Annotated in this window: 182 protein-coding genes and 1 tRNA gene (1 of these 183 running past the window's edge); 123 read left to right on the forward strand and 60 right to left on the reverse strand. The window is 51.4% G+C overall.

The window, feature by feature from the left end; translation table 11 throughout:
• The 6 genes from MKY86_RS05125 to MKY86_RS05150 all read left to right on the forward strand — a co-directional run.
• A protein-coding gene (locus MKY86_RS05125; protein WP_076081860.1) for an ATP-binding protein crosses the window boundary here: on the forward strand, positions 1-51 show its final stretch. 1236 nt of this gene lie to the left of the window's left edge; the window shows 51 of its 1287 coding nt (coding positions 1237-1287); its start codon lies beyond the left edge, outside the window; its stop codon occupies positions 49-51.
• Positions 52-612: 561 nt separating this feature from the next.
• The gene (locus tag MKY86_RS05130; protein ID WP_076081859.1) at positions 613-1116 is read left to right on the forward strand and encodes a sigma-70 family RNA polymerase sigma factor; all 504 of its coding nucleotides are present in this window, start codon (positions 613-615) and stop codon (positions 1114-1116) included.
• Positions 1109-2320 carry an anti-sigma factor gene (locus MKY86_RS05135; RefSeq protein ID WP_076081858.1) on the forward strand — a complete coding sequence of 404 codons (1212 nt, stop codon included), beginning with the start codon at positions 1109-1111 and terminating at the stop codon, positions 2318-2320. The genes MKY86_RS05130 and MKY86_RS05135 overlap by 8 nt, the downstream gene beginning before the upstream one ends.
• Positions 2321-2501: 181 nt before the next feature.
• Positions 2502-3008, forward strand: a complete 507-nt coding sequence (locus MKY86_RS05140; RefSeq protein ID WP_076081857.1) for a metallophosphoesterase family protein — start codon at positions 2502-2504, stop codon at positions 3006-3008.
• A gap of 12 nt (positions 3009-3020) precedes the next feature.
• A complete protein-coding gene (locus MKY86_RS05145) occupies positions 3021-3482 on the forward strand; it encodes a GNAT family N-acetyltransferase (RefSeq protein ID WP_076081856.1) in 462 nt (153 codons plus the stop codon).
• A gap of 25 nt (positions 3483-3507) precedes the next feature.
• On the forward strand, positions 3508-4218 hold the full coding sequence (locus MKY86_RS05150; RefSeq protein WP_340826474.1) for an HAD family hydrolase: 711 nt from the start codon (positions 3508-3510) through the stop codon (positions 4216-4218).
• 93 nt (positions 4219-4311) lie between these two features.
• Here MKY86_RS05150 and MKY86_RS05155 read toward each other — a convergent pair whose 3' ends face one another.
• Positions 4312-5445, reverse strand: a complete 1134-nt coding sequence (locus tag MKY86_RS05155; RefSeq protein ID WP_076081855.1) for an FAD:protein FMN transferase — start codon at positions 5443-5445, stop codon at positions 4312-4314.
• A 240-nt stretch (positions 5446-5685) separates the two neighbouring features.
• Between MKY86_RS05155 and MKY86_RS05160 the strand changes: the two genes are divergently transcribed.
• Both MKY86_RS05160 and MKY86_RS05165 read left to right on the forward strand, forming a co-directional pair.
• Positions 5686-6258, forward strand: coding sequence for a TetR/AcrR family transcriptional regulator (locus tag MKY86_RS05160; RefSeq protein ID WP_076081854.1), 573 nt, complete (start codon positions 5686-5688; stop codon positions 6256-6258).
• 202 nt (positions 6259-6460) lie between these two features.
• Positions 6461-8215: an SGNH/GDSL hydrolase family protein gene (locus tag MKY86_RS05165; protein ID WP_076081853.1), complete on the forward strand. Its 1755-nt coding sequence runs from the start codon at positions 6461-6463 to the stop codon at positions 8213-8215.
• Positions 8216-8391: 176 nt separating this feature from the next.
• On the opposite strand, the gene MKY86_RS05170 is transcribed toward MKY86_RS05165, so the two are convergent.
• The gene (locus tag MKY86_RS05170; protein WP_076081852.1) at positions 8392-9324 is read right to left on the reverse strand and encodes a glycosyltransferase family 2 protein; all 933 of its coding nucleotides are present in this window, start codon (positions 9322-9324) and stop codon (positions 8392-8394) included.
• Between the two features lie 256 nt (positions 9325-9580).
• Here MKY86_RS05170 and MKY86_RS05175 point away from each other — a divergent pair, with 256 nt between their 5' ends.
• A complete protein-coding gene (locus MKY86_RS05175; RefSeq protein ID WP_076081851.1) occupies positions 9581-10306 on the forward strand; it encodes a DsbA family oxidoreductase in 726 nt (241 codons plus the stop codon).
• A 470-nt stretch (positions 10307-10776) separates the two neighbouring features.
• On the opposite strand, the gene MKY86_RS05180 is transcribed toward MKY86_RS05175, so the two are convergent.
• The 9 genes from MKY86_RS05180 to MKY86_RS05220 all read right to left on the reverse strand — a co-directional run bounded on the left by MKY86_RS05180 (position 10777) and on the right by MKY86_RS05220 (position 19319).
• Positions 10777-12486: an oleate hydratase gene (locus tag MKY86_RS05180; protein WP_340826482.1), complete on the reverse strand. Its 1710-nt coding sequence runs from the start codon at positions 12484-12486 to the stop codon at positions 10777-10779.
• A 33-nt stretch (positions 12487-12519) separates the two neighbouring features.
• On the reverse strand, positions 12520-13089 hold the full coding sequence (locus MKY86_RS05185) for a TetR/AcrR family transcriptional regulator (protein WP_076081850.1): 570 nt from the start codon (positions 13087-13089) through the stop codon (positions 12520-12522).
• Positions 13090-13114: 25 nt separating this feature from the next.
• A complete protein-coding gene (locus tag MKY86_RS05190) occupies positions 13115-13510 on the reverse strand; it encodes a hypothetical protein (protein ID WP_076081849.1) in 396 nt (131 codons plus the stop codon).
• 24 nt (positions 13511-13534) lie between these two features.
• The gene (locus MKY86_RS05195) at positions 13535-14050 is read right to left on the reverse strand and encodes a hypothetical protein (RefSeq protein WP_076081848.1); all 516 of its coding nucleotides are present in this window, start codon (positions 14048-14050) and stop codon (positions 13535-13537) included.
• Positions 14051-14117: 67 nt separating this feature from the next.
• Positions 14118-15089: an RluA family pseudouridine synthase gene (locus MKY86_RS05200; protein WP_076081847.1), complete on the reverse strand. Its 972-nt coding sequence runs from the start codon at positions 15087-15089 to the stop codon at positions 14118-14120.
• Positions 15090-15170: 81 nt separating this feature from the next.
• Positions 15171-15356 (reverse strand): CLC_0170 family protein, encoded by a 186-nt coding sequence (locus MKY86_RS05205; protein WP_036727634.1) that lies wholly within the window; start codon positions 15354-15356, stop codon positions 15171-15173.
• 42 nt (positions 15357-15398) lie between these two features.
• Positions 15399-16622 carry a Ger(x)C family spore germination protein gene (locus tag MKY86_RS05210; RefSeq protein WP_076081846.1) on the reverse strand — a complete coding sequence of 408 codons (1224 nt, stop codon included), beginning with the start codon at positions 16620-16622 and terminating at the stop codon, positions 15399-15401.
• Positions 16619-17716: a GerAB/ArcD/ProY family transporter gene (locus MKY86_RS05215; protein ID WP_076081845.1), complete on the reverse strand. Its 1098-nt coding sequence runs from the start codon at positions 17714-17716 to the stop codon at positions 16619-16621. Before MKY86_RS05215 ends, MKY86_RS05210 begins: the two co-directional genes overlap by 4 nt.
• On the reverse strand, positions 17709-19319 hold the full coding sequence (locus MKY86_RS05220; protein ID WP_340826493.1) for a spore germination protein: 1611 nt from the start codon (positions 19317-19319) through the stop codon (positions 17709-17711). The genes MKY86_RS05215 and MKY86_RS05220 overlap by 8 nt, the downstream gene beginning before the upstream one ends.
• Before the next feature lie 187 nt (positions 19320-19506).
• Between MKY86_RS05220 and recQ the strand changes: the two genes are divergently transcribed.
• The 6 genes from recQ (at position 19507) to MKY86_RS05250 (ending at position 26557) form a co-directional block, all read left to right on the forward strand.
• Positions 19507-21333, forward strand: a complete 1827-nt coding sequence (gene recQ, locus MKY86_RS05225) for a DNA helicase RecQ (protein ID WP_076081844.1) — start codon at positions 19507-19509, stop codon at positions 21331-21333.
• A 15-nt stretch (positions 21334-21348) separates the two neighbouring features.
• Positions 21349-23331 (forward strand): B12-binding domain-containing radical SAM protein, encoded by a 1983-nt coding sequence (locus MKY86_RS05230; protein WP_076081843.1) that lies wholly within the window; start codon positions 21349-21351, stop codon positions 23329-23331.
• 355 nt (positions 23332-23686) lie between these two features.
• Positions 23687-24196 (forward strand): GNAT family N-acetyltransferase, encoded by a 510-nt coding sequence (locus tag MKY86_RS05235; RefSeq protein WP_340826495.1) that lies wholly within the window; start codon positions 23687-23689, stop codon positions 24194-24196.
• A complete protein-coding gene (locus MKY86_RS05240) occupies positions 24189-24776 on the forward strand; it encodes a nucleotidyltransferase family protein (RefSeq protein WP_076081841.1) in 588 nt (195 codons plus the stop codon). Before MKY86_RS05235 ends, MKY86_RS05240 begins: the two co-directional genes overlap by 8 nt.
• A 60-nt stretch (positions 24777-24836) precedes the next feature.
• Positions 24837-25385 carry a histidine phosphatase family protein gene (locus tag MKY86_RS05245; protein ID WP_076081840.1) on the forward strand — a complete coding sequence of 183 codons (549 nt, stop codon included), beginning with the start codon at positions 24837-24839 and terminating at the stop codon, positions 25383-25385.
• A 320-nt stretch (positions 25386-25705) separates the two neighbouring features.
• Complete coding sequence (locus MKY86_RS05250; protein ID WP_076081839.1) at positions 25706-26557, forward strand: hypothetical protein; 852 nt, start codon at positions 25706-25708, stop codon at positions 26555-26557.
• Between the two features lie 555 nt (positions 26558-27112).
• Here the strand turns inward: MKY86_RS05250 and MKY86_RS05255 are convergent.
• The 4 genes from MKY86_RS05255 to MKY86_RS05270 form a co-directional block, all read right to left on the reverse strand.
• Positions 27113-28075 carry an alpha/beta fold hydrolase gene (locus tag MKY86_RS05255; RefSeq protein WP_076081838.1) on the reverse strand — a complete coding sequence of 321 codons (963 nt, stop codon included), beginning with the start codon at positions 28073-28075 and terminating at the stop codon, positions 27113-27115.
• An 85-nt stretch (positions 28076-28160) separates the two neighbouring features.
• Complete coding sequence (locus MKY86_RS05260) at positions 28161-29129, reverse strand: type I phosphomannose isomerase catalytic subunit (protein ID WP_076081837.1); 969 nt, start codon at positions 29127-29129, stop codon at positions 28161-28163.
• 120 nt (positions 29130-29249) lie between these two features.
• Positions 29250-29846, reverse strand: a complete 597-nt coding sequence (locus MKY86_RS05265) for a tRNA (mnm(5)s(2)U34)-methyltransferase (protein ID WP_076081836.1) — start codon at positions 29844-29846, stop codon at positions 29250-29252.
• Positions 29846-30802, reverse strand: a complete 957-nt coding sequence (locus tag MKY86_RS05270; protein WP_036696094.1) for a TIGR01212 family radical SAM protein — start codon at positions 30800-30802, stop codon at positions 29846-29848. Before MKY86_RS05270 ends, MKY86_RS05265 begins: the two co-directional genes overlap by 1 nt.
• A 245-nt stretch (positions 30803-31047) precedes the next feature.
• On the opposite strand from MKY86_RS05270, the gene MKY86_RS05275 reads away from it, so the two are divergent.
• Both MKY86_RS05275 and trmB read left to right on the forward strand, forming a co-directional pair.
• Positions 31048-31221 (forward strand): hypothetical protein, encoded by a 174-nt coding sequence (locus MKY86_RS05275; RefSeq protein ID WP_179090500.1) that lies wholly within the window; start codon positions 31048-31050, stop codon positions 31219-31221.
• Between the two features lie 201 nt (positions 31222-31422).
• On the forward strand, positions 31423-32139 hold the full coding sequence (trmB, locus tag MKY86_RS05280) for a tRNA (guanosine(46)-N7)-methyltransferase TrmB (RefSeq protein WP_036727654.1): 717 nt from the start codon (positions 31423-31425) through the stop codon (positions 32137-32139).
• 79 nt (positions 32140-32218) lie between these two features.
• On the opposite strand, the gene MKY86_RS05285 is transcribed toward trmB, so the two are convergent.
• Together MKY86_RS05285 and MKY86_RS05290 are read right to left on the reverse strand one after the other, a co-directional pair.
• Complete coding sequence (locus tag MKY86_RS05285; protein WP_076081881.1) at positions 32219-33358, reverse strand: MGDG synthase family glycosyltransferase; 1140 nt, start codon at positions 33356-33358, stop codon at positions 32219-32221.
• Positions 33359-33411: 53 nt separating this feature from the next.
• Positions 33412-33939 carry a phosphatase PAP2 family protein gene (locus MKY86_RS05290; protein ID WP_076081835.1) on the reverse strand — a complete coding sequence of 176 codons (528 nt, stop codon included), beginning with the start codon at positions 33937-33939 and terminating at the stop codon, positions 33412-33414.
• 415 nt (positions 33940-34354) lie between these two features.
• Between MKY86_RS05290 and MKY86_RS05295 the strand changes: the two genes are divergently transcribed.
• The 4 genes from MKY86_RS05295 to rplT all read left to right on the forward strand — a co-directional run bounded on the left by MKY86_RS05295 (position 34355) and on the right by rplT (position 37027).
• Complete coding sequence (locus tag MKY86_RS05295) at positions 34355-35596, forward strand: glycosyltransferase family 2 protein (RefSeq protein ID WP_036727659.1); 1242 nt, start codon at positions 34355-34357, stop codon at positions 35594-35596.
• Between the two features lie 284 nt (positions 35597-35880).
• Entirely contained in the window at positions 35881-36378 is a 498-nt protein-coding gene (infC, locus tag MKY86_RS05300) for a translation initiation factor IF-3 (RefSeq protein ID WP_036696103.1), read from the forward strand.
• Between the two features lie 57 nt (positions 36379-36435).
• Complete coding sequence (rpmI, locus tag MKY86_RS05305; protein ID WP_036696104.1) at positions 36436-36636, forward strand: 50S ribosomal protein L35; 201 nt, start codon at positions 36436-36438, stop codon at positions 36634-36636.
• 31 nt (positions 36637-36667) lie between these two features.
• Positions 36668-37027 (forward strand): 50S ribosomal protein L20, encoded by a 360-nt coding sequence (gene rplT, locus MKY86_RS05310; RefSeq protein ID WP_036649386.1) that lies wholly within the window; start codon positions 36668-36670, stop codon positions 37025-37027.
• Positions 37028-37112: 85 nt separating this feature from the next.
• On the opposite strand, the gene MKY86_RS05315 is transcribed toward rplT, so the two are convergent.
• Positions 37113-37655, reverse strand: coding sequence for an acyl-CoA thioesterase (locus tag MKY86_RS05315; RefSeq protein ID WP_036696107.1), 543 nt, complete (start codon positions 37653-37655; stop codon positions 37113-37115).
• A gap of 308 nt (positions 37656-37963) precedes the next feature.
• Here MKY86_RS05315 and MKY86_RS05320 point away from each other — a divergent pair, with 308 nt between their 5' ends.
• The 5 genes from MKY86_RS05320 (at position 37964) to MKY86_RS05340 (ending at position 43420) form a co-directional block, all read left to right on the forward strand.
• The gene (locus MKY86_RS05320; protein ID WP_076081834.1) at positions 37964-39046 is read left to right on the forward strand and encodes a BMP family lipoprotein; all 1083 of its coding nucleotides are present in this window, start codon (positions 37964-37966) and stop codon (positions 39044-39046) included.
• Between the two features lie 178 nt (positions 39047-39224).
• Positions 39225-40763 (forward strand): ABC transporter ATP-binding protein, encoded by a 1539-nt coding sequence (locus MKY86_RS05325; RefSeq protein WP_076081833.1) that lies wholly within the window; start codon positions 39225-39227, stop codon positions 40761-40763.
• Positions 40756-41832: an ABC transporter permease gene (locus tag MKY86_RS05330; protein WP_036727664.1), complete on the forward strand. Its 1077-nt coding sequence runs from the start codon at positions 40756-40758 to the stop codon at positions 41830-41832. Before MKY86_RS05325 ends, MKY86_RS05330 begins: the two co-directional genes overlap by 8 nt.
• Complete coding sequence (locus MKY86_RS05335) at positions 41833-42789, forward strand: ABC transporter permease (RefSeq protein WP_036727665.1); 957 nt, start codon at positions 41833-41835, stop codon at positions 42787-42789.
• A gap of 280 nt (positions 42790-43069) precedes the next feature.
• Positions 43070-43420: a hypothetical protein gene (locus MKY86_RS05340; protein ID WP_036727667.1), complete on the forward strand. Its 351-nt coding sequence runs from the start codon at positions 43070-43072 to the stop codon at positions 43418-43420.
• A 21-nt stretch (positions 43421-43441) separates the two neighbouring features.
• Here the strand turns inward: MKY86_RS05340 and MKY86_RS05345 are convergent, their stop codons facing one another.
• The gene (locus MKY86_RS05345) at positions 43442-43888 is read right to left on the reverse strand and encodes a GNAT family N-acetyltransferase (protein WP_036727669.1); all 447 of its coding nucleotides are present in this window, start codon (positions 43886-43888) and stop codon (positions 43442-43444) included.
• Positions 43889-44509: 621 nt separating this feature from the next.
• Here MKY86_RS05345 and ilvB point away from each other — a divergent pair.
• The 5 genes from ilvB to MKY86_RS05370 all read left to right on the forward strand — a co-directional run bounded on the left by ilvB (position 44510) and on the right by MKY86_RS05370 (position 54917).
• A complete protein-coding gene (gene ilvB, locus MKY86_RS05350) occupies positions 44510-46261 on the forward strand; it encodes a biosynthetic-type acetolactate synthase large subunit (RefSeq protein ID WP_036727670.1) in 1752 nt (583 codons plus the stop codon).
• Positions 46262-46266: 5 nt separating this feature from the next.
• A complete protein-coding gene (ilvN, locus tag MKY86_RS05355) occupies positions 46267-46746 on the forward strand; it encodes an acetolactate synthase small subunit (RefSeq protein WP_036727931.1) in 480 nt (159 codons plus the stop codon).
• 205 nt (positions 46747-46951) lie between these two features.
• The gene (ilvC, locus tag MKY86_RS05360; protein WP_036727672.1) at positions 46952-47944 is read left to right on the forward strand and encodes a ketol-acid reductoisomerase; all 993 of its coding nucleotides are present in this window, start codon (positions 46952-46954) and stop codon (positions 47942-47944) included.
• 108 nt (positions 47945-48052) lie between these two features.
• Entirely contained in the window at positions 48053-49594 is a 1542-nt protein-coding gene (locus tag MKY86_RS05365; RefSeq protein WP_036727673.1) for a 2-isopropylmalate synthase, read from the forward strand.
• Between the two features lie 472 nt (positions 49595-50066).
• Entirely contained in the window at positions 50067-54917 is a 4851-nt protein-coding gene (locus tag MKY86_RS05370) for a SpaA isopeptide-forming pilin-related protein (protein WP_340826518.1), read from the forward strand.
• A 156-nt stretch (positions 54918-55073) separates the two neighbouring features.
• Here MKY86_RS05370 and MKY86_RS05375 read toward each other — a convergent pair whose 3' ends face one another.
• Positions 55074-56222 (reverse strand): response regulator, encoded by a 1149-nt coding sequence (locus MKY86_RS05375; protein ID WP_083684673.1) that lies wholly within the window; start codon positions 56220-56222, stop codon positions 55074-55076.
• Between the two features lie 211 nt (positions 56223-56433).
• Here MKY86_RS05375 and MKY86_RS05380 point away from each other — a divergent pair, with 211 nt between their 5' ends.
• The 4 genes from MKY86_RS05380 (at position 56434) to MKY86_RS05395 (ending at position 59113) form a co-directional block, all read left to right on the forward strand.
• The gene (locus MKY86_RS05380; RefSeq protein WP_036727677.1) at positions 56434-56976 is read left to right on the forward strand and encodes an RNA polymerase sigma factor; all 543 of its coding nucleotides are present in this window, start codon (positions 56434-56436) and stop codon (positions 56974-56976) included.
• On the forward strand, positions 56973-57443 hold the full coding sequence (locus MKY86_RS05385) for a zf-HC2 domain-containing protein (protein ID WP_076076918.1): 471 nt from the start codon (positions 56973-56975) through the stop codon (positions 57441-57443). The genes MKY86_RS05380 and MKY86_RS05385 overlap by 4 nt, the downstream gene beginning before the upstream one ends.
• 61 nt (positions 57444-57504) lie before the next feature.
• Positions 57505-58002: a hypothetical protein gene (locus MKY86_RS05390; protein WP_076076916.1), complete on the forward strand. Its 498-nt coding sequence runs from the start codon at positions 57505-57507 to the stop codon at positions 58000-58002.
• Between the two features lie 19 nt (positions 58003-58021).
• A complete protein-coding gene (locus MKY86_RS05395; RefSeq protein ID WP_083684667.1) occupies positions 58022-59113 on the forward strand; it encodes a LiaF transmembrane domain-containing protein in 1092 nt (363 codons plus the stop codon).
• 117 nt (positions 59114-59230) lie between these two features.
• On the opposite strand, the gene MKY86_RS05400 is transcribed toward MKY86_RS05395, so the two are convergent.
• The gene (locus tag MKY86_RS05400) at positions 59231-60211 is read right to left on the reverse strand and encodes an aldo/keto reductase (protein ID WP_036696143.1); all 981 of its coding nucleotides are present in this window, start codon (positions 60209-60211) and stop codon (positions 59231-59233) included.
• 227 nt (positions 60212-60438) lie between these two features.
• Here MKY86_RS05400 and leuB point away from each other — a divergent pair, with 227 nt between their 5' ends.
• The 5 genes from leuB (at position 60439) to MKY86_RS05425 (ending at position 66157) form a co-directional block, all read left to right on the forward strand.
• On the forward strand, positions 60439-61521 hold the full coding sequence (gene leuB / locus MKY86_RS05405) for a 3-isopropylmalate dehydrogenase (protein WP_036727684.1): 1083 nt from the start codon (positions 60439-60441) through the stop codon (positions 61519-61521).
• 335 nt (positions 61522-61856) lie between these two features.
• Complete coding sequence (locus MKY86_RS05410) at positions 61857-62396, forward strand: peroxiredoxin (RefSeq protein ID WP_036727686.1); 540 nt, start codon at positions 61857-61859, stop codon at positions 62394-62396.
• 218 nt (positions 62397-62614) lie between these two features.
• Positions 62615-63022 (forward strand): hypothetical protein, encoded by a 408-nt coding sequence (locus tag MKY86_RS05415; protein WP_036727687.1) that lies wholly within the window; start codon positions 62615-62617, stop codon positions 63020-63022.
• Between the two features lie 334 nt (positions 63023-63356).
• The gene (locus MKY86_RS05420; RefSeq protein WP_036727689.1) at positions 63357-64460 is read left to right on the forward strand and encodes an ATP-binding protein; all 1104 of its coding nucleotides are present in this window, start codon (positions 63357-63359) and stop codon (positions 64458-64460) included.
• Positions 64461-64624: 164 nt separating this feature from the next.
• Positions 64625-66157: a leucyl aminopeptidase gene (locus MKY86_RS05425; RefSeq protein WP_076076910.1), complete on the forward strand. Its 1533-nt coding sequence runs from the start codon at positions 64625-64627 to the stop codon at positions 66155-66157.
• Positions 66158-66265: 108 nt separating this feature from the next.
• On the opposite strand, the gene MKY86_RS05430 is transcribed toward MKY86_RS05425, so the two are convergent.
• The 4 genes from MKY86_RS05430 to MKY86_RS05445 form a co-directional block, all read right to left on the reverse strand.
• Complete coding sequence (locus tag MKY86_RS05430) at positions 66266-66397, reverse strand: hypothetical protein (RefSeq protein ID WP_256707444.1); 132 nt, start codon at positions 66395-66397, stop codon at positions 66266-66268.
• Between the two features lie 112 nt (positions 66398-66509).
• Positions 66510-66701 carry a FeoB-associated Cys-rich membrane protein gene (locus tag MKY86_RS05435; RefSeq protein ID WP_339254387.1) on the reverse strand — a complete coding sequence of 64 codons (192 nt, stop codon included), beginning with the start codon at positions 66699-66701 and terminating at the stop codon, positions 66510-66512.
• 36 nt (positions 66702-66737) lie between these two features.
• The gene (feoB, locus tag MKY86_RS05440) at positions 66738-68750 is read right to left on the reverse strand and encodes a ferrous iron transport protein B (protein WP_076076908.1); all 2013 of its coding nucleotides are present in this window, start codon (positions 68748-68750) and stop codon (positions 66738-66740) included.
• Complete coding sequence (locus MKY86_RS05445) at positions 68747-68989, reverse strand: FeoA family protein (RefSeq protein ID WP_036696155.1); 243 nt, start codon at positions 68987-68989, stop codon at positions 68747-68749. Before MKY86_RS05445 ends, feoB begins: the two co-directional genes overlap by 4 nt.
• Positions 68990-69207: 218 nt before the next feature.
• Between MKY86_RS05445 and MKY86_RS05450 the strand changes: the two genes are divergently transcribed.
• From MKY86_RS05450 to MKY86_RS05460, 3 genes are all read left to right on the forward strand, one after another.
• Positions 69208-70167: an aldolase catalytic domain-containing protein gene (locus tag MKY86_RS05450; protein ID WP_200869575.1), complete on the forward strand. Its 960-nt coding sequence runs from the start codon at positions 69208-69210 to the stop codon at positions 70165-70167.
• A gap of 188 nt (positions 70168-70355) precedes the next feature.
• Entirely contained in the window at positions 70356-72479 is a 2124-nt protein-coding gene (locus tag MKY86_RS05455; RefSeq protein ID WP_076076905.1) for a putative bifunctional diguanylate cyclase/phosphodiesterase, read from the forward strand.
• An 85-nt stretch (positions 72480-72564) separates the two neighbouring features.
• A tRNA-Gly gene (locus MKY86_RS05460) sits at positions 72565-72638 on the forward strand.
• Between the two features lie 750 nt (positions 72639-73388).
• On the opposite strand, the gene MKY86_RS05465 is transcribed toward MKY86_RS05460, so the two are convergent.
• The gene (locus MKY86_RS05465; RefSeq protein WP_076076903.1) at positions 73389-74744 is read right to left on the reverse strand and encodes a dipeptidase; all 1356 of its coding nucleotides are present in this window, start codon (positions 74742-74744) and stop codon (positions 73389-73391) included.
• Positions 74745-75061: 317 nt separating this feature from the next.
• Here MKY86_RS05465 and MKY86_RS05470 point away from each other — a divergent pair, with 317 nt between their 5' ends.
• From MKY86_RS05470 to MKY86_RS05480, 3 genes are all read left to right on the forward strand, one after another.
• Complete coding sequence (locus MKY86_RS05470; protein ID WP_076076993.1) at positions 75062-76012, forward strand: TRM11 family SAM-dependent methyltransferase; 951 nt, start codon at positions 75062-75064, stop codon at positions 76010-76012.
• Positions 76013-76062: 50 nt separating this feature from the next.
• Positions 76063-76680 (forward strand): NUDIX hydrolase, encoded by a 618-nt coding sequence (locus MKY86_RS05475; RefSeq protein WP_076076900.1) that lies wholly within the window; start codon positions 76063-76065, stop codon positions 76678-76680.
• A gap of 202 nt (positions 76681-76882) precedes the next feature.
• Positions 76883-77038: a hypothetical protein gene (locus MKY86_RS05480; RefSeq protein WP_156949647.1), complete on the forward strand. Its 156-nt coding sequence runs from the start codon at positions 76883-76885 to the stop codon at positions 77036-77038.
• Positions 77039-77133: 95 nt separating this feature from the next.
• Here the strand turns inward: MKY86_RS05480 and MKY86_RS05485 are convergent, their stop codons facing one another.
• Positions 77134-77607, reverse strand: a complete 474-nt coding sequence (locus MKY86_RS05485) for an ASCH domain-containing protein (RefSeq protein WP_076076898.1) — start codon at positions 77605-77607, stop codon at positions 77134-77136.
• A gap of 94 nt (positions 77608-77701) precedes the next feature.
• Positions 77702-79717 (reverse strand): ribosomal protection-like ABC-F family protein, encoded by a 2016-nt coding sequence (gene abc-f / locus MKY86_RS05490; protein ID WP_076076895.1) that lies wholly within the window; start codon positions 79715-79717, stop codon positions 77702-77704.
• A gap of 456 nt (positions 79718-80173) precedes the next feature.
• On the opposite strand from abc-f, the gene MKY86_RS05495 reads away from it, so the two are divergent.
• The 16 genes from MKY86_RS05495 (at position 80174) to MKY86_RS05570 (ending at position 100983) form a co-directional block, all read left to right on the forward strand.
• Complete coding sequence (locus MKY86_RS05495; RefSeq protein ID WP_036696174.1) at positions 80174-80551, forward strand: PH domain-containing protein; 378 nt, start codon at positions 80174-80176, stop codon at positions 80549-80551.
• Positions 80552-80778: 227 nt separating this feature from the next.
• Positions 80779-82356: a gamma-glutamyltransferase gene (gene ggt, locus MKY86_RS05500; RefSeq protein ID WP_076076893.1), complete on the forward strand. Its 1578-nt coding sequence runs from the start codon at positions 80779-80781 to the stop codon at positions 82354-82356.
• A gap of 499 nt (positions 82357-82855) precedes the next feature.
• On the forward strand, positions 82856-84235 hold the full coding sequence (locus MKY86_RS05505; RefSeq protein ID WP_340826547.1) for an amidase family protein: 1380 nt from the start codon (positions 82856-82858) through the stop codon (positions 84233-84235).
• A gap of 857 nt (positions 84236-85092) precedes the next feature.
• The gene (locus tag MKY86_RS05510) at positions 85093-86667 is read left to right on the forward strand and encodes a PucR family transcriptional regulator (protein WP_076076890.1); all 1575 of its coding nucleotides are present in this window, start codon (positions 85093-85095) and stop codon (positions 86665-86667) included.
• 44 nt (positions 86668-86711) lie between these two features.
• On the forward strand, positions 86712-87341 hold the full coding sequence (locus MKY86_RS05515) for an NTP transferase domain-containing protein (protein WP_076076887.1): 630 nt from the start codon (positions 86712-86714) through the stop codon (positions 87339-87341).
• A gap of 213 nt (positions 87342-87554) precedes the next feature.
• Positions 87555-88730 carry a BMP family ABC transporter substrate-binding protein gene (locus MKY86_RS05520; protein ID WP_076076885.1) on the forward strand — a complete coding sequence of 392 codons (1176 nt, stop codon included), beginning with the start codon at positions 87555-87557 and terminating at the stop codon, positions 88728-88730.
• A gap of 107 nt (positions 88731-88837) precedes the next feature.
• Positions 88838-90370, forward strand: coding sequence for an ABC transporter ATP-binding protein (locus tag MKY86_RS05525; protein WP_076076882.1), 1533 nt, complete (start codon positions 88838-88840; stop codon positions 90368-90370).
• A complete protein-coding gene (locus MKY86_RS05530) occupies positions 90367-91482 on the forward strand; it encodes an ABC transporter permease subunit (protein WP_143803610.1) in 1116 nt (371 codons plus the stop codon). Before MKY86_RS05525 ends, MKY86_RS05530 begins: the two co-directional genes overlap by 4 nt.
• Positions 91483-91512: 30 nt before the next feature.
• Positions 91513-92442, forward strand: coding sequence for an ABC transporter permease (locus MKY86_RS05535; protein WP_076076879.1), 930 nt, complete (start codon positions 91513-91515; stop codon positions 92440-92442).
• Positions 92443-92494: 52 nt separating this feature from the next.
• Complete coding sequence (gene uraD / locus MKY86_RS05540; RefSeq protein WP_076076877.1) at positions 92495-93013, forward strand: 2-oxo-4-hydroxy-4-carboxy-5-ureidoimidazoline decarboxylase; 519 nt, start codon at positions 92495-92497, stop codon at positions 93011-93013.
• Positions 93014-93051: 38 nt separating this feature from the next.
• The gene (gene uraH / locus MKY86_RS05545; RefSeq protein ID WP_340826551.1) at positions 93052-93450 is read left to right on the forward strand and encodes a hydroxyisourate hydrolase; all 399 of its coding nucleotides are present in this window, start codon (positions 93052-93054) and stop codon (positions 93448-93450) included.
• 61 nt (positions 93451-93511) lie between these two features.
• A complete protein-coding gene (gene allB / locus MKY86_RS05550; RefSeq protein ID WP_076076872.1) occupies positions 93512-94909 on the forward strand; it encodes an allantoinase AllB in 1398 nt (465 codons plus the stop codon).
• A complete protein-coding gene (locus MKY86_RS05555; protein ID WP_340826554.1) occupies positions 94873-96267 on the forward strand; it encodes a Zn-dependent hydrolase in 1395 nt (464 codons plus the stop codon). The genes allB and MKY86_RS05555 overlap by 37 nt, the downstream gene beginning before the upstream one ends.
• 103 nt (positions 96268-96370) lie before the next feature.
• Positions 96371-97603, forward strand: a complete 1233-nt coding sequence (locus tag MKY86_RS05560; RefSeq protein ID WP_076076869.1) for a pyridoxal-phosphate-dependent aminotransferase family protein — start codon at positions 96371-96373, stop codon at positions 97601-97603.
• 95 nt (positions 97604-97698) lie between these two features.
• Entirely contained in the window at positions 97699-99507 is a 1809-nt protein-coding gene (locus tag MKY86_RS05565) for an adenine deaminase (RefSeq protein WP_076076866.1), read from the forward strand.
• 1020 nt (positions 99508-100527) lie between these two features.
• On the forward strand, positions 100528-100983 hold the full coding sequence (locus MKY86_RS05570) for an IDEAL domain-containing protein (protein ID WP_076076971.1): 456 nt from the start codon (positions 100528-100530) through the stop codon (positions 100981-100983).
• A 72-nt stretch (positions 100984-101055) separates the two neighbouring features.
• Here MKY86_RS05570 and hemH read toward each other — a convergent pair whose 3' ends face one another.
• Complete coding sequence (gene hemH, locus MKY86_RS05575) at positions 101056-102081, reverse strand: ferrochelatase (protein ID WP_076076864.1); 1026 nt, start codon at positions 102079-102081, stop codon at positions 101056-101058.
• 485 nt (positions 102082-102566) lie between these two features.
• Here hemH and MKY86_RS05580 point away from each other — a divergent pair, with 485 nt between their 5' ends.
• Both MKY86_RS05580 and MKY86_RS05585 read left to right on the forward strand, forming a co-directional pair.
• Complete coding sequence (locus MKY86_RS05580; protein ID WP_340826557.1) at positions 102567-104858, forward strand: FMN-binding protein; 2292 nt, start codon at positions 102567-102569, stop codon at positions 104856-104858.
• Between the two features lie 192 nt (positions 104859-105050).
• Positions 105051-106007 (forward strand): 3'-5' exoribonuclease YhaM family protein, encoded by a 957-nt coding sequence (locus MKY86_RS05585; protein ID WP_076076858.1) that lies wholly within the window; start codon positions 105051-105053, stop codon positions 106005-106007.
• A gap of 72 nt (positions 106008-106079) precedes the next feature.
• Here MKY86_RS05585 and MKY86_RS05590 read toward each other — a convergent pair whose 3' ends face one another.
• On the reverse strand, positions 106080-107447 hold the full coding sequence (locus tag MKY86_RS05590; RefSeq protein WP_340826558.1) for a TerD family protein: 1368 nt from the start codon (positions 107445-107447) through the stop codon (positions 106080-106082).
• Between the two features lie 153 nt (positions 107448-107600).
• Between MKY86_RS05590 and MKY86_RS05595 the strand changes: the two genes are divergently transcribed.
• On the forward strand, positions 107601-108965 hold the full coding sequence (locus MKY86_RS05595) for a VWA domain-containing protein (protein WP_076076855.1): 1365 nt from the start codon (positions 107601-107603) through the stop codon (positions 108963-108965).
• A gap of 573 nt (positions 108966-109538) precedes the next feature.
• Here MKY86_RS05595 and MKY86_RS05600 read toward each other — a convergent pair.
• A complete protein-coding gene (locus MKY86_RS05600; RefSeq protein WP_076076853.1) occupies positions 109539-110093 on the reverse strand; it encodes a GNAT family N-acetyltransferase in 555 nt (184 codons plus the stop codon).
• A gap of 275 nt (positions 110094-110368) precedes the next feature.
• Between MKY86_RS05600 and MKY86_RS05605 the strand changes: the two genes are divergently transcribed.
• The 11 genes from MKY86_RS05605 (at position 110369) to MKY86_RS05655 (ending at position 121266) form a co-directional block, all read left to right on the forward strand.
• The gene (locus tag MKY86_RS05605) at positions 110369-111256 is read left to right on the forward strand and encodes a LysR family transcriptional regulator (RefSeq protein WP_076076850.1); all 888 of its coding nucleotides are present in this window, start codon (positions 110369-110371) and stop codon (positions 111254-111256) included.
• Positions 111257-111378: 122 nt separating this feature from the next.
• The gene (locus MKY86_RS05610) at positions 111379-112251 is read left to right on the forward strand and encodes a transporter substrate-binding domain-containing protein (RefSeq protein WP_076076848.1); all 873 of its coding nucleotides are present in this window, start codon (positions 111379-111381) and stop codon (positions 112249-112251) included.
• A 34-nt stretch (positions 112252-112285) separates the two neighbouring features.
• The gene (locus tag MKY86_RS05615) at positions 112286-113071 is read left to right on the forward strand and encodes an amino acid ABC transporter permease (protein WP_076076846.1); all 786 of its coding nucleotides are present in this window, start codon (positions 112286-112288) and stop codon (positions 113069-113071) included.
• On the forward strand, positions 113068-113778 hold the full coding sequence (locus MKY86_RS05620) for an amino acid ABC transporter permease (RefSeq protein WP_076076843.1): 711 nt from the start codon (positions 113068-113070) through the stop codon (positions 113776-113778). The genes MKY86_RS05615 and MKY86_RS05620 overlap by 4 nt, the downstream gene beginning before the upstream one ends.
• Positions 113775-114527, forward strand: a complete 753-nt coding sequence (locus MKY86_RS05625; RefSeq protein ID WP_076076826.1) for an amino acid ABC transporter ATP-binding protein — start codon at positions 113775-113777, stop codon at positions 114525-114527. Before MKY86_RS05620 ends, MKY86_RS05625 begins: the two co-directional genes overlap by 4 nt.
• Before the next feature lie 11 nt (positions 114528-114538).
• A complete protein-coding gene (locus MKY86_RS05630; RefSeq protein WP_076076823.1) occupies positions 114539-115561 on the forward strand; it encodes an LLM class flavin-dependent oxidoreductase in 1023 nt (340 codons plus the stop codon).
• The gene (locus tag MKY86_RS05635) at positions 115561-116769 is read left to right on the forward strand and encodes an amidohydrolase (RefSeq protein WP_076076820.1); all 1209 of its coding nucleotides are present in this window, start codon (positions 115561-115563) and stop codon (positions 116767-116769) included. Before MKY86_RS05630 ends, MKY86_RS05635 begins: the two co-directional genes overlap by 1 nt.
• The gene (solA, locus tag MKY86_RS05640) at positions 116726-117910 is read left to right on the forward strand and encodes an N-methyl-L-tryptophan oxidase (protein ID WP_445669929.1); all 1185 of its coding nucleotides are present in this window, start codon (positions 116726-116728) and stop codon (positions 117908-117910) included. Before MKY86_RS05635 ends, solA begins: the two co-directional genes overlap by 44 nt.
• 378 nt (positions 117911-118288) lie before the next feature.
• On the forward strand, positions 118289-118795 hold the full coding sequence (locus tag MKY86_RS05645; protein ID WP_076076815.1) for a DinB family protein: 507 nt from the start codon (positions 118289-118291) through the stop codon (positions 118793-118795).
• A 54-nt stretch (positions 118796-118849) separates the two neighbouring features.
• Entirely contained in the window at positions 118850-120190 is a 1341-nt protein-coding gene (locus MKY86_RS05650; protein ID WP_076076812.1) for an LLM class flavin-dependent oxidoreductase, read from the forward strand.
• Between the two features lie 83 nt (positions 120191-120273).
• On the forward strand, positions 120274-121266 hold the full coding sequence (locus tag MKY86_RS05655; RefSeq protein WP_083684688.1) for a patatin-like phospholipase family protein: 993 nt from the start codon (positions 120274-120276) through the stop codon (positions 121264-121266).
• Positions 121267-121330: 64 nt separating this feature from the next.
• Here the strand turns inward: MKY86_RS05655 and MKY86_RS05660 are convergent, their stop codons facing one another.
• Both MKY86_RS05660 and MKY86_RS05665 read right to left on the reverse strand, forming a co-directional pair.
• Positions 121331-121873 (reverse strand): hypothetical protein, encoded by a 543-nt coding sequence (locus tag MKY86_RS05660; RefSeq protein ID WP_143803608.1) that lies wholly within the window; start codon positions 121871-121873, stop codon positions 121331-121333.
• A 231-nt stretch (positions 121874-122104) separates the two neighbouring features.
• Positions 122105-123109 (reverse strand): LacI family DNA-binding transcriptional regulator, encoded by a 1005-nt coding sequence (locus MKY86_RS05665; RefSeq protein ID WP_076076807.1) that lies wholly within the window; start codon positions 123107-123109, stop codon positions 122105-122107.
• A 409-nt stretch (positions 123110-123518) separates the two neighbouring features.
• Between MKY86_RS05665 and MKY86_RS05670 the strand changes: the two genes are divergently transcribed.
• The 8 genes from MKY86_RS05670 (at position 123519) to MKY86_RS05705 (ending at position 139072) form a co-directional block, all read left to right on the forward strand.
• Positions 123519-128627: a glycoside hydrolase family 66 protein gene (locus tag MKY86_RS05670; protein WP_076076805.1), complete on the forward strand. Its 5109-nt coding sequence runs from the start codon at positions 123519-123521 to the stop codon at positions 128625-128627.
• A gap of 74 nt (positions 128628-128701) precedes the next feature.
• The gene (locus MKY86_RS05675; RefSeq protein WP_076076802.1) at positions 128702-130453 is read left to right on the forward strand and encodes a sensor histidine kinase; all 1752 of its coding nucleotides are present in this window, start codon (positions 128702-128704) and stop codon (positions 130451-130453) included.
• 3 nt (positions 130454-130456) lie between these two features.
• Positions 130457-132082 carry a helix-turn-helix domain-containing protein gene (locus MKY86_RS05680; RefSeq protein WP_076076799.1) on the forward strand — a complete coding sequence of 542 codons (1626 nt, stop codon included), beginning with the start codon at positions 130457-130459 and terminating at the stop codon, positions 132080-132082.
• Positions 132083-132157: 75 nt separating this feature from the next.
• Positions 132158-133120 (forward strand): ABC transporter permease subunit, encoded by a 963-nt coding sequence (locus MKY86_RS05685; protein WP_083684663.1) that lies wholly within the window; start codon positions 132158-132160, stop codon positions 133118-133120.
• A gap of 12 nt (positions 133121-133132) precedes the next feature.
• Positions 133133-134011, forward strand: coding sequence for a carbohydrate ABC transporter permease (locus MKY86_RS05690; protein WP_036727749.1), 879 nt, complete (start codon positions 133133-133135; stop codon positions 134009-134011).
• Between the two features lie 87 nt (positions 134012-134098).
• The gene (locus MKY86_RS05695) at positions 134099-135673 is read left to right on the forward strand and encodes an ABC transporter substrate-binding protein (RefSeq protein WP_076076797.1); all 1575 of its coding nucleotides are present in this window, start codon (positions 134099-134101) and stop codon (positions 135671-135673) included.
• Positions 135674-135716: 43 nt separating this feature from the next.
• Positions 135717-137438: a glycoside hydrolase family 66 protein gene (locus MKY86_RS05700; protein ID WP_083684661.1), complete on the forward strand. Its 1722-nt coding sequence runs from the start codon at positions 135717-135719 to the stop codon at positions 137436-137438.
• Between the two features lie 5 nt (positions 137439-137443).
• Entirely contained in the window at positions 137444-139072 is a 1629-nt protein-coding gene (locus tag MKY86_RS05705; protein ID WP_076076794.1) for a glycoside hydrolase family 13 protein, read from the forward strand.
• Positions 139073-139180: 108 nt separating this feature from the next.
• Here MKY86_RS05705 and MKY86_RS05710 read toward each other — a convergent pair whose 3' ends face one another.
• Complete coding sequence (locus tag MKY86_RS05710) at positions 139181-139852, reverse strand: PspA/IM30 family protein (RefSeq protein ID WP_083684658.1); 672 nt, start codon at positions 139850-139852, stop codon at positions 139181-139183.
• A 62-nt stretch (positions 139853-139914) separates the two neighbouring features.
• Positions 139915-140133: a PspC domain-containing protein gene (locus MKY86_RS05715; RefSeq protein WP_076076791.1), complete on the reverse strand. Its 219-nt coding sequence runs from the start codon at positions 140131-140133 to the stop codon at positions 139915-139917.
• Positions 140134-140431: 298 nt separating this feature from the next.
• Between MKY86_RS05715 and MKY86_RS05720 the strand changes: the two genes are divergently transcribed.
• Positions 140432-141061 (forward strand): YfbR-like 5'-deoxynucleotidase, encoded by a 630-nt coding sequence (locus tag MKY86_RS05720; RefSeq protein WP_036691104.1) that lies wholly within the window; start codon positions 140432-140434, stop codon positions 141059-141061.
• A 42-nt stretch (positions 141062-141103) separates the two neighbouring features.
• On the opposite strand, the gene MKY86_RS05725 is transcribed toward MKY86_RS05720, so the two are convergent.
• Positions 141104-141736, reverse strand: a complete 633-nt coding sequence (locus tag MKY86_RS05725) for a CPBP family intramembrane glutamic endopeptidase (protein ID WP_076076788.1) — start codon at positions 141734-141736, stop codon at positions 141104-141106.
• Between the two features lie 197 nt (positions 141737-141933).
• Between MKY86_RS05725 and MKY86_RS05730 the strand changes: the two genes are divergently transcribed.
• Positions 141934-142671 (forward strand): hypothetical protein, encoded by a 738-nt coding sequence (locus tag MKY86_RS05730; protein ID WP_076076786.1) that lies wholly within the window; start codon positions 141934-141936, stop codon positions 142669-142671.
• Positions 142672-142795: 124 nt separating this feature from the next.
• Here MKY86_RS05730 and MKY86_RS05735 read toward each other — a convergent pair whose 3' ends face one another.
• From MKY86_RS05735 to MKY86_RS05760, 6 genes are all read right to left on the reverse strand, one after another.
• Positions 142796-143491, reverse strand: a complete 696-nt coding sequence (locus MKY86_RS05735) for a response regulator transcription factor (RefSeq protein WP_076076783.1) — start codon at positions 143489-143491, stop codon at positions 142796-142798.
• On the reverse strand, positions 143488-144930 hold the full coding sequence (locus MKY86_RS05740; protein ID WP_076076781.1) for a sensor histidine kinase: 1443 nt from the start codon (positions 144928-144930) through the stop codon (positions 143488-143490). The genes MKY86_RS05735 and MKY86_RS05740 overlap by 4 nt, the downstream gene beginning before the upstream one ends.
• A gap of 69 nt (positions 144931-144999) precedes the next feature.
• Complete coding sequence (locus tag MKY86_RS05745; RefSeq protein WP_076076778.1) at positions 145000-146172, reverse strand: ABC transporter permease; 1173 nt, start codon at positions 146170-146172, stop codon at positions 145000-145002.
• The gene (locus MKY86_RS05750; protein ID WP_076076776.1) at positions 146169-146864 is read right to left on the reverse strand and encodes an ABC transporter ATP-binding protein; all 696 of its coding nucleotides are present in this window, start codon (positions 146862-146864) and stop codon (positions 146169-146171) included. The genes MKY86_RS05745 and MKY86_RS05750 overlap by 4 nt, the downstream gene beginning before the upstream one ends.
• Positions 146861-148060 carry an efflux RND transporter periplasmic adaptor subunit gene (locus tag MKY86_RS05755; protein WP_076076773.1) on the reverse strand — a complete coding sequence of 400 codons (1200 nt, stop codon included), beginning with the start codon at positions 148058-148060 and terminating at the stop codon, positions 146861-146863. The genes MKY86_RS05750 and MKY86_RS05755 overlap by 4 nt, the downstream gene beginning before the upstream one ends.
• Positions 148057-150627, reverse strand: coding sequence for a hypothetical protein (locus MKY86_RS05760; protein ID WP_076076755.1), 2571 nt, complete (start codon positions 150625-150627; stop codon positions 148057-148059). The genes MKY86_RS05755 and MKY86_RS05760 overlap by 4 nt, the downstream gene beginning before the upstream one ends.
• Positions 150628-150876: 249 nt before the next feature.
• On the opposite strand from MKY86_RS05760, the gene MKY86_RS05765 reads away from it, so the two are divergent.
• The 4 genes from MKY86_RS05765 (at position 150877) to sigK (ending at position 158139) form a co-directional block, all read left to right on the forward strand.
• Positions 150877-151686 carry a protein phosphatase 2C domain-containing protein gene (locus MKY86_RS05765; RefSeq protein ID WP_143803606.1) on the forward strand — a complete coding sequence of 270 codons (810 nt, stop codon included), beginning with the start codon at positions 150877-150879 and terminating at the stop codon, positions 151684-151686.
• Positions 151687-151817: 131 nt separating this feature from the next.
• Positions 151818-155144, forward strand: a complete 3327-nt coding sequence (locus MKY86_RS05770) for a DEAD/DEAH box helicase (RefSeq protein ID WP_340826572.1) — start codon at positions 151818-151820, stop codon at positions 155142-155144.
• Between the two features lie 213 nt (positions 155145-155357).
• Positions 155358-157313: a stalk domain-containing protein gene (locus MKY86_RS05775; protein ID WP_083684655.1), complete on the forward strand. Its 1956-nt coding sequence runs from the start codon at positions 155358-155360 to the stop codon at positions 157311-157313.
• Positions 157314-157437: 124 nt separating this feature from the next.
• Positions 157438-158139 (forward strand): RNA polymerase sporulation sigma factor SigK, encoded by a 702-nt coding sequence (gene sigK, locus MKY86_RS05780; protein WP_036691086.1) that lies wholly within the window; start codon positions 157438-157440, stop codon positions 158137-158139.
• 60 nt (positions 158140-158199) lie between these two features.
• Here sigK and MKY86_RS05785 read toward each other — a convergent pair whose 3' ends face one another.
• Positions 158200-159048 carry a helix-turn-helix domain-containing protein gene (locus tag MKY86_RS05785; RefSeq protein WP_076076744.1) on the reverse strand — a complete coding sequence of 283 codons (849 nt, stop codon included), beginning with the start codon at positions 159046-159048 and terminating at the stop codon, positions 158200-158202.
• A gap of 139 nt (positions 159049-159187) precedes the next feature.
• Between MKY86_RS05785 and MKY86_RS05790 the strand changes: the two genes are divergently transcribed.
• The gene (locus MKY86_RS05790) at positions 159188-162271 is read left to right on the forward strand and encodes a glycoside hydrolase family 2 (protein ID WP_076076742.1); all 3084 of its coding nucleotides are present in this window, start codon (positions 159188-159190) and stop codon (positions 162269-162271) included.
• 242 nt (positions 162272-162513) lie between these two features.
• Here the strand turns inward: MKY86_RS05790 and MKY86_RS05795 are convergent, their stop codons facing one another.
• Positions 162514-163341, reverse strand: a complete 828-nt coding sequence (locus MKY86_RS05795; protein ID WP_076076739.1) for a helix-turn-helix domain-containing protein — start codon at positions 163339-163341, stop codon at positions 162514-162516.
• Between the two features lie 336 nt (positions 163342-163677).
• Between MKY86_RS05795 and MKY86_RS05800 the strand changes: the two genes are divergently transcribed.
• The 4 genes from MKY86_RS05800 to MKY86_RS05815 all read left to right on the forward strand — a co-directional run bounded on the left by MKY86_RS05800 (position 163678) and on the right by MKY86_RS05815 (position 168843).
• Entirely contained in the window at positions 163678-165375 is a 1698-nt protein-coding gene (locus tag MKY86_RS05800) for an extracellular solute-binding protein (RefSeq protein ID WP_076076737.1), read from the forward strand.
• Between the two features lie 75 nt (positions 165376-165450).
• Entirely contained in the window at positions 165451-166368 is a 918-nt protein-coding gene (locus MKY86_RS05805; RefSeq protein WP_076076734.1) for an ABC transporter permease, read from the forward strand.
• A gap of 16 nt (positions 166369-166384) precedes the next feature.
• On the forward strand, positions 166385-167293 hold the full coding sequence (locus MKY86_RS05810; RefSeq protein WP_076076731.1) for a carbohydrate ABC transporter permease: 909 nt from the start codon (positions 166385-166387) through the stop codon (positions 167291-167293).
• A gap of 53 nt (positions 167294-167346) precedes the next feature.
• A complete protein-coding gene (locus MKY86_RS05815; RefSeq protein WP_076076715.1) occupies positions 167347-168843 on the forward strand; it encodes an alpha-L-fucosidase in 1497 nt (498 codons plus the stop codon).
• A gap of 191 nt (positions 168844-169034) precedes the next feature.
• Here the strand turns inward: MKY86_RS05815 and MKY86_RS05820 are convergent, their stop codons facing one another.
• Positions 169035-170690 carry a sensor histidine kinase gene (locus tag MKY86_RS05820; RefSeq protein ID WP_076076712.1) on the reverse strand — a complete coding sequence of 552 codons (1656 nt, stop codon included), beginning with the start codon at positions 170688-170690 and terminating at the stop codon, positions 169035-169037.
• Positions 170691-170788: 98 nt separating this feature from the next.
• On the opposite strand from MKY86_RS05820, the gene MKY86_RS05825 reads away from it, so the two are divergent.
• The 14 genes from MKY86_RS05825 to MKY86_RS05890 all read left to right on the forward strand — a co-directional run bounded on the left by MKY86_RS05825 (position 170789) and on the right by MKY86_RS05890 (position 195928).
• A complete protein-coding gene (locus MKY86_RS05825; protein ID WP_076076709.1) occupies positions 170789-172381 on the forward strand; it encodes a response regulator transcription factor in 1593 nt (530 codons plus the stop codon).
• Between the two features lie 129 nt (positions 172382-172510).
• The gene (locus MKY86_RS05830) at positions 172511-174046 is read left to right on the forward strand and encodes an ABC transporter substrate-binding protein (protein WP_076076706.1); all 1536 of its coding nucleotides are present in this window, start codon (positions 172511-172513) and stop codon (positions 174044-174046) included.
• 206 nt (positions 174047-174252) lie between these two features.
• Entirely contained in the window at positions 174253-175203 is a 951-nt protein-coding gene (locus MKY86_RS05835; RefSeq protein ID WP_340826585.1) for an ABC transporter permease, read from the forward strand.
• Positions 175204-175220: 17 nt separating this feature from the next.
• On the forward strand, positions 175221-176108 hold the full coding sequence (locus tag MKY86_RS05840; RefSeq protein WP_076076704.1) for a carbohydrate ABC transporter permease: 888 nt from the start codon (positions 175221-175223) through the stop codon (positions 176106-176108).
• Complete coding sequence (locus MKY86_RS05845) at positions 176089-177912, forward strand: family 43 glycosylhydrolase (protein WP_340826587.1); 1824 nt, start codon at positions 176089-176091, stop codon at positions 177910-177912. Before MKY86_RS05840 ends, MKY86_RS05845 begins: the two co-directional genes overlap by 20 nt.
• Positions 177913-177941: 29 nt before the next feature.
• On the forward strand, positions 177942-180197 hold the full coding sequence (locus MKY86_RS05850) for a glycoside hydrolase family 3 C-terminal domain-containing protein (RefSeq protein ID WP_076076701.1): 2256 nt from the start codon (positions 177942-177944) through the stop codon (positions 180195-180197).
• Between the two features lie 38 nt (positions 180198-180235).
• Complete coding sequence (gene bglX / locus MKY86_RS05855; protein ID WP_083684643.1) at positions 180236-182746, forward strand: beta-glucosidase BglX; 2511 nt, start codon at positions 180236-180238, stop codon at positions 182744-182746.
• Between the two features lie 63 nt (positions 182747-182809).
• On the forward strand, positions 182810-185098 hold the full coding sequence (locus tag MKY86_RS05860; protein ID WP_076076699.1) for a glycoside hydrolase family 3 C-terminal domain-containing protein: 2289 nt from the start codon (positions 182810-182812) through the stop codon (positions 185096-185098).
• A 165-nt stretch (positions 185099-185263) separates the two neighbouring features.
• The gene (locus tag MKY86_RS05865; RefSeq protein ID WP_076076696.1) at positions 185264-187681 is read left to right on the forward strand and encodes a glycoside hydrolase family 2; all 2418 of its coding nucleotides are present in this window, start codon (positions 185264-185266) and stop codon (positions 187679-187681) included.
• Between the two features lie 107 nt (positions 187682-187788).
• The gene (locus MKY86_RS05870; RefSeq protein WP_340826592.1) at positions 187789-189093 is read left to right on the forward strand and encodes a glycoside hydrolase family 1 protein; all 1305 of its coding nucleotides are present in this window, start codon (positions 187789-187791) and stop codon (positions 189091-189093) included.
• 218 nt (positions 189094-189311) lie between these two features.
• On the forward strand, positions 189312-190619 hold the full coding sequence (locus MKY86_RS05875) for a DUF2399 domain-containing protein (protein WP_083684640.1): 1308 nt from the start codon (positions 189312-189314) through the stop codon (positions 190617-190619).
• Complete coding sequence (locus MKY86_RS05880) at positions 190595-192049, forward strand: hypothetical protein (protein ID WP_076076693.1); 1455 nt, start codon at positions 190595-190597, stop codon at positions 192047-192049. The genes MKY86_RS05875 and MKY86_RS05880 overlap by 25 nt, the downstream gene beginning before the upstream one ends.
• Entirely contained in the window at positions 192033-192707 is a 675-nt protein-coding gene (locus tag MKY86_RS05885) for a hypothetical protein (RefSeq protein ID WP_076076691.1), read from the forward strand. Before MKY86_RS05880 ends, MKY86_RS05885 begins: the two co-directional genes overlap by 17 nt.
• A 503-nt stretch (positions 192708-193210) precedes the next feature.
• Positions 193211-195928 (forward strand): chromosome segregation protein SMC, encoded by a 2718-nt coding sequence (locus tag MKY86_RS05890; RefSeq protein WP_340826595.1) that lies wholly within the window; start codon positions 193211-193213, stop codon positions 195926-195928.
• A gap of 604 nt (positions 195929-196532) precedes the next feature.
• Here the strand turns inward: MKY86_RS05890 and MKY86_RS05895 are convergent.
• Positions 196533-199646: an amidase family protein gene (locus MKY86_RS05895; protein WP_083684637.1), complete on the reverse strand. Its 3114-nt coding sequence runs from the start codon at positions 199644-199646 to the stop codon at positions 196533-196535.
• Positions 199647-199964: 318 nt separating this feature from the next.
• On the opposite strand from MKY86_RS05895, the gene MKY86_RS05900 reads away from it, so the two are divergent.
• Positions 199965-200609, forward strand: a complete 645-nt coding sequence (locus MKY86_RS05900) for a hypothetical protein (RefSeq protein WP_076076681.1) — start codon at positions 199965-199967, stop codon at positions 200607-200609.
• Between the two features lie 66 nt (positions 200610-200675).
• On the opposite strand, the gene MKY86_RS05905 is transcribed toward MKY86_RS05900, so the two are convergent.
• The 5 genes from MKY86_RS05905 to MKY86_RS05925 all read right to left on the reverse strand — a co-directional run bounded on the left by MKY86_RS05905 (position 200676) and on the right by MKY86_RS05925 (position 206186).
• Positions 200676-201686: a glycoside hydrolase family 130 protein gene (locus tag MKY86_RS05905; RefSeq protein WP_083684634.1), complete on the reverse strand. Its 1011-nt coding sequence runs from the start codon at positions 201684-201686 to the stop codon at positions 200676-200678.
• 65 nt (positions 201687-201751) lie between these two features.
• Positions 201752-202702 carry an MTP-1 family protein gene (locus MKY86_RS05910; RefSeq protein WP_076076676.1) on the reverse strand — a complete coding sequence of 317 codons (951 nt, stop codon included), beginning with the start codon at positions 202700-202702 and terminating at the stop codon, positions 201752-201754.
• 33 nt (positions 202703-202735) lie between these two features.
• On the reverse strand, positions 202736-204298 hold the full coding sequence (locus MKY86_RS05915) for an extracellular solute-binding protein (RefSeq protein WP_083684631.1): 1563 nt from the start codon (positions 204296-204298) through the stop codon (positions 202736-202738).
• 58 nt (positions 204299-204356) lie between these two features.
• Positions 204357-205229, reverse strand: coding sequence for a carbohydrate ABC transporter permease (locus MKY86_RS05920; RefSeq protein WP_076076673.1), 873 nt, complete (start codon positions 205227-205229; stop codon positions 204357-204359).
• Positions 205230-205250: 21 nt separating this feature from the next.
• Positions 205251-206186, reverse strand: a complete 936-nt coding sequence (locus MKY86_RS05925) for an ABC transporter permease (protein ID WP_076076671.1) — start codon at positions 206184-206186, stop codon at positions 205251-205253.
• 227 nt (positions 206187-206413) lie between these two features.
• Here MKY86_RS05925 and MKY86_RS05930 point away from each other — a divergent pair, with 227 nt between their 5' ends.
• Positions 206414-208738: a helix-turn-helix domain-containing protein gene (locus tag MKY86_RS05930; protein WP_076076668.1), complete on the forward strand. Its 2325-nt coding sequence runs from the start codon at positions 206414-206416 to the stop codon at positions 208736-208738.
• 261 nt (positions 208739-208999) lie between these two features.
• Here MKY86_RS05930 and MKY86_RS05935 read toward each other — a convergent pair whose 3' ends face one another.
• The 5 genes from MKY86_RS05935 to MKY86_RS05955 all read right to left on the reverse strand — a co-directional run bounded on the left by MKY86_RS05935 (position 209000) and on the right by MKY86_RS05955 (position 215575).
• Entirely contained in the window at positions 209000-209716 is a 717-nt protein-coding gene (locus MKY86_RS05935; RefSeq protein ID WP_076076651.1) for an ABC transporter permease, read from the reverse strand.
• Positions 209716-210666, reverse strand: coding sequence for an ABC transporter ATP-binding protein (locus MKY86_RS05940; protein WP_076076648.1), 951 nt, complete (start codon positions 210664-210666; stop codon positions 209716-209718). The genes MKY86_RS05935 and MKY86_RS05940 overlap by 1 nt, the downstream gene beginning before the upstream one ends.
• A 121-nt stretch (positions 210667-210787) precedes the next feature.
• A complete protein-coding gene (locus MKY86_RS05945) occupies positions 210788-211831 on the reverse strand; it encodes a HAMP domain-containing sensor histidine kinase (RefSeq protein ID WP_076076645.1) in 1044 nt (347 codons plus the stop codon).
• Position 211832: 1 nt separating this feature from the next.
• A complete protein-coding gene (locus tag MKY86_RS05950) occupies positions 211833-212528 on the reverse strand; it encodes a response regulator transcription factor (protein WP_076076644.1) in 696 nt (231 codons plus the stop codon).
• 308 nt (positions 212529-212836) lie between these two features.
• Positions 212837-215575, reverse strand: coding sequence for a cation-transporting P-type ATPase (locus MKY86_RS05955; protein ID WP_445669893.1), 2739 nt, complete (start codon positions 215573-215575; stop codon positions 212837-212839).
• 257 nt (positions 215576-215832) lie between these two features.
• Between MKY86_RS05955 and sbnA the strand changes: the two genes are divergently transcribed.
• Genes sbnA through MKY86_RS06010 form a run of 11 tightly spaced genes read left to right on the forward strand, consistent with a single transcriptional unit; the run spans position 215833 to position 226250 of the window.
• On the forward strand, positions 215833-216804 hold the full coding sequence (gene sbnA / locus MKY86_RS05960; RefSeq protein ID WP_076076638.1) for a 2,3-diaminopropionate biosynthesis protein SbnA: 972 nt from the start codon (positions 215833-215835) through the stop codon (positions 216802-216804).
• A 6-nt stretch (positions 216805-216810) separates the two neighbouring features.
• A complete protein-coding gene (locus MKY86_RS05965) occupies positions 216811-217935 on the forward strand; it encodes a glycoside hydrolase family 88 protein (protein WP_076076636.1) in 1125 nt (374 codons plus the stop codon).
• Positions 217935-218207 carry a hypothetical protein gene (locus MKY86_RS05970; RefSeq protein ID WP_076076633.1) on the forward strand — a complete coding sequence of 91 codons (273 nt, stop codon included), beginning with the start codon at positions 217935-217937 and terminating at the stop codon, positions 218205-218207. Before MKY86_RS05965 ends, MKY86_RS05970 begins: the two co-directional genes overlap by 1 nt.
• Positions 218204-218932, forward strand: a complete 729-nt coding sequence (locus MKY86_RS05975; RefSeq protein ID WP_076076631.1) for an HpcH/HpaI aldolase/citrate lyase family protein — start codon at positions 218204-218206, stop codon at positions 218930-218932. The genes MKY86_RS05970 and MKY86_RS05975 overlap by 4 nt, the downstream gene beginning before the upstream one ends.
• A 9-nt stretch (positions 218933-218941) precedes the next feature.
• Complete coding sequence (locus MKY86_RS05980) at positions 218942-220183, forward strand: hypothetical protein (protein ID WP_076076628.1); 1242 nt, start codon at positions 218942-218944, stop codon at positions 220181-220183.
• Positions 220180-221136 (forward strand): triphosphoribosyl-dephospho-CoA synthase, encoded by a 957-nt coding sequence (locus tag MKY86_RS05985; protein ID WP_076076625.1) that lies wholly within the window; start codon positions 220180-220182, stop codon positions 221134-221136. Before MKY86_RS05980 ends, MKY86_RS05985 begins: the two co-directional genes overlap by 4 nt.
• Positions 221076-221594 carry a citrate lyase holo-[acyl-carrier protein] synthase gene (citX, locus tag MKY86_RS05990; protein ID WP_076076623.1) on the forward strand — a complete coding sequence of 173 codons (519 nt, stop codon included), beginning with the start codon at positions 221076-221078 and terminating at the stop codon, positions 221592-221594. Before MKY86_RS05985 ends, citX begins: the two co-directional genes overlap by 61 nt.
• Positions 221591-222829 carry an MFS transporter gene (locus MKY86_RS05995; RefSeq protein WP_076076620.1) on the forward strand — a complete coding sequence of 413 codons (1239 nt, stop codon included), beginning with the start codon at positions 221591-221593 and terminating at the stop codon, positions 222827-222829. Before citX ends, MKY86_RS05995 begins: the two co-directional genes overlap by 4 nt.
• Positions 222817-224043, forward strand: a complete 1227-nt coding sequence (locus MKY86_RS06000) for an ATP-grasp domain-containing protein (RefSeq protein ID WP_076076617.1) — start codon at positions 222817-222819, stop codon at positions 224041-224043. The genes MKY86_RS05995 and MKY86_RS06000 overlap by 13 nt, the downstream gene beginning before the upstream one ends.
• On the forward strand, positions 224021-225262 hold the full coding sequence (locus MKY86_RS06005) for an ATP-grasp domain-containing protein (protein ID WP_076076614.1): 1242 nt from the start codon (positions 224021-224023) through the stop codon (positions 225260-225262). The genes MKY86_RS06000 and MKY86_RS06005 overlap by 23 nt, the downstream gene beginning before the upstream one ends.
• Before the next feature lie 13 nt (positions 225263-225275).
• Complete coding sequence (locus MKY86_RS06010) at positions 225276-226250, forward strand: 2,3-diaminopropionate biosynthesis protein SbnB (RefSeq protein ID WP_076076612.1); 975 nt, start codon at positions 225276-225278, stop codon at positions 226248-226250.
• Positions 226251-226333: 83 nt separating this feature from the next.
• On the opposite strand, the gene MKY86_RS06015 is transcribed toward MKY86_RS06010, so the two are convergent.
• Positions 226334-226540, reverse strand: a complete 207-nt coding sequence (locus tag MKY86_RS06015; protein ID WP_076076609.1) for a hypothetical protein — start codon at positions 226538-226540, stop codon at positions 226334-226336.
• Between the two features lie 104 nt (positions 226541-226644).
• Complete coding sequence (locus MKY86_RS06020) at positions 226645-227034, reverse strand: MerR family transcriptional regulator (protein WP_076076591.1); 390 nt, start codon at positions 227032-227034, stop codon at positions 226645-226647.
• Positions 227035-227152: 118 nt separating this feature from the next.
• On the opposite strand from MKY86_RS06020, the gene MKY86_RS06025 reads away from it, so the two are divergent.
• Positions 227153-228202: an NAD(P)-dependent alcohol dehydrogenase gene (locus MKY86_RS06025; RefSeq protein WP_076076589.1), complete on the forward strand. Its 1050-nt coding sequence runs from the start codon at positions 227153-227155 to the stop codon at positions 228200-228202.
• Positions 228203-228308: 106 nt separating this feature from the next.
• Here the strand turns inward: MKY86_RS06025 and MKY86_RS06030 are convergent, their stop codons facing one another.
• Together MKY86_RS06030 and MKY86_RS06035 are read right to left on the reverse strand one after the other, a co-directional pair.
• Positions 228309-229589, reverse strand: a complete 1281-nt coding sequence (locus MKY86_RS06030) for a glycoside hydrolase family 27 protein (RefSeq protein WP_076076571.1) — start codon at positions 229587-229589, stop codon at positions 228309-228311.
• Between the two features lie 109 nt (positions 229590-229698).
• The gene (locus tag MKY86_RS06035; protein WP_076076568.1) at positions 229699-230580 is read right to left on the reverse strand and encodes a helix-turn-helix domain-containing protein; all 882 of its coding nucleotides are present in this window, start codon (positions 230578-230580) and stop codon (positions 229699-229701) included.
• Positions 230581-230686: the final 106 nt, after the last annotated feature.

The following is a 230686-nucleotide window of genomic DNA, read 5'->3' on the forward strand; positions in this document are numbered from 1 at the left end:
CGCAAACGGGAATGGATGAAGGATGCTTCGGCCAGCATCGGCTTTTATTGAATAAAATACGTGGAGAGCAGGCTGCCAGCGCGAATGAGGCTGGGGAATGAATCGCCAGAGTTAGCATACAGGGGGCCGGGAGGCTCCCTTTGTGCTGAATTTGAGCTCCTCTGCCGTTGCTGGCTGCTAGCCTTCGGTGTTTACAAATTAGAGGTTTCGGGGTCATCTAGGGAGTTATGCGGACACAGAGGACGTTATTTGGCGAAAAAGACGCCTTTTCTGCTCGTATCGGACTCAGGAGCCCCTATATTGTATTGTGGAGCGTAAACGGAGGCCGGAGAGGGGGCTTAACGGCATCTGAGTCCGCCAGGCATGCGAAATGCTGTGTTCCGGCCCAATAAGGGATCTCCAGTCCGCAACGGGAGTGGCGGGGTTCGCTCCCCTGCACATCGCACCCCGCACCATCGCATCTCGGCCCATTGCACCCTAGCGGATCCCGCACCACCGCCCCTCCGGGGATGAAGGACTTTGCTTGCGAACAAAATGGATGATTTCAGGAAATTTCGTACAGAGGTGTAACTTTTCGCATTCTCATACGTGGATGGAGTAAGGGGGGAGGAGATGGAGCCAAATTCGCTGGATGAACTATATGAACATTATGTTGACGACATCTACCGCTATCTGCGCTCCCTCTGCCAGGACCATCATGCGGCTGAAGATTTAATGCAGGATACCTTTTACCGGGCGTATCTGTATCTGGAGGATTGCCGGGAGGAACGGGTTAAGCCGTGGCTGTTCCGGGTGGCGTATAATGCATTCGTGGATTATACGCGCAAAGAGAAGCGGAGCGTGGCGAAGGAAGGTGCTTATTTCAGCAGCCTGCCCCACCCGGAGACAACGGAAGGCACACTGTTGAAGCAGGAACGGTGGGAGGAAGCGGCGCGGGCGCTTAGCCTGTTGCCGGAGGGGCAGCGCCATGCCCTGCTGCTGCACGATGTGCACGGGCTGAGCTATAAGGAAGCTGCTGGCATTATGGAGGTGGGCTTGTCCCAATACAAGATACTCATATTCCGCGCCAGGCAGAAGCTGCGTGAGGCGGATCGGAGGAGGAATGAGCATGAGTGAGGAATTCAAAGAGAAGCTGCGCCAATATAGCGAGGGCACCCTCCCGGAGGAAGAGCGTGAGGAGCTGGAGAGTGAGCTGGCGAAGCTTGAAGCGTATCAGCAGTATCTGGAGGAGCAGATGGAGCGGGAGGAGCAGGACGGGCAGGTTACCGGGAGTTGGACCAAGACGGATGCGCAAGGAAGCGCAGCTCCAGGGTTCAAAAAGGCGAAGAAGAAGCGAAGAGAGAAGTCCGTTATTCGCCGGGGTAAATGGAAGGCGCGGATTAACAATACACTTACTGTATTTTCGGCGTTCCTGATCTTTACGGTCATTAGCAGCATTATCACAATAGTCTTCTACAACACCGGAGACCGCGGCGACACTTACCGTGATGTGGTAGAATCAGCGATTGCCGTTACCCGCCCTAACACCACGGTGCGCCTTTCATCGGATGCGCATTATTTTTTCCGGTTGGAGTTATCCGGGAATCTGCTGAAGCAGGTGGGCAGCGAGAGCATTCAGGTGGGCAGCTATACCCAGGATCTCCATCTGGGCCTGGCCAATATTGGTGAGTTTAATTGGACGGATGAGCAGAACGGGGCTGGAAAAGTGTTCTACTATCCGTCTGCGGAGGGCAATGCCGGGGGAGGAGATGACAACAGTCAATGGAAGAGGCTGGCGAAGCTTCCTGAAGGTACGGTTGCTGAGGCGTTTCTGTCACTCGGCCATTTATATACCACAGATGAACTCCTGAAGCAGTTGGAGCCGCTGAACCTTCAGCCTGTCTGGTTCGGTGCCGATACCGGACCTTCAACGAGGAATGACGATGTGGTTGTATATCCGCTTGGCTTCCCCTATCAGCCCATGTGGCACAAGGACGATATGAAGACAACTCAAGTCACCAAGGAAAAAACAGGCTGGTTCAGCTCGGTCTCCTCCTACACCAGCGTAGCTCCTTCCGTTGAAGCGTACGGGAGCGGCGCGCTGCGGGATGCCAATTTCATCAAGACCCTTAAGCTGCTGCAGGAGCATCAGACACTCGCTGCCAGAGCGGTGTATATCGATCGGTTAGACACCTCCGTGGCCTATCTGGAGCAGAACGGGGTGAAGCTCTACGGAGCCGTTGTCACCGGACCGGTCAAGGAGTTGCTGAAGCTGCGCGAAGCTTCGTGGGTAAGCCACCTCCAGGTAGGGGAAGTACGGCTGTGGAACTGGACGGAGTGAGGATCGCTATATATGAAAATGGCTAAAGGATCAGATCGCGGTGCCCTGAAGCTTCAATTTGCATTCCCTCTTCAGGGCATCGTACAATGATAGAACGTAAACTTGGATTTGAACATAAAAATGGCTGGGAATCGCAGTTAACCGCGCTTCTTAGCCATTTTGAATAAGGAGGAGAATGCAGATGAAGATTGGAGTGGTCTCGGATACACATCTCTCAAGCCGGGCCAAAGGGCTGCCGTCCGTGCTTATAGAAGAATTCCGTCAGGTGGATATCATTCTGCATTTGGGTGACTGGGTGTCGCCGGAGATTTACGATATGCTCGCCGAGCTTGCTCCGGTAGAGGGGATTGCCGGGAACAACGATGGCTATGAGATTATTGAGCGTTTCGGCGAGAGCAAGATCCTTACGCTTGAAGGCTTGCGCATCGGAATGATTCATGGACACGCTCCGTATTCCCGCAAGGGTACGGACGGTAATGCGCTGCTCGCTTTTGAAGGCCAGGACGTAGATTGCATCCTCTTCGGGCATTCCCATCAGCCGCTTATGCGCCGGGAGAACGGGATTCTGCTGTTCAACCCCGGATCGCCCACGGACAAACGCCGGGAGAAGCAGTATTCGTTCGGTCTGATGGATATTGAGGATGGGAAGATTACGGCCCGTCATGTCTTTTACGATTCCAGGGAATAAGGGGGCATAACTTTGCTGAATTTTGGCTTTGAACGGGCGGGTCTTGAGGATGTGGAGGAGCTTGCTCCGGTATTTGATGAATACCGCAGCTTTTACGGCCAAGCCGCCGACCTGGAAGCTGCCCGGGAGTTCCTGATGGCAAGACTGCAGCATGAGGAATCGGTTGTCTTCATGGCGGTCGCCGGTGAGGGTGAAGACAGGCGGGTGTATGGTCTGGCGCAGCTGTATCCCTCGTTCTCTTCCATTACGGTTCAGCCCGTATGGATTCTGAACGATCTGTTTGTGACGCAGGAGCAGCGCGGGCAAGGACTGGGTTCGCTACTGCTTGAAGGCGTGAAGGGCTTCGCGCAGGGGACAGGTGCCAAGGGTTTGACGCTGTCTACCATGATCACCAATACAGGTGCACAGCGACTATACGAAGCCCAAGGTTATGAGCGGGACGAGAGCTTTTATACTTATCATTTATATTTCTGAAGATATAGTTAGGAGAGTTATAGTGGTGGAGACAAGCAGTAAGCTGGCTGTATTTTTTGATCTGGATGATACGCTGTATGACCATCTGGTCCCGTTCCGGGATGCGGTGCGGGAGGTGCTGGCTCCTGAGGAGGACAAGCTGGATTACGCGGAGCTGTTCTACACGGTAAGGCATCACAGCGACTTGCTGTGGCCGAAGTATCTGCGCGGGGAGATGGAGCTGGAGGAGACGCGGGTGCTGCGGCTGGAGCTGGCTTTTGCCGAATATGGGTTGCCGCTCAACCGGGAGCAGGCGGTGCAGATACAGGCCTCCTATATTGCCCGCCAGTACACGATTGAGATGATTGACGGCGTAGCAGAGCAGCTTCAGCGGTTCATTAGCCTGGGTCATCCGGTAGGCATTATCACCAACGGCCCGCAGGAGCACCAGATGGGCAAGCTGCGCGGGCTGGGCATCGACCGGATCATTCCCCCGGAGATGATCTTCATCTCGGATGCTGTCGGTCTGGCGAAGCCGGACCCGGCCATCTTCGCTCATGTCAACAGGGTGACGGGAACTACACCAGAAAACAGTCTTTATGTGGGCGATACCTGGGCCAACGATGTAGTAGGCGCGCTGGCGGCAGGCTGGAAGGTATGCTGGTACAATCCGCGCGGGCGGCAGCCGGGCACGGACCATACGCCGAGCTATATTTTCACGAATTATAAGGAGTTCAGCGAGCTGCCGCTGGTATGATATTCATACAGAAAAGGTGCCCTCCGTGAGTGGAAGGCACCTTTTTGTGTATTTTACCCAGAAGCTACTTCACCACATCAGCACCAAGCTCCGTTAATTAGCGAAGCTATAAGTCGAATCGGTCAGATTCAGCCGTTTCTTCAGCTCAGAGGTGGCATAGATCTTGTTGTCGTCTGTAATGAAGAAGGCCTCCACCTTCTCCGGCAGCGCTTCGAGATATTTCAAGCCTTCTTCCAGGCCCATGAGGAACACACCGGTGGAAAGAGCGTCCGCGTCTGTCGCGTTGGGGCTCATGATGGTGATACTCTTCAGCCCGTTCTGGGAAGGAAAGCCTGTACGCGGATCGAGGATATGGTGGTAACGCACTCCGTCCTGCATGAAGAAGCGCTCATATACCCCCGACGCGTCAACCACCTCATCGGCAACCTTAATGGTTCCGAGCTGGCTTCCGCGGCTCTGATCGGGGTCCTGCAGGCCGATATTCCATGGAGAACCATTTGGCTTGTTGCCAAGGGCGATAATGCTGCTGCCGCCGAGATTGATCATCGCGCTGTTCAGGCCCTGAGCCTTAAGATAGTCGGCGATCCGGTCAGCCGCATAGCCTTTGCCGATTCCGCCCATGTCCAGCACCATGCCTTCTTTGGCCAGCTTGACCGTCTTCGCAGCCTCATCAACAATCACATCCTTGTAATTGACCAGACTCCGGGCCTTGTCGATCGCCGCCTGGTCAGGCACATGCTCCCCGCCTTCGCCGATCGCCCATAGATCCACAAGCGGGCCAACCGTCGGATCATACAGCCCGTCCATTTCCTCAGCATATTTGAGGGAGAGCTTCACGATATCCAGCGTTTCATCAGACACAGCAACGGCTTCTTTGCCGGCGGCTTGATTCACCGCGTACAATTCCCCGTTCGTCTTGGTGCGGCTGAACTCGATATCCATCCGTTCCAGCATAGCCTGAATGTCGTCCATATTCTTCTGTTCCACCGTATCGCCGAACACCTTGATATTCACAACCGTATCATAAATATAAAACGTCTGCTCCAGGGACTTCGTATCGCCGTCTTTGGAGGCAGTAGCGCCAGGGGTTCCGGTAGCAGCAGGGCTGTCTTCACTCTTGTTACCCATTGTAAGCCAGATTACCACAGCCGCAGCGATAACAACGACTAGAGCGGCCAGAATGACAACGGTTTTTTTGTTCTTAGATGTTTTTTTGATTTCAGACATATTCCACCATCCATACAATTAGTTTCGTGGTTGCATCTTTACTATCATACCCCAGAAAGAACGGCAATGGATACTCATTTGGTGACATTTTGTGCAGAAGAGCGGCTTGCGGAGTGCCGAATCCGGTGATATTTTGATGAAAATATTGTCTTCTTCCCGGTGGCGTGGTAAATTGGGTGGTAATTAATGACCGGAAATAAATTCTAGTCAATTTGTATTCTAGAGAATGGAGTGTTACCCATGTCCATTGACCGTAAAGCATTAATCCTGCAGGCAGCAACCCTGTCCTTTGTTCAATTTGGTTATAAAGCTACGACTATGGATCAGGTATCCAGAATTGCCAATGTGGGCAAAGGCACGATCTATACCTTTTTCAAAACCAAGGAAGAACTGTTCGAGGAAATTCTGGACAAGGCCACCTCTGAATTAACATCGGTGATGAGCCGTGTGGCTGCGCAGCAAACTTCCTTCGTACATAAGCTGCTTAATCTGCTGGATTCCATTCTGGAATTCCGCCTGGATCATGAGCTGTTCGTGAAGCTGGCCCAGGAGGTCCGGGACATCGGTACGGCCCAGGCGCTCGAAGGCGTGAAGCGGATGGAGGGCTATGCGCTGGACTTCCTGCAGCAGCAGATTGAGGAGGCCATCGGGAGCGGAGAAGTGAAGCCTTGCGATGCCAGTGTGGCGGCGTTTATGATTTTGCGGATGTATCTGGCTCTAACCACGGAATGGAACAAATCCCATGAGCCGCTGGATCAGGACAAGATCAAAGAGCATATGATTCTGTTTATCTCCACCGGAATACTGCAATAGAGGCAAACTAGCTAATTGTTGTAATAACTAAACAGAGCTTCAGATTGTACGTTGAGCTGTTCCGGCACCCCGGGCTATAATGAAAGCGTTAATGAAGACGATTATGGCGCAGCTGAAGTCTAGAGCTGGCATGGCGGCGGGGTACTGCTGTCCTGTTCAAAGATGGATGAGAGCGCCTTCAGACAAAGTGAGGCTGATGGTTATGGAAGAGTATAACAGCGGTATCGGGCTTGGCGGGCAGGAGGGTCCGGCGGCACCCCAAGATCCAGTGGAGCGCCGTAACGGCTTCTTCGTCATGTTCGAGACGGCGATTGAGGCAACCGCCCGGGCGGAGGGCAAGCCCTCACAGGAGGTCTATCTGGAAGGCAATTATCTGATCGATAAGGCCAAATACATAGGCGGGGTTACGGATGAGCAGATGCTGGCGATGCTTAGAGACTGGACTGGCTTCCGCAAGCTGGTGCACAGCATTGGAGTGTCCGTGAAGACGGCGGAAGAAGGGGGAGCAGTCACTTTTCTTATGCAGAATTGGGGCAGAACCAGCAAGTATGAGACCGGCACGCAGCTGCGGGTCCCCTGCCCGGGCGATGGAACGGAAATCCTAGTGAAGCTGGAAGAGCACGAGTGGTCTGAGGAGGATGTGGCTCCTGGCAAATACGCCTTTGAATTCAGTAAGGAGGGGGAACTGGCGACAGCGAGCATCGTTCTCTACCTGAATGACGGGTACACGGCGCCTGAGCTGACAGCGGAACCTTCCGTAGACTTCGAGTCGTCTGCTTACCGCGCGATGATTGCCAAGTCTCTGCTATATGCGGGCAATAACCGGCGGCTGAAGCGGGCTATGGACAAGGCTGCAAGCGGAGAGGATGTGACGATTGCTTATATTGGCGGGTCCATCACACAGGGGGCCGGAGCTAAGCCCATTCATACGGAATGCTATGCCTATCAGTCGTACTTGAGCTTTAAGGAGCTATTCGGCAAGGAGGGTGGAGAGAATATTCATTTCATCAAGGCCGGGGTTGGCGGGACGCCCTCTGAGCTTGGGATGATCCGCTATGAGCGGGATGTGCTGAGGAATGGTGCAGCCGCTCCCGACATCGTAGTGGTGGAATTTGCCGTGAATGATGAAGGGGACGAGACGAAGGGCAACTGCTTCGAGAGTCTTTGTCTCAAAATCCTGTCTGCGCCGAACCAGCCTGCCGTTATTCTGCTGTTCAGTGTCTTCGTGAATGACTGGAACCTGCAGGACCGCCTCTCCCCGGTAGGCAGACGCTATAATCTCCCGATGGTCAGTGTCAAAGATGCAGTAACAGAGCAGTTCCGGCTGAGCAAGGCCGAAGGAAATATCATCTCCAAACGGCAATTCTTCTACGATATCTATCACCCCACGAATGACGGGCACCGCGTAATGGCGGACTCCCTGGGCTACCTTTTCGCCGAGACCGCCCGGATGGGATTGGATGAAAAGGAGCAGGATATGCTGGCGGGACCGCCTGAGCTCGGCAATGATTTTGCCCATGTCCGGCTGCTGGACCGTATAAGTGATCTGGGCAGCGCAGGTACTGCGATTGCTATTGAAGCAGGCGGCTTCCACGGTACGGATGAGGAGCTGCAGCAGGTGGAGCTGGATGCCAATCCGTTCGGCACTCCGCAATTCCCGCATAACTGGATGCACACGGCTGCGTCCGGTGAGGATCGCTTCAGGCTGACAATCACCAGTAAGAATCTTATCCTGGTCTTCAAGGATTCGGGCAGCCCGGATGTAGGCAAGGCGGAGGTCTATGTGGACGGCAAGCTGGTTCTGACGGCAGATCCGCATGTGAATAGCTGGACGCACTGCAACGCTGTGATTCTATACAACAATGAGCAGAGCGAGGAGCATGTGGTGGAGATCCGGATGGCACCGGAGGATCAGGACAAGAGCTTCACCATCCTGGGCTTTGGCTATACGGCTTAAGAATCGAGCGGGTAGAAAAGGGTGTCACCGTGGCAGCACGAAGCTGCTTCCGGTGACACCTTTTTTAATGTACTGACCAGAAGGTGTATGAACCGGATGTATGGGGCACAGGGCCCCCAGCATCCTTAAACTGCTTGGTTCTGTGCGCACTAGCAGTTCTTCGCGGAATGCCGTACCTAATCCAGCATGAATTCCCTGTATTTATTCTTGCGGGGATTAAGCACGAACAGAATGCCACTGGCGTAGCCGGAGACGGCATTGAAGTTCCGCTTGAGCGTAGACTTGACGGCGAGGTAAGACAAGGTCCAGAGCAGAGCTACATAATTTTTCACGGGTGCTTTGCGCAGATTCAGCAGATAATAATGGTTGACTGCGGTCGCCCGGGCTACCCGGCCTGCCTTGTCACGAGAGCTGGGCGATTCATGATGCATGATTTTCAGCTCCGGGTTAATCACCAGCTTGCCGTATCTGCTCGCCAGATGGCACATATAGATATCGTCCGCTACCGCGTAGCTAGTCATCCAGGGGTACGGCTTCATGTCCTGCAGCGCCGAGCTGCGGAAGGACATGTTGCAGCCATGGAAGAAATCCGTCTCAAAAATATTCTCCGTCTCCCCCCACAAAAGAAGAGACCCAGCCAGTGTGCTTGCCGACAGTCTGCCTGGCGAAGCCGACATTTGGCAGGTCAGCCGGCCAAGCAGCTTGCCTGATTTACTGCTGGAGAGACCCTTGGCGATTCCGCCGACTCCGACAATGGACGGATCTGAGGCGTAGGTGTCGAGCAACCGGCGGATATAGAGCGGATCGTCCAGCTCCGCATCGTCATCGAAGCTGAGCAGAATCTCACCGTCGATGAGCCCGAGGGCCTCATAGCGGGAGAGCCAGACGCCGGGCTTGGTTTTGCGGTAATAACGCAGGCTGGCATCCGGAAGACGCCCGAGCACCTCACGGAAATAATCCAGCACCCGTTCTTCGATCTCACCGTCGTCCACGATCAGCAGTTCGATGGAGACATTCTCCAGCCCGGTCTGGGCACCGATGGATTCAATGCAGAGGGTCAGATCGCTGATCCGGTTACGCGTGGGAATGACTATAGACAGGTCATGCATGCCGCTGACTCCTTTCGGGACGCCATAGACCGTCCGCTTTGAATTAGAGATGTTGCTCTAATTTTACCTGCCCGGCCGGGCGTACGTATATACCTCTTTCGTTTACTTTTCTCAAGGAAGCCAGCAGGGAAGAGAGTGTACGGGACATTCAATGGGAGAGGCCGTTCAGAAAGTTTGTTTGTAATTTTCGGTTTTTAACTATATAATAGTAAGTAAATTGCAATACCAATAACATTACCATTCAGGAGGAATTCCCATGAGAATAGATATATGGTCTGATTATGCCTGCCCGTTCTGTTATATCGGCAAAAGACGGCTGGAGCACGCGCTGAGCCAATTCCCCGGCCGTGACCAAGTGGAGGTCGTGTTCCGCAGCTTCCAGCTGGATCCGAATGCACGCACCGATGAGACGAGAGATATCCATGAGCTGCTGGCCGGCAAATACGGCATGACCCGTGACAAGGCCAAGGAGATGAACGCACAGCTGGCCGAGCAGGCGCAGGGTGTAGGTCTGGAGTTCAATTTCGATACGATTCAGTCCACGAATACCTTTGACGCTCACCGCTTGAGCCACTATGCCGCTACTCAGGGCAAGGCTCCGCAGATGACCGAACGGCTGCTGCGTGCTTATTTCACCGATTCACTGAATGTGGGTGACCATAAAGTGCTGGCTGAGCTGGCTGCGGAGGCCGGACTGGATCAGGCTGAAGTGGCTGCAGTGCTCGACAGTGAGGCTTACGGCGATCGGGTCCAGGCTGACATTGAAGCTGCCCGGCAGCTGAACATCACCGGCGTTCCGTTCTTCGTCTTCAATAATAAGTACGCCGTATCCGGTGCGCAGCCGGGTCCGGTCTTTACTGAAGTGCTGGACACGGTATGGGCGGAGGAACAGAAGGGTCCAGAGCTTCAGGTGGTCGGCCAGCCGAAGTCCGGGGCTGCACCGTCTGCTGACGGCTGCGATGACGGTTCTTGCAGCATCTGATTACGATCAGTGGCAGGTTTGAGATAAGCGTTGCAGCAAGCTGTGCCTGGACGGGACGTACGATTCATTCTGGTTACGGACTATAGTTCCGCTATTTGCGCCAAAAGGCCATTTGGAGCGGCGTGCCGGACTCAGAAGACGCTATGCAGAGGTTTTTGAAGCGAAATTGCAGGATATTCGGCACTTAAGCGCACTGGAGTCCGTAACGCTGCCGTAAAAGATGATTTGGAACAAATAAGCGCACTGGAGTCCGCCGCTAGAGTCTGTGTAGCGTGATTCATCCAGTCATTCAGGAAGCCACGCCCTGATCGAAGCAGGCTAAAAGTACGGCATTCCTGCCGCCACTGGCCCTTCCTGGTAAGTCTGCAACAAATGGACGCACCAAACCCCCGCCGCATGAAATTCATGCAGCGGGGGTTTTTGTTCCTTACAAAGACCACTGGCCTGGAGCGGGAAACCGAATCATTCCGTTACCGGAACGAGGTCACCAGACTGGAGAACAGTGTGCGGACATCGTTCTGGTACGCATTGATCGGCTCTACCGGACGGTTCAGGCCGAACAGGGTGTAGACGGCGATGCGGGCGGCACGGACTGAATACTCTTCTGTGAAAACGATATCGTCTGGGATCTCGCAGTATTGGCCGATAAAGGCCAGGTTGGTTGAGCCTTCGGGCACCACCTGCGGCCGGTCGCTGTTCAGGCGCGGCATGAACTGGGAGGTGATGTACGGCATCATGCAAGGAATACAGTTGGCGGTAGCCATGATCTCTTCCTTATGCGCCTCGAAGTGCAGATGTCCGATCAGCTCCTCCATAATCTCCTCGCCGGTACAGTCGCACATTTTTTTGTGTACATAATCGCCGACCTTGTCCGGGTACAGGCCATATCCCCAGAAGACCCTGACATGCTCCGGCTGGTTGCGGAAATGCGGCTGGAAGGCCAGCACGACAGACATCAGCCAGCTGGAATCCTTGAAGGTGACCAGTGCGCCGGTTCCGGCCCGGTTGCGGGTGAACTTCTCCATAAGGTCGAAGAACTTCGAGTCCTGGAAGGTCACCGTGAAGGATTCCCATTTGGATTCGTCCACATGATCATCGAAGGAGGAGGGATTGCCGAGACCCGGCTTCTTCGCGGCGATCGTCTCCCACAGCTTCCATGAGCTGCCCTTACCGTTCAGCCCGGGAGCGGAGGTCATTGATCCAAGGCTTGCGCCTTCGGTCATCGAGCCGTTCGTCACAATGACGCGGTCGCCTTCATTGACAGTAATGACTTCCTCCATGCCATCGCGGACGACCTTCATCGCTGTCACAGTAATGCCGTCGCCTTCTTTGAATTCCAGATCAGTTACCGTACATTTCAAGTTGAAATCTACGCCCAGCGGCTCCAAATATTGATGCAGCGGCAGAATAATGGAATCATATTGGTTGTATGGAGTGCGGGTTACGCCTTCAAGCGTTTGAATTCTAGGGAACTCGTGCATGAAGCGGAGCATATAACGCTTGAACTCAACCGCACTATGCCAAGGCTGGAAGGCGAAGGTGGTTGCCCACATGTACCAGAAGTTCGTCGTGAAGAAATGCGGTCCGAACCAGTCGTTAATCCGCAAGGTTCCCATGGCCGGCTCTGGCGTAATGATCAGCTTGCCCAGGGCCAGACGGTCTGCCATATCGAAGCCCATTGAGGTGACATCCTGAACTTCACCCTTGCTGTTGATCAGCCGGGCCTGGCCGCGGGTCGGATTGGATTCGTCGAATTGAATGATTTCTTCCCGCAGCGTCAACCCCGGCTGGTCAATGGACGGAATGGTATTTAATAGCTCCCACAGGTTCTCATAGGTCTCATCGTTCAGCATCCGGCCGCCGCGAATGACATACCCATGCTCTGCATCGCCGGCTCCGTCATTGCTGCCGCCAAGGATCTTCATTTCTTCAATAATGTGAATGTTCTGTCCGGGAAAACCGCAGTCTCTGACAAGATAGGCCGCACCCGCAAGGGATGCAATGCCACCGCCTACGAAATATACCTGTTCGTTACCGTACTCTTTTTTCACTGAATACCGCCTCCATAGGTTTGCTTGATTACTGGACCTGAACCGAGTGTAATCCAGTCCTGCCCTGGAGGGTATCATCAAAGCGCTTGATCTGTATAAAATTTGGACATATGGAACAAAGTGTAACATTTTTGAGCGAAAAAAAAGCCGCAGCCTCTAAGGTTACGACACAATGTTCTCATATTTATGCAGCGCCTTCAGAAAGTTCCCTTCAATCAGGACGCTCAGCTTCCCGATCATCGGCCCCGGTTGCTCCTTCATCCCGTCCTGCATCCACTGAATGACCAGTCCGGTGAAGGCTAGGGTGTAAAAGTTGGCAATGAACTGCTTATCCGGCGTCCCGACATCCAGCCCGGCGGCCAGCTCGTTGATGACGCCCATGACAAGATCATTCGTCACCTCATACAGATACGCGTCCAGATGCCTCCGTCCGAGGGAGTCCAAGGTATTGCAGCAGAACGCCTTATTGTTCTCGATATAGCAGAATATCCGGTAGAATCCGTCTGTCCACGTGCTGTAGCTGCGGTACTCAGCAATGCTCTCGACAGCCTCAGTCTTGTAGATCCAGCCCAACAAATCATAGATATCCTGAAAATGATAATAAAAGGTCTGCCGGTTCACGCCGCAATCCTCGACCAGATGCCGGACGGAGATTTTGTTCAGCGGAAGCTCCTCCATCAGGTCTTTGAGCGAGCGGGCGAGCGCATTTTTGGTCAGCATGGAATTGGACATAAGGGTCATCAGCTCCTAACAGGAATCAGCGTGTGCGCCAATAGTGTATCAGCAGCCGGCCGCCCTCGGCGATCAGACCCAGAGCGAAGCCGCCTGCTGTAAACAGGCCGAAGGAAAGAAAGCCCGCAAGATCCTCGAAGCCCGACATCTCACGGTAAGTGTACAGGTACATCAGGAAGAGCCCCGCCACAGTTCCAGCGGTTGAGAAGATCCACACAAGCTGCGCACCCAACCAGCCGAACCCGTTGACTATACCGGAGATGACAAGGGCAAGGATGGCCCAGCGTAGGGCAAGAATAAAGTTGAAAGGCTCACCTAACCACAGATACCGGTGCAGAATCAGCGATAGCCACAGCAGCAGCGCGTAACCGGCAGACCATGCCAGCCAGCGGCCCGTCCGGGCAGGAGGCAGGAAATTCATTATCAGCTCACCCCATGTATAGCGTTATACCTCTTCCAGTTCCTCTGCGCTCTGCAGCATGAACTTCAGGAGGTTCGGAAGGTCTTCCATTTGCTCCTCGGTAATTTGCCGTTTGAATTGCAGTTCAACACAGTTATTGTACGTATCGTCCGTCTGTCCATAGCGGAAGCTGAGCGATTGCACAGGCTGGAATTCGGGTCCCCAGATTCGGGTCAGAATCTCTTCAATGGCCGGGCACTGCACATTCACATCTTCTATCTCCATATAAAAGCGTAAGAAAAGACTGCACCCCGGATCGCTGCCCGGTGTCTCCAGAATCTCATCGCTGAGGTCCTTCACTGTGGATTGCAGCAGAATCTCGGACGTTACATTCAGGCCTCCGGTCAGCTTGAACGCGAGGCTGAATTCACGCGACATCAGCGCGAGATTGAGCAAATCGGACCGGTCAGTTACAACTAGAACCCCATCCAGATTATCGTAGTCGTAGATCTGGTTCTCCAGGGCGATTTTGATATTGTCAAAAACAGTAGGGTGGAACAAGAGCGGCACCTTCTATCGTTTCTCTATAATATATTATGATCTGCTGTTGGCACTCACAGCTTAGGAATTAGTTCGTAGGTGCCGGTGCCGTGTATTTCAGAAAACTCTTCGGAATCGCGCTCTCAAACGTTAGAATTTCGCCTGTGGTCGGATGGACGAACGAGAGCACGCGGGCATGCAGGCCGAGGCGGCCGACCGCCTTGGTCTCAGCGCCGTACTTCTTGTCCCCGGCAATCGGATGTCCGATGTCGGACATGTGGACACGGATCTGATTCTTCCGTCCGGTCTCTAAGTGCACCTCCAGCAGGGAGAAGTGGCGGTTCGCCTGGATCAGCTTATAGCGGGTTACGGCGTGCAGCCCGTCTCCCTCATGCGGACTGGAGTACATCTTCAGTGTGGAGGTCTCCTTCAGCCAGGAGCTGATCGTGCCTTCGGATCTCTTAACGGCGCCTTCCACCAGAGCCACGTAGGAGCGTTCCTTGACGGTCTCCTTCCAGCTGTTCTGGAGCTGCTGCTGAATCGCCTCGCTGCGGGCAAACATCATGACACCCGAGGTATCACGGTCCAGCCGGTGCACCACATAGACGCGGTTCTTCGGGTTGCTCAGGCGGACATGCTCCATCAGCTGGCGGTAAGCCGTCAATTCATTATCTTCACCGGTAGCGATGGACAGGAGCCCCGCATCCTTCTGGATCACGATAATATCGTCATCCTCATGGACAATGGTCAGTCCGAGCATCTCCTTGGTTTCGGCAGGCTTCTCATGGTCAATCGTCACGGTCTGGCCGGGATGGAGCGGATGGTTATGCTTCGTCACCGGCTTGCCGTTCACCGCAACCTGTCCGCGGGAGAGCATGGATTTGATCGAGTTGCGCCCCTTGTTCGTAATCGTCTTCAGCAGCCAAGGAAGCAGCTCCGCAGGCTCGGCTACCGTATAGGATTTGGGTGCAGCTGCCGGCTTGGCCGGGGCTCCGGATCTTGCTCCCTGTTTATGGTTAGAGGTTCTGTTCCCCTGATTTCTGGTTCTTCTTGTATTCATGACCGCATTCTCCGTCCTTTAATAGGTTACTCCTCAATATACCATGGGCCGTGAAGAAATACTACGAAGGGACGTGGGGCACTAGATATAGAGGAGCAGGCCGATACAGATTATCAGGGAGAGCAGGATATAGCTCCAGGCTATGATCTTTGCGTACTTTTTCTCCCGGAGCCAGCCCCGGTTACTGTAAATTCGGATATCTACAACCAGCAGGAGCATGGCCGAGAACAACAGCATCCCGGCAAGGCTTCCCAGCAATCGGATCATACGCTTCCTCCTCCATAGGCGGTTACCTGCACGGGCTGGCGCTTAATCATGCTTGAGGCCCACTCTGCGGATATGCAGGGTCAGTCTGATATCTACACCAACACTGCTGTACAGGCTCTCCCAGTCGTTTTTGCCGTGGATATGCTTCCTCCAGTAGGCGGGATGATGGCTTCGGATCTGTTCGCCCATGCCAAAAATATCGGAGTGGTCCTGCTGGGTCTGCTTCACCAGTCCGGTCAGCACCGTCTGGATCTGCTGCTCGAAATCCCGCTCGATCTCATGCAGCTTCTGCGGGGAATTGACAGGAATGTCACTGCTGTAATGCTCGTCCAAATCCCCCTCCAGGAAGATCTCATAGGACAAATAGGGCTTGCCGTCCTTGATATAGCTCCGGGTGCGGGTGAAGCGTTCATTGATCTTGGTCATGACAATCCCTAGCTCCTGCGTACGGAGCAGAGTGGAATAGCCGCCGGGGTCCATCCCCTGCATCGCCATGAACCCGCCGATCTCTATAGGGGCAGTCTTGCTGACCATCCGGCCGCCGCTGAAATAAGCCAGCCCTTTGATCAGAATATTATCCTTGTTGCGAAGTGCCACATAAGGCAGATAAGCGCTTTGTCCCCACCTGGAGTCGGCTGACCAGAAGGTGCCGATATAATCCCGGGGGAATTTGCCGGAGGAGACGGACTTCTCCATCATGGACAAAATATAAAGAGTAGGCACACGCTGCAGCGGCGGGTTCACATCCATGAAGGCGGAAGCACGGCCCTCGGAGACGAGCAGCCAGGTTCTGCGCCGGATTTCCGGGTTGCGCCGCAGATAATCATTCAGCTCGGCGAGACTGCCCCGGGCAATCTCCTCGCTGATGATGATGATCCGCAGGTGAACCAGATAACGCGGGTCGGCTATCTGCTGCTGCAGATTATTCATGGCATCGTCGAGCGAGATGCCGCGCACGCTGACTACCCAGACGGGACTAGTCTTGCCTTCCCCTGCGTTGCCGCCGGTGCCGGGGCCCAGCGGGACTCTGCCCGGGACGGCAATCTGAGCGGTGACACTGATCATCTCCGTAGGCAGAGAGTTATCATGGATGTGAGTGACCCGGTCTTCTTTTTGCGTATCGTCTGCAGGGATCTTGTCAATGGATAGGCCGAGAACCAGAGCGCGGTCCTCAATCTCCACCTGATCCCAGCATCCGCTGAGCAGCGGGGCGGCTATAGTGAGCAGCAGGAGCAGCGCGAGCGTGCGCGGAAGCTGTATTTTCATGAGGTCACCTTTTCCTTGTGGCGTCTGAGCAGATAGACTGTCCATAACAGCAGCGGATAGCCGAACATCAGCATCATGCCGGCATTGCCCAGGTGAAGGGCCCATCGGTAAGATTCGAACACATTGGAGGGCAGCATGGCCAGGATGAACATCACCGGCAGCAGGACCGTGGAGGCCATCCGCTGGTCGCGGAATCGCAGCAGCTTGTGCAGCAGATAGGCAGAGATGTAATAAGTAGTGTAGATCGTCGTGTAGACAGAGATGACCCAGATAATAATGAAGATAGCATCCAGCCGCTCCAGGAATCCCTCGCCAAAAGCCGCCGAACGGGCCATCTCCAGGGTAGGGTAAATCAACAGCTTGGTCTCCTCGGCACCGAATATCCCTACAGAGGCAATGACGATCAGCACGTAGATTGCACCCGACAGGAAGATGGCCCAAGCCCCCGCACGGACGGCATGCCCAGGCTTCTCCATGAATGGAATCAGCAGCACGATGACGAAGGAGCTTTGGAACAGATAGGTGGCCTCCTGCGCTCCTTTCCAGAACTGGAGGCCGGGAGCCATCAGGACAGGCTGCAGATTGAGCATATCCACATTTTTGAGCGAGAGCAGAATGGTGACCAGAATAGAGCCGACAATCAGCGGCAGATAGAAGAAGTGGATATAGGAGAACTTCACAACGTTGCGCCTGGAGGACAGGAGACTGATGAGCAGCATCAGGAAGATGGTTGCTTCGATCGGTGTTTTTTTGTACAGCACGGTTGTGGCGACATCCCCGAACTGGCGTACAGTGAGGCCGGTGAGTACAATGAACAGCAGCATAATCACCAGAGTGAAAATAGCAGCAAGCGGGCGTCCGATCAGGCGGCGGCTGAACACAAACAGGGTCTCCTGCGGAAACCGCTGGCAGAGGGAGGCCAGCAGCCAGTAGCTGATGAAGGAGAAAAGTACGCCGCAGAATGCAACAAGGGGAGCGCTGCTGTTGCCTGCTTCGGTCATATAGCGCGGGAAGCTGAGGATGCCCACTCCGATAATGGTGCTGCTGATCACGGCTGCTGCGCGCAGACTCGTAATCTGGCGCGGATTATTCATCGGTCTCATCTCCCTGCCTGAGAATCTGATCAATCTCTGCGGCTGGCACGCTGCGGGGCAGTCTGTCCGTATCCCGGACATGCAGGAAGCTGGGGCGGCGGCGCATCCACCAGAGCGGCACCCGCACCAGCGTATCCTTCAGATCACGCCACTTACCGGGAATGTAAGGGGACATATAGGGAACTCCGAAGGACTCCAGGTAGAGCAGATGGTTCAGAATCAGAATCGTTCCTGTCATCACGCCGTAGAGGCCGAACATGCCCGCCAGAAGGATCAGCGGAAACCGCAGCATCCGCAGGGCGATTGCCGCATTATAGGCCGGGGTGGCGAACGAGCCGATGGTCGTCAGAGCCACAATAACCACAGTGATCGGGCTGGCAAGTCCCGCGCCCACTGCAGCCTGTCCGATGACGAGGACGCCTACAATAGATAATGCCCCGCCAATCATCTGCGGCAGCCGGATCGTCGCTTCCCGCAGCACCTCCATAGATACCTCCATGATCAGCACCTCCAGGACAGCCGGGAACGGCACACCCGCCCGGCCGCCCGAGATTGCCACAGCGAAATCTGTAGGCAGCAGCTCGGGGTTGTACGAGATGACAGACACATATAACGCCGGGAAAAACAGCGAGCAGGCCAAAGCAATCAGCCGGATGATCCGGATCAGGCTGCCCATAATGAAGCGTTCCGTATAGTCATCCACCGTCTGGAAGAACTGGTTGAAGAGGGCGGGAACAATCAGGGCAAACGGTGATCCATCAACGAGAATGGCGACCCGGCCCTCCAGCAGGGCGGCCACAGTCTTGTCGGGCCGCTCGGTGCTCTGAACCTGGGGGAAGGGGGAGAGCGGCTGGTCTTCGATGAACTGCTCGATGTATCCGGCATCGAGGATGCCGTCCGTATGAATCAGCGAGATTCGGCGCATGACTTCAGCGACCAGACTGCTGTCAGTGACACTGTCAATGTAACATAGAGCCACCCTTGACTGGGTACGCTCTCCGAGCGGGCTGATCTCAATGCGGAAGTCCGTGCTCTGCAGCCGGTAACGCAGCAGGGAGAGGTTGTTCTCTAGCTTCTCCACATAGCCTTCACGCGGCCCGCGGATGACCTGCTCCGTCTGCGGCTGCTCGACCCCGCGCATCTCAATCTGCCGCATCTCCATGCGGAGCGCCTCGGGAATCCCGTCGATCAGCAGAATCAGTTCACCCTTCACGGCCGCTTGAGGGAGAGTGGATAGATCGGCAGTTGTGGTGCCTTGAGTGACCTGGACGGCTGTACTCCAGATGTAATGAATCATTCCGCCCTTATCCTCCGGCACCACAGGCTGCCCCGGCGGCGGGGCCATTAGCGGCTTTAGCACATGCTCGCGCACCTGCTCCATATTCACGAGTGAGGAGAAGAAGAGCATTGCGGCAGGATAAGCCCCGAAGAGCAGGAAGTCGCGTACGACCAGGTCGCCGTTCTCCCCGAGCCTGGCCTGAAGCTCCGGCAGATCGGTCTTCAGCTCTCCTGTCAGCCTGCTGCCGCTGGCCGGCTTCGGCTCTGGAGGAGAAGACTGTTGCTTATCTATGTAGGAGGCATATTTATCTTTCCAATCTTGCAAACGGGCGGCCTCCTTCATGGGGCAGATGGATGAATCTATCTAAAGTGTTGCTTGATCGTAAGGTTTTTATGTAATTTCTATGTGTAAGGCCAGGAAGAAGTGCCAGGATATCTGCTTCAGGCGGTTGCTTGGCAGCCGGTTGCCCGGTAAACTAAAAGGTAGAAAGCCTTAAGGAGTTTGAAGAGATATGGAGATGCAAGGATCATTAATGGAGCAGGCCCAGGCCGAGCTGCAAAAATATTACGGTTATCCCGATTTCCGGGACGGCCAGAAAAAAATTGTGAACAATCTGCTGGAAGGCCGCGATACGCTGGGCATTCTGCCTACCGGAGGCGGTAAGTCCATCTGCTATCAGGTTCCGGCGCTGCTGCAGCCGGGGCTTACCCTGGTCGTCTCACCGCTGATCTCCCTGATGAAGGATCAGGTGGATGCTCTGACGACCGCAGGAATTCCCGCTGCTTATATCAACAGCACCCTGAGCGGCAAGGAAGTGAATGAGCGCATCCGCGCGGCCCGCCGCGGCGACTTGAAGCTGCTCTATGTAGCTCCCGAGCGTCTGGAGCTGGACTGGTTCCGCCTGGAGATGGCCGGACTGAACATCTCCTGCGTAGCAGTGGATGAGGCGCACTGCGTCTCGCAGTGGGGCCATGACTTCCGCACCAGTTATCTGGCGGTCTCCCCGTTCGTGGAGCAGCTGCCGCAGCGTCCGATTCTGGCGGCCTTCACCGCTACGGCTACCCCAGAGGTCATGGAGGATATGGTCCGGCTGCTGCGCCTGCGCGAGCCGGGCGTCTTCATGACCGGACTTGGCCGCGACAACCTGGCGATGTCCGTGCTGCGCGGAGAGAACAAGCGCGAGTTCGTGCTGGATTACGCGGCTCAGCATGCCCATCAGCCGGGCATCGTGTATGCCGCCACCCGCAAGGAGGTGGATGATCTCTATCAGCGCCTCCAGGCCGCAGGAATCACCGCCGGGCGCTATCATGCCGGAATGAACGACCAGGAGCGGGCGGACAGCCAGGAAGGCTTCCTCTATGACGATATCCGCGTCATGGTCGCCACGAATGCCTTCGGTATGGGGATCGACAAGTCTAACGTGCGTTATGTCATCCATTACAATATGCCGAAGAACATGGAAGCTTATGTTCAAGAGGCGGGACGTGCCGGGCGTGACGGGGAGCCGAGCGATTGTATCCTGCTGTTCAGTGCGCAGGATATCATGACCCAGAAATTCCTGATTGAGCAGAACCCGCAGGACCCGGAACGTAAAGCCAACGAATACCGCAAGCTCCAGCAGATGATTGAATACTGCTACACCACCCGCTGCCTGCGCAGTGCGCAGCTCGACTATTTCGGCGAGAGTCATGACGATGATCACTGCGGGATTTGCAGCTCCTGTACCGACGAGCGTGAGCTGGTCGATATCACCGTTGAAGCGCAGAAAATCTTCTCCTGCATCCACCGGATGCGGGAGCGTTACGGCGTGGCGCTGGTCTCATCCGTGCTGAAGGGCTCACGTAACCAGAAGGTGCTGCAATACGGCTTCGAGAAGCTGCCGACTCACGGCGCTATGTCCAGCCGCAGCGAGAAGGAGATTACCGAGATCATCAATATGTTGATCTCGGAAGGATATCTGGCCTTGTCTGAAGGCCAGTATCCGGTGGTCCGGCTGCAGCCGCTGGCAGCCGAGGTGCTGCGCGGCCAGCGCCAGGTGCATCAGCGCGTGGCCCGCACGCTGGTCACCTCCGGCACGCGGGACCGCAGCCGCTCGCGCGATACTTCACCGTCTGCGGTCAACGAGACGGTGTTCGAGCAGCTGCGTCTGATCCGCCGCGAGCTGGCGGGGCGCGAGCATGTGCCGTCGTACATCATTTTCAATGATGCGACGCTGCGCGAGATGAGCGTGGTCTGTCCGCAGACGGAATCGGAGATGCTGAGGGTGAAGGGTGTCGGGGAAGTGAAGTACCGGAAGTACGGCAAGGCCTTCCTGGAGTTTTTTCAAAATGACATGTAAAGAAGGTTATAAGGCATGAGAATCATCCTGGCCACATTAAATGCCAAATATATTCACACGTCGCTTGCGATCCGGCTGCTGAAGGCGTATAGCGAGCATGAGTTCAAGGATATCCTTTTGGCGGAATATACCATCAAAGATCCCGCGATGAACATCGTGTCTGACCTTTTTCAAAAGCAGCCGGATGTGATTGGCTTCTCCTGTTACATCTGGAACATCGAGGAGACCATCAAGCTGGTCGGCATTCTCAAGCAGGTCATGCCGGAGGTCAAGATTGTGCTGGGCGGGCCGGAGGTATCCTATGAGCCGCTCTACTGGATGAAGCGGGAGGCCGGAGTGGACTTTGTCGTGAACGGTGACGGGGAAGAGACCTTCCACCATCTGCTGCAGGAGATCCGGGATGAACATAAGTACCATTTCGTATACGGTGCGGCTTACCGCAAGGGCGAAGAGCTGATCGTTAACCCTCCCCGTCCCAAAAGCGATCTTAACACCCTGCCGACCCCGCACCGCTTCGCGGAGGATCTGCCGGAGCTGAGCAAGCGGATTGTGTATTTTGAGACGAGCCGGGGCTGTCCCTTCAACTGCCAATTCTGCCTGTCCAGCATTGAGGTGGGCGTGCGTTATTATGATATCGAACGGGTGAAGTCCGATCTGCTCTATCTGATTGAGGGCGGAGCCAAGGTGATCAAGTTCCTGGACCGCACGTTCAATATCAACCGCAATTATGCGATGGAGATGTTCCAGTTCCTGATCGATAATCATCAGGGCTGCGTGTTCCAGTTCGAGATTACCGCTGATATTATGCGTCCCGAGGTGCTGGATTTCCTGGCGCAGAACGCCCCTCCGGGCGTTTTCCGTTTCGAGATCGGCGTCCAGTCGACGAATGACGAGACCAATGAGCTGGTCAAGCGCCGCCAGAACTTCACCAAGCTGTCGCGCACTGTGATGAAGATCAAGGCCAGCGGCAACATCGACCAGCATCTCGATCTGATCGCCGGATTGCCAATGGAGGATTACGACACCTTCCGCAAGACCTTCAATGACGTCTTTGCCATGGAGCCGGAGGAGCTGCAATTAGGGTTTCTCAAAATGCTGCGCGGCACCGGGCTGCGCGCCCAGGCCGCAAAATATGACTATACGTATATGGAGCATGCGCCATACGAAATTCTCAGCAGCCATGTCATGCCGTTCGCCGATATTATCCGGCTCAAGCGGCTGGAGGATGTGCTGGAGAAGTACTGGAACAGCCAGCGGCTGGCTCATTCGGTAAAGTACCTGATCCGCCATGTCTTCCCGTCCCCGTTCGACTTCTTCCAGGAGTTCGGGGACTACTGGGAAGAGCGGGGCTGGCAGAAGATCGGGCATCAGCTGGAGGATCTGTTCACCCGGCTGCATGACTTCCTGACGGACCGGGGCACGGCCTCCATGGATATTGTCACCGGCCTGATGAAGCTGGACTACTTCCTCGCCCACAAGTATAAGCCCCGCAAGATCTGGTGGGAGGATGTGCTTGATAAAGCGGAGTGGGCGAAGCACCTGAAGCAGATCGCCAGTCAGCCGGAGCTGATCTCGGCCAAGCTGGCGGAGGCCGGGCTTAGCGAGCGGGAGCTCCAGAAGTTCATCGTGCTCGACGAGCTGCCATTCCGGCTCGATCCGGTGCTGGAATCGATCAGCGGGCTGCGCTATGACGGGGAGCTTGGCGCTGAGGCGGGTGCCCAAGCTGAAGCCGGTGCTGATGCCGGGAACGGGGACGGCCGGGAACTACACGCGGCGGTTACAGCAGCGGCTCCGGCAGAACGCGGGGGAGCTGGAGCGGGCGGCGTGGCCGCTGCTGAGGCAGATCTGCTGCGTTCTGTGGCAGCAGTGGCCGGTGGTGTGCCAGCGGTGGCCCTTAACGATCCGCACCCTGGTGCAGGCGACGGCCGCACGCTGCTGGTCGTCCTGTATCAGCAGGACGAGAGCCAGCGGGCGCAGTATTATTCGCTGCCTTTGTAGGGGAATGCCCCTGACTACACTGGACACCTGCCTGCCGATGTGGACGTATGAGAAAAACCGAACACATCCGGCGTTGTGTGCCCACGTGAGCCAAATGTAATCGAAAAAGCGACCACATTCGTCGCCGCGTGGGCACGTAGGCCAAATGTAATCGAAAAACCGACCACGTTCGATGCTGCGTGGGCGTGTGGGCTAAATGTAATCGAAAAATCGACCAGATTCGTCGCCGCGTGGGCACGTAGGCCAAATGTAATCGAAAAACCGACCACATTCGGCGAAGCGGCCTCAATGGAGCATGAGCGGGAGTCGGTTACCTATGGGGGGCATACAGTTGAGTCAGGAGCAGCACATATCATTGTTTAGGTACGGTGACGAGCATGGGGAGCAATTCAGGGACCAGTTACTTGGCTTTCTGCTTCCGGCGGAGCAGTTGCAGTTCACCGGAATGCCGGAGGAGACGCTTCAGGATATCAAGGAGGATGCCGGTAAGGAGGGAGTGGTTATTGCTCATGGAGAAAGGGCGGTGGGCTTCTTCATCCTCCATACCGGTGAAGGCATATCCGATTTCTTTCCAGACTATGGCGATGCAGTTCTGCTGCGCGCTTTCCTGATGGACTACGCCAGCCAGGGCCGTGGGTTCGCTATAGCAGCGATGTTGCAGCTGCCGGATTTTGTCCGCCGCCACTACCCTGAAGCCCGGCAGATTGTGCTTGCTGTGAATGAACGCAATACCGCCGCCAGTCAGCTATATCTCCGCACCGGATTTCAGGATCACGGCCTGCGGCGGAGCGGAAGCAAGGGGACACAACTTATTTTGCAATATGCGCTGCCTTCCGGGAGTGTTGGGGGTTTGATCGATGGATAGTAGCAATGAAATGCATAACCGTCTTACAGAGCTATTCACCCGCGATACTCTGCTAATGGATATTTTCAAACGTGCCCAAGGATTGGCCCCATTCCCTTATTACATTGGCGCAGGCTGCCTGGTGCAAACGGTATGGAACGAGCTTACCGGGCGGACGCCGGGTTATGGGATCAGTGATATCGATATTATTTACTACGACGGGGAAGATTTGAGCTATGCTGCTGAGAATGAAGTGGTTGCGAAGGGGGATGAGCTTTTTGACAGTATAGCGTTTCCGGTCGATCTCAAGAATCAGGCCAGAGTTCATCTGTGGTACGGGCAAAAGTTTGGTGTGGAGATCAAGCCGTACCTGTCGCTTGAAGCGGCAATTGACAGCTGGCCGACTACAGTGACATCGCTGGGGGCCAGGCTTGCCCTGAATGGAGAATGGCAGCTGTACGCTCCATTTGGTCTGGAGGATTTGTTTCAACTGGTTCTGCGGCCCAACAAAGCGCTGATCACTGAAGAGGTATACCGTACCAAAACGCAGAAATGGAAGAGTAAATGGCCGGAGCTTAAGGTGGTCCCTTGGGGGCAGTGAGGCTCTGGCCGTTTTTGGGCGAATAGAGAAATGCTCATTACGAGGTCTGGAGGATTCTAAATGACTCAATTTTATCTCATCCGTCATGGTGAACCCGATTGGGAGATTAATGAATTGTACCAATTGAAGGGGCATGGCCGGGACCTGGTCCCTCTTACGGATACAGGGGCTCGCCAGGTATACGAGGCCGCGAAGGATGAACGTTTACAAGCAGCAGAGATTATAGTTTCTTCTCCATATACAAGAGCACTTCAAACGGCAGCTATTTTATCCAAGGAACTGGGATTGGACATAAGAATTGAATTCGATCTAAGGGAATGGCAGCCGGACTTAACCTTTCAATACGATTCATTGAAGCGGCTAACTGAGCTGGGGAATGATTATGATGCTAACGGCGGAGTTTACCCTCCCGGAGAGACCAGACCTTGGGAATCCAAGGAAATGCTGAAAAACCGCGTGGAGAAGGTGATTGACCAATATCTCGGGTTTCAAAAGGTGATCATTACCGGACACGGCATGGCTTTTCGTACCTTGATAGGGGAGGCTCCAGAAACACCGCATGCTTCAATTAGCGAGTATACCAAAACTGGGGAGTCCTCTGAAATCTAAGCTGTTTTCAAAAACACATCATTGTATTTACCTCCTTCAAATGTTAAGTTAAGTCATGAGATGCAAATAAAGGAGCTTATGCCTTATCATGTGGATTACTCTGTAAGGATTAATTAACCGGAAGAATGCCAGCAATAGTGCAGAACACTATGCTATTCGGCATGTCTTTCTTTAATCTTACAGGGTATGCAGGGGTAAGCTTGGTTCATAGACCGGCTTCTGCGGATACCTTAGGGTATCCTTTTTTGTTGCCGGGACACCGCATCTCTATGGCTCCTTGCCTGCTTATCCTCCTAAATCATGAATGGGGGAACTACTATATGTATCCAAAACTGATTTTAATCGAGGGCTTACCCGGCTTCGGAAAATCCACTACGGCACAGCTGGTTTATGACATTCTTACGGAGACGGGCATTAGAGCTCAGCTATTCCTGGAGGGGAATCTGGATCATCCGGCGGATTATGACGGCGTCGCTTGTCTTGCGGAAGCAGAGTACGATGAGCTGCTGGGGATGTGGGCCGATTCAAGGCATATATTAAGTCCGCGGACTACTGTTCATGACAGCCATTACCTGGTGGAATACCTCAAAATCATAGATGAACACGGGCCCCTTATTCCAAAGGAAGCGCTGGATTTGCTTACCCGGAACGATGTGTATGAATTGCCGCTCGCGCAGAACAGGGAGCTGATTACAGCAAGATGGAGACAGTTCGCGGAGAAGGCCTTGCAGGGGGCGGACACGTATGTGTTTGATTGCTGCTTTATCCAGAACCCCGTAACTATGGGGATGATCAAGCATGGCGCAGCTGTGGAAGACATTATAAGCTACACGTTAGAGCTGGAAGCCATTACTGCCGGATTGAATCCGCTGCTGATGTATATTGATCAGGACGATCTGGAGCATTCTTTCCGCAAAGCTGTCCGCGACAGGCCCCTGGAGTGGTCAGAGGGGTTCATTGAATATTACACCAAACAGGGCTATGGCTTTAAACACGGGCACCAGGGCTTAGACGGAACTCTGAGGGTGCTTGAGGCCAGACTGAAATTGGAGAAAATCATATATAACCGCATAAACATGCACAAGATCAAAGTCAATAATTCTTCGTATGATCTTCCGGCGTATAAGCAAGATTTAGCGGGGAGACTGGCAGGATATTTAGAGCTTGAATAACGCGTCTTTGTAGAGTTACTGTTAATACCTGAGATGATCATTAGAGTGTTGGCGCGGAAAGTGGGGCCTAAGAAGAAGCCTGGAAATCCTGCATAAATTACAACATTCGCTGCTTCTGGAGCGTCAATATGCCGAAATCCTGTACAAAGTGCAACAACTGGTGCTCCAAAGAGTGTTAATTTGTTAAAAATAATGCCTAAAGTGCAACAATTGCTACTGAGACGGTGCCGATAGAGTGGAGATCCTGCAAAAATTACAACAATTGCAGCAATCGTGACAATTGCTACTGCCGGATCAGCGGCATACCTTATGTTGCAGCTAAGAGGAGAATTTTAACTTACTGTTATGGCAAAATAATCGAAAGAGAGGCACTCCGCTACCCAGCGGAGTGCCTCTCTTTTTGTAACGTACCTGCGGATCACAGCGCAGTGGCGACATAGGTCTGCACTGTGGACATAGGTCTGCACTGTGGACATAGGTCTGCACTGTGCTACACCACCGTAAGCATCAGACCAACGTCAGCACCAGTCCAGTACGTGCGTTTGCATCAATAGGTTAATCCGCCGTAGGCTGAAGCCGCATGGACCCGGCAGGCAGGTGGCGGGCGAGCCAGTCCAGCACATCGGCCGTGACCTCGTCCCGGTTGACCTCATTCAGCATCTCATGCCTTCCTCCCGGATACAGCTTGCATTCTACATCCTGAAGCCCCTGCTTCCGGTATAACTCAGCCAGACGCATCACCCCTTGACCGTTCAACCCCACAGGGTCCTTCTCGCCCGCAAACAGGTAGACCGGCTTGTCGCTGCATAGGTGCTGAAGAGTGGACCTGGTATGAAGCTCACGCAGCAAATGGAAGAAGTCCCGGAAGAAGCGGGTGGTGCAGATCGCCCCGCAGTACGGGTCTGCAATGAACTTATCTACCTCCTCCGGGTCACTGCTGAGCCAGTCAAAAGCTGTGCGGACCGGAGAGAAGGACCGGTTATAAGCGCCGAAAACAATGCCATTCAGCAGTACACTGCGGTGATGGTCGCCCTGCAGCCTTAACTGCATAGCCGACAAGGATTCTGCCAGCCGCAGCATGCTCCGGGGACCATTGGTGCCGCTGAGGATGAAGCCGCTGTAAATCTCATGCCCCTCTTCGCACATGAGCTTCTGAGCCAGAAACGAACCCATGCTGTGCGCGAACAGGTAGATCGGGGCATGTTCATGCCGGGAGCAGGCAACTCCCGCAAGCTGCAACAGATTGCGCCGCATCCAGTAGAAGCCGTTCTCCCCGCTGTCACCAAGCAGGTTGACTCTGCCGGCGGTAAGCCCATGCCCCCGGTGGTCATTGGCATACACGGCATAACCGGCTGCGGTGAGCGCCGAGGCGAACCGGGCATACCGCGCAGCCGTCTCACACATCCCGTGTGCTATCTGCACAATCCCCCGGATCTCCGTTCCCTCGTCCGGCAGCCATTCATAGACATGGATTTTGACATCTAAGGGATCAGTCATGGTAAAAGTGTTCTCAGTCATCGCCTGTCCTCCTGAAAGTGAAATTCAGCATTCCTAGCGTAAAGAGTACCTGTTGCTTCTGATCCAAGTGACGCAGTCCGGCTGCTTAAGGCAGATAAGAGCGCAGCACTGTAGATTGTCCTTCAATACTGTAAGCGCCCAGGCTGGAAGGAAGCAGATAGCATTCGCCCGCTGCGTATGGCTGGGAGCCGCCGTCCCAGATCAGGTGGCCGCTGCCTTCGCAGACCACCAGAATGGTGAAGCTGTCATCGGTGGTGGCGAGCTGCCATTCGCCGGACACCAGACCTTTTTCTACGATAAAATAAGGAGAGGAGGCGATTCTAAGCCATTCTCCGGCCACAGCACCATCGGTCTTCATCGAAGTCGCGCCTGCGCCTTCATAGGCAGTAACATTCAGGGAATCCTCGATATGCAGCTCGCGCGGCTTCCCGTCCAGACCCGGACGGTCGTAATCGTAAATCCGGTATGTAGTGTCAGAGTTCTGCTGGATCTCCGCTACAACGACACCTGCACACAAGGCGTGTACAGTCCCGGCAGGAATATAGAAGGAGTCACCGGCAGCTACAGTCACTTCCTGCAGGCTGTCCATCACCGTTCCGTTCTCCAGAGCGTCCTTCAGCATCTCGCGGGTGACGCCTTCCTTCAGGCCGTAGATGATTTTGGCGCCTGGCTTGGCGTCCAGCACGTACCACATTTCGGTTTTGCCCAGCTCTCCCTTGGGAAGTCCGGCATAATCATCCGTAGGGTGCACCTGTACAGAGAGGTTATCGTTGCAATCCAGCAGCTTGATCAGCAGCGGGAATCTTCCGCCTTCCTCCGTGATGCCCTTGCTGCCGAACCACTCGTGCCCGAACTGCTCACGGATGGCATCCAGGCCTTGTCCGGCCAGCTCGCCGTTGACTACAGAGGAGGTGCCGTTCGGATGATCGGCAATCATCCAGCCTTCGCCGATATGGCCTTCGGGCAGATCCAGGCCGAATTTCTCCAGCGCCCGGCCTCCCCAGACACGTTCTTTGAATTCCGGCTGAAATTTCAGAGGATATGGTTTCGTCATTACAACATCTTCCTTCCTGATAATAGAATTGGTGATTTGTCTTGTCCCGGGCTGTCAACCCGATGATGGTGTCCCGGGAAAATACAATCGCTGCGAAAACTGGGCGATTGCAATCTCTGATCAGCTTCTTTTCTTCTCTACAGCTACTACATACGGTGCAGACTCGCGCTGAAGCTGGCGGTACACGATGGTCTGCGCGTCCTGCTGGGCCAGTCCGGCGGCCCAGGCTTCGACAGCGGCGGCTTCGCGGCCGCCGCCTTCGTGGCCGGGATACAGCACGGCCGTGATGATCCCGCCCGGGCGCAGCAGCAGCAGCGCCGCCTCCAGCGCGGCCAGCGTGCTTCCCGGCTCGGTGATGATGGTCTTGTCGGCATCGCCTGCGGGCAGATAGCCGAGGTTGAACATCACCGCCGAGACCGTTCCGCGCCAAGCGGGCGGAACGGCTTCAGCCATGGCTGCATGGCTCTGCAGCAGCAGCGTCACGGGAGCCAGCGCCGCAGGTGCTTCCTCCCGGGCCAGCCGCAGGCGCTCGCCGGCAAGAGCCAGCGCCTGCGGCTGGATGTCGAACCCGTACACCCCGCCGCGCGGCCCGGCCGCCTTGGCGAGGAACAGAGTGTCGGCGCCGGTCCCCACGGTGGCGTCGATAGCCAGTCCGCCGGGCGAGAGCCGCTCAGCGGTCAGCTTATGGGCGAAGCTAAGGACAGACAGGAAGCCCATCAGCCCTTCCTCCAGTACTTACCCTGCCAGGTGTCCCTGGCGACCAGCTCCTGGTCAATGGCATTCAGCACTTCCCACTTCTTGAGGCTCCACATCGGGCCGATCAGAGCATCGCGCGGGGCATCGCCGGTCAAGCGGTGGACGATCATGTCCGGCGGCAGAATTTCCAGCGAGTCGGCAATGAGCTTCACATATTCATCCTGCTCCAGGAACCGCAGCAGCCCGGCTTCATACTGCTTCACCATCGGCGTTTTGCGCATGAGATGAAGCAGGTGGATTTTGATCCCCTGAACTCCCATATTCGCTACAGCAGCTACAGTCTCCAGCATCATCTCATGCGTTTCCTGCGGAAGACCGTGAATGATATGGGTACACACCCGGATGCCGTGACGGCGGAGCTTCGCAACAGCTTCAGTATAGCAGGCGGTATCATGCGCGCGGTTAATCAGATCCGAAGTGGACTGATGAATGGTCTGAAGCCCCATTTCCACCCATAGATAGGTGCGCTGGTTCAACTCCGCGAGATACTCCACTACATCATCCGGTAGGCAGTCGGGGCGGGTGGCAATGGCGAGGCCGACAACCCCGGGCTGCTGCAAAATGACTTCATAATATTCCCTTAGCTCCTCGACAGGAGCATACGTATTGGTATAGGCCTGGAAATAGCCGATATATTTGGCATTCGGCCATTTCTGATGCTGGCGGTCGCGGATATGGTTGAACTGGGTGACCAGATCATCCCGGCGGCTTCCGGCGAAATCGCCTGACCCTCTGGCACTGCAGAATGTACAGCCTCCTTTGGCGATGGAACCGTCACGGTTCGGACAGGTGAAGCCCGCATCGAGCATGACCTTGAACACCTTGGTATCCATCTGCCCGCGCATTTCGTAGTTCCAGGTATGGAACCGTTTATCCCCCCACAGAAGCGGAGAGGAGGCTTGTTGAAGATTAGACATGTGCAGCTCCTTTCATTAACCTTCCCATTGTATCAAAAATCCGTGATGAACGTAACAATCCCTCCCGGAAATCCGCCGAAAAAAAACTAAAAATAGGCTGTGAATTACTGCCATTCGGCTTGAAAATGCTTACACATTATGTTATATTTAAAGTGTTAAAAAAGCCGCTGCAGCAACCACAATCTTATGCTTGAATTCATAATTTCGTGTCGTCCGGTCCATACTAAACCTTAGAGGTGATAACGATGAATTCTCCAACGGTATTTGCTGATAACAAAGGTTCGATTGATGTGCAGCTGACTCCCGATGAAGCTCTCGCCCTGACAGGCGTAGAATTCAACGGCAACCACAAGATCAAGACAGAAGCGCAGCGGAAGATCCGCAATGCGTTCGAGAAGACCTTCGAGTTCGATAAATAAATGGCAGTCCGCTGAAAAGCGGGCCGGTATTACAGATACAACACGCACGGAACTTTCGACCAGTCCAACAGGGGCAGGATGGAGGTTCCTTTTCTTTTGCTGAAATCCCTTTACTTTTGCCGGTAAGTTCGGCACAATATTGCAAGTGGCATTTATCCTATTCACAGATAAGGCAATAAAGAGATAAGCGGAGGAGTACCTATGCGTTTACGCGGAAGAAAAGGAATACGTGAAAGTCTTGAGGAGCAGACCGATCTGGTCATCCTGGAACCACGCAGCCTGAAGGGGCGCTGGTCCGAATTGTTCGGCAATGATCATCCGATTCATGTGGAGTTCGGAATGGGCAAGGGACAGTTTATCAGTCAAATGAGCTTCAAATACCCGGAGATTAATTTCATCGGCGTGGATATGTATGACGAGCTGGTGCGGCGCGCAGCCGAGAAGGCCCGGAATGTATGGGAGCCGGCAGGAGAAGAGACACCGCCCAACGTGAGAGTGGCCCTGGCCAATATCGATTACGCGGAGGAAGTGTTCGCTCCAGGGGAACTGGAACGGATCTTTCTCAACTTCAGTGATCCCTGGCCGAAAAGCAAGCATGCCCGCCGCCGTCTGACGCATCCGCGTTTTCTGGATAAATACCGCGGACTGCTCAGTCCGCTCGGCGAGATCCATTTGAAGACGGATTCCCGCAGCCTGTTTGAATTCTCGCTTAATGCCTTTGCGGACTATGGCCTGCAGATGAAGAATATTTCGCTTGACCTACATGAGGGCGGCGTGATCAACGAAGAGCATGTAATGACCGAATACGAGACCAAGTTCTATGGACGGGGCGTGAACATTCACCGCTGCGAGGCAATTGTCGGAGATGAGGCGCTGAAGCAATATCAGGCCACCCGTCTGGACAAGTACCGCCTCTAGGCTGCATTACCGGCAATTACAGCAAAAGGCAGTCCGGTTCATTCATACCGGACTGCCTTTTGCGTTCTAACCTGGTTCTCTACTGTCCATGTTCTGCGCGCGGTTTATCCAGCATATCAATAATGCTTTGGGCGCTTTGCAGCGGGTTGTACCTGGAGATGGCCTCCAGATGGGCCTTGCGCGCCGCACGGACATTTCCGTAATCATTCAGCAGCCGCTCCATCCACCGGTCAACTACATCGAGGGAGCTTATCGGCTCTCCCAGTCCGGCGGCAGTGAAGTACCGGCAGTTCTCTTCTTCCTGGCCCGGCAGCGGAGAGTGGAAGAGCATCGGAATGCCCTTGGCCAAGCCTTCGCTGCAGGTCATGCCGCCCGGCTTGGTGACCAGCAGGTCGGACACCTCCATCAGCTTGTCAATCTCCCGGGTGAAGCCCAGCAGCCGGATGTTGGGATGCCTGAACCGCGGGTCTTGCATCATCTCCTGCAGCAGCTTGTCATTCTGGCCGAGGCAGAACACAATCTGCACCTTGTCCCGCCATCCGGCCAGAGCCGCATTCACTACTTCGTCATTCATCATGCCCCATCCACCGCCCATGACCATGACCGTCGGAACACCAAGCAGCTTGAACTGCTCTTGAATGTCTTCCCGGCCGTGCTGCTCCCAGAAGCTCGGGTGGACAGGAATGCCGGTTACCCGGATCTTGAAGGCGGCAACGCCCCGGCGGCGCAGCTTCGCCTTGACCTCAGGGGTGGATACCAGATAGCGGTCCACCTGCGGGCTGATCCAGCTGGCATGGGCGTCATAATCTGTAATGACCGTAATCAGCGGAGCCTTCAGCGACGGGTGAAGCCGCTTCAGGCGTGAGATAACAGCACCGGGAATGAAGTGGGTACAGACGATAATGTCCGGCTTCAGCTGCTTCACAATATTTTGGGCATGCGTATAAAACAAGCGGTGCAGGGCAAGTGTGGTAAGACGATTGAATGATTTCTGGTGACGGTACACATAGCCCATCAGCCGGGGCTGGGAGGTAACCGTCTTGCGGTATGCCGAGACAATGAGCGGGGCCACCTTGGGATTCAGGAAGCTCCCCAGCTCCAGCACCTTGGTCTGCACCTCCGGAGACAGCTTCCGCAGGCTGCTCGACAGCGCATATGCAGCCTGGGTATGCCCGGCACCGAAGCCCTCTGACAGCAATAATATTCTTTTTTTGCGCAATGTATAGTTCACCTGTTCCCTAGAGGTATTGACCGGCCGGCGCCCCTCAGGCATCATATCCAGAGGGCAAGCGTACCGGCTGCGACTCCTGACCCAATGACCGCTCCTGCGAGGACATCAGATGGATAATGCAGCCCGAGGTAGATCCGGGAGAAGCCGACTGTGCAGGCCAGAGGAAGCAGGACCGCAGTCAGCACTGGAAAGGCTATCATATAAGGAACCGTTGAGGCGAAGATAGCGGTCGTATGGCCTGAAGGAAAAGAATGATCCTTAAGCGGATTGCGGAACGTATTGGTGTCCGGCAGGGCCAGATAGGGCCGCAGGCGCGGGTAGAGCTTTTTGGCGATAGCGACGGGCACATGGCTTATCGCCAGCGCGACCAGTGCCTGAAGTCCTGTAGTTCTCCATGGCTGCGGGCACACTGCCCAGACCAGGAGATTGATGCCGATCGCGCTTGTTGCACCTCCGAGATGAGTGAGGTAGAAGAGCCAGAAGTTCAGAAACGGATTGTGCATCCGTCCGTTAATCCATTGAAACACCCGCTGCTCCAGGAGATGCAGTTTCTTGAATAAAGGTCTCATATCATGTCCCTCCGATAGTCCGGCTAAAAGAGTTCTGGCGCAGCTTAAGCAGCAGATTTCACGGCCTGAAGCTGTCTTTATCATACTTTTTTAAGGTAGCCCGTTCAAGAAAAAGCTCGGGTCCGCTCGAAAAATGTCTCTTTTGACTTGTGAGCCCCAAAGCGACTACAATGATTCAAGCAGGAAGATCGCGTTTATAAGGTAACAGAGAAATAAGGAGCCAGCCAGTACACTGGAATCCATATTCATATCTTGTGAAACGGGACATAACACAATTCGGAATCCTGCCCGGAACTAAGGGGAAATTCTTGTCTACAGTAAGGGATGCAACAAAAGGGTCAGATAGAACGTTAGCAAGTTAGAGAGAGAAAGAGAAAAAACATCAAGATTTGGAAAAAGGGGGCATCTAAAGATCATGACAGACGCATTGTTTGTTACGCTCCAAGTGATCTTGGCGGCAATCGCAGTTTATCAGTTTGCATTTTCGCTGTTTGGACTGCGCAAGAAGAAGAACAAGGTTAGGCATGCGCCGCAAAAGTCATTTGCCGTACTGGTCGCCGCACACAACGAGGAAGAAGTGGTTGGCGCTCTGATGGAGAACCTGAAGCAGCTTAATTATCCCCAGGAACTGTACGATGTATTTGTTATCTGTGACAACTGTACGGATAATACCGCTGCGATCGTGCGGGAGCACGGCATGAATGCCTGTGTACGTACCAACAGCAACCTGCGCGGTAAAGGCTATGCCATCGAGTGGATGCTGAAGGAGCTGTGGGCGCTGCCCCGCCAGTACGACGCTGTAGTCATGTTCGATGCCGACAACCTCGCACATACAGAGTTCCTGACAGAGATGAACAACGATCTGTGTTCAGGCGGACGGGTCATTCAAGGCTACATTGATACGAAGAATCCGGAGGATTCCTGGATCACGGCTGCTTACGGCGTATCCTACTGGTACATCAACCGGCTGTGGCAGCTGTCGCGCCATAATCTGAAGATGGCTAACTTCCTCGGCGGAACAGGCATGTGCTTCGAGACGAACCTGCTGAAGGAAATGGGCTGGGGCGCAACCAGTCTGGTTGAGGATTTGGAATTCACCATGCGCAGCGCCTCCAAGGGCGTATATCCAAGATTTAATTATGATGCCAAAGTATTCGATGAGAAGCCGCTTACCTTCAAGGCTTCCTCCAGACAGCGTCTGCGCTGGATGCAGGGTCATTTCACCGTAGCCCGCCGCTACTTCTTCCCGCTGCTGTGGCAGGGGATCAAGGAACGCAGCCTGACGAAGTTCGACCTGGCACTGTACGGAGCGAACGTATACATTGTGTTGCTTACGTTCCTGATGACTGCCGTAATGTTTGTGGATAATGCTGTGTTTGGCGGTCCGCATATTGCGAATATTTACGGACATCTGCCGCTGTGGCTCGGGTACTTTGCCGTAGGGGCGAACATTCTGACCTTCCTGCTGGCTATGGCGCTGGAGCGGGTGAAGTTCAAGAAGGTCTATCTGTACCTGCTGGTGTTCCCGGTCTATCTGCTCTCGTGGTATCCCATCACGTTCTATGCGTTCTTCACGCAGAACAACAAGCAGTGGAGTCATACCAAGCATACGCGCGTAGTCCGTCTGGAGGAAGTGCAGAGCAAGCAGGTTTCATAATCCGCACTGTAAATTAATAATTTCAGAGGATGTTGACATCTTCAGTCTGATGATGTATAGTATTCAAGTGTGCAAAACATAGGGATTGCAAGCAGAAGCACCGGCTTCTCACCTGACAGGCTAACAGCCTGCTGGTTTTGATCTCAATGCTTTATGAATGGTTACAATTCATGAACGTTGATCAAACGGGGTGTCGGGGAATTACCGGCATCCCTTTTTTATGGAGAACCGTAATATATTATCTGAAAATTATTCGGAGGTGGAGGATTATCAGTAAGGAACATATGATCAATGATGAAATTCGTGCCAAAGAGGTTCGGCTGGTCGGAGCAGAGGGTGAACAAATCGGGATCAAGCCGATCCGCGAGGCGTTACAAATGGCGATCGATCTTAATCTGGATTTAGTCAACGTAGCACCGCAGGCGAAGCCGCCGGTATGCCGCATCATGGATTACGGCAAGTTCCGTTATGAAACGCAGAAGAAAGAGAAGGAAGCCCGCAAGAACCAGAAGATCGTGGATCTCAAGGAAGTCTGGTTCCGTGCAAACATTGAGGAACATGATTATCAGACCAAGTTCCGCAATGTAATCAAGTTCCTGGGCGAAGGCGATAAAGTGAAGTGCTCTGTCCGTTTCCGCGGCCGTGAGATTACCCACGCTAGTATCGGCCAGAAGATCCTGGAGCGCGTGAAGAGCGAAGTAGAAGAAATTGCTGTTGTAGAGCGCCAGCCTAAGCTGGAAGGCCGCAGCATGATTATGATTCTGGCTCCGAAGCCCCAATAATCCTGGAGTCACTTGCATAGCAATTTGGCGCCGCATAATATTCAAGGAGGAAACACCATGCCTAAAATGAAAACACATAGCAGCCTGAAAGGCCGCTTCAAGATCACTGGAACTGGTAAAGTATTGCGTTACAAAGCTCACAAGAACCACTTGCTGTCCCACAAATCGAAACGTGCAAAACGCGTATTGAACGGCAATCCGGTAATGGCCCCTGGGGATGTAAGACGTTTGAAACAAGGACTCGCTAACTTGAAATAGTTAATCACACATTTTTGGGAGGTTTATTAATATGGCAAGAGTTAAAGGCGGATTTGTAGTTCGTCGTAGACATAAAAAAGTATTGAAGCTGGCAAAGGGTTACTTCGGTTCCAAGCACCGCATTTTCAAAACAGCTAAAGAGCAAGTAATGAAATCGATGGTTTACGCATACCGTGACCGTCGTCAGACGAAACGTAACTTCCGCAGACTGTGGATCGTTCGTATCAATGCTGCAGCCCGTTTGAACGGTCTGTCTTACAGCAAGCTTGTATACGGCCTGAAATTGGCTGGTGTAGAAGTGAACCGTAAGATGCTGGCTGATCTGGCAGTGAATGATCTGAACGCCTTCAACTCCCTGGCTGTTGTTGCCAAAGAGAAGATCAACGCGTAAGACGCTATAAACCGAAAAGCACCGCCTGCGGGTTCTCCCGTGTGACGGTGCTTTTTTTGCGCGGTGGGAACCGCCGAATGGACAGCTATTCCCAGTATTTCGTTGTGCTAAGCAGCGAAGCGAGTTTCTTGCTGCTGGAGCGTCTCAGCTTGCGTAGCGCAGACCGCTCGTCAGCAGACTGGCAGATCAGCTTCTCTTCGTCGGTCTGGGCCACGATGGCCGGAACAGGGGCTGTAGTGCCGTCTTCATTCATAGCTACGAAGGTCAGGAAGGAAGTTGCGGCAACGGCGCGTTCGCCTGTGTAGAGATTCTCGGAGATAATCTTGACGAATACCTCAATGCTGGTGCGGCCCGTCCAGGAGACAAAGGATTCGAAGCAGACGGAATCCGTCGGCCGGATCGGCAGGAGGAAGTCGACAGAGTCAGCGGATGCCGTTACTACGTTGACCCGGCAGTGGCGCATGGCCGAGATGGAGGCCACTTCATCGATGGTGCTCATGAGCTTGCCGCCGAACAGTGTCTTGTGATTGTTCACATCATTCGGGAAGACGCGGCCGGTTTTGAATACGCGGGATTCATGACAGTATTTGAAGTCGGGTGCAGCTTGTGGTGTGTGTTCTTGTTCCATTTTCAGTAACTCCCTTTGCGTACAAGATGTAATCATACATGATAATAGAAAAGCCTTCCCTGTGCAATAATAATGTTAATGCACTTGGAGCCAGAAGCTACATTTTGAGGTTTTCTAACATATAACGGACACAGAAATAACAGCCTGTGTCAAGGTAAGCGATTTCTTGTTGAAAAATGCAAATTATTATTGACCTGAGGTCATTAATAGACTGGATTTTAGCTTTTTTTGCAGGTATAATTTGTACTAATGGTATGTCCAAAGCAGAACACAGAAGACATCCAATTTACTAAGGGGGATCACTTTCGATGAAGAAGTTTTACCAACTATCTTTGGTTATGGTTATGGCCTTCACTGTCATTCTGGCAGGTTGCGGTAACAATAACAGCGCTAATTCCGGCTCCAATGCTGGAACAGCAACTACTGCACCAACAGACGCAGCTGCCACAGAAGCACCAGCAGCAACTGACGCTCCTAAGGCTGTCAAACTGGGTCTAGTAACTGACGTAGGCGGAGTAAACGATAAGTCCTTTAACCAGTCTTCCTGGGAAGCACTGGAGGCTATGGAGAAGGAATTCGGCGCTGAGATCAAATACCTGCAGAGTAAATCCAATGCAGACTATGAGCCTAACCTTAACCAGTTCGTTAAAGGCGGTTATGACCTCACTTGGGGAATCGGCTTCGACCTTGGCGATGCCGTACTGAAGGTTGCCAAAGAGAACCCGAATGCTAACCTGGCGATCATCGACAGTGTAGTGGACGCTCCTAACGTTGAATCTGTAACCTTTGCCGAGAATGAAGGCTCCTTCCTGGTGGGTGTTGTTGCTGGTATGACAACCAAAACCAACAAAGTAGGTTTCATCGGCGGTATGGAAAGCCCGGTTATCAAACGTTTCGAAGTGGGCTTCAAAGCCGGCGTAGAAGCGGTTAACCCTAATGCTACAGTAAAGATCACTTATGCAGGTGCTTATGATAAGCCGGATACCGGTAAATCTTTGGCGGCAACATTGTATAATGATGGCAATGACATCATCTTCCCTGCTGCAGGTGCAACAGGCAACGGTGTATTCAATGAAGCCAAATCCCGCAACAAAGCCGGCGGCAGCAAAGTATGGGTTATTGGCGTTGACAAAGACCAGTCTCTGGAATTTGGTGATGATGTAACGCTGACTTCCATGATCAAACGTGTTGACGAAGCGGTTAAGAAGGTTTCCCAGCAGGTTGTTGACGGAACATTCAAAGGCGGCACTACAACCGTTCTTAGTCTGAAAGACAACGGCGTAGGCCTTCCTGAAACATCCAAAGCCAATGTTACCGCTGATATTCTGGCTAAGGTTGACGAATACAGCAAAAAAATCATTGATGGAACAATTGTTGTTCCTTCCGAGTAATTCATTGCATCAGCTTTAACCGATTTAACATAACGACAAAGCAGGGCCGGTTCAAGTACTGGCCTTGTTCTCTGTCGGCATCTGTTATAGACAATCACAACTGTACCGTCCTTGTGTGGGGCGGTACAGCCGTGTCTAAAAGGCAATATTATATATATTCTGTGATGAGGGTGATTCCATGAGTGCTGCGGCTCCTGTCGTAGAGTTGAAGCAAATCACAAAACGCTTTCCCGGTATCGTTGCGAACGACTCTATTAGTCTGACGCTGGAAAAAGGGGAGATTCATGCGTTGCTTGGTGAGAACGGGGCAGGCAAATCAACCTTGATGAATATCGTATTCGGACTGTACCAGCCCGATGAAGGCAGCATCGAAATCGACGGGAAACCGGTTATTATTGATAACCCCAATAAAGCTATTGAGCTTGGCATTGGGATGGTTCACCAGCATTTCAAGCTTGTTGATCCTTTTACGGTCACCGAGAATATTGTTCTGGGCATGGAACCGAAGAAAGGTCTTAAAATTGACTATAAATCCGCTGCGGAGCAGGTTCGTAAGCTATCTGAGCAGTACGGGCTACAAGTCAATCCAAATGCCAAAATTCATGACATTTCGGTAGGCATGCAGCAACGGGTAGAAATTATGAAAACCCTGTACCGCGGAGCGGATATACTTATATTCGACGAGCCTACCGCTGTACTTACGCCGCAGGAGATTACGGAACTGATGGCGATTATGAAGCGGCTCGTTGCAGAAGGTAAATCCATTATTCTGATCACACATAAGCTGAAAGAAATCATGCAGATTTCCGACCGTGTCACCATTATCCGGCGCGGTAAGGTGATTGATACGGTGAAGACCACCGAGACCAATCCTAACGAGCTGGCTGAGAAGATGGTCGGACGCGGAGTAACCTTCAAAGTGGACAAGCAGCCGCCGCATATTGGCGAGAGCATCCTGAAGCTGTCTAATGTCAGCAGCAAGAGCAAGGATGGCGTGCCTGTGCTGAACGGCCTGAGCTTCGAGGTTAAGGCGGGGGAGATTCTCGGAATCGCCGGAGTGGACGGTAACGGCCAGAGTGAGCTGATTCAGGCCATTACCGGGCTGCGCAAGATTGACTCAGGTTCGATCCAGGTCTCCGGTAAGGAGATTGCCAATCTGTCACCGCGCAAGGTATCTGAAATGAATGTCTCCCATATTCCGGAGGACCGTCACAAGCATGGTCTGGTGCTGGACTTCACCGTGAGCGAGAACATGGTTCTGGAGACGTATTATAAGAGTCCATATAACCAGAACGGGTTCTTGAACACAGATGTGATTAACAAGCATGCCGAAGATCTGGTCAGACAATTCGATGTGCGCACACCTTCCATAGAGAACAAAGCCCGCTCCTTATCCGGCGGTAATCAACAAAAAGCGATTATTGCGCGGGAAATAGACAAGAATCCGACTCTTCTGATTGCCGCTCAGCCAACGCGCGGTTTGGATGTCGGAGCCATTGAATTTGTGCAGAAGCAGCTGATTGCGCAGCGTGACCAAGGCAAGGCTGTACTGCTGATTTCATTTGAGCTGGATGAAATTATGAATGTGTCCGACCGGATTGCCGTTATTTATGAAGGGCAGATTGTCGGAGAGGTATTCCCGCAGGATACGAATGACCAGGAGCTGGGTCTGATGATGGCGGGCAGTTTGAAGCGGGGAGGTCATGCGGATGTCTAGACTCCGGAAAATATTCGCAACAGACAGCTACATAATTCCTCTTGTAGCAATTCTGATGGGTTTCCTTGTAGGTGCTATCGTCATGCTGATTGGCGGTTATGATCCTATTGCGGCTTATTCTGCGCTGTTCAAGCGCGTGTTCGGCAGTCCGTATGATTTCGGTGAGGCGATCCGCGAGATGACTCCGCTTATGCTGACGGGTCTGGCTGTAGCCTTTGCCTTCCGCTCAGGGATGTTCAACATTGGTGCGGACGGGCAGGTAATGATCGGAATGACGGCTGCGTCTGTTGTTGGCATTAAGCTCGGAGGGGTATTGCCGGCTTTCCTGTTAGTTCCGCTTGCGGTCATTGCAGCTGCTGTATGCGGCGGACTTTGGGCTGGTATTGCCGGATATCTGAAGGCCAAGCGCGGAATTAATGAAGTTATCACAACGATCATGTTGAACTGGATTGCGCTCTTCCTGTCGAATTATATTGTCCGGACGTTCCTGCTTCTGCAAGGGCAGAACCGGTCGGAGGATAATCCGGCTTCTCTATCCATGACCTTCCTCTTCTCCACCTTTGATAATGCCCGCTTGCACTGGGGAACCGTGATTGCCCTGGCGGCAGCAACTTTCTTCTATGTCTATCTCTGGAAGACCAAGCAGGGCTACGAAATGCGTGCAGTAGGCTTGAACCCGCATGCTGCGGAATATGCAGGAATGAATGTCGGACGCAATGTGGTGAAGGCAATGTTCATCAGCGGCGTGTTCGCAGGTCTCGCAGGCGCTGGTGAAGTACTGGGTGTATTCCATTATCAATCCGTATTTGCAGCTTCACCTGGTTATGGATTTGACGGTATCGCTGTTGCCCTGCTTGGACTGACCCATCCGCTGGGTGTCATTCTCGCTGCTATTCTGTACGGCACGCTGACGTACGGTTCGGCAGGCATGAGCTTCGGTGCGGATGTGCCTCCGGAGCTGATCCGTATTGTAATCGGTTCGATCATATTCTTCATTGCTGCGCAAGGCATTGTACGCTGGGTGCTCAAACCGTTTTACTTCAAGCGCAAGAAAGAGAAGGTGTTATAGATGGACTTCGTAGTCTTAGGCCAACTGCTCAATACGACGCTTGTTTTTTCCACAGCGCTAATATTTGCCTCCCTCGGCGGCATCTTCTCTGAACGATCCGGTGTCGTGAACATCGGACTTGAAGGCTTAATGATGTTTGGCGCCTTTGCAGCTGCAGTAGGTGGCTACTATGCTCAAGATGCAGGCATGGGCGAATGGGCCCCTTGGGTCGGGGTGCTTTGTGCCATGGCTGTCGGAGTAATCGGTTCACTGATCCATGCAGTGGCTGCGATTACCTTCAAGGCTGACCAGACGATAAGCGGTACGGTTATTAACTTCCTGGCCGCAGGCAGCACATTGTACATGGTTAAGCTGTTCTTCGAAGGATCAGGCGAAACTCCGCTGATCGACGGATTCAGCAAAGTGGCGATTCCCGGGCTCTCCAAGATTCCGGTTATCGGCGAGGGGATATTTAACTCCTATCCAACCACTTATCTGGCGATTATCTTAGTCATTGTCATTTATTTCATCCTGTTCAAAACTCCGTTTGGACTCCGTCTGCGCGCAGTCGGTGAACATCCGAGTGCGGCTGATACCCTGGGTGTCAATGTCAACAAGATGAGATATATCGGCGTCATGCTGAGCGGACTGCTGGCGGGTATCGGCGGAGCCACCATTACCTTGACTACTACAGGTACGTTTGCGCACAATACGATCTCGGGACAAGGCTTCATTGCCATTGCTGCGATGATCTTCGGGAAGTGGAATCCGCTTGGTGCCTTCGGTGCTGCGGTATTCTTCGGCTTCTCCCAGGCGATCCGCAACTATGTCCAACTGTTTGAATGGTCCAAGAGCATTCCGCAGGAATTCATCTTCATGATTCCTTATGTGTTAACCATTATCGTTCTGGTGAGTGCTGTGGGCCGTTCCTCGGCACCTAAGGCGCTTGGTGAACCTTACGATCCGAGCAAACGCTAAGGCTATCGGTATACCAATTCCAGAGCTTAACAGAACAGAACAGAGCGCATTTCCGGATTTCCGGGAATGCGCTTTTTTTGATAGATAAGAATTCATATGTTTTGGGGTCCCCGCAAAGTACCTGAGTCATCATCGAAGCTAAAGCCCCACTTTGTGGGGGGATTTTGTAATCATTGCAGGCAGCAGCTTCGGATATTTTCAGCCCGGAGGCGGGCAGATGTACAGGCAAATACCGGGTGAGGCGAATAGAGTGTTAAGAAACAACTACAGGAGGGATATTATGGCACACCCGGTTACGAAGCAACAAGTGATCAAGCTGATAGGCAAACATATCGTGGCGGTAAAAAAAGACGGGTCCAAAGTGACGGGCAAACTGATCCGCATCTCAGGCAACCGATTGATTCTGCAGCGTATCAGTGGTAAAAAAGTACAAACCAAGGCACTGATTCCGCTCGTATTGTTTGATTTGCTGGCCATTGGTACGGCTCCTTACGGTTATGGCGGAGGCTACGGGTATGGCGGTGCTCCTTACGGGGGCGGTTATGGTTATGGCCATGGTCCTGTTCCCGGCCCTTATGGCGGCTACGGCCCAGGTCCTGGTTATGGAATTCCGCCGATCGGATTCTTTTAAGCCATATAACTTGCTGCTTTATCAGCGGAACTGTTTCTCAAGCTCATAGCAGTAGTTTTGCGGTTGATAACGGGCTACGCTGTAGCCCAGTTTTTCATAAAAGTTCAGACCGGCGGTATTTCCGGTATCTACAGAGACCTTTGCTCTGTGGCATGCACGGGATAGTGCAAACCGCTCCGCCCTGTCCATAAGCATATTTCCGTATCGCTTACGCCTTGCATCCGGGGCAATGGCGAGCATATCAATGTATAATAAATCGCCATGCAGCAGAAAATGTACGAACCCCAGCGGATCACTGTCGTAGTCGGGACAAGCAACAAGTGTGACTCCCTGTCCCAGGCGGCGGGGCAGATCCTTCCTGACCTGATTAATGATTGTCTGCGGAAGATGGGATAACGGGACAAGCTGCTTTTCAATTAAGTCATAAATAATCGTGTCATCCTGCCTGGGTCTGCGGTAACGAATCATAAATATTGCCCCCTTTCCACGCATTGTCGTACATCATATGCCCCGGGCGGTGTGGGCGTTCCGGCAAGAATAGAACAAGATTTTATGAACAATTTAATGTATAACCCGCAGATGGGTATTGACTAACCGTGTGAGGAATCATATAATGTGTCTAAACATTTAACGAGCATACATGTATCGGCAATGATGAGGACGAAGTTTTAAGGGCTCTTTTGTTCAGAGAGTGAGAGGAATTGCTGCAACCTCCACCAGAATCCCTTATATACGAGCTCACCTCGGAGCTGTTTCCCTGAAAGGTCCACCAGCAGGAGCGGTGGAATTATTAGGGGGAATCGTTTGGTCCGCGTTAGGGACTTCAGGTTACGAAGATTTGGGCCCTGCCTACATCGATGGATTTTTGTATACCTGATAAGGCATATCATCGTGAGATGTTATGCAAACATGGGTGGTACCACGGAAGCTAAACCTTTCGTCCCTCACGCGCTTCTTCTGCGCGTGGGAGGCGAAAGGTTTTTTTGTTGAAACAGGAAAGATTTAAGCCTGTTCGCTAATATTAAAGGTTGGATACTGACGTCCTGTCATTTGAATAATGCATGTGAACGATCGAAGGGAGGAATACTGATGAGCGCGCAATTACCGGAAGAAGTGCGGTCGATAGAGCAGTTACGTGAGAAATGGAAAAATCCAGAGGTGGTTTCGGGTTCCGAAGTCCTCCTGCGCAGTCTTGTACTGGAAGGTGTAGATACTGTATTTGGATATCCCGGCGGGGCTGTACTCTATATCTATGATGCTCTTTATGGATTCGACGATTTCAATCATATTCTGACACGCCATGAGCAGGGAGCGATCCATGCGGCTGACGGGTACGCAAGAGCGAGCGGTAAAGTGGGCGTATGTATTGCCACTTCAGGCCCCGGGGCAACCAATCTGGTAACCGGAATCGCTACAGCTTTTATGGATTCGGTTCCGCTGGTGGTCATTACCGGTAACGTATTCTCCAGCCTGATTGGCACAGATGCTTTTCAGGAAGCGGATATTACCGGGATAACGATGCCGATTACGAAGCACAGCTATCTGGTGCGGGATGTTGAGGATCTGCCGCGCATTATTCATGAAGCCTTCCATATTGCGAATACGGGACGTAAAGGTCCGGTACTGATCGATATTCCGAAGGATGTATCGGCGGCGATGACATTGTTCACTCCGGCAGAACACCAGGGAGTTAACCTTCGCGGCTACAATCCGCGCACGGTTCCCAATAAGCTGCAGCTCGATAAGCTGGTGAAGGCTATTGAGGCGGCGGAGCGTCCGATTATTATTGCAGGCGGCGGAGTCATCTACTCTGGAGCGCATGAGTCCATGTATGAATTCGTGAAGCGCACGGAGATTCCAATTACTACTACATTGCTGGGACTGGGGTGTTACCCGAGCGGCGAAGAGTTGTGGATGGGAATGCCGGGAATGCACGGCACATACACAGCCAATAATGCCATTCAGCAATGCGATCTGCTGATTAACATCGGTGCCCGGTTCGATGACCGCGTAACCGGCAAGCTGGACGGCTTCGCTCCCAAAGCGAAGATCGTGCATATCGATATTGATCCGGCCGAGATCGGCAAGAATGTAGCAACTGATATTCCTATTGTGGGCGATGTTAAGACGGTTCTGGAAATGCTGATCCCGGATGTGAAGCGTGCCTCGAAGGCCGATGCCTGGAGAACACAGATTGCACAGTGGAAGCTGGACCAGCCGTACCGGTACAAGGATTCGGAGACGGAGCTGAAGCCGCAGTGGGTCATCCAGATGATCAATGACACCACCAAGGGTGAAGCTATTGTGACGACTGACGTAGGCCAGCATCAGATGTGGGCTGCTCAATATTACAAGTTCAACCATCCGCGTTCATGGATTACTTCGGGGGGCCTTGGAACAATGGGCTTCGGATTCCCGTCAGCGATCGGGGCGCAAATGGCCCATCCGCAGCGGCTCGTAGTCTCCATTAATGGTGATGGCGGCATGCAGATGTGTTCCCAGGAGCTTGCGATCTGTGCGATCAATAAGATTCCGGTCAAGATCGTTGTGATTAACAATCAGGTACTCGGAATGGTCCGTCAGTGGCAGAACCTGATCTATGAGAAGCGTTACAGCTATACCGATCTGGCCGGCAGCCCGGACTTTGTGAAGCTGGCTGAGGCTTACGGTGTGAAGGGCCTGCGGGCAACGAACAAGGAAGAAGCCAGCGCCGCCTGGAAAGAAGCCATGGAAACACCTGGACCTGTCCTGGTAGAATTCGTTGTCCCCAAAGACGAGAATGTCTACCCGATGGTAACCCAAGGGTCTACCATTGATCAAATGCTGATGGGGGATGAATAACAGTGATGAGACATACGATTGCTGTGCTTGTGAATGACCAGCCTGGCGTGCTGCAGCGGGTATCCGGATTATTCGGCCGCCGGGGGTTCAATATTGAGAGTATTACTGTTGGGCAATCCGAAGAGGTCGGATTGTCCCGGATGGTTATTGTAACGTTAGGTGATCAGCATACTCTGGAGCAGATTGAGAAGCAGCTCTACAAGCTGATTGATGTAATTAAGGTAGTTGATCTGGGTTCAAAGCCTATGGTTGCCCGTGAGCTGGCGCTCATTAAGGTCAAGGCTGAGCCCTCTGAGCGGCCTGAGATTATGGGCGTAGTCGAGACCTTCCGTGCCTCGGTAGTAGATATCGGTACGGCAAGCCTGCTGGTGCAGGTAGTCGGAGAAACCACCAAAATTGATGCAATGATTGAGCTGCTGAAGCCTTATGGCATTAAGGAGCTGTCCCGGACAGGAGTAACGGCAATGATCCGCGGGAATGCCTAATCGTCACATTTTACAGCTTTAACGAATTGCTGCTTGCGTGCATTAATTTAATTAAGACATTCATTTAATTAAGATTAGGACAGACTTTGCCCGCTAAAGAGCGGGGGCTTGAGGAGCACGCTATAATAGAGTAAGCCTAACAGGAGTGTGCTCTTGAAGCACCCGCTCTTTACGATGGGTCCCAAATTAAAGGAGGATTTTGACAATGGCAGTTACAACGTACTATGAACAGGATGCAGAGCTTAGCGTATTGAAGGGAAAGACAATTGCAGTAATCGGGTACGGTAGCCAAGGACATGCCCAGGCACAGAACCTGCGTGACAGTGGTCTTCAGGTGGTTATCGGTCTGCGTGAAGGTAAATCTTTTGAAACTGCCAAGAATGACGGCTTTGAAGTATTGTCTGTAGCAGAAGCAGTATCCCGTGCAGATGTGGTGCAAATCCTCATGCCGGACGAAACTCAGGCATCTGTATATAAGAATGATATCGAACCGAACCTCAAGAATGGCGCGGCTCTGATGTTCTCCCACGGTTTCAACGTGCATTTTGGACAAATCGTAGCTCCTAAGGATGCGGATGTGCTGTTGGTAGCTCCTAAATCTCCTGGACACATGGTTCGCCGCACTTATGTTGAAGGCTTCGGCGTTCCCGGCCTGATCGCTATTGAACAGGATGCAACAGGCAATGCCAAGGCTATTGGTCTGGCGTATGCCAAAGGCATCGGCTGTACCCGTGCCGGAGTCATCGAAACCTCCTTCCGTGAAGAGACAGAAACGGATCTGTTCGGTGAACAGGCTGTTCTCTGCGGCGGTGTGTCCGAACTGATCAAGGCTGGTTTCGAGACATTGACTGAAGCCGGATATGCGCCTGAGATGGCTTACTTCGAGTGCTTGCATGAGCTGAAGCTGATTGTTGACATGGTATATGAAGGCGGATTGTCCAGCATGCGCGATTCCATCAGTAACACAGCGGAATACGGTGACTATGTAACTGGACCACGCATCATCACTGCTGAGACTAAGAAAGCTATGAAAGAAGTACTGTCTGATATTCAACAGGGTAAATTCGCCCGCGACTTTATCCTTGAGAACCAATCCGGCCGTGCCTTCCTGACCGCTACCCGCCGCAATGAAGCCGCTCATCCGGTAGAAGTGGTTGGCAGCCAGCTGCGTGAAATGATGCACTGGATTAAGAAATAAAATCATATACTTCAGAATACAAGTAACCATAGTGTGATTCTCAGATGCGGCCGTAATTTTGCGGGCCGCATTTGAGGGTTTATGGACAATCTTCAGGAGGTGCTCAGCATGCGGAAAATTCATGTGTTCGACACGACGCTGCGTGACGGGGAGCAGTCGCCGGGTGTGAACCTCAATACACGTGAGAAGGTAGAAATCGCTTACCAGCTGGAGAAGCTGGGGATTGACCGGATGGAGGCAGGCTTTCCAGCCGCTTCGCCAGGAGATCTGGCTGCGGTGAACGCAGTGGCCAGAGCGGTCAAGAACGTCACCGTAATCGGTCTGTCCCGTTCCAGAGAGAGCGATATTGATGCGGTCAAGGAAGCGCTGCAGGGGGCACAGGACCCATGCATTCATATTTTCCTGGCTACATCGCCGATACACCGGCAGCATAAGCTGCGCATGGAGAAGTCACAAGTGCTGGAAACGGCACAATCGGCGATCCGCTATGCCAAGAAGTATTTTCCCAAGCTGGAATTCTCCCTGGAGGACGCCGGCCGTACCGAGCGTGATTTCATGGCTGAAATGGTATCCATGGCGATCCGCGAGGGTGCGAATGTGGTGAATATTCCGGATACGGTCGGTTACCTGAATCCGGCGGAATACGGTGCCATCTTCAAATTCCTGAAGGATACGGTGCCGGATATCGAGCGGGTACAGCTTAGCGCCCATTGTCATAATGATCTGGGGATGGCTACTGCCAATACGCTGGCTGCCATTCAGAATGGCGCAGACCAGATTGAGGGTACGATCAACGGGATCGGGGAACGTGCCGGCAATACAGCGATTGAAGAGGTGGCTCTGGCGCTTGAGACCCGCAGTGAGTATTTCGGCGCCAAGACCTCTCTGGTCCTATCCGAAATCTCCCGTACCAGCCGTCTCGTCAGTAAGCTGACAGGGATGGTTGTGCCGGGGAACAAGGCGATTGTCGGCGCGAATGCCTTCGCCCATGAATCCGGGATTCATCAGGATGGCATGCTGAAGGAGAAGACGACCTACGAGATTATGACACCGGAAACCATCGGCCTCAAAGAAAGCAAGCTGGTGCTCGGCAAGCATTCGGGCCGTCACGCTTTCCGCGATAAGCTGAGTGATCTGGGCTATGACATCTCTGAGGAAGAGGTCAATGCCGCTTTTGCCAAGTTCAAGGATCTCGCAGATAAGAAAAAAGAAGTCTCAGACGAGGATATCCTTGCGCTTCTGGAAGAGAAGCTGATCGATACGCCGGAGACCTTCAGCCTGCAGACGATCTATGTTACGTATGGCAATGAGGCTACTCCAACCGCCAAGGTGATTATTCATGGCCAGGACCCGCAGCCGATTGTGGCGGTTGCCGAAGGCAATGGATCGGTAGATGCGATCTACAATGCCATTGACCAGGCTACAGGGGAAGAAGTCACACTTGGTGATTATTCGATCAAAGCCGTCAGCCGAGGGAAGGATGCTCAGGGTGAGGTGCATGTCGTGCTCTCGCAGGGCGAGGTGGCTGCACAGGGCCGCGGACTTAGCACCGATATTCTGGAAGCGAGTGCCAGAGCCTACCTGGATGCATTGAACAAGCTGATTGAGAAGCGCAAGACCTACACCAAGCGGGAGCATGCCAATCTATAATTCAACTATTTAAAAGGTTTAAAAGAAGCTTCACCGGACCAGTTCATTCTGTCCGGGGAGGCTTCTTTTTTTTGTTCAATAATCTGCTGAAATTTTTTTGACGCTGAGCATTCCGGGGTAGAATCCAGTTGAAGGGGATTTGAAACAAGTTTTAATTGAAAAGAATGAACAAGATGAGTCGGAAAAATGAAAAATAGTTCATAATCCAGGGTGGATTCCACATTATCAGCGTTTGAAACCACTTTTTTGTCGATAAAAATATTTTATTTTTAAGTTATCTATGATTTATCTCATAATCTGTTCAGAAATTGTTCAGAGGCGGCAAGTAAAGTTACGAAAGTACAGTAAAAGCGAAATCGAAGGCCCACATACATACTAGTGACAGGGGGACGATCGGGAAGAAGCAGGCAGGAACGGTAATTGTGACGCTGGAACAATCATTTTGCAGAAAGAGAGAGAGGTTATAGTGATTATGAAGAAAAAGACGATAGGCGCCTGGTTGGTTGTTGTAATGCTGATTACACAGTTTGCCAACGGTTTCGGGTTCATGACGAAGGTTAAGGCGGATGGGACGGATAATATCATCACCAGTGTTACGATGGCCGTGTATGAGAATGGCACACAGGTCACGGATAACGTGTACAAGCTGGATTCTGAGGTTAAAGTAGGGTTGACCTTCAAGCTTCCTGTGACGGACCCTGAGACGGGGACACATGGCTTTAAGGGCGGGGATACGTTCGTATACCAGTTGCCTTACCAGCTGGCCATTGATAAAAGTTACCCAGGAAAATTGTACTATGATGGGGTAGACTCTGGCAGTATCGGGGACTTCGTAGTAGGTACAGACAACAAAGTAGTGCTTACGTTCAATAGTGAAATCGAAGGCTTATTTGATGTCGGCGGTACTTTTAATGTGACGTCCAAACTTAGCTCCACCAAAGTCACTGGCACCACGACACAGGAGCTGTTATTCCCGATCGCCGGGAACCTGAATAATACGATTGTTATTAAAGTCCACCCTAAGGGCGGCACCAGCATTACCAAGGACGGAATTCCGCAGCCGCAAAAATACAACCCGTCCAGCATCCTCTGGACCGTTGATGTGAACACTGTGCAGGATGAAGTGTACAAAGCGGTTGTTACGGACTCCATTTTGGCAGGCCTGGAGCTTGACCTAAGTACGATCAAGGTCTATAAGCTTGCAGTGGATGTTCAAGGGAATACAACGCCGGGAGTGGAGATCGGTTCGGATCAATATAATGCTTCAAGCAGCACGGCAAGTAGCTTGAACGTGAAGTTTAATAATACGATTAAAGATGCGTACCGGGTGACATTCTCGACCAAGATTACAAATACATCGGCTAAAAATTTCACCAATACAGCTACACTTACGGGTGAAGGAATCAATGAGAATTCTTCTAAGACGGTTGATATCGTGCGTGGAGCACCGTTGAAGAAAATTGCAACAGGAAACTTCGATCCCGTGACCGAAACAATTCCTTGGGAAATTCAATTCAACTATAATGAACAGTCTATTGCAGCCGCCAATGCTGTGTTGCTCGATTATTTTAACAATTCTCAGGTACTGGTTGAAGATTCAGTAGTGGTCTACAAGATCAAACTAGATCAGAATGGCAATGCTAGCGAAGATGGCACCCTAATTAAGGGAACGGAATATACAATTACTACTGTGCCTTCGCCCCCAACAGGCAAGACCGGGTTTGAACTGAAATTTAATAATGACATCAATTCAGCTTACAAAATTGTCTATAAAACAAAGGTCAAAGACCGTGTATACGGTAATACAGAAACGATCCGTAATGATGTTACTTACAATGGTGAGACTAAAGGAGATCAACGGGATATTTTCCAGCAAATAGTTAAGAAAAATTTTGCCGATGTTGACTATTTGAATAAAACTGTAAAGTGGACCATTGAGGTAAACAAAGATGGTAGAGTGATGAACGATCTGGTGCTGAAGGATACCTTTGATAATGGCGGGTTACAATTAATTGGTCTGCCAACCATTAGTCCTATACCAGGCATAAACAGCTCAGATTATACGATTACACCTAACGGAACAGATTATGCCAAGGGCGACGGATTCACCATCACATTCTCGAAGACTATTGATAAGCCGTTTACAGTTACGTATACAACTAATTTTGACTATTATAAATTGCAGAGTGGTGCAACCAACTTCAAAAACACCGCACAGCTCAATTGGAAGGATGCTAAAGGTGACCCTCAAACCATTAAGGGTGATGCAACCTTTGATCCGCGGTCTGAAGTTAAGAACAACGGTAGGAAGACAGGTTCATACGATGTAAAGACCAAACAGCTTACCTGGGTGGTTGGAGCCAACTATAATAAACGCGAACTGGCAGCAGGGGCCACACTGGTGGATACAATTCCCGCAGGCCAGAAAGCAACTAATGTAACTGCAGTTGTATATAAATTTGATTATGCTGCGAATGGAAATCCAGTTAGAGGTGCTGTGATAGACGCATCGAAATACGAACTGGACGTCACAGACGAACAACTTACAGTGAAATTTAAAGAGCAGGTTGATTATGCTTTCCAGCTGGTCTTCAGTACGGAGTTCAAAGACGGGGATGTTAATCAAGGCACAGTTAAGAATACAGCCACCTTATACGATAAGGACAACAAACCGGTTTCTAAGCCTCTGGAAGCAACCGTAACGATTCCTAAGGGCGGAGAATATGTCGCCAAAGGGTTTACCCAAGATAACAATGATCAGACTCTTCTAAACTGGAAAGTGGTCATCAATGCCAACCAGTCCGTTGTCAAAAACGTAAAACTGGTAGATTATCCCAGCACAAATCAGGTACTGCTGCCGGGCAGCTTCCATCTCTTTGAGACTACTGTTGATAGTGGTGGGAATGCAGGAAACCCAGGTAATGAATTGAAGAAGGATATTGATTACACCCTTACCTTCAAAACAAGCACAGATGGGAAAGAAAGCTTTGAGCTTGTCTTCCTGAACCCGAACCCGATCAGCAAGCCATACATTCTGACTTATCAAACTGTTGTGACTGAAACGGGAAATAATGTTCAATTGAAAAACGCTATTTCGTTTAGCGGTGATGGTGTAGATCAGATTACAAAACCTGTTACATCTGAGAAGACTATTAACATTGTAGACACATCCGGTACAGGTAGTGGTGTAAAAGGCACGCTGACCGTAACCAAGACCAATCAGACCGGCGATGAAAAACTTGTAGGTGCCGAGTTCGCACTTTCACGGGTGGTTGGAACCGAACTGAAGGAGACTCAAAAACAGACTTCTGCAGAAGACGGAACCCTGACTTTTACAAATCTTAAGGCTGGTAAATATGTACTGAAGGAAACTAAAGCTCCGGCAGGGTACTCACTGGACAGCTCAGAGATTAAGGTGACAATCAATTCGTCCACAGCTGTGAAGCTGACCGTCAAGAATGATTTCTTCGGTTCACTCAAGCTGACCAAGTTGGATGTGAATGATTCCTCCAAGAAGCTGGAAGGCGCAGTATTCGAACTGTTCGACTCCAAGAACGCACTGGTGGGAACGAAAACAACCGATGCCAATGGTGAGCTGAAATTCACTAAGCTTAAGGGCGGGGAGTATACCCTGAAGGAGAAAACCGCTCCTGCCGGTTATATCCTGGATACCAAAGTCATTAATGTTACCATTGATCCATCACAAGAGAAAACTGTTACAGTAACTAACGCACTGATTCCTGCCGAAGTCTTCGGCTCGCTCAAGGTGACTAAGGTTGCTGAGCAGGATGCCAGCAAGAAGCTTAAAGACGCAGAGTTCGGATTGTATGATTCCACTAAGAAGCTAGTAGCAAGTGGCAAAACAGACGCTAACGGTGTATTGGAATTTAAATCGCTGAAGCTGGGAACATACACCCTGAAGGAGCTTGCTGCTCCGGCTGGTTATGTGCTGGATGCAACAGAGCACAGCGTAACCATTGATTCAGACGTACAAAAAGTACTTTCACCAATCACGAATAAACTAATTCCAGTCGAAGTCCTCGGTTCGCTCAAAGTGACGAAGGTTGCTGGTGAGGATACGAACAAGAAGCTGGAAGGTGCAGAGTTCGGACTGTATGATTCCGCTAAGAAATTAGTGGCAAGTGGTAAAACAGACGCTAACGGCGTATTGGAATTTAAATCGCTGAAGCTGGGAACATACACCCTGAAGGAGCTTGCTGCTCCGGCTGGTTATGTGCTGGATGCAACAGAGTATACCGTAACCATTGATTCAGGTTTACAGAAGGTATTGGCCCCAATCACGAACAAACTGATTCCTGTTGAAATCCTCGGCTCGCTCAAAGTAACGAAGGTTGCTGGGGAGGATACGAACAAGAAACTTGCAGGAGCAGAGTTCGGACTGTATGACTCCGCCAAGAAATTGGTGGTAAGCGGAAAAACAGATGCAAATGGTGAACTGGTATTCACATCTTTGAAGCTGGGGAATTATATTCTGAAGGAAATTACAGCTCCGGAAGGTTATGTTCTGAGCACAACAGAGCATTCTGTAACGATTGATTCCGGCGTGCAAAAGGTGCTGTTACCAATTACTAACCAAAAAATAACGACACCGCCGACAGAACAACCAGCGACACCAACACCAACGCCGGTGACACCAACAGCAACAGCAACACCGACACCAGTTACAGTACCAACATCAACACCAGCACCAACATCACCGCCGGTGTACTATACACCGACACCTGAACCATCAAGCATTCCTGGAGTTATCGGTACACCAACACCGACACCATCGGTAACGCCAGCGCCAACGGGGACTCCGGCTGCTTCCAGTACGCCAGGAGTAACGGCAACACCACAGGTGACGCCAGCAGCAACACCGGCCCAGCCTGGAACGGTTAGCACTCCAACGCCGCAAGCCACACAGGTCACTACGATTGAGGAAGTGCCTATCGACGGCGAGATCCCGCTGGGAGGTATTCCTAGCATCGGCGAAGAGCCGGCGCATGGTACGGTAACTATTACACCGGATGGCAAATGGACGTATACTCCTGATCCAGGCTACACCGGCAAGGATAAATTCACGATTGTCGTAACAGATGAAGACGGCAATGAGGAAGAGATTACAATTGAAGTTGGAGTCGATGAAGTGCCTAAGGGCACGGTTACAGAACCAACTGACAAAGGCAACAACAGCGGACTTCCCGGCAAGCTTCCGCAGACCGGAGAAGAAAGTCCTCTCCCGCTGTATCTGACTGGCGGCGGATTGATTATTCTGGGAGCTGTACTGGCCAGAAGATTTAATGCCCGCAAGAAAATGTAGGAGAATGCACCTTAGCAGGTATTAACCAGCTAATATGGCAGCATACACAAAGACACCCGCAGCCTGCTGCGGGTGTCTTTGCTCTTATAAATATAAAGTCGCTGAAATCATACCGTCCCCTGAAAGGTCAGCATTGCCGTTTCTATTTACGGAGAATCACATGCTTCTGAGGTTAAGATGCTTCCATTCCTCATACCAGCGCTTAATACTCGCGGGCGGCTTCACGCCGAGCTCCCGCTTCAGTAAATCCGTCAGAATATGATATTGTTCCTCTACCGCTGAACGCTCTCCAATACTGTCGTAGACCTTCATCAGCCCGAGATGCCCCTGTTCAAAATAAGGCTGGAGCTGCACCACTCTCTGGTACACGGTCACTGCTTCCGGTATCCGGCCGCTGCTGACATAGAATTCTGCGATATTCATTGCGTGATGCAGCCAGATGGTCCGCAGACGCTGCCGTTCCCCTTCCGCCCAGAGGTAATCGTAATCGTTCAGATAATCGCCGGAATAGAAATCGAACAACCGCTGATGTTCCTCATAGTTATCTTTATTGATGGCATCCAGGGTAAGAATGCCCTTCTCCCATTCGTAGCTGTCTATCAGCAGGCTGCCGGTCTCCAGGGTGTAGCCTTCTCCTCCGCTGGCATTGCTGATCTGCAGATCGATCTCCGCCTGCTTCAGGCATTGCCGAACCTGATAAATCGTTGTATAAAGATGAGTGGAGGCCTTCTTGAGATTGAAATCAGGCCACAGCAGATCGGTTAGGGTATCTTTGCTTACGAACCGGTTGCGGTTATGAAATAAATAAGCGAATAATTCCTGTGCCTTGGAGGTGCGCCAGCGGATATTGGGCAGCGGCTGGCCGCCCCGTTCGAATCTTAAGGACTGGAAGCTGCGGATCATTACCGTCTGTACAGGCTTGCGCGAATCCTCCTGTGCCTGGCTGAGACGCTCCTCCAGCCGCTCGATGGTCTTCAGCAGACGGCCCCGCTGTACAGGCTTAAGAACATAATCAAGCGCATAAAGCTCGAACGCCTCGATGGCGTAGCTGTTATGTGCAGTTACAAATACGATGCTTGCCTGCGGGCACAGCCTTTGCATGGCCTCCGCAGCCTGAACGCCATTCATCTCAGGCATATCAATGTCGAGGAAAATCACATCAGGGCGTAGCAGCGGCACTGCTTTGACCGCCTCGGAAGGATCAGTATAAGCAGCGATTATATTTATAGTTGTCAGTTCCTCCAGCATCATTTTCAGCTTCATAAGAGCAAGCCGTTCATCATCTACCAGCAAGGCCTGAATCATGTCTATCCCACCACTTCATTAAGGAATGTTGTCTTGTCATAGGCTGTTTAAGGATAATTCGACAAGGATGCGGGTTATCCTCCCTCTGAGCTTGCACTTGAGGCTGATTTTGAATAGAAATGCTGCTATTCTAAAATAATTTAAAAAACTATGCAGGGGAACCTTAAAGCCAGACGTCTAACGTTATGTAGCTGAAGGAGGGAAGAAAGACTTGGAAGAGACGGAGTGGATCAGTGCTGTGCTAAGCGGGGAGCATCAGGCCTTCGGGAATCTGGTGACCCGTTATCAAGGCATGGTATATAGCGTATGCATCAAAATTACAGGAGAAGCCGAGTCTGCCAAGGATATGGCTCAGGAAGTCTTCATCAAAGCCTATAAAGCCCTTCCCACCTTCAGAGGACAATCTTCCTTCTCCACCTGGCTGTACCGGATTGCTTACCGCACCTGTCTGGACTGGAAACGGGCCAATGACCGGGAATGGCGGCACCGGAGTGCAGCAGATTACACTGAGAATGACTGGGTGACTTCACAGACACCTGAACAGGCAGTGCTTCGCAAGGAGGCTTCCCGGGAGCTGGGTGAGAACCTGAATAGTCTGGCGGAACCGTACCGGTCGGTTGTGCAGCTGTACTATTTTCAGCGCCACTCCTATCAGGAGATCGCGGAGCAAAAAGGAATTTCGGTTAAAACGGTTGAATCGCAGCTCTATCGGGCCAGACAGATGATGCGCAAAAGCGGGGAGGAATGGCGATGAATTGTTCAACAGTAAAAGAGTGGATGCCGCATTATATAGATGGACAGTTGTCACCTGAGGCCCAGCAGGCGATCTATCTGCATATCCAGACCTGTCCCGGCTGCGCGGAATGGCTGGAGGAGGCGCGGGAGCTTGCGGCGATGTGGAGCGAGATGGAAGCCGGGCTGGATCTTAACGGGCAGGAGCCCGTTTTGCCGCATGACTTCCCTGATTTGACCGGGGATGTTATGGCAAGGATCGGCCAGCTGGAGAACGGACGCAGAGAACGGATCGTGAAATCAACCATGTCCAGACGGCGTACGACCCGGGGAACCTCCTGGATGCATTACGGCGTGGCGGTCGGTCTGACGTTTCTCCTGCTGCAGCTTGGCGTATTTGAGAATTTGGCCTATGGCATCACTGAAATCAACGGGCATATGTCCACATCGGTCAGCTCCTGGTTCGGCCCGCAAGGTAACCATAAATAAATCCATAGCGGCTTCGCCGGTTATCTAATTTATTTCAACAAAACTTTTGGGAGGGTAACATATGATTAAGAAAAGACGCTGGCTCACGTTTCTCCTGGCTATGGTTCCGGGACTGGGCCACATGTATCTGGGCTTTAAAAAAATGGGTCTGGAGTATATGATTGGAGCATCGCTCTGTATTATATTCATTCCGTCCATGCCAGCAGTGTTTCCGTTCGCACTTGCTGCGCTCTGGTTCTATCAATTATTCGATGCGCTGCAAAAGGCGGCTTGGATGAAGGTATCGGCTGCCGAGCATGAGCGGATGATGTTCCATCCGGATAGCTTTGGAGCACCCTGGTCAATGGGAATGTCTGCGCCCCCGATGTACCCGCATGATGACGTGAATCCAGTGTGGGTCGGTATAGGGTGTGTTATCGCGGGCATCCTGCTGCTGCTCATCACTGCATTTCCCGCTCTGTGGGAAATACTGAGCGATATGAATATCGGAGCGATTCTGTTGTCGCTTGCCTTGATCGGGTATGGATTCAGAATGCTGAAGAATAATTCAAAAGTATAGTGAAATGGGGAATTGAACGATGGGGAGATGGAAAATCGGCAGCTTTACCGCCGCAATAGGGTGCATAATAGTAGGCGTTATTGTAGTCATGGCTCAATATGGTGTAATCACGTACGATGTGCTGGGTTATATCTGGCCGGCCCTGCTTATCCTGTTCGGCCTGGAGATGCTGCTTAGGCTCTTCATTAAATCAGATGTCAAAAGCCGCGTAAGCGGCTGGGCCATTCTGCTGATCATTGTGCTTATCGCGGCAAGCGGGGCACAGACGGTGCTGGCCGGAGGCTCGCTGAGCAGTATCTTCGGCAATACCAAGCTGGTGCCGGTGAACGGGAAGGTAGAAGTGCAACAGGATATTAAGAATGTGCGGATTGATCTGCCCCAAGGCAAGGTTAAGCTCCAGGGTGTGGATGGGAACACGCTGACGTATGAAGGAAAGCTGGAGCTGCCGGGCAATACAGACAATGAAGCGGCAAGTGCCCTGGAGCGTAAATGGAAAGTGACGACCGAGGGCGACACGCTTGTGATGGAGCTGGAAGGAGATTCAGGCTGGCTCTCCAATATCCAGATCGGCTTTAATAACAATGCCCCATATCTGAATGTCGGCATTCCGCAGAATCTGGCCGCTCAGGTAGAGACCAGTGACGGTTCCATCGAAGCCGGGGGGCTGGCCGCAGGCATTAATGTGGATACGAGCAACGGAACGATGGATATCCATGATGTCTCCGGAGGGGTGAAGGCTCATAGCAGCAACGGCACGCTGACGGTAAAGAATGTACAGGGCGGAGCAGACCTGGTTAGCTCGAACGGTGCGATTACGCTGGGGAATATTGACGGCGCTGTGTCGGCCAGAAGCAGCAACGGCAAGATTACAGTCAATTCGGCAATCACAGGTGCATGGGAACTGAAATCCAGCAACGGCAAGATTGTCTTGGGTCTTCCGGCGGTAACGGATGCCAAGATTACGGCAGATACCAGTAACGGATCACTTAAAGGCAACGTGGACTGGGGCGGCGACGATGAGGACCATGGAACGGCTGTACTTGGAAAAGGCACCCATGAGGTCACCTTGTCCACCAGCAATGGTTCTATAACAGTGGATACGGCGCAATAAAAGACATAGAAGTATAAAGAGCTGTTCACCGGATACGTTATGCCGGTGAACAGCTCTTTATTGTAAGAGAAGAAATGATATCGGGAGGTTATGCAGGCTGCAGCCAGTTAGTTCTGATTACCATGCATAAGCCTTCGGAGCCGCACCGCCGGGTCCGGGGAAAATCTCGTCCAGACGCTTCAGCACGGACTCGTCCAGAACGACCTCCAGGCTGCGCAGCGCGCTCTCGAACTGCTCCAGCGTACGCGGTCCGATGATTGGCGCTGTTACGGCAGGGTTGGCCAGCAGCCAGGCCAGAGCGATATTATCCTGCGGCTCGCCCAGCTCCAGACTCAGCTCCGCAAAGGCCTCAAGCTGCTTCTTGTGCTGCTCCACACGCTCCGCGTTGCCGCCGCTGCGGCTGCCCTCGATCTTCTTCAGCGCATTGCGTCCCAGCAGCCCTCCGTCAAGCGGACTCCACGGAATAATGCCGAGGCCCAGATGCTGCGCCGCAGGCAGAACCTCAAGCTCCGGCAGACGGCAGGTCAGGCTGTATTTATGCTGCTCGGATACCAGTCCAAGGAACCCGCGGGCCTTCGCTTCCTGCTGGGCAACGGCAATATCCCAGCCAGCGAAGTTGCTGGAGCCGGTGTAGCCGATCTTGCCTTGGCTGACTGCAAGCTCAAAGGCGCCCCACAGCTCGTCCCAGGACACGTTACGGTCGATATGGTGCATCTGGTAGAGTTCGATGTGATCGGTCTGCAGACGCTGCAGGGAGCCCTCCAGATGGCGGCGGATAATGTAGGAGGAGAGGCCGCCTTCATCATTGGGTCCATCCAGCTTGTCACTCATCGCCCCGTAGACCTTGGTCGCCAGGACAACCTTCTCACGGCGTCCGCCGCCCTGCTTGAACCAGCGGCCGATAATAGTCTCAGTCAGACCCGAGTTTTCACCCCATCCATACACATTGGCGGTATCAAAAAACTGGACTCCCGCGTCCAGCGCCGCATCCATAATCCGGAAGGCTTCCTTCTCGTCGGTGATGGGACCGAAGTTCATCGTTCCCAGACAGAGGCGGCTTACCTTCATACCAGACTTGCCAAGCTTCGCGTATTGCATCTTAAGATCACTCCTCTTCCATAGGATTAGAGATCCGATAATTTCACCTGCCCATTAATTGTAATCAATTGGCGGGACAAGGGCAAATTAGGGATTTGTCTCACTTATAGGCTATATCTATGAACGTGATAGAATCTATATCTTTGTCCTTTGTCCTTCGTTATGATACAACAATATACAGAAGAACTATGTCTGCGACCAGCAGGACTACCTAAGGAGTGACAGGAATGAGCGAGGTCAAAAAAATCGCCGTAATTGCCGGGGACGGTATCGGACCTGAAGTTGTGGCGGAAGCGGAAAAGGTATTGAAAAGAACGGAAGAGCTGTTCGGGTATACATTTGAAACAGAGCACGCCCTGTTCGGCGGAATCGCCATTGATGAACGCGGAACTCCGCTGCCTGAGGATACGCTTGCGATCTGCCGCAGCGCCGATGCTGTATTGCTTGGAGCCGTAGGCGGACCGAAATGGGATAACAATCCGAAGGAGCTGCGTCCGGAGACCGGACTGCTCGGTATCCGCAAGGCGCTTGGCCTATTCTCCAATCTGCGTCCGGCGGTGGTCTTCGATTGTCTGAAGGATGCTTCGACGCTGAAGCCGGAGGTCCTGGAAGGCACAGACCTGATGGTCGTGCGTGAATTGACAGGCGGGATCTACTTCGGGGACAAGCTGCGCCGTCAAGGTGAGCATGGGGAAGAAGCGGTAGATACTTGTGTCTACAACGTCACTGAAGTGGAGCGGATCGTACGCCAGGCGTTCGAGATTGCCGGAAAGCGCCGGGGCAAGCTGGCGAGTGTCGACAAAGCCAACGTTCTGGAGACCTCCCGTCTGTGGCGTGAAGTGGTGAACAGACTGGCGCCGGAATATCCGCAGGTTGAAGTTGAGCATGTGCTGGTGGATAACTGTGCGATGCAGCTGCTGCGCCGTCCTTCGAGCTTCGATGTCATCGTGACCGAGAATATGTTCGGTGATATCCTGAGCGATGAAGCAGCGATGCTGACAGGCTCCATTGGTATGCTGGCCTCCGCTTCACTGGGAGAAGGCAGCTACGGACTCTATGAGCCGGTTCACGGCTCCGCGCCTGACATTGCCGGACAGGGGCTGGCGAACCCGATCGCTACGATCCTGTCGCTTGCACTGATGTTCCGTATGACCTTCGGCTACGAGAATGCAGCCGCTGCCATTGAAGCCGCAGTTGCGGAGGTACTGGATGCCGGTCACCGGACGAGCGATATCGCAGTTGATAAGAGCAAGGCGATCAGCACCACAGAGATGGGCGACCTGATTGTAGCCGCTATCCGCAAAGCCTAGTTCTACCACATGTATCCCTTTTGACGCAGAACAAGTGGAAACGGCTTTGCCGTCCTTTTAAGGACGGTACCGTTTCAGCGAGAAATAGAAGGAGAACGTATAGCGTGAAACCTATACGTTCTTCTATTTTGGAGAAAAACTTCACAAAATGTTGCTTATTTATAATTATTATAAAAAAGTAATCAATGTAATATTGACTTTGATTTTGTACGATGATAACATTTGGTCTGTACCCGTAAGAATGTAACCATCCAATAAAATCAAGAAAAGCATATTGCATCCGGCAACGGTCCGGTAGCTGTTTTTCTTACATAATCAAAAGGAGGATTTAAGCAATGGCAGAACGTTTGGTAGGTAAACCCGCTCCTGACTTCTTCATGGAGACAGTAACAGGCGACGGTAAGGATTTCGGTAAGGTAAGCTTGTCCGACTATCGCGGCAAATGGCTTGTATTCTTCTTCTATCCGCTTGATTTCACCTTCGTATGTCCAACTGAAATCACAGCCCTGAGTGATGCTGCTGCTGATTTCGCAGAGCTTGATACAGAAATTCTAGGTGTGAGCATCGACTCCATCCATAGCCACAAGGCTTGGTTGTCTACACCTAAGGATATGAACGGTCTTGGCCAGATCAACTTCCCGCTGGCTTCTGATATCACGAAGAAGGTTGCCAGCGATTATGGCGTCCTGATTGAAGAAGAAGGCATTGCGCTGCGCGGACTGTTCATCATCGATCCTGAAGGTGAACTGAAGTATCAGGTTGTTAACCATAATGATGTGGGCCGCAGCGTTGAAGAGACATTGCGTGTGCTGCAGGCTCTCCAATCCGGCGGGCTGTGCGCTATGAACTGGAAGCCAGGCGACAAGAACCTGTAAGCTTCCGGGCCTCATGAACTGCGATCTTTGATATACTAAGAGGACCTCCTTGCGGGAAGCATTATTCCCTTCAAGGAGGTTTTTTGCAAAGATATGGACAGACGTTTGAAAATGGGCATAAAGGTTAATATATAGCTTGTAAGGAGAGGAATCTCTCCCGCTGTTTTGTAATATACTAATAGGAAATCAACGACAACACTCAAGGAGGGTGAACAAAAATGAGCTTTTGCTGTGGAGCGAGTATGGTTGGAACGAAGGGGACCCTAAAGCATTATCGCACGCAAGTCCATAATGTTCCCCTGCTTTTTTGTCCGGTATGCCACCGGGTAGAGGTACATTACAAAGTCGAGAATGAATATGAAATTCTGGCGGAATATGCCCATGGCGACGGCGTCACGGATGTGGATTTCCAGGATTATGTGATGGAGGAAGAGGAAGCGATCTTCGAGAACGTCATCAATATGGAGAGCGAGGACCCGCTCGCGATCATACGCAGCCAGATCGATATGTCGCTGGACCTGCTGGCAGTTGCCAAACAGATCGGTGACTCCAAATGGGAACGTGAGCTGAAGAAGCGTCTGGCTGTCATGAGCCAGCGGCGTCACCGGCTCCAGCAGAAGGCTTGAATATCTGTCTTGATCCTGCCACCATCATGTTATAAATCAGTGAGCTCCCGCCGCCTGGCGGGGGCTCTTTTCAATGTATTTGCAGGAAATAAATCATTCCCCTCCCACTTAAATGTGTCTTAAGAATCATTTTAGGAATATTTTTGCCATTCGACAGATTCTCTGATTGCGTTGTCTTCTTCTCTTGGATATGATTGGAATATAGTTGAAACGGTTGGATAATACAATACGATTTTCGAATGTTCTGGCGGCTTCGTCATATACTCAGATACATAGTAATTTGATGTCGCTTAAGCGTCTTCGTCAATTGCAGTAAAAGGGGGAACTTCGTATCGTGATAAGCCAATATCAGGAAAGCTTGCTATTATCGGCAAGAACGTTTCAATCTGGTCCGATGGATACCACATTTGAGGATGTGCTGGAGCACATCGACAGCGGGATTCTGCTTTTTGATGATGAGGGTGTGCTGACTTTCGTCAACAAGCAGATGTACGGCATTCTGGAGCTTAACCGTCACTCTCTTCTGGGCTGCACCTTGCATCATCTGTTATCCCATATTCAGCTCAGCCGCTTCAAGAAGAAACAGGTGCTGAGGAGTTATCGTGAAATGGTGCTCAAAGGTAAGCCAAGCTATGAATTTGTGGATGAATATGGACGGTACTGGCGCGCAACCCTGTCCAGCGGAGAGGAAATGAAGGGCAGCTACCTGTTCACATTCAAAGAGATCTCCGACTACAAGCTGATTGAACAGACGGCCTACCAGAACGACAGCCTGGCCATGCTGGGCCGGTTATCGGCCTCCATCGCCCACGAGATCCGCAATCCTCTGACGGCTATCCGGGGGTTCATCCAATTGCTTCATCCCCATCTGCATCTGCTCGGCAAAGAAGAATATGCGAAGATTATATTAGCGGAGATTGACCGTGCCAATGACATTATTCATGAATTTCTGACTTCCTCCAAGCCTTCTGTGCCGCAGATCAGCATGATTCCTGTCTCTGCCTTGCTGAAGGAAGTGGTCCTGCTGACAGAGAGCGAGGCGCTGATGAAGGGCTGCCAGATCAACTTGCAGGTGCTCCAGGAGGACCTGGTCATCTCAGGGGATATTAAGCAAATGAAGCAGGTTGTGCTGAATATGATCAGAAATGCGATGGAAGCGATCTCGGAGCGGGTGGATGATTCTGTAGGCCGGATTGAGGTAGGCGCACGTAAAGAAGGAACAGAGGTGCGCATCTTCATCTCTGACAACGGCAAGGGAATGGATATCTGCACACTTGACAGACTATTCAATCCGTTCTTCACTACGAAGGAGAATGGGACGGGACTCGGGCTCTCCGTCAGTGACCGGATCATCAAGAATCATGGCGGCTGCATCTCGGTCAGCAGCCGGCTGAATGAAGGAACCCGGTTCGTCATTTCGCTTCCGCTTACTCACTAATGCTATCTTAAGCCCTTTGTTCTCGGTGGAGTGCATACGGGTTATAATTAATATGTAAGGGCTGATTCCTGCGATGCACGAACAAGTGCGGGAGATCAGCCTTATCTGCGTTAGTAGTGTATTTGTTAGTAGTGTTGGGCAACCAGGATGCGGAGGGATGGAGCTTGATCTTTGAATGGAGCAGTGATGCCGGTAAAGCTTCGCCGCAAGGAGATGCTGTATGTCTAATCATCTCAGAGGCACAGGCACAGGGAGAAGGACTTCCGGCAGATTGGGCCGCGAGAGTCCGCCTATTGTCCGCTGCGGGCCTGTTCAACGGCAAACAAGGGCAAGTGTATATACTGCCCGTAATGGAGCAGCCTGAGCAGCCTGTGGTCATTCTGGCCGGAAGCGGAAAGGGCCAGATGGGTATGCACGATCTGCGGCAGCTGATGGCGCAGACCGCCAGGGCAGCTTACAGGCTGAAGGCCGTTGCGCTGGTTGTGCAGATATTGGCGGTACCAGGCGGGCTGACTGGGGCGCTGAAGGCGGAGCAGGCCGGCCAGGCCATCGCGGAAGGGCTGGTCCTGGGGTCGTACCGCAGAAGACAATATAAGCTGGACCAGGCAGCCTATACGGGTATAGATACGGTACATCTTCGTACGGAAGGCAAGAGCGAGGCAGCAGAAGAGGAAGCCTGGAGACAAGGCATCAAGCGGGGGAAGGCTTTCGGGGAGGCTGCCAACCTTGCCCGTGATCTGACCAACCGTCCGGGGAACCTGCTGACTCCTTCGGGTCTTGCAGTGGCTGCCATCGAAATTGCACAGCGGCACGGGCTTCCGGCTGAAGTACTGGATGAACGGGAGCTTGCGCTTAAGGGAATGGGCGGCTTGCTTGCGGTCGGCAGCGGCAGTGTGAATCCTCCCCGCATGATTGTTATCCGCTATCAGGGGACGAATCAATGGGAGAACGCAGTGGGCTTGGTCGGCAAAGGAATCACTTTCGATACCGGGGGCATCTCCCTGAAACGGGCACCGGGCATGGAGAGCATGTTCAGTGACATGGCCGGGGCCGCAGCGGTTCTGGCGGTAATGGATGCGCTGGGGCATTTGCGTCCCAAGGTCAATGTGGTCATGCTGATTCCGGCGGCAGAGAATATGCCGGCAGCGAATGCTTATAAACCGGGCGATATCATTACTACCCTCAGTGGAAGAACGGTCGAAATCATCAATACTGATGCGGAGGGACGGATCATTCTGGGAGATGCGCTTACCTATGCCCGGGAATGGGGCGCACAGCGGATCATTGACGTAGCCACGCTGACAGGAGCTGTGGTGTCGATTCTGGGAGATGTGGCTACAGGGGCAGTAACAAATGATCAAGCATTCCTGGAAGAGCTTCTGGCAGCCTCAAGGCTGTCAGGGGAGCACATCTGGCCGTTGCCTGTCTATCCTGAATTCCGTGAGATGCTGACAAGCGAGGTTGCGGATCTCCGCAATGCTGCCGGACGATATGGGGCTGCCAGCACGGCGGGGCTGTTCATCGGAGAATTCGCCGAGGGATTGCCGTGGGTGCATCTCGATATTGCAGGGACTGCCTTTCTGTCTGCGGAACGGGGTGTGAATCCTAAGGGTGCCACAGGCATCATGGTCCGCACCTTGCTGGAATATCTGCTGAGCGCTGCGGCTGAACCAGATCATCGCCCCTCTGAAGCCTAGACCGAATTGTCCAAACAGACACAAAGAGCCGCAGATTCTCAGTTTCCTGAGACCTGCGGCTCTTTGTTCATTTGGAATCCTGCTTCTCATAACTGCGGGAATAGCAGCCTATTTACGGGCCTTCATCTGGGCCGTCAGGGATTGGACGCCATTCATAATCTTATCCCGTGTATTCTTATTCTTCAGCAAGTAGGCGGCTCCCAAGGCTACCGTTGTAAACAAAGTCTTCTTGGTGTTCATGGTTATTCCTCCTTGGCAATAGTCTGGTTGTTAAAAGCTTATAACTAACATACCCGCATGCCAAGGTTTCTAAACGAAAGAATACTAAGTCTGTATCCGCTAGAACTGCATCCTAGCGCTTGCTGCCCAGTGAAGCACTGCCGCAGGACAGAGGTGAATCCATCGCTGCTGCGGGACAGGTCTTGCCCTTGTCACAGCCCGCACAGGCCCCCTGCTTGCCTTTCTGCACATGGCGGTAGATTATCCAGCCGGAATACCCGAATATTAGCGCCACAATCACAATATTAACGATCATTGCCGTCATCACTTCCTCTCCTAATAACTTGGACTTGCTGCGGGGCTACGACCATCCGAGCAAACGTCCTCCTTGATAGATCACCAGTGACACCGCATAGGCCAATACCAGAGAGTAACCCATGGAGAAGAATGTCCATTTCCAGGACGCAGTCTCTTTCTTGATAACGCCGACAGTGGCCAGGCAAGGAATGTAGAGCAGGATAAAGGCCATGAAGCTGATCGAGCTAAGCGGTGTAAAGACTGAAGCAATCTGGCCTTCCAGTCCCGCTGTATCCGGGGCATGGTAGATGATGTTCATGGTAGAGACCACAACCTCTTTCGCGAGGAAGCCGGGCACCAGAGTAGATCCCGCCTGCCATGTTCCGAAGCCGAGCGGCTGCAGCAGCGGGGCAATGAAGCCGCCGAATTTGGCCAGGAAGGAGTGATCCATGTCCACATTGAGACCGCCAGGACCAGCGTAGGACATCAGCCAGATCAGGACCGAGCCGGCCAGGATAATGGTCCCTGCTTTGCGCAGGAAGCCCTTGCCCTTCTCCCAGGTGCTGCGGCTCAGTGTCTTGAGCTGCGGCATCCGGTAAGGAGGCAGCTCGATAATGAAGATAGACGCCTCATTCTTGAACAGGTACTTGGAGAAGAACTTACACAGAACCAGGGCAAATACAACGCCCATGACATACATAGAGAGTACAGCTGCAGCTTGCTGGGCAGGGAAGAAGACCGCTGCGAACAGCAGATAGACTGGAAGCCGGGCAGAACAGGACATCAGCGGCATAAGCAGTGTCGTCAGCATCCGGTCCTTGGGCTGTTCAATACTTCGGGCCGCCATAATCGCCGGTACGTTGCAGCCGAAGCCGATAATGAACGGAATGAAGGCCTTGCCGTTCAGTCCCATCCGTTCCATCGTGCTGTCCATCAGCAGGCAGACACGGGCCATATACCCGGAATCCTCCAGGAAGGAGATCATCAGGAACAGGATGAATATCTGTGGAACAAATACGAGCACGCCGCCCACACCGCCGATGAGACCATCAACGATCAGTGCGTGCGTGAATTCTGAAGCTCCGATGGCCCCCAGCAGCGAATTCGTCCAATCGCTGAGCTGACCGCCGATGAAGCCATCCAAGAGATCTGACAACGGCCCGCCAATCCAGTCAAAGGTAGTTTTGAACATGGCATACATAAACAGGATGAACAGGGGCAGTCCGAGAAAACGGTGGGTAAGGATGGAATCCAGACGTTCGGTCAAATTATGCGGTTTTTGCAGGGTGGAGTCTATCGCTTCAGCGCACACCTTGCGGATGTAGTCCATGCGGACCGAGCGAATCCACTGGGGAAGAGTGAGTGCAAGCTTATCCCGCTGCAGCCGGGTCTGAGCGGTATCTGCAATCAGCAGCAAGCCGGAAATATCCGTCCGCTTCTTAAGCAGCTCCAGGATTACCGGGTTCTGCTCCAGCAGCTGGAGAGCAACCCAGCGGAGATTAGGCAGACCAGAGATCTTTTGCAAATGTGTAACAATGGAGGCTATGGCTTCTTCAGCGAGTTCGCCATAATTCAACCGGAAGGTAACAGGCGGGATATGGGAAGGCTGCTCCAGCACGCTAAGCACCTGACTGGTTCCTTTGCCTGTCCGGGCAACCAGCGGCAGCACGGGAATACCGAGCTGTTCCGAAAGAATGTCGGGGTTCACCTGAATGCCGCGCGCCTTGGCGACATCGGTCATATTCAGTCCGAGGATCGTCGGCTTGCCATACTCCAGCAGCTGCAGGGTAAGCAGCAGGTTCCGTTCCAACTGCGAGGCATCGACAATATTGATAAGTGCTTCAGGGGTTTCTTCGATTAGATATTGTGCGGCTACGCCCTCATCACGGGAGAGGGGGTGAAGGGAGTAGATTCCAGGCAGATCGATGAGCTTCCCGGCTCCGTTCTTCAGGCTGCCGATTTTTTTCTCAACCGTAACGCCTGCCCAGTTCCCTACATATTCGTAGGAGGAAGTCAGGGTATTGAACAGCGAGGTTTTCCCGGTGTTGGGGTTCCCCACAAGTGCAATGGAGCTCATGATACTTTCACCTCTATCATAGATGCTTCCTTCCGCCGGATAGCAAATAGCTGACCGTTACATTCAAGCGTAATCGGACCCATGAACGGCCCTTTGCCCTTGAGACGGATCATTACACCCTCAGATACTCCCAGATCGGCCAGACGGCGGCGCAAAATTGGATTCATGCCTTCAATTCTTTGAATGGAGCCGGTAGTGCCTGGTTGCAAACGCAGCAAGGAGCAGGATGTTAGAGCCATTGTTATCCCTCCGAAAGAGACTGATAATCAATCTCAATGATTTCTTGTAATGTAGCATTTTACTGCCATTTATTCTGTGATTAATGTCATTGTTTCTGTTAGCGAAAATCGATATGAAGATTACTGAAATTTTCTTTACAATATCTTCTTCGTTAAAGTATGATTGAACGATAATATAAGCATAGTACTAAAGAGATACCCCGAAGGGAGAACAGATTGTGAAGACGAATCATAGTAAAATTGTCGATTGTACCATCCGTGATGGGGGATTGGTAAATAACTGGGATTTCAGTATTGAATTTGTTCAGAAATTATATGCCGGACTGAATGAAGCCGGTGTTGATTATATGGAGATCGGATATAAAAACTCGCCGAAGCTGCTCAAAGGGGCAGAGGGTGCAGGCCCTTGGCGCTTTTTGAATGATGACTTCCTGCGCAAGGTCATTCCGCAAAAGGGGCATACGAAGCTGTCGGCTCTGGTCGATATCGGCCGGGTGGACGAGAATGATATTCTGCCACGCAGCGAGAGCATGCTCGATCTGATCCGTGTGGCTTGTTACAGCAAGGATGTGGACAAGGCCCTTCAGCTGGTGCAGACCTTCCATGACCTGGGCTATGAGACGACCATTAATATTATGGCCCTGTCCAATGTGATGGAGAATGAGCTGCTGGAAGCCTTCGAGCAGATCCGTGAGAGCGTAGTTGATGTAGTCTATATCGTGGATTCTTACGGCAGCCTGGATCATAATGACTTTCATTACCTGGTAGAGAAGTTCAAGACACATCTTCCGGAGAAGCGGCTCGGTGTGCATACCCACAACAATCTTCAGCTGGCCTTCTCCAATACGCTGATTGCAGCCGAGAAGGGGGTAGAGCTGCTGGATGCTTCCTGTTATGGAATGGGCCGTGCCGCAGGCAACTGTCCTACAGAGCTGCTGGTTACCCATCTGAAGAATACGAATTATACGCTCCGGCCTGTTCTGGATATCATTGAGAACCTGATGATCCCTCTGCGGGAGAAGGAAGAGTGGGGCTATATCATTCCGTATATGATTACAGGAACGCTGGACGAGCATCCCCGCTCGGCAATGGCGCTGCGATCTTCGGCCGATAAAGATAAGGCGGTTGACTTCTATGACACACTGACAACACCCGAGGTCAATTTCGGGGACAAATAACCGTCTGGAAGGAGAAAGCACTGGCCTCTGTTTGTAGGCAGGTGCTTTTTTTCTGCCGAATCTGCTTCCTTACAATATTAGTAGGTGATCAATGTAACTTTACAGAGCTATCTAGCCGATATTTATACATAGGACATCATACACATCCATCTGACTTTATAGATATTATTTTTAGACGCGAGGGACTTATGAGACAAGAAGAGAGAAAGACGATTCATGCGGCTATTCTGGGGGCTGTGCTATTCCTTCTGATCCAGATTTTTCGTACACCGCTGGGCCGAATCGAGGACAAGGATTTACTGATAGCCTTTTACCTTATTTTGGGCTGCTGTACTGTCGCGTTCGGTTTTGCGATTTTTGCCCAGGGCTGGCTGCTGTTCGCCAATAGTTTATCTAAGGCTAGGCTGTACACCTCTGCATTGTTCCTGGGGGTGAGCATTTTTGATTTCCTGCATGTACTCGGGTTTGTAGGTATTCCTGGAATCACCTCGTATATCAGCCCGGAGCAGTCCTTATGGCTCCTGACGTTCTCACGGCTGGCCAGTGCACTGGGGATTATGCTTATTTTCAGCAGAGAAGACCAGCTTGTAGGAAACGGTGTCAAGGGGAAGGTGTTTCGGAATGCTTTTGTGGTGATTCTGCTGGCTTTGGCTGTGTTTGGTCTCGGCAACCTGATTGTCTCCGGGCTGGCGGACGAACCATGGGCAGAAACGGCAAGAGACCTGATGAATATGGCGATACTGTTCGTCTATTTACTTGGTGCTGCGATTATTATCTATCCTGGCAAAAGCGAAAAGTCAGCCTCTCTGCTGATTATTATCCGTTCCCTTGTGTTCTTCTCACTGGCTCAGGTCTTCTTCATGAATCTGTTCAGTGTCGGAGAATTGGATTATCTCTTCGGGATGCTCAGCAGCGCAGCGGCCTATTATCTTCTGCTGACCGGGGTCTACAGATTGACGATTGAGGAGCCATTTCAGGAGAATCAGCAGGCGGAAGCGCGGATTAATTATCTGGCGTATCACGATGAGCTGACAGGTCTTCCGAACAGACGCCGCCTGATGCAGCGCATGGAAGAGGTGGTGCTCCTCAGTGAGCAGGACAAAAGCCGCGGCTTCGCCGGGCTGGTCATTATGAACATCAACCATTTCAAGAATATCAATGACTCTCTTGGCCATTATGCAGGAGATCTGCTGCTGCAGCTGGTCGCCCGGCGGATCGGGGATGAGGTTAGAGTCAATGAAGAGCTCTTTAGTATGGGAGCGGACGAGTTTGCTTTTCTGATGACGGAGCGGACGGGTCTGGAGAATTGTCTGGTTCGGGCGGGTGAGCTGCTGCGCCTGTTCGAGACACCGGTAGGCCTGGAGTCGGGCGAATACCATATCTCACTGAGTCTGGGGGTAAGCATCTACCCCGGGGATGGAGATACGGCAGAGCAGTTGATACAGAATGCAGACACAGCGGTGCACAATGCCAAGGATCAAGGGGTGGAGATCCGCCGCTATATTCCGGCTATGCAGATGAAGGCGAAGGAACGGCTCAAGCTGGAGAACGATCTGCGCCGGGCGCTGGAACGGGGGGAGTTCTATCTGGTCTATCAGCCCCAGGTACTACTTGAGACAGAAGAGATTGTCGGCATGGAGGCGCTGTTGCGCTGGAACCATCCCAAACGCGGCTTGGTCTCTCCGGTGGATTTCATTCCTATCGCTGAAGAGAGCGGGCTAATTGTCCCCATTGGGGAATGGGTGCTTAAGACGGCCTGTATGCAGAATAAAATGTGGCAGGATGCCGGCTATCATCCGATTTGCGTGTCCATTAACCTCTCGATGCGCCAGTTTCTGCAGCCCAATCTGGCCGGCAAAATTGATGCCATCCTGAAGGATATCGGTCTAGATCCCTGCTACGTGGATTTGGAGATTACCGAGAGTATGACCCTCGACAAGGAGACCGCCTTCGACCAGCTGAACCGCCTCAAAAGACTTGGCGTATGCATCAGCATCGATGATTTCGGCACAGGCTACAGCTCGCTGCATTATCTGAAAAATATGCCGATTGACCGCTTGAAGATCGACCGTTCCTTCGTATCCGATGTCATGGAGGACAGCAACAATGCCGCGATTGTCTCTACGATTACCTCGATGGCCCACCATTTGAAGCTCAAGGTCACCGCCGAAGGTGTGGAGAACAAGGAGCAGCTGCACTTTCTGCGCCAGCAGCATTGCCATGAGGCCCAGGGGTATCTGTTCAGTAAGCCGGTGAAGGCAGCTGAATTCGAACAGTCCTTCCTCAGGCCTTTGCTGGAAATGCCGTCGTAACCTCCAGACCTCCGGTATCTGAATTTAATAGGGTTGCAATTTATTCGTAGTGGTGCTACAATGTTTCTTGTACTCAATTCGAGTTGCGGGTGTAGTTCAATGGTAGAACTTCAGCCTTCCAAGCTGATAGCGTGGGTTCGATTCCCATCACCCGCTCCATATTTAACTTCCGAAATCCTTGTCCGCAAGGGTTTTTTTGTTGTTTCGGAGTTGTTGCAGGGAACTAGAATGTGTGGATAATGCTGATCAGGGAGGATAGGGTACAGGGAAGAAGACGTAGTGGCAGGACGTGAGGGAGTACCTAGTGATAGAAGATACGTGAGTACATAGGGACAGAACAGAACTTAGGGTCAGAACATAAGGGATAGTACATACTGGCAGAACAATTACTAAATCTGCTGAAAGTAGGGTGCGGCTTCATTCAAAGGTAAAAGTCCCTCTAATTCGGCCTGAATTGAGCGATAGGTGAAAATGAGAGGGATAAATCCCTCTGATACGGCTGAAAGTTGGCTAAACGGGAAAATGAGAGGGATAAATCCCACTGATGCATCTGAAAGTCAGTTATACGTGAAAATCAAGGGGATAAATCCCACTGATTCCGCCATCTGTGGCCATACGAGAAATTAGATGGCTGGATTGCAAAGGTGAGTAGTAGCACAAAGACTGCATACGCTCCAGCATATAAAACTTAGCCGAAAGTTGACGGTAAGCAGAAATGAGGAGCATTAGTGCACCTGAACTCGCTGAAAGTTGACGGTAAGAGAGAATGAGCACAGGTGTCACAAGTCACACCGGCTACACCAGCCACAACTAATTCATCTGTTGAAAAAGGCAGGCCCCTGATCCTTCGGGGGCCTGCCTTTGCTGATAAATGTGTCCCGATGACAGGTAAGCCGTCTGCCTTGGACGTTAGACAGTCTTCAGGAACTCGACAAGGGTCAGCAGGCCTTTGTCGAAGTTCTCCAGGTTGAAATGCTCGTCCGGCGCATGCAGATTCTCGTCATCGAGTCCGAAGCCCATCAGGACGACTGGCGCCTTCAGGATGCGGGCGAAGCTCTCCATGATTGGGATGGATCCGCCGTCTTTGGTGAAGAGGGCACGTGTGCCGTAGACCTTGCCATAAGCATCGGCAGCGGTCTGGAGGATCGGGTGCGACGGATCGATGTTGAAGGCGCGTGCCTTCTCCATCTGCTTCACCTGAACCTTGGCGCCATTCTGGATATTAGCCTTCAGATGGGCTTCAACGGCATCCAGGATATGCTGCGGGTCCTGGTCGCCGACCAGGCGGCAGGTAATCTTGGCATGGGCTTCCTTCGGGATTACGGTCTTGCTGCCTTCGCCTTGGAAGCCTCCGTATACGCCGTTCAGCTCCAGCGTTGGACGCGCGCCGACCCGTTCCACGAAGGTGTAGCCTTCTTCGCCGTACAATTGCTCCAGGCCGAGGGCGGTCCGGATTTTGTCTTCATCCACACCTTGCTTGGCGAATTCTTCGCGCAGCAGCGGGGACAGGGCAGGCACACCTTCGTAGAAGCCTTCTACAGATACGCGGCCCTTGTCATCGTGAAGGGTGCTGAGCAGCGAGACGAGCGCATGCAGCGCATTGGGAACGCCGCCGCCGTAGGAGCCGGAGTGCAGGTCAGTCAAGGCGGTGTTCACTGTGACCTCCATCGAGCAGAGACCACGGAGCCCGGTGCAGATGGCCGGGCGTCCGCGTTCCAGCAGAGAGGTATCCGAGACGAGAACGGCATCTGCCGCAAGCTTGTCCTGATTCGTTTCCAGGAATGGCGGCAGGTTGACACTGCCAATCTCTTCTTCCCCTTCGATGCAGAGCTTGATGTTGACCGGCAGAGTGCCCTCTTGCTTCAGGATCGCCTCGATGGCTTTGATATGCATGAATACCTGGCCCTTGTCGTCTGTAGCGCCTCGCGCATACAGCTTGCCGTCACGGATCTCCGGTTCAAACGGAGGCGTAGTCCACAGGTTCAGCGGATCCACCGGCTGTACATCATAATGGCCGTAGACCAGAATGGTCGGCTTGCCGGGAGCGTGAAGGTAGTCTGCATAGATCACCGGATGACCGGCTGTAGGGTGCAGCTCGATGTTCTCAAGACCCGCACGCTTCAGGGTCTCTACCAGCCAGCCGGCAGCGGTATTAATATCTTCCTTGTGGCTGGACAGGGCTGAAATGCTGGGGATCGCCAGCCATTGCTTGAGTTCGCTGAGCTGGGCTTCGCGCTCAGTCTGAAAGTAAGTTTCATATGACATTGTGGGTATGTACCTCCTTGGAATTCGCTGCTTAATACCACAGCTACCCGTATTATGCGGCAATATGCATAACGGAGGGTCTCTGCGGCTCAGGTTCGGCAGTGTAATGCATTCATTATACTGGAGATATCCCGATGGATCAAAAAAGGATTGTCCCATCCCTTCAACTGAGGGTGACTGGAGCTGCGTAGCTTAGGTAACACTTCCTTGCAGGCTGTTGATTACTGGCAGTAACCGTGATAGACTTACTTAGTTTAAGCAAAGGAACCGCCGAGCGCGGCGGAAGCGACAGGAGCGAAATTGAAGTGTCAGCGAATATGCCTGCAAGTGTTGAACCGTTATATATATATACTTATGCCCATTCACCGGATGAGACCTCTTTATGCGGGATGGAGCTGCGCTGCCTATTCGGCAGGGAGATCCCTCCGGCTATATTTGCAAGCGGGGTAGAGGTGGATGTCAGCCGCAGTCCTTTTATCAAAGAGCGGATTGATGTGATGTACGAAGGGGACACGCTCCCGGAGATCTACAAGCAGACGGAGCAGGTAGATGTGGAGGGGCAGAGCTTCAAGGTTATTTTTGTGAAGACTAATGATCTGGCTCCTGAGCACAAAATCGAATACGGTGAGCGCAGAGTGATTGAGCGGGAAATCGGCCTGCGGATTGAGGGAGAGGCGGATGTGAACCATCCGGAGCTGGTGTACGGGATTGTAACGCTCGGTGGACGCTGGTACTTCGGCCCTTATCATAAGAACAATGCAACCTGGTTCCGGCAGATGCACAAGCCCCGCAGTTACTCCATAGCGCTCAGCACACGGGTAGCCCGGGCGGCGGTCAATATGGCGGTTCCGCGCATACCCGGTGTGAAGCTGATCGACCCCTGCTGCGGAATTGGCACGGTAATGGTGGAAGCACTGTCGATGGGAATCGATGTCGTCGGCCGTGATATTAACCCGCTCATTGCAGCCGGTGCGCGGACGAACATCGCTCATTTCGGCTTCGAGAGCATCGTGACGCTCGGTGATATTGCAGACATCCAGGAGCATTATGATGCGGCCATTGTGGATATGCCTTATAACTTGTATTCACGGATTACCCCCGAAGAGCAGTTTGCAATTCTGAGCCATACGCGGCGGATTGCGGACAGAGTGGTCATTGTGGCGATTGAGGCTGTGGATGAGATGATTGCTGCGGCCGGTTTTACGATTGTAGACCGTTGTGTGGCGCGAAAAGGTGCGTTCTCCCGTCATCTGATGCTGTGCGAGTAGTGCACCTTGAAGGAAAGGCGTAACTAAATCCGAGTGAAGGCGGTGTGCTTATGGAACCGAAATGGTTAACCTGGGCCAAAGAAATTCAAGGGATTGCCCAGACAGGGCTGACGTATGCCAAGGATGTATATGATATTGAGCGTTATCAGGCGCTGCGGGAGCTGAGCGTGGATATCCTGGCGAACTATACGTATGAGAGCAAGGAGCGTATCCGGCTCTCTTTCGCGGGCGAAGGCGGGTACAGCACACCTAAGGTGGATATTCGGGGAGTGATTTTTCAGGATGATAAAATTCTGCTCGTACACGAGAAGCTCGACGGAAAATGGGCACTGCCCGGAGGGTGGGCGGATATCGGCCTGTCACCAAGCGAGGTAGCGGTGAAGGAGATTGCCGAGGAATCCGGCTATCAGGCGGAAGCGGTCCGTCTGCTTGCCGTACTGGATAAGAAGTTCCATCATCATCCGCCGGAGCCGTACCATACCTATAAAATGTTCATCCTCTGCAGAATTACCGGCGGGGAGGCGGCGGGTGGTGTGGAGACGAGCGGTGCGGGTTTTTTTGCCGAGGATGCATTGCCCGAATTGTCTGAAGAGCGCAATACGGCGGAGCAGCTGCACACCCTATTCCAATATTTACATCATCCCGAAAAAGAAGTAATATTGGACTAAAGCACTGCATATAATAGATAACCAAGAGTGTATATAAGTTTTATGAATACATTTTTTGGTTAATATTATTTATGTAAGCCTTTACAGTGATAGTCCGCTGAGCCTTTATATCTAAAAAATTTATCGAAAACATCTCTTTTTGGGCCTGGCGGTCTACATTTTTTCCTCTGCTTTGACGATAAGAATTTTAGGAGGGGATCGCATGGAACAAGAAGAGCTAAGACTTCCGCTTGCGCAGGAGGGGATGACCCGGCCTACAGAGGGCAATATTGCCACGGGCCTGGTATGGGGTGTCCTGATCAGTATTCCCTTATGGATCTCGTTGATCGGCTGGATGATGGGCATCTGGAAATTCTAAGACCCGTCCGCAGAAGCTATATTCCACTACTAACTTACACATATACAATGAAGGCTGCCTCTTCGAAGTGAAGAAGCAGCCTTTTTATGCTGAAATTACAAGTCGTTGTTGATATGCACCAGCTGGAAGGTCTCGCAGACCACCCGCATATCCGGGTCGAATGGCTTGCCCTCACGCCCCAGCTCCCTGGTGAAGAACACCTCATGCTCGTAGCGCCAGGATTCAAGGCTGCGGTCATCCTCCCCTTCGGAGTAGGCGAATTCAGCGGTTACCTCAGCGAATGGAACGACCTCCACCTTCGTTGTTTCGATGATCGCACGCGGCTGCCCCTGACTGTCCAGCAGGATGGACAACCCGCCTGCAAAAGGCATGGCCAGCCCCTGGGCTTCAATCAGCTCAGCATTCTGCGCGGTTCCTGTCTTGATTCCGCTCAGAACCAGATCCAGCAGCTCATCCGCCAGCCGGGGATTGTCGCCGAACGCCCAGGCGCTGTCGAATTTGTCTGCCGCCTCCGGATGCTTCACCAGATAACTCTCCCAATATTTCGCAATTTCCGGGGTTAATGTCATTACGGTCACCTCTACCTTAGATTTGTAAGTCTATATTCATTTATCGTGAAGCCAAGCCGATTCCAGTTGGGCGAGGACGGGAGAGCAGTGCAGATCAATCCGCTTCGCTTAACCAGCCGCTATACAGGTCATCGAGCTTCTGCTGCGCAGCATCTCTCATTCCTTGCAGCTCGGCCAGCTTCTCTGCATTGCTCGACAGCTGCGGGTCCAGCATCTCGGCATCGATAAGAGCAAGCTGCGCTTCCGCTGCGGCAATATCCTGCTCCCACGAAGCTGCCGGACGCGGCTTGCGGTTCGGACTGGCAGGACTGGAGGGTGATCCCCCTGTATTCTTGCGGCGGGAGGAAGCGGATTCCGTACCCGAACCTGCTGAAGCAGGGGCAGAAGGGGAGCGGTCTACCTGCCCGCTTAAGGAGCGGGGCTTGCCGGTGCCGTCCCCGGAAGATTCCGGCTGCGTGGCCTCTTTCCGCTGGGCGGCTTCGGCCTGCTTTTCCTTATAGTATTCATAGTTGCCCGGGAAGGAGGAGAAGTGTCCGCCGTCAATATGCCAGAGCTTGCCGAAGCAGCGGTTGATGAAATAACGGTCATGGGATACCGCCAGCACGGTGCCGGGGAATTCCTCCAACGCTTCTTCCAGCGCCTCGCGTGAATCGATATCCAGATGGTTGGTCGGCTCATCCAGAATCAGCAGGTTCGGCCTCTTGTGCATCAGGATCGCGAAGCGCAGCCGGGTCCATTCTCCTCCTGACAGGTTGGTGATGCTCTTGAAGACATCGCTGCCGTAGAAGAGGAAGCGGGCCAGCTGGCCGCGGGCTTCGCCTTCTTCAAGGCCGGCCTCCTCGCGGAAATACCGCAGCACGGAGTGGCCGCCCTCCTCCGGCACAGCTTCCTGGGCCAGATAACCAACGACAGCTCTGGAAGCGAGCGTACAGCTCCCGCTGTCCGGTGACTCCTGGCCAAGGATGATCTTCAGCAGGGTACTTTTGCCTGCTCCGTTGCCGCCGATCAGTGCGGTGGTCTCGCCGTATCTCAGAATATCGCTGGCGGCCGAGAAAAGCCTGCGCTCCCCGTAAGACTTGCTGATCCGGTCCAGGATGACGACCTGGTTGCCGGTCCGCTCCTCCTGCTGGAGCTGCAGATCCATGGACTTGCGCTCCAGGATCGGGCGTTTGACCTTGACCATCCGGTCCAGCGCCTTCTGCATGGACGCCGCACGGCGGTGGAAGGAAGGGTTCGGCGGATTGGAGCGGTTGCCCCATTCAATCAGCCTTTTGATACTCTCTTGCATCTGCTTGATCTTCTTCTGCTGCTCCTGGTAGTCAGCGAATTGCTGAAGGAGCCGGGCTTCCTTCTCCACCTGATAACCGCTGTAGTTCGTATGGAAGGTGAAAGCCTCCCCGTCTTCAATCTCGATGACCTTCTTCACCACGGCATCCAGGAAGTAACGGTCATGGGAGATCGCCAGCACCGTGCCGTCATAGCTCTGGAGGAACTGCTCCAGCCACTCGATAGCCTCCATGTCCAGATGGTTGGTCGGCTCATCGAGCAGCAGGATGTCGGGACGGCGCAGCAGCAGCTCGGCCAGCCCTACCTTGGTCTTCTCTCCGCCGGAGAGGGAGGAGAAGCGGCGGTCGTACTGCTCCGTTCCAATCCCCAGCCCTGAGGCTACACGCTGGATCGAGGCTTCCAGCTCATAGCCGCCTGCGGCCTCGAACTTCTCCTGCAGGGTGCCGTATTCCTTAAGCAGCTGGTTCCAGGCCTGCCCGTCTTCGCCCGCGCCGGAGGAAGACATCTCCTGCTCCAGCTCCCGCAGGCGGCGCTGCCAGCCGAGCTGCTCGGCGAAGCTGCGCTGGAGGACGGCATAGACCGTATCGCTCTCGTTCACCTCCTGAATCTGGGCAAGCAGGCCGATGACGCTGCCCCGGCGGATGGAGAGCTGCCCTTGATCCGGGCGTTCTTCCCCGCTCAGCAGGTGGAAGAGGGTGGTTTTTCCGCAGCCGTTGCGGCCGATCAGGCCGATTTTTTCGCCTTGGCGGATATCGAAGGTGACATCGCTCAGGACGAGCTGGGCACCGTGGTATTTTTGGATATTTTGGCATGAGATAATCATCGTTAGGCTCCTTTTATTAGAATGCCCTCTGCTCGCCGCTTCTGGTTATCCGAATCCTCCGGTCAAAAGCACATAAAAAGGCCGCAGGGAAATTTCCCTGCGGCCTGAGAATTCTTCGGGTTAAGACATCCGTTGAAGTGTAGGCGAGAAAGGCATTTCACAATGTTGTAGTGTTATTAAGTTCGTGTAAATGGACAGACTTCTCCCGTTGTCGGATTTTACATGAACGATGCCAGACATGATATTAATCAGCCGGCTGCTAACACTGTTGGTCACATTGCGATCCATTCTCCTACACCTCCTTTGTGATAAATGTAAAGCTAGTGTAACCAAAAATCCCGGAATAAGCAAGGGAGAATTGTTCCCGCAGAGACATAAATGCATGGTTCTGCAAGTAGTATGGAGTGTGGCAAAGGGGCGTTGCCCTTATAACGGCTGCGGGAAAAGAGGAGAGCTATGGCGATTTTTAACGGATTGCTGGGCAATGCGACCCAGGTCGAGCTGGGAGAGGTGCAGCGGGAATACGGACGGATTCTGGCTCCGAATGAAAAGATTGAGCGCGCTTATAAGCTGGTCCGGGACATGTTTATTTTTACAGACAAGCGGCTGATTCTTGTAGACAAGCAGGGGATGACCGGCAAGAAAACCGAATACCATTCTGTTCCTTACAAAAGCATCACCCATTACTCCGTGGAGACGGCGGGGCATTTCGACCTGGATGCGGAGCTGTGCCTGTATATCTCGGGCGCGGGGCTACCGCTGAAGAAAACCTTCAACAAGTCGGTCGATATCTATGAAGTGCAGGCTGTGCTGTCGCAATATATCCTGAAGTGAGGGGGATGCACAGAGGGCGTACTAAGGCTGTAGCCTGCTGCGCTCCATATAACAGACGGATAGAAGGGATGACGGGCCTGGGCCTGCTTCCATCCTGAAATTTGTGCATGGCTCACAAAATAAGCGGCAGCAAATGTACGGTCCTGCGGAAGCCGTTGACAGGGGTTCAGGTCCTGCTGTTAAATGACACTAACTTAAGCGGCAGGGAAGGGAGGCGGGGGTGACATATGAGCAGAGGACCTGTAATCGGAACGAAAACGATGGTGGTCAGCCCGCACTATCTGGCCTCGGCGGCGGGCGCGCAAGTTCTGGCCAAAGGCGGCAACGCCTATGATGCGGCCGTTGCAGTCAGCGCGGCGCTGGCTGTGGTCTATCCGCATATGACCGGGCTCGGCGGCGACGCCTTCTGGCTGGGGTACAGCGCGAGCGAAGGGCGCGTGCGGGCCTACAACGGCAGCGGACGCTCGGGCTACGCCGTCCGCCGGGACTGCTATGCCGGGGAAGAGGCCATTCCCCGGCGGGGTGTGCGCAGCGCCATTACGGTGCCCGGAATGGCGGATAGCTGGTCAGCCGTCCAGCGGGAGTATGGACGGCTGACCCTGGCCGAGGTGCTGGAGCCGGCTATCGGCTACAGCGCCGGGGGCTTTCCGCTGTCGCCGGACCAGCATGGCGGCAGTGTTCTGGCCGGAGCCGCGCTGTCGCCTGAAGCGGCGGCGGTGTATCTTCCCGGCGGCCGGATACCGGCGGCGGGAGAACGGTTTGTGCAGCGGCAGCTGGCCGGGACGCTGCGGCAGCTTGCGGCGGGAGGCCGGGATGCTTTTTATAAAGGGAGCATTGCGGAAGAGATCAGTGATTACATGCAGGCTTCGGGCGGTTACCTGACCCGCGATGATTTCGCGGACCACCAGGGAAGCTGGGAAGAACCGCTCCAGACGGAGTACCATGGGCATACCGTCTATCAGGTTCCGCCGAACTCGCAGGGCTTCACGGCGCTCATGGCGCTTAATATCCTGGAGCATTCTAACTTCGCGGAGATAAGGCATGGTTCCTATGAATATTATCATCTGCTGGTGGAGGCGCTGAAGCTGAGCTTCCGTGACCGCGACCAGGTGCTCACTGACCCGTCCTTCAGCAGCATTCCGCTGGACCGTCTGCTGAGTAAGCCCTATGCTGCTCAACTCGCGGCGGCAATTTCTCCCCGTAAGGCGCTTGCTCTCAGCAGCGAACCGGTTGGAAGGGATACGGCTTACGCAGCGGTGGTGGATGAAGAGGGCAACGCGGTGTCGTTCATCCAGAGTCTGTATTTCGAATTCGGGTCGGGGGTTGTGGCCGGGAATACGGGAATTCTGCTCCAGAACCGCGGGTCCTTCTTCTCGCTTGATCCCGCCCATGTGAATACGCTGGAGCCGCACAAGCACACCTTCCACACGCTGATGCCGGCGATGGCCTGCCGGGACGGGAAGCCGGCTTATCTCTATGGCACACAGGGCGGTGAAGGACAGCCGCAGACGCAGACCCTGCTGCTCACGCGCATGCTTCACTACGGGATGGACCCGCAGACTGCGGTGAGTGAACCCCGCTTCGTCTGGGGCAGAACCTGGGGAGAGCCGACTCAGGAGCTGCGGATCGAGAACCGGGTGGCGGAAGCCGTGCGGGCGGAGCTGGCGGAGGCGGGGCATCTGGTCCGTGAGGCACAGAGCTATGACGGGGTGATGGGGCACGCCCATGCGATCTCGATTGACGGTAACGGCTACCGCAGCGGGGGAACGGACCCACGCTCTGATGGGGCGGCTATCGGGTGGTAGGGGATCGAATGGGTGACGGGAGCAAGGAAATAAGGGGAACTGGAAGAAAGGAAGACAGTAAGACTAATAGAGCATCAGATTTCAGCTTGTGAAAATTACTTTAACTATTCGCTTTAACTAATCGCTTGCTAACTAAACATTTGCTGAATTTTTGCCGCGCCCCGATCAGGGTGCAAAGGGGAGGCTTAATTGCAATCTGTACAACTAATTCCTCGAATGTGCCGCCGAATCTCCGTTTAGCTGTATTTCGTACAAATAAAATGCTGCTGTACTTGGATTTTCGCCCATTAGGGCGGATTTAGTTGCACAGAGTACATTTAGAAGAGGGAAACCTTTCATTTCACTGTATTTAGATGTACAGAATACAACTATCGCCGAATGCTCGGCTTGAACGAAGCTTCATCCCTTACCTGCTCTGCTAGAAGAGAAGAAGGCAGAGTGATTAGGGAGGCAGGGTGTGATTAACCGGGGTTGTCCGGGAGGGAAAGGGTGGAACAGCATGGTTCTTGATAATCGGCACGGTGCATTCCGGGTCCCGGAGCTGGAGATTCCCGGCAGCGGGCACGGGGCGTTGCATGGCCTGGCCTTCACGGTAAAAGATGTCTTCGCAGTGGCCGGGCACCGCTCTGCCGCCGGTAACCCGGACTGGCTGCGTAGCCACGAACCTGCGGCTGTTCATGCAGATGCTGTGCGCAGGCTGCTGGAAGCCGGAGCTGCGCTGCGGGGGGCTGCCCATACGGATGAGCTGATGTACAGCCTGGGCGGAGAGAACTATCATTACGGTACGCCGGTGAATCCGCACGGGGAGAACCGGATTCCCGGCGGCTCGTCCAGCGGGTCAGCGGTGGCTGTGGCCTCGGGGAGTGTGGATTTTGCCCTCGGGACGGATACAGGCGGCTCTGTCCGGGTTCCATCGGCTTATTGCGGTGTATTCGGTTATCGTCCGACTCACGGGGCGGTATCCCTGGAGGGGGTTATTCCGCTGGCCCCGGCTTTTGACACGGTGGGCTGGATCGCTGGAAGCACGGAGCTGATGCTGAAAACAGGGCGCGTTCTGCTTGGGTTTGCGGACAGCGGTGGTGATGCTCAGGGCAGAGTGAGTGGGAAGAAAGTGAGCGTTCTGCTCGAAAATGCGGACAGTGGCGGAGCTGCCTGTAGCGGGGAGGATAGGAAGAAGGCGGGCGATCAGTTCGGGCCTGTGGACAGCGGCGTAGATGCCCAGAGCATGGAGAATAGTATGGAGCAGAGCGGCGGTGAGGCGGTTGACAAGTCAGCCGGTGACCTTCAAATATCCCGGATGTTCTTTCCCCCGGAAGGCTGGGCGCTTGTGGAGCAGGACTGTGCAGACTACCTGAGGCGGGGGCTGGACAAGCTTCAGGCAGGCGCTTCGCTACAGGCTGCTGAAGCCGTGGTTGCCCCTGAAGGCTTGAAGACCTGGATGGACGCCTTCCGCGAGCTGCAGGGTGCCGAGATCTGGGCAACCCATGGGGAGTGGATCGGGCGGGAGCAGCCGGTCTTCGGGCCGGACATTGCCGCCCGGTTCGCTTGGGCGGCGGGGCTGGCCGGGGCGGATCACAGCCCGGCCGCTATGCTGCGCAGCCGGATCACTCAGCGGCTGCGGGCGCTGGTCGGGAAGGACGGCTGTCTCGTCCTTCCGACCGTGCCGGGTCCGGCCCCGCTGCGCGGCGCCGGACCCGGGCAGCTGGAGCGGAGCCGCAGCAGCGCCATGATGCTCAGCTGCCTGGCCGGACTGGCCGGGCTGCCGCAGGTTACGCTGCCGGTGCCCGGACCCGGCGGACTGCCGCTGGGGCTGTCCGTCATCGGCGGACACGGACAAGATCTGAGGCTCCTGTCATGGATACAGGAGGTATGGAAGTAGGAAGTCACAGCCCTGGTTCTCTGAACGAAGAGAACCAGGGCTTTTTGCTGATTGCTCAATGTATGCGGAAAACAGCATACATTGAGCCGGTATGGGGGTGAGTGGTCCAGATGTATGCGAAAAACAGCATACATTGGGCCGGTATGGGGGTGAGTGGTCCAGATGTATGCGGAAAACAGCAGACATTGAGCCTGTGCGGGGGGATCGGTCCAGATGTATGCGAAAAACAGTATACAATGTGCAGGTTAGGGTGTGCGCGGCCCGAATGTATGCGAAAAACAGCAGACATTGAGCCTGTGCGGGGGGATCGGTCCAGATGTATGCGAAAAACAGCATGCAATGTGCAGGTTAGGGTGTGCGCGGCCCGAATGTATGCGGAAAACAGCAGACATTGAGCCTGTGCGGGGGGATCGGTCCGGATGTATGCGAAAAACAGCATACATTGGGCCGGTATGGGGGTGAGTGGTCCAGATGTATGCGGAAAACAGCATACATTGGGCCGGTGCAGGGGGATCGGTCCGGATGTATGTGAAAAACAGCATACATCCGGCCGGTGCGGGGGACAGTGGTCCGGATGTATGCGGAAAACAGCATACAATTTGGCCGGTGCCGGGTGAACGGTCCCAATGTATGCGAAAAACAGCATACATCCGGCAACTGCGAAGATACGTGGGCCATATGCAGCTTCATGGGACCAATCCAGAGTCGCCGCCGCCCAAAATGTTATGTTACCTAACGCAAGGAAGCCTAATTCTAACTTTTCTCTTTCCAACAGCGGTCATTTTATCTATAATGTTACATAAAGTAACATATGACTCGAATAAACCTATTATGAAGGTACAGAAGGAGGGGTGGCTATGCATCTTACGGTGGAAGAAGCGTTGTCCATTTATCCTTTATCCGAAGCGAAGCTGATTGCCGGGTCCAAGGGGAAGCACAGGATTGTGAAATCGATCAATGTCATGGATGCTCCCGATATCTCGGACTGGATCAAGGAAGGGGAAATGCTGCTGACCACAGCCTATCTGATCAAGGACAGCCCGGAGGATGCCTCGGCACTGCTGCAGATGCTGAACCGGCGCGGGTCAGCGGGGCTGGGCATCAAGCTGGGCCGGTTCTGGGAGGCTGTGCCGCCGCCCTTGATTGCGGAAGCGGAGCAGCTGAATTTTCCGCTGATTGAGCTGCCGTTGCAGTTCACCTTCTCCGACCAGATGAACGGCTTGTTCCGCGCGGAGCTGTCGCGCAGCGTGGGCACCCTGCAGAGCATGATGGAGAAGCAGCGGCTGCTGATGCGTCTTGCCTTGCGTTCCGGGCGCAGCCGTCCGCTGCTGGACACCGTCTCCGAGATCATCGGTTATCCGCTGGCTGTAATCAGTAGCCGCGGAACGGTAGTATTCAACAACTCGGGGTACACCGAAAGTGAGCTGCTGGAAGGGTGGCCCTGGCAGCCCTGCAATCAGCGCTTCCGGCTCAGCACGGGCACAGGCTACCGGCTTCCGCTGCTACAGGCCGGGAAATGCCTGGGTTACCTACATTATTGCGATATTGATCCTTTGCTGCTGCCCGTGGAGGAAAGTCTGTTCGTCCAGGGGGCAGAGCTGATTTCTTATCATATGCATACCGGACTGGAGGATTATTTCGAGCAGGCCGGACACCGGGAATTCAGCGGGCTGCTGCGGCGGTTCCTGAAGGACGGGCTGAAATACGCTGAGCTGGAGCAGGCAGCGCTCCGGCTGGAGATTACGCTGCTCCAGTCTCCGTATCAACTGCTGCTTACCGATGTGGCTGCTGCGGGAGAAGCCCGGCAGGCAGAGCTGCTGCGGCTGAAGGAGGAGTATTCGGAGCATCCGGTGCTGCATGGCCTGCAGGCGGTCCACTTCCTGGTGGAGGAGGGACTGGTGTCGCTGTACCCTGCCGGGCCGCATCAGCCGGAGGAGTTCCGGGCAATGATTCAGGAATGCTTCGACAGCCTGAAGTTCGATAAAGGGTATTATCCGCAGGCGGCTGTCAGCAGCGTGAAGCTGAAGCCGGAGGGGCTGAAGGAAGCTTTTGCCGAGATTAAGGAATGTATGGGCATGGCCCGGCAATGGGGCGCACAGGGAAATGTGGTGCATTACCGCCAGCTGGAGCTTGATCTTCTGCTGAGCAAGATTCCGGCGGAGACCATGGAGCGTTACTATAACGGCAGCCTGCGGGGGCTGCTTAGCCGGGAACCGGAATATGTTAAGGAGATGCTCCACACGCTGGAGGTCTACCTGGAGAATGACGGCCATGTGAACGAGACGGCCAAGAAGCTGTTCATTCACCGCAATACGGCCACTTACCGGATTGAGAAGCTCAGTGAGCTGCTGGATGTCGATTTCAAAAAAATCAATGATCTCATGAAGCTGAAGCTGGTATTCCTGTTCCGCAGAATGCTGGAGCGCGAATAACAGCCGTCCATCAGCAGATTGTCCAAAAAAAGGAGTGGAGAACAATGAAGGTGGCCGGAATCTTTTTGGCGGCAGGCCGCAGTAATGGAGCAGGGGCCTCTGAAGGTTCTCTGAACAGGGCGGGTGCGGGTTCAGCCGCTGCGGTGATGCTCAGCGAGCTGGAGACCTGCGGGCTTGTGCCGCTGGTTGTGGTGGTTCGCGCGGATGATCCTTTGGGCTGGCTGCCGCCGGCCGGGATGGCGGAGAATATGCGGCGGATTGAGACTTGCCTGACGGCTCATTTGGGCCTGTCTTTCTCACTGCGCTGCGGCTTGAATGCTGTAGCTTCGCTTCAGCCGGATGCGGTGGTCATTGCGGCGGCAGATCAGCCGTTTGTGGCAGCGGCTCAGATCCGCCGGTTCATCCAAGCGTATGAGCAGCACCCGGAGCTTGATTATGTCACCAGTGCGCAAGAAGGATTGCTGATGCCGCCTACTCTGTTCTCAAGCACGCTGTTCGGCGGACTTCAAGAGCTGGACGATGAAGAGGGCGTAGCTGCCATTATGCGGACCAAGGAGTATAAGGGGCTCATCCTGCCGCAAGAGTCTGTTCAGGCCTTCGCAGAGACCGGGCTGCCGGAGAGCTTCGGAGAGTACAGCAGAGAATGGAGCGTGCGGAGCGGGAATAGACAGTGAATTCGCTATTTTTTAAAGATATGTAAGGTAATATCACAGTATTTAAGTTTAATTTGAGATGACTTCGTGCATGAAGCACAAAATCGGCCCCCTCTTCTTATCCAACCACACAAAGCTATGTTATATAAATTTACGTAAGTGCTGCGCCTCAGTATAGTAGAGATACATTAATGGCTGTAGCCATTAGAAGAGATATCCTGGAGGAGGAGAATTATGAAACAAAGGGGTCAGGCATTCAAATTCAGCATCATCACGATGTTCCTGCTGGCGGTGGTTCTGACGGGGTGCGCAAAGGATAATACGGCGTCTAATACGGGTGCGGCAGCAACGACAGAGCCTTCGGCGGCAAGCACACCGGCAGGGAGCGAGGCCGCGGCAACCACAGAGCCGGCAGCGAAAAAGCCGACGGTTGCTTTTGTCTATATCGGGCCTCCGGGTGACGGCGGGTATACGTATCAGCATGATCAGGGCCGCCTGTATATGGAGAAGGAGCTTGGGATCAAGGCGGATTTCGTTGAGAATGTACCGGAAAGCGCCGATGCCGAGCGGATCATCACAGAGCTTGCACAGAACCATGACATCGTGTTCACCACGAGCTTCGGCTATATGGATTTCACTTTGAATGTGGCTGGCAAATTCCCTAACGTGAAGTTCCTGCACGCCTCCGGCTACAAGACCGCCGAAAACATGGGGACTTACTTCGGCAAAAACTATCAGGCCAGCTATCTGTCAGGGATCGCAGCAGGCAAAATGACGAAGAAAAACCATCTCGGCTATGTGGGAGCCTTCCCGATCAGCGAGGTGATCTATAATCTGAACGCCTTCACGCTGGGTGCGCAGAGCGTCAACCCGGGGGTTAAGGTGGATGTGGTCTGGACGAATACCTGGTATGACCCTGCTACGGAACGTCAGGCGGCAATCAGCCTGCTCGACAAAGGAGCGGATGTCCTGCTGGCGTATCAGGATTCACCGGCTACCCTTCAGGCTGCGGCGGAACGGGGAGCTTTTGCCGGGGGAAATGACTCGGATATGAGCAAGTATGCACCGGACAACTACTTAACCAACCCTGTATGGAACTGGGGTCCTTATTATGTAAAAGCTGTACAGTCTGTGATGGACGGAACCTGGAAAAGTGAGCAGTATTCTGGCGATATGGCGGACGGCATGGTGGAGCTGGCGCCATTCGGCAACAAGGTTCCCGAGGATGTGAAGAAGCTGGTGGAGGACGCCAAGGCCAAAATCATCAGCGGCGGGCTGGAGGTCTTCACCGGACCGATCTCGGACAACAAGGGCAATGTAACTGTTAAGGACGGTCAGAAGCTGACCCTTGAAGAGGTGCTTGGCATGAACTGGCTGGTCAAGGGTGTCGAGGGCACGATTCCGCAATAACAGCTGCTACACATCTTCATACAGCACAGCCTTACGGGTGGGGCGGGTTCCGGATACCGGAGCCTTCCCCACCTGTACTATAACTACCCGGAAAGGAGCGTAGTATTATGCAGGACCCTTCGGTTGAAATGCGCGGGATAGTGAAGACATTCGGTGCTGTAACGGCCAGCGATCAAGTTGATTTTTCGGCAAATGCGGGGGAGATTCACGCGCTGCTCGGGGAGAACGGGGCAGGGAAAAGCACAGTCATGAGCATGCTGTCAGGAGTGTACCGGGCGGACGCAGGAGAGATTCTCATTCATGGCAAACCGGCCAGAATCCGTTCCCCGAAGGATGCGGCACTGCTCGGTGTAGGCATGGTCTTTCAGAACTTCAGACTGGTGCAGAGCCTTACAGCGGCGGAGAATATCGTGCTTGGCGAAAAGTCGTCTTTCTGGCGCGGCAGCAGATGGATGAAGCGTAAGCATGAAGAGATAGAGGCGCTTGGAGAACGGTTTGGCTTGAAATTTCCCGTCGACCGGCCGATCTGGCAGCTGTCTGTCGGCGAGCAGCAGCGCGTTGAGATTGTCAAAACGCTATACCGCGGGGCAGACATCATCATTCTGGATGAGCCGACTTCGGTGCTGACGCCGGGGGAGGCGGAGCAACTGTTCGAGACCCTTCAGGTGATGAAGCAGGCGGGCAAGACAGTGATCATGACTACGCATAAAATGAAGGAGGTCATGGCCTCCTCGGACCGCATCTCCGTGATGCGCAAGGGGAAAATGATTGCTTCGCTGATGACGGGCGAGACGGATGAGCTGGAGCTGGCCCGGCTGATGGTGGGCCGGGAGGTTACGATCAGCCGTCAGGAGCGCGCGGCGACGGCCGGAGAGCCGCTGCTGATCGTCCGCGATCTGGAGGTGGCTGCGGATCATGGCCGCAAGGCGCTGGATGCCCTGTCGCTTACGGTTCATGAAGGCGAAATTGTGGGCGTGGCCGGTGTCGCGGGCAACGGGCAGAAGGAGCTGGCGGAGGTATTGACAGGGCTAAGAGCATGGAGGACGGGCGAGATCCGGTTTGACGGCAGTCCTGTAAAAACAGCTTCGGTAAGAGGAGCGATCGATTCGGGCATCTCGCATGTGCCGGAGAACCGGATGAAGAGCGGTCTTGCCGGACGGCTGGGGTCCGTTGACAACCTGCTGTTCAAGTCTTACCGCAGCGGGGAGCATTCCCGGTTCGGCTTCCTGAAGGCTGCGAGGAACCGCTCCTGGTCGCAGGAGCTGGTCCGCCGCTTCAATGTGAAGACGCCGGAGCTGGATACTCCCGTGCAGCAATTGTCCGGCGGGAACCAGCAGAAGCTGCTGTTCGCCCGTGAGGTCAGCCACCGTCCAAAGCTGATGGTGGCCGTGCATCCGACGCAAGGGCTGGATGTCGGTGCAGCGGCAGGGGTGCATGAGCTGCTGATGGAGCTGCGCAGCTCCGGTAGCGGAGTGCTATTGATCTCCGAGGATCTGGATGAGCTGCTGCAGTTATCCGACCGTATTCTGGTGATCTATGGCGGGTCAATTATAGGCGAGAGCGATCATGAGCAGGCGGACCGGGAACAAATCGGCCTGATGATGGCCGGTATCCGGAGCAGGGAGGGAAGTGCCGTATGAGTCCGAAGCCTGGAAATGAATCTGCAACGCTTACACGAGTGGCGGGGCGTAGCGGGAGGTGGTACTCCCTCAGGCTGGAATATGATTCAAGCCGTACCCGTTCACCGTGGTGGACGCCCATCCTGTCCGTTGTTCTGGCACTCTTGCTCTGTGCGGTGTTCATCGCCGCTAATGGAATGAGCCCGCTGGTCGTCTATGAGAAAATGTTCCGGGGAGCCTTCGGCACCTCCTACGGCTTCACTGAAACCATGGTCAAGGCTATTCCGCTGCTGCTCTGCGGGCTAGGTATTGCTGTAGCTTACCGGATCTCTGTGTGGAATATCGGGGCAGAGGGTCAGTTGACAGTAGGCGCTATGGCGGCTACTGCGGTAACGATCTATTTCCCGGACCTGTCTTCCTTCTGGTCCATCACGCTGATGCTGGTTTTCGGTACAGCGGCCGGAGCTTTGTGGGGTCTGATGACGGCAGTGCCGCGAACCCATTTCGGTGTAAATGAGCTGATTACCTCGCTGATGCTGAACTATGTGGCCCTGCTGGCTCTGGATTATGTAGTGTTCGGCCCCTGGAAGGACCCGAAGGGCTTCAACTTCCCGGGTTCGCCGATGTTCACCGCTGCACAGTCCCTGCCGGTGCTTGGCAGCACCCGGCTGCACATCGGGCTGGTCTTCGGCCTTGTGGCTGTGCTGATCTATTATCTGATGATCCGGTTCACCCGCTGGGGCTATGAGCTGCGTCTGATCGGCGCCAATCCCACAGCGGCCCGTTATGCAGGCATCCATATCAAGAAGCATATTATCATCGTCATGCTGATCAGCGGCGGTCTTGCCGGGATTGCCGGCATGGCCGAGGTGTCCGGGGTTACGCATAAGCTGATGCAGGGAATCTCACCGGGCTATGGCTATACGGCGATCATCGTAGCCTGGCTTGCCAAGCTGAACCCGCTGGGCCTGATTGTGACTTCGATTCTGTTCGGCGGCCTGATTGTAGGCGGCTATAGTGTTCAGACCATCGGACTGCCTTCGTCCATATCGGAAATGCTACAGGGCGCGATCCTGTTCTTCCTGATTGCCGGCGACATGGTTCACCGGTTCCGCATCCGCCGGAGCGCATAACAGCATTCTCGTACAGGAGGGAGTTCACTCATGGATTTCACTACACAGTTATTAATCGCCGCCATCTCCGCCGGAACACCGCTGCTGCTGGCTACGCTGGGAGGCATTCTGACCGAACGGGCCGGCATTATCCAGCTCGGTGCGGAGGGGCTGATGCTGATGGGGGCAGTGACGACTTGCATCGTCTACATCCGCAGCGGGAATCTGATCCTTGCGCTGCTCTCGGCGGTAGCCATTACCGCTCTTCTGGGTATGGTTCATTCCTTCTTATGTGTCACGCTGAGGGCGAATCAGACGATGTCGGGTCTGGCTATGACGCTGTTCGGCAGCGGCTTAAGCGCTTATGTGGGCAAGTCGATCAGCGGCATTCCGCTTCCCGGCAGTCTGCCCAAGCTGGATCTGGAGATACTGAAGCCGGTGCCGGTGCTCGGGGAGCTTTTTGGAAGGCTGGATATGCTGACCTGGTTCAGTCTTCTGCTCGTCCTTGTGCTGCATCTGCTGATTCACCATACCTCGTGGGGGCTGCATCTGCGGGCAGTCGGCGACAATCCGGCTACTGCGGACGTCATGGGGATTCGTGTGCAGCTGATCCGTTACTGTTATGTTACTGCCGGGGCGGCGCTGATTGGGCTGGCCGGTGCGGATATGGTGCTGGCATATGCGCCGACCTGGAATGAAGGGCTGACCGCCGGACGGGGCTGGATCGCGGTGGGTCTGGTGATTTTCGCCAGATGGAATCCGCTGCGCGCTCTCTTCTGCGCCTACTTCTTCGGAGCACTCGACTCGCTGGGCTTCCGTATTCAGCTGTTGGGGAGTGCGGTGCCGTCTTATTTTCTGAAAATGATTCCTTACGTCGTAACCATTCTCGTATTGATGTATCTGGGATACCGCAACCGCAACAAGCCCTCCGGTACGCCGGAATCACTGGGAACACCTTATATCCGCGAACAGCGGTTCTAGGCCGGAAGGGCGCAGGCGGAAATATACAAATTAGAGGGATGGGGGCTGGCCTATGACTATACCGGCGGACCGGTTGACTCTGGAGCAGATGAACTCGATGGTAAAAAAAGACTTCGTGGAGCAGCTCGGCGGCATCTTCGAGCACTCCCCTTGGGTAGCAGAGGGGGTGTACAGCAGGCGTCCGTTCGATTCGGTGCAGGAGCTGCATGCTGCCATGATGGAGATAGCACGGCAGGCGGAGCCGGACCAGGTGCTGGCGTTGCTTAGAGCTCACCCGGATCTGGCGACAAGGCTTGCGGTCAGTCCGCTGTCGGCGGCTGAGCAGCAGGGGGCCGGACTGGACCGGCTGACACCGGAGGAATTCGCGGAGCTCACCGGGCTGAACGCCGCCTATACAGCGAAATTCCGCTTTCCGTTCATCTTCGCCGTACGGGGCAAAACTAAAGAAGAGATCCTTAGCGCCATCGGTGAGCGTGTGGATCGTTCGCTTGAGGAGGAGCAGGAACAGGCGCTGCTGGAGATTGGTGCGATTACTCGTTTTCGGCTGGAGGATCTGCTGGGGGCGGAATAGAGCAGGGCACTGCATATTATAGGAGGAGGGTGACGCAATTGTCTGAAAGGAACGGACGGCTGACAACTCATGTGCTGGATCTGTCACAGGGCAAGCCTGCTGCGGGCCTGTCGCTTCAGCTCTGGCGGCTGAGTACCGGAGGGCCTGTGCTGCTTCGTGAGGCGGTGACGAATGAGGATGGCAGGCTGGACGCTCCGCTGCTGGCGGGAGAAGAAATGCAGGCCGGAAGCTATGAACTGCTGTTCATGGCAGGGGATTATTTCCGGGGCGCTCAGGCTGGTGCCGGAGAACCGGAGGCTGAGGAGGAGGGAGCAGGCGCTGTAGTCTCGTTCCTGGACCAGATTCCGATCCGCTTCAATATGCCGGACCCCTCCGCCCATTACCATGTACCGCTGCTGGTTGCACCTGGAGGATACAGCACTTATCGCGGGAGTTAACACGGCAATTCAGTGTACCGCTGCATCTAATCTTAAGCCAATAGACCGGAGGTGGGCTGTCATGAAGGAAGAAGGTTATGAGCTTATCATCAGGAACGGACAGGTGGTCCTGCCCGGAGAAGTCCGCAGGCTTGAGATCGGGGTGAAGGATGGCAAAATCGCTGCACTGGGCGAAGCCTTACAGGCATCGTCCGGGACCAGAATTCTGGATGCGGAAGGACAATATGTGCTGCCCGGCATAATCGACATGCATGTTCACTTCAATGAGCCTGCGTTCGGTCACTGGGAGGGCTTCCGGAGCGGGTCAGCTGCTCTAGCGGCTGGCGGCTGCACCTGTTATGCGGATATGCCGCTGAACGGGAATCCGCCGACGGTTAATCTGGAGGCGCTCCGGCTGAAGGCGGAGGCCGCAGCCGGGAACTCGGCGGTGGATTATGTGTTGTGGGGCGGACTGGTGCCCGGGAATCTGGAGGAGCTGGAGGGACTGGCGGCAGCGGGCGTTACCGGGTTCAAGGCGTTCATCTCGAATCCCGGCGGTGAAGGCGAGGGCCGGTTCCGTGAGGTGGACGATGATACCCTGTATCAAGGGATGCTTCGGATCGCCGCAACCGGCGGGATTCTCGCCCTGCATGCGGAGAGCGAAGCGATAACCTCGGTGCTGGGGGCGGCGGCACTCCGTGCCGGGCGCAGCAGCGCGAGGGATTTTGCGGCTTCACGCCCTCCACAAGCGGAGCTGGAGGCTGTAGCCAGGGCGCTGCTGTACAGTGAGCGGACCGGCTGTAAGCTGCATTTCGTCCATATCAGCACAGCTGCAGCCCTGGAGCTGATTCATGAGGCCAAGCTGCGCGGTCTGGATGTTACCGCAGAGACCTGTCCTCATTATCTCATCCTGGATGAAGACAGCATGGAGACTCTCGGGGCGCTGGCGAAATGCGCTCCGCCCCTGCGCAGCAGCAGTGAACGGGAACGGCTGTGGGCGGCGCTGGCTGCGGGCCGGGTGGATCTGGTCGCCTCCGATCACTCCCCCTGTCCGCCTGAATTGAAGCTGGCGCCCGGGCTGTCGTTCATGGAAGCCTGGGGCGGGATATCGGGAGCACAGAGCAGTCTGGAATTGATGTTCCATGAAGGCGTTCATGTGCGCGGCCTGCTGGTTACGCAGATCTCGGCGCTGCTCTCCGGGCTTCCTGCCCGGCGGTTCGGGCTGGAGGGGCGCAAGGGCTCCATTACGCCGGGGCTGGATGCCGATCTGGTGCTGCTTGATCCAGATGCGGCCTATACCCTGCGTGCAGAGGATCTGCTGTACCGCCACCGGCATAGCCCTTATGTCGGAATGACCTTATCCTGCAAGGTAACGGCAACGATCTGCCGGGGCAATATGGTCTATACTGCCGCGGAAGGCGTTATTGCTGGCGGCGGAGGAGAATGGCTGCGTATCCGGCACAGCCAGCCGGGGATATGAAGCCGCCGGTCCCGCATGTCCCCGCCGGGGAGATGCTGAAGCTGCTGGATGAACTCGCAGCCTACAGCGCTCCGGGTCCTGGAGTTACCCGGCTGCTGTATACGCCGGAGTGGCAAGGGGTTCAGCATTTTTTGCAGGAGAGAATGGCCGGACTCGGGCTTGAGGTCAGGATGGATCAGGTAGGGAATGTCTATGGCACACTGGCCGGTTCTCAGGTAAGCGACAAGGTTATCCTGACCGGATCGCATATTGACACGGTGGTGAACGGCGGGCGGTATGACGGTGCTTATGGTGTAGCGGCAGCTGTAACTGCGCTGCACTATCTTCTGGAGACCTTCGGTCCGCCGCTGCGGACGCTTGCGGTGGTATCCTTCTGCGAGGAAGAGGGCAGCCGCTTTCCGCTGACGTTCTGGGGCTCGGGGAATGTGACCGGGCTGTATAGCGGGAAGGAATGTATAGACTGCACAGATGCGGATGGGATCACGCTGGGGGCAGCGATGGCGGCCTGCGGCCTGGCAGGGGATGAAGGGTTGGCTGCTGAAGCTGCGGCGGGTCTGGAGCAGAGTGGCGGATATGGGCGTGACGAATATGGGAGTGAGCGGCCAGAAGCTGGAGCTACTGCGGGTCTGGAGAGAAGCTTCTGGCGCAATAATAGTCCTGTGCGCAGTGATATTGCCGCATATGTCGAGCTGCATATTGAACAGGGGATTATTCTGGAACGGATGTCCCGTAGAATCGGGGTCGTGCAGGCTATCGCCGGACAGCGGCGGTATCTTGTCAAGGTCGGTGGGACGGCCAATCATGCAGGGACTACGCCGATGGGGTTAAGACAGGATGCACTCGCCGGGAGTGCGGAGATGCTGCTGGCGCTGGAGCGGTCCGCCCTGGCGGCGGGTGATCCGCTGGTAGCCACGACGGGTCGGCTCGAGGTCTATCCGGGTACATCCAATGTGATTCCCGGCGAAGTGCAGTTCACGCTGGATATCCGGCATAGCGAAGCCGGGGTGCTGGAGCGCTTCTGCGCAGCGGTCCTGGCGGAGTTCGCAGAGCTTGGCCGCAGGCGCGGCCTCACGCTTGAGGTACAGCCGCTGCTGGAGACAGCCCCAGCCCCTATGGATCAGGAGCTGCGCGCGACTCTTGAAGAGATCTGTCTCCAGCAGGAGAAGCCTTATCTGAGCATGGTCAGCGGTGCGGGGCATGACGCCCAGCTGTTCGCCCCGCGCTGCCCGGCTGCGATGATCTTCGTGCCGAGCCGGAGCGGGATCAGCCATTCCCCCGGGGAGTATACCTCCCCGGAGGAACTCGCTGCTGGACTGGAAGTACTGACAGCCATATTATATAGATTAGCTTACGAATAAGAGACACTGTTCACCGCAGCGACGACCAAGCTTCGAGTTGTAATTTTAATTTCGCTATAAATAGCGAGATCTGATCACCTGAAAGTCTGGAGGGGAGAGAATCATGAAGCGGTACGAAGATTTGTCGCCGTCCTTGCGGTGCATTATGACCCCCGGCCCCGTGGAGGTTGATCCGCGTGTGCTGCGGGCGATGTCTTATCCGGTGCTGGGACAATTCGATCCCGAATTCACAGAGATCATGAACGAGACGATGGAGATGCTGCGTGAGCTGTTCGCCACCAGGAATCAGTGGGCGTATCCGGTAGACGGGACTTCGCGTTCCGGCATTGAAGCGGTGATGGTCAGCCTGATTGCGCCGGGGGACCGGGTGCTGGTTCCGGTCTTTGGCCGTTTTGGCCATTTGCTCCATGAGATTGCTGAGCGCTGCGGGGCTGAGGTCCTCACGATAGAACAGACCTGGGGCCGCGTCTTTCCGCCGGAAGAGGTAATTGCGGCTATACGGAGCTTCAAGCCGGATGTGGTGGCGATGGTTCACGGTGAGACCTCTACAGGCCGTGTACAGCCGCTGGACGGGATCGGGCAGGCCTGCCGGGAGCAGGATGCGCTGCTGATTGTGGACGCGGTGGCGACGATCGGCGGGGTGCCGGTAGAGACAGATGCCTGGATGCTGGATGCCGTGGTCGGCGGAACGCAGAAATGCCTGTCCATCCCTTCGGGCATGGCCCCGGTGACGTATAATGACCGGGCCGAGGCCAAGCTGCTGAAGCGCAAGCAGGTAGAACGTGGACTTAGAACTGACACTGCTGCTGTCAGCGAGCTGCCTGTAGTGCGCAGTAATTACCTCGACCTGAGTATGCTGCAGGATTACTGGAGTCCCCGGCGGCTCAATCACCATACGGAGATGACCTCCATGCTCTATGCTCTGCGTGAAGGCCTGCGGCTGGTCCTGGAGGAAGGGCTGGAAGCGCGGCATGCCCGGCACAGGTTCCATGAGCAAGCCCTTACTGCCGGACTATCAGCCATGGGGCTGGAGCTGTACGGGGAGGCGGAGAGCAAGCTGACAGTAGTCACCTGTGTGCTCATTCCGGCGGGCATAGACGGGGAATCCGTCCGTTCCATGCTGCTGCAGCGTTTCGGTATTGAGATCGCCAGCTCCTTCGGGCCGTTACAAGGCCAGATCTGGCGGATCGGTACCATGGGCTTCAGCTGCCGGGAGAATAATGTGCTGCGTCTGCTTGGCGCGCTGGAGGCGGTGCTTATCCGCCACGGGTACGCAGTACCTGCCGGACAGGGCGTTCAGGCGGCACTTGACGTATATGATTCAAAAGTAAGATAATCATACAATGCGATTTGTTTAAGTGACGGCTTGCGCCCCTTGAGGGGCGTCAGGGCCGTTTTTTCTAAATAGATAACCGGAAGGGAGTGCACATGATGACTTATACACGACAACCATTGGCCGACTGCGTGCCTGAGCTGGTAGCTACAGCCCGCGGAGATCAGAAGGCTACACTGGTCATTACAGGCGGCAAGCTGGTCAATGTCTGCTCCGGGGAGATTCTGGACGGCATGTCCGTCGCTGTACAAGGCGGGCGCATTGCTTACGTCGGCAAGGACGTCTCCCATACGATTGGGGAGAGAACTCAGGTTATTGATGCGGCAGGAAGATACATTGCTCCCGGCCTGATTGACGGACACTGCCATATCGAGAGCACTCAATTGACGGTGACTGAATTCGCCCGCGCTGTATTGCCGCTGGGGACGACCGGAGGCTTCTTCGACGCCCATGAGATAGCCAATGTATTCGGGCTTAAGGGAATTAAGCTGATGCTGGACGAGATGCGGGGAACACCGCTGGCTGCCTATATGCAGGTGGCTTCCTGTGTTCCTTCTGCGGGCGCAGAATTTGAGACAACCGGCGCGTCCATCGGACCGGAGGAAGTAGCGGAAGCCTACACCTGGGGCGAGGATGTGATCGCACTCGGCGAAGTCATGAACTTCCCGGGTGTAGTCTACGGCGATGAGAAGATGCTCGGAGAGATCCAGGCCACGCTGCGTGCGGGACGGTATGTTGACGGGCATTTCACCTGGCCGGCGAGTGACTGGAGACTTCCGGTCTATGCCGCAGCAGGGGTGACAGGGGATCATGAGTGTGTGACAGCGGAGGATGTGATCGAACGCGTACGTCTGGGGATGTATGCCAAAATGCGCCGCGGCTCTGCCTGGCATGATGTCGCCAAAACCATCACGGCGCATACCGAGCACGGGCTGGACCCGCGCCGGATGATGCTGGTGACAGATGACCGCAGCTCCGAATCGCTGCGCGATGAGGGGCATATGGATTTTGTCGTGCGCCATGCGATCTCCCAGGGGGTGAAGCCGGTCACGGCTTTTCAGATGGCAACGATCAATACAGCCGAGCGCTTCGGCGTAGCCCGCGATATCGGCTCCATCACTCCGGGCTCCTGTGCGGATATCATTCTGCTGGACGGAAATCTGGCCGATGTTCATGTGGTCATGACAATTGCGGCTGGCGTTGTTGTGGCTGAGAACGGAAGCATGACGGCTGAGCTGAGTCCTTACACCTACCCGGATGAAGTACTGGCCTCTGTGCATCTGCAGCAGCCTCCGGTTCCCGCAGACTTCGTGATCCACGCGCCCATTGAGGAAGGTGTTCTGTCCACGCGGGTTATCCAGGTCATTGAGAACCATGTGGAGACCGGCGAGCTGATCATGAGCCTGCCTGTGGCTGGATCGGAGCTGGTTGTGCAGGGCGGTCTGTGCAAAATCGCTGTTCTGGAGCGGCACAAGGGAACCGGCAACAAATCCGTAGGGGTTGTGCAGGGCATCGGCTTCCGCGAGCCTGCGGCCATAGCAATGACCGTAGCTCATGACAGCCATAATGTGCTGGTCATCGGTAACGATGATGGACTAATGGCGCAGGCGGCGGCTGCCGTGGCGGAAGCGCAGGGCGGTGTGGCGGTGATTACCGCTGCCGGAACCACGTTGTTCCCGCTGGCGATTGCAGGACTGATGTCCGCAGAGCCATTTGAGATTGCCGCTGCGCAATCCGCTGCCATCAGCAAAGCGCTATATGATGCGGGCTGTACGCTGAACTATGCTTTTATGACCCTGTCTCTGCTGGCCCTGGCGGTTATCCCCGCATTGCGGATCTCGGATAAAGGCCTGGTGCGGATTTCTCCCGAAGAGGGAATTCAGCTGGTACCGTTGTTCGTCAGCTAAGGCAGCGGGACATCCTGCCGGGGAAGATATACTAGTATTCTAATCTTGAGCCATTCAGTCTTTCACAGACTGGGTGGCTTTTTGTTTGTTGTTTAGGAAATTATGCGAAAAACTGAGTACAATCGGTGCTGCTGCGATGACGTATGGCTCCATGCTCCACAGCTAATAACATTTATAAAGAAATCCTGCAAGAAGTGCAACAATACTGCCCCATAGAAGCGGCTAATGCTAAAATCCTGCAAGAAATGCAACAAATTCAGCGCTATCTTGCTCTAAACACCGGAATTTGTGCCAATAATGCAACATTGTACCGCAGCCAGTAACATTTGTAGAGAATTCCTGCAAGATGTGCAACAATGCTATCCATACAATCGGTCGGTGAGAGAAAACGCTTAGAATTGGCAAGAGATAGGCGGAGCACCGCCAGGAAAGGAAGAGACAACATTGGATTCCACGTATAGTTCACCTAAACTCGCCGGAGGTGGGCGAACGTAAATGGAGAGCAGCAGTGCATTTGTATTAGGGTTTGATACTCCCACTCTTAAACAGCGGAGCGGGCGGAATGATTGTGGAAAAGCGGAGCGGTCGCCTTTGTATCCGGATTTTCACCGATTAGGGGAATGAGAAAAATCTGGATACAAGAGCGATTGGAACAACATTCCGTTTGCGGAGCGTGCTCCTAAGCGTCGCCGTAATTCATACTCCATTACAAATACACTAATAAACAGGGGCCTCATCAGCCCCATGGCCTTTGAAGACACCCTGAATTTCATTCACCGTTAATTCCTATTGCTTCACAATATCCTGCACCGCTTTGTCCTTCGTCTGTGGGCATAAAAAAGATAATAATTAACCGATTTTTTGCAGTGTGAAACAGAAAATTTTAAGTTTTTAATGAAAAAGCATTAACAATAGGGGCGGAAAAGACGATAATACTTTTAAATTAGTTAAAATTATTGTCGAATCAGCAAAATTCAGCATATACAGATAGTCCAAACATGAGGAACGGGGTGCATGAGAATGATGAGATTAGAAACACAGGACATCTTGAATATCACCAGGAAGCAAATTGCCGGTATTTTTAAAATGGAGCCGGTTGAACTGAAATTTGTCAATGATTATCAGGGTGAGCAATACCTGCTGACCAATGATAAGCTGCATCTCAGCAACCAGCATTATTGGGCTAAGGTTATGGATTGTGTGTTCGAGAACCATGTCAGACCTGTTCTGATGTGTGAGGTGCTCTACTTCCTTCGTAATGAGTTTCTGGAAAGTGACATCAAGCTGATGTTCTCTTATGATTTTGCGGAGGGCTCGGAGGGGGAAGCGGCGGCTTCGGCCGAGATCAGCTTCAAGGATTCGCCGGATCTGCAGCCTGACGAAATTGCCGAATTGATTGATTTTGCCCTGACTTTGCAGGATAAACAGTGGTTCGAGGAACTGACTGCCAAATATAAACAGCTCACGGTTCAGTAATCGTACTATTTAAAATAAAACGCCCGGCTCACAGGATGATGGCATCCGTGAGACCGGGCGTTCTTGTTATCTTCATTCAGTGGAAGACAGCCAGCCCTGGGCCGAGCAGTCTACCCGTTCCGCAAGGAAGCTGATCCATTCTTCCGTATCGTTCAGGCAAGGGGCCACCTCCAGCAGCTCAGCGTTCCCGCCGCCCATGGCGAAAAGCTCCCGGCCTTCTACGGCCAGTTCATGCAGTGTTTCGAGGCAGTCTGTAACAAGTCCGGGTGAGAAAATCAGCGGCCGCCGGATTCCGCGTCCGTGAAGCTCCTTCAGCGTGTCCGCAGTCGCCGGCCCTACCCAGGTCTCCGGCCCGAAACGGGACTGGAAGGAGAGCTGCCACCGTTCCGGGGGCCAGCCCATCGCTTCTGCGAGCAGACGGCCTGTCTCCTGGCACTGCTGCGGGTAGGGATCTCCGGTCTCGGCATAACGGCGGGGAATGCCATGGAAGGACAGGACATAATAATCCGGCTCTTCACTCATCGCGCGGATCTGCCGCTGCAATAAGGATTGCATTGCTGCTATGTAGCCTGGGGCATCATGGTAGGCTTCTACGAACCGCAGCGCCGGTACGAAGCGCTTGGATACCTGCCCGTAGCGGCTATGCCGTCCCAGAGCGGCGAAGCTGGCAGCTTCATAGACGGAAGCTGTTGTTGTTGAGGAATACTGGGGAAATAACGGAAGAACTATGATACGGGTCACTCCCGAAGCTTCCAGCTTGCGGAAGGCTTCGGCCATGCCGGGTGTGCTGTAAGCAAGCCCCAGCTCGACTTGATAACTGCTGCCCAGCAGTGCCTGGAGCGCTGCCTGCTGAGCTCTGGAATGGACGAGCAGCGGTGATCCCTCTTCCATCCAGATCTCCTGATAGAGCTTCGCGGACCGGCGCGGACGGGTACGCAGAATAATGCCGCGCAGCAGCGGCTGCCAGAGCAGCGGATGATAATCAATGATTCTGCGGTCAGACAGAAACCGCTTCAGATAAGGACGGACCGCCTTGGCGCTCGGGGCGTCAGGGGTTCCGATCTGAGCAAGAATAACGCCTATACACGATTGATTCATCAGCAGCTGTTACTCCCTTCCATGAACATGACATCGTTTTAAAATATCATATTCAAGTCCAATCACACAATATAATATATCTCACCGTTATCATATGAAGGAGGATATGGGAGATTATGAGAGGTGAGAGGAGTATATATTTTGTGCTATTGCAAAAAAGTGATGTTTCTTATAGGGTATGTGATTTTCTACACAGAGAAAAGAGTTTCAATTTTGTTACCATCAAGCCAGAAATATTCACCAGCAGCTTGAAGTCCACTTATGTGAATTAATTCACTCTATTATGTGAATTGTTTCACCTTTTGAAAGATTGTATATATAGATGAATCTTTTCTTACACGGGCTGGGCCGAGCAGGAATGAAGGAAGGAGTGGATGACGTTCAGGGAGAGTTGGCTGCTCTTCGTAATCAGAAGGAAATGATACGGAACAAGACGGTTTGAAAACGCTACATACTACTGGGGAATAATAAAGGAGAATACGCATTTGAAAAAATTAATTTCTTTGACTGTAAGCGCAGCCTTGCTGCTCGCGCCATTAGCCTACACGATTAACCTACCTGCCTTGAACCTGAAGGTGGATGCGGTTTCAGCAGCCTCGGAAGAAGCGCCGGCAGCGACTGCTAAACCAGCTCCGAAGGCAACAGCCAAACCGGCGGCAACCCCGAAGGCAACAGCCAAACCGGCGGCAACCCCGAAGGCAACAGCCAAACCGGCGGCAACCCCGAAGGCAACAGCCAAACCGGCAGCCACTCCTAAGGCGACAGCTGCACCGGCAGCAACGGCTAAAGTAACCGCTAAGCCTGCAGCAACCACTGCACCGGAAGCATCCGCCAAGGCTTCTGCGAAGCCAGCGGCAACTGCTAAGCCGGCAGCAACAGCAGCTCCAGTTACTGTACACGAGGATGTATATCAGGACGGAGTATATGTTGCCTATGGAGATGCGTATTCCAAAGGCACAGAGGGTGCAAAGGTAACGATCAAAGACGGCAAGATCGCCGATATCGAGCTGCTCAGAACCAGCCCGAAGATCATCGACCGCAATGCCCGTGAGAATTACAGCGGCGTGTGGGCAGCCTATGGCCTGATGAAAGACAGACTGATGGGTAAAACCAGAGACGGCGCGGCTGCGGTTGACGCTGTATCCGGTGCAACCCGTACCAGTAACGGCTGGAAGCTGTCTGTAGACAGAGCTTTTGAGCGATCCCTTGCGCACCAAGCGGCTGATGCCACATATTTTAACGGAGTCCATATGGGCGTAGACCCTGAGGCCAAATATGCAGTGTTTGCTACCTATGAAGCAAACAAGCTGACTGCGGTGAAATTGTATCCGCTGAGCGCTACCGGAGATTTCGTGGATGAGAAAACATATACGGCTGAACAGACCGCAGCGATTGCAGCAATCACTCCTGCACTGCTTGCCAAAGGTGCTAGTGCGCAGCCGGTAGCCGGCTTCGAGGCAGAGACCAAAGCCGCAGTGAACGCCTTCTGGGATGCCGAACAGAATGCCAGCATCAACAACAAGGCTGCTTATGTTGACGGATTCTACTCTTCCTACGGTACAGCAAGAAGTGTGGGCGTGGAGAGAGCGGATGTTGTGATCCGTAACGGTAAGCTGGTAGATGTGAAGTTGTTCAGACTGGGCAGCAACCTGATCGACAGAGGGGCAACCGCTTATGCGGAAGTTGTGAAGGCGAATGCTCCGATGACCGCCAAACTGCTGGCTAACGGATCTTATATCGCTAACTATAATGAGAAGGTAGATGGAATCTCCGGCGCTACGGAGAGCAGCCATGGCTGGAACCAGGCCGTAGAGCGCGCTTTTGAGAAAGCCTTGAAGACTCCGGGTGAAGGTCAAACCTTCGATGGTAAATTTGCCGGTGTGGATAATCAGTCCAAGGTTATGCTGCTGGTTGATATCGATGCGGATCAGGTAACGGGCATCAAGCTGAGCCTGTTCGGCGCAGACGGTAAGCTGATTGCAGATGACAAGCGGACCGAAGAACAGAAGTCACTGGTCGACAAGCTGACCGCAGGACTGCTCGCAAGCGGCGTGCAGGCTCCAGATATCGCCGGACAGGAAGCTCTGTCGGCTGCAGCGAAGGCAGCACTGACGGATGCTTTGACCAATGCGTCCAAGGTACAAGGCACTTATAAAGACGGCACTTTCACCGCTTATGGTGATGCTTATGACAAAGGCACGAACAAAGCAGATGTTACACTGCGTAACGGCAAGATCGTAAATGTGGCCCTTTCCCGTGTAGGCATGAACATGGTGGATCTGGGTAAATCCGCTTATGCTGAGGTGCAAAAAGCTATTCCGGTGCTGACCGCCAGCTTCCTGGCCGCAGGCACAAGAGAAGGCGCTCAGGATGTGGATGCGGTATCCGGCGCTACCAGCAGCAGCAATGCGCTGAAGGCAGCCGTTGACAGAGCTTATGGTAAAGCGGAAGTTACGGAAACGGATAAGGCTGCGTATTTCGATGGCATTTTCATCGGTGCAAGTGTGGATAAGACTGTAAATGTCATGGTTACTACTAAGTATAATGTGCCTGTAACTATGGCTGTGTACTACCTGGATGATAAAGGTAAGGTAAGATATAATCTGACGGATGATGAGCTGCTTGTGAAATACGAGATCGAGAATACCTCGAACGGCAAGGGACTGCATAAGTACGGGTACCGTGCAGCAGCCTTCGGAGCGAATGATGCCCAGAAAGCCATCTCCGCCAAAGCGGTAGAAGCGATCAAAGCAGCGCTCGAATCTGCCGGCAAATAACAGAATCCATTCACTAAGGGTTGTCCTGGGTCATGCAAATGGCCGGGACAGCCCTTTTTGCAGGTGTGGACATAAATAGAAATGCCAATCGTATAGTAATTTAAAGGGATTTGGGAAGGGAGTGTCAAACCTCTAATATACACACTAATATACCCAGCAGGCCCAGGCCTGTAAGTCATAGGAGGCTTCACAATGACATTAATCAAACAGCTAGCCCCGCAGGATGAATTCACCGGCTTCTATCTGCTTAGAGAACTGGTGCTGAAACAGACGAACGGGACTCCTCCCAAGGATTACTTCGATATTGTACTAGGCGATGCCAGCGGCCAGATTTCGGCGAAATACTGGGACGTCAGCGTGACGGATAAGGAGACTTTTTTTCCGATGGCGCTGGTGAAGGTCCGGGGGATGGCTCATACGTATCGCGAGAAGCTTCAGGTCAAAATCACCAAGCTAAGACTGGTCAATGAATCCGACGGCGTATCGCTGACCGACTTCATCCGCTCAGCCCCGGTGCGTCCTGTGGACCTGGTCCATACGATTAAGAATGAGATGGCGAGTATTGCCGATCCGGAGATTGCAGCGATTGTGAACTTCTGTGTAGGGAAGGTTGAGGAGAAGCTGATGCATTATCCGGCGGCCAAGACCCATCATCATGCCTATTTCGCCGGGCTTGCTTATCACATGGTCCGTATGCTGGAGATTGGGGATTTCCTGTGTAAGCAGCGTCCGTTCCTGAATCCTGATCTGATGAGAGCGGGCATTATCCTTCATGATATCGCCAAGCCGGAAGAGATGATCTCGCAGTACGGCATTGTGTCGGACTACAGTGTGCACGGAAAACTGATTGGACATATCTCGATGGCTTCAAGCTGGATTACAGAAGCGGCCATCCGCACCGGCATTGATCTGGAATCCGAGAAGGTCATGGCGCTTCAGCATCTCGTCTTATCCCATCATAATCTGGGCGAGTGGGGAAGCCCGGTCCAGCCGCAGACGGCTGAAGCGGTTGCCCTGCATCATATCGATGCGATGGATGCCAAGCTGCAAATGGTGGAGGACGCCCTTGATACCACTCCGGAGACGGAGGAATGGACGCCGTTCATTAGAGGACTGGAGAATAAGGCCGTCTACCGGCTGAAGATATAACGATTGAGACCCTTGTCTCTCTGAAAATAGAGCAATCCCCCCATCCCGTAGTTGCGGTTTGGGGGGATTGCTTTACTTAGGATCTTCAGCCTCCGCTGCGGCGGCGGATTCTGCCTGTGTCTTCGCGGCGCTGTCCGCTTCCAGGCCATAGTGGCTGCACAGGGCGCGGAGTCCGCCCGCGAACCCCTCGCCAATTGCAGCGAATCTCCATTTGTCCTTATAACGGTAGAACTCGCCGATAACGACGGCCATACCCGGCGTAATGTCCTGGCCGAAGGGGAACACGGCCAGTCTGACTCCCGTCCGGGAATCAATCAATGATACGGAAGCGTTCCAGACCGGACCCAGATTCCGGTCACCGCTGAACTCCGCAACCGTGAAGGCCAGTGCAATCCGTGTAATGGCTGCAGGCAGGCTGGTCAGCTGAAGATACAGATGCCCCATGTGCGCAGCAGGCTTGGAGCAGAAGACGGAGCCGCTGGGGTCCTCTGTGTTCCCATAGAAGATAAGCTCCCGCTCCTGCTCACAGCGTCCGCTCTCCCGGAGCAGGAAGGCAGCGGTCTCCGGCTGGCTCACTTCCGGGTGCGAAGCCGGTGCATCCCACTCCACAGCGGCAAGAAGTCTGGAAGCGCTGAGCTTGTCGCCGATATCAACTCGCTGCCCCCGCACCAATATGGGGGCAGCCGCAGCTCCAGCGGCTGGCGATGCTTCCGCCGGAAGCTTACCGGGTAGAGCCGCTGGAGCTTCACCTGGCGACTGCCCGGCCACCGTTCCGCCCACCGGCAATCCTGGGCTAACATCGACCGCAGGACTGGCCGCTGCCTTCTTCCCGGCGGCCGGCTTCTTCGCGGCCTTCTTGGGCGCTGCCTTGAACGGCGTATACCCGCCGTCATACATCGTCCCGGCCTTGTAGCCCTGGCTGCCGGCTAACAGCAGCGGATCGAACTGCTGCCACTGCTCCATCAATTTCAGGAGAATCAGTGCAGAAGCTCTGGCATCCTCCAGGGCATCATGGTGCTTCAGCCGGATGCCGAAATGCGCCGAGATGACATTCAGCTTATGGGAGGGAAGGTCCTGAAGCATTTTTTTGCCGAGCAGGTAGGTACATAAATATTGAAAGCCGGGATAGCAGAGAGAGCAGTCATCCAGACAGTAGCGCAGCACACTCATATCGAAGGCGGCATTATGCGCGATCACAATCTCTCCCTGAAGCAGCGGTTCCACCGTGGGCCACAGCTCGGCGAAGGTAGGCTGGCCTCTGACCATCGAGGGCGTAATGCCGTGAATGGCAATATTCATCCCGTCGAACCGCTGCCGCGGATCAATCAGCCAGCTATGTTCCGCTGTAACGATACCGTCCCGGACCTGAACAAGCCCCAGGGCACAGGCGCTGGAGCGGCCGGAATTGGCAGTCTCAAAATCTATCGCAGTGAAATTCATCAGGTAAAGCCCCTATCTATCATCTAATACTTTTCATATTAAAGGAGCAAAGCTGGAAATACAATCTGTTCAGGTTGTGCAAGGCTGCCTCAATGGGGTATACCTTATCTATGAACTTCTGGAATAGAATGCTATGAAGAGGAGATGAAGGATTTGCAGCTGTCAAAAGGTCAAAAGGTCGAACTCACCAAAGGAAGAGAGGCTCACGAGATATCTATCCAGCTCCGCTGGAACACGCAGCATAGCGGAGTGGGCGTCGATGCGGCAGCCTTTCTGTTGTCGGATCAGAACCGGTGTGAACGGGATGAGGATTTTATATTTTACGGGAATCCGGTGTCGAGGGAGGGGGGAGTAGCTCATTCTGCGGAGGGGGAGAACGGGGCGGACCTGTCCATTTCGTTATCGAGAATACCTCAGCATTATGCCCGCATTGCGGTAACCTTGACGATCTATGAGGGCGAGCAGCGCAACCACCGGATGAAGGATCTGTCCGGCATGCAGCTAACGCTGACAGACCGCAGGACTGGGGAAGAGCTGTACCGCTTCGAGTATGGGGCGGATCTGTCAGAGGAGACAGCCGTCGTAGCCGGGGAGCTGTACCGTCATCAGGGAGAGTGGAAGTTCAGCGCCATTGGCAGCGGGTATAATGGAGGACTTGCAGCCTTGTGCCGAAGCTACGGGCTTGAGGTGGAACAGGAGTCCGGGAACGAAGCCGCAGCGGCGGCTGAGTTATTGGAGCGAACACCTGAAGTGGTGGAGCAGACATCTGAGCTAGTGGAGCAGACATCTGAGGTGGTGAATAAGACCCCGGAGGTAATCCGTCAGCCCGAGGCGGAGCCTCCGGTGAATGTGTTGTCTTCGATTAATCTGCGCAAAAAGATTGTGGAGCTCACCCTGGTCAAAAAACAGCTCACCGGTGTAACCGCAAGAGTGGGTATCGTGCTGGACATCACCGGCTCCATGCGCAGCCTCTATGCCAGAGGGGTGGTGCAGGAGGTGGTAGAACGTATCCTCGCGGTTGCCAGCAAGTTCGATGATAACGGCTCCCTGGATGTGTGGGTCTATGATACGGAATTCAGCAGACTTCCGCCGGTTACCGAGCAGGAGCTTGGCAGCTATGTCTTCACTCATATTATGAACAACGATTCAATTCATAAGTTCGGGCGCAATAACGAACCGCCGGTAATGCAGGATGTCATCGGAAAATACACCAAGGAGGAGCCGGACACGACGCCAGTGTTCATTATCTTCATCAATGACGGCGGCGTAGTGAAGCCGACCCGCAAGGTGATTATGGACGCATCCGCCCTTCCGATCTTCTGGCAGTTTGTCGGCATTGGCGACTCCGACTTCGAGGTGCTGAAGCAGCTCGACACGATGAGCGGCAGGCTGGTGGATAACGCCAGCTTCATCCATCTGGACCGGATTGAAGACGTATCCGATGAGGAGCTGTATGACCAGCTGTTGAATGAATTCCCGCAGTGGCTGAAGGCCGCGAAGGCGAAGAGTATTCTGTAGCAGCATTCACAGGGAAGCGCAAAGTCTCGGCTCAGTAGCAGTATTCGCAGGGAACCGTACTGTCGCTACTCTAGTAGCATTCGCAGAAAAACGTGCTGTCTCCGCTCTTAAGCGGCCTTCACATTGAGCTGTGTCTGCCTCCTTACTGTGGATGGATTGTACAGTGATGCCGGGAATGTTGTACTAATTGCAACTTGGATTCCTAGATACCTGGGTGTTAGGGGGATTGTTGCACGAAATGCAGGATTTGTGCCGCCAAACCGTCCGTAGGTGGAGAAATCCTGCTTTTTATGCAACAATGTTGGACTTTGGCCGGAATGAGGAGGGGAATGTTGTACTTTGGGCAGGATTGTGCAAAATTTCCCGGCCAGGCGGAGCTTTAGGGCGTCACGCCGGAACGGTCCTCACCGCCCCGTCGGAACAGTCCCTAACCTCCAGCCGGAACAGTCCCTAACCTCCAGCCGGAACAGTCCCCATCGCCCGCAGTAACGGACCTCACGGCCCACCGAAGGTGTTGAACGCCCGCCGGAACGGACCTCATGGCCCCGTCGAAACGGAGTCCCACCGCCCCGCTCAGGCTGTGGAGGTTTTTTTGCTCTGCAGACCGGGCGGGGCTTGCAGCTCCAGGCGGTAGCCTTTGACCAGAGTATCCCCGTTCTTCAAATCCGTTTCATAAGCCCGCTTGAAGCCCAATGCCTCGTACAATCTAACCGCAGAGGCCATCATATCCGAAGTATGAAGATTTAAGCTAGCTGCCCCAAGCGTAATGGCCCTTTCTGCGGCTTCACGGATCAGAAGTCTGGCCACCCCGCGTCCCCGGACCGCCGGAGATACAGCCAGCAGACGGATGATCGGTGTATGGATACCCAGCTCCGGTCTGCCGTAAGCAGCCTCTGAGGAGGTGAAGAGCAGCACGCTCCCTACAATTTGTCCGTCCAGCTCTGCTACAATCCGGGAGACGGGTGCATCGCCATGAACGGAGCCGAGAATGGAATCCCGGTACTCCGCCCAGAACGGCCCGGGCAGCACTGCTGCATATTCGCTGTAAGCTTCAAGCAAGACCCTGGCAATGGCTTCACGATCGGAAGCTGCGGCTTCACGGATTACAATTTCTGCTGAGTGATTCATCTGGTGCCTCCTGTCCGGTAATGGTGTTTTGTTATTATAATCTATAAATCCGATGAGTATAAGAGGGATTTAATGATTTTGATTAATGGATAGAAAAGTTCTATCTGTAATTGTGATCAATGTAATGGTTATGGCCGTATGCTACACAATAAGTCTGTTGACAAAAAAAGGGCCGGTGACTAAGATATAAACAAATTCTATAGGAAAGTGCGGATCTAATTCATTGTTAAACGATTGGAATAGTAAAAATTATAAAATGCGGAGGGGGACTACGCTTGAACATCGAGAATATTGAAGCTTTTGTCTACATCAACCACTACGGCAGCTTCAACAAAGCGGCAGATGTGCTCTATATCTCGCAGCCGACAGTGACTGCCCGTATCCAGTCGCTGGAACGGGAGCTGGACTGCAAGGTATTCGACCGGCTGGGCAAGCAGATTAACCTGACGGATAAAGGCCGCCAATTCCTCCCCTATGCGCAGCAAATTCTGCAGGTCTATCAGAACGGGAGGCATCAGATTCAATCCAAAGGCCAAATCCCCGGCGAGCTGAGAATCGGCAGCACAGTATCGGTCTCCAATTATCTGATGCCCCGTCTGCTGCTGCATTTGAAGCAGCGGTATCCCCACATCCGTATGAAGCTGACGACTGCTCCTACGGAAGTATTAATTGAGAAGCTGAAGGCGAAGGAGATCGATCTCGCTTTTATCCGCAAGGTAGTGAATCCGGCCATCCAGTCGTTCCCCTTCTGTGAAGACCCGATCTCGCTGTATGTGTATGCCGGTCATCCGCTGGCCCGCAAGGGCCGCGCTTCGATCCGGGAGATCTCTGAGCAGACCCTCGTATTCTTCGAATGCGGCTCGCTGGACTGGATGCGTCTGCACCGGGTATTCGAGAGCATGGAGCGTCCGCCGGGCATTGTCTATCAGGTGGATAACCTGGAGACCGCCAAGAAGCTGGTGCTGAAGCAAGCGGGAATCTGCTTCCTTCCAGCCCTGAGTGTGCAGGAGGAGGTAGAGGCGGGAACGCTGGTAAGGGTGGATATCACGGAGACCGAAGGGATCTCCCTGCGGACCCACCTGATCTCGCTGAACGGGGAGAACGCGGAGTTCCTGGACACCCTGCTGGAGCTGGGGACGGGGACGTTGAGCAAGCTGAATTGACTTCTTGAATAACCATATTAAGAAACTCTATTAGCGCATGGCAGCATGCAGTGATAAAGTTAATTGCATATAATCACCACTAAACAGATAGGGATTATCTAAATTGAAAAGGGGTTTGAGAGATGAACAAGACGATTTCGTTCGCATCCACACTTGTACTAACACTGCTGATCGCTGGCTGCGGCAATAATAACAGCGCTAATAGCTACAAGGTAGCGGAGGCAGCATCTCCTAATAGTTCGGAGTCCACGGCTGCTGCCGCCGATCCGGCTAAGGTGACCAAGATCGTGGTCGGCACAGGCACCGCTTTTCCCAATGTTTGCTTCATCGATGAGAACGGCAAGCTGACCGGCTTCGATGTAGAGCTGCTGAAGGAGATTGACAAGCGCCTGCCGGAGTATGAGTTCGAATTCCAGACGATGGATTTCAGCAATCTGCTGCTGAGCCTGGAGACGAAGAAGATTGACCTGGTAGCCCATGTCATGGAGAAGAACCCGGAGCGGGAGCAGAAATACGCTTTTAACAAGGAAGCTTATGCCCACTGGAGAAACCGCATCGTTGTAGCCAAAGGCAATACCTCGATCCAGACATTGGACGATCTGAAGGGGAAAAAGGTGCTGACCGGCGCCACCAGCGCGCAAGCGCAAATTCTTGAGAACTATAACAAGGAGCACGGTGCGGATTCGATCAAAATTGTCTATCAGAACGGTGCCGCCAACGATACGGTCAACCAGATTGATTCGGGCCGGGTGGATGCTACCCTTGCTGCGGATTTCGTATTGCCGATCATCGACCCGCAGAGCAAGCTGCAGGCGGTAGGTCCCGAGCTGTCCTCCGCTGATATTCTGTATGTGCTGCGCAAGGATGATGCCCCTTCGCAGAAGCTGTCGGATGCCATTGACGGTGTGGTCAAGGAGCTTAAGACAGACGGCACACTTGGCAAAATAAGCACACAGTGGCTGGGGGCAGACGTTACCACCTCATCGGTTCAATAATGCGCAGGCCCGTACAGCGGAAAGGAGGTGCAGGATGGGTGCACCGTTTGATCTAGGTTTTGTCTTCTCGTTCCTGCCCAAGCTGCTGACTACGCTGAGTACCACGCTGCTGATCGTAGCCTGCTCGCTGCTGGCAGGAATGATTGTCGGATTTATCATTGCGCTTCCCCGCCTGTATAAGGTGCCGGTCCTGAAGACCTGCGCTGAGGTGTACATTTCTTTTTTTCGGGGGACGCCGATTCTCATTCAGTTATTCCTGTTCTATTACGGTCTGCCTGAGGTGCTGAAGCTGGTGAATCTGGATATGACTCGGACACCGGTGCTGGTGTTCGTGATTCTGACCTACGGCCTGCATACCGGGGCCTTCATGTCGGAGATGATCCGTGCTTCAGTGACAGCAGTCGATAAGGGCCAGGTGGAAGCGGCTTACGCTACGGGGATGACCTCGTACCAGGCTTTTACCCGTATTGTGCTGCCGCAGGCGCTGGGAATTGCGATTCCTGTCTTTTCGAACCTGCTCATAGCGCTGCTGAAGGATACTTCACTGGCGTTCACGCTGGGAGTGATGGAGATGACGGGCAAGGCCCAGACCCTGGGCAGCGCGACCCAGCATTTCATTGAGACTTATATTGCGCTTGCCCTTATCTATCTTGTGATCAGTTTTACGATTGAAAAGCTGCTGCTGGTTGCGGAGAAGCGTCTGCTCAGGCATGAAGCCCAGGACAGTCCGGCCAAGAAGCGGTTCACTCTTCAGCGAAAAGCATCCTACCGCACAATCGTTGCGGATATGGGAGCGGGTAAAGGGGGCGGCACGTTATGAAGCTGGACCCATCGTTTATCTGGACGGCCTTCCTGCAGATTCTGGGAGCCATTCCTACGACGCTGTATATCACGGTTGTGTCGGTGCTGGCAGGCTTCGTTATTGGTACGGTTGTGGCCCTGATCCGGATTTATAGAGTCCCCGGGCTGTATCCGCTGGCCGCAGGATATGTCACATTCATCCGCGGCACCCCGATGCTGACACATCTGCTGCTGATCTATTTCGGGCTGCCGATGATCATCGACGGGCTTGCTGCACAGTTCGGCTGGAGCTTCCGCTCGGTATCGATACCGATGATCGGCTTCGCCTATATTTCTTTCTCCATTACGGCGGGGGCCTATATGTCCGAGGTCGTGCGCTCCGGTCTGCTGGCGGTGGATCGCGGTCAGCTCGAAGCGGCCCATTCCATCGGGATGAGCACTCCGCAGGCGTTGCGGCGGATTGTGTTCCCTCAGGCGCTGGCGGCGAGCCTGCCGAATCTGTCGAATTCCGTGATCGGAATGCTGCACGGGTCTACGCTTGCTTTTACCGTATCGGTGGTGGATATCAATGCCCAGGCGCAGATTGTCGCTTCAACCAACTGGAAGTTCTTCGAGGCCTACCTTGCGGCGGCGCTGATCTTCTGGGGACTGACGTTCCTCATTGAGCGGGCAACTGCCGTCATTGAAAGACGGATCAATCTGTATAACCGGGGGGGAGTCGCATGATTAAGCTGTCACAGCTATCGAAGTCGTTCGGGCGCCATCAGGTGCTGAACCAGATTGATCTGGAGGTGTTGAGGGGCGAGGTGGTCGTCATTCTCGGTCCCAGCGGCTCCGGCAAAACAACCCTGCTGCGCTGCGTGAATGTGCTGGAGAAGCCCAGCGGCGGCGAAATCTCGATCGGGGACTTCAAGCTGGACTTCCGGCACGCCCGCAAGAAGGATATCCACCAGCTCCGGCAAAAGACGGCGATGGTCTTCCAGCAGTACAATCTGTTCCGGCACAAAACCGCGCTGGAGAATGTGATGGAAGGCCTCCTAATCGTCAAGAAGCTGCCAAAGGAGGCGGCGAGAGAGAAGAGCATCGCCCTGCTGGAGAAGGTCGGACTCGGCGCCAAGCTGGATGCCTATCCGAGCCAGCTCTCCGGCGGCCAGCAGCAGCGGGTCGGCATTGCCCGGGCGCTGGCGCTGGAGCCGGAAGTGATTCTGTTCGATGAACCGACCTCGGCACTGGACCCGGAGCTGGTGGGCGAAGTGCTTGCGGTGATCCGCAAGATCGCCAAGGAAGGCATCACGATGATTGTGGTGACGCATGAAATGGGGTTTGCCCGCGATGTGGCAAATCATGTGGTTTTCATGGATGGCGGTGTGATTGTCGAGGAGGGCACGCCCACGGAAGTATTCAACCACCCGCGTGAAGAACGAACGAAGCAGTTCCTGAAGCGGATTACGCCGGAGCTGAACTATTCCATCTAGGAGGCATATCTATGGCAATTACAATCAGCGTACTCGACCAAAGCCCGATCTATCCAGGGGAGACACCGGAAGAGGCTTTTGCACATACAATCAGGCTGGCGCAGCTATCAGAACGCCTCGGCTTCCGCCGCTTCTGGGTATCCGAGCATCATGATTCCGAGCAGGTAGCCGGATCTTCTCCCGAGGTACTTATCTCGCACCTGCTGGCCAGGACGGAGCGTATCCGCATCGGCTCCGGCGGAATTATGCTTCAGCACTACAGCCCCTACAAGGTGGCTGAGAATTTCAACGTGCTGGCTTCGCTGGCCCCGGGACGGGTGGACTTAGGGGTAGGACGCGCTCCCGGAGGTCTGCCGCGCAGCACACAGGCCTTGCAGCAGGGAGGCGTGGAAGCCGCTTCATTAACGGACAAAATCACGGAGCTGGACAAATATGTGCATAACCGGCTGGAGGCGGAGCATCCGCTGCACGGATTGAAGGCAGGCCCGCTCCCCGGAACCCCGCCGGAGCTGTATGTGCTTGGCGCCAGTGTCGCCAGCGCCGAGATCGCGGCCAGCCTAGGCTTGCCATACGTGTTCTCCCTGTTCATCGGCGGCGATCAGGCCGTTGCCTTAGAGGCGGTGCGGGCTTACCGCAACGGCTTCAATCGAAGCGGCGGGCAGGAGCCGCAGGTGATTATCGCGCTGGCTGTCATCGTGGCCGATACGGAAGAGGAGGCCGGAGAATTGGCCGGAGCGCATAAGCTGATCCGCATCCGTTTCGCCAGCGGCAAGATCCTGACGCTGGCCAGCCGGGAGCAGGCCGAGGAGTTCACACGCCAGAGTGAGGAAGCGTACACGCTGGAGGAGCGGGAGCCTGAGATTACCAAGGGGACGAAGGAGACGGTCCGTGAGCAGCTTCTGGCTTTAGCTGAAGCTTCCGGCGTAGAGGAGTTCATCGTCACTACTAACGTGCAGCCCTTCGAGAAGCGGCAGCGTTCCTTCGAGCTGCTGAGTGAGGCGCTGGCTGAAGTGCCGGCGGAGGCATCCCGCTAATGACAAATTCAGCCACGGAATCTGCGGCACAGGAAGTACAGGCGTTATCGTTCAAGGAGCGGCTGGTTGAAATCAGGCGTCATCTGCACCGGCACCCGGAGCTGTCAGGGGAAGAGGTTGAGACTACCGCATACATCACATCGCTGCTGAAGCAGGCGGGGGTGAAGATTACAGATTCCGGGCTGAAGACCGGGGTCATTGCTGAAGTCGGCGGTCAGCAGGGCGGGCCGGTGATTGCGCTGCGGGCTGACATAGATGCCTTGCCGATCCAGGAAGAGACCGGGCTGCCATATGCCTCTCTGTATCCGGGCAGAATGCATGCCTGCGGACATGACTTCCATACGGCGGCGCTGCTTGGAGCTGTGTATCAGCTCAAGGAGCAGGAGAGCGCCTTGAGCGGAACGGTTCGCTTCCTGTTCCAGCCTGCCGAGGAGAAAGCGAAGGGGGCACAGCAGATTATCGCAGCCGGCGGGCTGGAGCAGGTGCGCGCAGTGATCGGTATGCACAATAAGCCGGATCTGCCGGTAGGGACCCTTGGCATTAAGGCCGGTCCGCTGATGGCGGCCGCAGACGGCTTCGCTGTCAGTATCCGGGGCTTCGGCACCCATGCAGCCGTGCCGGAGGCCGGGATTGATCCTATTGTCGCCGCCTCGCATAATGTAACGGCGCTGCAATCCATCGTCAGCCGGAATGTGAGCAGTCTGGATAGCGCAGTAATCAGCGTCACGCAGATCCACAGCGGCAATTCGTGGAACATCATCCCGGATACGGCGGTGCTGGAAGGGACGATCCGTTCCTTCGACGAAGCGGTGCGCGTCAGGGTGCTGAAGCGGTTCGAAGAGGTGGTCACGGGTGTGGCCGCTGCGCTTGGTGCCGAAGCCAGCGTGCGCTGGATCGGCGGTCCGCCGCCGGTCATCAACGATGCGCTGCTGGCCCGGCTGGGCGAAGAGACGGCAGCGAAGCTGGGCTATACCTCTGTGCAGCCGGTGCCGTCACCGGCCGGGGAGGATTTCGCCTTCTATCAGCAGGCGGTTCCCGGTTTATTTGTCTTCACCGGCACAGCCGGAAGCCGGGAATGGCATCATCCCGCGTTCGATCTGGACGAAGCAGCGCTGCCTGTAGGTGCAGAATTCTTCAGCGATCTGGCGGTACGTGTACTTGAGCATCTGGCGGCGGAGAGGGGTGCAGATCATAGCGGAGCGTTCTGATTATGATGTCATTATTGTTGGTGCAGGCTCCATGGGCATGAGCGCAGGCTACCATCTGGCCCGGCGCGGTGTGAAGATACTGCTGATCGATGCCTTCGATCCGCCGCATACGGAAGGGAGCCATCACGGGGAGACCCGGCTGATCCGGCACGCCTACAGCGGCGATCCGGCCTATATTGACCTGGCGCTCCGTGCCCAGGTGTTGTGGGAAGAGGCGGAGGCAGAGAGCGGCCTCAAGCTGCTGGTTCCGTCAGGCGTGCTCAATCTGGCGGACAGCCGTGTTTATTCCTTTGCCGGACGCCATGCGGAAGCGCAGAAGCGGAAGGTGCGGACCGAACAGCTGGATGCGGCGGGAATCCTCCGCCGCTGGCCTGCCCTGACCCTTCCGGAATCCTTCGAGGCTATGTATGAGCCGGATGCCGGTTACCTCTATAGTGAGCGGTGCATTACCGCTTACCGGCAGCTTGCACTGGCTTACGGTGCGGAGCTGCTGACGAATACTCCTGTGCTGAAGGTGACGGCCCGCGAAGGCAGTGTCACGGTCCATACGAAGAACGGCGATTACCATGGAGCGGCTGCTGTTCTCAGTGCCGGGGCCTGGTTCAGTTCATTGTCGCCCTTCGTCAACTTGCCCATTAAGGCGGTACGCAAGGTAGTAGGCTGGTTCGGGAGTACGCCGGATTTCGATGCCGGTAAGTTCCCCGGCTTCACGCTTGGTGCTGAGGAAGGCGGGTTCTACGGCTTCCCCAGTATCGGCGGGGCGGGACTGAAGATCGGCCGCCATGATACAGGCGAAGAATGGAGGCCCGGTCAACCGTTGGCACCCTTCGGCAGCCTGGAGAGTGATGAAGGCGACCTGCGCCGTGTGCTCGAAGCTTATATGCCCGGCGCAGCCGGGCGTCTGCTTAAGGGCTCCGTCTGTAAATATGAGCATACGCCGGATGAGGATTTCATTATTGACCGCCACCCGGTCTACAGCAATGTGCTGCTGGCCGGAGGCTTCTCGGGCCATGGCTTCAAATTCTCCAGCGCGGTCGGAGAGATTCTCGCGGACATGGCTGTTCAGGGACATACCAGGCATAATATAGCTCCGTTTGCGTTGTCGCGCTTCAGTAGCAGCGCATCCGATTTGAAATCATAGAGGGTGTGCAATAATACCTGGAGGACCGAGGAAGTGGAGCGATTCCCCTTCGGATGAGCCCTTTCCAGGCCGGAGTTGTTGTTCTTATGCGTTTCATGGGCGTTTGGCTAGGCGTAACCGACCTCCATTTGGGGATAGTTGTAGAATGTACACTTAAAAACAGCGAAAAGGCTTACGTGCATCGTATAAGTGTAGTCTGTACAACTAAATCTGCCCGAATCGGTGAATTTCAGAAGCAAATAGACTTTTAATTGTACGAACTACAATTAAACAGACAATGGGTTGTAAATCAGACGTTTTAGATGTACAAAGTGCAATTAAGCATATCCCATCAGCGGGTAACAACGATAATCCAAACCTATATTGGAGGGAATCGCAATGAGTAGTGTGAGTGTGGAGCTAGCCAGCTACTTGAATACTCATGGTCAATTGGTCCAGGCGCTAGAAGGATTGTCTGAAGAGCAGCTGAAGTGGAAGGCAGAGCCGTCCAGCTGGAGCGTAACCGAGGTAGTGGCACATCTGGCGGATCACAGCATCGTGGTCTCCTTCCGCATCCGCGATATTCTGGCGGATACGAAGGTACAGCTCCCGGCGTTCCATCAGGATGCCTGGGTCAGCGGACAGCACAGTAATCAGGGCCGGGCGGCAGACAGCCTGGAGCTGTTCCGCAGCCTGCTGCATTACAACAGTCTCCTGCTGGGAAGATTGAGTGATGCAGAATGGGAGAAGAGCGGGATCAATGTCAAGGGAGAGACCGTCCGGATTGCCGATATCGTCCGCAGCTTCACCGCCCATGTGCAGAATCATCTGGCCCAAATTGAACGGGTAAAGCAGGGAGTACAGGCTAATCAAGCTGCTCAAGCTTCACAGCAAGCGGCTCTATAAGGATATTTCTTGAGGAATCAAGCGGACTGAATACCAATTTGAGGAGGAATGAACATGACGAAATCAAGACAGTTGAAGCTGGGAGCTCTATTGCACGGAGTGGGAGGAAGCACCTCCATGTGGCGCCATCCCGATGCGCAGCCTGATGCCAGTGTGAACTTCGAGCTATACAAGGAATGGGTACGCAAAGCGGAGGAGGGCAAGCTGGACCTGATCTTCATTGCAGACGGTCTGTTCATCAATGAGAAATCCATCCCTCATTTCCTGAACCGCTTCGAGCCGCTGACGATTCTTAGTGCGCTGGCGGCAGTCAGCAGCCGTATCGGTCTGGTAGGCACCTTGTCCACTTCCTACAGTGAGCCGTTCACAGTTGCCCGGCAATTCGGCTCGCTGGATGTCATCAGCGGCGGACGGGCCGGCTGGAATGTGGTGACTTCTCCGCTCGAAGGCTCCGCGCTCAATTACAGCAAGCAGGAGCATCCGGACCATGGCAAACGGTACCGTATTGCCGCCGAATACCTGGAGGTGGCACGCGGGCTGTGGGATTCCTGGGAGGATGATGCCTTTGTCCGCAATAAGGAGACGGGCGTCTTCTTTGATCCGCAGAAAATGCATACGCTCGATCACCAGGGTGAATTCTTCTCGGTGAAGGGACCGCTCAATATCGCCCGCTCGAAGCAGGGGCAGCCGGTTATTTTCCAGGCAGGTTCCTCTGAAGTCGGCAAAGATTATGCCTCCAGCGTGGCGGATGCCATCTTCACGGGTCATGACTCGCTGGAGTCCGCGCAGGAATTCTATAAGGATGTGAAAAGCCGGGTGGCCTCCTTCGGGCGCAATCCCGATGAAGTGCTGATCTTCCCGGGCATAGCACCGATTCTCGGGGCCACCCCGGAGGAAGCGGAGCGCAAATATCAGGAGGTGGCCGGACTGGTGACGATTGAGAATGCGCTGAACTATCTGGGCCGCTTCTTCGAGCATCATGATTTCTCGCAGTATCCGCTGGATGAGCCGTTCCCGGATGTCGGTGATCTGGGCCGAAACAGCTTCCAGAGCGGCACGGACAAAATCAAAAAGGATGCCAGAGAGCAGGGCTTAACCCTGCGCCAGGTTGCCCTGCAATCGGCAACGCCGCGCAGCAGCTTCATCGGTACGCCGGAGCAGGTGGCCGATCAGCTTCAGGCCTGGTTCGAGGCCGGAGCCGCTGACGGCTTCATGCTGGCAGCCGCCGTACCGAACGGGCTGGAGGAATTTGTGGATCAGGTGGTTCCGATTCTCCAGGAGCGCGGGCTGTTCCGTACCGAATACGAAAGTGATACGCTGCGGGGAAACCTTGGGCTTCCGGTACCGGAGAACCGTTATACAAAGGCTTCTGAACCGGCTGGGCAGCCGCTGTGAATCAGAACTTTCCCTCCCGCAAAGAATAAGGTGCAGCAACAATTGTACCCGGTCTTAATTCGGATGGAGGGAGATGGATGGTTATGAAGGCAGACGCTGTATTTGAGGGCGGCGGTGTCAAAGGTATTGCCTTTGTCGGTGCGATTGAGGTAATGGAGCGTAAGGGGTACAGCTGGAACAAGCTGGCGGGGACTTCGGCGGGAGCGATTGTGGCGGCGCTGCTGGCGGCAGGCTACAATAGTGCAGAGATCAGGGAGCTGATGCATTCGCTCGATTATGTGAAGCTCTTGGGCAAGACAGGTTTGAACAATGTACCGCTGCTGAACAAAGCCCTTCCGCTGCTCCTGAATTCGGGGATCTACAGCAACCATGTTCTGGAGGGGGTGATGAGTGATTGGCTAAAGCGCAGGGGTATAGAGACATTCGGCGATCTGCCGGAAGGCAAGCTGTCCATTATAGCATCAAACATCAGTAACGGAAAAATGGTTATTTTACCCAGAGATCTCCCGCATTACGGGCTGTCATCAACCACCTTCCCGATTGCTGCGGCTGTAAGAATGAGTACCACCTTGCCGCTCTTCTTCAAACCCTATCAGTGGCATACACCGCTTATCCCGAAGCCGTATTACATGCTGGATGGAGGAATGCTGAGCAACTATCCCATCTGGCTGTTTGATGTAGAGGGGGTTCCGCGGTGGCCAACCTTTGGCTTCCGCCTGTCGGAGAAACGCACGTATGCCCAGACCCTGGATATCAACGGCCCTGTCTCTTTATTAAAAGGCATGTTCAAAACGATGCTCCAAGCACACGATCAGCGTCATGTAGATGAGCATGCGGAAGAACGGACCGTCTTCATCCCAACCAGGGAGGTGACGACGACCAAATTTGATTTGACGGATGCGGATAAGCAGTTCTTACTGACCTCGGGCCACACAGCAGCAGAGAAGTTTCTGAGCACATGGGATTTTGAAGCTTATAAACATAAATTTCGGGACAAGAACGCCACCTCACCGGTTCCAGCCTATTACAGCGATGAACCGCAGTCCGCGCAGGAGGATTCAGTACTCTACCATTGATGGAAAAGGGAGCAAGCTCTTGGCACCTATTCGGCTTAGAGCGTGCTCCCGCTTATTAGTGAATTTATTTGAACTCGCCCGTAACCGGCATCGCAGGATCGTAAGGGATAATAATGGAGCCCTTAAGAATTCGTTCATCCCCAGGCCGTGTTGGACATGTTGTATTGAGCGGAGTAAGTTCATAGACGAAATTGCCTACCGGGAACTGTTGGTACAGGCATAGCTTGACTAAGGGTTTACTGGATGGTAATGCTCCTGAAGATGCGCTGTCAGGGGAAAGCCCCATGGAGTCAGAGGCCGGCGAATGGCATACATACATCGTAATATAAGCCAAGTCCACGGTGATTTGTTGATAATAGTGCCTGCCGCTCCAATCCTGGAACAAGGCGCAGCCGGTTAAGGTGTTTCGTTTGCCTTGAATGACCCGCTGAACATAAACCCAGAGATTTCCCACATTGGTATTCGTCCAGATATACACCCAGGTGTTTGTACACAAGGTTTCGGGGGTTGGGGGAATCGGGATGAACGGCGGGCTGGGATTTGACTGCGGCGGCAGGCCAACAGTCTCTGAATTGCAGGTTTGCGGGGACAACATTTGATTTTCCAACAGAATCGCTCCTTGGCATTGAAATAGTTATAGAATATATCTATGCGAATGCCCAGAGAAAGTACCAAATAATGGTAAGTGGGATATCTCTATCTAGTCGATGCAATTTAGGACATCCTTGAAGGGAATACAATTTAAAATAGCAATAGCACACAAAAAGGTTGTTCCCCGGCCAGTAATGGCACCGGGAACAACCTTTTGTGTTCATGAAGAACAGTTATGCGTCCCTGTTCACGTAATTGTCCGAACCGTTTGTCTTTCCACAATGGAGTGGGCACAGATCAGACTCTCCGCAGACTCCCCCGTTTCAATCATGCCGATCAGCTTCTCGGAAGCGAGCATTCCAATGTCATACAGCGGCTGGCGCACTGTAGTCAATGGCGGATTGACCATCCGGGCTAACCTGAGATCGTCGTATCCCATGATGGAGATATCTTCAGGCACGTTCATTCCATGCTTCGTAACGACCGAAAGGGCACCAATCGCCATTTCGTCACTGGCCGCGAAGACAGCAGTAATCTCAGGCGTTCTCCGTAACAGGGCTTCCATGGCTCTGCAGCCGCTTTCGTAGGAAAAGTCCCCATACACGAGGTAACGGCTATCAAAGGCGATACCGTGTGCTTCCAGCGCTTTGCGGTATCCTTCGACCCGTGGAGTTCCGGCGATGGGATCGCCCTTGGTGCCGCTGATCATGCCGATGCTGCGGTGGCCTTTGGTGATCAGATAATGGACAGCGTCATAGGCCGCCTGATAATCATCGACCTTCACATAAGGGACATTGGCATAATCCGTTTGGGAAGAGACCAGCACCACTGGAACATTCATGCTCTCCAGCATGTCATAGTACTCTTGCTTGAGCACTTCACTGGAAAAAATAATCCCGTCAACCTGCTTCTCGCGCAGAAGCTGCAAATACTTCAGCGTACGTTTGCCGTCCTGATCGGTATTACAGACTATCACACTGTAATTGCGGTCATGGACGAATTCGCCGATTCCGTGGAGCAGATCGGAGGAGAAGGTGCTCGACACATCAGGAAATAATACGCCGATGGTTTGGGTGCGCTTGTTAATCAGTCCGCGGGCGATAGCGTTCGGCTGATATTTAAGCTCTTTGATGGTCTGATCTACCTTTTGCTTCGTTTTATCTGAATATCCGCCTAAGTTATGCAGAACCCGTGAGACGGTGGCAATGGATACGTTCGCCTTTTGGGCAACATCTTTAATTGTGGGATTCATGGACTCTCCTACCTGTCGTTTATAGCAGTAAACGCTTACTGAAAATATAAGTCCTTGCTTTTTCTTTGTCAACTGAAATTAAACCTTCTGTAAAATAAGCATTGACAAGGAAAAATAAACGAGATAACTTTTATGGTAAGCGTTTACGTCATGGAAATATAGGATTGTAGGTACAAAAATACATAACTTACATTCAAGTAAACGTATAAATTTACACCATGAATTTTTTGGAGGAGGAGGGAAAGGCCTTAATAAAGGGATGATCTTTGCCTATTTGAGTAAACGTTTACGTAAAAAAAGGACTCCTTGAAATCTATTATTCCTTCGATACCTTCGCAAAACCTAACATCCTTATTCAGTCTTTCAGCAACATGTATTCTCAACAATATGGATATAAAGGAGATGCTGTATGTTTAAGAAACAAGCTGTGATCTGTCTCTGTTTATTACTGCTGATTCAAATTTGTACAACAGGCTATGGCGGCAGAGGAATGGCCCAGGCAGAGCCAACGGGGACGGCGAATCCCAAAATACTAAAAATGGTACCCTCAAAGGCACGATTCGCTCCGGGGGAAGCCGCAGAGCTGATTATGACTCTGGATCAATCTGCGGATTGGAGCGGCCAGCTGCATCTGCAAATTTATCAGTTGAATACCCTGGTTGCTGAAGGCGACAAAGCGCTGAAGGTATTGCAGGAAGGGAGCAACAAGCTAACCGTGGGGTGGACGCCTCCGGCTGAGGACTTCCGCGGCTACACGGCGAAAGCGTGGATAGAGGGAGATGCGCCATCGGAGTATGTGACCGCAGCAATCGATGTTTCCAGCGATTGGACGAAATTCCCACGATACGGATATGTCGCTGATTTTCCGCAGGAGACGGCGGAGGAGAGTGACTCCAAGCTCCGGGAATTGTCCCGGGACTACTACATTAATGCCTACCAGTTCTATGATTGGATGTGGCGGCATGATGTTTCGGTGTATTCCAAGACCGACAGCAATGGACAGCCGGTCACAGATGCAGACGGCAATTTCATTGATGAAGACATTAACGCGGATACACACTATCCGGATCTGCTGGGACGTTCACTGTATCCGCTCAGCGTTAAGCAGCAGGTGGAGGCTGCACAGAAATACGGCTCGGCCGCTATGGCCTATCAGATGAATTATGCAGCGCGTGAGAACTATGAGGACTTCGGCGTCAGTCCGGAGTGGGGACTCTATAACAGTGCTCAGCTCGATCCGAACAATCCGCAGAAGGACCAGAACGGGTATACCTTCGATGTGAACGGGAAGACGACCTCCCTGTTCCTGCAAGACCCGGGAAGCAGGTTCTGGCAGGACTATATCACCAGACAGTATGACCGTTCCATTAATACATTCGGGTTTGACGGCATTCACCTGGACCAGTGGGGAGCGAATGATAACAATTTCCTGTATGACTATAACAGCAATAAACGTTATTATTCCCTGGATTATGCCCGGTTCATTCATTCCGTCAAGGACTCATTGCTCGCAAATAACCCCTTAAAGAGCAAGGTTACGTTTAATATGGTGGGAGGCAATGCCGAATACAGCGCAGTACCCGATCCGGGTACGAAAACCGATTTCGACTACAGCGAGATTTGGCAGGACCGCAACAATTACCGGGATATTCAGAAGGTCGTAGAAGATACCCGGGAGAAGGATGGCGGTAAGGCGATGGTGATCGCCGGTTATATGAACTACAAAGAGGCTACAGGTCTGCCGACACGAGGCACGGAAGCCCAGGATGCTCCGGTAACCGTGGATTACCAATCACGGATTGCCAAAGCTTACGGCTGGGTCGGCAACTTTGGACGCAAGGATACTGATTCGGTGACGTTTACGGTAAATGCGCCAGCAGACGGAATGTATACGCTTGTCCTGAATTATGGACAGGGCAATAGCTCCGGTTCTCCGGAAGGCAAGCTGATGGTGAATGATGAGATTGCCGCAGCGGCAATTCCCTTTGAGGCCAATACGGGGTGGGGGAACCCGACAGCACAAGCCACAGTAACGGCAATGTTAAAGGAAGGTGAAAATTCCGTTAAGCTTACCCTGAACACAAATAGCCTGTGGCTCAATCTGGCGGGCCTGGAGGTCCAAGGGCAGGGGATCAATGAGCGCTATGAGGCGGCAGATGCCAAGCTGGATACGGTAATTGTGGATCAGTACAGCAATGTATATTATTTTGATACCGCAGGCGATTATGTGAAATTCCATGTAAATGTTCCTGCTGAAGGAGAATATCCGCTCGGATTCAGCTACGCTTCGGATTGGCAGGAGGTGAAACGTGAGCTGCTTGTGAATGATGTGCCTCAGGGAGAGGTCTCGTTTGCCGGCACGGGTACATGGGATAAATTCTCGGAGCTTGGCAATCTGCAGAAGGTTCATCTGAACGCAGGCGATAATACCCTAACGCTAAGAGCGTCTGCAAATGACCTGGGTATTAAGCTCCGGTATATGACGGTCGGCACACAGAGAAACTATGCACTGTATGCGGATGTTCCGCAGACTAGCAGCCTGAGTTACAGCCAGAGCAAGACAGACAATTTCGGGCAGGCAGGACAGACTGTCACCTACGATGTATATGCAGAACATCCGCTGGACACGATTACGGTCCTGTATCATGGCGATAATGATCCTGTAATGTCGGTTCTGGTGGATAGCGAACCAGCTCCACAGGCCCAGAATATCACATTTGCTAAAACAGCCGGCGGCTGGGAGGGCTCTATGCAGCCCCGTGAATTATCTGTCCCTGTCCAGGAGGGATACCATAAGGTTACGCTGCGAATGGAATCAAGCGGACAATATATCAATGTGGGCGGGATCATTGCCGGAGGGTATGAATACAGTACAGGCGGCGCTGAAACAACAGGCGGGGTTGTCCCTATCATCGGATATGCCTCCGAGTTCAATAATGTCAATGACCGGTTGACTTTTACAGTGAATACAGCGCAATCAGGCATCTACGATCTCGGCTGGATCTATCAAAATAATGCCCCGGGGGCAGCGACCGTCAGCCGCAGTGTGTATATTAACAATGGCGCGGGCACTCCTGTAAGCTTTGCACCAACCGCTGACTCGGAATGGGGAGAAGCGGCAATGAGCGGCATTCCAATGGAGGAAGGCATAAATCGCATAATCATCAAAATGCCGGAGGGGCAGGACAGCGGAATCAGGCTGGATAAGCTGAACGTTGCATTATCCGGTAATCCGGACCCGGTAACCCGCAGCTATGAAGCCGAGAGTACGGATACGGAGTCACCGTTCTCTCTCTACAAGGATACCGTGCTGAACTTTGGTGAAATCGGAGAGCAGGTGACCTATCCGGTGAATATCCCTCAATCGGGGGAGCAGAGTCTGATCTTCACCTATTCCAATGCAGGCGGCATGACCACCCGTTCGGTCTACATTGACGGCGTGCGCGCCAAGGATGAACATGGCAATGGTCTGAAGATTGGATTGGATGGCACTGAGAGCAGTGAGAAGTACAGCGGGGACGGATACGTGATTATTCCATACATGGAGGCGGGAGCCCATACCGTTACATTGAAGATGGAAGCAGATGATATTGCCGGAAGCGTCCGGCTGCGCGGGGTAACGGCTGGCTATTTCAACGAGCCGTCCGTGCGGCTGATGGATGCCGGGCTGGCATCGATGGGTGCAACCCATATTGAGCTGGGAACCGCCGAGAAGCAATCGGAAGGCCCGAACATGCTAGCCCATGAATATTATCCGAACCGCAGCAAAAAAATGCTGGAATCCACCAAGGAATCCATGCAGGAGTATTATAAATTCAATGCTGCCTATGAAAACCTGCTGTTCGGCAGCAAAGCCGATTCATCCGCTGTTGTGTCCGTGGAAGCGGACGGCGGCAATCTGGCAACAAGCAAAGACGGAACGGAGAATACACTCTGGACAACAGTCAGAAAAAATGATGCTAATACAGGCTTTGAGCGGTATGATGTACTGCATCTGATCAATCTGCTTCATAATGATGACAACTGGAGAAATGCAGCCAATGAGCCAGCGGTCCTCAACCATTTGAAAGTGTCTTACGATATCGGCATCACCGAGACGGAAGCACCGGATCTGAAGGTCTATGCCGCCAGTCCTGACGCCGGGCATGGTCTGTCACAAGAGCTGAATTATACTTGGAATGGTGAACAATTGCAGATTGAACTGCCATCGATGCAGTATTGGACGATGATTTATATCGACAAGGCGCCGAGGACAGCATGGGTTCAGCCGATCTTCAGTGATGATGAACCGGGCCTTCCAAGTCCGTCACCGACTGCAGAGGCAACTCCTGCACCTGCTCCCGGAGGGGCAGATATAGGTACAGTGACGGTATCGGCCACACCTGCGCCTACACCTACTTCGGCAGCAGCAGAAAGGGATGTTCTTGTTTTGCAGGCGAAGGATTTGAATCCGGCGATTGATGGGACAATCACAATTGCGGTCAATGAGGATGAGTACAACCGGATTCAGATTCCTGTCTCTGTTGCGGAAGGGCTGCAGGGGAAGAAGCTGCAGCTTCAAGGAAGTCATTTCAGCCTGAACTTCACCCATGATCATATTCTTCAGCTTCTGGAAGAGAATAAAGGGAAAATAACAGCCGATTCACAAATTCAAATTACCTTCAACAGAATCGAGCCGCAGGCAGCTTTCCTTCCGGCTGTGAAGCCTTGGGTTCCCGCTGGATCGACCTATGAATTTGAATTCGGAGTAACGACGGCAGATGGAGGATTATCCAGGCTCGTTTCCTTTAGAAGCCCGGTGCAGCTTACCTTAAAGGTTGATGATCTGGAGCAAGAAGATCTGAATGAATTGCTGGGCATCTACACTTTCAGTGAGCCACTGAAGAAATGGGAATATACCGGCAGCAGAGCCAACACGGCCGAACAGGAGATTACAGCTGAGCTTAGTCACTTTAGCCGTTATACCGTGTTTGCTTATGACAAAACGTATGCTGACTTACCTGCGGAGCATTGGGCATATAAGGCTGTCCGCCGCTTGACCGCGAAGCATGTCATCAACGGAATGACGGAGAATACGTTCGTTCCAGCGGCGAAGATTACCCGGGCACAGTTCGCTGCATTGATGGTCAAGGCACTTCGGTTAAAAGCCGGAGGACCGGCTCCATTTATGGATGTAACTGCGGATAGCTGGTATGCCGGTGATGTTGCCGCTGCTTATCAGGCAGGTCTGGTGAACGGAAGAAACGGGAAGCGATTTGCACCTGATGAAGCGATAACCCGTCAGGAGATGGCGGTGATGCTTGCCAAAGCATCAGCCATCCATGGAAGTATCAAGCAGACCGAAGAGGTAAACCTAACCTTTAGGGACAGCGAAGAGATCTCTGCCTGGGCACAGTCAGCAGTTCAGAAGGTGAAGTCAGCGGGTCTGATGAATGGATACGCGAATGGAAACTTTGCACCTGAATCCAGCGCAACACGGGCAGAAGTCGCTCAGGTCATAGAGCATTTAATTGATTAATCCGCAAATAAGGTCATAGGATAAGGGTCACTGAGGTGACTCTTTCTTATGTTCTGTTGCAGAAAGGAGGCATTATGAAAAACAGGAAAAACTCGCTGGGCGCAAGACTGATTCAGCTGTCTGCTGCGATAACGATACCGCTGCTCTCCGTTCTTTTTGCAGGGGGATATTATGCCAAGGGAATTGTGCTCGATCAGGTATCCCGATCCTATCAGAATCTGGTCAACTCCAATCTTAAGATGATGGAGAGCAGCCTGAATGACATTACGATTAATCTGGTCGATATTGTCGATCATGATGTGAATTTTCTTCAATTGAATCAGCCGGGGCTGACAGAGTCCGACTATTATTTTGCCCGTATGGGGATTATGCAGAGAAATCAGGCCTACCAGGCCTACTACCATAGCGTGGACATGTTCTATCTGTACTCCGGCGTTAATGATACTTTGACACTATCCAATGTACTGGGAACGACAGAGGAATATATGGACCAGATAAGGGATTGGATTACGACAAAGGTTCAAAATGAAGATAATCTGGAAACATTTCAGTACAAATGGACAATCGTTAACATTGCCGGAGATTACTATTTAAACCGGACCGTCAGCAATAATCTGGACAATACCGCTTGTATTGGCGCTCTGATCCGAATCGACTCCATGCGCTCACCGCTGGGCAATCTCAACCTGCAATCGGGCGGTGATGTGCTGATTGTGGATAATGAAGGGAATATCTTAACCCGTCCTTCGGCATCCATGGGCTACGACTTCAAGCTGCCGGGTGAGAAGATGAATCTGAATTCTTCCTTTTCTTTTACCCATGATGGGCTGAAGTGGTTTGTGGTGTCCAGCCAGTCCTCCGCACTGGGAATCAATCTGTCCGTGGTCATCCCTGCTTCCGAGCTGCTCCAGGGACTCAATACCTTCCAAACGATTATTAATGTGCTGCCCTTTATTATTTTGCTCATTTTACTGGTTTACTTATATTATTTCCGCCGTATGGTCATCCGCCCGATTCTGGATTTGCTCAGCGGCATCCACCGGATCCGCAACGGCGCCATGGAAACCAAGCTTCCCGATTCTAACCTGGTGGAGTTTCAGGCGCTGAATCAGGCATTTAATAACATGGTTGTGGAAATTCAAGATCTGAAAATTGATATCTACGAGGAACGGATTCATGCGCAAAAGGCAGAAATGAAGCATTTGCAAATGCAAATTAATCCGCACTTCTTTTTGAATACGCTCAATATTATTTTTCAGCTTGCCGATCTGAAGCGTTTCGAATTGGTCAAAAAGACAGTACGGCATCTGGTGCAGTATTTCCGCTTTATGCTTCAGGTCAAGGATAACCGCATTACTTTGGGCCAAGAGCTTGAACATCTCCGCAATTACCTGGAAATTCAAAAGATGCGCTACCAGCAGTCGTTTGAGTTCCAGATCACCGTAGCCGAAGCGCTTAGCCGCGCCTCCATACCGTCCTTGCTGGTACAGCCCTTTGTAGAAAATGCCATGCTTCATGGCATAAGTCTAAAGGCAGAGATCTTTCATCTGGAGATTTCGGCGGGTCTCTCAGAAGAAGCGGCCGATACCATGATCATTGAAATCTCGGATAATGGAAAAGGCAGCAGTGCAGAGAAGCTGCAGGAGCTGAATGCACCGGATTATACCACGGCCACAGATGAAGGACATATCGGGATCTGGAATGTGAAACAGAGACTGGCTATGATCTATCAGGGGAGAGCTGAAATTCACTTCAGCGGCAATCAGCCGTCCGGATTCCGTGTGCGGCTTAGCCTGCCTATTGAATATACAGAAGGAGAACGATGAGCCATGCGATTATTGATTGTAGATGATGAACAATTCGCTGTGGAGGGGCTGCTCTACTGCTGTGACTGGAAGGCGTATGGAATTGAAGAGGTCTTGACGGCGAACAGGGCCGACAAGGCCAGGGAGCTGCTGAAGGATCACAGAATAGAATTGCTGATTTGCGATATTGAGATGCCGGATGAAGACGGACTTTCACTGGTTGGCTGGGTGAGGGAGCACTCTCCCTGGACGGAATCGATATTTCTGACCTGTCATTCCGAATTCTCCTATGCCAAGAAAGCCGTTAACCTCGGGAGCTTTGATTACTTGCTGAAGCCTGTTGACACAGAGGAGCTGTTGTCAGCTGTATCGGGGATGATGGCGGCCATCCGTGAGAAGGAAGAGTATGAGTCCTACAACCAGATGTATCATAAGTATCTGAATCTGTGGCAACAGGAAAAGCCGAAGCGTGTAGAACGCTTCTGGCAGGATTTGCTGTCCCGCAGCATCCTGTCGTTTGGGGATTTCTTTGACCGGGAGCTGGCGGGTGCAGGGGTAGGGTTAAATCCTGACGATCAGGTGCTCCCGGTTCTGATCAGTATTGAGGAGTGGTCCAAACCGCTCAGCCCGCGTGATCAGGAAATCATGGAGTATGCGGTGAAGAAAGCGGCGGAGGAATGTTTTACAGAAGAACATCCGGGGGAGGCCATCACCGATAAGAGCGGGGTTTTGTTCATTCTGCTGTATGCCGGAGGTGTGGAGGGAGGACCTGCGGCTAAGAAGGTTAGCCTTCAGCAGCTCACGGCCATAGGTAAACGTTTCATCCAAGCTTGCCAGGAGTTGTTCTACAGCATCGTAACCTGCTATGTCGGTTCGTTCAAACCCATCCAGGAGCTGCCGGGAATGTGTGAAAGTCTAAAGACCATGGAGCGTGATAATATCTCCCGGACCCAATCCGTGCTCTTATACTTACCACAGGATCAGATGCTGTCCGCCAATTCTAATTCGGAGGATATCCTGCTGGGTGATCTGATCTCTTATATGCTGAACGGCAAACGTGAGTCCGCTGTGCAGTTCATTCATCATCTGACAGCGAAGCTGGAAGCCAATCCTTCTTTTCAGGGAAGACATCTGGACGCCCTGCATCAGGATACCCTGCAGATTATATATCACTTCCTGCAGGTCAGAGGAATCAATGCGGGAAGCATAGCTCTGTTTCCAGACTGGACAACCGCCCGGATACGGGGACTGCTTCAATACAGGCATTGGGCGGAAGGAATTGTATCGGCGGTCATGGAAGCGGAATTTGAGCGGCAGGAGAAGGGCGGTGTGATTGAACGGTCCATCCGCTACATCCAGCAGAAGGTGGAGGAAGAGATATCCAGGGCCAGTGTCGCTGATTATGTGGGCTTGAACCCGGCTTACCTCTCCAGGCTGTTCAAGAAAGAGACCGGCCAGAACCTGATTGATTTCCTGATTTCGGTGAAGATGGACCGCACACGCGAGCTTCTGGACACCACGGATATGCCGGTCAGCGCGATCGCGCAGCAGGTAGGCTACAGCAATTTTTCCCATTTCACCAAAATGTTCCGCAAGCAGTTCGACGTCAATCCCCAGGAATACCGCAATGTCACAAAACGAATAGATTAAGGTTATAAAAACGGCAGAGCAGCTGCAGGCAACTCCTTATAATGAAGCCATAACCCAATAAGAAGGTGTGGAACTATGGCTTCGGAAAAAGCACTAACGGCACCATCAGGCAGCTCGCGGCCTGGCTCAAAATGGAAAAGCATATGGAAGTACAGGGCCTTGGTCGTGCTGGCATTGCCCGGTGTGCTGCTGATGCTGATCAATAACTACCTGCCCATGTTCGGTATTTTCCTGGCCTTCAAGGACCTGAATTATACGGCAGGAATCTGGGGCAGCAAATGGATCGGACTGGACAACTTCAAGTTTCTGTTTGCTTCGAACGACGCTTGGCTGATCATCAGGAATACCTTGCTGTACAACCTTAGCTTCCTGATCATCAATACGATACTCGCAGTGATGCTGGCACTTCTCCTTAACGAGGTCAAAAATAAGTTTGCCTCCAAGTTCTTTCAGAGCACAGTGATCCTGCCCAATTTCATTTCCATGGTCATTGTCGGCTATATCGTGTATGGATTTCTGAATCCGGAGCTGGGATTCATCAATAAATTCATTCTGGAGCCCTTCGGAATAGATCCTAGAAACTGGTATGCGGAAGCAGAGCATTGGCCTTATATCCTGACCCTTGTTAACACCTGGAAGGGTGTGGGTTACTCGGCCGTCGTCTATCTGGCAGCCATTGTCGGGATAGACTCTGAATATTATGAAGCGGCCGTCATTGACGGGGCCACACGCTGGAAGCAAATGACGAAAATTACGATTCCGCTGATCGCTCCGATCATCATCATCATGACACTGCTGGCGATCGGCCGGATCTTCAACGCGGACTTCGGTCTGTTCTATCAGGCAACCATGGCCTCCGGTATGATCAAGGAGACAACGGATGTTATCGATACCTATGTATACAGGGCGTTAATGGTTACCGGGGATACGGGACTCGCCTCCTCGGCAGGGCTGCTGCAATCTGTAGTTGGCTTTACACTTGTCATTACCGTCAACCTGGCTGTCCGTAAATTCAGCAAAGAAAATGCTTTGTTCTAGAAGGAGAACACCATGCAGAAAAAACGAACCAATCCCTTTATCCTTATTGTCCTGTCATTGTTCAGTCTTGCCTGCCTGATCCCGTTCTGGCTTATCTTTATGATCTCGGTTGCTGATGAGGACTGGGTAACTGCGAATGGATACAGCTTCTGGCCCGGCAAATTCAGCCTTGTCGCTTATCAGTATTTATTGGAAGATGCCGGAAAAATATTGCGGGCTTATGGTGTTTCTGCTTCGGTAACACTGATTGGAGTTGTAGTCAGTCTGTTTGTGACTTCGGCCATGGCCTATGCATTATCGCGGAAAGAGTTTCCTCTCAGAGGTGCTCTAAGCTTTTATATCCTGATCACGATGCTGTTCTCGGGCGGCTTGCTGCCCTGGTATCTGGTCTACACCCGGTTCCTGCATGTTCAGGATACGCTGATGGCGCTTATCATTCCGGGTCTAATCGGCGGCTTCAACGTGATCATCATGCGAACCTTCTTCACGAACAGCATCCCGCCTTCCCTGATTGATTCCTCTCAGATCGATGGTGCAGGTGAATTCCGGACCTACTTCAGCATTATTCTGCCGCTGTCCTTGCCTGTAATGGCCACCATCGGGTTATTCACCACCGTATCCTACTGGAACGACTGGTTTACAAGCCTGGTCTTCATCCAGAATGAGAAGCTGTTCTCTCTGCAATATCTTTTGACCAAAACCTTAATGAACGCTTCGTTCCTGCAGACGATTGCCAATAAGGCTTACAGTTCAACCGCACAGGTCACAACGCCGCTTGAATCCATCCGGATGGCGATGGCGATGATTGCAATCGGACCGCTGGTGCTGGTATTCCCTTTCCTGCAGAAGTATTTCGTCAAAGGCCTTACCGTAGGCGCTGTGAAAGGCTGATCCCGGTATATGACCGGATTAGTATAAGCAAGTTCAGAATGATGAGGCAATAATAATACAGAAGTATTCCAGGGAGGTCTATTATCTATGAAGTGGTTGAAAAAGAGTTCTGTTGTATTGACATCGCTTGTGCTGACTTCAGCCCTAGTAACCGGCTGCGGCGGGAATAATGCTGCGAATTCACCGGGGGGCACAGTCCAGCCGGGAAGCGAGGGCAGCTCCGAATTGAAGCCTTACGAAGTGGTCATGGTATTCCCCGATGCGCCGCAAAACGATAATCAGCGGGTACAGGATGCGATGAATGAGTATCTGGCAAAGACCTACCCGGACATGAATATGACGGTCAAGCTGAATCCCATCGACTGGGGCGCCTGGAGTGATAAAACGAACCTGATGATGGCTTCCGGCGACAAAATGGACCTGCTGTTTACAGCGGATTGGCTCGGGTTCCAGCAGCAGGTGACCAAAGGGGGCTTGCTGCCGCTGGATGATCTGCTCGCTAAATACGGCCCGGACATCGAAGCTGTGGAGAAGGACTATCACGGGCCGGCTAAACGCGGCGGCAAGCTATACGGTATTCATACCCACCAGGAGCTGGGCGGTGCACAAGGGGTCTATTTGAACAAAGAGCTTGTGGACAAGTATAAATTTGATCTGACTGCACTGAAGTCTGGTAAAGTCGAGGATCTGGAGCCCATGCTTCAAACCATCAAGGAGAACGAACCGGGGATTACGCCTCTGGTGGCACCGAGCTTTCCTCTCGAAGCGTACTATTCCTCCACGAATCTGGATTCTATTGTGAGTATTGCAGCGATTAACACCGTGGGAACAGCGGCAGATGATTATACCGTCATCAATTCCTACACGACTCCGCGGTATATGGAGCTTGCCAAGCTTACCAACAAGTGGTACAAGGCAGGATACATTAACAAGGATGCACTGACACCTGGTCTGGACGCCTGGAAGAAGATTCAAGCGGGTAAAGGCTTCGCCTTTGTCTCTGATATGGATATTATCGCGGATATGGAGATCGGCACAGCAGCCGTATCCCCGAATGGTTCGATTAAAGCAGGCCGTGAGATGCTGCAGGTTCCGCTTAATATTGACCGTTTGCAGACAGGCAAGATGACAGCAACCATGTATGCGATTTCAAAAAGCTCCCAAGATCCGGAACGTGCCATGATGCTGCTCAACCTGTTCTATAAGGACAAGGAATTGCTGACCCTCTTCAACTTCGGGATTGAAGGAACCCATTATGTACTCAAAGACGGACAAGTTGCGCTGCCGGAAGGCAAAACTACAGATAATGTCGGCTACTATCACGATATTATGTGGCAGCTTGGCAATCAAATGCTCAACTATACCCGTGTAGGCGAAGATCCGAATAAATACCAGAACTACGAGAAGTTCAACGAACAGGTGTCTTCTAATCCTTCACGGATCTTTGGATTTGTCTTCGATGCGGAGCCGGTGAAAAATGAATTGATCTCGATCGACAACGCCAACAAAGCCTTTGTTGACGGCCTGAAATCCGGCCAGCTCGATCCGGAAGAGTCTCTTCCTAAAATGCTGGAAAAACAAAAAGCGGCTGGAGCAGACAAAGTCATCGCGGAGGCGCAAAAGCAGCTGGATGCCTGGCTGGCGGAAAACGGCAAGAAATAAGCGGAAGTAAACAAGCTCAATCTACAAGGATTGGAGAATTCATATGGACCATAGAGTATTGACACATATAGATATATATCCGGATCAGGCCCAGTACAAGACCGGCCAATCAGGCAATATAATCATTGAAGTAGAGACCGAGCAGGAAGCGGTTCTGCAGCTGGTGGTCAGCTTCTACAAGCTGGAGCAGCAGGTTGCGGAAGCAAGACTTAGCATCCGTACGGAACCAGGCTTGAGACAAAGAGTGCCCGTCCCCTTGTTCACTGAAGCTACAGAGTGGGCGGGGTACGGGGTCAAGGCTACAGTTCTGTGCAATGAAGCTGTAGTGTCAACCGCCTATACCTCCTACGATATTGCCGATCATTGGGGCCGGGCGCCACGGTATGGATTTCTAAGCGATTTCCGGAGTGAAGAATCCGGAGACACCCGTGACGTTGACAGCATGAACAAATTCCACTTGAATGTCATACAGTTCTATGACTGGATGTACAGGCATGATGATCTGGTTCCGAAAGAGGATGAATTTATTGATCCGATGGGCCGGACGATGTCCTATAAGGTGGTTCGTGAAAAGATCGCAGCCGTACACGATAAAGGGATGGCTGCCATGGCCTATGGAGCGGTATATGCAAGTCTTAAGGACTTCTTGCAGGCACGCCCGGAATGGGGACTGTATAATCGCCAGGGAGATCCGTTTCAATTAATAGATCTATTCTATATTATGGATATTACGCCGGATTCTCCTTGGACCGATCATATTGTTGAACAGTTCCGTCAGGCCGTACATGCCGGATTCGACGGAATTCATATGGATCAATACGGCTTTCCGAAGAAAGCCGTGCGCCGGATCGCAGGAAAAGAAGAGCTGGTCGATTTGGCGGAATGTTATCCGGCTCTGATTAACCGGACCCAGGCGGCCGTGAAGGAAATCAAGGCAGAGGCCGGGGTTATTTTCAATAATGTGGGTAATTATCCTATACACAAGACGGCCCCGGCGGATCAGGAGGCGCTATATATTGAAGTGTGGCCGCCGGTAGTCCGGTTGCGTGAGCTTAAAGGACTGATTGATCATGCGCGTTCACTCGACCCTCACAAGCCGGTGATCCTCTCCGCCTATCTGCCCTCCTTCTACCCGGAAGCTGGACATGACAAGGAATGGGCTGAGAACGGGGCGCTGCTGACGATGGCCTCCATATTCGCTAGCGGGGGATATCACCTTTTGCTGGGTGAGGATCATGGAATGCTGACTATGCCCTACTATCCCGATTATGCAGTGATGCGGCCTGAATTTGCCGTCGAGGTCAGACGCTACTATGATTTCATCGTGCGTTTTGGTGTGCTGATCCAGGATGCAGAGCTGGAAGATGTGTCTTATACCTATACCGCCGGGGTGAACACCGAGATTACCTTCGAAGGCAAGGTGCCATTTGCCCCGAACGGAGATATTGACTCTGTCTGGACGATCATTAAGCGCAAGCCGGGCTATCAGATCCTGCAGCTGATTAATCTTGCCGGGCTTGAAGATGATTATTGGGAGCATGGCAAGCAACAGCGGCCTGAAGCTCAAAATGATGTGGTGTGCACACTGCTGATCGAACAGCCGATTGAATGCATTTACACGGCCAGCCCGGATGATGAGGCCCAGGAAGTGATTGTCCTGGATTATGAGGTGGTTCCTCGCGGGCAAGGACTTGCGGCCAGATTCACTTTGCCGTCCCTGCGCATCTGGTCGATGGTTGTAGTTAAATTTAGCTTACAGGAGTGATTGGCTTGAACAATACGAAATGGTGGCAGACAGCTGTAATATATCAGATCTATCCCCGAAGCTTTCAGGACAGCGACGGCGATGGAATCGGCGATCTCCGGGGGATTATTAGCAGGCTGGACTATCTGGAGCAGCTTGGCATTACCGCAATCTGGCTTAGTCCCGTATACAAATCACCCAATGACGATAACGGCTATGATATCAGCGATTACCAGGATATTATGACCGAATTCGGAACCATGGATGACATGGATGAATTAATCGAGCAGGCCAAGCAGCGCAATATCCGGATTATTATGGACCTGGTCGTTAACCATACCTCGGACGAGCACCCATGGTTCATTGAAGCCCGCAAAGGAAGGGATAACCCGTACCGTGACTATTATATCTGGCGTGATCCGGTCAACGGCGGGGTTCCCAATGCCCTGCGTTCAACCTTCAGCGGGTCGGCCTGGGAGCTTGACGAAGCCAGCGGCCAGTACTTTCTGCATTTGTTCAGCCGCAGACAGCCGGATCTGAACTGGGAGAACCCCAAGGTCCGTCAAGAGGTATGGGACATGATGAATTTCTGGCTGGATAAGGGTGTCGGCGGATTCCGCATGGATGTCATTGATCTGGTCGGCAAAATTCCCGATCAGGAGATTACAGGGAATGGTCCGAAGCTGCATGAATATCTGCAGGAGATGAACCGGGAGACCTTCGGAGCGCATGATGTTCTGACGGTGGGAGAGACCTGGGGGGCGACGCCGGATGTAGCCAAGCTCTATTCCAACCCGGACCGCAAGGAGCTGTCGATGGTATTCCAGTTCGAGCACATCGGTCTGGATCAGCAGGCCGGGGGAGAGAAGTGGGATCTGAAGCCCCTGGATGTAAGCGAATTGAAGCAGGTGCTGGCGAAATGGCAGACCGAGCTGGGGAACGAGGGCTGGAACAGCCTGTTCTGGAACAATCATGATTTGCCGAGAATTGTATCGCGCTGGGGCAACGATAAGCAGTACCGTGTGCAGAGCGCCAAAATGTTCGCCATACTCCTTCACCTGATGAAGGGTACGCCTTACATTTATCAGGGCGAGGAGCTCGGAATGACCAATTATCCGATTCAGGATATCAGCGAAGCGCAGGATATTGAGGCCATCAATATGTATCATGAACGGATCGGGCAAGGCTACGCCAAGGAAGCTATCATTCATTCCATTAATGCGAAGGGGAGAGATAACGCCCGGACTCCGATGCAGTGGGATGCTACCCGTAACGGAGGATTTACAACCGGAGAGCCATGGCTGCCTGTACATCCGAATTATAAGGAAATTAATATGGAGGCGAATCTGAAGGACCCGGATTCGGTGTTCCATTGCTACCGTAAGCTGATTGAACTGCGGAAGAACAACCCGATTGTGGTATGGGGCGATTTCGAACTGGTGACCGGCGTGCCGGATCAAGTGTTCATGTACTTCCGCCGCTATGAAGGACAGACCTGGCTGGTAACGGCCAACTTCAGCGGGGAGCCCATCACACTGGAATTGCCGGAGCTGGGTCACGCCGGATTCATTATCGGCAACTACTCCAGAGATGATGTGGACTTCAAGCAGCTGCAATTACGGCCTTATGAAGCTTTTGCTGTTGTACTTGCATAGGCTAACTTGTCTAGCCCTATTTGGAACAAAGTTCATTGCACCAAAAGGATGCCTCCCTGATGAAAGGGGAGGCATCCTTATTATTATTGCTGACTATAGACCGTCAGCTTATTTGCGGTTGCGGAGGCGCTCCAGCTCGGCTTCAACCGCGCTGTTCAGCGGGGATTCAGGAGCTGCTGCGGCTGCAGCCAGACCGGATTGCTCGGCCAGTGCTTCCTGCATGGCGATTTTGTCTTCCATCCGTTCGAAGCCGCGGGCTGCGGCACCGGCGTTCAGCACCTGACCGCCGTATCCGGCCGGGAAGCATGATGCGCTGGCCAGTGCAGACTGCTTGATCTCCGCAGCTTTGCGGGCACGTTCAGCCAGCTCGGCTCTTTTGGCTTTGAGGCGCGTATGTTCTTCCTTAACACCGGCAAGCTGTACCTCCAGCGAGGAAAGTGCTGCCTGTGTCTCTTGAAGTCCGGCGGTGCATTCCTGTCCGCTCTCCGTGTAGCGGAGCTTAGCCATTACCGCCAGGCGGGCAGCAGGTTCATTGCCCTCGCTCATGAACTGGACTGCTTCCGCTTCACTGCGCTCTGCAAGCACCTTGTATTCGTAAATCCGGCGCTCAAGCACACTGGCTGCTGCCTTGAGTTCACGCTGTTTGCCTTCGGCATTAGCGATCTTGTCCTCCAGATCCCGAAGGTATTGACCGGTTAGCAGGATCGGATCTTCCAGCTTGTTCAGCCCTTCGTGAATGGCAGCCTTCGTTAACGTGGTGATTCTTTGGAATATACTCATAATAATGATCTCCTTTTTATGTGGGTTGGTTAAGGTATGACGCAAGTATTTAATAGAAGGAATTAGTAGTTGAAGCCGTCATCGAATCCGCCGTAGGATTCCTGAGGAACAATTAGGCTGCCGATAATATACAGAAAGACTACAGTGCCGAAGCTGAATATCGTAGCGATAGCAACAATCAATCTTACAAGGGTTGCATCAACTTTGAAATAGCGGGCCAGTCCTCCGCATAAACCGGTGAGTTTCTTGTCTGTTAAGGAACGGGTTAATTTTTTTGTCATAGTCATATCTTCCTCTCTTATATGGTGATCGCCGGTTCGCGGCGTGTTCACTGCGTTGTCTATGTATGTATTGTACGAATTTATCCTCTCTGGCAAAACGGCCTGCAGACTGTTCTTTGTTCCCGACCTTAGTCGGGGATGGGGACCGCAATAGGACGGGGAGAGGCCGGGCAAAAACGTTAGATGCGCGCAGCCGTGCGGATTTTACACAATGGGGTGCTGAGGTTCATCCGGGGTTAACACTGGAGGATTAGACTGAACTCTAGCGTAGCCTAACTAACATACGGGAGGACTAGCCATGGGAATTCACAAGTATTTTCGCTCACTGAATGAGCTGGAGCGCATTATCCGCTGTCCGGGCAAATTCAAATTCGAGGAGCATAGCGTTGCGGCCCATTCCTGGAAGGTCGTGCAATACGCGAAGACGCTGGCGGATATTGAAGAGAAGCACGGCGCGGTGATCGACTGGAAGAAGCTGTACGAGATCACGAGCAGCCATGATTACGGAGAGATTTTTATCGGGGATATCAAAACGCCGGTGAAGCACTCCTCGCTCCAGCTCAGATCATTGATCCAGCAGGTGGAGGAGGGCATGATCGACAACTTCATCAAGGAGCATATCCCGGACGAATTCAAAAGCATCTTCTACCAGCAGCTGCGCGAAGGCAAGGACGAGTCGCTAGAAGGCTTGATTCTGGAGGTTGCGGATAAGATGGATCAGGTGTATGAGGCCTTCGCCGAGCTGCAAAGAGGGAACACGGAGAAGGAGTTCGTGGTGATGTACCGCAATGCGCTGATTAAGATCAAGCATATTGACCTCAAGTGCGTGGATTACTTCCTGGCAGAGATTCTGCCGGACATGGTGAACGAGGAGACGCTGTCTCCGATTGATATCAGGCAGATTACGGAAGAGGCGCTGGCCCTGTAGAGGAGCTGTGGCTCTTTTTTCATATATACATATAGAAATACCTCAGGCCTGAAGGTGCTTGCTTGCGGAAGCCCGGGCATACCACACGGCCGATCCGTTAAAAGCAATATGCAGCGGAATCGTCAGCAAGAGCGACTCCGTAACCTGCGCGCACAGCCCGAAGAAGATCCCTCCGCTAAAAGCAAACAGCATGAATCTGACGCTCTCGCGGTTCAGCTTGTAATACTGCAAATGGGACACGGCGAACAGGAAAGCGGTAAGGAGAATAGCGCCGCTGACATCAATGATCGAAGTGGAATGCAGCTGACCGAGTACCGGATGGCGCGCAAGGATGGGCAGTATAAGTCCTCTGAAGGCGATCTCTTCAAAGACAGGGAAGCACAGCACGAAGTTGACCGTATTATAAGTTCCCGCAGGATTATAGCCGGAGGATCTGGAGATGATCAGGTTCACAAGCAGAATAATAAGGAACAGCGGGAGCACTCTCATTACTTGCTGCGGGGCGCCAAAAGTATAACTGTTGCTCCAGAGAACGCTCCCAGCAATCATCGCGGCTCCCCAATAATAAATCGTAAACCGCGCTTGCTGTTTAGAGATAACCCGGAGTATCCCCTCGAAGATTCTATATGAAAAAGACAGCAGTACAGCAATAGCGCATGATTCCAGCAACAGCATAGGTGGTGCCCCCTCAGAGATAGTCGAAGTGTAAGTATGGATGGTAAGTCTGTGTCAGAATGTAAGTGTATCTATTCTTGCAGCATTACAGTTAGAAAGCAATTACAAATATTATAATAATGTAGGAGATGAATGTTACGGCGGGAAGATCAGTGGAAATGATACTATAAAGGAAAAATAAGGATGGTGCATCACTCTTGCAGTATTTTAATCTTATTCCGTTCTCTACTACGCTGTTCTGGTTCAGTGTTCTGCTCCTGATCGTATGGGCTGTCGACTTCCTGCTGGGCGACTCCGCTGTTCAGCTTCCGGCGGGCAGCCGCAGGGAACGGACCAAATCCATACTTGCGGATATTCTAATTTTTGCCGGGATTAACAGCTTGCTATTGTATGTACTTCATCCTCTGAGCAATCCGCTGCTGATTTCGCTGGTTGCTGCGGGATTGCTCGTTACGTATTTTATGACCTCCGGTATGCGCAAGCGCCTCTCCCCATACCAGCCTTGGATCTTGCTGATCCATGTTGTGCTTGGCATAAGCTTCTACCTGCTGTTTGGTATGCTGCTGATGAGCAGGCTGATTGTCACGTATAATCTTAACATGACGAATCAGTTCGATATACTCTATTTCGTCTATGGACAGGACCGGGCGGTGGTGTACGTGCTATTGCTGATTATGACTGCTCTCTATTTCGTAATCGGCAAGCTGCTGATGCGGCCACTTTACAACTGGTATGCAGAGAACTATTACCAGGCTTCGAGGATGAACATTAAGCTGGTTGGGGGAGAGCTTCTGAACGGAGTGTATATTCTGCGGGACACGGATAGAGGATTCCTGTCCGCAAGCGACAGTCTGAATCCGGGGCCGGACGCCAGGCTCTATAGGATCAGCCGGGAGAAGATAGAGTATATGGAGAGAGCCGGCAGTGTAAGCTGATCTGAATAGGTAAGACAATTAATAGCCCTCAGACCGTATGGACGGTCTGGGGGCTATTGGATGTCTCCAGGAGTCTTGTATCATAGCAGCTACTACTGCCCAGGTAATGTTGGCCTTGCGGACTTTACACCTGAAACCGATATCCCGCTCCCCACACAGTCTGGATATATCGCGGGTTGCCGGGGTCCTGCTCGATCTTGTCGCGCAGCCTGTTGATATGGACAGCTACGGTAGCGTTATCGCCCATGGCATCGAAGCCCCAGATCCGTTCATACAGGGAATCCCTGCTGAAGACGATATCCGCATTGACAATCAGGAAGTGCAGCAGGTCGAATTCCTTCTTCTTCAGCTCAAGCTCCCGGCCGTGCAAATAGGCTCTGTGGGATAAGGTATGAATGATGAACGGACCGCTTTCGATCCGGTTGCTCTCTGCGCTGCTACCGCTCATGCCCTTAAGACGAGCATACTGAGCCAGATTGGATTTGACCCGGGCCACTAGTTCACCTGGCGAAAAAGGCTTGACGATATAATCATCGGCCCCAAGCCCCAGGCCCCGGATCTTGTCGATGTCCTCCTGCTTGGCCGTGACCATAAGGATAGGAATGTCGAGCTGGCTCCGCAGCTTGCGGCACACTGAGAAACCGTCTTCCCCAGGCAGCATCAGATCGAGCAGAATAAGCTGGAATTGTCCCGAGAGCGCCAGTTCAAGCCCGGTGATTCCATCCTCGGCAACCTCTACCGTGAAATCATTAATTTCCAGATAATCCCGCTCGATCGCTGCAATTGCACTATCATCTTCAATGATTAACACTTTGGTCATAGCAAAGCCCCTTTATCCAGCACTGGCAGTGTGATAATGATGCACAGACCCCCTGCGGGGGAAGGCTGTGCCTGAATACTTCCGCCCATCCGGCTGACGGCTTTGGCTGTGATTGCCAGCCCCAAGCCGCTGCCCTTAGTCGGATTATTGCGCGAAGGATCACTGCGGTAGAACACATCAAACAGCTTGTCCAGCGCGTTCTCCGGTACGCCGGGTCCGTTATCCTCCAGGTAGATGAACACATCGCTTCCCTGTACTTCGGTACTGATGGATACCTGGACACGCTCCTTGAGCTTGTATTTCCAGCTGTTCTCCAGAATATTGAAGACCATGCTGCTGAGCTGCGCCGGATCGGCAAAGATATGCACATCGGGAGCCAGTGCGGAAATGACTACGTCCAGGCCCTTCTCCCTGTATTCTTCGGCAGTGACCTTGATTAAGGAGAGGAGCTCCTGATTGATCTCCAGCACCTCTGGTTCATAGGGATAATCGCCCAGATCCATTTTGGAGAAAAGAAAAATTTTGCCGACCATCCGGTCAATATCCTCCGCCTTGGTCTTGATCATGGTGATATATTTCTTCTGGGATTCAGGGGTTGTGGCCACCCCATCCAGCAGCCCCTCCGAATACGCACGGACAGAGGTCAGCGGGGAACGGAGGTCATGCGATATCCCGGCAAGCAGCTCCTTGCGGCTCTCCTCCTGCCTCTGGAGCAGGCGCTGGGATTCCTTGAGGCGGATAGCCATGTCATTGAAATCCTCACAGACAGGAGCGAATTCGTCCTTGTTCCCGTAGTGGATTCTAACATCCAGATTGCCGTCCCGGATCTGATGAACCCCGTCTGCCAGCGTATCCAGAGGCTGCTTGATCCGCTTGAATACAAACCGGGTAAGAAATTGATTCGTTATAAATACCGCAGAGATGATCCCCAGCGTGATCAGAATCAGAAAGGTAACCATCGCAGGAGTGACTTGTCCGTCTGTATAGTCCGAGGTCCTGCCGATAATGGTGACAGTATAAGTGCTGCCCTTAACCCGGATCTGTTCAGCATAGACCTCCTTGTTCGAGGTAGAAGCGAAACCTTGTCCATCCATGGCGCTGACGATCTGCAGCAGCTTCTCTGTCTCCGGGGTCTCCTTAAAATTGAAGCTGATCAGCCTTGTCGAGGAATCGTAAACGGCCAGACTCATGTCCTCCGGCTTCAATATCTCTTCGATCTGGCGGCGGAGTTCAGCCTGTTCCTGCTTCTCCCCGTTCTTCAGCAGCCCGGCAGACAACTGAATCAGATCATCATATCCGGTATAGAACGGGCTCTGCTTATCATGCTTCGATACCTTGAACAGGAGGGACACGCTAACAAAAGCAATGAACAAGGAAATACATACGGGGATTACAATCATCAGGATATTAGAGATGAATAAGCGCCGCTTAATGGTCATACCCGGTTCCTTCCCGCAGACATTTTATCGTATCTTTTCTTCCATCATAACATCCTTGCTGCAGCACGGCTAATCGGTACGCAGAGCTTGAATCGGCCGGAGTCTCGCCGCTTTGCTGGCGGGTAGGATGCCGAAGAACACACCGATAAAGAGCGAGAAGAGGAATGAAATGTTCACCATGTTCCAGGCATAGCCAACCTGAAGGGCGGTCAACTGGCCGACCAGCCAAGTTAGGCCTAATCCTGCTCCGATTCCGAGGATTCCGCCCATCGTGCTGAGCACCATCGACTCAATGATGAATTGCAGCAGAATATCTATTTTTTTGGCGCCGATGGCTTTGCGTATGCCGATCTCCCGGGTGCGTTCGTTCACTGAAATAATCATAATGTTCATAATGCCGATTCCGCCAACGAACAGCGAGATTCCGGCGATTCCAGCGAGGGCAAGGGATAGGGTGCCGGAGGTTTTCTTCAGCGTATCCAGCATCTGTTTGGAATCGAACACACTGTAGGCATCCTTGGCACGGAGGAACTTGCGGTCCAGAATCTGTCCGATAGCTGTCTTCACAGACGCTACATCCTTGTCGCTCAAGGCAGTGACGGTAAAAGTCTGAATTCCCTTGCTCTGAAGCAGCCGCTCGGAGGTGGATAAGGGGATGAGAATCTTCTTATCGTTGGATCCGCTGAGTGAGGTTCCCTTCGCCTGGAGCAAGCCTACAATCTGGAAGGAGGTACCGTTCAGTTGGATCTCACGGCCCACAGGGTTGTCAGCGCCAAACAGCTTCTTCGCCGTCTCGGTTCCGATCAGGGCGGCCTTCTGCCGGTATTCATTGTCGATATCGAGCAGGAAGCGGCCGGACTGCACATGAAAGTTCTGTACCTTCTCATAGCTTGCTGTGATGCCTTCAAGTGAGACATTAGTATGAACGTTACGATATTTGGCGGTTACATTGCTGCTGATCGTAGGCGATACCTGATCCACACCGGGAACCCGGCTGAATGCGGCAACCTCCTCAGCCGTGAGGGAAGTGACTGCCCCCCGTCCGGTAATCATGACCGTCAGCTGATTCGTGCCAAGGTCACTGAATTGGCTGGTGATCTGACCCGTAACTCCCTGCCCCACCGAGACCAGCAGAATGACCGAGGATACTCCGATGACAATGCCCAGCATGGTGAGGAAGGAACGGACCTTATTGCCGACGATACTCATTACCGCCATTCGGATACTCTGAGCAAGAATCATTGGTCATTTCTCCGATCTTCGACGAGGTGGCCATCCTGAATCCGGATGACCCGCTTCGCTTGTTCCGCAATGCCCAGGTCATGTGTGATGACAATAATGGTATGTCCCTGTTCATTCAGTTTTTTGATCATGTACATGACCTCTTCTCCGGTCTTGGAATCGAGTGCGCCGGTAGGCTCATCTGCCAGTAGAATGGGAGGATTGCCGGCAAGTGCTCTGGCGATGGCAACCCGCTGCTGCTGCCCCCCGGACAGCTCGCTCGGACGGTGGTGCATCCTCTCTTGCAGGCCGACCTTCTCCAGGGCGGCAGCGGCCAGCGTTCTTCGCTCCCGTTGTGACAAGCCCCGGTAGACTAAGGGCAGTTCGACATTCTGGACAGCAGATAACTTAGGAAGCAGGTTGAAGTTCTGGAAGATGAATCCTATTTTCTCATTGCGTATTCGGGCCAGCCAGTTATCGGATAATCTGCGGACATCCTGTCCATCCAGAGAATAGCTCCCTTCATTCGGGATATCCAGGCAGCCGATCATGTTCATCAAGGTGGATTTTCCAGATCCGGACGGGCCGATAATGGCAACAAATTCGCCATGATGGATCTCAAAAGAGATATCCTTCAGCACCGTCATCTGTTCCTTAGCCATCATGTATCCGTGGACCATATGCTCAATCCGGATCAGGGGCTCTGTATTCATTGTGGCCCTCCTCCGGCACCGCCGCCATCGCTGCCGTCAAAGCCGCCCTCGTCACCGCCCATATCGAACATACCCGGAGCTGCGGGAGCAGGCGTACTGACAGCAATAATGGTCGGGACAATGACCTGTTCCCCTTCGCGCAGACCACTGACAATTTCGATCCGGCTCTCATCATGCACACCTACAGTGACAGGCTTCAGCTGAACGGGCGGAGGTGTGGCAGGGCTTCCTGCGGCGGAGCTGCCCTTGGGCGAAGGGGTCTGCTCCGGAACGGAGTCCTGCACTTGAACATAATACTTGTTATCCTTTTGGGTTACAGACTCGACGGGAAGCAGCAGAACCTGGTTCTTCTGTTCAATAGTAACGACTCCTTGTGCTGACATACCGGCTCTGGCTCCGGTGGAGTCCGTGAGCAGAAGGGTCACTTCAAAGACGGAGACTCCGTTAGTCACCGTTCCTTCATCCGCAATCCGCGTGACCTTGGCCGGGTAGACCTTAGCGGGCAGCGCGTCCATCTTAATGGCTGCGGACATCCCCGGCTTAATCTTGGGGATATCCAGTTCGTCAATTTTAATCGTAGTGCTCAGATTCTTGTAGTCCGTTATGGAGAAGACCTCGGCACCTTTAGTCACCATCCCCCCTGAGGAGGCGCTGATCTTGGTCACCGTTCCATCCATCGGCGCTGTTAGGGAAGCGGGCGGGATATGATCCTTCTTCAGTGCTTCAAGCTCGGTTAATGTGGCTGTAATGCTATCCTTGGTTCTCTCGATGGCCAGCTTCGCCGCATCAATATCGGTTAAGGCAGCACTATCCATGATTAGCTTCTTGTACTGGTCTTGTTTCTCCAGCAGGTCATTCTGCGATTGCTTGAGCGTATTCTGCTGGATTCTTACGTTACTGGCTACATTGGCTCCCTCATAAGTCAGAAGGATCTGACCCTTCTTGACTTGTTCATTCTCCTTAACGAGAACCTTGGCTACATTTCCTGTGTCCCTGGCATATACGATCGTAGTATTCGTAGCCTTCACGGTGCCGGAGCCTTTGACGGTGACAGATATATCGTCCTTGGTCACTACAGTAGTCTGAGCAGCAGGAGGACTGTCCTGCGTGCTCTTATCCGGCCATAAGCTATACACAACAATTCCAGCAGTGACAATGACTGCGGCTGACAGCCCTAAGGTTTTTTTGACGTTCATAGCGATCCTCCGGGATCTGGATTTGCCGCGTTTTTCGGGGCAGTGATGGTCTCAGGGGCTTTGGCCGCAGGGGTGTAGGTCAGACTGTAGCTCTGGCTGCCCAAGAGAATCCGCTCTCCCTGGAACTCGTCATAGAGAGTGACGAGGAATTTGCCGCTACGGAGCGTTTTATAGGCATTGCTTGTAAGGGTCATAGAATAGGTCAGGAATTTCCCTGTCACCAAATCAGTTCCGGGCACCAGCGTTCTCTCCTGAGTCTGGCCGAGAGGATCGGTAAGCTGCACGACCAGCTTATGCGCATTAGTGCCCATATCATACTGGTTGTCCTTAGCAAGCGTATACGTCAGATTGACACTCAGCGTATCCTGGCCCTCAGACACAGCACCTGTGGCCTGAGTAACCGTAAATGTATAAGGGAACAAGGGCACTCCGCTACCCAGAGTGACTAGTGCAGCCGGAGTCTGAATATGAAGGGTGAGTGCCTTAGGATTAATATAGGCGGTTGGCGTTCCGTCCGGCGCTGTCAGCTTGTTCTCGCTAACTCCTTCTCCCGCGAAAAGCGTCAGCTGCGAGGCATCGATGCTTGCAGGCAGCTTGCTCCATATACTCACCAGACTCTTGCCCTTGGGCCCGGCCGCCAGTGCAGATTGACTGACTTCTGCTTCATAATAGGTATTGTCCGGTGTCTTATAATAAGCCACAAGTCTGGACAGCTCTGCCCTCCGGGCTTCAAGACTGCTCACCTCAAGCTCAGTATACAGAATGTTCTGGCTTGCTCCGGGATAGAGGAGGGTCCGGCGCTCTTTAACCTCCGCCCGCTTGCCTGCAGTATCGATCTTGAAGGTGGCGTTATCACCAGCGTCAGACATACCCGGAACAACTTGCTGTGTTTTGAGGGAGAGGAAAGGCTCAGTGGTGTCGCCTGTCCCGCTATTTAGTCCGATACGAACCTGGTCCAGAGATTGCTCATAAGGGAGCTTGCCGATCACATAATACACAGCGCTTGCTCCTGCGGCTAGCTGCTGGCTGGAGGCGGCTGCGACGACTTGAACCGGAGCGTCCAAGGCGGTCTGCCCTGCTTGGATAGTTCCTGTAAAAGCAGGGAGGGTCACTGCCGCATCTCTGACATTACGGATACGAATCGTGCCGACAAGCAAATCTTCAGTTGTCCAAGGCATACGCTGCACTGACTCGAGTACGGCACCGAAGGTTCCGAAGCTGTTATCCAGGATGTACTCCGAAGCAACGGAGTTGGTCATCTCTAAAGAATAGGGAATCTTGTACATAGCTGTAGGGAAGATAGTCTTGCCTTCTACTGCCGGCTCCACCATCTGGAGCTTCAGCGTACTCTGGTTCACATTCAGCGGCACTTCGGCAGAGAATTGCAGGATCTTCTCCTCAAGCGGCTTCAAGGTGAGGCTGGCCAGCGCTTTGCTGTTGACCGGGAAGGAGTAGCCTTCCTTGGCGGTTACAGATAATTCATAGGCTGGCAGAGTAACCGCCTTGTTGCCAGCATTCCTAATGCGCAGCTTAAGTGTCCACAGTGCCTTCTCGCCTGTTGAGGATACGGATGCCTGCTTCAGCTGGGTCTCAATGGTATTGCTGCTCACGCCGAATTTCTTCACCGCGTAAGCATTCACCTCAAGACTTGGATAGCTTGCTTCCGGGAGACGGAAGGAGACTACCGGCAGATCCGCTTTTAGCCCAGCATTCTCCCCAGTGATAAGCAGCGACATGCGCGTAGTCGGTATGTAAGCCGGGAGCTCCGCCAGATAAAAGATCTTCTTATTCTCACCGGACTGCACCTTGTAATCCCGGCTGGTACTGTCAAGCGTCAGCTCAAACGCGGAACCGCCGGAGGATTCAAGGAATACCAGGTGGCCGGGTGCAGCGAGTACCTTGGCTCCTTGATTCGTCAGGCTCAGAGCAACCTTGGCATAGATTTTATTATTGAAGCTGAAGATTTGCAGGCTCTCGGGCTTCAGGCTAACCGGAAGGTTGCTAACCGTAATCTGCTTGCTAAGACCCTGCTGTACATAAGGAGTATAAGCGGCCGGGACCTTGAAGCTGCCCAGCTTCTTCTGGTACTCTGAGCCGCTGAAGTCGAAGCCGAACAGCGAGATAGAGAGGCCTTGGGTAGAAGCTGTCTTGCTGACGTTCACATAATAGGTGACGGTTAGCTGCTCCTTGGGCGCAACCGCCACTTTGGTTTTATCCTCAGGAATGGGGCTGCTCTTAATCGTTGCTCCCGCTGGGGTTGTAATCTTGGAAAAAACGTTGATCAGCTTATAGGTGCTGCTGCTGGTATTGCTGTACATCAGGGTATAAGTCAGACTGTTGCCGCCATCGGCCTTGGCTAATTGCACATCGGTCAGCCTCACGCTGACTCCAGCCTGGACAGTCACTGCAGGCAATTGCGACAAAGCGTTAGCCTGATCCTGCAGCGAATTGTTCGCTGTCTTGTTTGCTGTAACGCTGCTTGGTGCCGCAGATGCCGATAACGCCAGGTGCTGACTGGCAATAATCATCCCTAGTACCAAAGCAGCACAGGCACGGTAATTCTTCATTTCATTCCCTCCCAACATTCATCATCCGATTGACGGCTTAAAGCAGCCGCTAGAAGATGTTTCCTATCTTACGGGAAAGGATTAACACAGGGATAAATAAAAGGAGGAAGAAGGCAGGGGAAAGATAAATAGAAGTTAAACTTTTTATAAACTGGCTTGTTCCATCCATGGCGTGAAGTGAAGGCTGGACTTGCCGGTATATAATAGTAGAAACATAGAATCCGGGTAAGCCGGGACAGGGGGATCAGCATGGAGCATGAAGTTCATAAGTTCAGCTGGGTGGGCAGCGGGGAGATGTATCTGGATCATCCGGCAACATCCAGACTGAACAGGATGGTTATCGGCCGGTACGGCGGGAACACGGCGGCAGGTGCCGAGAAGAATGAAGATGGTGTCTATGTATTAAGCGAGCTGGACGGCGGTTGGGAGTTCGCAATGCTATTGGATGCGCACCATACGGCGGAAAGTGCTGAGCTGCTTGTCCGTACGATCAACGGTAAAGCTGGTGAAATCATCAGGCTTCTGGCGCTGCCTGTTCAGCAGGCCTTTCGGGAACTGGAGGCTTTCCTGCTGTCTATTTTCCAGGCAGAGTCATTTTTGCAACAGTGCCAGCAGGTAACAGGGGAGACCGCATGCCTAATCTGCGTAAGGCTGGAGAATTATCTCTGGTGGTTCTCGGTGGGCGATAATTCAATCTATCTGCTGCATCCCGAGCTGGCGGCACGAGGGCAATATCTATTGAACCAGCGCAATTTCTATGAGTGGATCGGCTTCGTGAACACCTTCTCCCAGCCCGTTGCCTGTTATTCCTCCGGCATCCGCGAGCTGCGGCAGGGCCGCAACATCATCGTGATGACCACGGACGGACTGCTGGAAGTCGGAGCAAGACTGCTGGAAGACCCGCGTAGGCTGTATGAAGCTTTTACGGGTAGAGAGGATCTGGAGGAATGTGTGGCGGAGATATTGACGGGGGTGCATGAACAGCTTGGGCGGGACAGCGCAACGGTAGTGGCCTGGAGTTATGATAATGGCAAGGCGGGTGCGATGCCTAGTGATTGAGGGTTATTATCATGTTTGCAACATCTGGATGAAGCCGGGAGGAGCTATGCCAAGAGTTTTTGTGGATGGCTGGCACAGGACATTCGGCATGAGCCGGATAAGTTTGCCCATTTTCTGAAAGGAGGATGAAGATGGATTTTACATTAGAAGATATCAAGGACTTCTGCGGGGATACCTTTTATAAGCGTGGGCGTTCCTATTATAATTCGGGGCAGGTAACCAAACTGGTATTCGATGCGGAGAATAACCGCTATACGGCTCAGGTAAAAGGAAGCAAAACGTATCGGGTGAAGATCGACTTTTATTATCATATCGTCGGAGTGGCTGAAGTCTACTGTACTTGTCCCGCCTATGAGAACTATGACTGTTGTAAGCATGTTGCAGCAACACTCATTGCAATCTACAAGCTGAGGCTGCTTGAGGCTAAGGAAGGAGTGAATGGCGAAGCAGGAAAGCCTGTACAGCGGGCCGCGCAATCTCCGGTTGCACCACCGGCTCTATCTCCAGCGCCCGTAACTTCTTCTAAACGTGCAAGCAAGTCCAACTATCAACAGACGGATCTCTTAATCTCCTCAGTAGCCCAGCTGGGTCAGACAAGAGACCGTGAGCAAGAGCCTGTGTTATTTGGTGATGCGGAGCAACTGCAGTTTGAATTCTTCTTGAATTTGCCTGATTACCAACACAAGGGCCTTACGCTTGAAATGCGGGTGGGCTATAAACACCGGTATGTCGTGACGAAGCTGGGCCAATTCCTGGAGCATCTGGAGCAACGCAAGCCTTTTTATTTCACCATGAAATTCACCTTTGATGCGCAGCAGCAGCAGATGAACGTGGCCGATCGGGAATTCCTTGAAGTGATGCTCCTTCTAAAAAAATCCGAGAAACTCGTTAAATCCAGCTTGAATCCATACTATAGTCAGACGGAGACTGACGAGAGAACGCTGACGGTCGCTCCGCTGGCTTGGGACAAGCTCAAGCCGTTGTTGTCAAAAGTCAATGTGACCCTAAGAGGTGTACGTCTACCGGAGGTGCGTGCTGTTCTCGCGGACCAGCCTCCGCCGCTTGAATTCTCGATCGGACAAAAGAAGAAGAAGGAATATATTCTGTCCGCTTCCGAGCTAGATACCTTCACCCTGCTCCCAGACTATTCAATGCTGATTAAGGATGGGCTGATCCATGAGTTGGACCGGGATACCTTCCATATAATCGCACTACTCCAGCAGCATTTCAAGGCAACAGGAGAGATTGCAGTTGCTCCCGCACAGATAGGGCCAGTGATGCAGCAGGTACTGCCAGTATTAAGGAAGCTTGGGGAGGTCCGTGTCGAGCAGTCCGTACATGAGCAAATTGTGGAGCCTGAGCTAAAGGCTAAGCTCTATCTGGATTATGCAGACGGGACGATCATGATCCGGCTGGAATTTCATTATGAGGACATCGTGATTCATCCGCTGGAAGAGAAGCAGGGGGAAGCGGCGCACAAGTCCAAGATTCTGATCCGTGATTTCCAGCAGGAAAACACAATCATTGCAGTTCTGGATCAATCTCCGCTAAGGCGGGAGGGCCAGTACTGGGCTTCACGAAGTGAGCCGGCCATCTACGACACACTGTTTCAGGTGGTGCCTGCTCTGGAGGATCATGCAGAACTGTTCATCTCCACGGCTGTCCAGGAGCTGCTTCTGGAGCGTAAAGTCTATCCGAAGGTCAATGCGGATCTGAATGAAGGCTTGGATTGGCTGGAGATTTCGTTTGGGCTGGAGGGCTTGGATGAACAGGAGACAGTTCGGGTCATGCAGGCGATTGTGGAGAAAAAGAAATATATCCGCCTGCGCAGCGGGGCTTTTCTGCAACTTGAAGGAGATCGCTTCAGCGAATTCGGCATGATTGCCGAGCGGCTCAATCTCAGCAAGAAGGAAGTGAAAGGCTCCCGCATTCATCTGCCCTCCGTTCAGGCTCTTCAACTCCCCGAGCGGGGAGACGGGTTCAAGCATACGAAGTGGGGCAAGTCCCTCCGGGAATTCCTGGAGCAGCTGCGGGACCCGGAACGTATGGAGTTCGAGCTGCCGGATGAGCTGAAGCCTGTTCTCCGGGATTACCAGGCCAAGGGCTTCCAATGGATGAAGACCTTGTCGAAATTCAGGTTCGGCGGGATTCTTGCAGATGATATGGGACTAGGTAAAACCATTCAGAGTATCGCCTATATCTGCTCCGAGCTGGCTGAGATGCCGTCCAAGGTACAGGGGAGAGCTCCGGTGCTGATTCTGTGTCCGGCATCCTTAACCTATAACTGGAGCCATGAGTTCGCCCGGTTTGCACCAGCAGTCAACGTACTGGTGGCGGAAGGGCAGAAGGAGGAGCGCAGTGGACTGCTGGAGGGAAAGGCCGCAGAAGAAGCGGATGTGATTATTACCTCGTACCCTCTTCTCCGCAGGGATATTGATCTGTATTCTGGTATAACCTTTCATGCGTTAATTCTGGATGAAGCCCAGGCGATCAAGAATTCGGCCTCCCAGACGGCCAAGGCAGTACAATCGATTCAGGCTGCACGAAAATTTGCTTTGACCGGCACACCGATTGAGAATTCGGTGGATGAGCTGGAAGCTATTTTCAGCACCGTCTTCCCGGCGCTGTTCACCGGACGATTGATCTTCAAGGAGCTGCCTGCCGGACGTATCGCCAGCATCGTGTCCCCTTTTATTCTGCGGCGGCTGAAAAAAGAAGTTCTGGAGGAGCTGCCGGACCGCATAGATACTGTACTGCGTACGGAGCTGCTGGATGAGCAGAAGCAGGTATATCTCGCTTATTTATCCAGGCTACGGGAGGATACCAAGCAGGACTTATTAGCCGAAGGCTTCCACAAAAGCAGGATAAAGATTCTGGCGGGCATCACCCGCTTACGGCAGATCTGCTGTCATCCTTCGCTGTTCATCGAGAATTATACGGGTGGCTCCGGCAAGCTGGAGCAATTACTGGAGACGGTGAAGGAATGCCGCGATTCAGGCCGCAGAATGCTGGTGTTCTCGCAATTCTCCAGCATGTTAGCGCTGATCCGGCATAGCCTGGAAGAAGCGGGAGTGGAGCCCTTGTATCTGGACGGCTCCACTCCGGGTAAGGAGCGGGTGGAGTTGTGCAAGCTTTTTAATGAAGGTGAAGGTGAAGTGTTCCTGATCTCGCTCAAGGCGGGAGGAACAGGGCTGAATCTGACTGGAGCGGACACGGTGATTCTGTACGATCTGTGGTGGAATCCGGCAGTCGAAGAGCAAGCCATTGGAAGAGCGCACCGGATGGGGCAACGGAATGTAGTACAGGTGATTCGGTTAATCACCGAAGGTTCCATCGAGGAGAAGATGCTGGAGCTGCAGCAACGCAAAAAAGATCTCATTGAAGAGATCATCGAAGCTGGTGAGAACAAGACCACCCGGCTGTCGGAGGAGGATATCCGCGAGCTGCTCCGGGTGTAGGAGGCCCGTACCTATTTTCCCCGTAGATGCACTTCTATGGGCTGTGTTTAAAAATAGGGGGGAGTATCAGTTTATGCTTTTGTGATGGTTAAGAAAGCTCCAGTGAGACAAGCCAGGGAAATTGCTATCACATTCAGGTTTATATAGTGATTATTTATGCATCTATGTAACTAAGTTTCCTTTATATTACTTACTGAGGGTAAACATTTAATAATGGAGGGTATTAAGTTGCGAAGGAATTGTTTAAGGAAACTGTTATATATTTCGTTTTTTATTTTCGGCCTGACTGTTAGCAGAGTACATATCGCAAATGCAGAGAACGAGGGAATATCCATAATTATTGATGGGAAGGCAGCAGACTTATCTAAAAAACCAGTAACCATAAATAATGTGAATTATGTACCATTGCGTGGAGTGTTGGAGCAAATGGGTGTGAGTATCCGATGGGATCAGAGCTCATCTACAATAAGAGCAAGCAAAGGTGCGCAATTGATGGAATATACACTTGGAAACTCATATGCGCGTATTAATAATAAAGAAACGGTTATATCTGCAACTCCTAGAATTATTGATGGTGCAATTATGGTTCCCCTTAGGTTTGTCGGAGAGGCCTTTGGAGCAGCGGTAACTTGGAATTCTAAAGATAAAAAAATCTTAATTTCTTCTGATGAAATTCTGCTCACTTCGATTTCACCTGAGACAACCGGGAGTTCTGCCTCCAATCTGATGAATAACAGTTTTGTAGTTAAACAAGGGAATTGGATTTATGGACTTGAAAATGAGCAGTCGGGTTATCCTAGTGGTGGGAATGGCGGTTATCTCTATAAAGTAAACGAGAATGGCGGAGCAATCATTGCACTAATCTCTTCACAAGCCCGGATGCTGAATGTTCAAGATGATTGGATTTATTATATTGGTATGGGTGGGGTATATAAAATACGCACAAATGGCAACGAAGCGACTCGGCTTACCGACTCACCGTACTCAACTCAGTTGTATCTTATGAACAATTGGCTATTCTATAATACGGAAGATGGGATTTACCGATTGCAAACAGACCGGCCGGGAGCAATGGCAATACGTGTTGTTGATAATAGCAATGTTGATGAATTTACTGTTTCGCAAGGGTGGGTCTATTACAAGGAATTCCGTGAAAACGAGCAGGCTGGAATGCTGGGCCGAATCCAAATTAACGGAATGGACCCAATGGATTATGGCAGACTCGATTATGAAGGCCTTACGGTACAGGGTGAATACATCTATTTTAACTATGCCGAAGAAGATATGATGAAGATTGGGAGAATGCCTATAAAGGGCGGAAAGTTACATCACATAGCTGAAGCTGAAGGTTATAATATTTCAAATAACGCATTATATTACGCCAGAGGTTCTTTGCTCTATCGCTCTAATTTAGATGGAAGTGACAGTGAACTTTTGGCTAACCTTGAATTCTGGTCAATGCCTTTAAAGTTCATAGTATCAAATGACTCCGTATTTTATGAAAAATCAGTTTTTGATGAATCTGGCAAATTCGCGTCTGCGGTTTACTCAGTAGATTTAACGGCGAAGACAGGAGCTAGTTTATTTGGAAAAGTGCTACCCAAAGAGCAACAATCTACTGATTATATTAATCCGTATAATGGTAGTTATGAAGTTATCCAATATGCTCAAAGAGTATTACAACAAACACTTCTCCCTGCCATGACTCCACGTGAAGAAATAAAGGCACTGCATGATTATGTTGTGAAGAATACGGCTTATGATTACGATAATTTTCTAAAAGACACAGTGCCAGAAATGTCTCGTACAGTGTATGGTACTTTGTTAGAACATAAAGCGGTCTGTCAAGGGTACGCATTAACTATGAACTTACTATTAGAATTGGCTGGTATTGAAAGTTATTATGTAACAGGAGTAGCTAATGGAGGAGCTCATGCCTGGAATGTCATTGTCTTGGATGGCGTATACTACCATTTAGATGCTACTTGGGATGATCCTGTGCCCGATAGTCCGGGAAATGTCAGATATGATTATTTTATGATATCGGATGAAAAGATGGCTCTTGATCATAATTTTGATAAAGAAGAAATTACAGATTTAATAGAAGCAAGAAGATCGATGTTGAAAGAAAAAACAAGGATAGATAAAGTGAAGATTAACTTTAAATAGCCCGTACCTATTTTCCCCGTACATGCACTTCTAGGCACCTACCCACATAGAATAAAAGGACCATGAACCCGTAGTTCTCCTTGCTGACCGGTTTCATTGTACATGTGCGGGAGGTGTCGCCAAGTTGCCTGGAATCATAAGCACGATTGCGCTGCTGATCAAAGAACTGACGCTGCTGGTATCTTACGTAAGGAACAACGCTTTTCCCCAGCCTCTATCGGAGCAGGATGAGAGCAAATACTTAGGCATGATGGCCGAGGGAGATGCCAAGGCACGGAACCTGCTGATTGAGCATAACCTGCGGCTGGTTGCCCATATAGTGAAGAAATTCGACAACACCGGCGAAGACATGGAGGACCTCATCTCCATCGGCACCATTGGGCTGATCAAGGCCATCGAGAGCTACCGCCCGAACAAGGGCACGAAGCTGGCTACTTTTGCGGCTAGATGTATAGAGAATGAGATCCTGATGCACCTCCGGTCACTCAAAAAAACACGTAAAGACGTATCCCTCCACGATCCGATCGGGACGGATAAAGAGGGTAACGAGATCACCCTGATCGATATCCTCGGCTCGGAAGCGGATGATGTGATTAAAGAGGTCGATCTGAAAATTGAGAAGAGCAAGATCTATCGGAATCTGGATATATTAGACGATCGGGAGAAGGAAGTCGTCGTCGGCCGCTTCGGCCTGGACACCGGCGGGGAAGAGCGGACGCAGCGGGAGATTGCGAAGGAGCTGGGGATCTCGCGGAGTTATGTGTCGCGGATTGAGAAGAGGGCGCTGATGAAGCTGTATCATGAGTTTTATAAGGTGAAGCGGTAAACTCTTAATCAATTTATAAAGCAACTTGTCTGCGGATGAGTTGCTTTTTGTTTTTCAAACTTAATTTTGAACAGGTTTTGTTTTACGGATATATCGTCCTGGAGATACCCCTTCTGACTTCGTAAATTGTTTGGTGAATGAATATATATCCCCGTAACCAAGGCTAACGGCTACGTGTTTGATGGGAAGTCCGGATAGCAGCATCATTTTTGCCTGTCTCATTAAATGTTCAGTGTGGTACCGCTTAGGGGAAATCCCGGTAGTCTCTTTAAAAAATTTCCGGAAGTTCTCGTAGCCCATATTCACGGCAGATGCCACCTCCTGAATATCAAAGTGAATATCATTGGAGACACTAATCAGCTCGCAGGCTTTTGTTATTTTACTTTCAATTTCATTGCTATGAGCATTATGAATGCTACTGTGCAATCTGATAATCAAATCCTGAGACTTCATTAGCAGGGAGGGGAGACTTTCATCTGTTGCACTTTTCAAGGCTTTCAGCAAGGAAGCAAAATCAAAGAGAAAATCATTCGTATGCTGTGTCGATTGGACTTCCTTATCGGAATTAATAATTCCAAGTGTCTTTAAGTATGAATAGACAGGATATCCGACACTGATATAAAACTCGATCCAATTCCCATCTGGTTCAATTGCAGTAGAGTGCAAACGTTCAGGTAAACGTTGAACAAGATCACCTGCTTGCATAGGAGTAACGGTACCGTCCGCAGAAATAAATGTTCCACTGCCTTGCAATACCACAAAACAGCTGTAATATCCTATCTTAAAATCATATTGAGAACGCTCTGCTGATCTTTTCCGCATAAAGCCGCAAGATAAAATACCCTGATTAAAGTCTTTGCCGATACATCGGTAGATTACATCATTTTCATTAATGTCTGCAAAATTCATGTATTCACACTCCTACCAAAATGGATAAATGAAATACCATACTCAACATTTAATATTAGGAATTTTCCTTATATTATAGGGGTATCTACATTGAAAGATCAACCAATTAGAACAATGGATGGGAGTGTTATTTAAGCCGATGAAGCTAAGCAGAGATTGGGAAAATCAATATGTTACTCAAAAAAACCGTTATCCCATGCATGAGCCCTACGGAGTATACGAAACCGTTGAACAGGCTTTAAGCGGAGACCGGAGAAAGTCTAAATACGTAAAAAGCCTGAATGGAATGTGGAAGTTTAAAATGTTCGGATCTCCCGATGAAGTAACGGATGAATTCTATAGTCCTGAATATGATGTTTCCCATTGGGATCATATTCCGGTTCCTTCCAATTGGGAGCTTTCGGGGTATGGAAAACCTGTATACACCAATATGTTGTATCCTTTTGTTCAAAAAGGGGAGGGTTCAAGTCACGAAATTCAACTCAGGAATAATGAATACATTTTGAATCCGCCTCATGTTCCAGAGAGTAACCTTACCGGTTGTTACGTTAGAACGTTTGAAGTTGACGAACATTTTAACGAAAGGGATATATTTATCGATTTTGGAGGTGTAGAATCGTGTTTTTATCTGTGGTTAAACGGCAAACTGGTTGGTTATTCTCAGGATAGTAAGCTTAACGCTTCTTTTAATATCACGGATTACATTCAAAAGGGACAAAACCTTATAGCTGTTCAGGTGATGCGGTTTGGAGCCGGGACTTATCTGGAGGATCAGGATTACTGGCATCTCTCGGGGATCTACCGGGATGTTCTCATTTATGCAAAACCACGTATGCGCATTCATGATTATAAGATCGAAACCCTCTTTTCAGGGAATTACAACAATGCCGAATTAAAAGTGACGGTTGCACCTAATAATCAAGTGAATGGTTATGGTGAGGCTCATGTGCGGTTGTCCCTGTATGATAGCGAACAGAAATTGGTTACTGAGTTTGAAACGCCAAAGTTTGCGGATTGTGATTCCTACCTGCGAGAAAAATATGTAGCAAAGGTTACGAAAACCATTTCAAATCCTCACTTGTGGAGCGACGAGAGCCCTTATCTCTATAAATTGGTGTTAGAAATGATTGATTTGTCTGGAAATGTAGTTGATATTGAGAGCGCGAATGTCGGCTTCCGTGAAGTGAATATCGATCGAAAAGGGGTCCTGAGAATTAATGGGAAGCGTCTCATTATACGGGGAACCAATCTTCACGCCTTTTGTCCTGAAACAGGACGAGTCGTAACAACAGAATATATGCGCGAGCAAATCAAGGTCATGAAATCGCTGAATATCAATGCGGTAAGAACAAGTCACTATCCGCACGCAATCGAATGGTATGACTTGTGTGATGAACTGGGCATTTACTTGGTGGATGAAGCCAATATTGAAACACACGGTCTTGGCGGCCAGTTAAGCGCATCCCCCGAATGGACAAATGCGTATATGGAACGGGCTACACGGATGGTTCTGAGAGATAAAAATCATCCATCCATTATTCTCTGGTCTCTGGGTAATGAATCCGGTTATGGAGCGAATCATGCTGCGATGTACGGCTGGATTAAGGAGTATGACAAAACAAGGTACGTTCAGTATGAGTCTCTGAATCCTCCGGCAAACATCTCCGATATTATGGCGCCTATGTATCCTCAGAAAGATTGGATCCTGGATGTCATGGCTGAAAGCGAGGATTTGCGTCCTTTTATTATGTGTGAATATGCGTATGCGAAAAGTAACAGTAACGGAAACTTTAAGGAATTTTGGGATCTCATTCATAAATTCCCGCGGTTTCAAGGAGGATTTATTTGGGATTTTCAGGATAAAGCGCTGGTTAAGCAGGATAAAGACGGAAATAAAAAGTATGTCTATGGCGGGGCATTCCAGGAAGAGGTTACTGATCCTGCACCTGATATGTGCCTGAATGGTATAGTTTTCCCAGATCTCACTCTCAAGCCGGCTGCGAATGAAATCAAAAATGTACAAGCTCCTATCCAAATGGATTACATGCCTGGGAATGATGGCTATCGAATTTATAATCATTACACGCATCGGGATTTAAGCCATTTGAATATGGCTTGGGAACTGGTTTGCGATGGCAATGTGATAGAAAGCGGTAGTTTGCCTAAATATCACACAGCGCCCGGATCCGTTGATAAGCTTCAAGCACCATACGATTCGTCTAAAGTCTCCGGGGAAGCTTTTCTTAATTTCTATGCTTATTTGGACGAGGACACCTTTTATTCTAAGAAGGGAACCTGTATTTATGCCTGCCAGATAGAGATTAAGGATTCTGTGAATAAAGTGCATACCGGAGATATAGAAAAGGATAGCTTGAAGTATGATGAAACGACAAATGAAATTCATATCTATAATGAAAATACAACGGTTCTTTTCTCGAAAGAAACCGCAGAGTTCATCTCTGTAAAATACAATCACAAGAATTATTTCACGGGAGGAACCAATAACTTCTATCGCCCTCCAACAGGAATTGATGGAGGTATTCATCTTGAATCGTCCAATTATGCAGATGAATGGATAGCTCTCGGGCTCCATTCCAATGAGAAAGAAATCAAGAGTATTCGGGTATTTGCAGCACCGGCTGCTGTTATCATTCAAGTTAATTGTATCTATCATGGATGCATTGAAACCAAAACCAATTATACCGTCGGCGGCAAAGGGATAGAAATCACCAATACAGTTGTGAACAATGCCAAGGTCGACACCCTCCCGAGAATTGGGCTAAGCTTTAAGTTCTCGGATGCCTGGAAGAAGATGAAATGGTATGGCCGCGGGCCATGGGAAAACTACGCGGATCGTAAATCTGCCGCATTCGTTGGAGTATATGAGAGCACTGTAGAACAGCAGCACGTACCCTATATCTTACCGGTAGAATGCGGTGGTAAGGAGGATGTCCGCTATTTATATTTGTCATCCAATGAACAAGAAGTAAAAGTATCGGCAGCGGGACATTTCCATTTTGATATTCATGGGCACAGTATTGAGCAATATGACAACGCCGCCTATGAAGACGAACTGGGAAATTCAGATTCTGTTTATCTTCATATTGATCACAAACATGCAGGTCTTGGCGGAGATACCGGCTGGACCAAAAATATTCACGATCCCTATCAAATTAAGAAAGGTATCTATGTTTATACGGTAACTATAGAAATCATTTCTTAAGAAAAACTAATTTTTGACTGGCTGAGTAAGGGAAGGATTGTGAAAGAGGTCCGGTTCAAGCAAGCTGGGAAATCCGTAGACCGGATATATTACCGTATTGGGGTATTATAGGGCGAAGCGGTGAGAGACAAAGCAGACCTGCCATAGGCGGGTCTGCTTTGTTGGTTTATAAACAATGTCACATTTAAATAACGAGTAATAAACCAAGAAGAGGTTCGGGTTTATTGATATTTACAGCATCTTCAATTAAGCTCCCGGAAGCGCTGGGGCGTATTTGCCTCGAATTTTCGGAAGGTGGAGATGAAATGGCTCGCGTCCAAAAAACCGACAAGTGTGGCAATGGCTTTGATGGTCAGGTGTTTGTCCAGGATCAGGTGCTCCTTGGCCTTTTGAATGCGTAAATGAATCAAATATTGGTAAGGGCTCATCCCGGTGGTTATGCGGAATAAATAATTTAGCCGCTGCGAACTGAGGCCGGTGAACTCGGAAAGATTGGCCAGACCGATGCCGGGATCATGAAAATTCTTCTCCAAAAACTGAATCATGGGTAGCAGACGTTTCGAATGCTGGGAATAGGAGCGCTGGTTATCCACTTGTCCAAAGCGCTTTAGATCGATCAGGAAGCGATAGACGAAAGCCGAGCTGTCCATTCCGCTGAATTCGGATGGCCGTTGCTCCAGATGGCGCGTTCTGTAATGAATCTTGGACAGCCTGGAGCCGGGCTCCCAGCTAATGACCGTAGATGTAGCCAATCCCAATGAGGAGATAATGGTCGGAGCTAAATTACCATTGAAGGTAACGTACCAGGTGGACCACGGGTGTGATAAGGTGACATAACGATGCGGGACATGCGGAGGAAGCAGGATTCCCTGGTTCGGTCCAAGCGTAACCGTGGTTCCCGAACATTCGAATTGGCCTTCCCCGCTTACCGTATGCAGCCAGTGATAGCAGTGATAGCCCTCTGGCCGGTCAAATTCCTCTTGCCATTCATTATAGCCCGTCAGTTCTATATAAATCGGCAGCGTCCGATCCAAAGTGGTGACGAGAAATTGCTTCATGTAATGCTTCATATAACGCTCCATGGACCATCAACAACTTTCATTTTTTTATATGATACTTTAATTTTACCTGATTTTACTCTGAACTGCCATCCCTTATAATCAAGACAAAGTTTGAACGAAATGCAGCACCTAACCTTCTGTTTATTGGATTGGAATAATGGCTAGAGGTCTGTTTATCCTTCATCAACAGTTTTGAAAGGGTATTCATTTTCATTCCGCTACAGTTATTGCTTGTCTGAAGCAGCAGTGATAATCTTATATAATTTTAAGAATGGATTATTCAGTTTAAGGGGGTGATTCGCAGTATCGTTGTACAGCATGAATAAAATAGAGGGGGCTTCAAGGATGGACGGGAAACGCAAAACCGTAATTTTAATGTTAACGATCATGGTCATTATACTGTTAGCCGGATGTTCGCAAAGTAATAACGGTAAAAAAGAAAGCGCTACCACGTCGGCTGGTGTATCGGGTACAAACGCAACGGATCCGACGGACTCATCCGGACAAGGCAAGCCTATCACTGTCAATCTGTTCGCCGGCACATCGAGCACCAACGGGAATATGGATACCAACTGGTTCACAACGTATGCCGAAGAGAAATTCAATATAGATATTAAATGGTCAACTGTACCTAACACGGATGTTACGACCAAGCAGCCGCTGCTGCTGGCCAGCGGTGATTATCCTTCGATCTTCTGGGCGGGGCAGTTCACCAATGAGGACCTGCTGAAATACGGCAAGCAAGGCGTATTTGTGCCCTTAAACGATCTCCTGAAAGAGTATGCGCCTAATGTCTGGAAGGAAATCGAGAACACTCCGGCGCTCAAGCAAGGGGTATACGCTCCGGACGGCAACATTTACGGCCTGCCGTTCTATAACTACTGCCTGCATTGCTACTACTCCAGCAAGCTGTGGGTATATGAGCCGCTCCTGGAAAAGTACGGTCTTAGTATTCCGGCGACTACGGATGAATTCGAGCATATGCTGGAGGTTTTTAAGTCGAACGGCATCCTGCCGCTTACAGGGTCCACGGACGGCTGGAACTCCGATCCGACGACGTTCCTGATGAATGCCTTCGTGTATAACGACGGCGGGAACCGCCTGGAGATGAATAACGGAAAGCTTGAATTTGCCGCAATCAAGGATGAATGGAAAGACGGGCTGTCCTATATCAACCGTTTGTACAGCAAAGGTCTGATCAGCAGTGCGGCATTTACCCAGACGAATGACGTACTCAGCAAGCAAGCGGTCAATCATGAAGTTGGCGTAGTGCCTTGGGGCTGCATCAACTGCGTCGTCGGGGCCGAGAACATGAGTGAAATCATTGACTGGGTCACCATCCCGCCGCTCAAAGGTCCGGAGGGCGCCCAATACGCGGCATTCAGCGGCAATGGTGTCAGTGGAGCCGTCTTCACCATTACGAATAAAGCATCAGAAGAAGAGAAAATTGCCATCATGAAGCTGCTGAATTTCATCTGGACGCCGGAAGGTGCGACCATGGCGAACATGGGGCCGGAAGGCGAGTACTGGACTAGAGCTAAGGAAGGTGAAACCGGACTGGTCGGGACACCGGCGCTGTTCGATATTGATTTTCAGCCGCCGACACCGTTCACCCGGGGCTGGAATCAGTTGGGGCCGATCTACCAGTCGGAGGAATGGCGCAACAGCATCGTCGCCAAATCTCCGTTCACACCGGATGGCTCCGGCTCGGAAGCGCTGCTGCACTACTATACGGAGAAGGATTACAAAGGCAAGCAGCCGGCGCAGGTTGTGCCAGCGTCGATCTGGATCGATCCCGCCAAGTCGCAGCAATATTCCCAGCTGAAGACGAACCTTACTTCGTACGTCAATCAATGGACCGCCGAGTTCATCGTCGGCAATAAATCGATCGACAAGGACTGGGATGCATATGTGGAGGGCGTGAAGAAGCTGGGTCTGGCAGACTTCCTGAGTATCACTGAAGAAGCAATCGTGAGCCCGTTTGATACGAGCAGCTACCAGCGCGATGATGCAGTGGTGAAGAATCTCGAATCGCTGCAATAAAGCGGCATGGGCATCATCCGCTCCGCGGTATTCCGGAGCGGATGATGCAACTTTTTAAGCGAGGAATGATCGACGATGAAACCGAATTCTGATATCCGGCAACGCATAGTCCGGCACTGGCCGCTGTACGCGATCATCGCGCTGCCGACAGCTTTTCTGCTCGTGTTCAGCTATTGGCCGATGATTGGCGTTCAGATTGCCTTTCGCAACTTTAATCCGGTTCAAGGGATCTGGGGAAGTCCCTGGGTCGGCCTTCAGCAGTTCGAGCTGTTTCTCTCATCACCGTATTTCTGGCCGCTGGTCAAGAATACGCTGGTCCTGAGCCTGTACTATCTGATCGTGTCGATCCCGTGCTCGCTTATTCTGGCGCTGGCGCTGAATGAAGTAAAACACGTCCGCTTCAAAAAAACCGTGCAAATGTTTACTTACGCGCCGTATTTTATCTCGACGGTTATCCTGGTCGGTATGGTCCAGATCATGCTGTCTCCGACGAGCGGCCCTCTAGCGCTGTTCTCAAGTCTGCTCGGCAACAACAATCCGCCCAATGTCTTGGCAAGCGCCGACAGCTTCTCGTCAGTCTATGTATGGTCAGGCATCTGGCAGGAAACCGGGTATGCGGCAATTATCTATCTTGCGGCTTTGGCCAGCGTCAATCCTGAATTGTACGAGGCGGCAAGAATTGACGGAGCCAGCCGGCTGCAAAAGATCCGCTATATTGATCTGCCAGGCATTAGCTCCACCATTATTATCCTGCTGATTCTCAGTGTGGGCGGGCTGCTGAGTATCGGCTTCGAGAAAGTATTCCTGCTCCAGAACAATCTTAATCTAAGCAGTTCGGAGGTTATATCCACATATGTGTACAAGATCGGACTGGTTAACGCCGACTTCAGCTTTGCGACAGCGATCAGCTTATTCAACTCTGTCATCGGCCTGATCCTGATTACCGCGGTCAACTATAGCGCCCGTAAAGTTTCAGACAGCAGTCTGTTCTAGGTTAGGAGGAAATTTGATGCGTCGCATATCTGCAATTCGGGAGTCCGGCTCAGACCGCATCTTTTTATTTTGCGTGTACACCGGATTAACAATAGTTCTGCTTTTGGTGTTGTACCCGCTGATCTTTATCGTCAGCTCCTCTTTCAGCTCGGCAGCGGCGGTACAGGGAGGCAAGGTCTGGCTTCTGCCGGTTGATTTCACGCTGGACGGCTATATCGGTGTTTTTCAATACAATGCGGTGTGGACGGGATTCTTCAACTCGCTGTTCTACACGGTAGGCGGTACCCTGCTGAGCGTATCGCTCACCGTCATGATGGCGTATCCCTTGTCCAGAAAAGAGATGGTGGGCCGCAACATCTGGATCTGGGCGATTCTGTTCGCTATGCTGTTCAACGGAGGACTCATTCCATTCTATCTTGTCGTCAAGAATATGGGGATGCTCAATACGCCATGGGCGATTATCGTGCCGTCGGCACTCAATATTTACTCGATTATCATTGCGAAGACATTCTTCCAGAATTCGCTGCCGAAGGAAATGTATGAGGCTGCCCAACTGGATGGCTGCGGAGACTTCAAGTTCCTGACCCGCATCGTCTTGCCGTTATCTAAGCCGATTCTTGCTGTCCTGATGTTATGGTCGGCGGTGGGATTATGGAATTCGTATTTTAATGCAATGATCTTTCTGAATTCACAGTCCCTGTATCCGCTGCAATTGGTGCTTCGCCAGATTCTGGTCGAGAACAAAATCGACTACACCAGCATGTCGGCGTCGCTGGACCCTCAGCGGTTGACCATGATGAAAAACATGGAGACGCTTTTGAAATATTCACTGATCGTCATTACAACCATTCCGATTCTGATCATTTATCCTTTTGTGCAGAAGTATTTTGTGCAAGGGGTCATGATCGGCTCAGTTAAAGAATAGTGACAAGCGTACTACCTCTCTCTAAAACACAAAGCGTATTGGAGGAACGTTCAATGAAGACATCTGCTAGGGTCAAAGGACCGTTTGAGCCGAAGCTTGCTTCCCTGCAAACCTTCGAATGTCCAGCCTGGTTCCGGGATGCGAAGCTGGGAATCTGGTCACACTGGGGAGCGCAGTCCGTGCCGATGTTCGGTGACTGGTACGCCCGTAACATGTACTTTGAAGGTTCGGCTCAATACCGCTATCATATCCGTCATTACGGCCATCCGTCGGTCTTTGGCTACAAGGACATTGTCCAGCTCTGGAAGGCAGAGAAGTTCGATCCCGAAGAGCTGATGGATCTGTATCAGGCTGCGGGTGCCAAATATTTCGTGGCGCAGGCGATGCACCATGACAACTTCTTCAATTACGATTCCAGGCTGCACCGCTGGAATTCCGTTCAGATGGGACCCAAGAAGGATATCGTGGCCTTGTGGAAAGCAGCAGCAGACAAGCGGGGCTTGCCATTCGGCCTGACCGAGCATCTTGGGGCAACGTTCAGCTGGTTCCAGAGCAATAAGGGACAGGATAAGGAAGGCCTGTACAAGGGTGTCCCATACGATGGCAATGATCCGCAATACGAAGACCTGTACCTGCCCAACCAGATGTATTATCACACAGATAAAAAGATGTACGATCTGGATCCGTGGTATGCCACCGAGCCGGAGTGGCATCAGCGCTGGCTGGATGTGATGATGGAGCTCATCGATCTGTACCAGCCGGATCTGCTGTATTCCGACGGAGCACTTCCGTTCACTGACATCTTTCAGGATGCGGCCACTGCGCCGGATGAGGCGGTTATGGCGGCAGGGCTTCAGGCAGTTGCCCATCTCTATAACAGCAGCGCCGCCCGTAACGGAGGCGTGAATAAGGCGGTCTATAATCAGAAAGACCGCAGGAAAGCAGTGTACACGATTGGCGTCCTGGATATTGAACGCAGCCAGGAGCCGGGTATCAAGGAAGAGCCCTGGCAGACGGACACCTGTGTCGGCGACTGGTTCTATAATGCCAAGGCCGTATACAAGAGACCGGATCACGTGATTGAAATCCTGATCGATATCATCTCCAAGAACGGCAATCTACTGCTCAATATACCCCAGAGGCCGGATGGAACAATTGATGATGAATGCCGGTATATTCTTCAGGAGATGGCTCAGTGGATGGCTGTATCTTCGGAAGGAGTCTACGGGACGAGGCCGTTCCGCGTGTCTGGCGAAGGGAATTCGCGCGTGGTTATCGAGCAATACAAAGAGGACAGGGTGGAGTGGGATGCGACGGATTTCCGGTTCACGCAGAAAGGGAATACGGTCTACGCCTTCCAGATGAAGGCACCCGGTGACCGGATGGCTGTCATACGGTCATTCGGGCCGGAAGAACGGGTTAGACACGTGCGTCTGCTCGGTGCAGGACCTGTAGAATTCAGCCAGGCATTAGGCCTGCTGGTTGTATCTTTGCCGGAACATCTGCCGACGCCGTACGTGCATTGTCTTGCGGTCGAACTGGAAGGATAGAGAAAGCGGGTATCATCCTCATTCAAGGATGATACCCGCTTTTGCTTCACTGTCCCAAACAAAGTCTGATCAGATCCTCTTGGAGTATGAAAAGTGTTCTAGGCCAATACTTCCATAGGGTGCGAACGGATAGTCGATCGTAATACGCCGCACTCAACTCATGACGTCCGAGCTGCTAACTGTGACTTTACTTATTCTTGGAAGAGTGCAGGCAAGATAAGTTCACTTACGGCGCCGTTTTGATTATAAAAGCGCCATTTTGCTTTTCCCTCAAATAACAAGGAGAGACGCTGCAGGGTATTACTGACTCCAATATGCTCAGCCTTGCTATCAACTATAGCTTTCCCTTGATTCAATTGCTCTAGTTGAGCTGCAGGATATCCGTTTCCTGTGTCGGAAATCATTATTTTCGCAAATGGGTAGAAATCGAGTTCGATCGCGACAATTTTAACTGAAATATGTGTTGATTTATCGGGTTGTATAGCATATTTAATGGAGTTCTCCACAAAATTTTGAATAAGCATAGGTGGAACAAGCATATCCTCGATCATCTTATCGGTTTCAATGGAATAGGTAAACCTGTCTTTATAGCGGATTGACTGAATCTGAAGATAAGTGTTAACATGTTTGATTTCTTCATAAAGTGGGAGCAAATCGACCTCTATTTTGATCATGTACCGATAGAAGTCCACAGAATGAACAATCAATTTCTGAGCGGTCTGAGAATCTCCATTCTCCAGGAGATTATAAACCATATTTAACGAATTAATAATGAAATGAGGTTGGATTTGAAGTTGAAGATTCCGAAGTTGTGACTTTTGAGCCTTGATTTCTTCTTCGTAGACACTTATTTTCAAATGCTGAACCTCATCGATCATCTGGTTAAATGTCTTATTGACAATGGCAATTTCATTGGACGCGCGGTAATGGGGAATCCGGTATTGCAAATCGCCTCGTTGAATATGTTTCATGGCTTTATTCAATTTCTGTAGCGGTTGAACAACTGTAATTCTCAAAATATAAAAAACAAAGGGAAGCATCAAGGCAACGATTACAGATATTGCCACTACATACTTCTGCATGAATGGAAGGGTCCTCAATAACTCATTGAATGGTATGATTTCAATGAAGGTGATGGGTGCAGCAGAGGAAGAAGCTGTAACAACCAAAGCATTATCATGTTGTGAAAGTTTGGGGTTTACAACATCCCCCTCCGCTACCAGTCTTAGGGATTTGCTTTCCTGATTAGGTACAAAGTGACTTAAAAGCCTGTCCAGATTAACATAAGCCCCGGTTAAAACGCCATTGCCATTTTTAATGATTTTTAGCATACTGAAGTGATTGTTGATATTCATAAGTTGCCAATTTGATTTCAGATTATCTGCATCTTCAGCATGGGCGGTATTTAAAACATAGTTTTGGATGTCACTTCGTTCTTTCAATTCTAAGGTGGCCTGGCTTCCCGATATAAAACTATCATCAGTATAGACAAATAACATATCGATGCTGCTGCCTATATTTATAATTTTCTCAGAGAGAGTCAGGCTAATTCTTTGCTTAGCTAACATGGAGTCTGTTTCATTATTGCTCATTGCCAACTGGGGATCATTATCAAACAACGCTGTAGTAGTTATAAAGGTGGTTGCATTATTAAGCTGATTGTCAACCTGAAACCAATAGGACTCTAACATATTTTCATGAGTGCTGTGCACTTGCCCCAGCAGTGTAGACCGGGATTCATAATTGTTGTAAATAAACATCCCGATTACCGGTATAAGGAGCGTGAAGATGGATATGAGTTTGAAAAAAATAGAGTTATAGAACTCCTTATGATAAAATCGCTTCATCGCTCGGCCCCTTATTGTTTGTGATTAAACTACCGTGCTACAGTACATCATATTGTAGGATTAAATCAAGAAAAAAATGCAACAGGAGGTTCATAATCATGAATGTGCTGATAGTTGATGACGAGCTGAGTGCCATAGAAGCTGTGCGTAACGGTATACAGTGGGGAATGATCGGAATTGAAAATGTATTCACCGCAATGAATGTGCAGGAGGCTACTCGCCAATTCGATAATGTTCCAATAGACATTCTGCTTAGCGATATCGAAATGCCGATGGGTACAGGCCTAGAATTGTTGAGATGGGTAAACACGCATCATCCCCATGTGAAATGCATCTTTATGACTTGTCATGCAGATTTCCGCTTCTTACAAGAAGCTATGCAATTGGGGAGTGTTAACTATATCCTGAAACCTTTGAATTTTGATAAAATGGAGCTCGTTCTAAAGGAGACGAAGGACAATATCCTGGCGGACCGGATTCTGAATGAAAATAGTAACTCTTGGATCCAGAATAAAAAATCTGTAGTAAAACAATTTTGGAAAGACTTTTTCCTTGGTGAGATATCGCCGAATAAAGATAGCCTGACGAACTACTTTCGACAGAAACGATTGGAAATTAATCTGGAGAACGCCTATCTTCCTATTCTGATTGTGACGAAGAAATTCACGGAGTCTGTAACCAAAGAAGACCAAAAACTGCTGCATTACGCTTTGAGGAATATAACGGAGGAGATTTTTGTAATTCCTGGAGTTGCTGAAGAGGTGATCCCTTTTTCGGAAACGACCCTATTAGTTATGCTAGAGATGGATGCAAGCCAAGATGAACATCGTCTATATAATCAAATTAATGATTGTTGCCGCCAATTAAGTGATACAGCTGCGAAGTACATTAAGGAGATTATCTGCTGTTATATTGGCGATAAAGATACTATTTATGAAATGCCCTCCGTTATTGAAGCGCTGCAAGAGAGGGATTTTAATAACGTAATTCATGAATCCGAAGTATTCTATCTGAAACAAGAACGCCGTACGCATAGTTCAGTACAATCAGAATTCCCTATTGCCCAGTGGAGAGAATGGTTAAGGCAAGGAAGATATAACCAAGTAGAGGATGATATTACGACCAGGTTAACCTCAAAAGAACAAAGACTCAAGATTAACCGGGAATTTTTGAATAAATTCATTAGAGATTTCTATTATTTGATCTTTGGATTTACCCATGATCGAAGTATCTTTATTAATGAGCTGTTAGGCGACGAGGAATCTAATCAATTATTTGAGAACGCTTCGGAATCATTAGAAGGTATGCTGAAATGGGTGAACCATGCCATAATTCTCATGCGGAATTTTGATAAGGAAAATGCAAATAGAGATCTACCGGTTGAACAGACAAAAAAGTATATCGATATTCATCTTTCTGAGGAATTATCGATGGAATTAATTGCACAGAATGTGCATCTAAATGCCGATTACCTGACGAGAATTTTTAAAAAAGAGGTAGGCATATCGATTAGTAAATACATTATCAACAAAAAAATGGAAGTTGCAAAAGAACTTCTAATCCATACTGACAGAAGTATTGGGGAGATTGCTTCACTTGTCGGATACTACAATTACTCGAGCTTTAATCGCATCTTTACCAAAGAGACGGGAATGTCTCCTCAAGAATTCAAAATCAGGAACAGAAATTAAACGATATATTAAAAGTCGGTTTTTGTAATCTATATAGTCGGAACAAGTATAACGTAGGCGTTCCCCCGCTTATTATAATGAAGACAAGACAGAAAAAATAAATCCATTTACTATGAGGGGGAAATAACATTGAAAAAAATAACACCTGTATTACTGGCAGCCAGTCTAACGCTAGCCTTAGCAGGATGTGGAAACGGTAACAATTCGAATTCATCAGCTACAAACAACGGGAATGGTTCACTAAGTGAAGGTGTGGAGCCTGGGGGAATTGATTTCAAGGAAGAACCGTACACGATAAAAGTCAACTATGCGGTACTGGGGCAAGAACAAGTGGATCTGCCTAAAATCGAGGAAAAGGTAAATGAAATCACTCTAAAAGAAATTAATGCAAAAGTCGATCTTGAAGGTGTTAGTCTATATAATATGGCCAATGCATATGCGCTAAAAGCTTCCAGCGGCGAGAAAACAGACCTAATGCTCCTTATGCCCGGAAGTGCTTATCTCGCTCCGTTTGCGAACAACAAAATGATTCGTCCCATTGACGATGAACTTGCGAAGTGGGGACCCGCGCTTAAAGAAACGTTGGGGGATATAATCAAAACTGGCCAATTCAACGGGAAGCAATTCGGGATTCCGCAAAAGATGGATCAAAAACTTACATTTGGCTTTAATATGAGCAAAGCAGTCTTGGATAAGTACAATATTGATCTTACTTCTATTCAATCGATCGCTGACATGGACTCCGTGTTGGCCAAGGTTCACGAGGGGGAACCCAAAATGATCACGTTTGCTCCTGAAGTAAGTTCGTCCAATATTACAAACTCCCTGGTATATGGAGATGGGCTCGGGAATTCATATGGTGTGCTCATGGATGGCAGCGGTACGAAGCTGGTGAACATGTATGAATCCGAGCAGTGGATGAACACAGCGAAAAAAGTTCGAGAATGGTACAAAAAAGGGTATATCTCCAAAGATGTAAGCACTTCGCAAGATGATGGCGCTGCGCTACTTGAGAGTGGAAAAGTTTTTGCAACAGCAGCTAATTCTGTCGGATTTGCTGGCGGGTTCTCGCAGCCCATTGAGCAGAAAACAGTGGCATTGCATCCGCCTGTTCTCTCAACTGTAGATTCGCAGTTATTCGTTTGGGCGGTAGCCTCTTCTAGTAAACGTCCCGACAAGGCAGTTCAATTCCTGAACCTGATGAACTCCAATGTTGAGTTGTCGACCTTGCTTCGTTTTGGTATTAAAGGCGAACATTACGAGATCAACGAAGACGGGACCATTGATGAGTCCAAAAATACAAATTACAATCAAAACAGCTGGCTGATGTTCGGGGATTATGATCAATTACCGTTAGCTGCTAAATTTGTTGAACCAACCGGTCTTTCCGTCGAGGAATATAAAACGAAACTGAAAGAGTGGAATGACAAAACGGCGAAATCTCCTGGGTATGGATTTATATTCGATCCGACACCCGTAAAAACGGAAATCTCGGCATTGGACGCTGCTAGTGAACAATATGTGAAGGTGATAGGCAACGGTGCTGTGGATACGGATGAAATGGCTAAGACATTTAATGAAAGTTTATATGCAGCAGGCCTGCAAAAGGTAATAGATGAAAAACAGCGTCAATTAGATGCTTGGCTGGCACAAAACGGGAAATAAGTCAAACGATAATGATCATAATTGGAGCTGTTTTCCTGTAGCATTTTTTGCAGGTGAAGCGGCTCTTTTTTTATCTCCGAATGAGATGAAACAGCAAGGAACAAGTCGGAAAAGGATATATTATACGTCGTTCAAAGTATAACGTTAGCCTTTATTCTTTGTGTAAGATAAATGAAGAGAGTAACTTGAATGGGGAGGCGGAAGCGGTGAAAGCAATATCAGATTTAAGATTACAGAACAGAGGTGGAAAAAAGATTAAGTGGAAGTCCTATATTCCTTTATATCTTATGGCTCTGCCCGCATTAATTTATCTGTTTATTAACAATTACATGCCATTATACGGAATGCAGATTGCTTTTCGGGAGCTTGATTTCTCGGGAAGTATTTTCAGCGGAAAGTTCGTATGGTTCAAGAACTTCAAGTTTTTATTTGCAACTGATGATGCCTGGATCATGACACGAAATACAGTTTTATACAATCTTCTGTTTATCGTTGTAGGAACCCTATTTTCTATCGTTGTAACGATTCTTTTTAATGAAATCATTAGTAAGAAGATATCCAAGGCTTATCAATCTGCTGTATTGATTCCTTATTTTATCTCAATGGTTATTGTAGGGTATTTAGTCTTCGCATTCCTTAGCAGTGATAATGGCTTCATTAATCATTCCATCTTGAAGCCATTAGGGATCGAGCCTATATCCTGGTACTCCGAATCGAAGTACTGGCCATTCATTCTGTTATTTATAAACATATGGAAAAGTTTGGGATACAATCTAATGTTTTATACAGCGAGAATTATTACGATCAGTACTGATTATTATGAAGCTGCAAAAATAGACGGTGCAACAAAGTTTCAGCAAATCATGAACATTACGCTGCCGCTTCTCAAACCAGTAATTATATTGACGACAATTCTATCCATTGGAAGAATGTTTTATTCGGATTTCGGATTGTTTTATCAGGTGCCAATGAACTCAGGTGCACTGTATGACGTTACGACGACAATCGATACGTATTCGTTCCGGGCGCTCATGAAGCTTGGTGACATTACAATGTCAACTGCAACAGGTGTATACCAGTCAGCAGTCGGGTTCATATTGATTTTAATTGCAAATGCAGTGATTAAAAAGGCTAGCAAAGAAGATTCCCTATTCTGAACACGGAGCGATTAACGATGATAGAAAACAAAGATAAAAGATGGTCCATTGCTGGACATGTTCTCATGATAATTTTAAGCGTTCTCGCGGTTGCACCTTTTATTTTGCTGTTTATGTCTTCTATAACGGACGAAGCAACGGCATTACAGGACGGCTACAGCTTCTTTCCGCAAAAATTTTCTCTGGATGCATATTCTTATATTCTGGGGCAATGGGAGCTTATTGGGAGAGGGTACTTGGTATCCATTTTCATTACCGTAGTTGGAACAATCCTTGGCGTAAGTATATCGGCTATGCTTGCATATACGCTTAGTAAACATGATCTGCCTGGACGCCGGCTACTAATGTTTCTGCTAACCTTTACGATGCTTTTTAATGGTGGATTGACTTCAACTTATATTGTGTATACACAGATCTTGCATGTCAAAGACACAATCTTTGGTTTGATGATGCCAAATTTGTTGATGAATGCCTATTTCGTTATCATGTTCAAAAATTATTTTGAGCACACTCTTCCGGGAGCACTTGTAGAATCTGCAAGAATAGATGGGGCAACAGAGTTTAAGGTCTTTTACAAAATTGCAATACCGCTGTCTATGCCAATGATCGTGACGGTCGGGATGACTTCAGCATTGACCTATTGGAACGACTGGACGAACGGGATGTATTTCCTCTCGACGAACAGTAAACTTCAAAGTATTCAAACCATTCTTAATAATATTAATGAGAATATCAAATTCCTACAGCAAAATAATGTAGGGACAGCGGTAACAACAGCAGATTTACCTTCAGTTACCATACGCATGGCTATTGCTGTTGTCGGTGTCTTGCCGATGCTGGCGTTGTTCCCACTCTTCCAGAAATGGTTCGTTAAAGGAGCAACTGATGGGGCAGTTAAAGGGTAGGAACAAAAATATGGCGATTCAAGGGAGTGGATATAAGATGTACGTTTGCAATCCTATTAACATGGAATACAAATATCAGTTTATCGAAGGAGCAGGAAAAATGCTTACTTTTAGGGAAGCTGCTGATCCTTCTATGATTCTATTTCATGGACAATACTTTATGTTTCCCTCAATGACAGCGGGATTTCTTGTAAGCGATAATCTGCATGACTGGGAATTTTATCCTTTGAAGGGTTTGCCTATTCATGATTATGCTCCGGATGTGCGGGTTATCGGGGAGTATATGTATTTTTCTGCATCCAGCCGATCGAAGAATTGCTCTTTCTACAGAACAAAAGACCCGATTCGCGGTGAGTTTGAGGAAATAGAAGGGACATTTCCATTCTGGGATCCCAATCTATTTGTAGATGATGATGGTAAGGTTTATTTTTACTGGGGATGTTCCAGTCAAACGCCTATCTATGGGGTTGAGCTGGATCCAAGGGATATGAAACCCAAAGGGGAGCCGCTAGAACTGATCTATAGCAATACTACGGTTATTGGTTATGAGAGAAATGGCGAAAATCATATCCCAAAAACGCTCGAGCAAATTGAGGAGATAGTGCAAGGCTATGCAAATGCAAATCCGGGTATTACTGATGAGCATCTGAATATGATTAGGCAGGCGGTAGGGGGTGATCCATACATTGAAGGCGCATGGATGGATAAGCATAACGGAAAATACTATCTTCAATATTCTAGCCCCGGGACGGAGTGTAACATTTATTCGGATGGGGTCTACGTATCCGATAAACCATTAGGACCGTTTACGCTGGCGAATAATAATCCTTTCTCCTACAAGCCGGGGGGGTTCATCCCAGGTGCTGGGCACGGATCGACAATGGAAGATAAATACGGGAATCTTTGGCATTCTTCAACCATGAGAATCAGCATCAATTATATTTTTGAAAGAAGATTGGGATTATGGCCTGCAGGCTTCGATAAGGACGGGGAATTATTCTGCAATCAGCGATTTGGGGACTGGCCCTTCAGGATCGAACAGGCACAGATGAATCCATGGGACAATCCGGAATGGATGCTGTTGTCTTACAATAAACCCGCTAAGGCATCTTCCTGTACAGAAGGAAAAGAAGCTTCGAAAGCGACGGATGAGAATGTTCAAACATGGTGGCAAGCAGGCTCTAATGGTTCCGGAGAATGGATCGAAGTAGATTTGAAGCATCCATGCGATGTACATGCCATACAAATCAATTTTGCCGATGATCAATTGGATCTTTCGCTTCCAGAGGGAGCGGCTATGATAGAAGGGCGATTCATCGACGAACGTCAGCATTATACCAGATGGATTCTCGAAGGATCAGTGGATGGAAAAGAATATTTTGTAATTGAGGATAAGTCGGATGCAACTACGGATTTGTCACATGATCTCATAGTGAAAGAAGACGGAATAAAGGCAAGGTATCTCCGGTGCATTGTAAAGGAGCTTCCGTTTAACCAAGAGGCATGTATTTCGGGTCTTCGCGTGTTCGGGATTGGCGTTGGAACACTCCCTGATAAAACGAGCGAAATTCAACTCGAACTTTTAAATGATCTTGATCTTTCGGTTTCATGGAACAGTGTTGAAGCGGTTGGTTACAATGTGCTCTGGGGATTTGCTCCGGATAAACTGTACCATAGTCACATGATATTCGGAAAAAATCAGATGGTAATTAAGGCATTAATCAAAGATCAGCCTTTATATGTCCGGGTGGATAGTTTCAATGAGATCGGGATAACTGAAGGCGAAGTTTACAAGGCGATCTAATACGTCCAGCGCGACAGGAGATGCTTGAAATGAATAGAGATCTTAAAGAAATCATCTCACGGATGACCTTGGAAGAGAAAGTGAAATTATGCTCAGGAGTAGGCGCTTGGAATACAACTGCTCTTCCTGAACACGAAATACCATCGCTAATGCTCACAGACGGGCCGCATGGTCTAAGAAAACAATCAGGAGCTCAAGATCATATGGGGCTCAACAACAGTGTGCCGGCAACTTGTTTTCCTACAGCAGCAGGACTAGCCAGTTCGTGGAATAAGACTTTACTAGAACAAGTTGGAGCTGCACTTGGCGAAGAATGTCAGGCAGAAGATGTTCATATTCTCCTTGGACCCGGGACAAATATCAAACGATCGCCGCTGTGCGGAAGAAACTTTGAGTACTTCTCTGAGGACCCCTACTTATCAACTGAATTAACGACCAGTTATGTTCAAGGCGTTCAAAGTCAAGGGGTAGGAACGTCACTTAAACATTTTGCAGTAAATAACCAGGAAACGAAACGGTTTAATATCAATGTCATTCTTGATGAGCGAACGTTACGTGAGATTTATCTTGCGAGCTTCGAAAATGTAATAAAACAAGCACAGCCGTGGAGTGTAATGGCTGCTTATAACAAGATTAATGGTGAATATTGCTCACAAAACGAGAAATTATTAAATGATATTTTAAGAGAGGAATGGGAGTTCGAAGGAATAGTTGTCTCTGACTGGGGGGCTGTTAGTGAGAGGGATGTTGCACTCTCAGCAGGTATGGATCTGGAAATGCCCGACAGCAATGGTGTAGGCAGCGAGAAGATTATTAACGCCGTGCGCAGTGGTACTATGTCTGAAGAAATCTTGGATGCTGCTGTTGAAAGAATTCTTTCAACTATATATAAAGCGATAGACAATAAAAAGGATCACGTAACCTATAATCAAAAAGCTCATCACCAATTCGCTAGATCCGTAGCAGCAGAGAGCATGGTGTTATTGAAAAATGACGATCAGCTTCTTCCGCTTCAAAAAAAAGGAAAACTCGCAGTAATCGGCGCCTTTGCCAAGCATCCAAGATACCAAGGCGCAGGAAGTTCACGGGTAAATCCTACACAGTTAGAAGTCCCAATGGACGAAATAGCTAAAACAGCGTCGCAAGCACGAGTACAATATGCTGAAGGTTATTCATTGGACTCAGGCGAGATTAATGCTCAATTGATTCAGGAAGCTAAAAAGGTTGCCGGGGAATCGGAAGTAACGATTTTGTTCGTTGGACTGCCAGAGAAATATGATGCTGAAGGTGTGGACAGAGAGCACTTAAAGCTTCCAGATAATCAGAATGCTTTGATAGAAGCAGTTACCGAGATTCAGAGCAACACTGTCATTGTTCTATTCAATGGTTCTGCTGTTGAAATGCCATGGATTCACAAGGTGAAGGGGGTGCTTGAAGCATATTTGGGTGGACAAGGGATGGCCGGTGCTGTAGCTGATATTCTTTTCGGTGATAAGAATCCATCCGGAAAACTCGCGGAAACCTTCCCTGTTCAACTGAGCCAAACCCCATCTTACATTAACTTCCCGGGTGAAGGTGACAAGGTAGAGTATAGAGAAGGCCTATTCGTAGGTTATCGTTATTACGATAAAGTTGAGATTGAACCTTTATTCCCGTTCGGGCACGGTCTCTCCTATACCACGTTTGAATATTCCGAGCTTCAATTGAATAAGAAAGAAATTACAGATTCCGAAGAAGTCATAGTCTCGGTAAAGGTGAAGAATACAGGAGGCAGAGCAGGGAAAGAAATTGTACAACTCTACGTGCAGGATATTGTGTCTAGTGTTATCAGACCTGTCAAAGAATTAAAGGCCTTTGAAAAAATTGAGTTGGCTCCAGGAGAGGAAAAGCGGGTTATTTTTAAACTGGGGAAACGTGCGTTTGCTTATTATAACGTTGAATTAAAAGATTGGCATGTGGAAAGCGGTGACTTTGAACTTCTTATTGGTAAATCCTCTAAAGAGATCGTTCTGCAAGATACAATTAAGGTCCATTCATCAGTTAGATTGCGCAAGAAATATACCTTAGATTCTACCTTAGGCGATATTAAGTCTGAACCAGCTGCTGCTTCATTTATTTCATCGTTATTGACAGGGATGGGCTTCGGAAGCTCAGGATCTGAGGGGCCATTTGGAATGGACATGGAATCTTTACTGAACAGTATTAAGCTCAGAATTATTGAGAACCAAAGAGCAATGCCGCAGGAACAGCTGGAGCAATTTCTTGCATATTTAAATGAGGGCTAGAAGGCTAGACAAATCAGATAAGCCCAGGGAGGGTTATTATGATAATTGGAATTTGGAACAGTAAAATTGAAACAGAACTTGCTAGTATTAAATTTATCTTTCAAATTGAGGAACTGAACGGATTGCAGCTCCGCGTCTGGTCTGAGCCCGTCCCTATGGTTGAGATCGAAGAGACGGTTATAGAGGGAAATCATCTTTTTGCTAAGGGACATAATAAATATGTGCCTGGTATCCTTACGTTCGATTTATATTTTGAAGAAAACTCTTTTACCGGAAAATTAGATATGATGGGTCAAGAAATTGAGCTGATTGGAGAAAAAGGTAGAGGAACCGCTCTGTCCGAAGAGTTCGCAGCTCTAGCGGAAAAGGTCCGTAAAACGGATCTAAGTCCCCGAACAGATGCGGAGATAAAAGAAGAAGTTGATAAGCTGCTAAGTAAGATGTCTCTAGAAGATAAAATCGGGCAAATGAGCCAGTGTTTATCGTCCAATCACTCTTTTGGCGGCGAAGTGGAATCTGCACCACCTGAAGTATTAGTTGCGGAAGGAAAAGCAGGCTCTATTCTTGGGGCATTTGATCTAAAGCGTATATATGAGCTGCAGAAGATTGCGGTAGAACAGTCTCCTCATAAAATTCCGTTATTCTTCAACGCGGATATTATCCATGGATTTCAGACTATTTTTCCTGTTCCGCTGGCATGGTCATGCAGTTGGGACATGGAATTAATTAAAGATGCTTGTTCCATTGCAGCAAAGGAAGCGACAGCTTCCGGCAATACCTATAATCACGGACCTATGGTTGATTTGACCAGGGATCCACGTTGGGGACGTGTTGTAGAAGGAGCGGGAGAAGATCCATACCTTGGAGCTCAAATCGCTAAGGCTCAGGTTGAGGGATTTCAAGGAGATAGTTTGTTTAGCGACGAAACCTTGATTGCTTGCCTGAAGCATTTTATTGGCTATGGAGGGACTGAAGGAGGACGTGACTACAATACTGTGGACATCTCCGAGGGAACACTCCGGAATTTCCATTTGCCGGCATTCCAAGCGGGTATAGAGGCAGGGGCGGGTTCAGTGATGAATGCCTTCAATATTTATCAAGGTGTGCCTGTGGCCGGGAATTCATTCTTGCTTCGTGAGTTGCTGCGTGAAGAGCTTGGATTTGAGGGAATGTTAATCTCGGATTATGGTTCTGTGGAAGAGATACAGATTCATGGAGCAGCCCGGGATAAAAGAGAAGCGGCGGCTATGGCCATGAATGCTACGATGGATATTGAGATGGTCACAAGAGTGTATGCTGAGGAGCTCCCTCGCTTAGTGGAAGCAGGTACTATTAAAGAGGAACAACTTAATGACGCTGTTCGTCGGATTCTAACTTACAAATATAAAATAGGAATTATGGATGATCCCTATCGTTATATCCAGCCAGAGAAAGAAGCTCAACTCCATCTTCATCCAGATCATTTGGAGAAGAGTAGAGAATTAGCTCGTAAATCGGTTGTAATGCTCAAAAATAACGGAGTACTCCCTCTGGAAAGAGAACAAAAGGTTGCAGTAATTGGGCCTTTTGGTGCGAGCAGAGATTTGCTTGGACCTTGGCAATTCTCCCAATATGCTTACGAGACCATATCCTTATTACAAGGGATATCGGCTAAAGGGTTGGACAAGAGCCAGCTGAAATACGTGCAGGGATGCGGTGTAGAGACAGATATTGAGAACGGTATCGAGGAAGCCATTATGGCTGCCAAGGAGTCAGATGTCATTGTTCTCGCATTAGGTGAACACAGCGATATGAGTGGAGAAGCAGCTTCGCGGACAGATATTACACTCCCAGCGGTTCAGATGAAATTGGCTGAAGCGGTTGTAGCAACAGGAAAGCCAGTTGTTCTGGTATTAACTAACGGCAGGCCTCTTGCGCTTAATTGGTTTGAACAGCATACGGATGCGATTGTTGAAACTTGGTTTTTGGGTTCCCAGGCAGGTCATGCCATAGCCGACGTTTTATTTGGTGACTACAATCCATCTGGTAAACTCACAATGAGCTTTCCACAGAACGTAGGACAAGTGCCGGTGTATTACAATCATTTTAAAACTGGACGTCCAGTGACGAATGCAACTCGGGATCAGAAATATATCTCAAAATATATTGATTGTCCTAATGATCCGTTATACCCGTTCGGATACGGACTTAGTTATTCCAAATTTGAATACTCGAATCTCCATTTAGACTCACCAAAGATGACCCGGAAAGAAGTACTTCATGCGAGCGTGACAGTAACCAATACGGGACATTATGCCGGTGAAGAAATTGTACAGCTTTATATTCAAGATCTATACGGCAGCACTGTTCGTCCGGTCAAAGAACTTAAAAACTTCCGCTCTATATGGCTGGAGCCGGGTCAAAGTCAAATGGTAGAATTCCAAATTTCGGAGCAAGATTTGATCTACTACACAGGCAATCATAGATACGAAGCAGAGCTCGGAGAGTTCAAACTATATATTGGCTCAAATTCAGTTGATGTAATGGAAGTTGCTTTCGAACTGGTGTAGGTATCGGGAAACAATACGGAAAATGATCAACAAGAGTAAAAGTATAAATCAGGAGGTAGAAGAATGAATATCGAAACACTGGTCGGTACATTGACGCTTGAAGAAAAAGCGGGACTGTGTTCCGGAAAAGACGATTGGTTGACAAAAGCGGTAGAGCGGTTAAACATCCCTTCCATCCGTACAAGTGACGGACCTCATGGTCTACGGACGTTTGATGATCAGCCTGGTGCAAATAATAGTAAGCCAGCAGTCTGCTTCCCGGCAGGGTGTGCCACCGCAGCCAGCTTTGACCGAGCGTTGCTGAGTAGCATGGGGGAGGCTTTAGGGAGAGAGGCTCAGGCGATGGATGTGCAGGTGCTGCTTGGACCTGGTATCAATATTAAACGCAGTCCGCTTTGTGGCCGTAACTTCGAGTACTTCAGCGAAGACCCTATGCTGTCCGGAGAACTTGGTGCTGCATTTGTAAATGGTGTTCAAAGCCAGGGTGTAGGCACAAGCCTTAAGCATTTCTTCGCCAACAATCAGGAGTACCGCCGCATGGACGCTTCTTCTGAAATGGATGAGCGTACCATGCGTGAGATCTATTTGCCGGCATTTGAACGGGTAGTCAAGCAATCCCAGCCGTGGACCATTATGGCTTCTTATAATAAAATTGGCGGCACGTACTCTACAGAAAACAAACAATACCTCACCGATTTGTTACGTGAGGAATGGGGGTTTGAGGGTCTTGTTGTCAGTGATTGGGGAGCGACGCACAACCGGGTCAAAGCCGTGGCCGCAGGAACCGATCTTACAATGCCTTCAGCTACCAAAACAGATCAGGAGATTGTAAAGGCTGTGCAGGAAGGTGAGCTATCCGAAAGTGAACTGGACAGAGCCTGCATTTATTTATTGAAGCTTGTCTTTAAATCAATGGATAACCGTAAAGAAGATGTTACCTTTGATTACGACAGCGACCATGCATTGGCGCGTAAGATCTCAGCTGAATCAATGGTGCTTTTGAAAAACGACAATAATGTATTACCGCTAAAGAAGAATGCAAAAATTGCATTTATAGGTGCGTTTGCCAAGGCACCCCGCTATCAAGGCGGTGGTTCCAGTCATATTAACAGTTATAAAGTTACAAATGCTTTCGATGCTGCTGCTCAACTCATGTCTGGTAACTTAACCTATGCTCAAGGTTATCACTTGGACAGTTTGGAGCCGGATGCGGATTTAGTCCAGGAAGCAGTTGCTGCAGCCAAGGATGCAGACGTTGCTGTAATCTTTGCCGGATTGCCGGATTCGATGGAATCGGAAGGTTTCGACCGTGGTGACATGCGGATGCCACACAATCATAATGAACTAATTGCTGCTGTAAGCGCTGCCCAGCCCAATACTGTTGTTGTGCTGCATAACGGCTCGCCTGTGGAAATGCCATGGGTTAAAGCACCGAAAGCCATTCTCGAAGTATACCTCGGGGGGCAGGCGGTTGGCGAAGCAACAGTCCAGGTGTTGTTTGGTGAGGAGAATCCCTCTGGACGGATACCGGAATCGTTCCCGGTTCGTCTGGAGGACAACCCTTCCTATCTATTTTTTCCGGGGGAAAATGGGGTAGTGGATTACAGTGAACGGATGTTTGTTGGATACCGTTATTATGAGAGCAAAAAGATGGACGTGCTGTTTCCATTCGGTCATGGGTTGTCCTATACGACTTTTTCGTACAGTAACCTAAGGGTTAGTGCAACAAACATGACGGAAGATGATACGGTAACTGTCTCGGTTGACGTAACTAACACTGGAAGTATGACAGGGAAAGAAGTAGTACAGTTATATATCGCACCTCATAAAGGGGAGATCATCCGCCCGGTACGTGAATTAAAGGGCTTTGAGAAAATTGAACTGAACCCACAGGAAATGAAAACGGTGACCTTTACACTGGGTAAGCGGGATTTTGCTTATTGGAACATGGCTGCGCAAGACTGGGCAGTAGAAACAGGTGAATACACTGTGCAAATTGGGTATTCCTCTTATTCGATTGCACAAGAAACCACATTGCATATCGAAGGGAAAGAGAACCCCGAAGGAATGGAATACACAATGTTCACACCTATAAAGGACTTTATACGTCATCCGATTGGTAAAACCTTTTGGGAAGCGAACTTTGGCAAGATGGCAGAAGGAATGGTGCGAACCGGCTTAGTCCAGGAAGAGGCGCTTGCAGCGGGTATGCAGCTTGGAAATAACGACTCAGCATTAATGATCCAGCCTATATCGATCATGACGGCCTTTGTTCCAGAGCTTGATGGCCAACCTATCAAAGAAATATTAGAGCAAATGAACATCAAATACTCAGCTCAGAAGGAGAAGTGATTCGTATGTATAACGCAATGGTACAACTTCTCGGAATTCGCAAAGAACGAATAGGATTGATATTATAACGTCCCGGCAGGGAGAATGTGCTATAGCAGCTCATTTCTCCTGATGGGCTTATTTTTTGTGCTGCTTTCTAACTAATCACGAAAGGTGTTGTGAAATATGATTCGAGTTTCTTTCAATGAGGGCTGGACCGTTGGTCCGAATAGTGGATTCTTTAACATGGCTCCAGATCAAATGCCGCAGCAGGTTACTTTGCCCCATGATGCTATGATCTCTAAGTTAAGAAGTGAGAATGCCGTGAGTGGAGGCAAAAAGGGATATTTTCCTGATGGAACTTACGATTATGTAAAGAAATTTCATGTACCCGAGACCTATAAGGAGAAGAGAATCACCATTGAATTCGAAGGTGTATATATGAACGCCATGGTATACATCAACGGGGACTTCGCAGGACAGCATCCTTACGGGTATTCCAGTTTCTATATCAAAGCAGATCGATTCCTGAAATATGGGGAAGACAATGAGATTAAAGTGGTTACCAAGAGCAGTGACGATTCACGATGGTATACAGGAACAGGGATTTACCGTGATACAAAAATGATGGTAGCGAATCTGGTGCATTTCCAAGTGGATGGCCTTCAAATTACAACACCTGAAATTTCTAACGGGTATGCTATTGTGAACGTGGCAACGTTTGTAGAGAATGAGGGCGTGAATCCGCAATCGACCCGGATATCCACGGAAATCCTGGATGCTGAGGGCAATGTAGTAGCTTTTGACCATTCCCCATTAACTGTTTTTGCGGGAGAAGTTACAACAATGCGCCAGCGCCTGGTGGTAAAGCTGCCAAAGCTGTGGAGTGTAGAGACGTCGTATCTATACACCTGCAACAGCAGAGTAATGGATGGGGACAACATTCTGGATGAGGAGATGAGTACATTTGGAATCCGTTCTCTCTCTTTAAATGCTGAACAAGGTCTATCTATCAATGGAGAAATTGTAAAGCTCCGCGGAGCTTGTATCCATCATGACAATGGTGTGATTGGAGCAGCCACGATCGGCCGTGCTGAGGAACGCCGCATTGAGATTTTGAAAGAAGCCGGATTCAATGCCATTCGTAGCTCGCATCAGCCTTTGAGTAAGGCCATGCTGAATGCATGTGACCGTCTGGGTATGCTGGTCATGGATGAAAGCTTCGATATATGGACGAACACGAAATCAGATTTCGATTATGCCTTGAATTTCCCTGTATGGTGGGAACGGGATATCGAAGCTATGGTGAATAAGGATTTTAACCATCCGAGTGTGATCATGTATTCCATTGGAAATGAGATCAAAGAGACAGGGAGTGCCAATGGTGCGGCATGGGGCAGAAAGCTTGCAGAGAAGATTCGCCGTATGGATAGCACAAGATATGTAATTAACTCGATTAACGGCTTTGTTTCTATCATGGATAAATTGAAGGATGTCATGAGCAGCCAACCCTCAGGTGATGTCAATACGGCCATGGCCTCTGCCGGCGATATGATTAAATACGTGCAAGGTTTGGAATTTGTTAAGAATGCAACAGCTGAATCCTTTGCGGCGGTGGATATCGCGGGATATAACTATGCAGACAATTGCTATGTACCTGATAAAGAATTTTTTCCGAACCGGGTGATCTGCGGAAGTGAAACCTTCCCTAAAGATATCGCCAATAATTGGAAGCTGGTACAAGAAAATGGACACGTCATTGGTGATTTCACTTGGACAGGATGGGATTATCTAGGGGAATCAGGTCTTGGCAGGGTTGAATATGGAGAAGTCAGCCGAGGGCTTGGGGCGTCCGGAGCATTTCCATGGCTGACAGCACATTGTGGCGATATCGACATTACGGGTCATCGTCTTCCTGTTTCTTATTATCGTGAAATTGTCTTCGGATTGCGCAAAGAGCCGTATATTGCCGTTCAGCGTCCTGCACATTACGGTGAGCAGCCTACAATGATGCCTTGGAGCTGGAGTGACGCCGTTTCCAGTTGGAGCTGGGAGGGCTTTGAGGGTAAGCCTGTTAAGGTAGAGGTATACTCTGACGCGATGGAAGTTGAATTGTTGATCAATGGAAAATCAGTTGGCAAGGCAGACGCCGGTGAAGCGCATGACTTTAAAGCATTGTTTGATACCGTATACCAACACGGTGAAGTGGTGGCGATCGCCTATTCGGATGGAAAGGAAACCGGACGTATGACCCTGGTTTCGGCTGAGAGCGAAGTGAACGTCCAGCTTGAGATTGACCGCATGCAAATTAAGGCAGATGATACTGACCTGGCCTTTGTTACGATTTCGCTTGTGGATGATAAAGGAGTGGTGAAACCCCTTGCCGACCGGAAAGTATCCGTCACCGTAAAGGGTGCGGGAATCCTTCAGGGTCTGGGAAGCGCGAATCCCAAAAATGAAGAAAGCTATGTAAATTCTACGCACTTTACCTACGATGGAAGAGTCTTGGCTGTCATTCGTCCTACTGAGGCCGGAAGTATTGAGATGAGGGTTGAGGCTGAGGGCTGTGCGACAAAAACTGTGAAAATTGAAGTTTGTAAATAGGGAGGGTTTGATATGAGACATTACCCACTAAGGACGATCATAGCAATGGGCGGGAGCCGCTTGTCGCGGGAAGAGTCATCTCAAATAGATTCACGAGGAGGTATATTATGAACGATAATAGTAAAAAGTTAACCATGCAATATCAATTCCCAGACAAATTTTTATGGGGGGCTTCAACAGCCGCCCACCAAGTAGAAGGAAATAACACAAATAGTGATAGCTGGGTGATGGAAAACCTGAAAGGCACGAGCTACAAGGAGCCATCAGGAATTGCAGTAAATCATTATCGACTCTACAGAGAGGATATTGAACGTTTAGCCGCACTTGGCCTCAATTCGTATCGCTTTTCCATCGAGTGGGCCCGGATTGAACCGGAGGAAGGCCAATTCGATGAAGCAGCCATGGAACATTACCGGGATGTATTAAGAACTTGCAGCAACTTGAATGTAACCCCGGTCGTAACGCTTCATCATTTCACCTCCCCGCAGTGGCTTATTAGCGCTGGAGGTTGGGAAGCTGAAGGTACGCCAGCAAGGTTTGCACGTTATTGTGCTCATGTCATGAGCCAATTAGGAGATCAAATTCCTTATGTATGTACAATCAATGAGGCAAATATTCCTATTGGAATTGCAAAAGTTATGAAGCAGTATCAGCAGGGGGAATCTGCAGCAGGACAACTTGGCATGAACATGGATTTTCAGGAACAAATGCGGGACTACTATGCTGAATTGTCTAAAGCATTTGGTATACCACCCATGGAGGTGCATACCTTCCTGTCACCACGTTCCGAAAAAGGCCTGCACATCATCTTCCAATCGCATGTGGAGGCAAGGGCGGCTATCCGGCAGGTTAGTCCGAACACTAAAATCGGATTAAGCATGTCGCTCTTTGATTTTCAGTCCGTCCCTGGTGGAGAAGAACAGGCTGCTCATGAATTACATGAGGAATTTCTACAATTCCTTCCTTATATGGAGGACGATGATTTCCTGGCCTTACAGAACTATTCACGTGAGATCTACGGACCGGATGGTCTCATCCCTGTACCGGCTGATAGAGAGCGTACCCAGATGGGTTACGAATTTTATCCCGAAGCTCTAGAAAATGTTATTCGTTGTGCTTCGAAGCATCTGAACAAGCCGATTATCGTAACGGAGAATGGTGTTGCTACGGATGATGATACACGCCGTGTTGCTTTTATTGATCGGGCTTTAAAGGGTGTGGCTGCATGTATTGCTGACGGGATTCCAGTTAAGGGGTATTTGCATTGGTCACTACTTGATAATTTTGAATGGCAGCTTGGATTCTCCAAGCGTTTCGGGTTAATTGAAGTAGACCGGCAGACACAGGAGCGCACTCCTAAGCCTAGCGCTTATCATCTTGGAAAGATTGCCCGAGCTAATATTATTTATTAGTGTGGATATTCTATAACCTTACTAGCGGACGACATAGAAGCATCCGCTGAGGATAATAGCCTGTAGAGATGAGAGAATAACGTCTCATTCCTACAGGCTATTTTATGTTTCTATATCATGAACAAATTTTGGGTATCATCGTAGAGCATTCTACTTTCCGCTATACTTATCTAAGCAGCTTGAATATGTAATTAAAGAGCTTAGGGTAGGAGGCAAAAGTGAATACTTCAGATGATATCCTTTCGTTTATAAGCCGAAATTATTTGAAAAAAGATGAGCAACTGGAGATGCCAACATTAATAAGTGATGATTCTCTTGTTGATATAAATATTGTAAAAAGGACTGCCCGTACGCTACGAAGAGTAGGGATCATTACCGTTGCATGGCAGGATGGCTTAAGTGCTGAGGAGCCTCCGGAGCAGCAGCTGTTACGCTGGACAGTGGGGAAGCGCGCCTTATTAGAGGACAATCAACAAACGTTTGACTGGCTGAGTAAGGGATGGATTGTGAAGGAGGTCCGGTTCAAGCAAGATGGGAAATCCGTAGACCGGATTTATTACCGTATGGGGTATTTATTATATGTTCAACTGATAAATAAGCAAAAAGATGCAGAAGGGGATATAATAGATCAATTTACGTTTTATCAGTCAGAAGCTGCCCGGAGAATGGAAGAAATAATGTGTGTACCGGGCGAACGAATACTTCAGCTAAAAGGTCTGACAGTATTCTTAACGGAGAGTGTAGCGTGGAGCCTTAGTACTCTGAAGGATCAGGCTGTTTTCCCTGCGAATTGGAGTGTATCAAAGCGAATCCATTCATTACACTTTTTACTGGCTTTTGGCATGATTTCTTGTACCAAAGAAATATTTGACTGGAGAGAAATTGGCGCGCAGTATTACCCGGGTATTGGAGGCTCTAAGGCATTTGATCTATCTAAAATAGAGTTTCTTAACATGCTAGAGACGCTAAGCGGTCAGCCAGCGGAAGCATTAGGAATGATAAGCGGAGGGCAGATTACGCCGATCTATTTTGCCGGTACCCTTGAAGGGAAATGGTCCAATTTCCAGGCAGGACCTGTTCATGCTTTAACCAATATTTCAGTATCCCAAGACCAGTATTCAACCGCAGCAACTACGCTATGGTTAGTCGAGAACCGGGCTGTTTTGACGCGGATGTCAGCAGAACCCCATTTCTTGCAGGAGACTAATTCTGTGATTATATGTGTGGACGGACATATCCGGAGTGTGCACCGGTATTTTATCAGACAATTATTGAATAACAGCTCCATTGATCAAGTAATCATGTGGAGTGATTATGATGAGGCGGGGCTGCAAATTGCACGAGAAATGTACCAGTCGCTTACCGGACATGATGTGCGGCATAAATGGATCTGCCCGGATCACTCCATACTAACCAGTTGGCCGGAGTATCAAAAGCGCATGGAGGATTTGCTGCAGTATATGAAGCTGGAACAAGAGATTGTGTTAGGGGAGGCAGAGGATTGGAGAAGCTGGATCAACCATTAATTTCAATTTTTCAGACTGACGAATCCGGGCCGGAAATGCACCAGGCCTTAAGGGATATTGCTTTGTTGTCCGGGGTATTGAATGATCTGGGCTCCCAGAACTTTCTGCAGACGCCTATCGAAATTTTACGGTTCTTACGTATTATTCAACTGCTCAATGAGGAAGCCCTGGGACTGGATGAACCGATTGAGAACGTAGATACCCTGTATTTTCGTTACCGGAACCGCTATGAGGACCTTGACCCGCCAAGCAAGAAAAAGGTTGAACAGATTGTAAATGTCCTGGTGAAGTATAACTGGATATCCAAACAAACCAGGCAGCTAAAAATGCGTGATGTAGGGAAGCGGATGATGGATACGCTCATACGGCTTGCTAATGATTCTTTAGCCTATTATATGCATGATGATATAGGACGATCGTTATTCCAGGCCAGACGGGATGCCGAGCTTAGCGAAGCCTATGATGATCATGGCATTTCCGGCGGCAACAAAATTGCCAGTATGATTCGCAACGTGGAAAATGCTATACAATTGATGAAGGAACGTGAATTAGAAATGCTGGCGGACCGCAATGCACTGCCTCAGTTAGAGATTATCCATCAGTTGATGCAGGAGCTGGAGATGAAGCTGACAGAGCGTCTCCGTAAGTTTCATACATTAGAGGACAGTCTGGTGCTCAGTGATTTAATGCAGGCAGGAACATCTGCACTTGCCGATGGCACGAATCTGAGCATGGGGATGATTAATAAATATCTCAAATTTACGATGATGAAGCAAACGATGCTCTTGTCCTCGATTAATCCCGAAAAAGTTCGGATGTTCATTACTCAAATGTATGACCCGCCTCAAGAATCGGACATTCCTAATGCTCATCAGATTATGAGCTTTATGGAGCAGAATGAATACGAGGGGGAGTCTATGGACGGTCTGTGGATGCCTGTGAAATTCGCCGCGCCGCTGTCTGGTGCAGCCATTAGTGAAGCTATTCAATATCTTGAGGACTATGAGCCGCTAGTGGACCGGATGCAGGAAGATATCCAGGAGACCCAATATATCCATGAGGAGATTGATATTACACAATTAGAGGATATGATGGGAGATTCAGCGTGGTTGCTGACGAAATCTATGATTGAGACGGACGCCATTGAAGGATTCATGCAGGAAGTGGAGCAAGCTCCGCTAGAGACGGTAATCATTGAAGCAACATCTGCGGAGTGGGGCGATGCGATTAACGCACTTACAGCGTTATCTGCGTTAGTAGGCAGCAAGAAGCTGACAATGGAGGAAGCGGCGGCGGAATCAGAATCCCAAGCCCCCCGATATGACAAGGAATGGGACTGGATGAATCCGAAGGATATTAATCAAGTCGTTAAGCATAACAAAGCTTCAATGAACAGGCAGAAGAGGAGTGACGATGAGCTTGACGGATGAATGTAATGTAAATCCGCTTAATGTCATGCAGGCAATCAAAGGCATGTTAACCGAGGCGGAAGAGATCGTGTTTATGAATCTTTTATTCTCATCCTCTGCAACAATACGTGTGGGCAATTTCGGCTTATCCCGGCGCGAGGTAGAGAAGCAGTTAAAGATATCTAATGATGATGAGCAGTTCAATTCATTTTTAATGCGGGTTAATCAGGCGGTAAGCCGGTATTTCAAAGTAATCTATGATGTGAAAAGAGATCAGGTGATCGTGATGATGCGGGTTCCTGCCCGATCGGCACGCAGTACATTGTCCAAAGAAAGTCTGGCCATTCTCTTGTTTATCTTTTATCAGCAAGAAGTGTTGCAGCATGAGTTCACGCTATTCGATCAGTTGCTAAATGCTCTTGGACATGAGACGACGAAGGCAAATCAGCGTTTGATTCTAAATATTGACCAATTGAAAAAAATCGGGGCACTCGAAGAATATGATACCAATTCAAATGAGAAGGCGTATACCATCACTGGAATTGGGGCTAATATGTTCTCGGATTCCTTTCTGCGCCGTACGGTTGAATTCAGTCAATCCAATCAATTAAACAAAGAGGAAGTTCTTAAGTTTTTCAAACGATATAATCTGTATCAGGAAGGAACTGACGAAGCATAATGATACCTTGGAAAATGTGGTTTACCGGCATTCGGGATTATCAGCCAACGATGATGGACTTGTCAGGACAAGAATCACATATCTTGATCACCGGCCCGAATGGAGCAGGGAAATCTACCATAACGTACTGCATGGGGGTTGTTTTGTATTCTTCCAAGGTAGATTTGGAGGGTCTGAAATCCCGCAATCTCCTTCCGGATGATACATGGAAAGCTCATATTCGGCTATTGTTTAAGAATGAGGGAAGCGTGCGCATGGATGCCCCTGCTTTTATCGAATTCTCGATTTATATTGTGCAGGAACCGGGACAGCCGGCCAAGAAGGAATTTATCATTCAATCGGGGGATGATCCGGAGCAATGGGATGAGACTATTAAGTATACTTCAGGTGACCGGCAATACAATTTCTCTACGTACAAGAAGGACCTCCAGTACAAATACAAAATTGATCCCGACCTGTTCTACCTGATTTGGTATCAGCAGGAGGTTAATCAATTCGCGGTCATGGACCCGCAGGAGCGGTTTCGTATTTTTGCTGAAATGCATGGCATTGATCAGGTACAGCACAACTGGGAAGAAAGTATGGAGAAGTTGAAGGAAGTGCAGGAGAGTCTAAGAACAGCTGATATTAACGTTTCCAATAAAAAGCAATGGCTGGGAATTGCTAAGGCAGCGCTGGAACGGTATGAGGATAATCGCAAGCGCCTTGTAGAAGGAGGCCGGATGTACGCTGGAGCACTACTGAAATTAGAAACCTTTTATAAGCAGGAACAACAGCATTTATTAGCCAAGCAAGAACAATTGCTTGTGGACCAGGAAGCAACGAAGGACAACCTTGACCTATTGCAGGAGCAAGCCGAGCGGATTACTTATGAGCTAACGCAGGTCCAAGCGGAAAAAGAGCAGATTAACGAGGAAATCACTTTATTACAGGAGAAGCTATCTCTTGTGAATAATGAAATAAATGAAACCACGAACGTTATTAATGAATTGAACCACCAGCTGAAGGAGCTCAATCAAGAAAAGTCTGGAATTACGCGCACTGAAGAAGAGGTACAGGCGCAGCTCGAGGCAATCACTTTACAGCTTCAAGAACGGAATCATGACTTGGCGAAGGCTGATGCAGACATCCAGGAATCCGAGGGTATGATAGCGAAATTAATGAATTCAAGCTATATTCTGCATGCGCAGATTCAGCAGGATAAGGCACTGGAGTACGAACATCAGGGACGGTTATGGCAATATCACAGCAGTTATGATGTGGATAAGAATATTGCAGCATTAGAGCAAAGAATTCGAGACTTTAAGCATGAACGAGATAAGAAGGCGAAGCTGCTTCAGGCATTAACGGAAGAGGGATTTCAGCTTGAGCATAATCAATTATGGTCGGACCGCCAAAGAGAATCACTTGCGCTATTTAAAGCGAATGGGGTGCGTGCTTATACCTTAAATGAGCTGGTTGAATTACACGAGTCCGCCCGGCCCGCAGCAGAGGAGCAATTCGAAGCTATTAAATATACAGTATTTTTTGATGGTATGCATGTACAGGCTCCGAATGATTTGTATCATGTTCCTCTGCGGAGTATTGTGCCGGATCGATCGGTTACTGACATTCAGGAGCTTCAGATTCATGTGAAAAAAGGCATCAGTGATGATGTATTCCCGCATGCAGTTAAAGCTCTATGGTGGGTAGAGCAATTCTATCAGGCAGGAGAAATACGTGTAGAGAAGGGTCTGCTGATTGATCCGAGGGGGATACGCGGGCCACAGGAGAAGAAGAACTATATCCTAAGCCAGAAGGCTCTGCAGAAACGCAAAGAGGAAATTCAGAAGAATACCAGCCAATTAAATACAGCGCTTGCGGATATCGAAGATTCCATTAAGAATGATACACAGACTATGCAGGAATTGCATGCGATTATTCAAGCTGTTCGTGAATCCGAAGCTTTCCTCACCAAGAAGCATGAACGTGAAGGACGGGCTGCGAAATATGCACTTGAAGTGCTACGTCTTGACGAGCAGAAGCAGCAGCTTCAGGAAATAAAGGTTGTGCACAAAAAAATCCTCGAGAAACAGGTCAAGCTGGAGCATACACAGGAAATTTTGCAGCAGGAAGCGGATTTTTATGTACGCTTGGGACAGCAGAAGGAAAAGTATGAGACGTTGCAGCAGAAGACAAAGCACCGCCAGAGCTTAGCCGCGCAACAGGATATGATGAAGCAGCAATCTGACACTCTTGAAGAACAGCTTGATCGTATAGACGGTAATGAACGCCGGCAAAACCGGAATTTTGCCAAGAATCAAGACGATGTTGAACAGGTAACGCGTACGTTGCAGCAAATGAATATCCAATTAAAAGATACCCATGAGGCGCTTGAGACATCACAAATAAATCTGCTTACGGCCATCGAAGAAATTGAGAATTTCAAAGGAACAGCCCGGTTTATTTATGATGAGCTGGTTAACGAGCCTGGACCAGAACTTAGTAATGTGAAAAAAACGCAGTCGGTTACCAAGCTCCGTCAAGAATATGAGTCCGGGAAGGTTACATTTGATAATGCCAGGTATGAATCGGGTCTAGACCCTGCTGCACCTGAGAATTACAAAGTCATTGAAGAAGAGGTTCACCGGCTGCAGGATGAGTATAAGCGGACAAGCTTATTGTATGAAGAGAATCAAGAACGGGCTGAGACGCTCAGGGATCAATTGGAGACAACCATTAATATGAGAGTGCTGGAAATTCAGCAGCGATTCAAAAACTACATGAGCGGTTTTCAGTTCGAGGGGCAGATTGATTGGAAGCAGCAAGAGGACCGCAAGGGACGGGTGCTGTTCCATTTATTCATAAGAGCCCGCAAGGAAGGGCACCGGGGAACGTTAGAGGATGTCAGTGTGAAGGCACGGGGAGGAAGAGTTGGCAAGGGTGTCTCTGGCGGAGAGGAGTCGCTTAGTTCACTACTGTTTGCACTCGCTTTGTTACAGAATCTGCAAACGGCACCGGGGTTTATTGTGATGGATGAATTCGATAGTGCGTTAGATGAGCAGCGGAAGTTAAAAGTATTTGATCTCTATGCGAGCGAGCTAAAGCGCAAATTAATTATCCTATCTCCGAAGTCACATGAGAACTCCTACCTGGACCGCTTTTCCAAAGCCTATATTGTGCAACATGACCCTACCGTACCTTGGAGTAAGGTGACGGGGTTGATTCTAAAGCGTGAATGAGAGCTTGAGAGTAGATTGGCCCGTTAGAGTGAGCTGAACATTACTTGGTCTAACGGGTTGATTTGTTCTGTTAGTAACTGATTGGGTTAAAGATATAGTGACCAAGAAAAAATAAATAATTATTAGAGGTATTAAAGTGTTAACATTTTTTAATTCATTTTCTTACAATGGTGTACTAATATTCACTTTTGGATGTGGTACATGCTTGCTAGCGGTTTTGCATTAATTTTATTTGGGATAGCAATGATGGGAATAGGCACTGTTACTATTTTGAAAAAGTACAATTATGTTGATCCATCAAGCATGATTACTATAATACCAGCTTTTATAGCACTACTGAGCATCCCATTACTATCCCTATCCTCCTTAAAGTTGATAGAAAGAAAACCGGAATTGATGAGGATTTATAATCATGTAAAAATCAGCTTGATAATATTCATAATTTTTTTTGTTATGTTTATAATTCTCATTATTTTTGCATTCACTAAATGAAACTTTAACCACAAGCAGCAGTACAAATCAAGAATTTGTTACAGCAAGTTAAAGGCCATCCCTTTCGGGATGGCCTTTCCTGTGAATTCTATACTTTTAATAATTACTCCCCTTACTTCCCACTCTCCAGCAATCTCGCCACCATAGTAGCGAACTCTGCCCGGGTAATGTCTTTAGCAGGCTTAAATGTACTGTCTTCATATCCGGTAATAATTTTATTCGATGCCAGTGCATCAATGGAGTTATAATACCATGCCTCTTTATTAACATCTTTGAATGAGGTGGTTCCGGTACCAGTCAGCTTAAAGGCTCTGGTGATTAGGGTTGCTAATTCACTGCGGCTAATCTTCGCATTAGGGCGGAAGGTGCCATCGCTGTATCCGTTCATCAGGCCGGCACTGGCGGCTGCGCCGATGTACTTGTTCGCCCAATGCGCCCCAGACACATCGGTGAAGCTGCTTGCTTGTCCGTCAAGCCCCATGTGCGTTGTAATGACCTTAATGGCTTCGGCACGGGTCAAGCCTGCATTCGGACGGAAGGTTCCATCTTCATAACCTGTTAGTAATCCTTTGGAAATCAGCAGGTCGATGCTTGCCTTTGCCCAATGATTCAGTGTATCTGTGAAGCTGACCACTTCCGGCTTAGGTGTTGGTGCTGTTGTTTCTGCTGGTGCTGGTGTGGCTGTAGGAGCCGGTGTTGGTGTAGGCGTTGCTGTTACCGGTGGAGTTCCGGTACCTCCTCCAGGACTTGGATTGCTTGGTCCATTATCTGTTGGATCAGGAGTAGTAGGGTTTGGAACATATGGGAGTGCTGGAGCAAAAGCGGTAAGCAGTCTGGCTTGACTTTGCTGCTCAAGCGCATAGCCCATACCCAGAACTTTGGCATCGTCCCATGCTCTGCCTACAAGCTGCATCGAGATCGAATAACCGCTGTCGTTCGTTCCTACAGGAACCACTACCGTAGGGAGGCCGACATTAGACGTTAATACGCCTGTGTTACGATCCGAGCTTAACTGAGAGGCGGATGCGTCATTGTTATATACGTCACTGATGAAGCCTGCATACACAATAGCATCCACGCCATTCTCATCCATCCAGCCTTTGATCACTTCTTTATAGTCCGTTCTATACTTGATGTAATCTTGTACAGCCTGTTCCGTCATCCGCGTAGGTGCAGTGTAACCTCTCTGATTATAGATAAGCACCTTATCTGAAGCGAGTACACTTGCTCCGTCCGCGTAAGGGAAGGCTTTGTGAAGCTCAATGTAGCGCGCCCAGCCTTCAGTAGAACCGTTAATGCCTGATGGACGGGTAGGAGCTGCTGGCATTTTTGACATTTCAACCATTTCCGCTCCCGCAGCTTGCAGTTCTGAGAACTTATTCTTTACGGCTAGTCCGGTATCATCATCTGCGTAGCTGGAGACAAAGGATTCGGGGATGTATCCGATTTTCTTTCCTTTCAATGCGCCGGCATCCAGCGACTCCTTCCAGTTCTCCGGACGTTTATGATCTGCATCAGCAGTTACGGTGAAAATATCCTGCGGGTCCGTTCCCGTTGTAGCATTCAGCATAATAGCCAGGTCCGTTACGGTTTTGGCAATGGGTCCCGCATAATCCTGTCCCCAAGTGAGCGGGAGCACACCTGTCGTACTTGCCATGCCGTCTGTACCACGGAAGCTTTTTAGACTGGCGCCTGTTGTAGGTGCATAGAGAGATACCCCTGTCTGCGATCCCATAGCTGCCGCTGCGAAATCAGCTGCAACCGATACTGCTGATCCGCCGCTGGAGCCAAAAGAGGTTTTGGACGGATAGAGCGCATTCCATGTCTGCATCCAGCCGCTTTCACTGAAGCTTCCGCTGTTGGCGAACTCCGAAGTGTTGACTTTACCAATAATGACCGCGCCGGCTTCCCGCAGCTTATTCACCTGGAAGGCATCCGATTCAGGCCGCCACCCTTCAAGCGCTTTACTGCCGCCTGTTGTTGGCATGTCCTTGGTGTCATAGATGTCTTTGATCGCAATCGGAATTCCCAGCAGATCGCCTGAAGCGCCTTGTGCACGGGCATCATCAGCCGCTTTGGCCTGAGCCAGCGCAGTTTCGGATACATGCAGGAAGGCATGGAAGCCAAGTTGCCCGAAATCGTAAGCTTTGATTCGATCGAGATACGCTTGCGTAATTTGGACAGAAGTTGTTTTACCACTAATCATATCCTGTTGCATCTGTGCAATGGATTTATTCACAACATCGTAAGGGGAGGAAGTGATGAAGCTTTGCGCTGCAGGAGCCTCTGGAATGAACAGGTTATCTCCAGTATTAAGTCCCTCTATGCCTGAGATATCCCAGTTGCTGATAGAGCGGATCTGTGCAGGGGTTAAGCCGGATACATCCAGCTGCTGATTAAGTCCATTAAGCGTGGCAACCAGATTGTTCAGCCCGGCTTCACCAGCTTCTCCAACTTGTACAAAATTCACCAGGGATTTCGACTGGCCCGGTTCAAGATTCAAGGTATTAATGAAGCCATAGAAATTCGCCTCATTACCGGACTTGGCCAGAGGTGTGGTGAATGGATTCTGCTGCTGATTCCCTAGAGCGGTTAATCCATTATTAAATGGATGTGGAGACCCGACCGCAACACCTAGAGGTTTATTGTTTCTGGCGCTGCTATCGACCACAATCCATGAATCGTCTGTAGTCACCTCCAGATCATTGGAGTAGGTTGCCTTGACCACTGAAGCATTTGCCGCTGTGCCATAGCCTAAGGAGCCGCCGAAGGATACATCAACCTTTACAGCCATATCATTCTTATTGGTAAAAGTATCAAAGAATCTAGTCCGGTTATTGATAGTGTCCACATACACATCACGGGTGACGGTGACATTTCCCAGATTGACAGATTGAGAGGAAGTGAATCTATTAACGCCATCGTATTTGAGGTCGAACCCGCGCATCATTTGTCCATTCATCAGGGAAGCTGAAGGTGAGGATACTTTAACAAAGATATTACCGAATCCCTGCACTTGTGTAGTACCGACGGTACGCAAGCTCCCTGTGTCCAAGCTGGGTGCAAAAGCATCGTGAATCTCCCATACGGTGCCACTAGATGAAGTAACCCTCGTTAAAGCATCGGCCGTTTGAAACGGAACGACTCCTGAAGCAATAACAGATAACGCAATGGAAGTAGCTATAACTTGCCTCTTCGTTCTACGCAGACGTTTTAACTTACTCATGTAGGCAATCTCCCTTTCCTCTATGTATATTATTAATTGTGTTAAGAAATATAACATTGTATATTAATTCAGTCAATGAATAATATGAAATTGAACTATTTTTAGAGATTTTAACAAAGAGAGAGTACTATATTTATTAAAAAGTGCATGAAAAATAATATAAAGGTGTTTTATATAACATTTAATGTTATTTATATGGTAGTTATTCTGGTTAGTTTTTTCATAAGCCTACTTTTATGCTGATAGATTATGGAATGTGCTACAATATTTTAAATGGAATTTTTGCTTGTATAGGATGACACTCAAAGGAGATTTAGAATGAAACGCTATCGATGGAGCATTACGGTTTATTTCATGCTGTTCGTGTTTGTCTTATTCGCATTATTCAACGAATATTCACCCATCCTGATCGTTATGGGGGCTGTGGCGGCTTGTCTCATTGTTTTTACAATCCAATTCTATTACCCGGCAGTTTTGGAAAAGCGTGTGGACCGCGTGGAGTCTTTTTTACGCAGCCCAAAAAGTAATCCAGCCCTTTATATTCAGTATGTTCTTGCGAACAGGCTTGAGGATAAAGCGGGAACGGTTATGGAGCAGCTGATGAGCAAGCATAAAAGGGTAGCAGTACAGGCAACATTCAAGGCGGGTTACGGACTGTACCGCAAAGACATGGCTGCTGTTCAGGAAGCCGTGCCGTATATCCGCCATGCTGATTACCGGGCGTACTATGAAGTGGTTCTGCTGTTGGAGGAAGGGAAAAGTGCACAGGCGCGGGAACATCTTGAGTCCATTAGGAAGCAATGGATGAGATCAGCTCTGCTCGCAGAAATAGAACGCAAAGCTGACAACAGGGTGCTTGCGATTAAGTATGCCAGGGAAGCAGTAGAGGCTTCGAGGGGCGTCCAGCGTTATGTGTTACATAAGGAGTACGAAAGAACGTTACCGCAAGCGGTTGAAGCATAGTTTGAAAAAACGGGTATCATCCTCATTGATGGATGATACCCGCTTCTGTTAGTTAAGATGTCAGTTTTACTGTCCCAAACAAAGCCTAATCAAATCATCGACATGAGCGGTGGCCAGGCATTCTACGGTGTCGGCGGCGCCGTAATAGATTTTAACTTCGCCATCGTCCTCCAGGATCATGCCGCCGGGGAAGATGACATCATTACGGAAGCCTCCGTCGATTTCGTAGGGGGCTTCAGGGACGAGCAGCGGCGAGGCGCTCATTCCGAGGATTTTCTTCGGATTGTCCAGGTCCAGCAGCATAATGCCTGCCGTATACCGCTTCTTCCAGGACGGCTCCCAGCCGTTCTTCCCTCTGGCGGGATCAACATCCACCGCATGGAAGGTGGTCAGCCAGCCCTTATCTGTCTTCACGGGCGGTGCTGCCGGACCGATCTTGTCATTGGCGAACGGGACCTGCTCCACCGCCAGCAACAGATCGGAACGTCCCCAATAGATGAGATCCGGCGACTCCGCGATCCAGGTGTCGAACCGGTCCTTGCCTCCGCGGCTGTATACGGTGAACGGCCGTTCCAGCCGCACATAGTTGCCGTTGATTTTCTCCGGGAACAGCACCATATTCCGCAGGTCCGGCGTAGACAGGCTCAAGATTTCAAAGGATTCAAAGTCATCCGTGACTGCGATCCCGCCCCGGATGCCATGCCGTGTATCTACAGCGAAGCACATGTAGCAGCGGCCATCAATTACCGACAGACGTGGATCATATCCGCGCACAAACTCTTCGTCGTTCAGCTTGAACACCGGCTTCGGCCCGGCCGTCCAGTGAATCCCGTCTTCACTGAATGCGATCCCGAGATCCGTTGTATGAGACGGTTTAAGAGTCTGCTGCTCAAGGGAGCCGTAGTCATTGCGGAATACCATTACATACCGGCCGCCGAACTTCACCACTCCCGCGTTGAATACAAGTGCGGTGGGGTAAGGAACCCGCGCTGCATCCAGCACAGGGTTGGCCGGATGGCGGCGGATGAGCGGACTGGAGGCCAATGCTCCTATGATGGGTGTATTGTTAAAATTCATCGTTGAATATCCTCCTTGAATGTGGAACTGCTTTTGCTTTAACTTGAATTTTTAGTTCAATCTATTTAGACAATGCTTCCATAGGATGCGAACGGATAGTCAATCGTAATGCGCCCGGCCTGGCAGTCGCCAACGCCGCTGTACAGATCGGCCTTGCCGTCCTCGCGCATCACGATCCCCGAAGAGAAGACGCAGTCCGTCAAATACGGTGTCTTTGCAGGTCCGGGCGGGTAGCAGGAGCGGCTTCCGATCAGATGCAGGTCATGGGATTCCCGGGTCACGGGATCGAAGACGAAGGCCATGTTCAAATATACCTTGATTTCCTGCCCATTCTCATCCTTATGCGAATAACAGATATGGCCGATGATTCCGATTTTGCTGCTGCTCAACAGGTAAGCCTGATTGACGCCTCCCCATTCGCCTGCTCCGAAGATACCATCAATGTAAGGTGCGTTCTCAATGACTTCAGCAGTCAAATCCTCCAGCTTGTCAATCACAGTGAATCCGATCATGGACTCGCTGCCGTATTGGCCTTTCATTTCATGATTGCGCGGACGCGAGAAGACGCCAATTCTGCCGTCTGCCAGAGCAACCAGGCGGATATCCTTCATTTTGTTCGGACCGGTAGTGAAGTAGTACAAATCGTGGAGGTCCGTCCCCCGGTAAAAATAACCGAAAAACGTGCTGTATTTGCCGCTCTGATATTGCACATGGGTCCCGCCCAGTACAAGCTCATCACCTATTTCGCTGATATACGGGTCTTCCAGCGTATAGATCATGCTATTCTCCACCAATGTCCACTCATCCTGGCCTGTTTCCTCGAACAGACGAACCCAGGAGCGGGCCCATTCTTCGCGGCGTTCTACCCGGCCGAACAAGTAACGTATACCATCCCGTTCAAAAGGAATTGAAATATTATAGACATCGAATCCGTCCACGTTCTTAAATACCAGAGTTGCGCTCTCATAGATGGTTTTGGTTGCTTCAAATTCTTGTTTTTGCTGATGCAGGCTCACGATTTCTCCGCTCCTTTTGTGTTGCAGCTCGTTTTATTGCTGAGAAGCTTGATATTCCTTGAACTGCTTTTGGTATTCGGCAACGACCTTATCCAGACCTGCCTTCTTCATCTTATCCAGCGCTTCGGTGAAGGCCTTGTCATAGTCCAGCACCCCCATATAGATTGGAGTGATGCTGGCTGAAGCTTCCGAGAGAATATTGGTATATTCGGTTCTTACATTCGTCGGGTCAAAAATAAAGTTGGCTGCGATACTATTGACCGCACTCGGATTAGGCTCGAATAAGACCTTGTTATTCTCAGGAATACTGCTCTCCGGGTCAAAGCGCATAAAGTTCACATTGCCATTCTGCGAATCAGAGCCTCTGTACCGCGGATTATTATTGTTGTTCGGGTCTCTGATCGGCTTTAAGCCTTTGTCGCCATCTTTGGTGTAGTGCTCACCCTCGATGCCATATTGAACCAGGTCGTAGTTATCCTGGCTGGCCAGCATCCAATCCATAAATTTAACGGCCGCCTCAGGGTGTTTGCTGTTCGCCGGTACGGCATTTCCGTTCTTGAAGGAGAGGGGACGCAGATACTCTTTCTCCCGGTTAAACCATACCACTCCGATATCGTCCACTGTAGCATCCGGGTTATACTTCTGGAGCCCGTTCAAGCTTCCGCCGGTTCCCAGACGCACGAACCACTCCCCGCTGTCGAGCTGGGCATCTACCTGTTCCTGCTTCATAACCAGGATGTCAGGATTCGTAATTCCCTTGCTGTACAGCTCGTGCATGAAGGCGGCATCCTGCTTGAATTCGTCGGTTTCAATCCAGGATTTGACCTCTCCGTTCTGGTTGACATAGAAGAACTTATCCTTAACCGTGAACGGGAAGGTGTCATAGGTCCGGTGCAGGATGGAGGTATGCAGATTGATCGGGTCAAAATCGGCCCGGGTGCCTAAGTAAGGCTTGTTCTTTCCCTTCCAGTTCTTCATCACCGTCTCCCAGGCGCTAATCAATTCAGCCGGAGTTTTAGGCTCCTGCAAATTGTTCTCGCGGAGAATGTCGCGGCGGATATTGAATTGGCCCTCGCTAGCCATTTCAACCCAATAGGAGGGCACGATATAATATTTCCCGCCGATGGTCGCCCCGTTGAAGATGTCCTCCGGGATATTCTTTTTCAGGTTAGCTCCATACTTCTCAATTTCCTCTGAGATATCGGCCAGTGCACCCCGGGTATAATAGTTGGAAAAAGGAGTGCGGTCCTGCATGACATGAAACAGATCGAACTCTTCACCGGTGGACAGCATCAGGTTCAGCTTCTGGTCCCAGGCATCCCAGGGAATAAAGACTTTCTCTACGGCAACTCCGACACCGTCTGCGGCCAGCTTCTCATTGACCTTCTCGAACACCTTTTGGTAATCCTTAGGCTCGGTGCCGGGAACCACGTATTTGATCTTGACGACCTCAGAGGCATTGGCATTCTCTGCATTCGGGGATGAAGCATTGCTTGCTCCATTTGTGGCAGGGCTGGCATTATCGGCCTTGCCGCACCCAACCAGGGTGGACAGGGCAAGCACCACAGCTAACAGGGTTGCATAGGATTTTCTCATGAATAATACGGACCTCCTCTTATGTTGTCTTCTATATGTTAACCCCTAAGGGATGACATCAGCCTTTCACTGAACCGATCACGAGCCCTTTCACGAAGTACTTCTGTAAGTATGGATAGAGGAAAACAATCGGCCCGATGGTTACGATGGCTGTCGCCATCTTGACCGACTCCGAAGGAAGCGTAACATCGCTTGTTCCGGCCAGCATGGCCATATCGTTCAGCATACTGATCTCCGATTGCATCTGCAGCAGCATGAATTGCAGCGGGTACAGGTCTTTCGTGTCAATCAGCATGATCGCATTCCACCAGTTGTTCCAATAATCCAGTCCATAGAAGAGGGCAATCGTCGCCAATACCGGTTTACATAACGGAAGATAAATCTTAAAAGCAATGACAATATCACTGGCTCCGTCTATGGTGGCGGATTCCCGCAGCGAGTCAGGAATGCCGTTCATGAAATTGCGTACCAGGAAGAGGTTGAACGGGCTGAACAGGAGCGACGGAATAATCAGAGCGAGAATATTATCGGTTAATCCGAGCGCCCGGTTCATCAGATACCAGGGCACTATGCCGGCTGAGAAAATCATGGTGATAAAAAAGTAAAGGGCCAGCAGATTGCGGTGCCTCACATTTTTGTTAGCCAGTGTATAGCCTGCCATAGAAGTAATCAGCAGGGCCAGCGTGGTGCCGGCGAGTGTGACAAAGATCGAAATGCCGTAGCTCTGAATGACCTGGGAGCCGCTCGTAAAGATCAGCTTATAGGCATACAAAGAGAATTTCTCCGGAAACAGGCTGTAGCCGTTCTTAAGAATGGCATCCTCATCCGTGATGGAGATCATCAGCACCAGCAGCATCGGAAGCAGGCATAGTGCCGAATAGACCGCAGTCAGCGTGTACATGACCGTCCTGCTGATTGATATTTTTTTCATCCATACTTCTCCTTCCTGGAATTAATATAATGCTCCATCTTTGAAGTACTTGCGGGTAATGGCATTGGTACCAAAGACAAGGATGAATCCGATCACCGACTGGAACAGTCCCACGGCCATGGCTTCGGAAGGGTCGCCGATCTGGCGCAAGGAACGGAATACATACGTATCAATAATATCCGTAGTCGAATACAGGGTGCCGTTGTCCCCGATGAGCGCATAGATCATCCCGAAATCGCCGTACATAATTTTGCCGACCGAGAGCATGGTCAGGATAATAACCGTTGGCATCATTAGCGGAAGTGTTATCCTAAAACACATTTGCAGGCGGTTCGCCCCGTCAATCTCGGCGGCTTCATACAACGTCTCGTCGATACCGGTAATGGTCGCCAGGTAGATGATCGCACTCATGCCCGCACCCTTCCACACATGCATGATGGTCAGAATCGCCGGCCAGGACTGGGCTTCGGTATACCAGTTCACGGAGGCCATGCCGAATTGGTTCAGGATTCTGTTAATCACGCCCATATCCATGGAGAAAAGCGCATACAGCACATAGCTAATGACGATCCATGAAATGAAATTTGGGAATAACATCAGCGACTGGCTGATCTTCACAAACAGCTTCTTGCGCAGCTCGTTCAGCACCAGTGAAATAGTAAGCGCCATCAGCGTGCCGAAAATAATAAACAGTAAATTAAGGTAAATGGTATTAAAGGTGACTGTAAGCGCTTTATTGGAACGGAAGAAAAACTCAAAGTTTTTGAAGCCTACCCATTCGCTATGGAAAATTCCCTTTGTATAATTGAAGCGCTGGAAAGCAATAACCATATAAGGATAGGTCATATAGCCGAAAATAAACGTGTATGCCATGGCCGGCAAAACCAACAAATAGGATGTGCCATTCCTGCGGATGTCTGACAGTATGCTGAGCCCTGGACGCCGTTTTTTCTTCAATTCCTGTTCCCCCCTATTTGTTTGTTATAGATGACTGTTGCCTTGATTTCAGCTTAGCTATAGCCGCAGTAAGAGTCTATTTTAAAACCAGGTAAACGCTTTCAAATTTGCTCATAAGGCTTTCAAAAAAAAGGAATGGCTTTCATTTTCGCCTGATTCAGTACCGTTCCAGACGGAAATGTACTATATTTAGAAATGATACCGAGCAGCATGGGGAGGAATACAGCATGCGGGCAACCATCAAGCGGCTTGTTCGATACAAGGCATTTCAAAAACTCACCATTTCATATTTCCTTCTCGTGCTTCTAACCGTAAGCCTGCTGTCCAGTGTACTCTTCTCCCTGTTCTCCCGAAGCGCCATCAAGGAGATCGAACGCAATTCCCGGGCCATGCTATCCCAGATCACATACGCTTCGGATGTCGTCTATAACCAAGTCATGACGATCGGAAACACACTGCTGATTCAACCGCAGATCCTGTCCTTTCTGGATGAGACGGTGGAGAATAAGGTGAGCAATTATCATATTCATCAGCAGATCGAACAGATTGCCAATCTGAACCCGTATATCCACAGTATCGGAATCCACCGGCCTTCTACAGGCACGACCATCGATACAGCCGGGCTTCCGTTCGACGCATCGCTCACCGCGCTCAGTGCGAAGCAGTATATGGAGTTCAATCCGCGCAGCCTGAAGGTTGCGGGCCGGAATAACGGCAGGCCGTTACAGTTCCTGACCTTCTTGCTGTATCCGAATTTCGCATACCAGACCACAGGCAGTCCGCTGATCTATATCAATGTGGAGGAACAGTCGATTCTGACGACGATCCGCAAGATCGGCAAAGCGGACGCGGCCAATAATGTCTTCGTGATCAATAATGAAGGTAAAGTGCTGTCTCATACCGATTCCAATCTGTTCCTGGATGACTTATCCGGGGAGGAGTATGTACGGACCATATTAATAGAGAACCAACCGGAGAACAGCTTCACCACAACGATTGCAAACGAAAAGAATCTGGTCACTTATGTGAAATCAGAGGAACTGGACTGGTATTTTGTAAGCGTTTCACCGTATTCTGAGCTCATCACTGACATTGACCAGCTCCGGGGGATTACGCTGCTGGTCACAGCCGGTATTGTACTTGCAGGTCTGTTGATCTCTATCCTGTTAACCTCGAACATGAATAAGCCCTTATCGGCGCTGCTGGAGAAGGTCATGCCGAGCCCAGTCAAACCCGCATCCGGCCTGGCGCTGATTGATGAATACAAGATGGTGACCGAGGTGTTCCACTCCTATCATGAACGTGAGAAATCGATGCAGTTCGTTATCAGCCATTCCTCCCGGACGGTCCGTGAGCATTATCTTCATGCCTTGCTGCGCGGTCAATCCCTGGAGGACTCGGTCTCAAGCGAAATGATTAAGGAGATCGGCGAGGAGGTTGCAGGGCCGTTTTTTGGCGTGCTGGTGTTCAAAATCAATGAGCTTGAGCCTGCAGGGGAGAGGGTAGAGGGGAAACAGCAGTCTTTGCTGCGCTTCGCACTTGGGAATATCGCCAAAGAGCTTCTGGAGCATATCGGCCCCTGTGATGTTCTTATTATGGGAGGAAACGAAGCTGCCGCCATCCTTCAATACACGAAAAATCAGCTTCCGGAGGAGCTGGTGCCTGCCTTGCGTACGATTCAAAGCTTCCTGAGCCGTTACTTCAAGGTCACTGTATCGATAGGTGTAGGAGATATCTCCTTTGGCAAGGGGAATATTCCGTCCTCGTATACATCAGCCCAGCAGTATGTGAAATACCGCTTAATCTATGGGAAGGAAGCGATTCTGGACGCGGCAGCGACACGGCACCATGTGTTAACGGCCTTAAGTTATCCCGCCGCCAGCGAGAAGAAGCTGATTGACGCTGTGCAGCAGGGCAAGCCGGAGCCTATCGCTGGCGCCATCGAAGAATTTATCGATACTATATCCGGCGGATCTGTTCATCAGATCATCACCTTCAGCACGCAGCTCATGTTGTCTTTGCTTAAAGCTTTTGATTATTTGCAGCATGTGCCGGATTCTAATTTCAATGACTACCTGCAGGCGGTAACCGAAATTGAAGGTGCTGAGGATCTGACGGAGATCCGTAACCTGTTTAACCGCTATTGCTCCAACATCTGCAAGTTAATTGAAGACAAGAATCACTGGATGAATGCCAAGAAGCATAATAGTCTCATTGAAAAAGTACAGAATTATGTCCATAAGCATTATGCCGAGCCTAACATCTCCCTCGATCTGGTGTCCAAAATCGCCGGACTGTCCCCCAGCTATCTGGGCAAGCTGTTCAAAGGAGCGACCGGGCAATCCTTCAGTGAATACCTGAACAACACCCGGCTGGACAAAGCGAAGGAGCTGCTGGCTGGAACTTCGGACACGGCGGCCAAGATCAGCGAAGCGGTCGGGATCTACAACATCACTTACTTCTCCACCCTGTTCAAGAAAAAGTACGGGCTGACCCCTTCGGCCTTCCGTGAGCAGGAGGCGATGAAGAGCGCTGCAGGTGATGATGAGTGATTATTTCCCGCTTAAACAGCGGAGCGGACGGAACGATTGTGAAAAAGCGGCAGCGGTCGCCTTTGTGTCCGGATTTTCACCGCTAAGGGAAATGAAAAAAATCTGGACACAACAGCGATTGTAACAACGGTCCGTTTGCGTAGCGTCCATCTAAGTGCTTACGTTGATCCTGCTCCGCAATAAAAAAGCTGTCCCAAGCAGCCATTTCATGGCTTTGGGAACAGCTCTTTTCTTCGTATGATTTGAGACGATCAGGTCCGGTTATGGCTGCTCCGCATATCTCCACCAGGCGAAGGTCCCGGCGATTCCGACAATCCCGGTATAGGCAATGATGATGATACTGCTTAGCTGCAGCGAACCGGTGCTTTGGAATACCGACGGAATCGTCCATGGGAAATAAGGCGCGAATCCGAAGGAGCTGAGCACATTGGATAGAATGACGATGATCAGGATGAGTCCCAGGGGTGCAAGGTAGCCCCTCGTCACATTAGCCAAAAGAATGGTTGGCGCGGTCACAAAAATGTACAACAGCGAGGTAATCAGGAACTTAAGGAACAAGCTCCAAATGAAAGTGGCGGACCCGCCTTCTACGCCCAGGATGGCCCCTACGGCAAAACCTACAGCAAACATATAGACAGAAAGCAACAGGCACCATGCCAAAATGACCAGGAATTTGGACAATACAATTTTCGCTCGGGAAATGGGCTTGGCCAGTAAATCTTTGATGGTCCGGTCTGAGAATTCCCGCCCGAATACCCATGCTGCAACAAAGGTGTATCCGATCAGTCCCAGCGGGGCAAGCGTCTCCAGCAATCCGTTTAAATACGCTTCCCAGGTAACACCGCCGGCTTCACTGGATAATGCATTTCCGACGCCCATCATGATGGGCCCGAAGCCTAGAACCAGGAACATGATCCAGAACACATTCGAGCGGATAATCTTGCGAAGCTCACAATGTAACACCGATAGAATATTCATTATTTAATCCCCCTGTTAACCCCGATAGTGCGGAGAAAATAGCCTTCCAGATCCTCTGTAACTACCCGGAGCGATGTGGGCGGCTGATTGGATTGAACCAGCAGTTCGGCCAGCCGTTCAGGATGATCTGCCGCATGTTCATTGGTGAGTCTGATATAGCCGTCCGAGGTATCCACAAAGGCATAGCCATGCTCTTCCAGCACCTTCTTTAAGGCAGGCTTGTTCCGGCCGTTAACGACCAGACTTTTCTCTAAGGACTGCTCCAGCTTGTCCATTGCGACTTCTTGCACCAGCTGACCGCCGTGGATAATTCCAATCCGTGTGGACACCTTCGAGAGCTCCTCTAACAGATGGCTGGATATGAACACCGTGATGCCGAAATTGTGCGCCAGATTATATAACATATTTCGTATCTCGGCTACGCCTGCTGGATCAAGGCCGTTGATCGGCTCGTCCAGGATTAGAATTTCCGGATTGTGAATCATCGCTTTCGCAAGCCCCAGGCGCTGTTTATTTCCGAGTGAGAGATGTTTTGCTTTTTTCTTTTGGTGCGGCGTAAGCCCCAGCTTGTAGATTACTTGAGATACGGCATCCTTGTCCGGCACCCCTTGCATGCGTCTTGCGATCTCAAGATTCTCTGTTACAGTCAGATCTGGATAAAAGGTAGCCTCCTCCAAATATCCGACGTTGCTCCATAATTTAGAGTTTCCGGCATCGACCTTTTCACCTAACATATAGAGCTTGCCGGAAGTAGGCTTGATCATCGCCAGCAGCATCTTGATCGTTGTTGTCTTTCCGGCGCCGTTCAGTCCCAGGAATCCGAAGATCTCGCCCCGGCTGACCTCCAGCGAAAGGTTGTTTAATACGGAATAGTCGCCAAATTTTTTGTACACTCCGTCAATTTGTATAGCGGGCGTGCTGCCGATTCTTTTCTTGGATAGAATACTCATTCTTCCTCCGACCTCCTGCTTGGTTCCAGTGATTGTTGTATCCTGCTACAACTTATTGTCACATCCAAACATGAAGCTTCATTAAAGGAAAAATAAACAGATCTGAAGAGAATATAAAAAACTATAAAGGCAGGCTGAATCTGATCCCGAGACCGCCATATTCCGAGGAGAAGGCCGTAATCTCGCCCCCGTGATGCTCAATTATCGACTTACAGCTGGCCAGCCCCAGCCCAAGTCCGCCCTTCCGGATCTGCCGCGACGGGTCCACCGTGAAGAATTTGAGGAACAGTGAAGACATGTCCTGATCCGGTACGCCAATTCCATTATCTTCTATTTGAAAATAGGCATGATGCTCCCGCAGATATCCGGTCATATACACCTTCAGATCCGGCTTCCCGCCATATCTAACGGCATTGCTGAACAGGTTGCCGAACACCCGGCGGAGCATCGGTTCATTAACCGTCAGCCATATGCTGTCCGTGAAGGAATGGCGGCAAACCAGTTCAATATCAAGTCCCGCCAGCTCATACTCATATTCAAAAGCAATGTCTGCGAATAGTTCTGTCGCCTTTACAGGTTTGGCGGTCATGGATTCAAGCTCCGATTTTTCTTTGGTGAAGCTGGAGAAATCATTGAGGAGCTCCACCATATAGGCGGACTTCCGCTGAATTAATTCATAATATTCCTGCTTTTCAGCTTCGGGTAAGTTCTGGTGTGTAGCCAGCAGTTCAGTGAAGCCGTTAATCGAGGTCAGGGGTGTCTTCAAATCGTGGGCGATGGCGGCAAGCATATCGGTCTGTTCTCTGTGGGCGAGCTGAAGCCTGTGCTCCATTTTATTGAAATGGTTATATAGCTCTCCAATCTCGTCCTTACGCTTCAAAGCCAGCGGAGACAGGGGACGGACCACATTGACTTCCTCCAGCCGGGCATTCAGACGCCGGATGGGCTGCTCAATGCGGAAGTGAATATAGATGATCAGAATGGAAAATATGCAGCCGGCGATGACGAAGATGGGCAGCAGTAATACTACATATGGTGAGTCCAGCAAAGTGGTACGTATTGGGGAATATACGGCAAAGATAAACTTTAAATACAAACCAATCGAGAACATCAGAATCAGCAGCATCAGCAGGAATAACAGGGGAAGCTTGATTTTTAGTTTCATCCTAGTGCTCTCTTTCTGTGTATTTATAGCCTATGCCCCAGATGGTTTTGATGAAGTGTTGCTCAGGACCCAGCTTCTTGCGGATATTCTTGATATGAACCGTTACGGTGTTGATCTCGCCATATTCGTCTCCCCAGACGTTCTCATAGATCTGCTCCCGGCTCAGTACCTGGTTAGGGTGACGCATCAGGACAGACAGAATTTGAAATTCCTTCGCGGATAAGTCGAGCTTCCGGCTGTAGAGAAAGGCTTCATACGTTTTGTCATTCAAAATGAGTGGAGCATCGGCCTTGTCTTTGGCAGGACTAAGCTCGCCCCACTCTTTGTGCAGCCTGTCCACTTTGCGGAAATGAGCCTTGATCCTGGAGGCTAGCTCCTGAATACTGAACGGCTTGGTCATGTAATCATCTGCGCCGATTTCCAGACCGACAATTTTATCAATGTCCTGATCCCGTGCGCTTAACAGCATAATCGGGACATTATAAGACGACCGGATCGTTCTGCAGACATCCAGTCCGTTCATGTCAGGCATGACGATATCCAGTACAATGAAATCAATAGGGTGATCCTCCACCGCAGATAGGGCTTCTCTCCCGGAGCTTGCCGTAATTACAGCGAATTGCTCATACCTTAGCGTCTTGCTGATGAGCTTCACGATTTCTTCATCATCGTCTACCACTAGTATTGTTTTGGACATATTACCACCTCCCGGGGCACTAACCATTCTGAGGTTAATCATAATTGCTTACCCTTGTTGTTGCAATCCTTGCCAAAATGGTACCATTAGCTGGCGGGCGTAATGGATTGCCTGCTAAGTATACTGACAGAAAGGGCTGCGAATCATGAAAGGTCGTCTCACGCTATGAACTGATGAAGAAGCTCTGGGACGCTGATCAATATTAAATACTAGACGTTATTAAATATTACACGTTAAAACAAACCAATTCGAGTTGTGATCGCTCGGAATTGGTTTGTTTTTACTGGATAAGCTCTTATCTATTCCACTCAAGCAGCAGCCGAACGGTCACCATTCCCGCTGGCGGCTACACTCTCATGACGGCGGCGGATAATTCCGCGCGTAACCGCCTTTTCAAGCTCAATAATTACGAACAGCGCAGCTCCCATGAGGAGCGGGAAGGACCAGTAGGACAGGCCGATCGGCACTGTGCCGAACACCCGGTTCATGAACGGCAGATAGGTGATGGACAGCTGGAGTACGACCAGCAGGCCGGATACGACGAAGACCGCTTTATTGTCGAAAAATCCCTTGCGGATTGCCGGTCCCAGCTCGGTGCGGCAGTTGAAGAGATGGAACATTTGCGCCAGGACGATGGTCTGCATGGTCACTGTATTGACGACAGCCTGTTCATATTCATTGCTGAGCATGGACATGTTCATGGCCAGGGTTCCCCCGCCGAGCAATACGGATACGAACAGAATGCGGAAGATATAATAGCCGCTGAGCAGGGGGGCCGCCGGATTGCGCGGAGGCCGCTTCATCGCTCCGGGCTCGATCCGTTCAAACGCCAGTGCCAGGGAGACGGTGACCGAGCTGACCATATTGACCCATAGAATCTGGATCGGCGTCAGCGGAATTATTGTGCCCAGCAGGATGCTCGCCATGATCAGGAAGCTTTCTGCACCGTTTGTCGGCAGAATGAACAGAATGGTTTTCTTCAGATTGTCGTACACACGCCGGCCTTCCTTGATGGCCTTAACAATGGTGCTGAAATTATCGTCGGCCAGAACCATTTCCGAGGCGTCCTTGGACACTTCGGTGCCCTTGATGCCCATGGCTACGCCTACATCCGCCCGCTTGAGCGCCGGGGCATCATTCACTCCGTCACCGGTCATGGCACAGATATTGCCGCTGCTCTGAAGCGCTTCGACCAGCTGGAGCTTGTTCTGCGGACTGGTGCGGGCGAAGATGGAATACTTCTGTGCAGCTTCCTTCAGCTCTTCCGCAGACAGGTTGTCCAGCTCCCGGCCTTCAATCGAATGCTTGCCATCGCCGATGCCGAGCTGTTCACCGATGGCCATCGCTGTCTCTTTGTGGTCGCCTGTAATCATCTTGACCTCGATCCCGGCGTTCTGGCACTCGCGGATCGCATCCATGACTTCATCACGCGGCGGATCGACGATCCCTGCCAGCCCCAGCAGCACCAGTCCTTCCTTCAGATCATCATGGTCTATCTGCTCCGGGGAGGAGCCTTCCGGCAGCTCCTTCATCGCCAGTCCGATGACCCTTTGTCCCTTGCGGGCATGGGCTTGCATCTGGCCGTTCCAGAAATCAGCATCGAACGGAGCCTCGGCTTCGTCGTCCGCCTGCCGGTCCGCCATTTCAAACAGACGGTCCGGCGCACCTTTGACATAAATGATTGAACGTCCTTCGTATTCGCTCAGGACCGCCATGTATTTGTATTCGGAGTCGAACGGGAGCTTGGAGCGCGTCTTCAGTTCAGTAACTTCAGATTGGGCCTTGCCCGCAAGCGTCAGCAGGCAGCCTTCTGTAGGATCGCCTTGAAGCTTCCACTCCCCCTGTTCTTCCGTCAGCACAGAATCGTTGCAGGTCACCCCGCATATCAGCAGATGCTTCAGCGTCCGGTCCTGCTCTGGATCGGCCTCCTTGTCTTCATCCCGTATAATTTCACCTTCAGGCGCGTATCCGGTTCCCGTAACCCCGTATTCATGCATGGACGTTACTACAGAGGTGACGGTCATTTCGTTTTTGGTCAGCGTTCCCGTTTTATCGGAGCAGATGACGGAGACCGCGCCCAGCGTCTCTACCGAGGGGAGATTGCGGACGATGGCCTTTCTCCGTGCCATATTCTGCACACCGATCGCTAATATAATGGACAGAATGGCCGGTAAGCCTTCGGGGATGGCCGCTACAGCCAGTCCGATGACCGACAGCAGCAGCTCTCCGGTCTCATAGTCGCGCAGCCAGTAGCCGAATCCGAACATCAAGGCGGCCAAGGCTACGATAACAACCGACACCATTTTGCCGAAACGGGCGGTCTGTTGCAAAAGCGGGGTGCGGATCTCCTCCACGGAGGCGATGGACTGGTTAATTTTCCCGAGCTCCGTCTTGCCGCCGGTTTCTACCGCTACTCCAATTCCTGTCCCGGAAGCAACGGTTGTGCCTGAAAAAACCATGTTGGTCCGGTCACCAAGCGGACAGTCCTCCTCCAGCGCTTCCGTCTGCTTCTCCACCGAGGTGGATTCGCCGGTCAGCGCCGATTCCTCAACCTTCAGATTACTGCTGCTGAGCAGCCTGAGATCTGCCGGGATTCGGTCGCCCGTATTGAGCAGCACGATATCGCCCGGCACCAGCTCTGCCGCTTCGATGGCCGCCGGGCTGCTGTCCCGCAGTACCTGAGCTTCCGGGGACAGCATATTCTTGATGCCCTCCAGCGCTTGCTCGGCCCGGTGCTCCTGCACGAAACCGATGGCCGCGTTGACGATGGCTACGATAATGATGACGATGGTATCGGTCCAATGGCCGAGCAGGGCCATAATGACGGCAGCAACCAGCAAAATGTAGATCAGCACATCATTGAAATGCTTCACAAATTTAAGGGCTGCCGGCGATTTTTTACCTTCCGGCAGCTCATTCCTTCCATAACGGTTCAGCCGCGCGGTTGCCTCGCTGCCGCTCAATCCCTGTTCCCTGCTTGTCTCCAATGCTTCCAGCGTACGCTGGCTGTCCATGGCATGCCACAGCTTGTCCTGCTTCTTCGCCAAGTCAGTCGCCTCCTCTGGTTCAAATCTTCCCATTCATTACACGGGAACCCGTCCGGGCAAACGCTTTAGAGGGAAGTCGTTGCGAAATGTTCACTAATAGAAATTCAAGGTGATGGATTTTTATAGAAATTTTGAATCAAAGTGATAAAAATTTTTAATATATTTACATTTATTAGGATAGAAGTGTATGATGCAAATGTATTTATTTTACTTTTTATAGAAAAATCTATGAGAATATGCCTTGGGAGGTGATAGGTTTGATCTACGACAATGTGCTGCAATTAATTGGGAACACGCCTATTGTTAAACTGAATTATCTTCCGGACCCGTATGGGGCGCAGGTATTCATCAAGCTGGAGGGGCTTAATCCCGGCGGCAGCATGAAGGACCGCACGGCGCTCTACATTATCAGCCAAGCGGAGGCAGCGGGACAACTGAAGCCCGGCGGCACGATTGTTGAATCCTCCTCCGGGAATCTGGCCATCGGGCTGGCGCTTGTGGCACGGCAAAAGGGGTACAAGCTGATCTGTGTGGTCGATCCCAAGATCAGTCTGGTCAATCTCAGTATTATCCAGGCCTATGGTGCGGAGACGGTAATGGTTGATCAGGCTGATGAGTATGGCAACTATCTTAGAGCCCGCCTGGACAAGGTACAGGATCTCGTCAAGCAACTGGGAGCATTCTGGCCTAATCAGTATAATAACCCGAGTAATCCTGAGGCACACAGACAAACGACCGCGCTTGAAATCTATGAGGCGTTCGGTAATGAGCTTCAGTGGGCGGTGATACCGGCAGGCACCTGCGGTCTCATTACCGGGTGCAGTCTGGGGCTGAAAGAACATATCCCGCACATAAAGATTATGGCTGTTGATGCTGCCGGCTCGGTTACCTTCGGGAAGCCGCCAGGTGTCAGACATCAGATTGGCATTGGTTCAGCTATAGTACCGGGCAATGTGCGAAGAGAGCTGTATGACGAGATTACGCATGTCTCGGATGCAGAGGCCTTCTCCACCACCCGCAGGCTGGTTAAGGAAGAAGGGCTGCTGGTCGGCGGCTCCGCAGGTGCAGCGGTGTTCGCGGCCCTGAAGCTTGCCCGCCGCCTGCCTGGCGGGGACAAAGTGCTTGCGATTCTTCCAGATCGCGGAGACCGGTACTACAATACTATTTTTTCGGATGAATGGCTGGAGCAGATTGGAATTGAACTGGGTAAAAGCGCTGTGAAAATATGATCGGGGGTGCTGGAGATTACCGTTTCCTTACGTAATGAGGTGATTGACCGTGCAGTCAGACAGACGCGCAGGCAGCTTGACAAGCTTGCTTCTATGCCATCCTCCGGTGAGATTAGGCTTCCTTATGTTACGAACAACGGAAGATATATGCTGGAGGATAAGTGGTCCTCCGGATTCTTCATTGGACTCCTCTACCAGCTCTATCAGTTGACCGGCGATACTCTTTATATTGAGGAAGCTGACCGCTGGATGGGCGGGATTGAGTCTTATAAGAATCAGGGGGATTATCAGGATATTGGCTTCCTGTTCTATTATTCTTATGCGCTCGGGTACGATCTGACCGGTAAGGAAGCATACAGAACGATTGCGCTTGAAGCTGCTGACAGCCTCTTTGATTCGCGTCTCCCGGGCGGTTATCTGGAATGCAATTGGCTGCCCGAGGGGAAGCGCTATGCAGGCGTCGACAGTATGATGAACATACGGTTGTGGCTATGGGCCTATCGGATAACCGGTGAGGAGCGCTACCGCGCCGCTGCCATCGAATCAGCGCGGATTACAAGTGCTGCGCTGATGAGGGAAGACGGCTTCACTTACGAATATATGAGAATGGACACACTTACGGGAGCCCCGGAGCAGCCCTACAACAAGAATGCCAAGTTCAGCTCAGCATCGGTATGGGCCAGAGGCCACACCTGGGCACTCTATGGAGCAGTTCAAATGTATGTGCTGGGCCATGAAGAGGAGTGGAGGACAAAGGTTGGGCAACTCTCTGCCTTCTACTTAGCCCATGTCTGTTCGGATGGTGTTCCGGCCTGGGATCTGATGCTGTCCCATCAGGAGACGGCTATGAGGGATGCTTCCGCTGCGGCGATCGCTTGCTCTGCATTCTACCAGTTTGCCGCAGCCTTAAGTCCTAATGATCCCTTACATCAGCAGTTCCGGCAAGAAGCAGAAAGGGTGCTCGATATTCTGATCTCTGCGGAGTATGCGCCCCCGGGTCCGGAACATGAAGGACTGCTGGTGCACGCCAGCACGCCGCTGCATGTCGTTCAAGCCGCAGGCGAATCCCAGATCTGGGGCGATTATTTTCTGCTGGAGGCTCTATATTACTCATTGGAGGTCGGTTTTTAATGAATGTCAGTGTCGGATCGATAGAATCTAGCGATATTAAAATTGTCATCGAAGAAGGCCACGCTGCAATGCAATGCATGAATATGGTGCCGGAGCTTACGGACCGCCAAGTCTATGAATATGTTGTTCCCATTCTGAAGCAGTATGGCTTGGCGGATCTGTCCCCCCAGATCTGGTTCAATGGAGCCAATGAGTGGGTCATCCGCAGCCGCTGCGAAGCCTTGACATGCATGCTGAACGCTGCCTTAGAGCGGGAGGAGGTTACAGGATGAATCAGGCTGCCGAACCCTTAGTCTATTTCTATGTTCCGGGATACAAACCGAATTACATAGAGTACGCTATGACCTTCTATCCTATGAATATTATTCTCTGTCTGGAAGACGGTACGCCGGAGGAGAAGAAGCTCGAAGCAAGATATGTGGTCAAGAATGCCCTTCAGGAATTCAGTGACTCGGAGCATACACTTATTGTCCGCGTGAATAGTATTCACACCTCTCACTGGGAGCAAGATCTGGAGGAGCTTGTGCCAGAGCGCCCTGCCCGAATCCGGCTGCCCATGGTCCGGACGGCGGAGGATTTACGGCAAGTGGAACGCAAGGTGCAGGATATTATACACAAGCGCAGCTTGAACTATTCTCCCAGCTATGAAGTCATGATTGAATGCTGCGAGGCTATATTCAATATCGGAGAGATTCACCAGGCCAGCCGGAATATCTATGCGTTTACCTTTGGAGGAACAGATTATTTCAATGATTGTGTGGCTAAGGGGCTTGTGGACCCGGCCCTGGAGGTCCGGAAGGCCAAGCAGAAGCTGGGGGAATACTGCCGCAGTGTGGGCCTTCAATGCTTTGACACCACTTACATGGCTTTTCGGGATATGGAGGGGTTCCGCGAGGATTGTCTGCTCTCCAGGGAATACGGCTTCACGGGGCGTTCTGTAATCCATCCGGACCAGGTGGCCGTTGTCCAAGAGATATACGGAATTTCAATAGCGTAGGAGGCTGTTATGTTCACAACATACCGATTGGAATTGCCAGAGCCTGTGACTCTGAATAAGCTGCAAATCCCTGTGTTCACCCATATGTTCCTGCAACATGTATCAGCCCATAAGGTGCAGGTTGATCCGATTCAAGGGAAGCGCATCAGCGTCACTTATTTATCATCTTATCCAAGGGAGCAGATCGAGCGGGAGGTCGCTAGTTTCCTGGAGCGTTTCACCCCGGAGCATGATGAGGCATCCGCATCATCCGCTGAAGTGCAGGAGCCTGGGCTAAATGTGGTGGAGCTGCATGAGCCGCCGCTTGAGCGGCTGTGCTCCTGCTGCACACCGGGCAATCAGCGGAATGTCTCGGATGATCTGCTGGAGCAGAGGTGGCTGACTTTATTGAAGAATCAGGAGCTGGCCTACCATCGCCCGATCATCCGTCTGCTGGAGTATTTTGACCAGAGTTATGTGGATTATGTCGGCCGGAGGATCGGGGATTGTCAGGAGCGGCAGTATTCAGTCTTGTTGCCTGCTTCCTTCGCCGAGAAGATGAATTACTTCCATAGTGCGCCAATGCATTTGCTACTGGCTACCCACCTCAGCCATGACCAGGACAAAATGATATCCTTCGCCGAAGATGTATCTGCCAATAACGGCAAGCTTCCCCAGGACTGCGGACCTTATCTGGAGACGCCTCCCTATATTCTGCAATCCGCACCGTGCTATAAAGTCTATATGGAGATGGAGGATCAGGTGTTTGAGGATAATACCGCTTTTGTACTCAAAGGCCAGTCCTTCCGTAATGAGGGCAAACGTGTATATCTGCTGGAACGGTTGTTGAATTTCACCATGCGGGAATTCGTATTTCTGGGTACTCCCGAATACGTCACCCGGATGCGTGACTTGACATTAGAGTGGACCGTGGAGTGGATGGAAGCGGTAGGGCTGAAAGGCGAGTGTGCCTTAGCCAATGATCCATTCTTCCTGCCGGGTAAGGTGAAGCAGAATTTCAAAGTGCCCAAACATGTCAAATACGAGGTTCGTGCGGATATCCCGTATAAAAACGATACGATTTCGATTGCTTCCTATGACACGCACGGCGATTTTTTTGCAAAGACCTTTAACTTTAGACTGAGGGATAACGCCGAGACATGGTCGGGCTGCATCGGGCTTGGACTGGAACGGGTAGTATGGAGCTTTCTGCAGCAGTACGGTCTACAGAGTGAACACTGGCCTGCGGCTATCCCGGAGAGCGTAAAGTGACCGCTTCCGGCCAAGATACAGCAGCCTGGATTGCCGAAACGATGGTCTACAGTGTTCTGGCCGAGGCTGTGAGCTGGCCTTCCCCCGGATTGGTGTCGGCGGTCAGCAACGGATGCCACGGGGATATGGATATTTACACTTTTCTGAGAAGCGCACTCCGCATTCAGCCGTATTACCAGGAAGCTGCGTGCCTCGGCATAGAACAATCCGGGGGCCGAACCGGCAGGGAGGATTTGTTCAGGAGGCTCCAGAAGACCGGGCGGCGGGCCGAGGCTGACATGCTAGGAGCTACCGGGGGAGTGAATACCCATAAAGGAACGATCTTCCTGGGACTGATTCTATGCGCGGCTGCCGGAATGACGAGTCAAAGTCCATCCAGTGCAGTAGAACCGCAGGAGATATGCCGCTTGGCTGGAAGGCTGGCTGAGTATCCGCTGCGGGCACAATTGGCGGACATTCTGGAGGAGACGCACAGTGCAAGCACGGGCGGACGCGCCTACAGGGAGTGGGGGATTAGAGGGATACGGGGCGAGGTTATAGACGGATTTCCGTCCATTCTTCAGCAGGGCTTGCCTGCCTTGCGGGAGGCGCTTCAACAAGGAGCAGATTTGCGGACGGCGCTGATCCACTGCTTGCTATCATTGATGGCTGTGGTACAGGATACCACGCTGCTGAACCGCAAGTTCGACAGGACAAGGATTGACTATACTCAGGCGAGTGCATTAGCGGCGTTGGACCGGGGGAGTCTGTTCACCTCTGAAGGCAGAGCCTATATCCGCACCATGGAGGAGGATTTTCGTCTCCGTTCCTTATCTCCCGGCGGATCAGCCGATCTGCTGGCCATGACGCTTGCTTTGCATTTGTGGACTGAGAATCAGGGGGAGGAAAGAGTGTGGCGAACGATTCCGCTGTATCAGCCATCCTTCGTGACCGGGAGCGCCTCCATGAGCTAAGAGAGGCCCGGTATCCGGCAGCAGGCTCGCTGATCCAGATTATGATGAATATTCCGGGGCCGGATAAGAGGCTGGCTGTTGCCTATGAACTATTCGAGCTCTGTATGGAGGCTTTACAGGAAGCTCTGGCGGTTACAGCTTATAAGATACTTGCGCTGGAGCGGATCGGGTTGGCGCTTGGTCCGGTTGCTTATCTTCAGGTATCTGCGGATGCGGCGGCATTGAAGCTATTCTGTCTGTCCTTTGAAGGGGAGCATCCGCTTAGCGCTTATTGGGATATGGATATTTATGATTCATCGGGAAAAGCAATGGGCAGGCATGAGCTGGGGGCTCCTTCACGCCGCTGTTATCTGTGCGGCCAGCCTGCTAAAGTGTGCGGATTCCTGCAGCGTCATTCGCCAGAGGAATTAATCGGACGTATGGCTGCTGATCTGGCGGCAAGGAAGGCAGTCACATGAATCTTTTCCGAAACTTAAAGGTGCCCCGGCCGGTGTTTGCCATTTGTCTGAACACACTGGTTACCCATCTTGGCTTCTACGCTATGACGGCGATATTAACGGTCTATCTGTCTCAGGTCAAAGGACTGCCGCTGTCGGTTACCGCTGTAGTTACCATGATCTTCACGGTGTCTTACCGCAGTGCGAGATTCCTTACCGGACCCCTGCTGGACAACATGGACCCGTTCAAATGCATGTGGTTCGGCTGCCTGCTAACAGGGGTCTCCATCGCATTGGTAGATTTCTGGAAGTCTCCGGTGTTGATTACTATACAGCTTATCATTGCAGGGATCGGCTACTCTGTCAGAGGTTTATCCTCTAAGGCCTCTTTATCCTTCGTGGGGAGTAAGGATGGCAATGCCCTGTTTTATTTTGCGAATTCCAATATGTATACGAACGGTGCAGCCATTGCCGGGCCCTTAATCGGCTCCTTTCTGCTGACAAGCTCCTTGAAGAGCTTCACGTTGTCCTTCGTTGGAGGGTTTTATATTGTGGGTGCCATCCTGCTCAGTATCTTCCCGCCTGGGTGCAATCTGCAGGACCGGGAACGGAAGCCGGTAAGCTTCTGGAAAGGATATCAGACCGTTCTGCTCGATAAAAGCTTCCGTAAGGTGCTGCTGTTCAATATGATCGGCTGCTTTTTCTTCACCCAATTGTTCAATTCCTTTCCTTATTTAATCGGCACTTATTATAACGCACCGGAAAGGCTGGGGAGTCTGCTGATGCTGAACGGAATCCTTGTGGTGCTCCTGCAGATTCCCGTCGGGCGCTGGATGAATACCGCGTTGTCAGGCCAGCGTGAGGGATACCGGCTGATGCTGGCGTTTCTGTTATTCAGCATTTCTTTCTCAATGAATGCGATCATCGGTTCGATCTGGGGCTACTACCTATTCGTCGCGCTGTTCACCCTTGCAGAAATGTTATTCATCCCCACGATAGATGCGTATGTCTCTAACGCTGCCCGCCCGGATCTGCGTATCACATATTTCAGTGTCATCGGATTGTCCACAGCCCTTGGAGAAGGAATTGGTGTATATACCGGGCTGCAATTCATACATATGTGGAGCATCTACGGAAAGCTGTCCTATTTCTGGTTGTCCCTGGCTCTTCTGTCTGGACTGTCTCTTGTACTATACGTAATGCTAAACCGGTCACCTGTTCATCACAAGGAGGAGGAGAAGCTATGGCGGTATTAATTCTGAATCAAAGGAGGCGGGCCTTCGCTCCTTATCTGACCTGGCTGGAGGATCTGGATGAAGAAGTATACCTGTATACTTCGCCGGCATATGGTGAGATAACGGAACCCTTTGCCCTTGTGCAGGTGTTCGACAACTGGGTGAGCAATGACCGGGTAGAGATCGATGCGTTACGATTGTATGAGGAACATCCTTACCGTCTGATCATAGCTCTCGATGAGAGTGATCTGATTCGTGCAGCCCGGCTGCGTGAACGGCTGCACCTGCCTGGTCAACAGCTGGAGAGTGCAGTGGCTTACAGGGATAAGGCCGTGATGAAAAGCTTAGTCAGCCCGCAGGTATCCTGCCCGGCATTCCGCAGACTGGCTTCACCGCTTCACTTGTATGATTTTGTGCTGGAGCACGGCTTGCCGGTTGTAGTTAAACCGGTGGACGGCATGGGCTCCATGAATACGGACATTATACGGACCCGGGAGCAATTGAACGATGTATGGGAACGCGGCCTCGGCAGCGGCTTAATGGTTGAAGCCTACGTAGAGGGAGAAATGTATGAGATCGATGGGCTCATGATGGGCCAGGAGATCCGTTTCGCTTCTGTGGGCAAATATTCCTGCAAGCCGCTGGAGATTCTCCGGCAGGATTGCTTCGTGGAATTGCTCAGCCCCGGCTGCGCGGTGTATGAGCGGCTGGTTCATGAAGTTCAGCAGGTCATTGAAGCCTTGCCCTCACCGGGAGTCTCGACCTTTCATTGTGAAATGTTCCATACCCCGGAGGATGAATGGGTATTCTGTGAAATTGCCAGCCGGACCGCAGGCGGGCGAATCAGTGAGTCGATCAGCGCCATGTATGACGTTGATCTGAACCGGGAGTGGGTCCGGGGACAATGCGGACTGCCGCTGAAGCTGCCGGTGCCAAGGCCGTCACAGGTAGCGGGGGTATATCTAATGCCCAAACGTCCGGGAACGGTAGAGACCATTCCGCAGACGCTGCCCTTTGAATGGGTGGAGGAATATGTTCCCCGCGTCAGAGAAGGCGAACAGCTGGAAGCGGCTCATTCCAGCGTGGATGCCGTGATGACCGTAATCATCGTAGGCGAGAATTCGGCATCGCTGCAAGCCAGGCTGTCACAGCTGCTGCGGTATCTGGAGCAAGAAGTGCAAATTCTGCCCGCCTATAAGGAGGATACAACCAATGAAGCACCTGTTACTAGTTGAAAGCAATGAGTCTATCGCAGGTATCCAGGCCTGCAAGGAGATGGGGTACACCGTAACGTTGCTGACCCAGAATATTCAGCATTACCTGAAGGGCCAGCCGCTGGAGTCCCACCCGCTCCGGTTGGTAGATTACATTCATGAAGTGGACACCTTTAATGAAGAAGCAGTGGTTGACTTTGTCAAAGCGTACCATCAAGCGAACCCTTTGAGCGGAGTGATGTCTTTTGCGGAATTCTACGTGGTTCAGGCAACGGCTGCTGCGCATGCGATTGGTGTGCCGACCATGCAGCCGCTGGCGGCCAAGAATGCCCGGAATAAATATAAATCCAGAGAAATCTGCGTTCAGAGCGGCGTTCCGGTTCCCCGTTCACTGCTCGCAGGCAGTATAGAGGAAGCTTGCCGGCACGCCCATTCCATGGGTTATCCCTGTATCGTTAAGCCGTGTGACGGGGCTATGAGTATTGGGGTGGTCTTTGTCAACAATGAGCGAGAGCTGCGGCAGGCTTACGACAGCTATGTGAACAACCGGAATTTTGGGCGTAATCTCTATGGAAGTACGGATGTGCTTATTGAGGAATATGCAGCCGGACCTCTGGTCAGTGTGGAGATGGTCACTTATCAAGGACAGGATCACCTGATCGGGATTACGGACCGCCGTCTGGTTGGATTTCCCTATTTTGTAGAGACTGGCGCGAGCTTTCCGGTTCGGTTAAGCCATGAGGCGGAGATCGTGGAGGTGGTCCGCCGGGGACTGCGTGCGCTTGGGGTTGACTTTGGCCCCACACATACAGAGGTTGCGCTCACTCCTGAAGGTCCCAAGATTATTGAATTCAATCCGCGGATGGTAGGCGGGCCTGTTCCGGAGATGATTAAATACGCAACCGGCATTGACCTGCCGCGTGAAGTGCTTCGTATGCATATGGGGGAGGCCCCGGAGTTGACGCCGAGCGTCACGCGTGGTGCTGCTTCAAGGGAATTCTGTTCGCCGGTTGACGGCAGGCTGATCGAGGTTACGGGGCTTAAGGAATTAGAGGGGCGTGCGGACATTCTGCGATCGCATTTCATTGCTGCCGGGCGCGAGGTGTCCTTTCCGAGATCTAATTTTGACTGGATTGGCAGAGTGATGGTTGGAGGGGACGATGCAGAGCAGGCTGAGCAGAAGTGCAGTGAAATCCAGAATACGATCGGCTTGCATATTGCAGCCAGACCTATAAGCTGAGGAGGCCTTGAGCATGTTATATCTGAATACCACAAACCTGGAGCAGATGAATCTTCCCTGGGCACTGTGCATGGATACGATACGGAGTACTGTCCAAGTGATGGCAGCGCACGAATTCTCCCAGCCGATTAAACCCTATCTGCTCTTTGATAAAGATCCAAGCAGCCGGATTATTGCCATGCCCGCTTATGTGGGCGGAGAGATCGGGATGGCAGGCATCAAGTGGATCGCCAGTTTTCCCGGGAACCATGGCAGGCAGCTTCCCCGTGCCCACTCGGTTACGATACTGAATGATTCCGGCAGCGGGAAGCCGGTGGCGATCATCAACAGTCCGCTTATCTCCGGGATTCGCACAGCTTCAGTCAGTGGACTGATGATCCGGGAATACGAGAAGGTACACCCTTTTGCGAGTAAAATTATTGCCGGTATTGTAGGGTTCGGACCGATCGGTCAGCTCCATCTGTCGATGCTGAATCAGCTGCTCGGGGACCGGCTGGAGGAGGTTCGGATCTTTGATCAGAATCCGGGTGCTCTGGATCATATCCCGGAGGACCTTGGGACAAGGGTGCGGCCTGTGGATTCCTGGGAGGAAGCCTACGAAGGTGCTGATCTGTTCATCACCTGTACAATTTCCAGCTCCGGTTATATTGACCGCAAGCCCAAAGAACAGAGTCTGCTGCTGAACGTGTCTCTGCGCGATTTCACCCCGGCTATCTTAAGCTACACCTCGGCCATTATTGTCGATGACTGGGATGAAGTGTGCCGTGCGAATACGGATATTGAACATATGCATAATCAAAGAGGGCTGCGGAAGGAAGACACGGCGTCCATCGTCGAGGTGGTCTGCGGCAACGCGCTGGCGAAATTCCCGAAGGAGGAAGCGGTCATGTTCAATCCGATGGGAATGGCTGCCTTTGATATTGCCATAGGATCACTATATTATCGTGAAGCGCTGAATCGCGGGTATGGTAAGGAGTTAGAGGAGTAGGGGGCAGGATCAGCATATAAAATAACCGGGCCGGATAAGAGATGCTCTTGTCCGGCCCGGCTGTGTACTGCCTCGTCACAAGGCTACGGATTCTTGCGGTTCTTCTTCTCTTCCGGATCTGGTGCAAGGCCGGGAGCTGCTACTTCCGGGTCATTCCCCAGCACGGCGCCTACGATCTCATCCAGCTTGTCTGTTTCCGATTGACCGTCCGCCGGACTGGATTCGCCCTCCGGGATCGGATGGACACCTGCGGTGCGTCCGTCAAGCGGAGCTTTTGTATCATCCTTCATCTGTCAGTCTCCCTTCTAAGTGCAGGTTCTGTCTTAGGATGTGTCTGCGATAACCGTTCTATGTATCGATAACCGCAGCGGAGGCTGATGAACCATACGGCTGGTTAGGAATGGTGGACCATTTCCGTACTCTTTTCCAGGGCGGTCTTATAATAGTGGCATTTATGCTCTATGACTTCCATTGTTCTTCGTAACTCCTCCATCTGCGCTTCTACGGAAGCCTTCCGCTCCAGGAACATGTCGTATCGGCGCTGCAGGGTGGAATCTCCTTCGGAGCACCATTCAATGAAATGTTTAATCTCTTTGATGGGCATCCCGGAGGCCTTCAGGCATTCAATGATCCGCAGGGCATCCATATCGGAGGGCTTGAATACGCGTTTGCCGCTGGGAGTTCTCTCGATAGAAGGGAGCAGGCCCTCTTTGTCATAGTAACGCAGGGTATGCGGGGTCATGTTGAAATGCGCTGCGGCTTCGCTTATGGAATAGGTCTTCATCATCGTTCTCCTGTCCTGGATATTTCGGGCTTGACTTAGAGTTAACTTTAAGGAATATCATAGGCTTTGTAAAGCTTAAGGAATGATGTCTACTATTCTATTGAAAAGAGGTCTCACTATGATACAAGTTAACGCACGCGCTGCATTCAGCCAGGAAGGCCCGTTCAAGCTGACTACGATCGAACGCCGGGAGCTGCTGCCGCAGGATGTTCTGATCGAGATTAAATATGCCGGTATTTGCCATTCCGATATTCATACCGTCCGCGGGGAGTGGGGTCCAGTGAAATATCCGCTGGTTCCGGGGCATGAGATTGCGGGGATTGTCAGCCAGATTGGTTCTGGAGTGACGAAATATGCTGTTGGCGACCGTGTCGGGGTAGGCTGTATGGTCGATTCCTGCGGAGAGTGCAGCAGCTGCCGGCAAGGCGAGGAGCAATATTGCCTGGAGGGGAACACAGGAACCTATGGAGCGACTGACCGCCACGGGCACTATACACAAGGCGGATATTCCACACATATCGTGGTCACTGAAGACTTTGTGGTGCGGATTCCCGACAGCCTCCCGCTTGACGCTGCTGCACCGCTGTTGTGTGCCGGAATCACCACTTACTCACCACTGCGCCACTGGGGAACTGCTCCCGGCAAAAAGGTAGCTGTAGTGGGTCTCGGCGGGCTGGGGCATATGGCAGTGAAAATTGCTCATGCCATGGGGGCTGAGGTTACGGTGTTATCCCAATCCCTGAAGAAGAAGGAAGACGGCCTGCAATTGGGCGCAGATCATTATTATGCCACCAGTGATCCGGAGACATTCAAGCAGCTGGCCGGTTCCTTCGACCTGATCATTAATACGGTCAGTGCGCAGGTGAATATCAATGCCTTCCTGTCACTCCTGGCGCTGGACGGGACCTTAGTGAATGTCGGTGCACCTGCTGATCCTTTGGCTGTTAATGCCTTCTCGCTGATCGGCCACCGCCGCTCCTTTGCCGGTTCGATGATCGGGGGAATCCGCGAGACACAGGAGATGCTTGATTTCTGCGCTGAACATCAGATTGCTTCCGAGATCGAAGTGATTTCGGCTGACCAGATTGACGAAGCCTGGGAGCGTGTGCTGGCCTCGGATGTGCGTTACCGGTTTGTGATTGATATCAGCACGATGGGGAAGGCCTAAGTATTTAGAGGAGCAAGATTCTTAATCTATATTGTTATGAAAAACAGCCTGCAGGAATGGAACTACTCCATTCCCGCAGGCTGTTGGTATTTCTGCCTAGCTTCTCCTACGAGAAGCTATACAACCGTACCCCGTGCGGAGCCACAGTGGTCTGCAGCACGCCGCCGCTAAGCTCAGCAGGTGTCTGGCTCCACAGCTCCGTACCTGCGGCCACGCCGCCGAGGCCGATCTCTTCGAGGCTTAGCTCAACCGGTAGCGGGCTGGTGCCAATGTTGAAGACGGCTGCATACCGGGTGCCGTCGTCATGAGCAGCGGTCCAGACAATCAGCTCATCGCGGTACAGGGCTTCCCTGGCGCCATGGCTCTCGCGCTGCATGCGGAGCACCTCGCGGTTGGTGAGCAGCGACAGGGTCCAGTCGTCATTGTCACGCAGCTCGCCGCCGAAGATCAGCGGCGAACGGAAGATGCTCCACAGCGACATCATCGTCAGCTGCTCGTCCCGGGTGAAGCGGGTCCAGCGGTCATCCCCGCCGCCGTCGACGGAACGGACGCCGATGTGACCGAGCGGCAGCATGTCGCAATCCGGCCAGGAGCCAGCCTGGGGAACGCCCTGCCAGCTGCGGCAGCGGCTGAACATGTCCAGCAGCAGCTCCCAGCGGTCCCAGAAATCATCCGTGATGCGCCACATGTTGGCATGCTCGGTGAAATGTTGTGCATATTCTACCGGAGCAGGGCCGGGGGAGAGACTCAGGACCATGGGGCGGCCGCAGTTCTCGATCGCCCGGGAGATCAGGGTAATCTCCGGCTGATGGGTATCGTACAGTCTGGAGGCGGCGATGTCATCCACCTTGACCAGATCGACGCCCCACTGCGCGTAGAGTTCAAAGAGTGAATTATAGTAGGTCTGAGCGCCTTCCTTGGAAGCATCGACACCGTACATATCAGTATTCCATGGACAGATGGAGTTCGTGTGCGCGATCTCGCGGGCAGTTGCCTCCGTCCCCCGAATCGCGGTGCCTGTATGGGCGGCCTGACGCGGAATGCCGCGCATAATATGAATACCGAACTTCAGTCCCAGGCTGTGGACATAGTCAGCCAGCGGCTTGAAGCCCTGCCCGCCCGCTGCCGAAGGGAAGCGGTTCTCGGCTGGCATCAGCCGGGAGTATTCATCCATGATTAGAGGGACGAAGGGGCGGTACAGGGAGGACACGGCACCAGGCTCATACCACTGGATATCAACGGTGATATAGCTCCAGCCGTAGTCTTTGAGATGCTCGGCCATATACTCCGCATTACCGCGGATTTCCGCTTCGGTTACGGCTGCGCCGTAGCAGTCCCAGCTATTCCAGCCCAGCGGGGGGACAGGTGCTGCAAGCTTATGATTCATTGTGTAATCTCCTTATCAGATGGATTATTGCTCCTCATAAATCCATCATAATCAAGAAGAAACCCAATATCTATAGTAATGTTGCAAGTGGAATAGCACTATATTGCTCTTAATCGAAAAAGAGCTGGCGGTAGATCAGGCTCTCGCCCCCGCTGCGGAAATCGCCTGGTGTCAGTCCGGTCAGGCTGCGGAAGGCCTTGATAAAGTAGCTTCCGCTGGAATAGCCGATCTGCTGTGCAATAGCTTCAATGCTTAAGCTCGTCCCCCGGAGCAGTTCCATCGCCTTCTCCGTTCGGACCCGGGTCAGATAAGCGCCGGGTGTCAGGCCGGTGCTGGCCGAGAAACGGCGGATGAGATGATATTTGGACAGGGAGACATGCTCCGACAATTGGTCGATGCTGATCATCTGCGGGTAATGCTGCTCGATGAATGCAGCGGCGCGCTTAATATTCTCTGACCATTTGTCCCTGTCGCGTAGCGTAGCTGTCTGCATTCGGGTCAATTCGGTCATGAATTGATAGACACTGGATGAGGCGATCAGCGGATCGGAGATTCTGCCCGCTCCGGCATCCATTACAATCATCCGCGCCAGCCGGACAGGGGCACAATCTGCGGGCAGCCGGGGCACCTCGCCCGCTTCGCGCAGGAATCTGCGCCAGTGGGGCAGGATCAGGCTTGGGCGCAGCAGCAGGAACAGGAACTCCCAGGGCTCTGCCGCATCCGGCGGATAGTAATACCGGTGAGGTCCCGGGATTTCCGCCAGCAGAGCCTGTCCGGCCCGGACCCGGTAGGTCCGGTTCTCTGACTCGAACACGCCCTCACCGGAGAGCGTGTACTGGAACAGCAGCAGCGGGCCGTCGCTGCGCTCCATCCCGTCCCAGCGGTATGCGGGATCGGAGACGGAATCATAACCGGCTGCGAACAATACGCACAGCTGCAGCTCCTTATCTTCGGCAAAGCGAAAGCCATAGGTCCCTCTGGGGATGTCCATGGATAGCCTCCTTTTTCTTCACAAGTACTTAATATCTTAACATATCATTGAAAATATAAAGCGCCTTTGCTACTGTTACGAATAGAAACGAGAGAAGGAAGGTTAT

Source organism: Paenibacillus sp. FSL R7-0333 (genome assembly GCF_038000365.1).
Taxonomy (GTDB): Bacteria; Bacillota; Bacilli; order Paenibacillales; family Paenibacillaceae; genus Paenibacillus_AQ; species Paenibacillus_AQ silagei.

What these genes read in the sequence shown, in the direction of transcription:
- MKY86_RS05130 (WP_076081859.1), top strand. Translation starts at nt 613, where the DNA reads ATGGAGCCAAATTCGCTGGATGAACTATATGAACATTATGTTGACGAC.
- MKY86_RS05370 (WP_340826518.1), top strand. Translation starts at nt 50,067, where the DNA reads ATGAAGAAAAAGACGATAGGCGCCTGGTTGGTTGTTGTAATGCTGATT.
- MKY86_RS05485 (WP_076076898.1), bottom strand. Translation starts at nt 77,607, where the DNA reads ATGACATTAACCCCGGAAATTGCGAAATATTGGGAGAGTTATCTGGTG.
- MKY86_RS05760 (WP_076076755.1), bottom strand. Translation starts at nt 150,627, where the DNA reads ATGAAGAATTACCGTGCCTGTGCTGCTTTGGTACTAGGGATGATTATT.
- MKY86_RS05410 (WP_036727686.1), top strand. Translation starts at nt 61,857, where the DNA reads ATGGCAGAACGTTTGGTAGGTAAACCCGCTCCTGACTTCTTCATGGAG.
- MKY86_RS05785 (WP_076076744.1), bottom strand. Translation starts at nt 159,048, where the DNA reads ATGAATTTTGCAGACATTAATGAAAATGATGTAATCTACCGATGTATC.
- ilvN (WP_036727931.1), top strand. Translation starts at nt 46,267, where the DNA reads ATGAGACATACGATTGCTGTGCTTGTGAATGACCAGCCTGGCGTGCTG.
- MKY86_RS05865 (WP_076076696.1), top strand. Translation starts at nt 185,264, where the DNA reads ATGATTCGAGTTTCTTTCAATGAGGGCTGGACCGTTGGTCCGAATAGT.
- MKY86_RS05665 (WP_076076807.1), bottom strand. Translation starts at nt 123,109, where the DNA reads ATGAATCCCACAATTAAAGATGTTGCCCAAAAGGCGAACGTATCCATT.
- MKY86_RS05265 (WP_076081836.1), bottom strand. Translation starts at nt 29,846, where the DNA reads ATGGGCTTCCTGTCTGTCCTTAGCTTCGCCCATAAGCTGACCGCTGAG.
- MKY86_RS05335 (WP_036727665.1), top strand. Translation starts at nt 41,833, where the DNA reads ATGGACTTCGTAGTCTTAGGCCAACTGCTCAATACGACGCTTGTTTTT.
- MKY86_RS06010 (WP_076076612.1), top strand. Translation starts at nt 225,276, where the DNA reads ATGTTATATCTGAATACCACAAACCTGGAGCAGATGAATCTTCCCTGG.
- MKY86_RS05215 (WP_076081845.1), bottom strand. Translation starts at nt 17,716, where the DNA reads ATGAATAATCCGCGCCAGATTACGAGTCTGCGCGCAGCAGCCGTGATC.
- MKY86_RS05375 (WP_083684673.1), bottom strand. Translation starts at nt 56,222, where the DNA reads ATGATTCAGGCCTTGCTGGTAGATGATGAACGGCTTGCTCTTATGAAG.
- MKY86_RS05980 (WP_076076628.1), top strand. Translation starts at nt 218,942, where the DNA reads ATGTTCACAACATACCGATTGGAATTGCCAGAGCCTGTGACTCTGAAT.
- MKY86_RS05275 (WP_179090500.1), top strand. Translation starts at nt 31,048, where the DNA reads ATGAATTCTCCAACGGTATTTGCTGATAACAAAGGTTCGATTGATGTG.
- MKY86_RS05250 (WP_076081839.1), top strand. Translation starts at nt 25,706, where the DNA reads ATGTATCCAAAACTGATTTTAATCGAGGGCTTACCCGGCTTCGGAAAA.
- MKY86_RS05365 (WP_036727673.1), top strand. Translation starts at nt 48,053, where the DNA reads ATGCGGAAAATTCATGTGTTCGACACGACGCTGCGTGACGGGGAGCAG.
- MKY86_RS05260 (WP_076081837.1), bottom strand. Translation starts at nt 29,129, where the DNA reads ATGACGAAACCATATCCTCTGAAATTTCAGCCGGAATTCAAAGAACGT.
- MKY86_RS05585 (WP_076076858.1), top strand. Translation starts at nt 105,051, where the DNA reads ATGACATTAATCAAACAGCTAGCCCCGCAGGATGAATTCACCGGCTTC.
- MKY86_RS05170 (WP_076081852.1), bottom strand. Translation starts at nt 9,324, where the DNA reads ATGCATGACCTGTCTATAGTCATTCCCACGCGTAACCGGATCAGCGAT.
- MKY86_RS05610 (WP_076076848.1), top strand. Translation starts at nt 111,379, where the DNA reads ATGAACAAGACGATTTCGTTCGCATCCACACTTGTACTAACACTGCTG.
- MKY86_RS05180 (WP_340826482.1), bottom strand. Translation starts at nt 12,486, where the DNA reads ATGTTACACTTTGTTCCATATGTCCAAATTTTATACAGATCAAGCGCT.
- MKY86_RS05820 (WP_076076712.1), bottom strand. Translation starts at nt 170,690, where the DNA reads ATGAAGCGATTTTATCATAAGGAGTTCTATAACTCTATTTTTTTCAAA.
- MKY86_RS05815 (WP_076076715.1), top strand. Translation starts at nt 167,347, where the DNA reads ATGAAGACATCTGCTAGGGTCAAAGGACCGTTTGAGCCGAAGCTTGCT.
- MKY86_RS05775 (WP_083684655.1), top strand. Translation starts at nt 155,358, where the DNA reads ATGGAGGGTATTAAGTTGCGAAGGAATTGTTTAAGGAAACTGTTATAT.
- infC (WP_036696103.1), top strand. Translation starts at nt 35,881, where the DNA reads ATGATCAATGATGAAATTCGTGCCAAAGAGGTTCGGCTGGTCGGAGCA.
- MKY86_RS05685 (WP_083684663.1), top strand. Translation starts at nt 132,158, where the DNA reads ATGGCTTCGGAAAAAGCACTAACGGCACCATCAGGCAGCTCGCGGCCT.
- MKY86_RS05715 (WP_076076791.1), bottom strand. Translation starts at nt 140,133, where the DNA reads ATGACAAAAAAATTAACCCGTTCCTTAACAGACAAGAAACTCACCGGT.
- MKY86_RS05600 (WP_076076853.1), bottom strand. Translation starts at nt 110,093, where the DNA reads ATGAATCACTCAGCAGAAATTGTAATCCGTGAAGCCGCAGCTTCCGAT.
- MKY86_RS05635 (WP_076076820.1), top strand. Translation starts at nt 115,561, where the DNA reads ATGACAAATTCAGCCACGGAATCTGCGGCACAGGAAGTACAGGCGTTA.
- MKY86_RS05155 (WP_076081855.1), bottom strand. Translation starts at nt 5,445, where the DNA reads ATGTCTGAAATCAAAAAAACATCTAAGAACAAAAAAACCGTTGTCATT.
- MKY86_RS05175 (WP_076081851.1), top strand. Translation starts at nt 9,581, where the DNA reads ATGAGAATAGATATATGGTCTGATTATGCCTGCCCGTTCTGTTATATC.
- MKY86_RS05535 (WP_076076879.1), top strand. Translation starts at nt 91,513, where the DNA reads ATGGATTTCACTACACAGTTATTAATCGCCGCCATCTCCGCCGGAACA.
- MKY86_RS05555 (WP_340826554.1), top strand. Translation starts at nt 94,873, where the DNA reads ATGGCTGCGTATCCGGCACAGCCAGCCGGGGATATGAAGCCGCCGGTC.
- MKY86_RS05465 (WP_076076903.1), bottom strand. Translation starts at nt 74,744, where the DNA reads ATGTCATATGAAACTTACTTTCAGACTGAGCGCGAAGCCCAGCTCAGC.
- MKY86_RS05480 (WP_156949647.1), top strand. Translation starts at nt 76,883, where the DNA reads ATGGAACAAGAAGAGCTAAGACTTCCGCTTGCGCAGGAGGGGATGACC.
- MKY86_RS05695 (WP_076076797.1), top strand. Translation starts at nt 134,099, where the DNA reads ATGAAGTGGTTGAAAAAGAGTTCTGTTGTATTGACATCGCTTGTGCTG.
- MKY86_RS05210 (WP_076081846.1), bottom strand. Translation starts at nt 16,622, where the DNA reads ATGAAAATACAGCTTCCGCGCACGCTCGCGCTGCTCCTGCTGCTCACT.
- MKY86_RS05385 (WP_076076918.1), top strand. Translation starts at nt 56,973, where the DNA reads ATGAATTGTTCAACAGTAAAAGAGTGGATGCCGCATTATATAGATGGA.
- MKY86_RS05315 (WP_036696107.1), bottom strand. Translation starts at nt 37,655, where the DNA reads ATGGAACAAGAACACACACCACAAGCTGCACCCGACTTCAAATACTGT.
- ilvC (WP_036727672.1), top strand. Translation starts at nt 46,952, where the DNA reads ATGGCAGTTACAACGTACTATGAACAGGATGCAGAGCTTAGCGTATTG.
- MKY86_RS05525 (WP_076076882.1), top strand. Translation starts at nt 88,838, where the DNA reads ATGCAGGACCCTTCGGTTGAAATGCGCGGGATAGTGAAGACATTCGGT.
- trmB (WP_036727654.1), top strand. Translation starts at nt 31,423, where the DNA reads ATGCGTTTACGCGGAAGAAAAGGAATACGTGAAAGTCTTGAGGAGCAG.
- MKY86_RS05840 (WP_076076704.1), top strand. Translation starts at nt 175,221, where the DNA reads ATGATAGAAAACAAAGATAAAAGATGGTCCATTGCTGGACATGTTCTC.
- MKY86_RS05295 (WP_036727659.1), top strand. Translation starts at nt 34,355, where the DNA reads ATGACAGACGCATTGTTTGTTACGCTCCAAGTGATCTTGGCGGCAATC.
- MKY86_RS05430 (WP_256707444.1), bottom strand. Translation starts at nt 66,397, where the DNA reads ATGAACACCAAGAAGACTTTGTTTACAACGGTAGCCTTGGGAGCCGCC.
- MKY86_RS05135 (WP_076081858.1), top strand. Translation starts at nt 1,109, where the DNA reads ATGAGTGAGGAATTCAAAGAGAAGCTGCGCCAATATAGCGAGGGCACC.
- MKY86_RS05870 (WP_340826592.1), top strand. Translation starts at nt 187,789, where the DNA reads ATGAACGATAATAGTAAAAAGTTAACCATGCAATATCAATTCCCAGAC.
- MKY86_RS05160 (WP_076081854.1), top strand. Translation starts at nt 5,686, where the DNA reads ATGTCCATTGACCGTAAAGCATTAATCCTGCAGGCAGCAACCCTGTCC.
- MKY86_RS05945 (WP_076076645.1), bottom strand. Translation starts at nt 211,831, where the DNA reads ATGAAACTAAAAATCAAGCTTCCCCTGTTATTCCTGCTGATGCTGCTG.
- MKY86_RS05200 (WP_076081847.1), bottom strand. Translation starts at nt 15,089, where the DNA reads ATGAATACAAGAAGAACCAGAAATCAGGGGAACAGAACCTCTAACCAT.
- MKY86_RS05890 (WP_340826595.1), top strand. Translation starts at nt 193,211, where the DNA reads ATGGACCCGCAGGAGCGGTTTCGTATTTTTGCTGAAATGCATGGCATT.
- MKY86_RS05935 (WP_076076651.1), bottom strand. Translation starts at nt 209,716, where the DNA reads ATGAATATTCTATCGGTGTTACATTGTGAGCTTCGCAAGATTATCCGC.
- MKY86_RS05905 (WP_083684634.1), bottom strand. Translation starts at nt 201,686, where the DNA reads ATGAATTTTAACAATACACCCATCATAGGAGCATTGGCCTCCAGTCCG.
- MKY86_RS05895 (WP_083684637.1), bottom strand. Translation starts at nt 199,646, where the DNA reads ATGAGTAAGTTAAAACGTCTGCGTAGAACGAAGAGGCAAGTTATAGCT.
- MKY86_RS05920 (WP_076076673.1), bottom strand. Translation starts at nt 205,229, where the DNA reads ATGAAAAAAATATCAATCAGCAGGACGGTCATGTACACGCTGACTGCG.
- MKY86_RS05245 (WP_076081840.1), top strand. Translation starts at nt 24,837, where the DNA reads ATGACTCAATTTTATCTCATCCGTCATGGTGAACCCGATTGGGAGATT.
- MKY86_RS05345 (WP_036727669.1), bottom strand. Translation starts at nt 43,888, where the DNA reads ATGATTCGTTACCGCAGACCCAGGCAGGATGACACGATTATTTATGAC.
- MKY86_RS05770 (WP_340826572.1), top strand. Translation starts at nt 151,818, where the DNA reads ATGGATTTTACATTAGAAGATATCAAGGACTTCTGCGGGGATACCTTT.
- uraD (WP_076076877.1), top strand. Translation starts at nt 92,495, where the DNA reads ATGACTATACCGGCGGACCGGTTGACTCTGGAGCAGATGAACTCGATG.
- MKY86_RS05270 (WP_036696094.1), bottom strand. Translation starts at nt 30,802, where the DNA reads ATGTCTAATCTTCAACAAGCCTCCTCTCCGCTTCTGTGGGGGGATAAA.
- MKY86_RS05415 (WP_036727687.1), top strand. Translation starts at nt 62,615, where the DNA reads ATGAGCTTTTGCTGTGGAGCGAGTATGGTTGGAACGAAGGGGACCCTA.
- MKY86_RS05520 (WP_076076885.1), top strand. Translation starts at nt 87,555, where the DNA reads ATGAAACAAAGGGGTCAGGCATTCAAATTCAGCATCATCACGATGTTC.
- MKY86_RS05860 (WP_076076699.1), top strand. Translation starts at nt 182,810, where the DNA reads ATGAATATCGAAACACTGGTCGGTACATTGACGCTTGAAGAAAAAGCG.
- ilvB (WP_036727670.1), top strand. Translation starts at nt 44,510, where the DNA reads ATGAGCGCGCAATTACCGGAAGAAGTGCGGTCGATAGAGCAGTTACGT.
- MKY86_RS05435 (WP_339254387.1), bottom strand. Translation starts at nt 66,701, where the DNA reads ATGACGGCAATGATCGTTAATATTGTGATTGTGGCGCTAATATTCGGG.
- MKY86_RS05825 (WP_076076709.1), top strand. Translation starts at nt 170,789, where the DNA reads ATGAATGTGCTGATAGTTGATGACGAGCTGAGTGCCATAGAAGCTGTG.
- MKY86_RS05765 (WP_143803606.1), top strand. Translation starts at nt 150,877, where the DNA reads ATGGAGCATGAAGTTCATAAGTTCAGCTGGGTGGGCAGCGGGGAGATG.
- MKY86_RS05570 (WP_076076971.1), top strand. Translation starts at nt 100,528, where the DNA reads ATGATGAGATTAGAAACACAGGACATCTTGAATATCACCAGGAAGCAA.
- MKY86_RS05810 (WP_076076731.1), top strand. Translation starts at nt 166,385, where the DNA reads ATGCGTCGCATATCTGCAATTCGGGAGTCCGGCTCAGACCGCATCTTT.
- MKY86_RS05475 (WP_076076900.1), top strand. Translation starts at nt 76,063, where the DNA reads ATGGAACCGAAATGGTTAACCTGGGCCAAAGAAATTCAAGGGATTGCC.
- MKY86_RS05745 (WP_076076778.1), bottom strand. Translation starts at nt 146,172, where the DNA reads ATGATTCTTGCTCAGAGTATCCGAATGGCGGTAATGAGTATCGTCGGC.
- MKY86_RS06030 (WP_076076571.1), bottom strand. Translation starts at nt 229,589, where the DNA reads ATGAATCATAAGCTTGCAGCACCTGTCCCCCCGCTGGGCTGGAATAGC.
- MKY86_RS05655 (WP_083684688.1), top strand. Translation starts at nt 120,274, where the DNA reads ATGAAGGCAGACGCTGTATTTGAGGGCGGCGGTGTCAAAGGTATTGCC.
- MKY86_RS05565 (WP_076076866.1), top strand. Translation starts at nt 97,699, where the DNA reads ATGACTTATACACGACAACCATTGGCCGACTGCGTGCCTGAGCTGGTA.
- MKY86_RS05230 (WP_076081843.1), top strand. Translation starts at nt 21,349, where the DNA reads ATGAGAATCATCCTGGCCACATTAAATGCCAAATATATTCACACGTCG.
- MKY86_RS05320 (WP_076081834.1), top strand. Translation starts at nt 37,964, where the DNA reads ATGAAGAAGTTTTACCAACTATCTTTGGTTATGGTTATGGCCTTCACT.
- MKY86_RS05390 (WP_076076916.1), top strand. Translation starts at nt 57,505, where the DNA reads ATGATTAAGAAAAGACGCTGGCTCACGTTTCTCCTGGCTATGGTTCCG.
- MKY86_RS05700 (WP_083684661.1), top strand. Translation starts at nt 135,717, where the DNA reads ATGGACCATAGAGTATTGACACATATAGATATATATCCGGATCAGGCC.
- MKY86_RS05675 (WP_076076802.1), top strand. Translation starts at nt 128,702, where the DNA reads ATGAAAAACAGGAAAAACTCGCTGGGCGCAAGACTGATTCAGCTGTCT.
- MKY86_RS05740 (WP_076076781.1), bottom strand. Translation starts at nt 144,930, where the DNA reads ATGACCATTAAGCGGCGCTTATTCATCTCTAATATCCTGATGATTGTA.
- hemH (WP_076076864.1), bottom strand. Translation starts at nt 102,081, where the DNA reads ATGAATCAATCGTGTATAGGCGTTATTCTTGCTCAGATCGGAACCCCT.
- MKY86_RS05750 (WP_076076776.1), bottom strand. Translation starts at nt 146,864, where the DNA reads ATGAATACAGAGCCCCTGATCCGGATTGAGCATATGGTCCACGGATAC.
- MKY86_RS05900 (WP_076076681.1), top strand. Translation starts at nt 199,965, where the DNA reads ATGAAACGCTATCGATGGAGCATTACGGTTTATTTCATGCTGTTCGTG.
- MKY86_RS05400 (WP_036696143.1), bottom strand. Translation starts at nt 60,211, where the DNA reads ATGCAATACGCGAAGCTTGGCAAGTCTGGTATGAAGGTAAGCCGCCTC.
- MKY86_RS05720 (WP_036691104.1), top strand. Translation starts at nt 140,432, where the DNA reads ATGGGAATTCACAAGTATTTTCGCTCACTGAATGAGCTGGAGCGCATT.
- MKY86_RS06005 (WP_076076614.1), top strand. Translation starts at nt 224,021, where the DNA reads ATGAAGCACCTGTTACTAGTTGAAAGCAATGAGTCTATCGCAGGTATC.
- MKY86_RS05165 (WP_076081853.1), top strand. Translation starts at nt 6,461, where the DNA reads ATGGAAGAGTATAACAGCGGTATCGGGCTTGGCGGGCAGGAGGGTCCG.
- MKY86_RS05975 (WP_076076631.1), top strand. Translation starts at nt 218,204, where the DNA reads ATGAATCAGGCTGCCGAACCCTTAGTCTATTTCTATGTTCCGGGATAC.
- recQ (WP_076081844.1), top strand. Translation starts at nt 19,507, where the DNA reads ATGGAGATGCAAGGATCATTAATGGAGCAGGCCCAGGCCGAGCTGCAA.
- MKY86_RS06025 (WP_076076589.1), top strand. Translation starts at nt 227,153, where the DNA reads ATGATACAAGTTAACGCACGCGCTGCATTCAGCCAGGAAGGCCCGTTC.
- MKY86_RS06020 (WP_076076591.1), bottom strand. Translation starts at nt 227,034, where the DNA reads ATGAAGACCTATTCCATAAGCGAAGCCGCAGCGCATTTCAACATGACC.
- MKY86_RS05445 (WP_036696155.1), bottom strand. Translation starts at nt 68,989, where the DNA reads ATGGCTCTAACATCCTGCTCCTTGCTGCGTTTGCAACCAGGCACTACC.
- MKY86_RS06015 (WP_076076609.1), bottom strand. Translation starts at nt 226,540, where the DNA reads ATGAAGGATGATACAAAAGCTCCGCTTGACGGACGCACCGCAGGTGTC.
- MKY86_RS05625 (WP_076076826.1), top strand. Translation starts at nt 113,775, where the DNA reads ATGATTAAGCTGTCACAGCTATCGAAGTCGTTCGGGCGCCATCAGGTG.
- MKY86_RS05455 (WP_076076905.1), top strand. Translation starts at nt 70,356, where the DNA reads ATGAGACAAGAAGAGAGAAAGACGATTCATGCGGCTATTCTGGGGGCT.
- MKY86_RS05590 (WP_340826558.1), bottom strand. Translation starts at nt 107,447, where the DNA reads ATGAATTTCACTGCGATAGATTTTGAGACTGCCAATTCCGGCCGCTCC.
- MKY86_RS05795 (WP_076076739.1), bottom strand. Translation starts at nt 163,341, where the DNA reads ATGAAGCATTACATGAAGCAATTTCTCGTCACCACTTTGGATCGGACG.
- MKY86_RS05530 (WP_143803610.1), top strand. Translation starts at nt 90,367, where the DNA reads ATGAGTCCGAAGCCTGGAAATGAATCTGCAACGCTTACACGAGTGGCG.
- MKY86_RS05650 (WP_076076812.1), top strand. Translation starts at nt 118,850, where the DNA reads ATGACGAAATCAAGACAGTTGAAGCTGGGAGCTCTATTGCACGGAGTG.
- MKY86_RS05725 (WP_076076788.1), bottom strand. Translation starts at nt 141,736, where the DNA reads ATGCTGTTGCTGGAATCATGCGCTATTGCTGTACTGCTGTCTTTTTCA.
- MKY86_RS05330 (WP_036727664.1), top strand. Translation starts at nt 40,756, where the DNA reads ATGTCTAGACTCCGGAAAATATTCGCAACAGACAGCTACATAATTCCT.
- MKY86_RS05645 (WP_076076815.1), top strand. Translation starts at nt 118,289, where the DNA reads ATGAGTAGTGTGAGTGTGGAGCTAGCCAGCTACTTGAATACTCATGGT.
- MKY86_RS05340 (WP_036727667.1), top strand. Translation starts at nt 43,070, where the DNA reads ATGGCACACCCGGTTACGAAGCAACAAGTGATCAAGCTGATAGGCAAA.
- MKY86_RS05510 (WP_076076890.1), top strand. Translation starts at nt 85,093, where the DNA reads ATGCATCTTACGGTGGAAGAAGCGTTGTCCATTTATCCTTTATCCGAA.
- ggt (WP_076076893.1), top strand. Translation starts at nt 80,779, where the DNA reads ATGAGCAGAGGACCTGTAATCGGAACGAAAACGATGGTGGTCAGCCCG.
- MKY86_RS05190 (WP_076081849.1), bottom strand. Translation starts at nt 13,510, where the DNA reads ATGAATTTCCTGCCTCCTGCCCGGACGGGCCGCTGGCTGGCATGGTCT.
- MKY86_RS05885 (WP_076076691.1), top strand. Translation starts at nt 192,033, where the DNA reads ATGAGCTTGACGGATGAATGTAATGTAAATCCGCTTAATGTCATGCAG.
- MKY86_RS05140 (WP_076081857.1), top strand. Translation starts at nt 2,502, where the DNA reads ATGAAGATTGGAGTGGTCTCGGATACACATCTCTCAAGCCGGGCCAAA.
- MKY86_RS05915 (WP_083684631.1), bottom strand. Translation starts at nt 204,298, where the DNA reads ATGAGAAAATCCTATGCAACCCTGTTAGCTGTGGTGCTTGCCCTGTCC.
- abc-f (WP_076076895.1), bottom strand. Translation starts at nt 79,717, where the DNA reads ATGATTATCTCATGCCAAAATATCCAAAAATACCACGGTGCCCAGCTC.
- MKY86_RS05205 (WP_036727634.1), bottom strand. Translation starts at nt 15,356, where the DNA reads ATGATCCGATTGCTGGGAAGCCTTGCCGGGATGCTGTTGTTCTCGGCC.
- leuB (WP_036727684.1), top strand. Translation starts at nt 60,439, where the DNA reads ATGAGCGAGGTCAAAAAAATCGCCGTAATTGCCGGGGACGGTATCGGA.
- MKY86_RS05680 (WP_076076799.1), top strand. Translation starts at nt 130,457, where the DNA reads ATGCGATTATTGATTGTAGATGATGAACAATTCGCTGTGGAGGGGCTG.
- MKY86_RS05995 (WP_076076620.1), top strand. Translation starts at nt 221,591, where the DNA reads ATGAATCTTTTCCGAAACTTAAAGGTGCCCCGGCCGGTGTTTGCCATT.
- MKY86_RS05615 (WP_076076846.1), top strand. Translation starts at nt 112,286, where the DNA reads ATGGGTGCACCGTTTGATCTAGGTTTTGTCTTCTCGTTCCTGCCCAAG.
- MKY86_RS05505 (WP_340826547.1), top strand. Translation starts at nt 82,856, where the DNA reads ATGGTTCTTGATAATCGGCACGGTGCATTCCGGGTCCCGGAGCTGGAG.
- MKY86_RS05620 (WP_076076843.1), top strand. Translation starts at nt 113,068, where the DNA reads ATGAAGCTGGACCCATCGTTTATCTGGACGGCCTTCCTGCAGATTCTG.
- feoB (WP_076076908.1), bottom strand. Translation starts at nt 68,750, where the DNA reads ATGAGCTCCATTGCACTTGTGGGGAACCCCAACACCGGGAAAACCTCG.
- MKY86_RS05185 (WP_076081850.1), bottom strand. Translation starts at nt 13,089, where the DNA reads ATGTCCAATTCCATGCTGACCAAAAATGCGCTCGCCCGCTCGCTCAAA.
- MKY86_RS05470 (WP_076076993.1), top strand. Translation starts at nt 75,062, where the DNA reads ATGCCTGCAAGTGTTGAACCGTTATATATATATACTTATGCCCATTCA.
- MKY86_RS06000 (WP_076076617.1), top strand. Translation starts at nt 222,817, where the DNA reads ATGGCGGTATTAATTCTGAATCAAAGGAGGCGGGCCTTCGCTCCTTAT.
- allB (WP_076076872.1), top strand. Translation starts at nt 93,512, where the DNA reads ATGAAGGAAGAAGGTTATGAGCTTATCATCAGGAACGGACAGGTGGTC.
- MKY86_RS05690 (WP_036727749.1), top strand. Translation starts at nt 133,133, where the DNA reads ATGCAGAAAAAACGAACCAATCCCTTTATCCTTATTGTCCTGTCATTG.
- MKY86_RS05560 (WP_076076869.1), top strand. Translation starts at nt 96,371, where the DNA reads ATGAAGCGGTACGAAGATTTGTCGCCGTCCTTGCGGTGCATTATGACC.
- MKY86_RS05495 (WP_036696174.1), top strand. Translation starts at nt 80,174, where the DNA reads ATGGCGATTTTTAACGGATTGCTGGGCAATGCGACCCAGGTCGAGCTG.
- MKY86_RS05670 (WP_076076805.1), top strand. Translation starts at nt 123,519, where the DNA reads ATGTTTAAGAAACAAGCTGTGATCTGTCTCTGTTTATTACTGCTGATT.
- MKY86_RS05800 (WP_076076737.1), top strand. Translation starts at nt 163,678, where the DNA reads ATGGACGGGAAACGCAAAACCGTAATTTTAATGTTAACGATCATGGTC.
- MKY86_RS05710 (WP_083684658.1), bottom strand. Translation starts at nt 139,852, where the DNA reads ATGAGTATATTCCAAAGAATCACCACGTTAACGAAGGCTGCCATTCAC.
- MKY86_RS05845 (WP_340826587.1), top strand. Translation starts at nt 176,089, where the DNA reads ATGGGGCAGTTAAAGGGTAGGAACAAAAATATGGCGATTCAAGGGAGT.
- MKY86_RS05940 (WP_076076648.1), bottom strand. Translation starts at nt 210,666, where the DNA reads ATGAGTATTCTATCCAAGAAAAGAATCGGCAGCACGCCCGCTATACAA.
- MKY86_RS05255 (WP_076081838.1), bottom strand. Translation starts at nt 28,075, where the DNA reads ATGACTGAGAACACTTTTACCATGACTGATCCCTTAGATGTCAAAATC.
- MKY86_RS05290 (WP_076081835.1), bottom strand. Translation starts at nt 33,939, where the DNA reads ATGAGACCTTTATTCAAGAAACTGCATCTCCTGGAGCAGCGGGTGTTT.
- MKY86_RS05755 (WP_076076773.1), bottom strand. Translation starts at nt 148,060, where the DNA reads ATGAACGTCAAAAAAACCTTAGGGCTGTCAGCCGCAGTCATTGTCACT.
- MKY86_RS05790 (WP_076076742.1), top strand. Translation starts at nt 159,188, where the DNA reads ATGAAGCTAAGCAGAGATTGGGAAAATCAATATGTTACTCAAAAAAAC.
- MKY86_RS05515 (WP_076076887.1), top strand. Translation starts at nt 86,712, where the DNA reads ATGAAGGTGGCCGGAATCTTTTTGGCGGCAGGCCGCAGTAATGGAGCA.
- bglX (WP_083684643.1), top strand. Translation starts at nt 180,236, where the DNA reads ATGATAATTGGAATTTGGAACAGTAAAATTGAAACAGAACTTGCTAGT.
- MKY86_RS05930 (WP_076076668.1), top strand. Translation starts at nt 206,414, where the DNA reads ATGCGGGCAACCATCAAGCGGCTTGTTCGATACAAGGCATTTCAAAAA.
- rpmI (WP_036696104.1), top strand. Translation starts at nt 36,436, where the DNA reads ATGCCTAAAATGAAAACACATAGCAGCCTGAAAGGCCGCTTCAAGATC.
- MKY86_RS05950 (WP_076076644.1), bottom strand. Translation starts at nt 212,528, where the DNA reads ATGTCCAAAACAATACTAGTGGTAGACGATGATGAAGAAATCGTGAAG.
- MKY86_RS05325 (WP_076081833.1), top strand. Translation starts at nt 39,225, where the DNA reads ATGAGTGCTGCGGCTCCTGTCGTAGAGTTGAAGCAAATCACAAAACGC.
- MKY86_RS05630 (WP_076076823.1), top strand. Translation starts at nt 114,539, where the DNA reads ATGGCAATTACAATCAGCGTACTCGACCAAAGCCCGATCTATCCAGGG.
- MKY86_RS05970 (WP_076076633.1), top strand. Translation starts at nt 217,935, where the DNA reads ATGAATGTCAGTGTCGGATCGATAGAATCTAGCGATATTAAAATTGTC.
- MKY86_RS05735 (WP_076076783.1), bottom strand. Translation starts at nt 143,491, where the DNA reads ATGACCAAAGTGTTAATCATTGAAGATGATAGTGCAATTGCAGCGATC.
- MKY86_RS05850 (WP_076076701.1), top strand. Translation starts at nt 177,942, where the DNA reads ATGAATAGAGATCTTAAAGAAATCATCTCACGGATGACCTTGGAAGAG.
- MKY86_RS05240 (WP_076081841.1), top strand. Translation starts at nt 24,189, where the DNA reads ATGGATAGTAGCAATGAAATGCATAACCGTCTTACAGAGCTATTCACC.
- MKY86_RS05395 (WP_083684667.1), top strand. Translation starts at nt 58,022, where the DNA reads ATGGGGAGATGGAAAATCGGCAGCTTTACCGCCGCAATAGGGTGCATA.
- MKY86_RS05805 (WP_076076734.1), top strand. Translation starts at nt 165,451, where the DNA reads ATGAAACCGAATTCTGATATCCGGCAACGCATAGTCCGGCACTGGCCG.
- rplT (WP_036649386.1), top strand. Translation starts at nt 36,668, where the DNA reads ATGGCAAGAGTTAAAGGCGGATTTGTAGTTCGTCGTAGACATAAAAAA.
- MKY86_RS06035 (WP_076076568.1), bottom strand. Translation starts at nt 230,580, where the DNA reads ATGGACATCCCCAGAGGGACCTATGGCTTTCGCTTTGCCGAAGATAAG.